General features: G+C 65.8%; 200 protein-coding genes, 1 tRNA gene and 1 pseudogene. 70 read left to right on the top strand and 132 right to left on the bottom strand.

All coding sequences use genetic code 11. The annotated features are described in order from the left end of the window. Positions 1-3: 3 nt before the first annotated feature. Positions 4-756, bottom strand: a complete 753-nt coding sequence (locus tag ACSQ25_RS07200) for a PEP-CTERM sorting domain-containing protein (RefSeq protein ID WP_436105027.1) — start codon at positions 754-756, stop codon at positions 4-6. Between the two features lie 235 nt (positions 757-991). Here ACSQ25_RS07200 and ACSQ25_RS07195 point away from each other — a divergent pair, with 235 nt between their 5' ends. Continuing rightward, positions 992-1579 carry a CHRD domain-containing protein gene (locus ACSQ25_RS07195; protein WP_436105026.1) on the top strand — a complete coding sequence of 196 codons (588 nt, stop codon included), beginning with the start codon at positions 992-994 and terminating at the stop codon, positions 1577-1579. On the opposite strand, the gene gluQRS is transcribed toward ACSQ25_RS07195, so the two are convergent. From gluQRS to ACSQ25_RS07155, 8 genes are all read right to left on the bottom strand, one after another. Continuing rightward, positions 1545-2480: a tRNA glutamyl-Q(34) synthetase GluQRS gene (gene gluQRS, locus ACSQ25_RS07190; protein WP_436105025.1), complete on the bottom strand. Its 936-nt coding sequence runs from the start codon at positions 2478-2480 to the stop codon at positions 1545-1547. The genes ACSQ25_RS07195 and gluQRS overlap by 35 nt on opposite strands. Positions 2481-2603: 123 nt before the next feature. After that, positions 2604-3080, bottom strand: a complete 477-nt coding sequence (locus ACSQ25_RS07185; RefSeq protein WP_436105024.1) for a nuclear transport factor 2 family protein — start codon at positions 3078-3080, stop codon at positions 2604-2606. A gap of 68 nt (positions 3081-3148) precedes the next feature. Next, on the bottom strand, positions 3149-3556 hold the full coding sequence (gene rnk, locus ACSQ25_RS07180) for a nucleoside diphosphate kinase regulator (protein WP_436105023.1): 408 nt from the start codon (positions 3554-3556) through the stop codon (positions 3149-3151). A 331-nt stretch (positions 3557-3887) separates the two neighbouring features. Next, a complete protein-coding gene (locus ACSQ25_RS07175; protein WP_436105022.1) occupies positions 3888-4832 on the bottom strand; it encodes a hypothetical protein in 945 nt (314 codons plus the stop codon). A 210-nt stretch (positions 4833-5042) separates the two neighbouring features. Further along, on the bottom strand, positions 5043-7301 hold the full coding sequence (paoC, locus tag ACSQ25_RS07170) for an aldehyde oxidoreductase molybdenum-binding subunit PaoC (protein ID WP_436105021.1): 2259 nt from the start codon (positions 7299-7301) through the stop codon (positions 5043-5045). 14 nt (positions 7302-7315) lie between these two features. Then, positions 7316-8266 carry an FAD binding domain-containing protein gene (locus ACSQ25_RS07165; protein ID WP_436105020.1) on the bottom strand — a complete coding sequence of 317 codons (951 nt, stop codon included), beginning with the start codon at positions 8264-8266 and terminating at the stop codon, positions 7316-7318. Then, the gene (paoA, locus tag ACSQ25_RS07160; protein ID WP_436105019.1) at positions 8263-8913 is read right to left on the bottom strand and encodes an aldehyde dehydrogenase iron-sulfur subunit PaoA; all 651 of its coding nucleotides are present in this window, start codon (positions 8911-8913) and stop codon (positions 8263-8265) included. The genes ACSQ25_RS07165 and paoA overlap by 4 nt, the downstream gene beginning before the upstream one ends. Before the next feature lie 231 nt (positions 8914-9144). Then, the gene (locus ACSQ25_RS07155) at positions 9145-9468 is read right to left on the bottom strand and encodes a TfoX/Sxy family protein (protein WP_436105018.1); all 324 of its coding nucleotides are present in this window, start codon (positions 9466-9468) and stop codon (positions 9145-9147) included. Positions 9469-9598: 130 nt separating this feature from the next. Between ACSQ25_RS07155 and ACSQ25_RS07150 the strand changes: the two genes are divergently transcribed. Further along, positions 9599-9997, top strand: a complete 399-nt coding sequence (locus tag ACSQ25_RS07150) for a hypothetical protein (protein ID WP_436105017.1) — start codon at positions 9599-9601, stop codon at positions 9995-9997. A 6-nt stretch (positions 9998-10003) separates the two neighbouring features. Here ACSQ25_RS07150 and ACSQ25_RS07145 read toward each other — a convergent pair whose 3' ends face one another. The 7 genes from ACSQ25_RS07145 to ACSQ25_RS07115 form a co-directional block, all read right to left on the bottom strand. Next, positions 10004-10354, bottom strand: coding sequence for a DUF3147 family protein (locus ACSQ25_RS07145; RefSeq protein ID WP_436105016.1), 351 nt, complete (start codon positions 10352-10354; stop codon positions 10004-10006). Between the two features lie 4 nt (positions 10355-10358). Then, complete coding sequence (locus ACSQ25_RS07140) at positions 10359-10733, bottom strand: hypothetical protein (RefSeq protein ID WP_436105015.1); 375 nt, start codon at positions 10731-10733, stop codon at positions 10359-10361. Between the two features lie 24 nt (positions 10734-10757). Then, complete coding sequence (locus ACSQ25_RS07135; RefSeq protein WP_436105014.1) at positions 10758-13856, bottom strand: efflux RND transporter permease subunit; 3099 nt, start codon at positions 13854-13856, stop codon at positions 10758-10760. A gap of 7 nt (positions 13857-13863) precedes the next feature. Continuing rightward, entirely contained in the window at positions 13864-14973 is a 1110-nt protein-coding gene (locus ACSQ25_RS07130; RefSeq protein WP_436105013.1) for an efflux RND transporter periplasmic adaptor subunit, read from the bottom strand. A gap of 2 nt (positions 14974-14975) precedes the next feature. After that, positions 14976-15524: a hypothetical protein gene (locus ACSQ25_RS07125; RefSeq protein ID WP_436105012.1), complete on the bottom strand. Its 549-nt coding sequence runs from the start codon at positions 15522-15524 to the stop codon at positions 14976-14978. After that, positions 15521-16729: a TolC family protein gene (locus ACSQ25_RS07120; RefSeq protein WP_436105011.1), complete on the bottom strand. Its 1209-nt coding sequence runs from the start codon at positions 16727-16729 to the stop codon at positions 15521-15523. Before ACSQ25_RS07120 ends, ACSQ25_RS07125 begins: the two co-directional genes overlap by 4 nt. An 85-nt stretch (positions 16730-16814) precedes the next feature. Next, a complete protein-coding gene (locus ACSQ25_RS07115; RefSeq protein WP_436105010.1) occupies positions 16815-17198 on the bottom strand; it encodes a hypothetical protein in 384 nt (127 codons plus the stop codon). Positions 17199-17295: 97 nt separating this feature from the next. Here ACSQ25_RS07115 and ACSQ25_RS07110 point away from each other — a divergent pair, with 97 nt between their 5' ends. Further along, a complete protein-coding gene (locus ACSQ25_RS07110) occupies positions 17296-18480 on the top strand; it encodes a chromate transporter (RefSeq protein ID WP_436105009.1) in 1185 nt (394 codons plus the stop codon). Here ACSQ25_RS07110 and ACSQ25_RS07105 read toward each other — a convergent pair. The 3 genes from ACSQ25_RS07105 to ACSQ25_RS07095 all read right to left on the bottom strand — a co-directional run bounded on the left by ACSQ25_RS07105 (position 18477) and on the right by ACSQ25_RS07095 (position 21875). Then, positions 18477-20450 carry a TonB-dependent receptor gene (locus tag ACSQ25_RS07105; RefSeq protein ID WP_436105008.1) on the bottom strand — a complete coding sequence of 658 codons (1974 nt, stop codon included), beginning with the start codon at positions 20448-20450 and terminating at the stop codon, positions 18477-18479. The two genes, ACSQ25_RS07110 and ACSQ25_RS07105, sit on opposite strands and share 4 nt — an antisense overlap. A gap of 81 nt (positions 20451-20531) precedes the next feature. Continuing rightward, complete coding sequence (locus ACSQ25_RS07100; RefSeq protein WP_436105007.1) at positions 20532-20840, bottom strand: hypothetical protein; 309 nt, start codon at positions 20838-20840, stop codon at positions 20532-20534. Between the two features lie 129 nt (positions 20841-20969). Next, positions 20970-21875, bottom strand: a complete 906-nt coding sequence (locus ACSQ25_RS07095) for a LysR family transcriptional regulator (RefSeq protein WP_436105006.1) — start codon at positions 21873-21875, stop codon at positions 20970-20972. A 100-nt stretch (positions 21876-21975) separates the two neighbouring features. On the opposite strand from ACSQ25_RS07095, the gene ACSQ25_RS07090 reads away from it, so the two are divergent. Continuing rightward, the gene (locus tag ACSQ25_RS07090) at positions 21976-23004 is read left to right on the top strand and encodes an alpha/beta hydrolase (RefSeq protein ID WP_436105005.1); all 1029 of its coding nucleotides are present in this window, start codon (positions 21976-21978) and stop codon (positions 23002-23004) included. Between the two features lie 28 nt (positions 23005-23032). Here ACSQ25_RS07090 and ACSQ25_RS07085 read toward each other — a convergent pair whose 3' ends face one another. The 9 genes from ACSQ25_RS07085 to ACSQ25_RS07045 all read right to left on the bottom strand — a co-directional run bounded on the left by ACSQ25_RS07085 (position 23033) and on the right by ACSQ25_RS07045 (position 31185). Continuing rightward, entirely contained in the window at positions 23033-23911 is an 879-nt protein-coding gene (locus ACSQ25_RS07085; protein ID WP_436105004.1) for a PhzF family phenazine biosynthesis protein, read from the bottom strand. A gap of 33 nt (positions 23912-23944) precedes the next feature. After that, complete coding sequence (locus ACSQ25_RS07080; protein WP_436105003.1) at positions 23945-24862, bottom strand: prolipoprotein diacylglyceryl transferase; 918 nt, start codon at positions 24860-24862, stop codon at positions 23945-23947. Positions 24863-24984: 122 nt separating this feature from the next. Continuing rightward, on the bottom strand, positions 24985-26286 hold the full coding sequence (gltA, locus tag ACSQ25_RS07075; protein WP_436105002.1) for a citrate synthase: 1302 nt from the start codon (positions 26284-26286) through the stop codon (positions 24985-24987). 55 nt (positions 26287-26341) lie between these two features. After that, positions 26342-26632, bottom strand: coding sequence for a succinate dehydrogenase assembly factor 2 (locus ACSQ25_RS07070; RefSeq protein ID WP_436105001.1), 291 nt, complete (start codon positions 26630-26632; stop codon positions 26342-26344). Positions 26633-26854: 222 nt separating this feature from the next. Continuing rightward, positions 26855-27565 carry a succinate dehydrogenase iron-sulfur subunit gene (locus tag ACSQ25_RS07065; protein WP_436105000.1) on the bottom strand — a complete coding sequence of 237 codons (711 nt, stop codon included), beginning with the start codon at positions 27563-27565 and terminating at the stop codon, positions 26855-26857. Positions 27566-27616: 51 nt separating this feature from the next. Then, positions 27617-29395, bottom strand: coding sequence for a succinate dehydrogenase flavoprotein subunit (gene sdhA / locus ACSQ25_RS07060; protein ID WP_436104999.1), 1779 nt, complete (start codon positions 29393-29395; stop codon positions 27617-27619). Positions 29396-29397: 2 nt separating this feature from the next. Further along, positions 29398-29766 carry a succinate dehydrogenase, hydrophobic membrane anchor protein gene (gene sdhD, locus ACSQ25_RS07055; protein WP_436104998.1) on the bottom strand — a complete coding sequence of 123 codons (369 nt, stop codon included), beginning with the start codon at positions 29764-29766 and terminating at the stop codon, positions 29398-29400. Positions 29767-29768: 2 nt separating this feature from the next. Further along, entirely contained in the window at positions 29769-30182 is a 414-nt protein-coding gene (gene sdhC, locus ACSQ25_RS07050) for a succinate dehydrogenase, cytochrome b556 subunit (RefSeq protein ID WP_436108034.1), read from the bottom strand. Between the two features lie 238 nt (positions 30183-30420). Next, complete coding sequence (locus ACSQ25_RS07045) at positions 30421-31185, bottom strand: GntR family transcriptional regulator (RefSeq protein WP_436104997.1); 765 nt, start codon at positions 31183-31185, stop codon at positions 30421-30423. Positions 31186-31442: 257 nt separating this feature from the next. Between ACSQ25_RS07045 and ACSQ25_RS07040 the strand changes: the two genes are divergently transcribed. The 4 genes from ACSQ25_RS07040 (at position 31443) to acnA (ending at position 36834) form a co-directional block, all read left to right on the top strand. Continuing rightward, positions 31443-32432 (top strand): malate dehydrogenase, encoded by a 990-nt coding sequence (locus ACSQ25_RS07040; protein WP_436104996.1) that lies wholly within the window; start codon positions 31443-31445, stop codon positions 32430-32432. 92 nt (positions 32433-32524) lie between these two features. Beyond that, entirely contained in the window at positions 32525-33517 is a 993-nt protein-coding gene (locus ACSQ25_RS07035; RefSeq protein ID WP_436104995.1) for an HpcH/HpaI aldolase/citrate lyase family protein, read from the top strand. Further along, entirely contained in the window at positions 33514-34056 is a 543-nt protein-coding gene (locus tag ACSQ25_RS07030) for a hypothetical protein (RefSeq protein WP_436104994.1), read from the top strand. Before ACSQ25_RS07035 ends, ACSQ25_RS07030 begins: the two co-directional genes overlap by 4 nt. 72 nt (positions 34057-34128) lie before the next feature. Further along, positions 34129-36834, top strand: a complete 2706-nt coding sequence (acnA, locus tag ACSQ25_RS07025) for an aconitate hydratase AcnA (RefSeq protein WP_436104993.1) — start codon at positions 34129-34131, stop codon at positions 36832-36834. Positions 36835-36919: 85 nt separating this feature from the next. Here the strand turns inward: acnA and ACSQ25_RS07020 are convergent, their stop codons facing one another. The 5 genes from ACSQ25_RS07020 to ACSQ25_RS07000 all read right to left on the bottom strand — a co-directional run bounded on the left by ACSQ25_RS07020 (position 36920) and on the right by ACSQ25_RS07000 (position 39417). Beyond that, positions 36920-37366, bottom strand: coding sequence for a hypothetical protein (locus ACSQ25_RS07020; protein WP_436104992.1), 447 nt, complete (start codon positions 37364-37366; stop codon positions 36920-36922). Positions 37367-37390: 24 nt separating this feature from the next. Beyond that, complete coding sequence (locus ACSQ25_RS07015) at positions 37391-38038, bottom strand: OmpA family protein (protein ID WP_436104991.1); 648 nt, start codon at positions 38036-38038, stop codon at positions 37391-37393. Positions 38039-38171: 133 nt separating this feature from the next. Next, positions 38172-38387 (bottom strand): hypothetical protein, encoded by a 216-nt coding sequence (locus tag ACSQ25_RS07010; protein WP_436104990.1) that lies wholly within the window; start codon positions 38385-38387, stop codon positions 38172-38174. A gap of 168 nt (positions 38388-38555) precedes the next feature. Next, positions 38556-38840, bottom strand: a complete 285-nt coding sequence (locus ACSQ25_RS07005; RefSeq protein ID WP_436108033.1) for a response regulator — start codon at positions 38838-38840, stop codon at positions 38556-38558. Between the two features lie 163 nt (positions 38841-39003). Continuing rightward, the gene (locus ACSQ25_RS07000; RefSeq protein ID WP_436104989.1) at positions 39004-39417 is read right to left on the bottom strand and encodes a hypothetical protein; all 414 of its coding nucleotides are present in this window, start codon (positions 39415-39417) and stop codon (positions 39004-39006) included. 257 nt (positions 39418-39674) lie between these two features. Between ACSQ25_RS07000 and ACSQ25_RS06995 the strand changes: the two genes are divergently transcribed. Further along, positions 39675-39821 carry a lmo0937 family membrane protein gene (locus ACSQ25_RS06995; protein ID WP_436104988.1) on the top strand — a complete coding sequence of 49 codons (147 nt, stop codon included), beginning with the start codon at positions 39675-39677 and terminating at the stop codon, positions 39819-39821. 48 nt (positions 39822-39869) lie between these two features. Here ACSQ25_RS06995 and ACSQ25_RS06990 read toward each other — a convergent pair whose 3' ends face one another. Both ACSQ25_RS06990 and ACSQ25_RS06985 read right to left on the bottom strand, forming a co-directional pair. Continuing rightward, a complete protein-coding gene (locus tag ACSQ25_RS06990; protein WP_436104987.1) occupies positions 39870-40553 on the bottom strand; it encodes a Fe2+-dependent dioxygenase in 684 nt (227 codons plus the stop codon). Positions 40554-40639: 86 nt separating this feature from the next. After that, complete coding sequence (locus ACSQ25_RS06985; protein WP_436104986.1) at positions 40640-42979, bottom strand: TonB-dependent receptor; 2340 nt, start codon at positions 42977-42979, stop codon at positions 40640-40642. 194 nt (positions 42980-43173) lie between these two features. Between ACSQ25_RS06985 and ACSQ25_RS06980 the strand changes: the two genes are divergently transcribed. Next, complete coding sequence (locus ACSQ25_RS06980; protein ID WP_436104985.1) at positions 43174-44427, top strand: DUF2863 family protein; 1254 nt, start codon at positions 43174-43176, stop codon at positions 44425-44427. Positions 44428-44482: 55 nt separating this feature from the next. Continuing rightward, positions 44483-45196, top strand: a complete 714-nt coding sequence (locus tag ACSQ25_RS06975) for a prolyl oligopeptidase family serine peptidase (protein WP_436104984.1) — start codon at positions 44483-44485, stop codon at positions 45194-45196. Between the two features lie 21 nt (positions 45197-45217). On the opposite strand, the gene ACSQ25_RS06970 is transcribed toward ACSQ25_RS06975, so the two are convergent. The 8 genes from ACSQ25_RS06970 to ACSQ25_RS06935 all read right to left on the bottom strand — a co-directional run bounded on the left by ACSQ25_RS06970 (position 45218) and on the right by ACSQ25_RS06935 (position 53957). After that, a complete protein-coding gene (locus ACSQ25_RS06970; RefSeq protein WP_436104983.1) occupies positions 45218-47473 on the bottom strand; it encodes a catecholate siderophore receptor Fiu in 2256 nt (751 codons plus the stop codon). A 218-nt stretch (positions 47474-47691) separates the two neighbouring features. Then, entirely contained in the window at positions 47692-48372 is a 681-nt protein-coding gene (locus tag ACSQ25_RS06965) for a response regulator (RefSeq protein ID WP_436104982.1), read from the bottom strand. After that, complete coding sequence (locus ACSQ25_RS06960; protein ID WP_436104981.1) at positions 48369-50042, bottom strand: histidine kinase; 1674 nt, start codon at positions 50040-50042, stop codon at positions 48369-48371. Before ACSQ25_RS06960 ends, ACSQ25_RS06965 begins: the two co-directional genes overlap by 4 nt. A gap of 259 nt (positions 50043-50301) precedes the next feature. Beyond that, entirely contained in the window at positions 50302-51447 is a 1146-nt protein-coding gene (locus ACSQ25_RS06955; protein ID WP_436104980.1) for a serine hydrolase domain-containing protein, read from the bottom strand. Further along, positions 51444-51917, bottom strand: a complete 474-nt coding sequence (locus tag ACSQ25_RS06950; protein WP_436104979.1) for a CYTH domain-containing protein — start codon at positions 51915-51917, stop codon at positions 51444-51446. Before ACSQ25_RS06950 ends, ACSQ25_RS06955 begins: the two co-directional genes overlap by 4 nt. A gap of 9 nt (positions 51918-51926) precedes the next feature. Further along, positions 51927-53048, bottom strand: a complete 1122-nt coding sequence (locus ACSQ25_RS06945) for a M14 family metallopeptidase (RefSeq protein ID WP_436104978.1) — start codon at positions 53046-53048, stop codon at positions 51927-51929. A 34-nt stretch (positions 53049-53082) separates the two neighbouring features. Further along, complete coding sequence (locus ACSQ25_RS06940; RefSeq protein WP_436104977.1) at positions 53083-53487, bottom strand: hypothetical protein; 405 nt, start codon at positions 53485-53487, stop codon at positions 53083-53085. Between the two features lie 161 nt (positions 53488-53648). Beyond that, on the bottom strand, positions 53649-53957 hold the full coding sequence (locus ACSQ25_RS06935) for a KGG domain-containing protein (protein WP_436104976.1): 309 nt from the start codon (positions 53955-53957) through the stop codon (positions 53649-53651). A 315-nt stretch (positions 53958-54272) separates the two neighbouring features. On the opposite strand from ACSQ25_RS06935, the gene ACSQ25_RS06930 reads away from it, so the two are divergent. The 9 genes from ACSQ25_RS06930 (at position 54273) to ACSQ25_RS06890 (ending at position 61434) form a co-directional block, all read left to right on the top strand. Beyond that, a complete protein-coding gene (locus tag ACSQ25_RS06930) occupies positions 54273-54947 on the top strand; it encodes a hypothetical protein (protein ID WP_436104975.1) in 675 nt (224 codons plus the stop codon). After that, positions 54944-55261 carry a hypothetical protein gene (locus tag ACSQ25_RS06925; RefSeq protein WP_436104974.1) on the top strand — a complete coding sequence of 106 codons (318 nt, stop codon included), beginning with the start codon at positions 54944-54946 and terminating at the stop codon, positions 55259-55261. The genes ACSQ25_RS06930 and ACSQ25_RS06925 overlap by 4 nt, the downstream gene beginning before the upstream one ends. A 176-nt stretch (positions 55262-55437) precedes the next feature. Further along, positions 55438-56439, top strand: a complete 1002-nt coding sequence (locus ACSQ25_RS06920; protein ID WP_436104973.1) for a glycosyltransferase family 2 protein — start codon at positions 55438-55440, stop codon at positions 56437-56439. A 7-nt stretch (positions 56440-56446) separates the two neighbouring features. After that, positions 56447-57418, top strand: coding sequence for a glycosyltransferase family 4 protein (locus ACSQ25_RS06915; protein ID WP_436104972.1), 972 nt, complete (start codon positions 56447-56449; stop codon positions 57416-57418). Next, a complete protein-coding gene (locus ACSQ25_RS06910) occupies positions 57415-58824 on the top strand; it encodes a glycosyltransferase (RefSeq protein WP_436104971.1) in 1410 nt (469 codons plus the stop codon). Before ACSQ25_RS06915 ends, ACSQ25_RS06910 begins: the two co-directional genes overlap by 4 nt. 7 nt (positions 58825-58831) lie before the next feature. Next, positions 58832-59578, top strand: coding sequence for an SDR family oxidoreductase (locus ACSQ25_RS06905; RefSeq protein ID WP_436104970.1), 747 nt, complete (start codon positions 58832-58834; stop codon positions 59576-59578). Continuing rightward, on the top strand, positions 59575-60138 hold the full coding sequence (locus ACSQ25_RS06900; protein WP_436104969.1) for a D-glycero-alpha-D-manno-heptose-1,7-bisphosphate 7-phosphatase: 564 nt from the start codon (positions 59575-59577) through the stop codon (positions 60136-60138). Before ACSQ25_RS06905 ends, ACSQ25_RS06900 begins: the two co-directional genes overlap by 4 nt. Next, positions 60135-61247 (top strand): glycosyltransferase family 9 protein, encoded by a 1113-nt coding sequence (locus tag ACSQ25_RS06895; RefSeq protein ID WP_436104968.1) that lies wholly within the window; start codon positions 60135-60137, stop codon positions 61245-61247. The genes ACSQ25_RS06900 and ACSQ25_RS06895 overlap by 4 nt, the downstream gene beginning before the upstream one ends. A gap of 110 nt (positions 61248-61357) precedes the next feature. Further along, positions 61358-61434: transfer RNA gene (locus ACSQ25_RS06890), tRNA-Pro, on the top strand. Between the two features lie 547 nt (positions 61435-61981). Here the strand turns inward: ACSQ25_RS06890 and ACSQ25_RS06885 are convergent. After that, positions 61982-63868 carry an MFS transporter gene (locus ACSQ25_RS06885; protein WP_436104967.1) on the bottom strand — a complete coding sequence of 629 codons (1887 nt, stop codon included), beginning with the start codon at positions 63866-63868 and terminating at the stop codon, positions 61982-61984. A gap of 263 nt (positions 63869-64131) precedes the next feature. Between ACSQ25_RS06885 and ACSQ25_RS06880 the strand changes: the two genes are divergently transcribed. After that, positions 64132-64314, top strand: coding sequence for a hypothetical protein (locus tag ACSQ25_RS06880; protein ID WP_436104966.1), 183 nt, complete (start codon positions 64132-64134; stop codon positions 64312-64314). Between the two features lie 84 nt (positions 64315-64398). On the opposite strand, the gene ACSQ25_RS06875 is transcribed toward ACSQ25_RS06880, so the two are convergent. Together ACSQ25_RS06875 and ACSQ25_RS06870 are read right to left on the bottom strand one after the other, a co-directional pair. Beyond that, on the bottom strand, positions 64399-65718 hold the full coding sequence (locus ACSQ25_RS06875) for a homoserine dehydrogenase (protein ID WP_436104965.1): 1320 nt from the start codon (positions 65716-65718) through the stop codon (positions 64399-64401). A 44-nt stretch (positions 65719-65762) separates the two neighbouring features. Then, entirely contained in the window at positions 65763-66989 is a 1227-nt protein-coding gene (locus ACSQ25_RS06870; protein WP_436104964.1) for a pyridoxal phosphate-dependent aminotransferase, read from the bottom strand. 130 nt (positions 66990-67119) lie between these two features. Here ACSQ25_RS06870 and ACSQ25_RS06865 point away from each other — a divergent pair, with 130 nt between their 5' ends. The 10 genes from ACSQ25_RS06865 to ACSQ25_RS06820 all read left to right on the top strand — a co-directional run bounded on the left by ACSQ25_RS06865 (position 67120) and on the right by ACSQ25_RS06820 (position 74669). Next, a complete protein-coding gene (locus ACSQ25_RS06865; RefSeq protein ID WP_436104963.1) occupies positions 67120-67506 on the top strand; it encodes an Mth938-like domain-containing protein in 387 nt (128 codons plus the stop codon). 88 nt (positions 67507-67594) lie between these two features. Continuing rightward, positions 67595-67969: an SMR family transporter gene (locus ACSQ25_RS06860; protein WP_436104962.1), complete on the top strand. Its 375-nt coding sequence runs from the start codon at positions 67595-67597 to the stop codon at positions 67967-67969. Between the two features lie 166 nt (positions 67970-68135). Then, positions 68136-68606, top strand: coding sequence for a peroxiredoxin (locus ACSQ25_RS06855; RefSeq protein WP_436104961.1), 471 nt, complete (start codon positions 68136-68138; stop codon positions 68604-68606). Positions 68607-68835: 229 nt separating this feature from the next. After that, positions 68836-70680: a PhoH family protein gene (locus ACSQ25_RS06850; RefSeq protein ID WP_436104960.1), complete on the top strand. Its 1845-nt coding sequence runs from the start codon at positions 68836-68838 to the stop codon at positions 70678-70680. 72 nt (positions 70681-70752) lie between these two features. Continuing rightward, positions 70753-71565 carry a hypothetical protein gene (locus ACSQ25_RS06845; RefSeq protein WP_436104959.1) on the top strand — a complete coding sequence of 271 codons (813 nt, stop codon included), beginning with the start codon at positions 70753-70755 and terminating at the stop codon, positions 71563-71565. Then, positions 71540-71896 carry a YciI family protein gene (locus ACSQ25_RS06840; RefSeq protein WP_436104958.1) on the top strand — a complete coding sequence of 119 codons (357 nt, stop codon included), beginning with the start codon at positions 71540-71542 and terminating at the stop codon, positions 71894-71896. Before ACSQ25_RS06845 ends, ACSQ25_RS06840 begins: the two co-directional genes overlap by 26 nt. A 216-nt stretch (positions 71897-72112) precedes the next feature. Then, positions 72113-72481, top strand: coding sequence for a YciI family protein (locus ACSQ25_RS06835; protein WP_436104957.1), 369 nt, complete (start codon positions 72113-72115; stop codon positions 72479-72481). 22 nt (positions 72482-72503) lie between these two features. After that, positions 72504-72935 (top strand): VOC family protein, encoded by a 432-nt coding sequence (locus tag ACSQ25_RS06830; protein ID WP_436104956.1) that lies wholly within the window; start codon positions 72504-72506, stop codon positions 72933-72935. A 19-nt stretch (positions 72936-72954) separates the two neighbouring features. Next, complete coding sequence (locus ACSQ25_RS06825) at positions 72955-73398, top strand: VOC family protein (RefSeq protein ID WP_436104955.1); 444 nt, start codon at positions 72955-72957, stop codon at positions 73396-73398. Continuing rightward, positions 73398-74669 carry an RNA polymerase sigma factor gene (locus ACSQ25_RS06820; RefSeq protein WP_436104954.1) on the top strand — a complete coding sequence of 424 codons (1272 nt, stop codon included), beginning with the start codon at positions 73398-73400 and terminating at the stop codon, positions 74667-74669. Before ACSQ25_RS06825 ends, ACSQ25_RS06820 begins: the two co-directional genes overlap by 1 nt. On the opposite strand, the gene ACSQ25_RS06815 is transcribed toward ACSQ25_RS06820, so the two are convergent. The 5 genes from ACSQ25_RS06815 to ACSQ25_RS06795 all read right to left on the bottom strand — a co-directional run bounded on the left by ACSQ25_RS06815 (position 74666) and on the right by ACSQ25_RS06795 (position 84739). Further along, a complete protein-coding gene (locus tag ACSQ25_RS06815; RefSeq protein WP_436104953.1) occupies positions 74666-75481 on the bottom strand; it encodes a FecR family protein in 816 nt (271 codons plus the stop codon). The genes ACSQ25_RS06820 and ACSQ25_RS06815 overlap by 4 nt on opposite strands. After that, positions 75447-79004 (bottom strand): two-partner secretion domain-containing protein, encoded by a 3558-nt coding sequence (locus tag ACSQ25_RS06810; RefSeq protein WP_436104952.1) that lies wholly within the window; start codon positions 79002-79004, stop codon positions 75447-75449. Before ACSQ25_RS06810 ends, ACSQ25_RS06815 begins: the two co-directional genes overlap by 35 nt. A 23-nt stretch (positions 79005-79027) precedes the next feature. Then, a complete protein-coding gene (locus ACSQ25_RS06805; RefSeq protein ID WP_436104951.1) occupies positions 79028-80653 on the bottom strand; it encodes a ShlB/FhaC/HecB family hemolysin secretion/activation protein in 1626 nt (541 codons plus the stop codon). Positions 80654-80841: 188 nt separating this feature from the next. Next, complete coding sequence (locus ACSQ25_RS06800) at positions 80842-83106, bottom strand: CHASE2 domain-containing protein (RefSeq protein WP_436104950.1); 2265 nt, start codon at positions 83104-83106, stop codon at positions 80842-80844. A 13-nt stretch (positions 83107-83119) separates the two neighbouring features. Continuing rightward, positions 83120-84739 carry a GAF and HD-GYP domain-containing protein gene (locus ACSQ25_RS06795; RefSeq protein WP_436104949.1) on the bottom strand — a complete coding sequence of 540 codons (1620 nt, stop codon included), beginning with the start codon at positions 84737-84739 and terminating at the stop codon, positions 83120-83122. Positions 84740-84947: 208 nt separating this feature from the next. Between ACSQ25_RS06795 and ACSQ25_RS06790 the strand changes: the two genes are divergently transcribed. The 4 genes from ACSQ25_RS06790 to ACSQ25_RS06775 all read left to right on the top strand — a co-directional run bounded on the left by ACSQ25_RS06790 (position 84948) and on the right by ACSQ25_RS06775 (position 88905). Next, complete coding sequence (locus tag ACSQ25_RS06790) at positions 84948-85844, top strand: MBL fold metallo-hydrolase (protein WP_436104948.1); 897 nt, start codon at positions 84948-84950, stop codon at positions 85842-85844. Next, positions 85844-88186: an ATPase, T2SS/T4P/T4SS family gene (locus tag ACSQ25_RS06785; RefSeq protein ID WP_436104947.1), complete on the top strand. Its 2343-nt coding sequence runs from the start codon at positions 85844-85846 to the stop codon at positions 88184-88186. Before ACSQ25_RS06790 ends, ACSQ25_RS06785 begins: the two co-directional genes overlap by 1 nt. Before the next feature lie 34 nt (positions 88187-88220). Then, positions 88221-88469 (top strand): hypothetical protein, encoded by a 249-nt coding sequence (locus ACSQ25_RS06780; RefSeq protein WP_436104946.1) that lies wholly within the window; start codon positions 88221-88223, stop codon positions 88467-88469. A 202-nt stretch (positions 88470-88671) separates the two neighbouring features. Then, positions 88672-88905 (top strand): hypothetical protein, encoded by a 234-nt coding sequence (locus ACSQ25_RS06775; RefSeq protein ID WP_436104945.1) that lies wholly within the window; start codon positions 88672-88674, stop codon positions 88903-88905. 25 nt (positions 88906-88930) lie between these two features. On the opposite strand, the gene pulA is transcribed toward ACSQ25_RS06775, so the two are convergent. The 9 genes from pulA to rpsF form a co-directional block, all read right to left on the bottom strand. Next, the gene (gene pulA / locus ACSQ25_RS06770; protein ID WP_436104944.1) at positions 88931-91990 is read right to left on the bottom strand and encodes a pullulanase-type alpha-1,6-glucosidase; all 3060 of its coding nucleotides are present in this window, start codon (positions 91988-91990) and stop codon (positions 88931-88933) included. 192 nt (positions 91991-92182) lie between these two features. After that, complete coding sequence (locus tag ACSQ25_RS06765; RefSeq protein WP_436104943.1) at positions 92183-94912, bottom strand: bifunctional diguanylate cyclase/phosphodiesterase; 2730 nt, start codon at positions 94910-94912, stop codon at positions 92183-92185. Between the two features lie 121 nt (positions 94913-95033). Continuing rightward, complete coding sequence (locus tag ACSQ25_RS06760) at positions 95034-96044, bottom strand: anion permease (protein ID WP_436104942.1); 1011 nt, start codon at positions 96042-96044, stop codon at positions 95034-95036. A 24-nt stretch (positions 96045-96068) separates the two neighbouring features. Further along, on the bottom strand, positions 96069-96695 hold the full coding sequence (locus ACSQ25_RS06755; protein WP_436104941.1) for a DUF47 domain-containing protein: 627 nt from the start codon (positions 96693-96695) through the stop codon (positions 96069-96071). An 85-nt stretch (positions 96696-96780) separates the two neighbouring features. Then, on the bottom strand, positions 96781-98166 hold the full coding sequence (locus ACSQ25_RS06750) for a replicative DNA helicase (RefSeq protein ID WP_436104940.1): 1386 nt from the start codon (positions 98164-98166) through the stop codon (positions 96781-96783). A 116-nt stretch (positions 98167-98282) separates the two neighbouring features. Further along, a complete protein-coding gene (rplI, locus tag ACSQ25_RS06745) occupies positions 98283-98735 on the bottom strand; it encodes a 50S ribosomal protein L9 (RefSeq protein WP_436104939.1) in 453 nt (150 codons plus the stop codon). A gap of 39 nt (positions 98736-98774) precedes the next feature. Next, entirely contained in the window at positions 98775-99065 is a 291-nt protein-coding gene (gene rpsR, locus ACSQ25_RS06740; RefSeq protein ID WP_056332995.1) for a 30S ribosomal protein S18, read from the bottom strand. Positions 99066-99101: 36 nt separating this feature from the next. After that, positions 99102-99392, bottom strand: coding sequence for a primosomal replication protein N (priB, locus tag ACSQ25_RS06735; protein WP_436104938.1), 291 nt, complete (start codon positions 99390-99392; stop codon positions 99102-99104). A 28-nt stretch (positions 99393-99420) separates the two neighbouring features. After that, entirely contained in the window at positions 99421-99813 is a 393-nt protein-coding gene (gene rpsF, locus ACSQ25_RS06730; protein ID WP_005666068.1) for a 30S ribosomal protein S6, read from the bottom strand. Positions 99814-100027: 214 nt separating this feature from the next. Between rpsF and lexA the strand changes: the two genes are divergently transcribed. Further along, on the top strand, positions 100028-100660 hold the full coding sequence (lexA, locus tag ACSQ25_RS06725; RefSeq protein WP_436104937.1) for a transcriptional repressor LexA: 633 nt from the start codon (positions 100028-100030) through the stop codon (positions 100658-100660). Between the two features lie 51 nt (positions 100661-100711). Here the strand turns inward: lexA and ACSQ25_RS06720 are convergent, their stop codons facing one another. The 20 genes from ACSQ25_RS06720 to ACSQ25_RS06625 all read right to left on the bottom strand — a co-directional run bounded on the left by ACSQ25_RS06720 (position 100712) and on the right by ACSQ25_RS06625 (position 123133). Continuing rightward, on the bottom strand, positions 100712-101446 hold the full coding sequence (locus ACSQ25_RS06720) for a tetratricopeptide repeat protein (RefSeq protein WP_436104936.1): 735 nt from the start codon (positions 101444-101446) through the stop codon (positions 100712-100714). A 99-nt stretch (positions 101447-101545) separates the two neighbouring features. Further along, positions 101546-102784 (bottom strand): cystathionine gamma-synthase family protein, encoded by a 1239-nt coding sequence (locus ACSQ25_RS06715; RefSeq protein ID WP_436104935.1) that lies wholly within the window; start codon positions 102782-102784, stop codon positions 101546-101548. Between the two features lie 8 nt (positions 102785-102792). Further along, entirely contained in the window at positions 102793-104316 is a 1524-nt protein-coding gene (gene purF, locus ACSQ25_RS06710) for an amidophosphoribosyltransferase (RefSeq protein WP_436104934.1), read from the bottom strand. 37 nt (positions 104317-104353) lie between these two features. Beyond that, complete coding sequence (locus tag ACSQ25_RS06705) at positions 104354-104842, bottom strand: CvpA family protein (protein ID WP_436104933.1); 489 nt, start codon at positions 104840-104842, stop codon at positions 104354-104356. Between the two features lie 16 nt (positions 104843-104858). Continuing rightward, positions 104859-105758 carry an SPOR domain-containing protein gene (locus ACSQ25_RS06700; RefSeq protein ID WP_436104932.1) on the bottom strand — a complete coding sequence of 300 codons (900 nt, stop codon included), beginning with the start codon at positions 105756-105758 and terminating at the stop codon, positions 104859-104861. Between the two features lie 12 nt (positions 105759-105770). Next, positions 105771-107069, bottom strand: a complete 1299-nt coding sequence (gene folC / locus ACSQ25_RS06695; protein ID WP_436104931.1) for a bifunctional tetrahydrofolate synthase/dihydrofolate synthase — start codon at positions 107067-107069, stop codon at positions 105771-105773. Positions 107070-107152: 83 nt separating this feature from the next. Then, entirely contained in the window at positions 107153-108025 is an 873-nt protein-coding gene (gene accD, locus ACSQ25_RS06690; protein ID WP_436104930.1) for an acetyl-CoA carboxylase, carboxyltransferase subunit beta, read from the bottom strand. A 181-nt stretch (positions 108026-108206) separates the two neighbouring features. Then, a complete protein-coding gene (locus tag ACSQ25_RS06685; protein WP_436104929.1) occupies positions 108207-108494 on the bottom strand; it encodes a hypothetical protein in 288 nt (95 codons plus the stop codon). Positions 108495-108605: 111 nt separating this feature from the next. Then, complete coding sequence (gene trpA / locus ACSQ25_RS06680) at positions 108606-109403, bottom strand: tryptophan synthase subunit alpha (RefSeq protein ID WP_436104928.1); 798 nt, start codon at positions 109401-109403, stop codon at positions 108606-108608. A 45-nt stretch (positions 109404-109448) separates the two neighbouring features. Beyond that, positions 109449-110690, bottom strand: coding sequence for a tryptophan synthase subunit beta (trpB, locus tag ACSQ25_RS06675; protein ID WP_436104927.1), 1242 nt, complete (start codon positions 110688-110690; stop codon positions 109449-109451). Next, positions 110674-111366, bottom strand: coding sequence for a phosphoribosylanthranilate isomerase (locus ACSQ25_RS06670; RefSeq protein ID WP_436104926.1), 693 nt, complete (start codon positions 111364-111366; stop codon positions 110674-110676). The genes trpB and ACSQ25_RS06670 overlap by 17 nt, the downstream gene beginning before the upstream one ends. Positions 111367-111374: 8 nt before the next feature. After that, positions 111375-112175 (bottom strand): tRNA pseudouridine(38-40) synthase TruA, encoded by an 801-nt coding sequence (gene truA, locus ACSQ25_RS06665; protein ID WP_436104925.1) that lies wholly within the window; start codon positions 112173-112175, stop codon positions 111375-111377. Then, entirely contained in the window at positions 112172-115237 is a 3066-nt protein-coding gene (locus ACSQ25_RS06660; protein WP_436104924.1) for a FimV/HubP family polar landmark protein, read from the bottom strand. The genes truA and ACSQ25_RS06660 overlap by 4 nt, the downstream gene beginning before the upstream one ends. Before the next feature lie 280 nt (positions 115238-115517). After that, a complete protein-coding gene (asd, locus tag ACSQ25_RS06655) occupies positions 115518-116645 on the bottom strand; it encodes an aspartate-semialdehyde dehydrogenase (RefSeq protein WP_436104923.1) in 1128 nt (375 codons plus the stop codon). 25 nt (positions 116646-116670) lie between these two features. Continuing rightward, a complete protein-coding gene (leuB, locus tag ACSQ25_RS06650; RefSeq protein WP_436104922.1) occupies positions 116671-117741 on the bottom strand; it encodes a 3-isopropylmalate dehydrogenase in 1071 nt (356 codons plus the stop codon). A 14-nt stretch (positions 117742-117755) separates the two neighbouring features. Further along, the gene (gene leuD / locus ACSQ25_RS06645; protein WP_436104921.1) at positions 117756-118403 is read right to left on the bottom strand and encodes a 3-isopropylmalate dehydratase small subunit; all 648 of its coding nucleotides are present in this window, start codon (positions 118401-118403) and stop codon (positions 117756-117758) included. Positions 118404-118431: 28 nt separating this feature from the next. Continuing rightward, a complete protein-coding gene (locus ACSQ25_RS06640; protein WP_436104920.1) occupies positions 118432-118554 on the bottom strand; it encodes a lipoprotein in 123 nt (40 codons plus the stop codon). Positions 118555-118594: 40 nt separating this feature from the next. Continuing rightward, positions 118595-119995: a 3-isopropylmalate dehydratase large subunit gene (leuC, locus tag ACSQ25_RS06635; protein WP_436104919.1), complete on the bottom strand. Its 1401-nt coding sequence runs from the start codon at positions 119993-119995 to the stop codon at positions 118595-118597. Positions 119996-120371: 376 nt separating this feature from the next. Beyond that, on the bottom strand, positions 120372-122270 hold the full coding sequence (locus ACSQ25_RS06630; protein WP_436104918.1) for a chemotaxis protein CheA: 1899 nt from the start codon (positions 122268-122270) through the stop codon (positions 120372-120374). Further along, the gene (locus ACSQ25_RS06625; RefSeq protein ID WP_436104917.1) at positions 122270-123133 is read right to left on the bottom strand and encodes a protein phosphatase CheZ; all 864 of its coding nucleotides are present in this window, start codon (positions 123131-123133) and stop codon (positions 122270-122272) included. The genes ACSQ25_RS06630 and ACSQ25_RS06625 overlap by 1 nt, the downstream gene beginning before the upstream one ends. Before the next feature lie 385 nt (positions 123134-123518). Here ACSQ25_RS06625 and ACSQ25_RS06620 point away from each other — a divergent pair, with 385 nt between their 5' ends. The 3 genes from ACSQ25_RS06620 (at position 123519) to ACSQ25_RS06610 (ending at position 125938) form a co-directional block, all read left to right on the top strand. Continuing rightward, on the top strand, positions 123519-123986 hold the full coding sequence (locus ACSQ25_RS06620) for a universal stress protein (RefSeq protein ID WP_436104916.1): 468 nt from the start codon (positions 123519-123521) through the stop codon (positions 123984-123986). Positions 123987-124083: 97 nt separating this feature from the next. Then, positions 124084-124728: a response regulator gene (locus ACSQ25_RS06615; RefSeq protein WP_436104915.1), complete on the top strand. Its 645-nt coding sequence runs from the start codon at positions 124084-124086 to the stop codon at positions 124726-124728. A 415-nt stretch (positions 124729-125143) separates the two neighbouring features. Then, on the top strand, positions 125144-125938 hold the full coding sequence (locus tag ACSQ25_RS06610) for a Crp/Fnr family transcriptional regulator (RefSeq protein ID WP_436108032.1): 795 nt from the start codon (positions 125144-125146) through the stop codon (positions 125936-125938). 60 nt (positions 125939-125998) lie between these two features. On the opposite strand, the gene ACSQ25_RS06605 is transcribed toward ACSQ25_RS06610, so the two are convergent. The 3 genes from ACSQ25_RS06605 to ACSQ25_RS06595 all read right to left on the bottom strand — a co-directional run bounded on the left by ACSQ25_RS06605 (position 125999) and on the right by ACSQ25_RS06595 (position 130285). Then, positions 125999-127087: a glycine zipper 2TM domain-containing protein gene (locus ACSQ25_RS06605; RefSeq protein ID WP_436104914.1), complete on the bottom strand. Its 1089-nt coding sequence runs from the start codon at positions 127085-127087 to the stop codon at positions 125999-126001. 85 nt (positions 127088-127172) lie between these two features. After that, positions 127173-127829: a ligase-associated DNA damage response endonuclease PdeM gene (pdeM, locus tag ACSQ25_RS06600; protein ID WP_436104913.1), complete on the bottom strand. Its 657-nt coding sequence runs from the start codon at positions 127827-127829 to the stop codon at positions 127173-127175. Then, a complete protein-coding gene (locus ACSQ25_RS06595; protein ID WP_436104912.1) occupies positions 127826-130285 on the bottom strand; it encodes a ligase-associated DNA damage response DEXH box helicase in 2460 nt (819 codons plus the stop codon). The genes pdeM and ACSQ25_RS06595 overlap by 4 nt, the downstream gene beginning before the upstream one ends. 263 nt (positions 130286-130548) lie before the next feature. Here ACSQ25_RS06595 and ACSQ25_RS06590 point away from each other — a divergent pair, with 263 nt between their 5' ends. Further along, complete coding sequence (locus tag ACSQ25_RS06590; protein ID WP_436104911.1) at positions 130549-130785, top strand: hypothetical protein; 237 nt, start codon at positions 130549-130551, stop codon at positions 130783-130785. Between the two features lie 468 nt (positions 130786-131253). Here ACSQ25_RS06590 and ACSQ25_RS06585 read toward each other — a convergent pair whose 3' ends face one another. The 5 genes from ACSQ25_RS06585 to ahpC form a co-directional block, all read right to left on the bottom strand. Next, positions 131254-132888: an ATP-dependent DNA ligase gene (locus ACSQ25_RS06585; RefSeq protein WP_436104910.1), complete on the bottom strand. Its 1635-nt coding sequence runs from the start codon at positions 132886-132888 to the stop codon at positions 131254-131256. Further along, a complete protein-coding gene (locus ACSQ25_RS06580) occupies positions 132881-133930 on the bottom strand; it encodes a ligase-associated DNA damage response exonuclease (protein WP_436104909.1) in 1050 nt (349 codons plus the stop codon). The genes ACSQ25_RS06585 and ACSQ25_RS06580 overlap by 8 nt, the downstream gene beginning before the upstream one ends. Positions 133931-133945: 15 nt before the next feature. Next, complete coding sequence (locus tag ACSQ25_RS06575; protein WP_436104908.1) at positions 133946-135655, bottom strand: RecQ family ATP-dependent DNA helicase; 1710 nt, start codon at positions 135653-135655, stop codon at positions 133946-133948. A gap of 451 nt (positions 135656-136106) precedes the next feature. Next, the gene (ahpF, locus tag ACSQ25_RS06570; RefSeq protein ID WP_436104907.1) at positions 136107-137681 is read right to left on the bottom strand and encodes an alkyl hydroperoxide reductase subunit F; all 1575 of its coding nucleotides are present in this window, start codon (positions 137679-137681) and stop codon (positions 136107-136109) included. Between the two features lie 119 nt (positions 137682-137800). Beyond that, positions 137801-138364, bottom strand: a complete 564-nt coding sequence (gene ahpC / locus ACSQ25_RS06565; protein ID WP_436104906.1) for an alkyl hydroperoxide reductase subunit C — start codon at positions 138362-138364, stop codon at positions 137801-137803. A 390-nt stretch (positions 138365-138754) separates the two neighbouring features. Between ahpC and ACSQ25_RS06560 the strand changes: the two genes are divergently transcribed. Then, positions 138755-139429, top strand: coding sequence for a PEP-CTERM sorting domain-containing protein (locus tag ACSQ25_RS06560; RefSeq protein WP_436104905.1), 675 nt, complete (start codon positions 138755-138757; stop codon positions 139427-139429). A 194-nt stretch (positions 139430-139623) separates the two neighbouring features. On the opposite strand, the gene ACSQ25_RS06555 is transcribed toward ACSQ25_RS06560, so the two are convergent. The 6 genes from ACSQ25_RS06555 to ACSQ25_RS06530 form a co-directional block, all read right to left on the bottom strand. Next, positions 139624-139866 (bottom strand): hypothetical protein, encoded by a 243-nt coding sequence (locus ACSQ25_RS06555; RefSeq protein ID WP_436104904.1) that lies wholly within the window; start codon positions 139864-139866, stop codon positions 139624-139626. A gap of 156 nt (positions 139867-140022) precedes the next feature. Beyond that, positions 140023-141237, bottom strand: a complete 1215-nt coding sequence (locus ACSQ25_RS06550; RefSeq protein WP_436104903.1) for a hybrid sensor histidine kinase/response regulator — start codon at positions 141235-141237, stop codon at positions 140023-140025. Beyond that, positions 141234-141851 carry a chemotaxis protein CheB gene (locus ACSQ25_RS06545; RefSeq protein ID WP_436104902.1) on the bottom strand — a complete coding sequence of 206 codons (618 nt, stop codon included), beginning with the start codon at positions 141849-141851 and terminating at the stop codon, positions 141234-141236. Before ACSQ25_RS06545 ends, ACSQ25_RS06550 begins: the two co-directional genes overlap by 4 nt. After that, on the bottom strand, positions 141848-142639 hold the full coding sequence (locus ACSQ25_RS06540; protein WP_436108031.1) for a CheR family methyltransferase: 792 nt from the start codon (positions 142637-142639) through the stop codon (positions 141848-141850). Before ACSQ25_RS06540 ends, ACSQ25_RS06545 begins: the two co-directional genes overlap by 4 nt. Positions 142640-142686: 47 nt before the next feature. Further along, positions 142687-146151, bottom strand: coding sequence for a response regulator (locus ACSQ25_RS06535; protein ID WP_436104901.1), 3465 nt, complete (start codon positions 146149-146151; stop codon positions 142687-142689). 123 nt (positions 146152-146274) lie between these two features. Next, positions 146275-147198, bottom strand: a complete 924-nt coding sequence (locus ACSQ25_RS06530) for a LysR substrate-binding domain-containing protein (protein WP_436104900.1) — start codon at positions 147196-147198, stop codon at positions 146275-146277. 106 nt (positions 147199-147304) lie between these two features. Here ACSQ25_RS06530 and ACSQ25_RS06525 point away from each other — a divergent pair, with 106 nt between their 5' ends. Next, the gene (locus tag ACSQ25_RS06525; protein WP_436104899.1) at positions 147305-147904 is read left to right on the top strand and encodes an NADPH-dependent F420 reductase; all 600 of its coding nucleotides are present in this window, start codon (positions 147305-147307) and stop codon (positions 147902-147904) included. On the opposite strand, the gene ACSQ25_RS06520 is transcribed toward ACSQ25_RS06525, so the two are convergent. The 8 genes from ACSQ25_RS06520 to ACSQ25_RS06485 all read right to left on the bottom strand — a co-directional run bounded on the left by ACSQ25_RS06520 (position 147901) and on the right by ACSQ25_RS06485 (position 157676). Continuing rightward, the gene (locus ACSQ25_RS06520; protein ID WP_436104898.1) at positions 147901-150453 is read right to left on the bottom strand and encodes an excinuclease ABC subunit A; all 2553 of its coding nucleotides are present in this window, start codon (positions 150451-150453) and stop codon (positions 147901-147903) included. The two genes, ACSQ25_RS06525 and ACSQ25_RS06520, sit on opposite strands and share 4 nt — an antisense overlap. Before the next feature lie 75 nt (positions 150454-150528). Beyond that, positions 150529-151776, bottom strand: a complete 1248-nt coding sequence (locus ACSQ25_RS06515; RefSeq protein WP_436104897.1) for a glycosyltransferase — start codon at positions 151774-151776, stop codon at positions 150529-150531. An 8-nt stretch (positions 151777-151784) separates the two neighbouring features. Beyond that, complete coding sequence (locus ACSQ25_RS06510; protein WP_436104896.1) at positions 151785-152321, bottom strand: pyridoxamine 5'-phosphate oxidase family protein; 537 nt, start codon at positions 152319-152321, stop codon at positions 151785-151787. Positions 152322-152427: 106 nt separating this feature from the next. Then, the gene (locus tag ACSQ25_RS06505) at positions 152428-152865 is read right to left on the bottom strand and encodes a MarR family winged helix-turn-helix transcriptional regulator (protein ID WP_436104895.1); all 438 of its coding nucleotides are present in this window, start codon (positions 152863-152865) and stop codon (positions 152428-152430) included. Further along, positions 152855-153730 carry an alpha/beta hydrolase family protein gene (locus tag ACSQ25_RS06500; RefSeq protein ID WP_436104894.1) on the bottom strand — a complete coding sequence of 292 codons (876 nt, stop codon included), beginning with the start codon at positions 153728-153730 and terminating at the stop codon, positions 152855-152857. The genes ACSQ25_RS06505 and ACSQ25_RS06500 overlap by 11 nt, the downstream gene beginning before the upstream one ends. A gap of 71 nt (positions 153731-153801) precedes the next feature. Further along, entirely contained in the window at positions 153802-154869 is a 1068-nt protein-coding gene (locus tag ACSQ25_RS06495; RefSeq protein ID WP_436104893.1) for an SDR family oxidoreductase, read from the bottom strand. A gap of 57 nt (positions 154870-154926) precedes the next feature. Continuing rightward, the gene (locus ACSQ25_RS06490) at positions 154927-155394 is read right to left on the bottom strand and encodes a DUF1854 domain-containing protein (RefSeq protein ID WP_436104892.1); all 468 of its coding nucleotides are present in this window, start codon (positions 155392-155394) and stop codon (positions 154927-154929) included. Continuing rightward, complete coding sequence (locus tag ACSQ25_RS06485; RefSeq protein WP_436104891.1) at positions 155394-157676, bottom strand: ABC transporter ATP-binding protein; 2283 nt, start codon at positions 157674-157676, stop codon at positions 155394-155396. The genes ACSQ25_RS06490 and ACSQ25_RS06485 overlap by 1 nt, the downstream gene beginning before the upstream one ends. 330 nt (positions 157677-158006) lie before the next feature. On the opposite strand from ACSQ25_RS06485, the gene ACSQ25_RS06480 reads away from it, so the two are divergent. Genes ACSQ25_RS06480 through ACSQ25_RS06470 form a run of 3 tightly spaced genes read left to right on the top strand, consistent with a single transcriptional unit; the run spans position 158007 to position 163651 of the window. After that, the gene (locus tag ACSQ25_RS06480) at positions 158007-160175 is read left to right on the top strand and encodes a cyanophycin synthetase (RefSeq protein WP_436104890.1); all 2169 of its coding nucleotides are present in this window, start codon (positions 158007-158009) and stop codon (positions 160173-160175) included. Positions 160176-160202: 27 nt separating this feature from the next. Then, positions 160203-162773: a cyanophycin synthetase gene (gene cphA / locus ACSQ25_RS06475; protein ID WP_436104889.1), complete on the top strand. Its 2571-nt coding sequence runs from the start codon at positions 160203-160205 to the stop codon at positions 162771-162773. Continuing rightward, positions 162773-163651, top strand: coding sequence for a MaoC/PaaZ C-terminal domain-containing protein (locus tag ACSQ25_RS06470; RefSeq protein WP_436104888.1), 879 nt, complete (start codon positions 162773-162775; stop codon positions 163649-163651). The genes cphA and ACSQ25_RS06470 overlap by 1 nt, the downstream gene beginning before the upstream one ends. A gap of 51 nt (positions 163652-163702) precedes the next feature. Here the strand turns inward: ACSQ25_RS06470 and ACSQ25_RS06465 are convergent, their stop codons facing one another. Together ACSQ25_RS06465 and ACSQ25_RS06460 are read right to left on the bottom strand one after the other, a co-directional pair. Continuing rightward, positions 163703-164368 (bottom strand): PEP-CTERM sorting domain-containing protein, encoded by a 666-nt coding sequence (locus ACSQ25_RS06465; protein WP_436104887.1) that lies wholly within the window; start codon positions 164366-164368, stop codon positions 163703-163705. A gap of 719 nt (positions 164369-165087) precedes the next feature. Further along, positions 165088-166350 carry a GNAT family N-acetyltransferase gene (locus ACSQ25_RS06460; RefSeq protein WP_436104886.1) on the bottom strand — a complete coding sequence of 421 codons (1263 nt, stop codon included), beginning with the start codon at positions 166348-166350 and terminating at the stop codon, positions 165088-165090. Between the two features lie 441 nt (positions 166351-166791). On the opposite strand from ACSQ25_RS06460, the pseudogene ACSQ25_RS06455 reads away from it, so the two are divergent. The 3 genes and pseudogenes from ACSQ25_RS06455 to ACSQ25_RS06445 all read left to right on the top strand — a co-directional run. Next, positions 166792-166935 (top strand): annotated as a pseudogene (locus ACSQ25_RS06455) (hypothetical protein); the annotation flags it as partial. An 876-nt stretch (positions 166936-167811) separates the two neighbouring features. Beyond that, positions 167812-170460 (top strand): DNA mismatch repair protein MutS, encoded by a 2649-nt coding sequence (gene mutS, locus ACSQ25_RS06450; protein ID WP_436104885.1) that lies wholly within the window; start codon positions 167812-167814, stop codon positions 170458-170460. Beyond that, on the top strand, positions 170460-171431 hold the full coding sequence (locus tag ACSQ25_RS06445) for a hypothetical protein (RefSeq protein ID WP_436104884.1): 972 nt from the start codon (positions 170460-170462) through the stop codon (positions 171429-171431). Before mutS ends, ACSQ25_RS06445 begins: the two co-directional genes overlap by 1 nt. Positions 171432-171543: 112 nt before the next feature. Here the strand turns inward: ACSQ25_RS06445 and ACSQ25_RS06440 are convergent, their stop codons facing one another. Continuing rightward, entirely contained in the window at positions 171544-172077 is a 534-nt protein-coding gene (locus tag ACSQ25_RS06440) for an FKBP-type peptidyl-prolyl cis-trans isomerase (protein ID WP_436104883.1), read from the bottom strand. A gap of 76 nt (positions 172078-172153) precedes the next feature. Here ACSQ25_RS06440 and ACSQ25_RS06435 point away from each other — a divergent pair, with 76 nt between their 5' ends. The 3 genes from ACSQ25_RS06435 (at position 172154) to ACSQ25_RS06425 (ending at position 174325) form a co-directional block, all read left to right on the top strand. Further along, complete coding sequence (locus ACSQ25_RS06435; protein ID WP_436104882.1) at positions 172154-173275, top strand: JmjC domain-containing protein; 1122 nt, start codon at positions 172154-172156, stop codon at positions 173273-173275. 24 nt (positions 173276-173299) lie between these two features. Further along, positions 173300-173767: a hypothetical protein gene (locus tag ACSQ25_RS06430; RefSeq protein WP_436104881.1), complete on the top strand. Its 468-nt coding sequence runs from the start codon at positions 173300-173302 to the stop codon at positions 173765-173767. A gap of 270 nt (positions 173768-174037) precedes the next feature. Next, positions 174038-174325 (top strand): hypothetical protein, encoded by a 288-nt coding sequence (locus ACSQ25_RS06425; RefSeq protein WP_436104880.1) that lies wholly within the window; start codon positions 174038-174040, stop codon positions 174323-174325. Positions 174326-174457: 132 nt separating this feature from the next. Here the strand turns inward: ACSQ25_RS06425 and bamC are convergent, their stop codons facing one another. The 11 genes from bamC to ACSQ25_RS06370 form a co-directional block, all read right to left on the bottom strand. Then, positions 174458-175606 (bottom strand): outer membrane protein assembly factor BamC, encoded by a 1149-nt coding sequence (gene bamC / locus ACSQ25_RS06420; protein ID WP_436104879.1) that lies wholly within the window; start codon positions 175604-175606, stop codon positions 174458-174460. Between the two features lie 41 nt (positions 175607-175647). Continuing rightward, complete coding sequence (gene dapA, locus ACSQ25_RS06415) at positions 175648-176529, bottom strand: 4-hydroxy-tetrahydrodipicolinate synthase (RefSeq protein ID WP_436104878.1); 882 nt, start codon at positions 176527-176529, stop codon at positions 175648-175650. Positions 176530-176586: 57 nt separating this feature from the next. Continuing rightward, entirely contained in the window at positions 176587-177153 is a 567-nt protein-coding gene (locus ACSQ25_RS06410) for a class I SAM-dependent methyltransferase (RefSeq protein WP_436108030.1), read from the bottom strand. An 18-nt stretch (positions 177154-177171) separates the two neighbouring features. Continuing rightward, the gene (locus ACSQ25_RS06405; protein ID WP_436104877.1) at positions 177172-177828 is read right to left on the bottom strand and encodes a site-2 protease family protein; all 657 of its coding nucleotides are present in this window, start codon (positions 177826-177828) and stop codon (positions 177172-177174) included. 158 nt (positions 177829-177986) lie between these two features. Next, positions 177987-178610 (bottom strand): L-threonylcarbamoyladenylate synthase, encoded by a 624-nt coding sequence (locus ACSQ25_RS06400; RefSeq protein ID WP_436108029.1) that lies wholly within the window; start codon positions 178608-178610, stop codon positions 177987-177989. 58 nt (positions 178611-178668) lie between these two features. Next, entirely contained in the window at positions 178669-179544 is an 876-nt protein-coding gene (gene htpX / locus ACSQ25_RS06395) for a protease HtpX (RefSeq protein ID WP_436104876.1), read from the bottom strand. A gap of 119 nt (positions 179545-179663) precedes the next feature. Beyond that, positions 179664-179873 (bottom strand): cold-shock protein, encoded by a 210-nt coding sequence (locus tag ACSQ25_RS06390; protein ID WP_436104875.1) that lies wholly within the window; start codon positions 179871-179873, stop codon positions 179664-179666. A gap of 335 nt (positions 179874-180208) precedes the next feature. Next, the gene (locus ACSQ25_RS06385; RefSeq protein WP_436104874.1) at positions 180209-181039 is read right to left on the bottom strand and encodes a 3',5'-nucleoside bisphosphate phosphatase; all 831 of its coding nucleotides are present in this window, start codon (positions 181037-181039) and stop codon (positions 180209-180211) included. Between the two features lie 75 nt (positions 181040-181114). After that, complete coding sequence (locus ACSQ25_RS06380) at positions 181115-181660, bottom strand: FlgO family outer membrane protein (RefSeq protein ID WP_436104873.1); 546 nt, start codon at positions 181658-181660, stop codon at positions 181115-181117. A gap of 7 nt (positions 181661-181667) precedes the next feature. Then, the gene (locus ACSQ25_RS06375) at positions 181668-182339 is read right to left on the bottom strand and encodes a hypothetical protein (protein WP_436104872.1); all 672 of its coding nucleotides are present in this window, start codon (positions 182337-182339) and stop codon (positions 181668-181670) included. Between the two features lie 227 nt (positions 182340-182566). Next, complete coding sequence (locus tag ACSQ25_RS06370) at positions 182567-183466, bottom strand: alpha/beta fold hydrolase (RefSeq protein ID WP_436104871.1); 900 nt, start codon at positions 183464-183466, stop codon at positions 182567-182569. Between the two features lie 166 nt (positions 183467-183632). Between ACSQ25_RS06370 and ACSQ25_RS06365 the strand changes: the two genes are divergently transcribed. From ACSQ25_RS06365 to ACSQ25_RS06355, 3 genes are all read left to right on the top strand, one after another. Continuing rightward, entirely contained in the window at positions 183633-184157 is a 525-nt protein-coding gene (locus tag ACSQ25_RS06365) for a gamma carbonic anhydrase family protein (protein ID WP_436104870.1), read from the top strand. A gap of 4 nt (positions 184158-184161) precedes the next feature. After that, positions 184162-185127, top strand: a complete 966-nt coding sequence (gene hslO, locus ACSQ25_RS06360) for an Hsp33 family molecular chaperone HslO (RefSeq protein ID WP_436104869.1) — start codon at positions 184162-184164, stop codon at positions 185125-185127. Positions 185128-185257: 130 nt separating this feature from the next. Next, positions 185258-185764 (top strand): Dps family protein, encoded by a 507-nt coding sequence (locus ACSQ25_RS06355; protein ID WP_436104868.1) that lies wholly within the window; start codon positions 185258-185260, stop codon positions 185762-185764. A 67-nt stretch (positions 185765-185831) separates the two neighbouring features. Here the strand turns inward: ACSQ25_RS06355 and ACSQ25_RS06350 are convergent, their stop codons facing one another. The 5 genes from ACSQ25_RS06350 to ACSQ25_RS06330 form a co-directional block, all read right to left on the bottom strand. Continuing rightward, on the bottom strand, positions 185832-186092 hold the full coding sequence (locus ACSQ25_RS06350; protein WP_436104867.1) for a hypothetical protein: 261 nt from the start codon (positions 186090-186092) through the stop codon (positions 185832-185834). Between the two features lie 15 nt (positions 186093-186107). Further along, positions 186108-186449 carry a cell division protein FtsB gene (ftsB, locus tag ACSQ25_RS06345; protein WP_436104866.1) on the bottom strand — a complete coding sequence of 114 codons (342 nt, stop codon included), beginning with the start codon at positions 186447-186449 and terminating at the stop codon, positions 186108-186110. A gap of 59 nt (positions 186450-186508) precedes the next feature. Then, positions 186509-187795, bottom strand: a complete 1287-nt coding sequence (gene eno / locus ACSQ25_RS06340) for a phosphopyruvate hydratase (RefSeq protein ID WP_436104865.1) — start codon at positions 187793-187795, stop codon at positions 186509-186511. Positions 187796-187880: 85 nt separating this feature from the next. Further along, positions 187881-188735, bottom strand: a complete 855-nt coding sequence (gene kdsA / locus ACSQ25_RS06335) for a 3-deoxy-8-phosphooctulonate synthase (RefSeq protein WP_436104864.1) — start codon at positions 188733-188735, stop codon at positions 187881-187883. After that, complete coding sequence (locus ACSQ25_RS06330; RefSeq protein ID WP_436104863.1) at positions 188732-190411, bottom strand: CTP synthase; 1680 nt, start codon at positions 190409-190411, stop codon at positions 188732-188734. Before ACSQ25_RS06330 ends, kdsA begins: the two co-directional genes overlap by 4 nt. 220 nt (positions 190412-190631) lie before the next feature. Here ACSQ25_RS06330 and ACSQ25_RS06325 point away from each other — a divergent pair, with 220 nt between their 5' ends. The 4 genes from ACSQ25_RS06325 to ACSQ25_RS06310 all read left to right on the top strand — a co-directional run bounded on the left by ACSQ25_RS06325 (position 190632) and on the right by ACSQ25_RS06310 (position 197086). After that, positions 190632-191780 carry a YjgN family protein gene (locus tag ACSQ25_RS06325; RefSeq protein WP_436104862.1) on the top strand — a complete coding sequence of 383 codons (1149 nt, stop codon included), beginning with the start codon at positions 190632-190634 and terminating at the stop codon, positions 191778-191780. Positions 191781-191795: 15 nt separating this feature from the next. Beyond that, positions 191796-192854, top strand: coding sequence for a M48 family metallopeptidase (locus tag ACSQ25_RS06320; protein WP_436104861.1), 1059 nt, complete (start codon positions 191796-191798; stop codon positions 192852-192854). A gap of 94 nt (positions 192855-192948) precedes the next feature. Continuing rightward, positions 192949-194634 carry a methyl-accepting chemotaxis protein gene (locus ACSQ25_RS06315; RefSeq protein ID WP_436108028.1) on the top strand — a complete coding sequence of 562 codons (1686 nt, stop codon included), beginning with the start codon at positions 192949-192951 and terminating at the stop codon, positions 194632-194634. A gap of 178 nt (positions 194635-194812) precedes the next feature. Next, on the top strand, positions 194813-197086 hold the full coding sequence (locus ACSQ25_RS06310) for a penicillin-binding protein 1A (protein WP_436104860.1): 2274 nt from the start codon (positions 194813-194815) through the stop codon (positions 197084-197086). 7 nt (positions 197087-197093) lie between these two features. Here ACSQ25_RS06310 and ACSQ25_RS06305 read toward each other — a convergent pair whose 3' ends face one another. From ACSQ25_RS06305 to ACSQ25_RS06295, 3 genes are all read right to left on the bottom strand, one after another. Then, positions 197094-197618 (bottom strand): cytochrome C, encoded by a 525-nt coding sequence (locus tag ACSQ25_RS06305; RefSeq protein WP_436104859.1) that lies wholly within the window; start codon positions 197616-197618, stop codon positions 197094-197096. 113 nt (positions 197619-197731) lie between these two features. Beyond that, complete coding sequence (locus tag ACSQ25_RS06300; protein ID WP_436104858.1) at positions 197732-199336, bottom strand: DUF4139 domain-containing protein; 1605 nt, start codon at positions 199334-199336, stop codon at positions 197732-197734. An 890-nt stretch (positions 199337-200226) separates the two neighbouring features. Beyond that, entirely contained in the window at positions 200227-203409 is a 3183-nt protein-coding gene (locus tag ACSQ25_RS06295) for an error-prone DNA polymerase (protein WP_436104857.1), read from the bottom strand. 99 nt (positions 203410-203508) lie between these two features. Here ACSQ25_RS06295 and ACSQ25_RS06290 point away from each other — a divergent pair, with 99 nt between their 5' ends. The 7 genes from ACSQ25_RS06290 to ACSQ25_RS06260 all read left to right on the top strand — a co-directional run bounded on the left by ACSQ25_RS06290 (position 203509) and on the right by ACSQ25_RS06260 (position 213699). Further along, positions 203509-204288: a PhzF family phenazine biosynthesis protein gene (locus tag ACSQ25_RS06290; protein ID WP_436104856.1), complete on the top strand. Its 780-nt coding sequence runs from the start codon at positions 203509-203511 to the stop codon at positions 204286-204288. A 93-nt stretch (positions 204289-204381) separates the two neighbouring features. Beyond that, entirely contained in the window at positions 204382-206220 is a 1839-nt protein-coding gene (locus tag ACSQ25_RS06285; protein WP_436104855.1) for a M61 family metallopeptidase, read from the top strand. A gap of 119 nt (positions 206221-206339) precedes the next feature. Then, positions 206340-207551: an acyltransferase family protein gene (locus ACSQ25_RS06280; RefSeq protein ID WP_436104854.1), complete on the top strand. Its 1212-nt coding sequence runs from the start codon at positions 206340-206342 to the stop codon at positions 207549-207551. A gap of 97 nt (positions 207552-207648) precedes the next feature. Further along, the gene (locus tag ACSQ25_RS06275; RefSeq protein WP_436104853.1) at positions 207649-210084 is read left to right on the top strand and encodes a TonB-dependent receptor plug domain-containing protein; all 2436 of its coding nucleotides are present in this window, start codon (positions 207649-207651) and stop codon (positions 210082-210084) included. Between the two features lie 152 nt (positions 210085-210236). Continuing rightward, entirely contained in the window at positions 210237-211727 is a 1491-nt protein-coding gene (locus tag ACSQ25_RS06270) for an ATPase domain-containing protein (RefSeq protein ID WP_436104852.1), read from the top strand. Further along, entirely contained in the window at positions 211714-213438 is a 1725-nt protein-coding gene (locus ACSQ25_RS06265; protein WP_436104851.1) for a response regulator, read from the top strand. The genes ACSQ25_RS06270 and ACSQ25_RS06265 overlap by 14 nt, the downstream gene beginning before the upstream one ends. A 72-nt stretch (positions 213439-213510) precedes the next feature. Continuing rightward, positions 213511-213699: a hypothetical protein gene (locus ACSQ25_RS06260; RefSeq protein ID WP_436104850.1), complete on the top strand. Its 189-nt coding sequence runs from the start codon at positions 213511-213513 to the stop codon at positions 213697-213699. A gap of 106 nt (positions 213700-213805) precedes the next feature. Here ACSQ25_RS06260 and ACSQ25_RS06255 read toward each other — a convergent pair whose 3' ends face one another. Then, positions 213806-214051, bottom strand: a complete 246-nt coding sequence (locus tag ACSQ25_RS06255; RefSeq protein ID WP_436104849.1) for an antitoxin Xre/MbcA/ParS toxin-binding domain-containing protein — start codon at positions 214049-214051, stop codon at positions 213806-213808. A gap of 12 nt (positions 214052-214063) precedes the next feature. Beyond that, positions 214064-215191: a branched-chain amino acid ABC transporter substrate-binding protein gene (locus ACSQ25_RS06250; protein WP_436104848.1), complete on the bottom strand. Its 1128-nt coding sequence runs from the start codon at positions 215189-215191 to the stop codon at positions 214064-214066. A 238-nt stretch (positions 215192-215429) separates the two neighbouring features. Here ACSQ25_RS06250 and ACSQ25_RS06245 point away from each other — a divergent pair, with 238 nt between their 5' ends. Continuing rightward, positions 215430-215714 carry a hypothetical protein gene (locus tag ACSQ25_RS06245; protein WP_436104847.1) on the top strand — a complete coding sequence of 95 codons (285 nt, stop codon included), beginning with the start codon at positions 215430-215432 and terminating at the stop codon, positions 215712-215714. Positions 215715-215720: 6 nt separating this feature from the next. Here ACSQ25_RS06245 and ACSQ25_RS06240 read toward each other — a convergent pair whose 3' ends face one another. Then, the gene (locus ACSQ25_RS06240) at positions 215721-217811 is read right to left on the bottom strand and encodes a TonB-dependent receptor plug domain-containing protein (RefSeq protein WP_436104846.1); all 2091 of its coding nucleotides are present in this window, start codon (positions 217809-217811) and stop codon (positions 215721-215723) included. Positions 217812-217956: 145 nt separating this feature from the next. On the opposite strand from ACSQ25_RS06240, the gene ACSQ25_RS06235 reads away from it, so the two are divergent. Further along, a complete protein-coding gene (locus ACSQ25_RS06235) occupies positions 217957-219042 on the top strand; it encodes a sensor histidine kinase (protein WP_436104845.1) in 1086 nt (361 codons plus the stop codon). Then, positions 219039-219806 (top strand): LytR/AlgR family response regulator transcription factor, encoded by a 768-nt coding sequence (locus ACSQ25_RS06230; RefSeq protein ID WP_436104844.1) that lies wholly within the window; start codon positions 219039-219041, stop codon positions 219804-219806. Before ACSQ25_RS06235 ends, ACSQ25_RS06230 begins: the two co-directional genes overlap by 4 nt. Here ACSQ25_RS06230 and ACSQ25_RS06225 read toward each other — a convergent pair whose 3' ends face one another. From ACSQ25_RS06225 to ACSQ25_RS06210, 4 genes are all read right to left on the bottom strand, one after another. Continuing rightward, positions 219807-221183, bottom strand: a complete 1377-nt coding sequence (locus tag ACSQ25_RS06225; protein WP_436104843.1) for an ATP-binding protein — start codon at positions 221181-221183, stop codon at positions 219807-219809. It lies immediately after the preceding gene. After that, positions 221180-221842, bottom strand: a complete 663-nt coding sequence (locus ACSQ25_RS06220) for a response regulator (RefSeq protein ID WP_436104842.1) — start codon at positions 221840-221842, stop codon at positions 221180-221182. The genes ACSQ25_RS06225 and ACSQ25_RS06220 overlap by 4 nt, the downstream gene beginning before the upstream one ends. A gap of 47 nt (positions 221843-221889) precedes the next feature. Next, complete coding sequence (locus ACSQ25_RS06215; RefSeq protein WP_436104841.1) at positions 221890-223422, bottom strand: Do family serine endopeptidase; 1533 nt, start codon at positions 223420-223422, stop codon at positions 221890-221892. Positions 223423-223601: 179 nt separating this feature from the next. Beyond that, positions 223602-224060: an Hsp20 family protein gene (locus ACSQ25_RS06210; protein WP_436104840.1), complete on the bottom strand. Its 459-nt coding sequence runs from the start codon at positions 224058-224060 to the stop codon at positions 223602-223604. Between the two features lie 194 nt (positions 224061-224254). Here ACSQ25_RS06210 and ACSQ25_RS06205 point away from each other — a divergent pair, with 194 nt between their 5' ends. After that, entirely contained in the window at positions 224255-225427 is a 1173-nt protein-coding gene (locus ACSQ25_RS06205) for a metallophosphoesterase (RefSeq protein ID WP_436104839.1), read from the top strand. A gap of 102 nt (positions 225428-225529) precedes the next feature. Further along, a complete protein-coding gene (locus tag ACSQ25_RS06200; protein WP_436104838.1) occupies positions 225530-226045 on the top strand; it encodes a GAF domain-containing protein in 516 nt (171 codons plus the stop codon). A gap of 1 nt (position 226046) precedes the next feature. Here the strand turns inward: ACSQ25_RS06200 and ACSQ25_RS06195 are convergent, their stop codons facing one another. Continuing rightward, positions 226047-228431: a sensor domain-containing protein gene (locus ACSQ25_RS06195; RefSeq protein WP_436104837.1), complete on the bottom strand. Its 2385-nt coding sequence runs from the start codon at positions 228429-228431 to the stop codon at positions 226047-226049. Between the last annotated feature and the right edge of the window lie 91 nt (positions 228432-228522).

Raw genomic sequence — 228522 nt, 5'->3', positions numbered from 1 at the left:
GCCTCATGCGGGCACCGCTCCGCGGCCTGGGCGTACCCGCGCGGCACGGGACAGGAACAGCAAGCCGCCGGCCATCATGATCCAGGTCGAGGGCTCCGGCACCGGGTTCACGGCGAACGCGATCCCGAAGAGGTTGGAGTAATAGTAGAACGTCGCTTCCTCGTCGAGGGGATTGAGTGCCGTGATGCTGAAGTAGCTCGATGCATCGGTTCCGCTCAGCATGAACCGTTCCCCAAAGCTACCTTCGGTGGCGGCAATGAGTCCACGTTCATAGCTGAAGTAATTCTTGTCCCACGCCGCAGTGGTGTCCACGTTGATCGAGGCCCCCATGGTCAGCATCGAACGTGCGGGCAAGGTGAAGACGGCATTGCTGCCGATGATAAAGTCACTCGTCGCCCATGAGGGCGCAGGGCCGGTATGGCCGACCAGTGCATGCAGGTCGCCGAAGATGTGGTCGATGGACGCCTCGGCATAGCCGGTCCGGTGCGTGACCGCCCCGCTCGCGAACCTATCGGTCGGAGGAGCCAGATTGACCTCCTCGTGGCCGAAGTCGCTGTACGAACGTACGATGAGATGCTGGCGCGTCGACGACACGTCGAGCGGAAGCACGCTACCGTCCAGCGATTGCAGGAGCACGAAGCTGTTACTGAGCGTGAACTCCGTGCGCGGATCAGGGGCGGGCGTTTCCTGAGACTGCGCGCCAGGAGCAGCGACAAGGGAAAACACCAGGCAAGACGCGGCAAGCAGTTTGTTCATATCAACTCCGGCAGACAGAGGCGCTCGCCAAATTGTGGAGCGAATACGGAACGAATGGCGCATCGGAATGCTGCTGAGTTGGTTCCCGACCACATGTGGCCACTGCTGCACCGCCCTCGATGCGCCATTTGCCGGCTCGTATGGTGTGGGCTGTGGGATTCAGCTGTGTTACTTTTTTCCAGCGCACCCGGGCGGGTGCGCTGCATTGGTTTCTTTCCTATCCAGGAGGTATGCCATGAAAAAAGTACTCTCGGCGCTCGCGCTCACCCTGTCCGCCATGACGGTGGCCCCGGCGAGCCTGGCGCAGGATCTCTACCGGGCCGTGGCCAGCGGGCCGGGCGAGGCGGCACCCAATCCTTCACCGGGCTACAGCATTTCCACGTTTGAAATCGACGGAACGATCCTGACCGCCAACATCCCGTTCAGCGACCTGACCACCCCCACGGTGAGCGCCCACCTCCACTGCTGCACCACCGACTCCCTCACCGGCACGGCGGGCGTCGCGATTCCCCTGTTCGGCTTCCCGCTCGGGACCACCTCGGGCAGCTACAGCCAGACCTTCGACCTGGCCGATCCCGCCATCTACGACGCCGCCTTCCTCACGGCCTTCGGCGGCACCGCGGCGAGCGCCAGCGCCGCCATGCTCGACGCCCTCGCCGACAACCAGGTCTATCTGAACATCCATACGGCGCAGTATCCAGGCGGCGAAATTCGCGGCTTCCTGGTCTCGGCCATCCCGGAACCGCAATCCTGGGCCATGCTCGGTGCGGGCCTCATCGGTGTCGGTGTCATGGCGCGCCGCCGCCGGACCCTGCCTGAGTAAGTTCCGCACCGCGCTGCGCCAGCAACTGGCGCCAGGCCGGTATCGCCGCCCGCCAGAAGGCGTCGAGCGATGCCGGCCGTTCCAGGCCCAGGCCGAGGAAGCGCGCCGACTGCAGCAGCGCATCCACCGCGGCCGCTTCGTCCCCCGGCGCCACCGCCAGCGCGCCGGTCTGTTTCGACAGCTTTTCGCCATGCTCGTTGCGCACCACCGGCACGTGCAGGTAGCGCGGCGTCGGCACGCCGAGCACGCGCTGCAGGAAGATCTGGCGCGGCGTGGAATCGAGCAGGTCGGCTCCGCGCACCACGTCGGTGACGCCTTGCTCGGCGTCGTCCACCACCACCGCCAGCTGGTAGGCCCAGAAGCCGTCGGCGCGCTTCAGGACGAAGTCGCCCGATTCAAGGCCAAGGCGCTGCGTGACTTCGCCGGCGAAGCGGTCGGTAAAACCGATGAGGTCGTAGCCCGGCTCCGGCACGCGCAGGCGCAGGCTGCGCATGCTGCGCCCCTCGCCCAGGCCGTAGCGGCAGGTGCCGGGATAGATCGCGGCGCCGTCGGGCGCGAAGCCGAGGCGCGAGTCGGCGATCTCGCGCCGGTTGCAGCCGCAGGGATAGGTGTGCAGCGCGATGCGCTCGGCGGCCGCCTGATAGAAATCCTTGCGCCGGCTCTGCCAGACGACTTCACCGTCGGGATGCATGCCGAGCGTGTCCAGCAGCGCCAGGATGCCCTCGGCGGCACCGGCCACGCTGCGGCCCTCGTCGATGTCTTCGATGCGTACCAGCCAGGTGCCGTCGTGGGCGCGGGCATCGAGGTAGCTGGCCAGGGCAGCAACCAGCGAGCCCGCATGCAGCGGGCCGGTCGGCGACGGCGCGAAGCGGCCGATGTAGGGAGTATTCAATTCCGTCATTGACGCATGATACCCGTAGGGTGGGCGGCTATGCCGCCCACGCGGTGATAGTTAGCGGCTCCGTTTTCGCGCCGAATGATCTTGCTGTCGTCTATCACCGCGTGGGCGGGAAACCCGCCCACCCTACTTCTGTCCGGCGATCAGCTTGGTTACCTGCCCCGCCACTTCGTTCGGCACCGCCATCGAGAGCTGGTAATGCACGATCTCGAAGCCCTTGGCGGTCTTGCGGATCACGCCGCTGGCCATGCAGGGTCCCATGTTCGGCGTGTCGAGCAGTTCGTCGAACCAGATCAGCGCGCCGTCGGGTGTGGAATACACGTTGCGGCGCGTGGCCTTGAAGCTCCAGGCCGACTTGCGCTCGAACGGCTTTTTCGCCCAGGCCTTGAACTCGTCGCGCTTCCACAGCTCGGTGCGGTCGGTGCCGATGTAGACGCCGTCCGCCGCGATCTTGTCGAAATAGGCCAGGCGCGCGTTGGCCGCGTCGTCGTGCCACTCGTCGACGAAGGCATTCACCTGCCTGGTCAGGACCGGGTCGGTGGCCGCGTGGGCGGCGCCCAGAAGACCCAGGGAAAGGAAAGCGGCGGCGAGGAAGCGTTTCATGGTCTCTTTCGGTGAAGTGGGCAAACGCGCTAACGATAATCCAAAGGTGCGCGTTTGCCAACGCCGCCCTAGCGGTGGTACTGGCCGTCGCGTTCCGGCTGGTACTCGATGCCGCGCACGCTGAGCTCGAACAGCGCGCCGTCCGGGCGCTCCCAGCTGATGCTGTCGCCGACCTTCAGGCCCAGCAAAGCGGTGCCGACCGGGGTCAGGATCGACAGCTGCTCGGGGTCGCCGTTCATGTCCTTCGGATAGGTCAGCGTCATCGTCACTTCCTGCTCCGCACCGTCGAAGCAGAAGCGCACGCGCGAATTCATGGTGACGACGTCGGGCGGCATCTCCCAGGGTTCGGCGAGGCCGGCGCGGCCCAGTTCATCGAGCAGCGCGTCGCGCGCATTGGCCTGGCCGGCCGGAAGCGAATCCAGCATGCGGTCGAGGCGGTCCATGTCCAGCCATGAGACGAGGATGGAAGGTTTCATTGTTGTTCACTCCTGATGGTGCCCGCAGCCTGCGGGCGGAATTCGAGACAGCCGCTGTTCAGGTTTGCAACAAACGGCCGGTGTTCGGGATCGGGGCGGCTCGGGAGGACGAATCGGGGCGTGCAGCGGTCCTCACCGAGCCTGGACGAGCCAGGCGAGGTTGCGGGACGACTGCTGCACCGCTCGCGATACGGCGGCGCAGTCACGCTCGACGGACGCGGCGAAGCCCCTGCCTTGCTGGCAGGCACTGGATCGCGGCGATGTGAAGCGTGGTGGGTTCATGGGCGTACGGGGAAAAGACCAGCCCAGTATAGCCCTTGTGGGAATTCCGTCAACGCCTGGTATCAGGACGCAGGCCGGCGCAGGCCGCAAACGGCAGCAGGAAGGGATACAGTCCCCATACGGCGCGCCCGTCGACGCGCACGCACAGCGCCGCATACAGCGGCGGCAGCGCCATCAGCACCAGCAGGCCGGCGAAGGGCCGCAGCGCGGCCGGCGCGGCACGCCAGCCCAGCAGTGCCAGCGGCGCCGCCAGGCATGCGCTGCCCAGGATCGTGGCCAACGAACGCCAGTCGCCCAGTGCGTGCACCAGCTGCGCCCAGGCCGGCGTCCAGGCGTAGGCCGGCAGGCCGCCGACCAGCCACCAGCGCACCGCCACGATCCACGCTCCGGCCGCCGCCAGCGCGGCGAGGCCGGGCACGAAGGCGATGCGGCGCATCGCGAGCAGCCACACCAGCAGCAGGATGTTCTCTTCGCGCACGGCGGTCCCGAGCAGGCCCGCGAGCGCGGCCAGCCAGGGCTGGCCGCACAGCACCGCCAGCACGAAGGCGGCGCGCGCGCAGACCGAGCCCGGATCGACCAGCAGGTAGGGCGCATACCAGAAGGTGGGCAGCGAGACGACCATCATCAGGCCGGCCGCGATGGCACGGTTGTGGCCGAGCCCGGCGCGCAGCACGGCGGCCGACATCAGGCATGCGCCGGCGGTGACCAGCGCCCAGTTGAGCATGGCGAAACCGTTGCGCAGGTCGCCGGGAATGGCGGCGGCCAGCGCCGGCACCAGCAGGCGGTAAGGGAAAGGGGCGACCAGGCTGCCGGCCGGCAGCTCGCCGCGCAGCCAGCGCGCCGTGTCGTAATAGGCCTGCGAGTCGGCGATCGTGCCGCCCCAGCGCCAGACCATCACCAGGAAGGACAGCAGCGTGAAGGCCGCGGCAAGCTGGAGCCAGTCGATGCGGCGTTCGGCGGCAAGGATGGGACTGAAGGGTGGTGCTGACAGCATCGGGACTGATATTCCGGTGAAACGCGTCGATGCGGCGCAGGATAGCAGACGCGCCAGCCAATAAATACACGCATTTTCACTTTGACGGAATTGGTGCCGTAGCGTGGGCGGGTCTCCCGCCCACGCGTTCAAACCACGTTTCCGGGCCTGCTCTGTGGTTTGTATCCGTGTGTTGACCGCGTGGGCGGCACAGCCGCCCACCCTACAAAATCACACCGACAGCGGCATCTTCGTGATCAGCTTGTCGAGCGTGATCGGATACTCGCGCACCCGCACGCCGGTCGCGTTGTACACGGCGTTGGCGATGGCCGCCGCCACCCCGCAGATGCCCAGTTCCGCGATGCCCTTGGCCTTCATGGGCGAGGACATCGGATCTACCTCGTCCAGGAAGATGACTTCCTGGTGAGGGATGTCGGCATGCACCGGCACCTCGTAGGTCGCGAGGTCGTGGTTGACGAAGTAGCCGAGCCGCTTGTCGACCGCCAGTTCCTCCATCAGGGCCGCGCCGGCGCCCATCGTCATCGCGCCGATCACCTGGCTGCGCGCCGTCTTCGGATTCAGGATGCGCCCGGCCGCGCACACCGCCAGCATGCGCCGGATGCGCACCTCGCAGGTCACCGCATCCACGCCCACTTCCACGAAGTGCGCGCCGAAGGTCGATTGCTGGAAGCGCTTGTTGATGTCGCCGTACTCGATCAGGTCCTCGCCGACCAGTTCACGCTCGCCGACCGCCTGCCCCAAGGGAAGGCTGCGTTCTCCGGCCCGGATCAGGCCATCGGCGAAGATGGCGCGTTCCGGCTCGAAGCCGGCCTGGCGCGCCACCGCCTCGCGCAGCTTCATGCAGGCGGCGTACACGCCCGCCGCCGAGTTGTTGCCGCCCCACTGGCCGCCCGAGCCACACGAGACCGGGAAGCTCGAATCGCCCAGCCGCACCCTCACCTTCTCGAGCGGCACGCCCATCATCTCGCTGGCCGTCTGGGCCAGGATGGTGTAGCTGCCGGTGCCGATGTCGGTCATGTCGGTTTCCACCGTCAGGATGCCGCGCCGGTCCAGGCGCACGCGCGCGGCCGACTTGGTGAGCAGGTTGTCGCGGAAAGCCGAAGCCATGCCCATGCCGACCAGCCAGCGGCCCTCGCGCACGGTGCCGGGTTTGGCCGGCCTGCGCTCCCAGCCGAAGCGCTGGGCCCCGGTCTGCAGGCACTGGACGAACTGGCGCTTGGAAAACGGCGGATGCGGATTATGCTTCTCTTTCTCCGGCTTCTTCGACTGCGGATCGGCCGAGTCGGGCTTTTCCGGATTGTCCGGCACCACCTGGGTGTCGTTCAGGATGCGGAACTGGACCGGGTCCATGCCGAGCTTTTCCGCCATCTCGTCCATCGCAATCTCGAGCGCCGCCATGCCCGGCGCCTCGCCCGGCGCGCGCATCGCATTCGCTTCCGGCAGGTCCATCTCGGCCACCCGGTTGGATGTCATGCGGTGCTCGCCGGCATACAGGGAGCGGGTCTGGGTGGCCGCGTTTTCCGGCGAGCCCTCCTTCAGGTTGCCGGACCAGCTTTCGTGGCCGATCGCCGTGATCTTGCCCTCGCGCGTCGCGCCGATGCGGATGCGCTGCATGGTGGCCGAGCGGTGCGTGGTGTTGTTCGGGATCAGCGCGCGCTGCAGCGGCACCCGCACCGGACGGCGTGCCGCCCGCGCGCCCAGCGCCGCCAGCACCACGTCGGCGCGCAGGAACAGCTTGGAGCCGAAGCCGCCGCCGATATAGGGCGACAGCACGCGCACCTTGTCCTTCGGGATGCCCAGGGTCTTGGCGAGGTCGCCCCTGGCCCAGGCGATCATCTGGTTCGAGGTCCAGACGGTGAGCCGGTCGCCGTCCCAGGCCGCGACGCTGGCATGCGGCTCCATCATCGAATGCGATTCGTGGGCGGTATGGTATTCGGCGTCGAGCTTGACGGGGCTCGAGGCGAAGGCGCCGGTGAAGTTGCCGACCTTGGTCTCGGCCGCTTCCTTCTTGGGCGCGACGGCCTTGTTCTTCATCGCGTGCAGATCGAAGCTGCCCTTCTCGCGCTCGTACTTGATGCGCACCAGCGAGGCGGCGTCGCGCGCCTGCTCGAAGGTCTCGGCCACCACCAGGGCCACGGCCTGGTGGTAGTGCTCGATGCGTGGCCCGGCCAGCAGCAGCGCGGTATTGAAATTGCCCTTGGCGAGCTTGCCGGCATTCTGGGCGGTGACGATGGCGATCACGCCCGGCGCGGCCTTGGCCGCCGCCAGGTCCATCGAGACGATGCGTCCGGTGGGAATCGCGGAACCGATGACGTAGCCGTGGGCCTGGTTGGGCACCACATCGTGGCGGTCCATCGCATAGGGCGCGGTGCCGGTGGTCTTGAGCGGGCCGTCGATGCGGTCGATCGGCTGGCCCACGACCTTGAGCTGGTCGATCGGGTTGGTGGTGGCTGGTTCGTTGAATTTCATGGCGAGCCCTTTGCTTAAGCTTTAGCGTCCGCGATGACCGCGGCCAGCGTGCGCTCGACGAGCGGCACCTTGAATGCATTGTCCTCGGTGGTGCGCGCTCCTTGCAGCAGGGCGCCGGCGAAGGCCTGGGCCCCGCGCGGGAACGCGGCTTCGGCCGCCTCGACGCGCCAGGGCTTGTGGGCGACACCGCCCAGGGCCACGCGGCCCGTGCCGTCGCGCTGCACGATGGCGGCCACCGACACGATCGCGAAGGCATAGGAAGCGCGGTCGCGCACCTTGCGGTAGCTCTGCACCCCGCCGATGGGCGGCGGCAGGGTCACCGCGGTGATCAGCTCACCGGGTTTCAGGGTGTGGTCGATGTGCGGGGTGTTGCCCGGCAGCCGGTGGAAATCGGCGATCGGGATCACGCGCGTGGCGCCGCCCGGGGCCACGGTCTCGACCTGGGCATCGAGCACGCGCATGGCCACCGCCATGTCGCTCGGGTGGGTCGCGATGCAGGCTTCGCTGTGGCCGACGATGGCGTGCAGGCGGGTGAAGCCGCCGATGGCGCTGCAGCCGCTGCCCGGCTTGCGCTTGTTGCAGGGCACGTTGGTGTCGTAGAAGTAGGGACAGCGGGTGCGCTGCAGCAGGTTGCCGGCGGTGGTGGCCTGGTTGCGCAGCTGGCCCGAGGCGCCGGCCACCAGGGCGCGCGTGAGCACGCCGTAGTCGCGCCGCACGCGCAGGTCGGCCGCCAGGTCGGCATTGCGCACCAGGGCGCCGATGCGCAGGCCGCCGTTGGGCGCCGGCTCGATGCGGTCGAGCGCGAGATCGTTGACGTCGATGAGGTGGGACGGGGTTTCGATCTGGAGCTTCATCAGGTCCAGCAGGTTGGTGCCGCCCGCGACGAAACGCGCGTTGGGGTGGCGCGCGGCGGCGTCCGCGGCTTCCTGCGGAGTCCTGGCCCGTTCGTAGGTGAAGGCTTTCATCGCTTCACCCCCGCGACCTCGGCAATCGCTTCCTGGATGTTCGAGTAGGCGCCGCAGCGGCACAGGTTGCCGCTCATGCGCTCGCGGAATTCCATCTCGCCGGCCTGCAGCGGCGCGTTCAGGTCGGCCGTCACGTGGCTCGGGGCGCCGGAACGGATCTCTTCCAGCATGCCCACGGCCGAACAGATCTGCCCCGGGGTACAGAAGCCGCACTGGTAGCCGTCGTGCTTGATGAAGGCGCGCTGCAGCGGGTGCAGGTTGGTCGGGGTGCCGAGGCCTTCGATGGTGGTGACCTCATGGCCTTCCTGCATCACGGCCAGGGTCAGGCAGGAGGTCACGCGGCGGCCGTCGACCAGCACCGTGCAGGCGCCGCACTGTCCCTGGTCGCAGCCCTTCTTGCTGCCGGTGAGGTGGAGGCGGTCGCGCAGCGCGTCCAGCAGCGTGGTGCGCGGGTCGACCATCAGCTGGTGTTCGATGCCGTTGACCTTGAGCCGGATGTTCATGGTGCTCGGTGTCGTGGAGGCGGCCGCCTGGGCGGCGGGAGCAGCTTCGGCGCTGGGCGCCATCTGGGAAGCCACGGCGACGCCGCCGACGGCGACGGTCGACGCCTTGAGCAGCTGGCGCCGGTGGGGATCGAAGTCGGGCATCGTTGTTCCTTTCTTGAACAATGGCAATATGTGACCGGTGGCGCAGGTATCCGGTCGGGACAGAAGCCAAGAACATAGCCCTTTTTACATTTTCAAGGCGTGCAGTTCGCCTGCGTGGCAAACCCAGGGATTGTAGGTGCGTGGAGGGGCCGCACTGCATGTGGAAAATGCAAGGGCTTATGAAGGGGAGTCATGAATCAGGGCAGCTGATTCATGGAAGGCTGGCGCTGGCTAGGGTTTCTTCTTGGGCTTGGGCAGGGGCATCAGGGCCGCGGTTTCCTCGATCAGGCGGCGCAGCGCCTCCGGATCGTCGAGCAGCTCGTCGGCGATCGGGTAATCCTTGGCCTCGGGGTAAGGCGGGCCTTTCGGCAGGTCCGGCGCAAGCGTCTCGACCGCCCGGGAGGGTTTGATGAACAGGCTGTTGTCGCAGGCGAAGGCGACCACCTTGCCGTCCAGGTACAGGGCGTATTCGCCGAACAGCTTCTTGTGCGTGAGCCGGCTGCCCAGCCCCGCCACCTCGGTCACGTAGTCCACGAAGCTTCGTTCGGTTGCCATGCGCTGTCCTTGTCGTTTATCCGGCTCACATAATAATGCAAGCCTTCATGCGGGCTTAAGCATTTGGCAAATGGTTCGGATACAGTCGGCTGCTCATCCACTCTTCCTCATGTCAATGAAAGCCAGGCTCTTGACGATCCTCGTTCCCTTGGCGGCCGGCCCGGCGCTGCTCGTCCACGCGGATGCCCCGCCCGCGCCGTTGGCCGCGCCCGCCGAACAGGCTGCGCCGCGCAGCTTCAGCGCGCGCCCGAGCGACGAGGCAATCAGGGCGGCAGTCCGCGCCACGCTGGACGAGATGCCGGCCGGTCCCCTTCCGGCCAGCGGCACCGCGCTCAGCGGCGGCCCCTACCGCGAGTTTGCGCGCAGTTTCTCGGAAGCGGCGAAACCGCATTGCATGGGGCCGAACGCGCTCAAGCACCAGCCGTCCGGCTTCAGTACCAAGAACTGGAACTTCGGCTTCGGCGGCCTGGCCGCACTGCCCTTCTGGGGCGCGGCCATCGCGCGCGGCAAGTGCAGCTGGAACCGCTGAGCTGCGTCAGAGCAGGTCGATCCCATAGCGTTTCACAAGCAGCGCGAACAGCCAGAAGCACAGCAGCGTGATCAGGGTGCAGGCGCCCAGGGTCCACCAGAAGCCGAGCCGCGGCAGCAGCCACGGGAAAGCCAGGAACATGGGCAGGGTCGGCAGCACGTACCAGAAGGTGTACCAGGCGTGGTTCGCGACCCGCGCCGCCGGCTGGTTCTCGATGTGCAGCCAGACCAGGGTCAGGATGGTGATCATTGGCAGGGCCGCGACGAAGCCGCCGAAACGGTCGCTGCGCTTGGCGGCCTCGGACACGAGGACCACCACGGCCGCCGTCAGCAGGTACTTGGTGATGATCCACTTCATCGGCTTACTTGACCGAGAAGCGTACGCTGACGGTCTTCTTGTCGGCGAAGGTGACGGCTGCCACGGCCTTGCTGCCCTTTTCCAGCTTGGCCTCACCCTTCACCACCAGGGTGTTGTCACCACCCGATGCGAGCGGCAGCTGGGTCTTCTGCGTGCCCTTCAGCACGGTCAGGGTACCGGCCGCGCCTGCGGTCGGCTTGTTCTTGCCATGGTCGTCGACGTAAATGGTGGCGCCGCCGTCCTTGGCCACCAGCTCGAAGGACAGGTCGCCCGCCGCCTGCACGATGCCGCCGTGCTTCGGCTTGGCGCCGTGTGCGAGGGCCTGGCCCGACAGGATGACGCCGGCCGCGAGTGCTGCTACTGCAAAGATCTTCTTCATGGTTCTACTCCTAGAAAACATCGGTTAATAAGTATCGCTGCTTTTTTCCGCCAGCAGCCGTTCCAGCGGCCCCCGCCCTACCTTCCAGAAGATGAGGGGCGTGAGCAGCGAATCGAGCAAGGTGGAACTGATCAGGCCACCGAAGATGACGACCGCCACCGGATGCAGGATCTCCTTGCCCGGCGCATCCGCCGCCAGCAGCAGCGGCGTGAGCGCGAAGGCCGCGACCAGTGCCGTCATCAGCACTGGCGTCAGGCGTTCGATCGAGCCGCGCACGATCATCGGCCAGCCGAAGCTTTCGCCCTCGAACTTGCAGAGGTTGATGTAGTGGCTGATCTTGAGGATACCGTTGCGGGTCGCGATGCCGGCCAGCGTGATGAAGCCGACCATCGAGGCCACCGACAGCGACACGCCCGCGATCCACATGGCGATGACGCTGCCGACCAGCGCGAACGGGATGTTCCCCATGATGACCAGCGCCAGGGTCGAGGACCGGTAGCGCGAATACAGCACCAGGAAGATCAGCAGCAGCGAGGCCAGCGACAGGCCGGCGATCAGCCGCTGCGACTGTTCCTGCGCCTGGAACTGGCCTTCGATGCTCACGAAGTAGCCGCCCGGGAGCTGGGTTGCCGCGACGGCCTTGCGTACGTCCGCGATGATGTCCGACATGTTGGAACCGTCGGTGTTCGCATACACGACGATGCGGCGGCGTCCGTTCTCGCGGCCGATCTGGTTCGGACCGTCGCCCTCTTCCACCGTGGCGACGCTCGAGAGCGGGATTTGCCCCGCCGGCGTGTTGAGCATCACGCGGCCCAGGTCCTGCGGCGAGCGGTCGGCATCCGACAGGCGCAGTACCAGGTCGAAGCGGCGCGCGCCGTCGATCACCTGGGTTACGCGGCTGCCTTCCGACAGCGCCTGCAAGGCCTGCAGTACGTCGCCCGCCGCCAGCCCGTGCTGGGCCGCCTTGCGGTAGTCGATGCGTACCTTGACCTGCGGGATCAGGACCTGGCGCTCGACCGAGAGGTCGACCAGGCCGTGCCCGCCCGCCAGACGCCCTTGCAGCCCGTCGGCCAGGCCGCGCAGGGTATCGAGATCGTCGCCATAGATCTTCACGGCGATCTGGGCGCGCACGCCTGACAGCAGGTGGTCGAGTCGGTGCGAGATCGGCTGGCCGATCGCCACCGATGCCGGGATGCTGGAGAGCTGGTTGCGGATGCTCGCCATGACTTCCTCGCGGCTGCGTTCGGACGGCTTCAGGTCGACGTCGATCTCGGACGAATGCACGCCCTCGGCATGTTCGTCCAGCTCGGCGCGGCCGGTGCGGCGCCCGACCTTGGTCACTTCCGGCACTTGCGCGATCAGGGTCTCGGCCAGCGCGCCCATGCGGTTGGCCTCCGCCAGCGAGGTGCCGGGCGTGAAGGTCATGCCCATCACCAGCGAACCCTCGTTGAAGGCCGGCAGGAAGGCACGCGGGAAGAAAGGCACCGAGGCCGCAGCAAGCAGCACCAGGATCAGTGCGCCGGCCAGCATCAGGCGAATGCGTGGCAGCGACCACGCCAGCGCGGCCGTGTCCCATTGCTTCAGGCGGCGCACGATCGGGCTGTCGCCGCTGTGCAGGCGCTTCATTTTCGGCAGGAGGTAGTAGGCCAGCACCGGGGTGACCGTCATCGACACCAGCATCGAGGCCAGGATCGAAGCGATGTAGGCGATGCCCAGCGGCGCGAACAGGCGACCCTCGATGCCCGGCAGCGCGAACAGCGGGATGAACACCAGCACCACGATCACGGTGGCGTAGACGATGCCCGAGCGCACCTCGACCGAGGCATGCCAGATCGTTTCCAGCACCGACCGGCCGCCTTCCGTCCGCTCCTTCAGCCGGCGCATGATGTTCTCGACGTCGACCACCGCATCGTCCACCAGCTCGCCGATGGCGATCGCCAGGCCGCCCAGGGTCATGACGTTGATCGACTGGCCCAGCAGGTGGAAGGCGAGCGCCGTCACCGCCAGCGACAGCGGAATCGCCACCAGCGAAATCAGGGTGGTGCGGGCGCTGAGCAGGAAGGCGAACAGCACGATCGCCACCAGGATGGCGCCGTCGCGCAGCGCCTCGACCACGTTGCCGATCGAGGCGTCGATGAAGTTCGCCTGGCGGAACAGCACCGTCGGCGCCGAGATCCCGGCCGGAAGGCCCTGCTTGAGCTCCGCCAGCGCGGTCTCGATGTCGTGCGTCAGGCGCACGGTGTCGCCGGCGGGCTGCTTCTGCACGCTGACGATCACCGCCGGCTTGCCGTTCATGCCGGCGTCGCCGCGCTTGAAGGCCGGGGCGTAGGCCACGCTCGCGACCTGCTCGAGCAGCACCGGCATGCCGTTGCGGTAGGACACCGCCAGGCCTTGCACGTCCTCGAGGCGGGTCGTGCGGCCCAGGTTGCGGATCAGGTATTCGCGGTTGTTCAGGTCGATGAAGCCGCCACTGGTATTGCCGGCGAAGCCGCGCAGCGCATTGGTGAGCTGTTCGAGCGAGACGCCGAACTGCGCCATGCGCGCCGTATCGGGCTGCACGCGCAGCTGGCGCACTTCGCCGCCGATCGGGATCACCTGCGACACGCCCGGGATCGACAGCAGGCGCGGACGCAGCACGAAGTCGGCGTACTCGCGCGCCTTCATGGGATCGGTCTTGGCGACGTCGATCGGCAAGGCGATCAGCATGATCTCGCCCATGATCGAGGACACCGGTCCCATCATCGGCGAGATATTCCCGGGCAGCTGCTCCTTGACCAGCGTGATCCGCTCGGACACGAGCTGGCGGTTGCGGTAGACGTCGGTGCCCCAGTCGAACTCCGCGTACACGATGGACAGGCCGACGCCCGACACCGAGCGCACCCGGGTCACGCCGGGCATGCCGTTGAGTGAGGTCTCGATCGGGAAGGACACCAGCTGCTCGACTTCCTCGGGCGCCATGCCGCCGGCCTCGGTGAGGACGGTGACGACCGGTTTGTTCAGGTCGGGGAAGACGTCAACCGGGGTACGGTAAGCGCTCAGGGCGCCGTAGACCATCAGCAGCAGCGCCGCCGCCAGGACGAACAGGCGGTTGCGCAGGCTGAATCGAACGATAGTATTGAACATGGGCGCCTTACCTGATCTGGTTGATCAGGGAGGTGCCGCTGACCACGACCCGGTTGTCGGCGCCGAGCCCGCGGGTGACGATCACGGTGCCCGCATCCAGCGCGGTCGCCTCCACCGGCAGCGCGATGAAGCGCTGGGCGCCGGACTTGATCCACACCACGGTTTCATTGGCCGGATTGCGCGCCAGTGCCGCCGCCGGCAGGGCAATGCCCTTCACCGTCGTGTTCAGCTTGGCCAGCACGGTCACCGGTTGTCCGACCGCCAGGTCGAGCTGCGCGCCGCGCGCACGGAAGTTCAGCGGCACGGCGCCTTCGCGCAGGCTGCGCCCGCCGCCGAGCAGGCTCAGTTCGACATTCGCGACCTCGGCCAGGCTCGCGCTGCTGATCTTGCGCGCGAGCGAAGCGTCGGTGGCCATGGCCTCGACCAGCATCTGCTTCGGATCGACGATCTCGAACAACACCTCGCGCGACTCCACCATCTGCCCGTTCAGCACCGACGCGCTGGCGATGACGCCACTGGCGGGAGCGACGATGTTTTCCACGCCGCCGATCGACTTCGCCACGGCGCGTTCCTGGCCGATGGTGGCAGCCAGTTCGGCCTGGGCCGCTTCGATTTCCTTGGCCGGGACTACGCCTTCCAGCGACTTCAGGCGCTGGACACGCTTTTCCAGCAAGCCGCGATTGGCACGCAGCTCGGCCAGCTGGGCCGCCTGGTTGCCGCGTTCGATGGCGTCGCCGATCGGGCGCAGGCGCGCCAGCACCTGTCCCTTGACGACGCGCTGGCCGGCTACCGGCAAGCCCTTCGGGCCGGGCGCGATCTGGCCCGCGAATGGCGCCTGCACCCTGCCCCCGGCGTTCGGGTCGATGGCGGCGCGGCCGTTGAGCAGCACCGTGCGCGCGAACTCGCCCTCTTTCACCATCAGCGTGCGCACGCCCATGCGGCGCTGCGCCAGCTTCGGCACGTTGACGCTGCCGTCCGGCAGGCGCGCCAGGCCGCTGCCGGTGCCCGCCGCTTTTTCATCCAGGTGCTCGCCGTTCGGGCCATGCGCGCCCGGGGAGGCCAACAAGGAAGTCGTGAAGAGGCCGGCAAGGAGGCCGGCAAAGATGCGTTGTTTCATGTTCAGGCTTCCTTGCGTCGACGGATGCGGAGCACGACGGCGAGCGCCGCGATCAGGACAAGTGCTGCAATGGCGGCGAACAGCCAGGGGCGCCATGCCGGGTGCGCGTGGCCATGGTCGTCGGCTGCGGCGCCGACCTGCAGCGTCCCTTCGAGCAGGTCGCTCTCTTCGCCCGCGACCAGGGTGAACAGCAGCGGATGGGCACCCGGCTTCGAAATAGCGGCCAGCAAAGCCGGATCGTCGACGGCGTAGTCGCCCATGTCGGCGTGGAATTTCGCGGTCGCTTTCAGGTTTTTGTACTGGACTTCCAGCGTGCCGTTCAGCACCGGTTCATTGGTCTCGTAGCGGTCGATCATGATCGACAGTTCGCCGCCGGAGAGCTGGCCCACCAGTTCGAAGGCTTCGGTGAAGGTTTCCAGGCGCGGAACGACGGCGCCTGCGGCCGCCGCCGGGGCGTCGAGGTGTTCGCCGTTCGGCCCGTGGGCGCCGGGGCCGGCGGATGCCGCCGACATGGCGAGCATGGCGGCAACGAAGAAGTTCAGGTATTTCATGGAAGGATTCCTAATGCTTGATTGAGTTGCGCATGGGCGTGCCCGATGGCGACTTTTTGCTGGGCCACGGCGACGTCGGCCTCATGGGTCAGCGCGCGCGAGCGCAGCAGGTCGGCCAGGCCGCGTTCGCCCTGGCGGAAGGCCTTCTCGAACAGCGCGGTGTGTTCGTGCAGGGCTTTGGCGCGGGCGATCGCGTCGTCCAGTGCGCCCCTGGCATTCGCCAGCCGTGCCCGTGCCACCTCGACCTCGGCGCCGCTGGTCGCCTGCGCCTCGGCCGCTTCGGCCGCCGCGGTCGCGATCACGGTCCGGGCCTGGGCTTCGACGCTGCGGTTGCGGGCGGCGCTGCCGAAGGGGATCTGCAGGGCGACGCCGACGCTGCGGACCGGCTCGCGGAAGGTTCGCTCTTCTTCGCGGCGCACCGACAGGGCGATGCTCGGCGGCGCCGTGCGGCTGGCTTCCGCCAGGCGCAGGGCGGCACGGGCGCGCTGTTCCGAGGCCTGCGCCGCGGCCAGGCGTGGATTGGCCGGCGCATCGCGCTCCTGCAGGGGCTCCGGTTCCAGCGCGGGCAGTTCCGGCAAGCCGGTCGCCACCTGGAAGCGGGCCAGGGCCTCGGTGGCGGCGGTACGCGCCTTGCCGACCTCGATGCGCGCGGCCAGCACTTCCTGCCCGGCCAGCAGCCCGTCGCTGCGGGCCAGGTCGCCCGCCTTGACGCGGCGCTGTACCTCGTCGGCCAGGCCTTCGAGGTGGTGCAGGTGATCCTGCTTCTCTTCCAGCATGACCTGGGCGGCGGCGGCTTCCCACATCCGGGTGCGGACCAGCCCGGCCACGGCCAGGCGGGTAGCGGCAAGGTGGGCGGTAGCCTCCATGCTGCTGCGTTCGGCGAGCGCTTCGCGGGCCGACTTCTGGCCCGGAAGCCAGAACGAGGACGAGACCGAGATCTCGGATTCGCGCCCTTCCCGTTCGGAACTGCCCTGGTCCCTGCGCTGGGACAGGCCGAGCGTGGGACTGGACGCGAGCCAGGAACCGGCACTGGCGCGGCCAGCAAGCGCTTCGTCCTGGCGCGCTTCGATCGTGCGTGCGGCAGGCGCGCGCTGCCAGGCGCTGTCGACGGCGTGTTTGAGTGTGACTGGCGGTACGGCCTGGGCCCAGCATGGCAGGGCGAAGGCGGCACCGGCAAGGTAAAAGGACAGGCGGCTGGTGCGCATGTTTTCTCCATCGGGTGATCATGAATCACCGGGAGAGGCGCACGCGCGCGACCATGTCGCGCATCAGCTATCGATCAGGCGTCGATCAGGCGTGCGGCATTCCCCCGGCAGCGTGGCCGAGGGCGAGGCGAGGCGGTTTTCGTGGTCCGTCGAGGAAGGGTTCGGGCGCCGCCTGGACGATGAAGGGCATCGGCTCGGGCACCTGCTGTTCCGGCGGGACCGTCAGCGAGGGGACGCTGCAACTGATGGGCTGCGCGCAGGAGTGCTCGTGGACGTGGGCGAAAGATTCATCGGATTCGTCGTAGTGGACCGAACCGTCTTCTTCGTGGTGATGGTGGTGGATGCCCTCTTCGTGCACGAGTTCATGCGCCAGCGATTCGCTGCCATACGCCTGCGGCAAGCCGCCCTGCATGGCAAAACCATACAGGGGCACACACAGCAGCAGGAGAATGTAGATGAAGCGGCGCACGAGAGCATCCCGAAGAAGCGCAAATTATAGCAGCGTGCCGGGTCGGGGATGCTATGTTAACGCTCGCTAATCCCTGCTGCAAATTCGGAGTCGATACGTGGATCTACCTGTGCAAGCCGGCGAGAAGCCGGCCTACAAGCTGTGGCAACTGGTGCTGTACATGCTCAAGCTGGGCGCGGTCGGCTTCGGCGGACCGGTGGCGCTGGTCGGCTACATGCAGCGCGACCTGGTCGAAGGCCGGCACTGGTTCACGGAGGCCGACTACAAGGAAGGACTGGCGCTGTCGCAGCTGGCGCCCGGTCCCCTCGCCGCCCAGCTCGCGATCTACCTCGGTTTCGTGCATTACCGCCTGCTCGGGGCCACCCTGGTGGGCCTCGCCTTCGTCCTGCCCTCCTTCCTGATCGTCGTGGCCCTGGGCTGGGCCTATGTGCGCTTCGGCGGACTGTCGTGGATGCAGGCGGTGTTCTACGGCGTCGGCGCGGCGGTGATCGGCATCATCGTCATGAGCGCGAAGAAGCTGACCGAGAAGAGCGTCGGCAAGGACAGGCTGCTGTGGGCGATCTACCTGCTGCTGGCCGCCGTGACGGTGGCGACCGAATCCGAGATCGCCTGGCTGTTCGTGGCCGCCGGCGTGCTGGTCTGGTTCTGGCGCGCGCCGCCGAAGTGGGCCTCGCGCGGCGGGGTGAACGGGGTGGCCGCGACCCAGTTGCCGCTGCTGGGCAGCCTGTTCGGCGCCGCCGATACGACGGTACTGGTGCAGATCGCCCTGTTCTTCGCGAAGGCGGGCGCCTTCGTGTTCGGCTCGGGCCTGGCGATCGTGCCCTTCCTGTATGGCGGCGTCGTGACGGAACACGGGTGGCTGACGGAGAAGCAGTTCGTCGACGCGGTGGCGGTGGCCATGATCACGCCTGGCCCGGTGGTGATCACGGTGGGCTTCATCGGCTACCTGGTCGCCGGCCTGCCCGGTGCGACGGTGGCCGCGGTGGCGACCTTCCTGCCCTGCTACCTGTTCACCGTGATCCCGGCGCCCTACTTCAAGAAATACGGAAAAGTCCCGGGCGTGGTCGCCTTCGTGGACGGCATCACGGCCGCCGCCATCGGCGCCATCGCAGGCTCGGTCATCGTGATTGCGAAGCGGACGGTGGTCGATATCCCCACCGCCCTCATCGCCATCGTGACGATTGCCCTGCTGTGGCGCTACAAGAAGCTGCAGGAGCCGGTCATCGTGCTGGCCGCCGCCGTCCTCGGGCTGCTCGTCTTTCCGCTGATGCGGGCTTCCTAGAACGCCGCGCGCACGCCGACCGTGAGGTTCCGTCCCGGCAGCGGCGCGATGTCCTTCAGGACCGAGGTCGAGATCCGGATGTCCTCGTCGAGCAGGTTCTTGCCGATGATGAACCAGGTCAGGTCCACGTTCTGGAAGCGCTGGGTGTACGACAGGTTGGCGTCGAGCTGGGTGTAGGCCGGGGTCGGCGTCGATTCGAAGGAGGCCAGGCGTTCCTGCTTCAGCGCGCGCAGCACCGAGACGCCGCCACGCAGCGGGCCCTGGCGGTAGTTCGCTTCCAGGCCGATCCGCTTGGCCGGCTGCAGCGGCAGGCTGCCCGCATCGTCCAGCGAGCCGCGCGACAGGTCACCGAAGGCGCGCAGCGCCAGGCCCTGGGTGTGCGGGTGCTGGTTGTAGCTGATCTCGGCCTCCATGCCGCGGATCGTCGCATTCGCCTGGCGGAAGATGCGCTCGCGCAGTTCGTCGCCCGGATTGCCTTCGTCGTCGAGCAGGGTGTCGTTGACCTCACCATAGATGAAGTCGCGCACGCGGTTCTGGAAGAAGTTGGCCTGCCAGCGCACCAGCCCCTCGACCTTGCGGAACGAGAGCTCGATGTTGCGCGAGGTCTCCTTCTTGAAGTTCGGATTGCCGATGTCGAAGGTCAGGGTCGATTCGTGCGGGCCGCCCGAGTACAGCTCGTCCGCGGCCGGCGCGCGCTGCGCCACCGAGGCGGTCAGGCCCACCGTGTAGTCCCTGGCCAGTGGCCAGACCGCACCGGCCGAGTAGGACAGCAGGTCGAAGCTGCGGCGGCGCGCGCCTTCCGGTTCGCGTTTCACCGATTCCACCCGCACGCCCGCGTTGACGCGCGTCTTGCCGAACTGGCGCTGCTCGACCAGGAAGGCGGCATGGGTGCTTGATACCGTCACCGGCACCGTTGCCGATTCGCCGCTGTCCGCGCTCAGGCCGGAAAAGCGGGTGTGCTCGGTCTGGACGCCGAAGCTGCCTTCCCAGCCTGCCAGCGGCTTGTGCGCCATCTCGAGGCGCGTTTCCGTCGAGCGGTTGGCGAACACGGTCTCCGGTCCGCCCTCGGCATTCAGTTCGACGTGGCCGTAGTCGGTATGGCCGGCCTTGAAGCGCAGCTTCTCGAAGCCCGGCAGCGGCGCATCGAGCTGGCCGTCGATGTCGTAGCGGGTCTGGTCGAGGTCGATCTTCGCGCCCTCGCCGCCCGGAATGCCATAGTGCTTCTTCAGCGAGCTGACCGAGGCGCCGAGGTGGCCGCGCGCGCCGATGTACGAGGCGCCCGCGCCCAGGGTGTGCTGGCGGAGCTCCGAGTTGGCGAGGGTGTCGCCATCGGGCGCGCCCGGGATGTGGTAAGCGCCGGCGTCGCGCCCGCTGCCGTCGACGTGCAGGGCGACCTTGCCGGCGGCGGCATCGCCCGAGAAGGAGACGGCGCGGCCGTGGTCGACGTTGCTGTAGCGGGTCTCGACCACGCCGGTGGGCTTGTCGTGCAGCTCGGTCGGGATGCGCTCGTTGACGACGTTGACCAGGCCGCCGATCGCGCCCGAGCCGTACAGCAGGGCCGCCGGGCCGCGCAGGATCTCGATCTGGCGCGCGGTGGCGGCTTCGCCGGTGACTGCGTGGTCGTTCGACAGGCCGGACAGGTCGGATACCGACATGCCGTTCTCCAGCACCTTGACGCGGTTGCCTTCCAGGCCGCGGATGATCGGGCGCGATGCGCCGGCGCCGAAGGCCGAGGCGGACACGCCGAGTTCATTCGACAGGGTGTCGCCCAGCGAGCTGCCGAGTTTCGTGCGCAGTTCGTCGCCGGCCAGCACCTTGGCCGGCGTGAGGATCTGGTCGCCTTCGGCGGCATTGAAGGGGGTAGCGGTCACGACGACGGTCGCGACGGGCTGGCTGGTGGTCTGGGCAAACGAGAACGGTGCGAGGGCGGCCAGGACCGCGCTCGCCAGGATAGTACGCTGGACGTGCATGATGAATTCCTTGAAACGAATACCGAAAGGACGCGCGTGCGCGGGCGATGCCGGCGCACAGCGGTCAGGAAAGTCAGGACATCAGGCGACGGGAGGAGCGCGGGAAGAGAAATACGGCGTGAACGGCGCATGCCAGGACTCGAATGCGGCCCACTGGGCCAGCACGCGGCCGGCCGGCAGGACCGCCGTGGTGCAGGCCGGGGTATGCAATGCCGGTGATACGGTGGCGGCGTCGTAGGCCAGGCAGGAGTGCGGCACGGCTTTCGTGTCGGTGGGCGACGAGGCGTGCTTGCCAGGGTCGCCCGCTACGGCCACGTGCTGCGATGCGTGCGCGATCCGGTGCGCCAGGCCCTGCCAATGCGCGCAGACCATCGCCAAGGTCAGCATCATGACGATGACCAAGCGGGCGGACCGGAGGCGTGGAAGGCTGGCGAACATCTGTATGGACGAGGTGCCGGAACGTGGGCTGGTGCAGAAGGCAAGCATTATAACGCTCTGACAAGCGAAATGGACAAGCGTCTAGTGCTGCGTGCCGGGGCGGTAGCGCAAGGCCTCGACTACCAGCGCGAAGGCCGGATCGGCAAGCCGGCGGCCGGGGTAATACAGGTGGTAGCCCGACAGTTTCGGCGTCCACCCTTCCAGTACGCTCAGCAGCCTGCCGGCGGCGATATGGCCCGCAACCTGATCCAGCGGCACGTAGGCCAGCCCGAATCCGGCCAGCGCGGCCTCGATGATCAGGTCGATCGTATTGAAGACCAGCGGGCCCTGGGTCCGCACCTTCAGCTCGCGCCCTTCCCTGCTGAACACCCACACATACAGCCCGCCCGAAGTCGGCAGGCGCAGGTTGATGCAGCGGTGCTCGACCAGCTCCTGCGGCGCCTGCGGCGGCTGCTGCTTCCCGAAATAGGCGGGCGCACCGACCACCGCCATCTGCATGTCCGGCGCGATCCGTACCGCGATCATGTCCTTGTCCACCTGCTCGCCCAGCCGCACGCCGGCGTCGTAGCGTTCGGCGACGATGTCGACCAGGCCGTAGTCGAGGATGATCTCGACCGAGATGTCGGGATAGTCCGGCAGGCATGCGCGCAGCGCCGGCCAGATCACCGTCTTCGCCGCATGCTCGACGGAGGAGATGCGGATCACGCCCGCGGGCTTGCCGCGCAGGTCGCCCAGCGCGGCGATGCTGGCGTCGATCTGTTCCAGCGCCGGGGCCAGGGTCTGCAGCAGGCGCTCGCCGGCGTCGGTCGGCGCCACGCTGCGCGTGGTGCGGGTGAGCAGGCGCAGGCCGAGGCTGCGCTCCAGGCGGTTCACGATCTGGCTCAGGGCCGACGGCGACATGCCGAGCCTGGCGGCGGCCCGGGTGAAGCTGCGCTCTTCGACCACCACGACGAAGGCGGTCAGGTCGGCCATTTGTTCACGCTGCATTATGAAGCTCCGCTACATAGTTCATGCAGATTTTACCGCCTAGTCACGGAATCGGCTGCGACTTAGCATGTCCTTGTGCTTCAACAACCAAGGAAACGAGATGAACAAACCCCACTCCCGCAAAGCTTCCCCGTCCGGCCGTCGCAGCGCCCTGCTCGGCGTCTCGGCCCTGGCCGCCGCCAGCCTGCTGCCGCTTCCGGCGCTCGCCGCCGAGGGTGGCGTCCAGCGCCAGGACGTCAGCTTCAAGAACCAGGCAATCGACATGGCGGGCAACATCTACCTGCCGCAAGGTTTCGACAAGGCGCGCAAGCACGCCGCCGTGGTCGTGGTGCACCCCGGCGGCGGCGTCAAGGAACAGGCCGCCGGGCTGTATGCGCAGAAGCTCGCCCAGCAGGGCTTCGTGGTGCTGGCCTTCGACGCCTCGCACCAGGGCGCGAGCGGCGGCCTGCCGCGCTTCCTCGAAGATCCGGCCAAGCGCGTGGAAGACGTGCGCAGCGCGGTCGACTACCTGACCACCCTCGCCTACGTGGATGCGAACCGCATCGGCGCGCTCGGCATCTGCGCGGGCGGCGGCTACGCCGTCAAGGCGGCGACGAGCGAGCGCCGCATCAAGGCCATCGCCACGGTCAGCATGGTCGACATCGGCGCCGCGACCCGCAAGGGTTGGTATGGCGACCAGCAGCCGGAGCAGCAGGCGGCACCCTTGGACGCGGTCGCCAGACAGCGCACGGCCGAGGCCAGCGGCGCCGCGCCGACCTACGTCCCCTATGTCCCGCCGGCGCCGGACGCCGCGACGCCGTCCGACCTGCGCGAGGCCGCGGAGTACTACCTGACGCCGCGCGGCCAGCATCCGAATGCGCCGAACAAGATGCTGTCCACGAGCCTCGACAAGGTACATGCGTTCAGTGCCTTCGACGGGGTCGCGTCCTTTCTGACGCAGCCGGCGCTGTTCATCGCGGGCAGCAAGGCCGGCTCGCAATGGCACAGCCAGGATGCCTACCGGCTGGCCAAGGGGGACAAGGACTTGTTCATCGTCGATGGTGCCACCCACATGACGCTGTATGACGGCAAGGAACACGTGGCCCAGGCGGTCGGCCGGATGGCGCCCTTCTTCAAGCGCGCGCTGTAAGCGCAGGGGGATCCCGGGCCGGGGTCCGCTACAAGGACAGGGTGCCGTCGATGCAGGTGACCGCATTGCCGCCGACCCGGATGACCTCATCCGAGATCGAGAGCCGCAGCACCCCGGCGCGGCCGACCATCTCGCCCTGCGTGGCCAGCAGCTCGCTTCCGAAAGTCCCGAGCTGCCGCGTATGGCGCAGGTAGGCCGCCACGGCGCCGGTGCCGCTGCCGCAGACCGGATCTTCGTTGACGCCATGGGCCGGCGCGAAGGCGCGCACTTCGATGCCAGCCGTACTACCCGGGTCGTGTTCACCGAAGATGACCACGCCCGTATGCCTGCCCTTGATGTCCTGCGCCTTCATGCGCTGCAGGTCCGGCTCGCAAGCCAGTACCGCCCGCGCGCTCGTCAACTGGGCGATCACCCAGCGTGCGCCGACGTCGACCAGGTAGGGAACGACATTCACTTCCAGGTCCGCGCCCAGGATCGATTCCAGTTGCGCGGCCTGGCCGGCGTCCAGCGCCGTCAGGGTCGGTGCGGGCAGTTCGAAGGAAATCCAGGGCGCCCCCTGCCCTTCCTGATCGACGCGCAACTTGACCAGTCCGGCAGCGCATTGCTGCACCAGAGCGCCCTCCTTCGCCGCCACGACGCCCGCTTCCAGCAAGGCATGCGCCGTGCCGATCGTCGGATGGCCGGCGAAGGGCAGCTCGGCGCCGGGCGTGAAGATGCGGACCTGATAGTCCGCGCTTTCGGCAGTCGGCGGCAGCACGAAGGTCGTTTCGGACAGATTGGTCCAGCTGGCGATCTGCTGCATCTGCCCCGCCGAGAGGCCGGCGGCGTCGAGCACGACGGCGACCGGATTGCCCTTGAACGGGACGGTGGTGAAGACGTCGACGGTCTTGAGTGGCAGGCGTGGCATGCTGGTCTCCGGTGAATGATGGTGGTTCAGACTTCAGGCATTCGATGCAGGCGCCGGCGCCGCCCCGGCACGGCCCAGCAGGATGACGCCTGCCAGTCCGGCGCAGATCAGCACGGCGGCGATCAGTTCGGCCTGGCTTGCCTTGAACAGGCCGAGATCGTAGGGCGGATTGACGCGAATCTGCTCGATCAGCAGCCGCTCGATGCCGCCGAGGACCAGATAGACCGAGAACAGCCAGCCGGTCTTGAACGGGTGCCTGCGCAGCTTCCACAACAGCCCGAAACAGGCGATGGCCATCAGCGATTCGTAGATCGGCGTGGGATAGACACCGGGCGCGGCGATGACTTCGCCATAAATATTGTTCTCGTAGGTCTGGGCCCAGAACCAGGTGGGCAGCCATCCGGGCTTGAGCGCCATGTCCGCCGCGATGCCCCAGTCGCCGTCGCCGGAGATCTGGCAGCCGATCCGGCCGATGGCATAGCCCAGCATCATGGCCGGCGCCACCGCGTCGAGCATCGGGCGCGCCGGCAGGTTCCAGCGGCGCACGTAGACGATGCCCGCGATCGTTCCCAGGATCAGGCCACCGAAGACACTCAACCCGGCACGGCTGAAGATCATCGACCAGGGCGAGGCCAGGAACTGGTCCATGTTCTCCAGGATGTGAAACAGGCGCGCGCCGACGATGCCCGCCACCATCACGACAGCCGTCAGGTTGGAAACGAGTTCGTGTGCAGGCCGGGTCTCCCACGTCGCCTTGCCATCCTTGCCCTTGACCAGGCGACGGCCTTGCAACAATCCATCGGTCCGTCCCATCCGGCGCAATTCGGCGCTCAGGCAGGCAGCCGCCGCGAGCATGGCGCATGCCACCAGCAGGCCGAAGGTGGCGAGCGGCAGCGGCAGATCGTAGCCGGTGAGTGCCTTGATCAGGTCGCTCAGGTAGGGATAAGACATTGTCGTGCCCGCCTCAATGATGTCGATCCAGCAATGATAGCAGCACGCTTCCCTAGTCGGATGCGCCGCACAAAAAACAAAAGCGGACCGAAGTCCGCTTTTTTGATGACGCAGCGTAGTGATTAACGCTTGTCGATCGCCGGCACGTCGCGCACCGGCGAGCCCACGAACAGCTGACGTGGACGGCCGATCTTCTGTTCCGGATCGGCGATCATTTCGTTCCACTGGGCGATCCAGCCGATGGTACGGGCCATCGCGAAGATACCGGTGAACAGCGAGACCGGGATGCCCAGGGCCGACTGCACGATGCCCGAGTAGAAGTCGACGTTCGGGTACAGCTTGCGCGAGACGAAGTATTCGTCGTTCAGCGCGATGCGTTCCAGTTCCATCGCCAGCTTGAACAGCGGGTCGTCCTGCAGGCCCAGTTCGTTCAGCACTTCGTGGCAGGTTTCGCGCATCAGCTTGGCGCGCGGGTCGAAGTTCTTGTACACGCGGTGACCGAAGCCCATCAGCTTCACGCCCGAGTTCTTGTCCTTGACCTTCTCGATGAAGGCCGGGATGTTCTCGACCGAGCCGATTTCCTTCAGCATGGTCAGTGCGGCTTCGTTGGCGCCGCCGTGTGCCGGGCCCCACAGGCAGGCAATACCGGCAGCGATACAGGCGAACGGGTTGGCGCCCGACGAACCTGCCAGGCGGACGGTCGAGGTCGATGCGTTCTGCTCGTGGTCGGCGTGCAGGATCAGGATGCGGTCCAGGGCGCGCACCAGCACGTCGTTGACCTTGTACTCTTCGCACGGGTTGGCGAACATCATGTGCATGAAGTTGGCGCTGTACGACAGGTCGTTGCGCGGGTACATGAACGGCTGGCCGATCGAGTACTTGTAGGCCATCGCGACCAGGGTCGGCAGCTTGGCGATCAGGCGGATCGCCGAGATTTCGCGCTGCTTGGCGTCGTTGATGTCGAGCGAGTCGTGGTAGAACGAAGCCAGGGCGCCGACGGTACCGACCAGCACCGACATCGGGTGCGCGTCACGACGGAAGCCACGGAAGAAGAACTGCATCTGCTCGTGGACCATGGTGTGCTTGGTCACGGTGTTGGTGAAGGTCGCCTTCTGCTCGGCGTTCGGCAGTTCGCCGTTCAGCAGCAGGTAGCAGGTTTCCAGGAAGTCGCAATTGACGGCCAGCTGCTCGATCGGGTAGCCGCGGTACAGCAGCTCGCCCTTGTCACCGTCGATGTAGGTGATGCTCGAGTTGCACGAGGCAGTCGACATGAAGCCGGGGTCGTAGGTGAACTTGCCGGTCTGGCCGTACAGCTTGCGGATGTCGATGACGTCCGGGCCGATGGTGCCCTTGTAGATCGGCATGTCGACCGACGGGCTGCCGTCGGAGAACGACAGGGTGGCTTTGGTATCAGAGATATTCATGGCACTTCCTTCTTGTGGGAGTGGATCTATAAACAAAAAACGAAACTTGGCTGTCTCACGCCTGTCGCAGGCGCGCCAGCAGGGCGCGCACGTGCGGCTGGTCGACCTCGCCTTCAGGCTCGGTCCGGCCCAGCAGCAGATCCATCAGCGGGTTGTCCGCCAGGTCGAGCAAGCGGGTCAGCGCATCGACTTCCTCGTCGCTCAATTCTTCTTCATGCGCATCCAGGAAGCGCGTGAGGATCAAATCGTTCTCGAGCAGACCGCGGCGGGCGCGCCAGCGCAGGCGGGCACGGTTGGCGGGGTCGGATTGATGCGTTTTCACTAGAGTCCGTTGTTGGGTCAACATCATACTCCGTAGGCCGGGAATAGGCAGTACGGTACTTTTACTGTATTTGCGGCATCTTTACCGTCGAATGTCGCATGTTGGCGTCGTGTTGCGCCGTGATGCAAACGTGATTTGAACGCGTGGGCGGGAGACCCGCCCACCCTACGAGAATCGTTATCCCGTAGGGTGGGCAAGTTCCTTGCCCACGCGTTCAACGCACGTGGGCAGGTCGAAACGCGGAGCTTAAATCGCGCGACGAACCAGCAGTTCCTTGATCTTGCCGATCGCCTTGTTCGGATTCAGGCCCTTCGGGCACACGTCCGTGCAATTCATGATCGAGTGGCAGCGGAACAGGCGGTACGGGTCTTCCAGGTTGTCCAGGCGCTCGTTGGTGGCTTCGTCGCGCGAGTCGGCGATGAAGCGGTAGGCCTGCAGCAGGCCGGCCGGGCCGACGAACTTGTCCGGGTTCCACCAGAACGACGGGCACGAGGTCGAGCAGCAGGCGCACAGGATGCACTCGTAGAGGCCGTCGAGCTCTTCGCGCTCTTCCGGCGACTGCAGGCGTTCCTTCTCCGGCTTGATCGAGTCGTTGATCAGGTAAGGCTTGATCGAGTGGTACTGCTTGAAGAAGTTGGTCATGTCCACGATCAGGTCGCGGACCACCGGCAGACCCGGCAGAGGACGCAGCACGATCGGCTGGGTCAGCTCATTCAGGTTGGTGGTGCAGGCCAGGCCGTTCTTGCCGTTGATGTTCATTGCGTCCGAACCGCACACGCCTTCACGGCAGGAGCGGCGCAGGGCCAGCGAATCATCGACGTCGGACTTGATGCGCTGCAGTGCGTCGAGCAGCATCTTGTCGGTGTCTTGCAGCTCGACGGTGACGTCTTGCATGTAAGGCTTCGCATCCTTGTCAGGATCGTAGCGGTAGATCTTCAGTTGGACGGTGCGTGCCATGTTTTTACCTGTTCTATACGGGCCGCGCTTCGTACGCGGCCCACAACATAATTAGAAAGTACGGGCCTTCGGCTTGAAGGTGTCGACGGTCAGCGGCTTGGTGACCACAGCCTTGTACTCGAGGCGGTTGCTGTCCGAGAACCACAGGGTGTGCTTCATCCAGTTCTCGTCGTCGCGGTTCGGGAAGTCGCTGTGGGCGTGGGCGCCGCGCGATTCCGGACGTGCGGCGGCCGACACGATGGTCGCTTTCGCGGTCTCGATCAGGTTGTCGAGTTCCAGCGCTTCCACGCGGGCGGTGTTGAACACCTTCGACTTGTCCTTGAACGAGACGTGCTTGCGGCGCTCGTCGAGCTTCATGATTTCCTTGACGCCGGTATCCAGCAGTTCCTGGGTACGGAACACGCCGCAGTACTTCTGCATCGTGGCGCGGATGTCGTTGGCGACGCCCTGCACCTTCTCGCCGCCGGTCGAGGTCTCGAGGCGGTTCAGGCGGTCCAGCGCGAAATCGGCGGCGTCCTTCGGCATCGGCTTGTTGACCTTCTGCTTCAGGTTCGATGCGACGACGTGGTTGCCGGCCGCGCGGCCGAACACCACCAGGTCGAGCAGCGAGTTGGTGCCGAGACGGTTGGCGCCGTGGACCGAGACGCAGGCGCATTCGCCGATTGCGTACAGGCCGTTGACGATCTTCTGGCCACCGGTGCCGTCAGGAGCCACCACTTGACCATGGATGTTGGTCGGGATGCCGCCCATCTGGTAGTGGATGGTCGGGACGACCGGGATCGGTTCCTTGGTCGCGTCGACGTTGGCGAACTTGTGGCCGATTTCCAGGATCGACGGCAGGCGCTTCTTGATGGTGTCGGCGCCGATGTGACGCAGGTCCAGCAGCACGTGGTCCTTGTTCGGACCGCAGCCGCGGCCTTCCTTGATTTCCTGGTCCATCGAACGCGAGACGAAATCGCGCGGCGCCAGATCCTTCAGGGTCGGCGCATAGCGCTCCATGAAGCGTTCGCCATTCGAGTTGATCAGGATACCGCCCTCGCCGCGCACACCCTCGGTGATGAGGACGCCCGCGCCGGACACGCCGGTCGGGTGGAACTGCCAGAACTCCATGTCCTGCAGCGGCAGGCCGGCGCGTGCCGCCATGCCCATGCCGTCACCGGTGTTGATGAAGGCGTTGGTCGATGCGGCGAAGATGCGGCCTGCGCCGCCGGTGGCGAAGATGGTGGTCTTCGCTTCCAGGATCATCACGTCGCCGGTTTCCATTTCGAGGGCCATCACGCCGACCACGTCGCCGTCGGCGTCGCGGATCAGGTCGAGGGCCATCCACTCGACGAAGAAGTGGGTGCGGGCACGGACATTACGCTGGTACAGGGTGTGCAGCAGCGCGTGGCCGGTACGGTCGGCCGCGGCGCAGGCGCGCTGGACCGGCTTTTCGCCGAAGTTCGCGGTGTGGCCGCCGAACGGGCGCTGGTAGATGGTGCCGTCCGGGTTACGGTCGAACGGCATGCCGAAGTGTTCCAGCTCGTACACGACCTTCGGTGCTTCGCGGCACATGAATTCGATCGCATCCTGGTCGCCCAGGTAATCGCCACCCTTGACGGTGTCGAACATGTGCCAGTACCAGTCGTCTTCGCTCATGTTGCCCAGCGAAGCACCGATGCCGCCCTGGGCAGCCACGGTGTGCGAACGGGTCGGGAACACTTTCGACAGCACCGCCACGTTCAGGCCGGCTTCAGCCAGCTGCAGCGATGCACGCATGCCGGAACCGCCGGCGCCAACGATGACCGCGTCAAAGCGGCGGGTAGGGATTGCAGTTTTGATAGCTGCCACGATTACACACTCCAGAGAATTTGCACGGTCCAGGCAGCGCAGGCGAGCAGCCAGAAGATCGTTGCCAGCATCAGGAACAGGCGCAGGCCTGCCGACTTCACATAGTCCATCCAGATGTCACGGATGCCGACCCAGGCGTGATAGAACAGGCCCAGGAAGGTCACCAGCGCGAACAGCTTGAACCACTGGCGCGAGAACAGCCCGGCCCAGCCTTCGTAGGTGAAATTCTGGCCGGTCAGGAAGGAGACCAGCAGCACGACGGTGAACACGGCCATGACGATGGCGGTGATGCGCTGCGCCAGCCAGTCCTTGACGCCGTAGTGGGCGCCGACGACGAGGCGGCGCGGTCCGATGTTATTCTTGTTTGCCATGATTAAAACACTCCGAACAGTTTCAGGCCGACCAGCGCGGTCAGCACCAGGCTGATGACCAGCACCCAGCGTGCGGTCTTCTGCGCAGCATCCTTGTCCAGGGCAAAGTGATTGTCCATGAACAGGTGGCGCACGCCGGCGACGAAGTGGTGCAGGTAAGCCCACGACAGACCCAGCAGGATGATCTTGGCAAACGGATTGCCAACGACACCGCGGAAATGCTCGAACGAGATCTCCGACAGCAGGCTTTCCTGCAGCAGGTAGAGCAGGAACGGCAGGAACAGGAACAGACCGGCGCCGCTCACGCGGTGCAGGATCGACACGATGGCCGATGGCGGCATGCGATATTTACCCGTAATATCACCAATGCCAACGTTGCGGAACTCCGGCCGCCCTTTTTTTGCAGCTTCTCTCACGGCTTCGGACATGAAACACCTCCCTCTATGACGACAGTTTTTTAATGAACCCTTCATTTTCGCCGATTTTGTGGCGGGGCACCAAGCATCTGCATGCAGATATCCGGGGCATCCCTGCGGCGAACCGGGCAGTGTTCGTCGCTTACGCAAAACCAACTTATTTTAATCGCTTCAAGCGATCCCTGCTGTAGGGCGGCCGGCGCCGCCGGCCATCCCACCTTGTTCGTTCAGGCACCCATTACGACAATTCATTCTGGTAATGGTGCCGCGCCGTCGAGTAGATCCCGCGGCGCAGCTCGACCGGCTTGTCCCCGTAACTGAAGGACACCCGGTCCGCGCACAGCAGCGGCGTGCCCTCCGCCACCTTCAGGTGCTCGGCAGCCACCGCATCGGCCGCCACCGCGCGAATCTTCTCGGTCGCCCGGATCATGCGGGTGCCGAATTCCGACTCGAACAGCCCGTACATCGGCCCCTTGTATTCCACCAGGCGCTCCGCCGTCAGGCCCTTGAACAGCTGCCCCGGCAGCCACAGCTCTTCCAGGATGGTCGGCACGCCGTCGAAAGACTGCACGCGCTTGATGTAGACCACGGCATCGCCCGACTTCAGCTCGAGCAGGCGCGCCACTTCCGAGGTGGCGCGGATGCGCAGCACGGCAATGAAACGGTTGTCCGGGTGGTGGGGAATGCCCTCGTCGGGCATCAATCGCAGGAAGCGGAAGTGGGCGCGCTCTTCGGCATGGGTGGCAACGAAGGTGCCCTTCCCTTGCCGGCGCACCACCAGGTGCTCGGCCGCCAGCTCGTCGATGGCCTTGCGCACCGTGCCCTGGCTGACCTTGAAACGTCCTGCCAGCTCGACTTCGCTTGGCATCAGCTCGCCCGGCTTCCACTCGCCCGACTGCAGGCTTTGCGTGATCAGGGCCTTGATCTGCTGGTACAGCGGACGGAACGACGGCGATGCGTCGCTGCCTGGTGCATCGCTGCTGGTGGGCGAAAGGGGGTTCATAGACCGCGATTTCACCACAAAACCCCTACCTAAGTCCAGTATATGACCGCCAAGACATGTGTCTTATATAAGACATATGATATGAATTGACAGATAGAACAGTCGAGGCATAAACTCGCGGTCGGCTTGGACCTCCGTGCCTATCTCTCATACGCGCGCGATATCCAATTGACACGTGCTGCTTTTGGTATCATTGCAGTTTTCCCCAATAAGCAGCTTCGGCTCGACAGTTTTTTTCCCCACTTTGGAGATTCATCATGGCTAAAACCCCAATGCGCGTCGCCGTCACCGGCGCGGCCGGCCAGATCGGCTATTCCCTGCTGTTCCGCATCGCCAACGGCGACATGCTGGGCAAGGACCAGCCGGTCATCCTGCAGCTGCTCGAGATCGACAACGAGAAGGCACAGAAAGCGCTCAAGGGCGTCATGATGGAAATCGACGACTGCGCATTCCCGTTGCTGGCCGGCATGACCGCCCACAGCGATCCGATGACCGCCTTCAAGGATGCCGACGTGGCCCTGCTGGTCGGCGCCCGTCCGCGCGGCCCGGGCATGGAGCGCAAGGACCTGCTGGAAGCCAACGCCCAGATCTTCACCGTGCAGGGCAAGGCGCTGGATGCCGTCGCTTCGCGTAACGTCAAGGTCCTGGTGGTCGGCAACCCGGCCAACACCAACGCCTACATCGCCATGAAGTCGGCCCCGAACCTGCCGGCCAAGAACTTCACCGCCATGCTGCGCCTGGACCACAACCGCGCCCTGTCGCAAGTCGCCGCCAAGCTGAACAAGCCGGTCGGTGCGATCGAGAAGATGGCCGTGTGGGGCAACCACTCGCCGACCATGTACGCCGACTACCGCTTCGCCACCATCGACGGCCAGTCGGTCAAGGACGCGATCAACGACGACGTCTGGAACCGCGACACCTTCCTGCCGACCGTCGGCAAGCGCGGCGCCGCCATCATCGAGGCACGCGGTGCCTCGTCGGCAGCGTCGGCCGCCAACGCAGCGATCGACCACGTGCGTGACTGGGTGCTGGGCACCAACGGCAAGTGGACCACCATGGGCATCCCGTCGGACGGTTCGTACGGCATCCCGGAAGGTACCATGTTCGGCTTCCCGGTGACCACCGAGAACGGCGAGTACACCATCGTCCAGGGCCTGGAAATCGACGAGTTCTCGCGCGAGCGCATCAACCTGACGCTGAAAGAGCTCGAAGAAGAGAAAGCCGGCGTCGCTCATCTGCTGGCCTAAGCTTCACACCCGGCGCGGTCCGCATTGGCGGCCGCGCTAACCGCGCCATGCCGTGTTTGTTGCGGCATGGCCGAATCGTTTCAAGACATACCATGCATCCTTCCGAGGTTTTATTCCAGGGCAAACGCCAGCCGCTCCTCCTCCCCGCCTGCGATCACTACGCCGGCTCGGAGAAGCTGATGCGCAAATCGATGGCCCTGCAACAAGAGCTTGGGCCCGTATTCGACATCACCTTCGACTGCGAGGACGGCGCCGTTGCAGGCGCTGAAGCCGCGCATGCCACCCTGGTGGCGAGCCTGGTCAACAGTGACGACAACCGCTTCAACCGCATCGGCGTGCGCGTGCACGACACCGGCAGCGAGTACTTCGCCAACGACGTCGCCACCATCGTCGGCAGCGCCGCCGAGCGCCTGGCCTATGTCGTGCTGCCGAAAGTCGAGAGCGCCGCTGAAACCATCCGCGCCATCGACCTGATCAACGAACACGCCGTCAGGGCCGGTCGTAACGATCTGCCGGTGCACGTGCTGATCGAGACCCACTGCGCCCTGCGCGAAGCCTACGACATCGCCGCCCTGCCCCAGGTCGAGTGCCTGTCCTTCGGCATCATGGACTTCGTCTCCGCCCACTACGGCGCGGTGCCGGCCAGCGCGATGCGCACCCCGGGCCAGTTCACGCACCCGCTGGTAGTGCGCGCCAAGCTCGAGATGGTCGCGGCCTGCCACGCACACGGCAAGGTGCCCTCGCACAACGTCACCACCGACATCAAGGACAGCGCCGTGGTGGCCAACGACGCCCAGCGCGCCGGCGGCGAATTCGGCTTCACCCGCATGTGGAGCATCCACCCGGACCAGATCAAGCCGATCCTGAAAGCCTTCACGCCGCGCCTGTCCGAAGTGAACGAAGCCACCAACATCCTGACCGAGGCCATGAACGCCGGCTGGGGACCGATCGCCCAACACGGCCGCTTGCACGACCGCGCAAGCTACCGATATTATTGGACCGTTCTGCAGCGCGCGAAGCTGGCCGGCCTTGCGCTGCCGGAAGCCGCTGCGGCGATCGTCAACCAAGCGGATTCCAACCCATGACCCTCCTCCCCCGATTCCTTACCGCCTGCGCCTTTGCGCTGGCGGCCGCCGGCATCTGCGCGCCGCTCCAGGCAGCACCCGAAAAACACCCGAAGGCCGAAGCAGTCCTGAAGGCCAAGGCCAAGCCGAAGGCGAAGTCGAAAAAGGCTGCAGCCGCCACTGCCACTGCCGCTGCCGCTGCCGCAGTCGCCGCTCCGGCCTACGGCGCCGATGTCGTCGATGAGCCGGATATCACCGACACGGTCGTCACCGAGTACGCTTGTGAACTTGGCAACAAGATCACGATCTACACGAACGAAAACGACGGCGCCCACATCGCCCTGCGCTGGAAGAAGCGCCTGCACCGCCTGAGCCGCGTGGGCACCACCACCGGCGCGTTGCGCTTCGAGAACCCGCACTGGGGGCTGATCTGGATCGGCATCCCGGCCAAGGGCATCCTGCTGGATTCGAAGCTGAACCGCCAGCTGGCCAATGAATGCAAGAACGCCCAGCAGGCGGCGCCGATCGTTGCGGCACTGCCCGAGGAAAAGAAAAGCTGATCCGCGGCACACGCCCTGGATCGGCTCATTGTTTTGGTATTGAAATAACAATATCCCACTGAAGGAGAGATAATGTCTCACAACACCCTGAACACTCTGAAGGAATTCCCTGTTGCCGGCGGCACTGGCCAGTACTACTCGCTGCCAGCCCTGGGTGAAGCCCTCGGTGTGAACCTGTCGCGCCTGCCGGTGTCGATCCGTATCGTCCTCGAGTCCGTCCTGCGCAACTGCGACGGCAAGAAGGTCACCGAAGAGCACATCAAGCAGCTCGCCAACTGGGGCGCCACCGCCGACCGCACCGACGAGATTCCGTTCGTCGTGGCCCGCGTCGTGCTGCAGGACTTCACCGGCGTGCCGCTGCTGGCCGACCTGGCCGCGATGCGCAACGTCGCCGCCAAGACCGGCGCCGATCCGAAGAAGATCGAGCCGCTGGTGCCGGTCGACCTGGTGGTCGACCACTCGGTCACCATCGACCACTTCCGCGAGCCGGGCGCGCTGGACCTGAACATGAAGCTGGAATTCCAGCGTAACAACGAGCGCTACCAGTTCATGAAGTGGGGCATGCAGGCCTTCGACACCTTCGGCGTCGTGCCGCCGGGCTTCGGCATCGTCCACCAGGTCAACCTGGAATACCTGGCGCGCGGCGTCATGAAGCAAGGTGACGTGTACTACCCGGACACCCTGGTGGGCACCGACTCGCACACCACCATGATCAACGGCGTCGGCGTGGTGGGCTGGGGCGTGGGCGGCATCGAGGCGGAAGCCGGCATGCTGGGCCAGCCGGTCTACTTCCTGACCCCGGACGTCATCGGCGTCAACCTGACCGGCAAGCTGCGCGAAGGCTGCACCGCGACCGACCTAGTGCTGACCATCACCGAAATGCTGCGCCGTGAAAAAGTCGTGGGCAAGTTCGTCGAGTTCTTCGGCGAAGGCACCCGCTCGCTGTCGACCACCGACCGCGCCACCATCGCCAACATGGCCCCGGAATACGGCGCGACCATGGGCTTCTTCCCGGTGGACGAAGCGACCGTCGACTACTTCCGCGGCACCGGCCGTACCGAAGAAGAACTGGCAGCCTTCGAGAACTACTACAAGGCCCAGGGCATGTTCGGCGTGCCGCAGGCCGGCGAGATCGACTACACCCGCGTGCTGCACCTCGACCTGTCGACCGTGACCCCGTCGCTGGCAGGCCCGAAGCGCCCGCAGGACCGTATCGAACTGGGCTCGGTGAAGAACACCTTCACCGACCTGTTCAGCAAGCCGACCACCCAGAACGGCTTCAACAAGTCGCCGGACGAACTGCACAAGGTCTACGAGACCACCAACGGCGTGCGCGTGAAGAACGGCGACGTCCTGATCGCCGCGATCACCTCGTGCACCAACACCTCGAACCCGAGCGTGCTGCTGGCCGCCGGCCTGCTGGCCAAGAAGGCGGTCGAGCGCGGCCTGACCGTCGCTCCGCACATCAAGTCCTCGCTGGCCCCTGGCTCGCGCGTGGTCACCGAATACCTGACCGCCGCCGGCCTGCTGCCTTACCTGGACAAGCTGGGCTTCGGCGTGACCGCCTACGGCTGCACCACCTGCATCGGCAACGCCGGCGACCTGACCCCGGAGCTGAACGCCGCGATCACCGAGAACGACATCGTCGCGTCGGCCGTCCTGTCGGGCAACCGTAACTTCGAAGCGCGTATCCACCCGAACATCCGTTCGAACTTCCTGGCATCGCCGCCGCTGGTCGTCGCCTATGCAATCGCCGGCAACATGACCAAGGACCTGATGAGCGAGCCGCTGGGCAAGGACCAGAACGGCGTCGACGTCTACCTGGGCGATGTCTGGCCGACTTCGCAGGAAGTGGGCGAACTGATGCGCTTCGCGATGAACTCGGAGGTCTTCCGCAAGAACTACGCCGACGTCAAGGGCAACCCGGGCGAACTGTGGGAGCGCGTGTCCTCGACCGAAGGTCAAGTGTACAACTGGCCTGAGTCGACCTACATCGCCGAGCCGCCGTTCTTCGCCGACTTCGAGATGACCCCGAAAGCCGCTGCAACCGGCATCCAGGGCGCGCGCGCACTGGGCGTGTTCGGCGATTCGATCACCACCGACCACATCTCGCCGGCGGGTTCGATCAAGGAAGACGGCCCGGCAGGCAAGTGGCTGAAGGACCATGGCGTCCTGAAGGCCGACTTCAACTCCTACGGCTCGCGCCGCGGCAACCACGAGATCATGATGCGCGGCACCTTCGCCAACGTGCGCATCAAGAACAAGATGATCCCGGCCAAGGCGGACGGTTCGGCAGTCGAAGGCGGCATCACCATCCACCAGCCGTCGGGCGAACAGCTGTCGATCTACGACGCGGCAATGAAGTACGTGGCGGAAGGCACCCCGACCATGATCTTCGGCGGTGAAGAGTACGGCACCGGCTCCTCGCGCGACTGGGCCGCCAAGGGCACCCAGCTGCTGGGCGTGAAGGCCGTGGTCGTGCGTTCGTACGAGCGTATCCACCGCTCGAACCTGGTGGGCATGGGCGTGCTGCCGCTGCAGTTCATCGGCAACGACAGCGTTGAAAGCCTGGGCATCACCGGCAAGGAAACCTTCGACCTGAAGGGCCTGGAAGGCGAGATCAAGCCGCAACAACTGGCTACCCTGGTGATCCACCGCGAAGGCGGCGAATCGCAGGAAGTCCAAGTGCTGCTGCGTATCGACACCCCGATCGAAGTCGACTACTACAAGCATGGCGGCATCCTGCCGTTCGTGCTGCGCCAGCTGCTGGCTGCGTAATCCAGACACCTCCTCGGCTCGCCCGAGGGGCAACAAAAAGGGCTGGAACCTGCAAGGGTTCCAGCCCTTTTTTCATCCTGACTACTCAGGCACCAGGCTTGTCGGCGCCGTAAGAGCGCACCCGCAGGCCACGCTCCCCTGCGGAGCCTGCCGCGGTTCCGGCCGACGGCGGGTTCCAGCCTTGTGACTTCCACTGGGAAGCGCGCTCGTCGACATCGATGCTGTTGAGGCTGACGTCTTCGAGTGCCCGGATCGCTTCGCCGGAATCGTCGCTATCGATATCGGCGGTGAGCAGGAAGCCGCCGCGACGCACGCCTTCTTCGTAGACATGGCGATCTTCATCGGGCAGGAAGGCGTTCTTGATCGACGCCCACATGCCGGGTTCCTCGCGCGACGAATAGCCGGTTTCGCCGATGGAGGACTTGTCGTGGATCTTGATGTTATCGGCATCGACATTGGCGTGAATCAGTCGCTGGCGGCCGGCCTCGGCGTCGGCACGCGTGTCGAACAATGCAGTAAGAGTACGTGACATGGGATTCCTTTTCAAAGAAGGCGACTAGCGCTGGAGGACGACCAGCTCGGCGCGACGGTTCTCGAACTGGCCGCTCGCGGTCGCATTGGTATCGACGGGGTCGGTCTCGCCGCCCGAAGCCGTTTCAAGACGCTCGGCGGCAATGCCTTGCGCCACGAGCGCCGCCTTCACGCTCTCGGCGCGGTCCTTGCCGAGCGTGGCGTTGGCAGGAGCGGTGCCACGCGCATCGGCATAACCGACGATGCGGATGCGCGAGTTCGGATACTGCTTCATGACGCCCGCCAGCGTGTTCAGCTCCTCACGATCCGCCGCACGGATCTCGCTCTTGGCAGTATCGAAATTCAGCTTTTCAAACACGAAGGTGCGGGGCAGTGCTTCGGTTCCGGCAAGATAGCCGCCCACAGACGACAATCCGGGCAGGACCGCGGCGGTCTCGGCGGCCGGCGCAGGGACCGGAGCCGGCACGACCGGTGCAGTGTCCGGTACCGGTGCAACTGGCGCGGTAGCCACTACCGGTATCTCGTCCCTGTCCCTGCAGCTCCTGAGCCCGAGCATGAGGGCGAGCAGCGCAAGCGCGAGGAGCAGCCAGGGCAGCCACTTTTTCTTCGAGGCTGGGCCGATGTGAACGTTCCTTGGTGGTGCGCCGTCGTTCTGATGGTCCGGATTTGCCATGAACATTCTCCTTTTTTTGATTGGAAGTTTCGAGGACCCTTTTTACCCCACATGTGAAAACGCCGCCGTTCCGTTCTAAATGGAAAGGCCGGAACCTGTGAGGGTTCCGGCCTTTTGTTTTACGGTGATCGCGCTAGCGTCCTATTCCGATACCAATACCGATGCCGGAGCCGCGCCCTCCACTGCCCCAGCCGCCGAAGATGGAGGTCGATACGCCGCTGCGGCCGTCCTTCGCGGCCGACTGGAGAACGCAGTCCCGCCAGGGATCCGAGTTCATCGCATAGCCCAGCTGGGAGCACGCCGGTCCGTACTCGGCCATCATGCGCTCCATCTCGGCTTGTTGTTTCATTGCCCGCTCCTGCGGGGTCGCACATCCCAGCAAGCAAAGAGCGCTTGCTGCCGTCAACATTAGTACGCGCATAGCTGTTCTCCTTAAGCAATAGATCGAATTAGCTGCCTATGGAGCGATCATACGCCTTCATGAGTACGCAATCTGACTTGGGCGAACGCCAAGCAGCTAACTGCGTAGCAACTCAAGAATCGTATCGATTCTGTACGGTTTGGTGGCGAATAAGTAAGGGGGTTCCTGAGCTGTAAGCAAGTCAGGTAACACGTACCCTGACATCAACACAATCTTAAGCGCTGGATACTTCTCTCGAATGCTGGATGCTAGTTGCAGTCCGCTCATGCCAGGCATCATGACGTCAGTCAACACAGCGTCGATTTCTTTGTCGTCCTGAAGAACTTGTAGCGCTTCAGTTGCGGAATGAACGACAAGGACCTGCAGGCCATGCGATCTCAACAGGGCAGCCGCGAAATCTGCTCCATCAACTTCATCGTCTACGAGAACAAGCTTCCGCACGGCGATGCCATCAGAGTCGGTTGAGCCAGTCTGCATGATGCGCCTCACGGTTATACGATCTGAACATGACGGATTTTCCAAAATCCAGGACGGCAGCTTGAAGCTAATCGACGGCTCTTCTACGCCTTTCCTCGACCGAACGCAGTGGCGGCGGCTGCAGCGCCGGAGGATCGAATCTACCCTCGACAATCGCTTCCACATCACTCGCCTTGAAAGGCCGGTACAGGATTGCACTGACACCGTCGAGATTGCCGTCGATAATTCCACTTTGGGGATCAGCCAGGAGGATGACTGCTGCGTCGGGCGAGCAGCGCGCCAGTTCGCCCGTCAGGGAACGCCTGTCACCGGGAATGCTGCTTGTCCAGGTGACGATCACGTCGAACTGGATCATATGCGCAGCGTGCAAGGCTTTCTTCGGACTGAATACAGGCGTGATGAGATAGCCTAACGATGCCAGGACGGTCGAAGTAGCGTTGCAGGTCTCCGAGCTACGTTCCAGAACCAATGCGTACTTCATGCCACTCTCCCAGGCACACCGTTTTTAGAAGATATCGATTACGCTACAGAATATGGAGCATATTAAATGCAATTTTTGAAATTTCCTAGACACTTGGAAGCTATTTCTGATTGACTATCAGTATACTGAAGAAATTATCAAGAAAACAAGCGCTCTGTACGGCCGCGCACCGAGCAAATGCGCGCCGAGGCGGATGATGGCTTATCGGGAAAGCAGACAGCAAGACGGGTCTGCCCCCTCATCCAGCGGAGGCCAACATGCTCTATACCATTGCAATCGTACTGCTCGTCCTGTGGCTGCTCGGCATGGTCACTTCGGTGGGCGGCGGACTGATCCACATTCTTCTCGTCATCGCCGCCGTCGTCATCCTGATTCGCCTGTTCACCGGCAGAAAAGTGCTCTGACAGAGCGCATCGTGAAAGACAAGCCGGATCCTTCGGGGTCCGGCTTTTTCACATCTCCGCCCACATCCGGAGCAGGTTGTGATAATGCCCCGTGATCCCCACGGTCGCCTCGCTCTCCCCGTGCGCCGCCCGGATCTTCTGGATATTCGTATCCAGCTCGAACAGCATGCTGCGCTTCCCGTCGTCGCGCACCATGCTCTGGGTCCACAGGAAGGACGCTACCCGCTCCCCGCGCGTCACCGGCAGCACCTGGTGCACGCTCCCGGACGGATACACGATCGCATCCCCTGCCGGCAGCTTCACCTCATGGGTGCCGTAGGCATCCACCACCACCAGCTCGCCGCCGTCGTAATCCTCCGGGTCGCTCAAGAAAACAGTGGTCGACACATCCGCCCGCACCGGCGGCAGCCCGCCGCGCTGGGCCCGCACCGCCCCGTCCACGTGCAGGCCATAGTGCTCTCCCCCGCCGTAGGCATTGAAGTAAGGCGCCAGGATGCGCAAGGGCAGTACGCTCGAGAAGAACAGCGGATTGTTCATCAGCGCCGCACTCACCACCTGCCCCAGCTCCACCGCCAAGGGCGAGCCTTCCTTGAGCTGGCGGTTGCGCTTGACCTGGGCGCCCTGCGAACCGACGCTCTCGCGTCCATCCACCCATTCCGGCGCAGCCTCCATGCGGGCGCGGATGGTGGCGACCTGCTCGCGCGTCAGCACGCCCGGGATGTGCAGCATCATGATGTCGATCCTCTTGAAAGAAAAAAGCCCTCCGGATCATATCAGGAGGGCGAATCCGGTCGCCCGGAGGGGGTGGTACGCGACGATCAGAACTTGAGGTTGGCAGTCAAGCTGGCCGAACGGCCTGCGCCCACGCCCGCATAGTGCGGCGACGAGACGCGGTCGAAGTACAGCTTGTCCGTCAGGTTCTGGATGTTCAGCTGGAAGGACACGCTCGGGTTCAGCGTGTAGCTCGCCATCGCGTCGAAGCGGGTGTACGAAGGCGAGTACTTGGTGTTGTTCACGTTGGCGAACTGGCGATCCACGAAGTTGGCGCCGCCGCCGATCGTGAAGGCCTTGTTGACGGCGTAGGTCGTCCACAGCGAGGCGCTGTGCTTCGGCGTGGTCGGGAAGGCATTGCCGTTGAACGGCGACGGGGTCCAGCGCGGCGCCGACGGGGTGCCGGTGTTCACGAAGCCGTTGTCGGCGATGACGCCATCCAGGTAGGTGTAGCCGCCGAACACGGTCCAGGCATTGGTGATGCGGCCGGACAGGCCCAGTTCGACGCCCTTCATTTCCTTGCGGCCGACGTTCTGGGTCGTGCCGTCCGGAGCGGTGACGCGGGCGTTGTCCATGTCGCTCTTGAAGACCGCGGCGCTGACCGACAGGCGGCCGCCCGGCAGCACTTCCCACTTGGTGCCCAGCTCGAGGCTGCGGCTGGTCTGCGGCTGCAGGTTCTGGACCGCCACGCTCAGCGCGTCCAGGCCGTCGCCGCCGTCGTTGCCCGGCGGGGTCGCCGAAGTCGCCCACGATACGTAGATGCTGCCGTTCGCCTTCGGCTTGTACACCAGGCCGGCCTGGTAGGTGTCGAAGTTCGATTCGACGCGGGCACGGACGGCCGCGGTGCTGCCGACCGCCGGGGTGAGCAGCGTGCTCGAGAAGTCGTCCCAGCGCGCGCCGATGTTCAGCAGCCACTGCGGGCTGAATTCGATGGTGTCGAAGCCGTACACGGCGCGGGTGCGGGTCTCGACCGTGGTCAGGGTCGGCGACTGGGCCCGGGTGTACACCCACGGATCGTAGGGGTTCGGGTTGACCAGGGTAGTGCAGTTGTACAGGGTGGCGGCGCCGGCGGTCGGGCAGGTAAAGGTACCGGTCAGCGGGTTGTTGGTGCCCGGGGTGAACACGAAGCTGCCGCGCTCGGTGTCCTCGCGCGAGAACTCGACGCCCACGTTGAAGCTGTGCTTGATGCCGGCGGTGCTCAGGCTGCCGGTCAGGCTGGTCGCATTGGCCAGGGTCCTGGTGTCGACCACGCGGGTATTGGCGCGGCGCCAGACGGTGCCGTAGCGGACGGTGTTGCCCTTCGAATCGTCCGGCTGGGTGTAGATGTAATCCTGGCCGGTCTTGCCCCAGCGGCTTACGTTGCGGATCGCCAGGTTCGCATTCAACTCATGGCGCAGGTCGACGGTGGCGACATCGGTCTGGGTGTCGCGGAAGTCGCGGTTCTTGAGGCCGTAGAAGGCTTCGCGGTCCACGGTGAACGGGGTGCCGCCGCCGTTCTTCGCCATGTCGGGGCCGCTGGTGATCGGGTTGTTGAAGGGGATGCCGGTATCCGGGATCTCGCTGCTCTCCAGGTGGTAGAAGCTCAGGGTCGCGCGGGTCGGGCCGTTCAGACCGAAGGTCACGGTCGGCGCGATGCCCCAGCGCTCGCCGCCCACCACGTCGCGGCCGGCGATGTCGTTGTTGTGGACCATCGCATTGAAACGGAAGGCGGTGTCGGCGCCGACGACGCGGTTGAGGTCGACGGTGCCGCGGGCATACTTGTCGGTACCCAGGCCGGCCGTGGCGTTGCTGAAGTTGCTGTCCCTGGCCGTCTTGGTGACGATGTTGATGCCGCCGCCGGCCGAGGAACGGCCGCCCAGCGCCGAATTCGGACCCTTGACCACTTCGACCTGCTCGATCGCGAAGATCTCGCGCGACTGCGAGCCGGAATCGCGCACGCCGTCGATGTAGGTGTCGGTCTGGGCGTTGTAGCCGCGGATGAACAGGTTGTCGCCCACCGGGTTGCCGCCTTCGGAAGCGCCGATGGTGATGCCCGGCACGGTGCGCAGCGCATCGGTCAGCGACACGGCGCCGGTCTGCGAGATGGTTTCCGAAGTCACGACGGTGACCGATTTCGGCGTGTCGAGCAGCGGCGCGGTGAACTTGTCGGAGCTTGCCTTCACCGGACCCTGCACGGCGCGGTCGGCGCCGCCGGTCACGAGCACCTTCGGCAGCGCGGCGCCTTCAGCCAGTTCCGGGGCGTCCAGGGCGCCGTTCGCATGGGCCAGCGGCATCGCGAGCGTGGCCAGCACGGCCAGGGCCGGGGCCGACAGGCTCGGTGCGGAAGGACGGGAGTGTTTCTTGCTCTTGATGAAGCTGCTGCCTGCTTGCGGGGTGATCGGGGTCATTTTCTTCTTAGGTGGGCGAGTCCGGCGGTGCGAAATCGTGAATTTTAATGAGAACGATTCGCATTATGGTTTCGATTGAGGTTTTTTGCAAGTCCAGCCCGTGTTCGTGGCATGTGGCCGAATCAACTACAATACCGAGGATATGGGTTTATCATGACCTTCACTATCATTTGCAAAGAGAGACCCCTAGCGCCATGCGTCGTCCTTCCAAAGATTCAACCCCTAAACTCTCCGCCGAAAGCCAGCGTCTCGTCAGCATCGCGCAAGCCATCATGCAGGCCGCCAGCCGCGTCGAGGAACGGACCTGGGAGCGCCAACTGGACACGCAACTGCAGAAGCTGCTCAAGACCAACCACCAGGACAGCATCGACGCCGCGCTGAACGCCCTTTTCAAGGACGACCTCGCCTCCTACGATGTGCTGATGGATGCGGTCGAAGCGGTGAGCGAATCGGCCACCATGGTCGAGCAGCAGGACGGCGCCGAGATCACCTGGCAGGCCTTGCTGGTGGCCGCGCCGGTGCTCGCCTGGACCCGCTTTAACATCGCTTCGGGCAATATCCCGGCCGAGATGCTGAGCACCTTGCAAGCGCACTTCTCGGCCCACCTGCTGGCCGAAGGCACGCGCATCGCGATGGCGCCGACCCTGTATTCGATCGACCAGCTGCCGCGCACCCATGCCGAAACCTATGCCCTGACCCACAAGCTGGCCGCCGCCGCGCACAAGGGCGGGACGGTCAAGCCGGCTGCGCGCGTGGAAGAAACCGCGCCCTTCCTGGCCGATACCCGCTACCTGCTGGTGGCGATCGTGGCGCCGCTGGGCGCGCCGATGTTCCGCTGGCAGGAGCCGCAGCACCACATCGGTTTCGCCGAGGAGCGCAACCGCGCGCTGGAGCAGTGGCGTGCCCAGGGCACGGCCAACATCGCGCGCCTGCTGCCGGGCTGCGGGGTCGAGCTGCTGCTGCCGGAAGCCTATTACGTGGCCTGCCGCGAAGCCGATAAACTGATCCGCCCGATCTCGATCCGCGCCGCCGTGCACTACCTGACCCACACCCTGGGCGTGGAGCCCACGGACCTGCGCGCCGTGATCGCCGGCTTCGGCGAAGAATCGGCCGACATCCAGATCGACGAATACCGGGTTTCGTTCACGATGCGCCAGGACAGCGACGTCATGTACGGCATCGTGTGGCCGCTGTACGGCCAGGAAGACGAGAACGGCACGCCGATGGAAGGTCCCTTCGCCGTCGGCCCTGCCCCGCTGACCCCGATCAACGAGATCGTCGCCCACCTGAACGAAGCCGGCGTCGCCCACATCAAGCGCATCAGCGAACGCTACGTCGCCGAATACTGCGACGACTGCGGCTCGCCGCTGTTCGCCGACCCGACGGGCGAACTGGTGCATGCCGAGATGCCGGAAGATACGCCGGCGGGCACCGAGCACTTCCACTGATCCCCGGGGTGGACGGCGTCGCCGTCCACCCTAGCCTTGCATGGAGAAGCCACCGATGCTCCGCCTCGCCGTCGCCACCCTCGCCCTCTTCACCGCCAGCCTCGCCCTCGCCGCACCGGCTCCCGCCAAATCACCGCAGCAGCCACGCAGCACCAGCATCAAAACCAGGATCAACTACCTGAGCTTCCTGCCGAAGTCGTACTCGGCCAAGGGCGACAAGGTTCCCCTGATCGTCTTCCTGCACGGCTCCGGCGAACGCGGCACCGACCTGAACAAGATCAAGGCCTGGGGCCCGCCGGCGATCGTCGAGAAAGACCCGGACTTTCCCTTCATGGTGGTCTCGCCCCAGATCCCGGACGGCCAGTGGTGGGATGCCTACCTGCTCAAGTCCATGCTCGACGACGTCCTCAAGCGCTACAACGTCGACCCCAAGCGGGTCTACCTGACCGGCATCAGCATGGGCGGCTACGGCGCCTGGGATCTCGCGTCGCGCTACCCGGACTACTTTGCCGCGGTCGCCCCGATCTGCGGCGGCGGCATCCCGCGCCTGGCCAGCCGCCTGAAGGACATCCCGGTCTGGGCCTTCCATGGCCTGAAGGACGACGCGGTGCCGGAACAGGAATCGGCACGCATGGTGGAAGCGCTCAAGGCGCAAGGCGGCAATGTGAAGTACACGGTGCTGCCGGAAGCCGGCCACGTCGAGGCATGGGTACATGCCTACGGCGAGGCCGGGCTGTTCGAGTGGTTCGCGCAGCAGCGCCGGCAATGATGCCGGCGCCTGCACTGGCGCTTAGAAGCGGAAGTTGGCGGTCAGGCTGGCCGAGCGCGGCGCGCCCGGCGTGTAGCGGTAGCCGCTCTTGTTGATGCTGGCGACGTAACGCTCGTCCGCGAGGTTGTACACGTTCAGGCGCAGGTCCAGGTTCGGACTGATGCGGTACGAGGCCATGGCGTCGAACACCCAGTAGGACTCGGTGTATTTCGGCGTGCCGATCGCACCGTCGGTACCGCGCTTGAGTTCGTCACTGAAGCGGGCGCCGCCGCCGATCTTGAAGTCCGGCGTCAGGTCGTACGAGGTCCACAGCGTGAACGAGGACTTCGGCGTGTAGGTCAGGCTGTTCTCGCCGTTTGCGGTGATCATCCGGCCGGCTTCGACGCTGGTGTCCATGTACAGGTAGCCCGCGCTCACCAGCCAGTTGCTGGCCAGCGCACCCGTGGCGCCCAGCTCGATGCCCTGCACCCGCTTGTGGCCGGTCTGGTACCACTGGAGATCGACCGGATCCTGCTCGACTTCGTTCTTCACGTCGGTGCGGAACAGGGCTGCCGACAGCGCCAGCTTCTGGCGCAACAGGTCCAGCTTGCCGCCCAGTTCATAGGTCCGCGTCGCTTGCGGATCGTAGATCGGGTTCTGGGCATTGTTCAGATTGCCCGATACGGTGAGGTTGGCGCCCGGCGGCTGCTTCGAACTGGCTACCATCGCGTACACGCTGCTGTTGGTGCTGGGCTTGTACAGGAGCGAAGCCTTGCCGTTGACCAGGGTACGGCCGACGCTGAAGCGGGTCGGCACCAGCACGTTGTTGGTCAGCGCGACCACGTTGTAGTCGCCGCGGAAGCGGTCCACGCGCACGCCGCCGTTGAAGATCCAGCGCTCGCCGAACTTGATGGTGTCGAAGGCGTACAGGCTTTGCGTATCGACGTCGCCTTCGTTGAAGGCGCCGGTGCGGGCCATGGTCATCCCGCTGACCGGATCGCGCGGGTTCGGACGGTACAGGTTGGCAGCCGGCAAGGTGCCCAGGCCGGTGCGGCCATAGGTCACCTGGGTCTCGTTCACGAATTCCAGGCCGGTGACCAGGGTGTGGCGCAGCGTGCCCGTGTCGAAGTCGGCGGTGAGCGTGGTCTGGTTGGTCAGGATCTTGTTTTCCTGGTCCTTGACGGTGCGGGTGCTGCGCGCGACGGTCCAGCTGGACGAGTCGGTGGCCACCGGGGTCTTCAGGTTGGCCGCGTTGGCCAGCCAGGAGCTCAACAGGTAATCCTGCTTGGTGCGGCCGTAGCGGCTGACGTTGGACAGGCGCAGCGTCGGTGCGAACTCGTGCTCGATGCGCACCGTGGCCATGTCGGCCTTGACCTTGTCGTAGTCGCTTTCCGAGCCATAGAAGTTTTTCGGATCGACCGGCGCCGCGCCACTGATGAAGGGACGGGTCGGGTCCGGGCTGGTATAGCCCGGCAGGCCGACGGTCGACACGCCGCCGTCCGGCACGTTGTCCTGGTCCACGTGCAGGTAATCCAGGTGCACCCGGGTCGGGCCGTTCAGGCCGAAGCCGAGGCTCGGGGCCACCGCCCAGCGCTTGTTGTTGACCACGTCGCGGGCAGGATTGCCGGAATCCTGCGCCATCACGTTCAGGCGCAGCGCGATGCCGCGCTCGGCGTTCAGGACCGTGTTCAGGTCGCCCGTGACGCGCTTCTGCGAGGCGCTGCCGCCCGTCAGCGAGGCCGAAGCCGCCTGCCCCATGTGCGCCTTCTTGCTGACCAGGTTGACCGAACCGGTCGGCGAGCCGCGGCCGGTATCGGTACCCGCCGGTCCCTTGAGGACATCGATCTGCTCGAGGTTGAAGACGTCACGCGACACCGAACCGATGTCGCGCACGCCATCGACGAAGATGCTGCCCGAGGTGTCGAAGCCGCGCATGAAGATCGCGTCGCCGGTATTCGTATTGCCGTTCTCGCCCAGGAAGAAGGCGCCCACGCCCGGCGTGTTGCGCAGCGCTTCGGTCAGGGTCAGCGCGCCCTGCTGTTCGAACAGTTCCTTCTTGATGACCTGGACCGTCTGTGCGGTGTCGATCAGCTTTTCGGTATATTTCGGCGACGAGGCGTGTTCGGCCTTGAATGCATTCTCGGCCTTGCCGACGACCTCGACTTTCGAGCGGGGGGCGATCTCCATTGCCGCATTGTTCGCCTCGTTCGCATGGGCGGCCATCGGCAGCAGGACGGCAGCCAGGGCAGTGCCCATCACGCGCGATTGAGGATGTTTGCGGCTTGTTATTGTTTTCATACGAAGCTTTCCTTGGCAGGTTATCAATGCAAAACATTGTAAAGATGACGCGCCTTAATGTAAACAAGAATCATTCCTATTCTCATTCAAAAATGTCGCGCTGAGTCGGACAGGCGCATCTGCGCCTGCCGGGCTGGCGACCGACAAGCTTGTTGGGAGTGGAATTGTTCCGAGGTGGGATCAGGCAGGGCTGCCTGCCCAGCCGTTTGCCGCCTGCTTCAGGCTGCGGGTGTTCCGAGCCCGTTCTTCACGGCATAGACGTACAGCTTGAGCCGGTTGTCGACCTCGACCTTATGGTAGATCGAGGAGAGATGGTTGCGCAGAGTGTGCTCGCTCATGAACAACAGCTGGGCCAGCTCCCGGTTGTTGAGTCCGGAGTGTTCGACCAGCTTGCGCACGATCTCGCCCTCCTTTGGCGTCAGCAAAGCCAGCGTGGTTTTCTGCACGGTCTGCCGCTGTTCGCGTTCCCGCTGACACTGGAATACACGCGCCGTGGTCAGGCGGTCGAGCCACAGCTCTCCACGATGCACGCTCTCGATGGCCTTGAGCACGAGCTCGGCTGACGCTTCCTTGCTGACGATGCCGCGCGCGCCGCACAGCACGGCCTGGTCGGTGCGCGCTTCGTCGCGCAGGCCGGTCAGAACCAGAATGTTGGCCTTGCAACAAGCCTGCAGTTGCGGGATGAGCTCCTCTCCGTCATGGTCACCCAGGTCCATGTCGAGCAGCACCACGTCAGGCTGCAGCAGGCAGGCCAGGCGCAGCGCTTCGTCGGCACGGCTGGCGACGCCGGCCACCGCCATGTCGGGATGGCGGCTCGCGACGAGTTGTTGCAAGCCCCACAGGATGGTCTGGTGATCGTCCACGAGGAACACCCGGATCGGGTCAGGCCTGGTCGTCATAGCGGGATACATACCTGGACGCTGGTGCCATCGGCGTCGTTGCGGACGTCGGCCGTGCCCCCGAGGGCGGCGGCGCGCGCCGAGATGGAGCGCGGCACGAAGCTTTTCGATGCCACCCCGTCTGCGGGCGAGGGATTGCTGATATCCAGGCAGAGAACGTGATGCTGGCGCGACAATCGGATCCGGCACTCGCCTGCATTCGTATGCTTGTTCACGTTGCTCAAGCCTTCATTAACGAGCTGAACAATTTCTGCCGCCAGCCGGTCGCTGAGCTGCAACTGCTCGGGGAGGTCCAGCTCGACGCGCAGGCCGATATCTTCGGCGTAGCGCCGGGCCCGCTCCCGCAGGCTGGCGAACAGCACGTTCGAGGGCGCCACATGGTGCTGCTCGAGGTCGCGCACATAGCTGCGCAGGTCGCCGATCACGGCGCCGGTCATCGCCACCAGCCGGTCGATGGCGCCGGCCAGGGGATTGTCCCTGTCCGCCTGGGCGCGCAGCGCTTCCAGGCCCATCCTGAGGCCGATGTAGGGCTGGATCGCGGTGTCATGCAGGTCGGTGACGATACGCTTGCGCTCGACGGCGGCCGCTGCCGATGCCATGTGATCGAGGACACGGAGATGCTCGATCAGCCGGAATGCCTGCTCGACCGCCTGCGCCAGGAAAATCACTTCGTCGTTACGAAAACGCCGTCGCTGGGAACACAGGAATAAGTGGCCCGAATCGCTTCCGGCTTGCAGAGGAATGCTGACGAATGCCTTCGTGTTCAAGACCTCCGCCACGGCTGCGCCGGCACTCTCCTGTGCTCTGCGCCAGCTTCCCTGCTCCACATCGTACACCCTGGTTTCATTGCGCCTGCCACCCAGGCGCCATTCGCCGGGACCAAAGCTGGCCGCCTGTTCACGGCCGAAAGGCTGGAGCAGGCGCGCCATCGAAGCCGGTATGGTCTGCAGCTCGGGGGGAACGCCACTGCGCGACGCTTCGCGCAGGACGTAGCGGTCGGGATCAGGTTCGTGCAGCAGCACCAGGCAGCTGTCGGCGTCGAAGAAGCTACGGAACTTCGTCAAGGTCGCGACCAGCGCCTGTTCCATTCCGAAACGAGGATTGGACAGCGCATTGATTTCCCGCAGCAGAGCCAGCCTGCGCTTGAGGGAACGTTCCTTGCCGCCCCAGGAAGAAATCATCAATCCGAGACTGGTCAGGAAGAAGCTGCGCAGGATCAAAGCGGCCCATTCCATGACGGGATACCAGAAGGACAGCATGGACACGATGCAGAGGTAAGCGCAGACGCTGCCCAGCGTGATCTCGATACCGGCGACGGTGCCATGCCTGAACGACGCAGACAGGATGGCGAACAGGAAAAACATGAAGATGCCGCTGGTGCCGGGGTCGGTCACGGCAGTCAGCAAGGCATACCAGCCCAGATCGACCCAGTGCTGGCGCGGGCGCCTGACCAGCCGGTCGAGCGCCTGCGGTACGAGGTACTGGACGACACTGAAGATGACGTACGCGGCAATGGCTGTGCGGGTGAGCTGAACCGAATAAACCTTCCCGGGCACGTCGATCAGGTAGGCAACGAGAACGATGCTGGCAAGGACCAGGCGCGCGGCCGCGACCAGCGAAGTACTGGTTTCGAGCGCTTGAGATGGCGCGAAGCGCGATGAAATTGTCATTTTTGGTATCCCATTGCCGGAATACCAATTTACCGAGAGCCCCTGTAAATATCAAGAAATTATTTTATTTATAACAAGGATGCCGCTAACCGGGCCAGTTCCGCGCATGGACCGGCCCAGGTGAGCTTGTTACAGGACCGGTCCGATTGGCAGGTCGGCGCTGATACCGCCGAAGGACGCAGTCAGTTTTTCTTCGGACCCACGCTGTGTGTTATGGCGCTTAAGAAATGACCCGTCGTCATCGACGGGTCGATACGGCTTACTTCCCGATGGAAGCGATGACCTTGGTGGCGAACTCGGCAGCGTTGCCGGCGTGCCAGCGCCAGACGATCACGAGATCGTGGTCGGGCGAAACGAGGATGGTGTTGCTGCCGGCGCCCAGCGCGGCGTAGGCGTTTGCGGGCAGGCCCGGCAGGTTCTTGCCCTTGGTGTTCAGCCACCAGAGGTAGCCGTAATCCGGACCGTGGGCGCTGGGCGTGAGCGCTTCCTTGACGTAGGACGGCGGCAGCACCGGCTTGCCCTTCCACGCCCCGCCGCGCAGCCACAGGTAGCCGAAGCGCGCCATGTCCCAGGAGTTGATCCACATGCCGCCGCCCCAGCGCGTCCCGCCGCTGACGGACGGCACTTGCTTGCCATTCAGTTCGACGTAGCTGTTATGGTAGGGAACCCACTTCCAGCTGTTCGAGCCGCCGATCGGGTCCATCACCTGCTGCTGGAACACCTCCGGCACGGCCTGGTCGAACACGCGCAGCAGCGACAGCGCGAAGCGGTTGATGCGGACGTCGTTGTACTCGTAGAAGCTGCCCGGCGCCTGCAGCGCACGCGGCTTGCGCTCGCCCGCGCCGAAGGCTTCCTTGCCGATGAAGTCGGCGTTCTTGCCCCACAGGCTGCCTTCCCACTCGGTTTCCTGCTGCAGGTGCTGCTTCCAGGTGACCTGGGCATTGCGCGGCGAGGCATAGCCGCCGTCGCTCACGCGCTTGCCGACCGCTTCGTCGACCGCGATGCGGCCGTCGCGCACCGCCACGCCCGCCACGGTAGCGAGCATGCTCTTGGCCACCGAATAGGTCGGATCGACGAATTGCGTGTCGCCGAATTCGGCCACCACATAGCCCTTGTAGATCACCAGCCCGTTGGTACGGGCGCGCGTGGTCGGCATCGAGCCCAGGCGGCTGCCGAAGGTCGTTTCCTGGTCCGAGAAATCGACCGCGCGCGTGGTCTCGCGCGACTGTGCGAACTGCACGGCGGCGGCCAGGGCTGCCGGGTTCATGCCCAGTTCGGCGGGCGACTTGCGGGCCCACTCGCCGGCGGGCGGGAAATACGGAGCAGGTGCGGCCGCGGCTGCGACGGCCGGCAGCAGCGCGGCCAGGCACAGTGCCAGGACGCTGCGACGTGAAACATGGTTCATTGATTGGTCCACTGGGAATACGGAAAACGGATCAGGCTGGAGTTGTAGTAGCGCTTGTCGCCGGTGACTTCCTGCCCGATCCAGTCGGGCTTGTCGAACACGGCGTCCTCAAGCGGCAGTTCGATCTCGGCCACCACCAGGCCGGCGTTCTCGCCCAGGAATTCATCGACTTCCCAGGTGAAGCCCGCATACGCGATACGGCGCCGGTATTTTTCGACGAGGGGACGCTCGCACAAGCGGTCGAGCATTTCCTGGGCTTCCTGCAGCGGAATCGGATACTCCCATTCGCCGCGGGTCGCACCGACGCTCTTGCTCTTGATGGTGAGGACGCCGGCCTCGCCCTCGATGCGCACGCGCACGGTGCGCACCGGGTCGGAACACAGATAGCCCTGGCGCAGCAGCACGGGCTCGCCGAGCGCGCGCCAGCCGTCGCCGGTGAGTAGGAACTTGCGCTCGATCTCGATGCCCATGGCTGGTGCTCAGTCGAGCGACTGGAGGATCGGCTGCAGGATCGCCGCGCCCAGCGCCGCGCTGCGCGCACCGTTCCAGCCGGTGTGCTGGTCAGGCAGGTTGGCGTTGTCCTTGAATGGCATCTCCAGGGTCAGCGACAGGCATTTGAAGGTATGGCCGATGTACTTCGAGGCCAGGGTCAGCAGTTCTTCGTTGTACTTGCTGGCCGCGTAGCCGTGCACGTTCTGGAAGTCCGGGCTGGCCGCCATGTACTGCTGGACGAAGGCGTTCTGGCGCGCCTGGCGCTCCGGCGTGAAGTCTTCCAGCATCTCGTTGCCCGCCACGAAGTTATACGGCAGCACTTCGTCGCCATGGATGTCGAAGAACATGTCGACTCCGGTCTCGTGGATCTTGTTCTTCACGCACAGCACTTCCGGGCTGCGCTCCAGCGAAGGCGTCATCCATTCACGGTTGAGGTTGGCGCCGGCCGCGTTGGTGCGCAGGTTGCCGCGCACCGAGCCGTCCGGGTTCATGTTCGGCACGATGTAGAACACCGCGCGCGACAGCAGCTTGCGCGCCACCGGATTGGCGCTGTCGAGCAGCGCATCCATCATGCCCTCGACGAACCACTCGGCCATGGTCTCGCCCGGATGCTGGCGTGCGATCACCCAGATCTTCTTTTCCGCCTGCGGGTTGCCGATTACCACCAGGTTCATGTCGCGGCCGTCGATCGTGGTGCCGATGTCGTGCACGCGCGCGATCGGGTTCTCGGCCACTTCGCCCAGCAGGCGCAGGTGGCGCTCCCAGGTGTAAGGCTCGAAATAGGCGTAGTAGATGCTGTCCAGTTCAGGCGTGTGGTTGACCGTCATCACCTGGCCGTCGAAGCTGGTCGGCACGCGGAACCAGTTCTCGGTGTCGTAGCTGGCTGCGACCTGGTAATCCTCGAAGCCTTTCGGGTAGGTGGCCTGGCCGGCGTTCAGGAAGCGGATCGTGCAGGCCTGGCCGCGCGCGCCCTGGAGGCGGAAGTGGAACCACTGGTGGATGTCGGCCTGCGAATCCTTGCGCAGGTTCAGGTCGATCGCCTTGGGGCCGTCGGCACGAACGACCTCGATGGCGCCGGAGTCGAAGGTCTGGCTGATTTTGATGGGCATGGCGGAATCCTTTTGAAATGCTCCGGAAACGCGCTTACTGCGCGTCGAGGTCGATCAGGTCCTTGGTGTACATCATCATGATCTGGCGCATCAGCTCGACGTTGCTGCGGTCCAGGACCACGGTCAGGTCTTCCTTGGCATTGGAGACGAAGTTCATGCGCAGCTGGCCGCGCAGTTCCTTGCATTGCACGTACTCGGCACGCGGGGTGTAGGGATTGTCCCAGTCCTGCTGGGTCACCGGCGAGCCAGGCGGAGGCGCCATGAGGTTCGGGTCCCGGTTGACCGGCAGGTGCTTGAGCAGCCAGAACACGATCGACGCCGGCACATAGATGCCCACGTCGCTTGCGCCCTTGCAGGCAAACTTGACCAGCAACAGGTTGCCGACGCGATCGCAGGACATGGCCATGCTCTTGACTTCACGAATAACCGCAGGTTTCACGACGATATTCCTAGGGAAAAGGTTGAAAAAGGCGCAGCGATTCTACCGCATCCCACCGCCGCGTTGTGTGGTATCCGACGACCAAAAACAAAACGGGGAGCTTGCGCTCCCCGTGCTTGTCTGCTGGCTGGTGCCTGATGGCAGGCACCGCCGCGACGTCCTTACTCCTTCGAGCCGCGGCCGCCCTGCGAATTGCGGCCGCCCTTGCTCGCTGCGGCACGCGACGGGCCACCCGAGCCGGCGCTGGCCGACTGGCGGTTACCGTGGCTCATGCTGCCGGCACGGCGGGCTTCTTCCGAGGTGAACTCGTGAGCCGTACCCTTTGCGTGGGCAGCCTTGCCGCCCTGGCTGGCGATTTCGCGCTGGCGGGCAGGATCCATCGAAGCGAAACCGCGGTTGCGGGTGCCGCTGCTCTGGCTGTTGCCGCCCTGATTGCTGCCCTGCTTGTTACCTTGATTACCTGAGGCCATGATGATCTTCTCCCTGTATGCATATAAACCGCCGCGTCCTGCGGCAGGCTGTTGCCGGTCAAATCGAAGCCCGATGAGTGACCGCCGAACCATCTTAGGTAGCACTGATGAATGCGGGTATAGGACGCTTTCAGATGACTTTGTAGGACTTCGCGCGACAGAAAATGCACCAACGAAAGTGTACTTCCAGTCGACAACAAACCCTTCAGTATCCGTCCTACACAGGACCCCTACGTCTTCCTATACTGTAATGAGGTGAGCGCGCGCATCATGGCAGATCAGCAGCACACCGCAGCGACAGCGAAAGGAGTCGATATGGACGCGAACCAACGTAGCGAGGTCAATAACCAGACCAATAACGGCGCGAACGAGAAATGGACACCGGGCGCCAAGGGCAATACCACCAGCGGCCCGATGGACCACACCTACCCGCAGGGACCGGGCGGGCAGCAGCCGATCCGCGGCGAGAACGAAATGCACGCCACCCAGGACCCGTCGCGCATGGGCCAGCAGGAAGTGGCGGCTGAAGACGGCGGCCGCGCCGATGCCGAAAGCACCCTGTCCCGCCCCGTCCCGGCCGACCTGCCGGGCGGCTCGCTGCAGAGCCAGCAGACCGGCGGCTCGGGCCCGCAGCAGGGCATCACCGACAGCCACCAGCGCCAGATGGAACAGCGCTCGGACGCCTGGGGCCTGCTGGAGCAGCCGGTCGGCCACCGCGACAAGCATTCCGGCACCGACGTGCGCATGCACCCGGCCAACCAGCAGGGCCACAGCCAGGCCGCACATGCGATGAATCCGCAGGATCCGGCGCAACCGGAACTGCAGGGCGGCTCGCTGGGCCGGCACCATGACGTGCCGCCGGGCAGCTACCAGTCCCAGGGTACGACTGCCGAGGTCGGTTACGGCAACCGCCAGAGCGCTGCCGGCACCGGCGAAGGCACCGGCATGGCGATCGGTCCGCACCGGAACCAGCAAGGGAGGAAGCCATGAACCAGCAACATGACCGCAACCGGCAGGACAGCACCGACCGCAACGGCTCGCAGACCGGCCCCGCCGGCAGCGAAGGCAAGGCGGAGCTGCACGAGTCGAACGACGCGACCGGCGGCCTGCCGCGCAGCCCCGGCAACAGCGGCCCGCGCAGCGACAACCCGGGCTGGCTGCCGGCCCAGAGCGTGGATGCGGAAAAAAACCCGGTCCACGAATCGAATGATCTCGGCGGCGGCCTGCCGAAGAGCCCGGCGGGTGCGAACCGCCTGGCGGGCGACCGCAAGATGGACGACGACACGGGCTTCTCGCGCAAGTAGCGCCGAGCGGATTCCCGTCTTCACGTGGGGGCCTGCGGCCCCCATTCGCATTGATCCACCTCCAAGCTGCCTCCGCCTGACGGAACCCATCCATTCCCGGGCGACTCCAACCGCACTCAACACCCCCGTCGTCCGCACGTCGCGGTGGCGGTGGACGTGTGCGCACGCGGAGACGAATGATGTCAGCAACGACGGATGACGCAAGGCTCGCGGTGTCGGTGGTGGTGCCCGCCTGTGGCCGCATGGACCTGCTCGACCGCTGCCTGGACGCACTGATGCGCCAGCGGTTCGACCCGCAACACTATGAAATCATCGTCGTCGACGATGAGCCCAACCACAACACCCTGCACCTGGTCGCGGGCTGGCGTACCCGCACGCTCGAGCGCGGGCCGCGCCTGTCCTACGTCGCCAATCCGGGCCCGGTCGGCCCGGCATCCAGCCGCAACCGCGGCTGGCGCGCGGCGCGCGGGCCCATCGTCGCCTTCACGACCGACGATGCCGTCCCCGAACCGGGCTGGCTGGCCGAAGGGCTCGCCGCCTTCGGCACCGAAGCCGAAGTGGTGTGCGGACGCATCCAGACCCCGGTGCCGGCCCGGCCCACCGAATACCAGCGCAGCGCCCATGGGCACGAAGCGGCCGGCTTCACCAGCGCCAGCTGCTTCTTCCGCAAGCCGGTACTCGAACGCCTCGACGGCTTCGACGAGCGCTTCAGCGTGCCGCGCGCGAGCGACGCCGACATGTACTTCCGGCTGCTGGAACACGGCGCCGTCATCGTGCGTGCGCCGCGCGCGCTGGTGGTACACCCGGTGCGGCCGGTGCCCTGGGGCGCCAGCCTGCTGCAGATCCGCCACGCGGTCTTCGACGCCCTGCTCTACAAGAAGCACCCGGCACTGTATCGCCAGAAAGTCGAGCCACGCCCGCGCTGGGACCACTATGCGATCGTCGGCGTGCTGCTGCTGGCGCTGGCGGGCCTGCTGGCCAGCCTGCCGGTGCTTGCTGGCCTGGGTTTCGCCGCCTGGCTGCTGCTCACCGGCCGCCTGTGCGCACACCGCCTGCGCGGTGCCGCGCACACGCCGGCGCACGTGGCCGAGATGGTCATCACGTCGGCGCTGCTGCCGCCGCTGGCCGTGTTCTGGCGCCTGGCCGGCGCGGTGCGCTACCGTGTCCGTTTCGCGTGAGGCCGCCATGCGCAGACTGAAAGTCCTCACCTGGCACACGCACGGCAGCTACCTGCACTACCTGTCGCACGCGCCCCACGATTTCTACGTGCTGTCCAAGCCCGGCCGCCCGCCCGGCTACGGCGGCCGCTGCGGCCACATGCCCTGGCGCGACAACGTCCACGACCTGCCGGTCGAACGCGCGCGCCGGCACGAGTTCGACTGCATCCTGTTCCAGGACGACCACCAGTGGGAGAAAGACCAGTACGAATTCCTGAGTCCGGCACAGCGGACGCTGCCGCGCATCTACCTCGAGCACGACCCGCCGCTGACGCATCCCGCCCACACCCGCCATCCGGTCGACGACCCCGGCGTGCTGCTGGTGCACGTCACCCCCTTCAACGCCCTGATGTGGGACAGCGGACGCACGCCGGTGCGCGTCATCGAGCACGGCGTCCCGGCCCCGGCCGGCCTGCAGTATGGCGGCGAGCTGGCGCGTGGCCTGGTGGTCACCAACCATCTCGCGCGCCGCGGCCGCCGCATGGGTCCCGACCTGTTCCTGCAGGCGCGCCAGACGCTGCCGCTCGACCTGGTCGGCATGGCCGCGCAGGAACTCGGCGGACTGGGCGAAATCGCGCATGACCGGCTGCCCGCCTTCATGGCGCGCTACCGCTTCCTGTTCAGCCCGATCCGCTATTCGAGCCTGGGGCTGGCCGTCATCGAGGCGATGATGGCCGGGCTGCCGGTGGTGGCCTTCGCCACCGCGGAAATGGCGACCGTCATCGAGAACGGCGTGTCCGGCTACACCGCGACCAGCCTGCAGCCGCTGCTGGTCCACATGCGCGCCCTGCTCGACGATCCGGGCCTGGCCCGCCAGCTCGGCGAAGGCGCCCGCCGCAGCGCATGCGAGCGTTTTTCGATCGGCCGCTTCAGCAGCGACTGGGATGCCGCGCTGCGCCAGGTCACCGGCCTCGGCACGGCCCGGCGGGAGATGGCATGACACGCAACGAATTCCAGGCCGCGGCCACCCTGGCAGCCAGGGCGGCAGTGCAGGCAGCGCCTCAGTTGCCCCATCCCCTGCCCCATCCGCTTCCCCATCCGCCGCCGGGCGGCGCAGGGCGCCGCGTCGCGCTCATCAGCGATCATGCCTCGCCGCTGGCGGCACCCGGCAGCATCGACTGCGGCGGGCAGAACGTCTACGTGGCCCAGCTCGCGCGCGAACTGGCGCGCGCCGGGCACCTGGTCGACGTGTTCACGCGCCGCGACGCGCCCGAGCAGCGCCCGGTGGTGCACTGGCTCGAGAACATCCGCGTCATCCACGTGCCGGCCGGGCCGCCGCGCTACGTCCCGAAAGAGCAGATGCTGCCGCACATGGATGCGTTTTCGCGCTGGGTCACCCGCTTCGCGCGGCGCCAGCCGGCCGCCTACGACATCGCGCACGCCAACTTCTTCATGTCCGGCATGGTCGCCCAGCACCTGAAGGCGGTCCTGGGCCTGCCTTTCGTGATCACCTTCCACGCGCTGGGCCGGGTGCGCCGGCTCGCACAGGGCACCGCCGACACCTTCCCGATCGCGCGCATGCGCATCGAAGCGGCCCTGATGCGCGCAGCCGACCGCATCATCGCCGAATGCCCGCAAGACCGCCACGACATGGAGCGGCTGTACGGCGCACCGCTCTCGCGCATCGCCATCACCCCATGCGGCTTCTCGCCCGACGAACTGTGGCCGGTGCCGATGTTGGATGCACGCGCGCGCCTCGGCCTCGATGCCAGCCGCTTCGTGGTGCTCCAGCTCGGACGGATGGTGCCGCGCAAGGGCGTCGATACGGTGATCCAGGGCGTGGCCATGCTGCGCCAGCGCCATGGCGTCGATGCCCAGTTGCTGGTGGTGGGCGGCGATGCCGGCGCCGGCCAGGCCAGCGGCGGCATCGTCCTCCCGGGCGACGGCCTCGAGCTGGCGCGCCTGCGCAGCCTCGCGGCCGACCTCGGCATCGGCGCGCACGTGCGCTTCACCGGCCAGCAGCCGCGCGCCGTGCTGCGCGACTACTATGGCGCCGCCAACGTGTTCGCCAGCACCCCCTGGTACGAACCCTTCGGCATCACGCCGGTCGAGGCGATGGCCTGCGCCCGCCCGGTGGTCGGCTCCGAGGTGGGCGGCATCAAGAGCACGGTCAACGACAGCGTGACCGGCTTCCTGGTCCCCTCGCGCGACCCCGCTGCCCTGGCCGACCGGCTGGCGCGCCTGCACCGCCATCCCGAGCTGGCGCGTGCGATGGGCGAAGCCGGGCGCCGCCGCGCCTGCGAACACTACACCTGGCGCCACGTCGCCACGCAGCTGTCCGCCATTTACGCCGACGTGCTGGGCGCCACCCGGCCCGCAGCGCAACCCATCGTCTTTCCTTCCTGAGGAGCCCATGAGCACCACGACGCAGCAGCATCCTTCCCTGCACGGCAAGGCCGTATTGGTCACCGGCGCGGCGAGCGGCCTGGGCGCCGCACTGGCACGGCGCCTGGGCGCTTCCGGCGCCAGCATCGTCGGAGTCGACCTGCAGGCCGCCCGCCTGGCCGACAGCATGGCGCAATTGCGCGAGCACGGCGTGCAGGCGCACGCGCTGGGCGCCGACATCGCCGAACCCGGCGCCGCTGCGCGCGTGGTCGGGCACGCCCTCGACCTGCTGGGCCGCCTCGACATCCTCGTCAACAACGCCGGCACCGACGTCACCCTGCCGATCGCCGAGCTGCCCGATGCCGACTGGCTACGCGTGGTCGGCACCAACCTGACCGCGCCCTTCCTGCTGTCGAAGTACGCAGCCGGCGCCATGCGCCGCCAGGGCGGCGGGCACATCGTGAACATTGCCTCGACCGCCGCCAAGCGCGCCTGGCCGAATGCCAGCGCCTACCACGCCAGCAAGTGGGGCCTGCTGGGCCTGTCGCATGCGCTGCATGCCGAACTGCGTCCCGAGAACATCCGCGTCACCGCCGTGATCGCCGGCGGCATGCGCACGCCCTTCCTGCTCGACCGCTTCCCCGAGCTCGACGCCGACAGCCTGCAGGATCCGGCCGACGTGGCCGAGGCCATTCACGCCGTGCTGGTGCTGCCGCCGACCACCGTGGTGGCCGAACTCACCGTCCTGCCGCTGCGCGAAACCTCGTGGCCATGAAGGCGATCTTCCTCGACAAGGACGGAACGCTGGTGGACGACCTGCCCTACAACGTGGAGCCGCGCCGCATCCGGCTGGTGAGCGGCGCCGGCGCCGCCCTGCGGCTGCTGGCACGGCTCGACTACCGCTTCTTCGTCGTGACCAACCAGTCCGGCATCGCGCACGGCTGCTTCGGCGAGGAAGCGATGGGACCGGTCGCCGACCGCCTGGCCGACCTGCTGTTCCGCGAAAACCTGGCGCTGGACGGCTTTTACTACTGCCCCCACCACCCGCTCGGCACGGTCGGGGACTACGCCATGGTCTGCGCCTGCCGCAAGCCCTCGCCCGGCATGCTGCTCAAGGCCGCCAACGAGCACGACATCAACTTGCGCGATTCCTGGATGATCGGCGACATCCTGCACGACGTCGAAGCCGGCAACCGCGCCGGCTGCCGCACCCTCCTGATCGACAACGGCAACGAAACCGAATGGCGGCTCGGCCCGCGCCGCGTCCCCACCCGCATGGCCCCCGACCTGTACGCGGCGGCCGTGCTCATCGCATCCCACGAGGAGGCCCGATGAGCGCCGCCTGGCAAGCCGCGCGGCGCATCCTGTGCATCCGGCTCGATTCGCTCGGCGACGTGCTGATGTGCACGCCGGCGTTCAGCGCCCTGCGTGCCAGCATTCCCGGCTGCCACCTGACCCTGCTCACCTCGCCTTCAGGCGCGGCCGTGGCTCCGTATATCCCCGAGCTCGACGCGGCGATCGGCTACCGCGCTCCCTGGATGAAGCATGGGGAAGCGGCCAGCACCGAAGCGCTGCACGAATGCGCGGCGCAACTGGCTGCCCAGCACTTCGACGCCGCCGTCATCTTCAGCTCGTATTCGCAAAGCCCGCTGCCAGCCGCGCTGCTGTGCCACCTGGCCGGCATCCCGCTGCGGCTGGCCTCCTGCCGCGAGAACCCCTACCAGCTGCTGAGCCACTGGGTTCCGGAGCGTGAACGCGAGCGCGCGACACGCCACGAAGTGCAGCGCCAGCTCGACCTGGTCGCCCACGTCGGCTGCGCGGCGTCCGACACGGCACTCTCCTTCGAGGTCCCGGCGGCGGCCGCGGCGCGCGTTGCAACGATATTGGAAGAAGCCGGCATCGACCCGGCTGCTCCCTACCTGGTGCTGCATGCAGGCGCCAGCGCCGCCTCGCGCCGCTACCCGATCCGGCACTGGCTGGTCCTGACCGGCATGCTGGGCACGCGGCTCGGCTACCCCATGATCCTCACCGGCGATCGCGGCGACCTAGAACTATTGCGCCCGCTATCCGAGACCTGGGTCGGGCCGGTACATTCGCTGATTGGCAAACTCGACCTGGGCGAACTCGGTGCGCTGATCCGCTCCGCCAGCCTGCTCATCACCGGCAATACCGGACCGGCGCACATCGCTGCCGCAGTGGGCACGCCCCTGGTCGACTTATATGCGCTGACGAATCCCCAGCACACCCCGTGGCGGGTCGCCCACCGTCTGCTGTTCCACGACGTCAGCTGCCGCAACTGCCTGCGCAGCAGCTGCCCGCAAAGCCACCACGATTGCCTCGATGCGCTCGCCCCGCGGACGGTACTCGAAGCCGCCGTCGAGCTGCTGGCAAGCGCGCCGTCCAGGCCGGCGCGAACGAACGACGTGGCACTCGCCTTCGGGTAGCCGAGGCGGTATTGACATTAAAGTGCATGCGAAAGCGCAAAAAACTGAGCGCAAGCCTATAACAAAAACTCAAGTATTCGGACGAGCTCTGATATAATTTCAGAGTTCGTCGGGGCGTAGCGCAGCCTGGTAGCGTACCTGCATGGGGTGCAGGGGGTCGGAGGTTCGAATCCTCTCGCCCCGACCAACACCAATGAATGAGGCCAACCATCGGTTGGCCTTTTTCGTTGTGGGCAGTGCCTACGAGCCGCCGCGCTTGTTGATCTCACGGTCAGGTCTGACAATCGGACATCGGACATAACTAGGGTCACATAACTAGGGTCAGGTCTGACAATCGGACACGCGCTCATCAATATGGATCTTCACTTGCATAACTAGGGTCAGGTCTGACAATCGGACACGCGCTCATCAATATGGATCTTCACTTAGAGCTGTAAGAACTCGCGCGCGCGGATGAGGCTGTGTCTAAATGTCAGACCTGACCCCACGGAACTGGGGTCAGGTCTGACAATCGGACACGCGCTCATCAATATGGATCTTCACTTAGAGCTGTAAGAACACTCGCGCGCGGATGAGGCTGTGTCTAAATGTCAGACCTGACCCATGTCAGACCTGACCCCATGTTGGACCCCATGTTGTGGTGGGCTGGGTTGCAGCCTGGGCCGGCACATGGAGAACACCCCACAGCAGGGCGACACGAAAGGCAATGCCGGTCTTCATGCTTGATGATCCGCTTACTTCCAATCCCCGCGCAGCGCCAGCACCTTCTCTTGCAGATATTCCGGCGACGCCACTTCCGGCGCCACTGGCTGCCCCACCGCCAGCGCCAGCTTCGACCTGATCCCGCGCGCGAACGAGCGCCCGAACACGTTCGACTTGTCGCGCGTGAACACGCTGCCCCACAGCCCGCGCAGCGCCATCGGGATCACCGGCACCTTGTTGCGCTCGACGATCTTGGCGATCCCGCTGCGGAACTCGTTGATCTCGCCGGTATGCGTCAGTTTGCCTTCCGGGAAAATGCAAACGAGTTCACCCTGGTGCAGCGCTTCCGCGATGTCGACGAAGGCGCGCTCCATCATGAAGGGATCTTCCTTGGCCGGCGCGATCGGGATCGCCTTGGCCGCACGGAAGATCCAGCGCAGGAAGGGCGTTTTGAAGATGCGGTGGTCCATCACGAAGCGGATCGGGCGCGGGCTGGCTGCGCCGATCACCAGCGCGTCGACATAGCTCACGTGGTTGCAGACCAGCACCGCCGCGCCCTGCTCCGGGATGCGGTGGGCGTCGATGGTGCGCACGCGGTAGCCGGTGTGGATCAGCATCCAGGCCAGGAAGCGCATCAGGAATTCCGGCACCAGCGAGAAGATGTACACGGCCACGCAGGCGTTCAGCAGCGCCGTCACCAGGAACATCTCGGGAATCGTGAAGCCCTGCCCCAGCAGCACGATCGCCAGGCCGGCCGCGGCCACCATGAACAGCGCGTTCAGGATGTTCATGCCGGCGATGGTGCGCGACACGTGCTTGGGGTCGCAGCGGGTCTGGATCAGGGCGAACAGCGGCACGATGAACAGACCGCCGAACACGCCGATCAGGACCAGGTCGAGCATGATGCGCCAGGCGCCCGGCAGCGCCAGCAAGGCGATCGCGTCCACGGTTGCCGTGTTGGCATAGGCCACGCTGGCAAAATACAGGTCGATGCCGAACACCGACAGGCCGATCGAACCGAAAGGCACCAGCCCGATCTCGACCTTGTGGCCCGACAGCTTTTCGCACAGCAGCGAACCAGCGCCGATGCCGAGCGAGAACACAGTCAGCAAGAGCATGATCACGCTGTGGTCGCCGTGCAGGTAATCCTTGGCATACAGCGGGAACTGCGACAGTACCAGCGCACCGTAGAACCAGAACCAGGAATTGCCCAGCATCGACAGGAACACGGTACGGTTCTGGCTCGAGAACTTCAGGTTGCGGATCGATTCCGCAAACGGGTTGCGGCTGATCTTGAGTTCCGGCGCCGGTGCCGGCGACGGCGGAATGCGCCAACTCGCGGCCAGCCCCAGCAGCGCGCACAGCAGCGTGCCGCCGGCGACCATTTCGATGCCCCAGGGTTTCACGCCGACCAGCAGCGTGCCCGCGACCTCGCCCAGCAGGATGCCGACGAAGGTGCCCATTTCGATCACGCCATTGCCGCCCACCAGCTCTTCAGATTTCAAATGCTGCGGCAGGTAGGCATATTTCACCGGCCCGAACAGGGTCGAGTGCAGGCCCATGCCGACCACGGCGGCCACCAGTACCCACAGCGTGTGGGTCAGCCAGCCGACGCAGGCCACCAGCATGATGGCGATTTCCAGCAGCTTGACGAACCTGGCCATGCGCGCCTTGTCGAACTTGTCGGCGACCTGGCCGGCGGTCGCCGAGAACAGCACGAAGGGCAGGATGAACAGGCCGGCGATCAGGTTGTTCAGCATGCCCGGGTCGGCGCTAGTCCAGTTCGCGGTGTCGAAGGTCAGCGCGACCAGCAGCGCAGTCTTGAACAGGTTGTCGTTGAAGGCGCCAAAGAACTGGGTCCAGAAGAAGGGGCCGAAGCGGCGCTGCGTCAGCAGGGAAAACTGGCTCGGTTGGCTCATGCGGTTTGGCTCGCGGTTAGCGTCATCGGGGATTCGTAATCTACAGCAGTGATTGGGGCACTTGCCCACTTACATCGTTGCGTCGCCGATACTAATACGTAAAGTGTCGGATGGCGATACCGGATGGGTAAAAAGCATAGACCGCCAAACGGTTCAAGCGGCGCGCCATGTCAACCGGCGGCATTGATAAACTTGATTGAAACGTCTCAAGCACTTGTACATACAGGCCTTCTTGTGCAGCGCAGCGCAGGTAGAATCCGCGGATGACTTCTTCCGACTTCCTCCTCCGCTACGCCAGCGTAACGACTGCGCTGTTCGACCACATCGAACACGACATGCTGGCCCTGTCCTCGGCCTTCATCGACGACGATGAGGCTCCGCCACAAAGCTGGCACGATGCCCCTCCCCACCATGCGCACCAGCCGCTCGATCTCCCGCTGAGTTGAGGCCCCAAAAAAAATGATTCGGATTCGCGGCAGACGCCGCGGAATCCGAATCATGTTGTGCGCCCGGCAGGGCCCTGGGCTTGCTCAGGCCAGCGTTTCGAGTCGAATGCGCGTAACCTTGCCGATCACCGCCGGCAGCGCCTCGATCTTCGCGATCGCCGCGTTGATGTTCTTCTCGCGGGTCTGGTGGGTCAGCATGATGATGTCGAGGTTGACCTGGTTGCCCGGCTCCTTCTGCAGCACCGCGTCGATCGAGATGCCGGCGTCGGCCAGGATACGGGTCAGGTCGGCCATCACGCCGAGCTGGTCCTTCACGTACACGCGCAGGTAGTAGCTGGTCGTGATCTCGTCCATCGGCATGATGGCGACGTCGCTCATCTCGTTCGGCTGGAAGGCCAGGTGCGGCACGCGGCAGTAAGGATCGACGGTGGCCAGGCGGGTCACGTCGACCAGGTCGGCGATCACGGCCGAAGCGGTCGGTTCCGAACCGGCGCCCCTGCCGTAGTAGAGCGAGGCGCCGACCGCGTCGGCCTGCACCAGCACGGCGTTCATCGCGCCTTCGACGTTGGCGATCAGGCGCGCCGCCGGGATCAGGGTCGGGTGCACGCGCAGCTCGATGCCTTCGCCAGATTCCGTTTGGGTGCGGCGCGTGATGCCCAGCAGCTTGATGCGGTAGCCGAGCTGCTCGGCGTAGCGGATGTCGGTTGCCTGCAGCTGGCTGATGCCCTCGATATAGGCCTTGTCGAACTGCACCGGGATGCCGAAGGCGATCGCCGACATGATGGTGAGCTTGTGCGCCGCGTCCACGCCCTCGATGTCGAAGGTCGGGTCGGCCTCGGCATAGCCCAGTTCCTGCGCCTGCTTCAGCACGGTGGCGAAGTCCAGGCCCTTCTCGCGCATTTCCGACAGGATGAAGTTGGTGGTGCCGTTGATGATGCCGGCCACCGATTCGATGCGGTTTGCGGTCAGGCCTTCGCGCAGCGCCTTGATGATCGGCACGCCGCCGGCGACGGCCGCCTCGAAGGCTACCATCACGCCCTTGCCCTGGGCTGCGGCGAAGATCTCGTTGCCGTGCAGTGCCAGCAGCGCCTTGTTGGCAGTCACCACGTGCTTGCCGTTGGCGATTGCCTTCAGCACCAGCTCGCGTGGCAGCTCGTAGCCGCCGATCAGTTCGACGACGATGTCGATATCCGGATGGTTCACCACCGCGAACGGATCGCCGACCACTTCCACGCCCGGGCCGACGACGGCGCGCGCCTTGTCCAGGTTACGCGCCGCCACCATCGTAATCTCGATACCGCGGCCGGCGCGGCGGCGGATATCCTCCTGGTTGCGTTGAAGAACGTTGAAGGTGCCGGCACCGACGGTGCCGATGCCCAGGAGGCCTACTTTGATGGGTTTCATGATCTCGTATCTCGTTGATTATCGACCTCGGCGACCTGCGCGGCTCAGCGCGCGTGGCGCCGGCGGTAGCCGTCCAGGAAACGCGCAATGCGTCCGCAGGCATCCGTCAGGTCGTCGGAATTAGGCAGGAACACCAGCCGGAAATGGTCCGGGGCGATCCAGTTGAAGCCGGTGCCTTGCACCAGCAGCACTTTTTCCTCGGAGAGCAGTTCGCAAATGAACTGCTGGTCGTCCGCGATCGGGTACATCTTCGGGTCGAGGCGTGGGAACATGTACAGCGCAGCTTTTGGCTTGACGCAGGACACGCCCGGAATTTCGGTGAGCAGCTTGTGCGCGAGGTCGCGCTGTTTCAGGAGGCGTCCGCCAGGGCCGACCAGGTCGGCAATGCTCTGGTAGCCGCCGAGCGCGGTCTGGATCGCGAACTGGCCCGGCGCGTTGGCGCACAGGCGCATCGAGGCGAGCATGTTCAGGCCTTCGATATAGCCCTTGGCGTGGCGCTTTTCGCCCGATACCACCATCCAGCCGGCGCGGTAGCCGCAGGAACGGTAGTTCTTCGACAAGCCGTTCAGGGTCAGGAACAGCACGTCGTCGGCCAGCGAGGCGATCGAGACGTGCTCTTCGCCGTCGTACAGGGTCTTGTCGTAGATCTCGTCGGCGTAGATGATCAGGCCGTGCTGGCGCGCCAGCTCGACGATCTCGAGCAGTACCTCGCGGTGGTACAGGGCGCCGGTCGGATTGTTCGGATTGATGACGACGATCGCGCGCGTGTTCGGCGTGATCTTCTTGCGCATGTCCTCGATGTCCGGGAGCCAGCCGCTCTGCTCGTCGCAGACGTAATGCACCGGATTGCCCCCCGCCAGGCTCACGGCCGCGGTCCAGAGCGGATAATCGGGCGCGGGCACCAGCACTTCGTCGCCGTTATTCAGCAGCCCCTGCATGGCCATGACGATCAGTTCCGACGCGCCATTGCCCAGGTAGATGTCATCGATGCCGACGCCCTCGATGTTCTTGCTCTGGGTGTAGTGCATCACCGCCTTGCGCGGTGCGAACATGCCCTTCGAGTCGGTATAGCCGGCCGCGCCGTGCATGTTGCGGATCATGTCGTGCACGATCTCGTCCGGCGGGTCGAAACCGAACACGGCCAGGTTGCCGATGTTCAGCTTGATGATTTTCTGGCCGTCGTCCTCCATCTGGCGGGCCTTTTCCAGGGCCGGGCCACGGATTTCGTAGCAAACGTCGTCCAGCTTGTTCGATTTCAGGATCGGTCGCAAAGTATCCCCTGTTCTGTGACGCTATGTTGCAGTGCGAAAAATACCATTCTGCCGAAAGCTCAGGATTTAAGCAACCTCGCCTCTCCCGGTTACAATGGCTTTTTTGCCGGCCTACTACTCCCGCGATACGATGAAGCTCCATTCCGACAACACCCAGCAATACCAGACCGTGACCGGCTACGACGCCAGTGGGGTCGAGATCAACGCCCAGCGTTTCAACTACAGCCTGACCGTCATGCCGGAAGTGCCGCCGCGTCCCTGGAACGTCGCGCGTTTCGAAGACCTGAGCGCCGCCCATTTCGAAGAAATCGCCAAGGATGCGCCCGATGTCGTGGTGCTCGGCACCGGCGAGCGCCAGCGCTTCGTCCACCCGAAGCTGGTGGCCAGCCTCTCCGGCATGCACGTCGGCGTGGACTGCATGGACAGCCAGGCCGCCTGCCGCACCTATAACGTGCTGATGGGCGAAGGCCGCAAGGTCACGCTGGCCCTGATCATCGACGCCGCTCCGGGCGCCTGATTTCCGGCAGCCGCCGCCCTTTCCGCGCTGCGGCGCGGTGGGCCCGGCTGCGTCCGGCATATCGCACAACAACGAGAACAAGCACGACATGAGTCCATCGGCCTTTGCCTTCATCATCACCGGCGTCATCCTGAACGCCGCCGCCCAGCTCCTGCTCAAGGCCGGCACCAATGCCCTCGGCGGCGCCATCCACCTGACCCGCGACAACTGGTTCCTGACCGGTCTCAAGGTCGCCACCCAGTGGCCGATCGTGGTCGGCATGCTGTGTTACGGCATCTCGCTGGTGGTCTGGATCCTCGGCCTGTCGCGCACCGACGTCACCGTTGCCTACCCGATGCTCTCGCTCGGCTACGTCATCGGCGCCATCGGTGCCTGGATGTTCCTGGGAGAAGTCGTCTCGCCGCAGCGCATGCTGGCATTGGCCGTCATCGTGGTGGGCGTGGTGCTCCTGGCACGCAGTTAAGCTGCCGCTAAGCACGGAAATATTTCCATTTGATATCTTGAATAAATGAAAACCCGCGCCATCTTGCGGGATGATACCCTGCGCATCCCGTACATACAGGACTAGCAAGGCAGGGCGCCGCCGATTATCATTCCGATATCCGCCGCCATGACACCAGGAGAGCCCCGTGGCCGAGAGCCCAACCGCCGCAACCGTCGACAATTTTTCCGCCCCCATGACCAGCGGCCAGACCTTCGAGCTGGCCGGCCGTCCGGCGAAGTACACCGTGCTGTACTTCTATCCCAAGGACAATACGCCGGGCTGCACCACCGAAAGCATCGCCTTCCGCGAAGCCTATCCTGACTTCCAGGCCGCGAATACCGAGATCTACGGCATCAGCCGCGACTCCCTGCGTTCGCACGAAGGCTTCAAGGGCAAGCTGGGCCTGCCCTTCGAACTGATCTCCGATCCGGAAGAAACGGTGTGCAATCAGTTCGGTGTCATGAAGATGAAAAACATGTATGGCAAACAAGTGCGCGGCGTTGAGCGCAGTACGTTTATCATTGACGCTCAAGGCCGATTGGTGAAAGAATGGCGTGGCGTGAAAGTCAACGACCACGTGGCCGAAGTGCTGGAATTTCTGAAGAGCCAGCCCTGAGTAACGGATGGCTCCAGCAACCCAGTTCATTAACTTTTGCTGGACATTGCCACCTATTTTGAGTCATCGCGTATCTCATCAGCACCACTCCTCCTGCTGCTGCCGGACCGGCATCCTCCGGCTGCAGCTCATACCTCAGCAAGACCCCCAAGTAGCATCGTTTCCGTGCAGCGGCGCGCCCCGTGCTGCGCCTGCACGTCCTTAAAGACCTTTTTACATCGAGAACCTGATGCCACTGCCAAAAATGCCAACCAAGCCAGCGACCATGCTGCTGGCAAAAGATTATCCCAAGGCCGAACCGGGCAAGTCGCCCGTCCGCCCGGCATCCGCCAAAGCCGATGCCGACCTCGAAGAACTGATCAGCGGCCAGGCCGTCGCAACGCCGAAGGCGAGCAAGGCACGCAAGGCCAAGACGAGCGCTTCCGCCGCTGCCAATGACGCCGTCGCCGCCGGTGTCACCGGCACCGCCCCGGTGAATGTTGCCGCCGCCCCGGCCGCTCCTGCGCCGACTGGTGAGGCTCCATTGGCCAAGGGCCCGTCGCGCAAGACCAAGGACGGCGCCGGCGCACGCCTGCGCGAAACGGATGCCGACCAGCCGCATCCGGTCAAGCACAAGCCGGTCGAGGTCACCGTCAAGTCTTCCACCAGCCGCAAGGCCGACAAGGCCGGCGCCGGCAAGGTCTTTGTGCTCGACACCAATGTCCTGATGCACGACCCGACCTCGCTGTTCCGCTTTGAGGAACACGACGTCTACCTGCCGATGATGACGCTCGAGGAACTCGACAACCACAAGAAGGGCATGTCGGAAGTCGCGCGCAATGCCCGCCAGGTAGCGCGCACCCTCGACGCCCTGATCGCCAACGTCGACGACGACGCGATCGAGGCCGGCATCCCGCTGGCCAAGCTCGGCAACAAGGATGCCCGCGGCCGCCTGTTCTTCCAGACCAAGCTGGATTCCGCCCCCTTGCCGGAAGGCCTGCCCTCGGGCAAGGCGGACAACCAGATCCTGGGCGTCGTGCGCGCACTCGAAGACGCGATGGACGGCCGCGCCATCGTGCTGGTGTCGAAAGACATCAACATGCGCATCAAGGCGCGTGCGCTGGGCCTGCCGGCCGAGGATTACTTCAACGACCACGTGCTGGAAGACACCGACCTGCTGTACTCGGGCATCGTCCAGCTGCCGGACGATTTCTGGAACAAGCACGGCAAGGACATGGAGTCCTGGCAGGAAAACAAGAACGGCAACTCGGCCACCTATTACCGCGTGACCGGTCCGGTGATTCCGACCCTGCTGGTGAACCAGTTCGTGTTCATCGAGCCCCAGAACGGCGAAGCGCCCTTCTATGGCCAGGTGAAGCAGATCAACGGCAAGACCGCCGTGTTCCAGACCCTGCGCGACTACAGCCACAACAAGAACAATGTGTGGGGCATCACCGCGCGCAACCGCGAGCAGAACTTCGCGCTCAACCTCCTGATGAATCCGGAGTGCGACTTCGTCACCCTGCTCGGCCAGGCCGGTACCGGTAAAACCCTGCTGGCCCTGGCAGCGGGCCTGGCCCAGGTGCTGGAGACCAAGCAGTACAACGAGATCATCGTCACCCGCGTCACGGTGCCGGTGGGCGAGGACATCGGCTTCCTGCCGGGCACCGAGGAAGAAAAGATGTCGCCGTGGATGGGCGCCTTCGACGACAACCTCGAAGTGCTGATGAAGTCCGACAGCGACGGCGGCGACTGGGGCCGCGCGGCCACCCAGGACCTGATCCGCTCGCGCATCAAGATCAAATCGCTCAACTTCATGCGCGGCCGCACCTTCGTGAACAAGTTCCTCATCATCGACGAAGCGCAGAACCTGACGCCGAAGCAGATGAAGACCCTGGTCACGCGCGCCGGCCCCGGCACCAAGATCCTTTGCCTCGGCAATATCGCCCAGATCGACACGCCTTATCTCACCGAAGGCTCGAGCGGCCTGACCTACGTGGTCGACCGCTTCAAGGGCTGGAGTCACAGCGGCCACGTCACCCTGGCGCGCGGCGAACGCTCGCGCCTGGCGGACCACGCCAGCGACGTGCTCTAAGCCGTCCTTGTCCTGACCGAACGCCCGCCTGCCAAGGCGGGCGTTTTTATTTCTGCTCCCTATTCGTGTCGCATGATCTTCTTCCTGAAACTCTTGCTGGTCCCTTCCCTCATCGCCCTCGTCACCCTGGCCGGCCGCCGCTGGGGGCCCCTGGTGGCCGGCTGGCTGTCGGCTTTTCCCATCGTGGCGGGACCGATCCTGCTGGTGATCGCGCTCGAGCAGGGCAGCGACTTCGCTGCCGCGGCCGCGTCCAATACCCTGCTGGCGGTGCTGGCCATCTTGGTCTTCAGCATCGCCTATGCGCGCTGCGCCCACCTCGGCATGCCGCGCGCGATGACCGCCGCCCTGCTCGCCTACGCGCTGGCCGTGCTGGTGCTGCAGGCCCTCACGCTGCCGCTGTGGGCGGGTTTCGCCGTCGTGGTGCTGGCGCTGCTGGCGGCGCCGCGCCTGTTCGGGCCGGCCCCTGCCCAGGCTTCCACCGGCAAGCCGGCCGGCGACCTTCCCTGGCGCATGCTGGCCGGCGCCGCGCTGGCGCTCGGCGTCACCTATGCCGCGGCCGGCCTCGGCCCGCGCTTGAGCGGCCTGTTCGCGATGTTCCCCGTGATGAGCACCGTGCTGGTCGGCTTCTCGCACCGCGCCAGCGGTCCCGGCTTCGCGGTGGCGCTGCTGCGCGGCATGGTCAACGGGTATTACGCCTTCGCGGTGTTCTGCCTGGTGCTGTCGCTGCTGCTGCGCGTGCAGCCGCCCGGCATGGCCTTCCTGCTCGCCACCGGCGCCGCGCTGGCCGTGCAGCTGGGCGTGCGCTGGCTGCCGCAGCGGCTTAGAATAGTCGCGTTCAACCCAACGAGGAGGTCTTCCGATGCCACACATGCTGTTGATCCATGAACCCGTCGGCCAGCGCGCCACCCGCAGCGAGCCCGAAGGCCGCGCCGTCTACGAGCGCATGCTGCGTTGGGGCGAAGACTTGCGCAGCCGCGGCCTGCTGCTGGGCGCGGAATCGCTGGCCTCGCAGGACAAGGCGGCGCGCGTGACGGTCCCGAATGGGAAGGCACGCATCGTCGACGGTCCGTTTGCCGAGGCGAAGGAGATGGTGGGCGGCTTCTTCCTGGTCGACGTCGACAGCCGCGAGGAGGCGATTGCGCTGGCGCAGCAGTGCCCGGCGGCCGAATGGGCGACGGTCGAGGTTCGGGGGCTGGCGCCCTGTTTCGACCGCTAACGGCCTGCAAGCAAACTTGGGTTCCGGCCTTCGCCGGAACGACGGTTCGTGAGCTAGTGGTAGAAGCCGAGCCGTCATCCCGGCGAAGGCCGGGATCCAAGTTCGTACCGCACCCACAAAAATAATTGTGGCCACGATGTCGAATCCCCGCACTCCCGTTCGTCGTAGCAGATGGAAGCCCACCCCACGCTTCCACCCCACGACAAGGAGACCACCATGCGTTTCATGATCATCGTCAAGGCGACGCCCGACACGGAGGCCGGCATCATGCCCGGCGAGCCGCTGTTCGCCGCCATGACGGAGTACCACCAGGAACTGGCCCGCGCCGGGGTCCTGCTCGACGCCAACGGCTTGCGCCCCAGCAGCGAGGGCTGGCGCATCCGCTACGACGAAGGCCGGCGCAGCAGTACCGACGGCCCCTTCGCCGAAACCAAGGAGCTGATCGCCGGCTATACCCTGATCCAGGTGCGGTCGCGCGAGGAAGCGATGGAGTGGTCGCGCCGCTTCCCCAACCCGCACGGCGAGCACGCCAGGGCCGAGATCGAAGTGCGCCGGCTCTACGAACCGGCCGACCTGCCGTTCTAAACTTCCACGAAAGAAGAAAACCATGAAACAGCAGATCGCCATCACCCTCCCGGTCAGGGATATCGAACGCAGCAAGGCATTCTTCGCCGGACTCGGTTTCGCTTTCGACGACCGTTTCAGCAGCCCGCAGGGCGCCGGCATGATCGTCTCGAAAGACATCACCGTGATGCTGGCTTCCGAAGCCATCGCCCGGACCTTGTGCGCCAAACCGCCGGCCGATCCGCGCACCAGCAGGATTGCGCTCCTGTGCCTGTTCTGCGACAGCCGGAATGAGGTCGATGCCATGGCAAGCAAGGCACTGGCCCTGGGCGCAAGCCTGCCCGAGCCGGTGGAGGACCACGGCTTCATGTACCAGCACGGCTTCGAAGACCTGGACGGGCACATGTGGGCACTGACCTACATCGAGAGCATGCCCCAGCAGCAGGCCGCGCCTGCCGAAGACGCCACCGTTTGACTAAGGAAAGGACAGCATCATGAACAAGCAGATCTACGTGAACCTCCCGGTCAAGGACCTCGAACGCAGCAAGGCCTTCTTCGGCGCGCTCGGCTTCGGCTTCAACCCGCAGTTCAGCGACCAGAACGCCGCCTGCATGATCGTCAGCGACGACATCTATGTGATGCTGCTGACCGAGCCCTTCTTCCAGGGCTTCACCAACAAGCCGATCTCGGATGCGAAGAAGAGCACCGAAGTGCTGCTCTGCCTGTCCTGCGACAGCCGCGCCGCGGTCGACGACATGGCCGCCAGGGCCAAGGCCGCCGGCGGCAGCTGGCCGAACCAGCCGAAGGACCACGGCTTCATGTACCAGCACGGCTTCGAAGACCTGGACGGCCACATGTGGGAGCTGGCCTATATGGAAGGCATGCCCGAGCAGGCGCCCGAAGACGCAGCCGCGGCAGACGCCGACGTCGCGATCTGATGGACGCGCAGGTCGAACGCAGCATCGCCGCCGTCTGGCGCATCGAGTCGGCCAAGATCGTGGCCAGCATCGCGCGCATCGTGCGCGATGTCGGCCTGGCCGAGGAGCTGGCCCAGGATGCGCTGGTGTCGGCCCTCGAGCACTGGCCGCGGCAAGGCATTCCCGACAATCCGGGCGCCTGGCTGATGACCACGGCCAAGCATGCCGCGCTCGACCGGCTGCGCCGCGACCGCCTGCTCCAGCAGAAGCTCGAGCAGATCGGCCTCGACCTCGAAGCACAGGAGGCGCTCATCGTGCCAGACTTCGTCGACAGCCTCGACGCCGCGCGCAACGACGTGATTGGCGACGACTTGCTGCGCCTGATGTTCAGCGCCTGCCATCCGGTACTGTCGCTGGACGCGCGCCTGGCGCTGACTCTGAAACTGCTGGGCGGCCTGTCCACCCAGGAGATCGCGCGCGCCTTCCTGGTGCCCGAAGCGACCATGGCCCAGCGCATCGTGCGCGCCAAGCGGACCCTGGGCGAGGCGCGTGTGCCCTTCGAACTGCCGCCGCCGAACGAGCTGGGCGAGCGCCTCGGCGCGGTGCTGGAAGCCGTCTACCTGATCTTCAACGAGGGCTATACCGCGACCGCCGGCGCGGACTGGATGCGCCCGGCCCTGGTCGAGGAAGCGCTGCGCCTGGGACGGATGCTGGCCGAGCTGGCGCCGGGCGAGCCGGAAGCCCACGGCCTGGTCGCGCTGATGGAACTGCAGGCGTCGCGCATGGCTGCGCGCCTCGATGCCGAAGGGCGTCCGGTGCTGCTGCTCGACCAGGACCGCTCACGCTGGGACGGCGTGCTGCTGCGGCGCGGACTGGCCGCGCTCGAGCGCGCTGCCCGCCTTGGTCTGCCGCGCAGCCCCTACCTGCTGCAGGCCGAGATCGCAGCCTGCCACGCCCGTGCCCACGTCGCCATGGACACCGACTGGCAGGCCATCGCGGCCTTGTACGGGGAACTGGCGCAGGTCCAGCCTTCGCCGGTGGTTGAACTGAACCGCGCGGTGGCGGTCGGCATGGCCGAGGGTCCTGCCGCCGGCCTGGTGCTGGCCGATGCCCTTGCGCTGGACGGCAAGCTGGATGGCTACCACTGGCTGCCGAGCGTGCGCGCCGACCTGCTCGCCAAGCTGGGACGGGTGGAGGAAGCGCGCCGCGAATTCGAGCGCGCCGCCGCCATGACCGCCAGCAGCCGCGAGCGCGACTTGCTGCTCGAACGCGCCCGCGCCCAGCGCTCTTAGCGAACGACGCAGTCGACCGCCGCGCTCTCCTGGCTGGTGCCGTTGCCGGCGCCCGGTCCACCCGAACTGGTGTTGAAGGCCGGCGGAGGCAGGAACTGGATGTTCGGATTGCCCGGCACGATCAACGGCGCCTGGTTCAGGTTCGGCACGTAGCCGAACTGGCCGGCCTGGAAGCCGAGCGAGCCGCCATTGTTGGTTACGATGATGGCGCCGTCGCTGACCGACAGGTGCAGGCCGGGCGGCAGCAGCTGCGCAGGCGCGGCGCCGGCCGGCAGCTTGCCCTGTGGCGCTACCGGCGACTTGCCCTGCGGTGCCGCGTCCGTCGACGACACATAGTGCACGATGAAGGTGGTGCCGCGGATGCCGATGGTGGCGTTCGGCGTCTTGAGCGAGAACTTCTCCTTGTTGCGCTTGCCCATCAGGCCGGTGATCGAGCGCAGGCCGCCCTTCACCAGGCTGTAGCTGGCGCTGTCGTTTTCCGGCTTGCCTTCGTCGAAGGCGAAGTTCTCGACCTTGAACGTGGTCCCCGGGCGCAGCGTGATCTCGCTGTTGTCGATGAACTTGATCTGGGCGTAGGTGTTCTTTTCCGAGACCAGGGTGTCGCCGCTCTCGATCTCGGACTTCAGACCCAGCACCTTGACGCTGCCGTCGGCCTTCTTCGCCATCAGCGGACCGCTCAGGCGCGCCACCACGCCGGCCACCTGCGCGGCCCAGGCCGCGTTGCCGGTCACGCATAGCGCCGCGAACAGCAGCGCGCCCAGCGCCCGCTGGTACAACTTAGTTGCAGTACATTTTTGCAGCTGGTTTTTCATTCTTGACTCCAGTGTTCGTGGCTGCCGCGGGGCCCGCCTGCTTCTCCGACTGCTCCGCCGGCGTGCCTTCGCCGCCATCCTGCATGCCGGCCGTGGCCGGTGCCGCTGCTGGTGCGGGCGGCAGTTTCTCCTGCGCCGGGGTGCGCGAATTGACCAGGGTGACGGTGGTCTGCTGGACCGCGGCCACCGGCTGCTTCGATTCGGCGCCGCCCTGGGCCGGGGCCGGGTTGAACACGACGCACTTCGGATCGGCCGGGTGCGTGCTGCAGTAGCCCGGCTGCGGCAGCACCGCTTCGCAACCGGCCTGGTTCGGGTTCGCCGCGCACTGCGCCAGCGTCGGCAGCAGCACCGCGCATCCCTGCAGCGTCGGGCTGACGATGCACTGTTGCAGGGTCGGCAGCACCGCATCGCAACCGGGCGTCGCCTTGTTCGCCACGCACTGCGACAGCGTCGGCAGCAGTACCGAGCATCCTTGCAGGCTCGGGCTGGCGATGCACTGCTGCAGGGTCGGCAGCACCACCTCGCAACCCGGCGTCGCCTTGTTCACGACGCATTGCGACAGCGTCGGCAGGATGCCGCTGCAGGACGGGTCGTTCTTGTTGATCAGGCAGGCGTCGAACGTGAGCTTGAGCACCTGCGCGCAGCCCTCGATGCCGGGGCTCGCCTTGCAGATCGCCAGGGCCGGGAGGCGTGCGGCGCAGCCGGTGGCGCTCGGGTTGGCCACGCAGGCCAGGAAGGCGGCGCGGTCCAGCACCGGGACGCAGCCGTACACGCCGGCATCGAGGCGGCAGGTTTCCAGCTGCGGCAGCAGTTCGCCGCATCCCGGCGCCGCCGGCGTGGCGATACAGGCGGTGATGGCCTGGCGTTCGGCGATCACCGGCGCGCAGCCATGGGCATTCGGGGTCTTCTCGCAGGTCGCGTAGACCGGCAGCACGCCGGCGCAGGATGGCGCCTTCGGGGTGGCCATGCACGCCGTGATGGCATTGTGCTCGGTGATCACGGGCGCGCAGCCATAGGTGCCCGGCGTTTTCTCGCAGGTTTCGTAGGGCGGCAGCACGCCGGTGCAGGACGGTGCCTTCGGCGTCGCGATGCACTCCCTGACCAGCACCACGCCGCAGCCCAGCCTGTCCGGATTCGTGCGGCAGCTCTGCGGCGGCGGCAACACCCGGCCGCATTGCTCGGCTTCCGGGTTGGCCATGCACGCGCGCGTTGCCTGCTCGATCACGTTGCCGCAGCCCTGGGCGTTCGGGTCGGCAAGGCAGATGTCCAGCGGCGGCGGCAGGCCGGGGTCCTGCGGCGCATTGGTCTTCGTGACCGACAGCTTGCCGGGGGCAACGTCGATGCCGTTCGCCGGGATGACCGTGTCGCCGGCGGTGATCTGGACGCTGCCGGATACCGACTTCACCTGGCCTCCGGCGCCAATCGTGAGCAGGCCCTTATTGTCAGCCAACAGGGTGACGTTGCCGCTGTCGGTGCTGACCGTGCCGTTGATGGTCAGCGGGCTGTGGGTGACCAGGCGGATGTCGCCGCTGCCGGTCCTGACGCCCTGTTGGCCGGTGCTGGTCGGGCCGACGGTCAGTCCGCCGGTGCTCTCGATCGAGATCGCGCCGCCGTTCGCGCTGCCTTCCTGGACCACGTTGCCAACCACGAGGGCGCGGTCGTTCACGATATTGATCGGTGCGCTGCCGGTCGCCGTGTTCGTCGCGTTCATGAGCACGTTGGTGCTGGTGCGCAGGGGACGGGTGGCTTCGCCGATGCCGCCGCGCGACTGCAGCGACAGGACGTTCGACCTGAGTGTGCCCTCGCCCCTGATCGATGCCACGTCCGCCAGGATGGCGACCGGGGCCTCGATCGACTGGTCGACCACCAGGCCGCCGCCGGTCAGCGTAAGATCGTTCTGCGAGGTCAGGCCGGCGCGTTCACCGACGCTGCCGATGCGCAGTTCGCCGGTCCAGCGGAGGCGGAAGCCGGCGCCGGCTGCGGTGCCGGTGGCGACACCGGCCAGGGTCCCGACTTCGTTATTGCCCATCATGGTCACGCTGTTCGCTTCGACCAGCAGTGCCGGGGTCTTGACGATCGCGCTTCCCTGGTGGATGTCGCCGCTGGTGCGCAGCGTGGCCCGGCTGCCGGCAGTCAGGTTCGCCGTGAGCGTGATGCCGCTGCTGCCGGCGCCGAGATCGATCTCGCCCGCGTTCAGGGCACCGTCGATGGCGATGCGGCCGCCGCCGTCGACGCCGATCCTGCGCGCGCCGCCGATCGACGCGCCGCTGCGGACCTGGAAATAGCCGCCCTTCCCATGCTGGGTGGCCAGGAACTGGCTGGTGGCGCCGGTCAGCAGTACCGGTGCGTTGATGTCGATGCTGCCGCCGGTATCGATGAGCAGGTTGCCGGCCAGGCTCAGATCCTTGTCGATCACCACGTGGCCGGTATGGCCGCTGTTGCCGATGTTGATCTCGTAGGCGCCGAAGGCGCCGAGGCGGGCCGGGTCCAGCGCCAGCGCGCCGTTGACCTGGCTGGCGTGCACGAAGATGTCGGTACCGTTGTTGAAGGTATTGAAGGACACGACCGGCTTGACGCCGCCGACGCCGTCGATCATGCCGGCCAGCGTCATGCGCTCGGCCTTCAGGTCGATGTAGTTGGCGCCGTACAGGGCGCTGCCTTCGTTCAGGCTCAGCTGGTTCCCTGCGCGCAGGTCGATGTCGCCGCCCGCCTTGGTGACGCTGCCCTGTTCGAGCACGATGTCGCGGCTGGCCTTCAGGACGATCTTGCCGTCCTGGCCGACCGTCGCGCTGTTGGCGTTGACCACGCCGCGCTGGTTCACCAGGGCGCCGTAGATGCCGACGCGGCCGCCGTTCGCGACCACCTGGCCCAGGTTGATGGCCTGGTCGCCTGGTGCCGACACCACGACGGTCAGGTCGGGATTGCCGGCATCCACCAGCTCGACCCTGCTCCCCGCCGCCAGCATCACCTCGCCGTTGGGCGCCGTGATGACGCCGGCGTTTTCGACGTTCGGCGCCACCAGGAAGACCTTGCCGCCACCTGGCGTCGTGATCGCGCCTTCGTTGCGCACGCTGCCTGCATTCGGACCGGCGGTGAAGGTCTGCTTCCCGGCCAAAAAGTCGGCATCGGTCATGTTCAGCGTCGAAGCCACCAGGCCGCCCACGTCCACGCGGGAGTCGCGGCCGAACAGCACGCCGTTCGGATTGATCAGGAAGACCTTGCCGTTCGACTGCAGCGCGCCGAGGATCTGGCTGGGGTCCTGGCCGACGATGCGGTTCAGCACCGCGCTGTCGCTGCTTTGCTGGATGAAGCGGGTGATCTCGCCCGCATTCACCGAGAAGCTCTGCCAGTTGATGATGGTCCCCGGCGTGTTCGTGATCGAGAACACGTTGCCTTCCTGGGAGAAGCTGGCCTGCCCCGCCACCACTTTCGGCAGCGTGGGCGCGGCCGCGGTGCTGGCAGCGCCGAAGCAGGCGGCGACGCACAGTGCCGCCCTGCTCAGTCGAATGAGTCCGTTCCTCATGAATCGCATTTCATCAACCCCTTCTAATAGGCCAGGCCGACGCGCACGTGCAGCCTGTCCTTGTCGGCGCCGCTGAGTGCGCCCTCTTTCACTACCCTGCCGTAATCGGCCTGCAGGCTGAGCGCGCTGCCCACCGAGAAGCGCAGGCCGAGGCCGGCACCGGCGATCGTAGTGCTGTGCAGTTCGCCCGGCAGCGCCTTGTTGCGCTTGCCGTAGGCGCTGTCGTAGAAGCCCAGCAGGCGGCATTGCCAGCCGCTGCGGCTGCACAGGTTCGGCGTATAGGCCTCGAGATTCAGGCCCAGGCCCGAGTCGAGCGCCAGAGCGCGCTCGTCGAAGCCGCGCACGCTGGTCGAGCCGCCGGCGCCGAACTGCTCGCCCGGCACCAGCGCGTCCGGCGAGTACTGGCCGTTGGCCAGCACGCGGGTCATCCAGCCCTCGCTGCCGAGCGCATGGCTCCATGCGCCGGCCAGGCGCAGCGCGCGGTAGCCGGCCTTGGCGCCGGCGCGCGCCACCGTGAAGTCTTCCTGCTTGCCGCGCGAGCCGCCCGGGATGTTGTGCAGCAGGGTCGCCGCGAAGTTGGCTTCGCCCTTGTCCAGCGCCACGCGGCCCTGGTAGCCGAAGCTGAGCGGACGCACCGTCACGTCATTGCCGAAATCCTGGCCGAAGAACACGACGCTGTTCTTGTAGGCCTTCACTTCCAGACCGAAGATGAAGCGGCCTTCGAGCTCGCGTCCCGAAAGAACGCGCTTGGCCGCGATCCTGGTATAGCGGGCGCCGTAGACCGCGCCGCGGCCGCTGACGGCCAGGTCGAACAGGCCGGCGCTCACCACGCCCGAGTCGACGTCCGAATAACTGGCGTACAGGTCGAGCGCGGCGCCTTCTGCGTAGAGCGGCACGTGGTAGCCCAGGCCCCAGACCGCGACCTGCGAGGGTTCCTCGACCGTGGTCGTGTACTGCAGGCTGGCGACATGGTCGCGGCCCCACAGGTTGGCATGCTGCAGCACCAGGCCGGCGTGGGTCTTGCCGGTCTCGCGGGTGCCGGTGTTATCGAAATTGGCCATGACGGTCCAGGGGCGCTCTTCGACGACGTCGATGCGCGCATTGATCGTCTCTTCCTGCGCCGTCTCGTCCACGTCGCCGCTGCCGAGGCTCAGCTTGAGCTTCCTGGCCGGGTTCTCGTTGGCCAGCTTGAGGTTGGCGGACACCTGGGCCAGGTTGGGCGTCTGGCCCTCGCGCAGCGCCGGCAGGCTGCGGCGGATGTTGGCCTCGCTGAAGCGGCGGTTGCCGTCGATAGTGACCTTGCCGATCCTGGTCTGCAGGACGTTCAGGCGCACCACGCCGCCGTTCAGCTCCTGCTCGGGCAGCTGCACCGTCACCACGTTATAGCCGCGTGCGTGGTACAGCCCTTCGAGCGCTTCCAGGGCACGCTGGACGTCGCCGAAGTCGCGTCCCTTGCCGGTGAAGGGCGCCACCGCACCCTCGATCTCGGCGGCGGACAGCAGCGTATTGCCGGCCACGTCGAAACGGCTGATCTCGAAGCGGACGATCTCGTCCGGGGCGCTGCCGGACGCAGTTTCCTGCGCCCATGCCGCGCTGACGGCCATGGCGAGCATCGAGCCTGCAAGCAGGCGCGCAAAGCGTTGTTTCATCGAATTTGCTAGGTTTGTGTGGTTTTTATCAATGTTTTTGATAGCGGAACAGCCGGAGCGCGGCCATGCTCGTGAAAGTGTAACGAGCTTTTTGTTGCAGTGGAGAAAAATTAAGATAGGAAAGGAAACTTCCCCCACGTAAAGGGGGAAACACCGGACACCGGCGTTGTGGGAATGTCACACCGAGCTTACTTGGTGTCGAAGCTGGTCAAACCATCCCAGTCCTGGCCCGGCGGATGGGCGCGGTAATGCCCGATGCGCTCCCGATAGAGGGCGTACAGGCCGCGCTCCGGGTGGGCGCTTGCCAAGGCGTCGATCGCTTCCCGGGCGGCATCCCAGTCCTGCCGGCGCAGCAGCGCCAGCGCGGCGTCCCACTGCGCCAGCTCGTCGAGGACGGCCGGCGCCAGCTCATGCGGCTTGCCGAGCGGTTCATACATCGCGACCGGTTCGTTCTTGCCCTTCACCCGCACCAGGTCGAGTTCGCGGTAGACGAATTCCGGTGCCGCCAGGCGGGTCGCGGCGCCGACCGCGATGCCGACGCCGTAGACCTTGGTAATGCCTTCCAGGCGCGAGCCGAGATTCACGGCGTCGCCCATCACGGTATAGGCGCGGCGGATCTTCGATCCCATGTCGCCGACGTGCATGGGGCCCGTGTTCAGGCCGATGCCGATCTTCAGTTCCGGCCAGCCGCGCGCCAGGAACTCGCGGTTCAGGCGCGCGGCGCTGGCCTGCATCAGCAGCGAGGTGGCCACCGCGCGGCTGGCGTGGTCGGGGAAGCTGACCGGCGCGCCCCAGAAGGCCATCACGGCGTCACCGATGTACTTGTCGAGCGTGCCCTGGTGGCTGGAGCGGATGTCCTCGGACATCGCGGTGAGGTAGAGGTTGATGTACTCGCGCAGCTCCTTCGGGCTCAGGCCTTCGGAGATGGTGGTGAAGCCGCGCACGTCGACGAACATGACGGTCAGCTCGCGGCTCTCGCCGTCCATGTTGTAGGCTTCCGGGTCCTCGGCCATCTGCGCCACCAGCTCCGGCGCCACGTATTCGCCGAAGCGGCTGACCAGCGCCCTGCCCTTGCGGAATTCGAAGAAGTAACCCCAGGCGAGGTTCAGTACGAACAGGGCGGCGATCAGGAGCAGGCAGATGAAGACGTTCAGGACCGCATCCAATTCGGCGTACATGTAATAGTTTGCCCCGGCCACGGCCACGAAAGCGGCAGCCGCCACCAGCACCGACCAGGCAGGCGACAGCACCGCCAGCGCGACGCTGAGCACCAGTCCGACCACCGCAACCATGACGCTCTCGAGCGCCTGCGCATACCAGGGACGCGTCTTGAAACGCCCGTCCAGCATCGACTTGATCAGGTTCGCATGGATCTCCACCCCGGGATACTGATTGTTCACCGGCGTTGCCCGCAAGTCCTGCAGGCCCGGCGTCGTCGTTCCGACAAGGACGATCGCCCCTTCAAGCACATCTTTCGACGCCTTTCCGCTCAATACGTCGGCCGCGGACACATACCGGAACGCACCGCCGTGCGGCCCGCCGGTGCCGCGGAACTGGACCGTCGCACTCAAGCCCTCGCCGACAGGAAAGCGCACGTTCCCGGCTTTGGAAAACAGCGCAACATGTTCCACGTCACTGGCGTCGCGCTCGTTCGCGGACAGCGTGTCCACGGTCCTGTCGTAGAGCGGCCTGATGGACGTCGCCTGCATGACCGCGGCGACGGTTGCCACCGATAGCGAGGAATAGTAGGCGTCGCCGATCTGGAACAGCAAGGGCGAGGACCGCACCAGCCCATCTGCATCGGGAATCGCGGTGAAGACGCCTGCCCCGGCAGCTGCCTGCTGCAGGCGCGCGATGTTTGCTTCGTAGCCTTTCGTGCCGCGCGCCAGCAATATGCGGCCGTTCAAGTCTTCTTCGGTGAACAAGGGCGGCGGCAACACCCCTTTTGCCTGGTTGTCCGCAAGATTAAAGCCGAGTACCACCGGCTGCCCTTGCAGGGCCTGTGCAAACAGGCCGTCGTAGTCGAGCGCAGGCTTGAGCTGGCCCAGTTGGTGCTGCAGGCCCGGCACGTCTTTCAGTTCGCGCCCGGCAAGGCGCTCCAGTACCTCGTAGCCCGAACTCGTATCCGGCTCGGGAAACGATACGTCGAAACCGACCGCGCCGACCTCGTAGTGGCCGGTCAGCTGATCGACGAGCCTGGCCATCACGTTGCGGCTCCAGGGAAAACGCCCGACCTCGTTCAGACTCTTGCTGTCGATGTCGACGATGACGATGCCTGGATCCGGCTCGAAGGGTTCGAGCCGCATGCGCATGTCGGCAATGATGGTGTCCTGGCGCTCGATCGTGTGGCTGCTCCAGAAGTCGAGCGTGTAGGCCACGGTGATGATGGTCAGCAGCAGCCCGAGCGCCCAGCGCGCACCGTACCGGGAGAATGCCTGGCGAATGCGTTTCATGCGCTGCTATAGCTTAGGGCCGGTAGCCCGGGATCGCCGACTCGTCCACCTCGTCGATCTGGTGCGCATCCATGTTCTTGTGCGCGAACTGCAGGTAGACGCGGTTGCGCACGAAAATGTCGAACAGGTCCGGGTCGATGTGGCCGTTCTGCGCGAACTTGCCGAGGATGTGCAGCGACTCGGACAGCTTCTTGCCCTTCTTGTAGGGGCGGTCGCAGGCGGTGAGCGCCTCGAAGATGTCGGCGATCGCCATGATGCGCGCCTGCACCGACATCTGGTCCTTCGTCAGGCCCTTGGGGTAGCCCTTGCCGTCCATGCGCTCGTGGTGGCCGCCTGCGTATTCCGGCACGTTCCTGAGGTGCTTCGGCCAGGGCAGCGACTCCAGCATGCGCACCGAGACGTCGATGTGGTTGTTGATGATCTTGCGCTCGTCGTCGGTCAGGGTGCCGAAGCGCACGGTCAGGTTGAGCAGCTCGTTCTCGCTGAGGAAGTCCTGCTCCTGGCCCTCGGGCCCGGTCCAGCGGTACTGGGCGATGCGGCGCACGCGCTCCTGGTCCTCGAGCGACATGCCCTCGCCGCCGACGTTGGCGCGGCGCAGGAAGTCGCGGTCGGCGCGCATGCGCGCCAGTTCCGACTGCAGGCGGTCCTCGATCGCCGCGCCGTTCGCGCCCGGCTCGAGTCTGGCGCGCAGCGCACGGATCTCGGCATCGCGCAGCAGCACCTCGAAGCGCGTGTCGACCAGGTGGATGCGGTCAAAAATCGTTTCCAGCTTGGTGGACTTGTCGACCACGTGCACCGGGGTGGTGATTTTGCCGCAGTCGTGCAGCAGGCCGGCCAGCCACAGCTCCTTGCGGTCGGCGTCGGTCATGCGGAAAGCGGCCAGCGGCCCTTCGTCGGTCGCGTGCACCGCCTCGGCCAGCATCATGGTCAGCTCGGGCACGAACTGGCAGTGGCGGCCGGTGTGGGGCGACTTCTCGTCGATGCCGATGTTGATCAGGTTGACCAGCGCTTCCAGCAGGTTTTCCAGCTGCTGGATCAGGAGCTGGTTGGTCAGCGCCACCGCCGCCTGCGCCGACAGCGCTTCGATGAAGCGCTGGTCGGTCTGCGTGAAGGCGCGGATGGTGCCGGTCTCGGGATCCTTGGCGTTGACCAGCTGGAGCACACCCACCAGCTCGCCCTCGTGGTCGGTCATCGGCACCGTCAGGAAGGACTTCGAGTGGTAGCCGAAGGCGGTGTCGAAGCTGCGCATGCCCGAGAAGTTGAACACGTCCGCTTTGTACACGTCCTCGATGTTCACCGACTGGTTGAAGTTGGCCGCATAGGCCGCCACCGAGGCCAGGTTCTTGTTGCCGTAGTTGTCGTAGAGCGGCACCGGGACGATGTCGATCGGCTTGCCGCTCACGCCGCCCTGGTAGATGCCGAGGCTGTCGTTGATCGAGATGTGGAAGCACAGGCTCTTGCGGTCCTCGCTCGGGCGGTACAGGGTGCCGCCGTCGGCGTCGGTCATGTGCTTGGCCACGCGCAGGATACGGTCGAGCAGCGCGCCGGTGTCGTGCGTGTCCCCGAGCGCCACGCTGACTTCGGTGAGCTGGTGCAGGCGTTGCGCGATCTGGGTGGGGTTCAACTCTTGCATGGTAAGTCGGCCGGACCGTATGCATGTGCACACAGCAACTCTTTTGCCAAATGGTAATTCCTTGAAAGTGTAGCTTTGTTACGAGCTCATGTATATGGGATGACACCTTCACTGTTGAAAAATTGCAGGTTTTGGTCTCTTTTGGAAACAAAGCCGTTATGATTCCGTATATTCCAACAACATAAGGCCAGTCCGGCCGGGGGTCCTGATGAAATTCCGCTTCTGGGGGGTGCGTGGTTCCATACCGTCCCCAGGTCCACGCACGGCGCGCTACGGCGGCAACACTACCTGCATCGAAGTGCGCAGCGATGACGGCACCCTGATCATCCTCGACGGCGGAACCGGCCTGTTCCCGCTGGCCCAGCATCTGCTGGCCCAGCCGGTTCATCCGCCGGTCCAGGCCAACATCTTCATCACCCACAGCCACTGGGACCACATCCACGGCCTGCCCTTCTTCACGCCGCTGTTCATCAAGGGCAGCCGCGTGCGCCTGCACGGCGCCCATGATCCGGTGACCGGCAATGGCATCGAACACGTGATGGCGGTGCAGCTCCAGAACAGCTATTTCCCGGTCAGCGAAACCCAGATGGGCGCCACCATCGAATACCGCACCCTGGATATCGGCAGGCCGATCGAGGTCGGCGACACGGTGGTGGACAACGTCCTGATGAACCATCCCGTCACCAACCTCGGCTACCGCATCACCTGCGGCAGCCGCTCGGTGTTCTTCACCGGCGACCACGAGCCCTGGCACAACCCCTACCCGCCGGGCGATTCCGCCTTCGACGCCTACGAAGCCCACCTGGAGGGGCGCCAGCGCGCGATCGACGCCGCCATGCAGGACGTGGACGCACTGATCGTGGACTGCTCGTACACCCGTGAGGAATACCCGTCCAGGGCCGGCTGGGGCCATGGCACCTTCGACGCCGCCATCGAGATGGCGCTGCGCGTCGGCGCGCGCGCCCTGTACTGCACCCACCACGAACCGACCCGCGGCGACGACGAGCTCGAGGCGGCGTTCGCCGCCGTGATGGCGCGCTACCGCGAGCGCCTGGGCAGCCTGGAAGTCCAGCTGGCCTTCGAAGGCCTGGAAGTGGTGCTGTGATGAATCGGCCCACTGTCGACCAGGATGACGCCGCCGGGCAGCTGGCCTTCTTCCAGAAGCTCCAGCGCATCACCAACCGGATCCACGCCACCGCCAGGGTCGAGGAGATCATGCTCGACCTCGGGCTGGATTTCTGTGAACTGCTGGACTGCGACCGCTTCACGCTGTACGCCGTCGCGCCGGACAAGGAGCACATCGTCTCCAAGGTCAAGACCGGCCTCACCACCTTCCGCGAGCTGCGCCTGTCGATCGGCCCTTCCTCGATCGCCGGCTTCGTGGCGGCTTCGCGCCAGCCGGTCCAGATCGCCGACGTCTACGACGAGGCCGAGCTGCGCCGCCTGTCGCCCGAGCTGCATTTCCAGCAGGGAGTCGACCAGCGCACCGGCTACCGCACCCGCGAGATGCTGGTCGCGCCCCTGCTCGACAAGGCCGGCGGGCTGCTCGGCGTGGTCCAGTTCATCAACCATCGCTCCGGCGGCCCATTCCCGCCGCGGGCCATGGAGGCGGTGCGCCAGTTGTGCGAGACCCTGTCGGTGGCGCTCGACCAGCGCCTCGGTTCCCAGCGCATGCGCGGCAAATACGACGCGCTGGTGCAAGAAGCGGTGCTCACCCAGGCCGAGCTGGAAGGGGCCGGCCGCCGCGCGCGCGAGCTGGACACCGACCTCGAAGAAGTGCTGGAAGGCGAGCTGCAGGTACGCCGCGCGGCCATCGGTGCGGCGCTGGCCAGCTTCTTCAAGGTCCCCTACGAGCCCTTCCGCCCCGAGCGCGTCAAGCCGGTGGACCTGCTGCGCAACCTGAAGGCGCAGTACGTCGAGGAAAACGGCTGGCTGCCGCTCGAGGACGGCACGGGCGGACTGGTGGTGATGGCGGTCGATCCCGAGCGCACCGCCGCCAGCCGCATCGTCAGCCAGCTGTTCCCGAAAGCGAAAGTGGCATGGCGCGTCACGACGCGCGCCGAATTCCGCCAGACCCTGGAAGCCTTCTTCGGCACCGGCGCGGCGGCCAGCGAGAGCGTGGGCGAACTGCTGTCGGGACTCGAGGATGACGAGGACTACGAGTCCTCGTCCGACATCTCGGAAGCGGTCGAGAACGAACTGGTGCGCCTGCTGAACAAGGTCATCGTCGACGCCCACCGCCAGGGCGTATCGGACATCCACATCGAACCGCAGCCAGGCAAGGGCAAGACCGGGATCCGCTTCCGCAAGGACGGCGTGCTGGTGCCCTACATCGAGATCCCGTCGAGCTACCGCAGCGCCCTGGTGGCGCGCATCAAGATCATGTGCGACCTCGACATCTCCGAGCGCCGCAAGCCGCAGGACGGCAAGATCCGCTTCCGCAAGTACGGCCCGCTCGACATCGAGCTGCGCGTGGCGACCATTCCATCAAGCGGCGGCGTCGAGGACGTGGTGATGCGCATCCTGCAGGCGGGCGAGCCGATCCCGCTGGCGAAGCTCGGCCTGAGCGACTACAACCTCGCGCGCCTGCTGCCGGCGATCGAAAAGCCCTACGGCCTGTTCTTCGTGTGCGGCCCCACCGGCTCGGGCAAGACCACCACTCTGCACTCGATCCTGCACCACCTGAACACGCCCGAGACCAAGATCTGGACCGCGGAAGACCCGGTCGAGATCACGCAGAAAGGCCTGCGCCAGGTGCAGGTCAACCGCAAGGCCGGCCTGGACTTCGCCAGCGTGATGCGGGCTTTCCTGCGCGCCGATCCGGACATCATCATGGTCGGCGAAATGCGCGACAAGGAAACCGTCAGCACCGGCATCGAAGCCTCGCTGACCGGCCACCTGGTGTTCGCCACGCTGCACACCAACAGCGCGCCCGAATCGATCGTGCGCCTGCTGGACATGGGCATGGATCCCTTCAACTTCGCCGACGCCCTGCTGGGCATCCTGGCGCAGCGCCTGGCGCGCCGCCTGTGCACCGGCTGCCGCCAGCCCTACCATCCGGACGATACCGAAGTCGAGTCGCTGCTGGCAGAATACTGCGAGGACCTGCGCGGCACCGCCACGTTCAAGACCGATCCGCACGCGGCGCGCGAGCGCATCCTGGGCGGATGGCGCGCACGCCACGCCGATGCCGAGGGCCGCTTCACCCTGTACCGCGCGGTCGGCTGTGACGACTGCAACAAGGGCTACCGCGGCCGCATCGGCCTGCACGAGCTGATGCTCGGCACCGACACGGCCAAGCGCCTGCTGGTCGAGCACAGCCGGGTTTCGGCACTGCTCGGCGCGGCCCTCGACGACGGCATGCTGACCCTGAAGATGGACGGGATCGAGAAAGCATTGGCCGGACACACCGATATCAAGATGGTCCGGGCGGTTTGCATCAGGTAGTACCCACAAATTTTCCATTCTTTAGGAGAAGTCGATGAAGTACCTGCCGCTTGTTACAGCCCTTGGCCTTGGTTTCGGTCTTGCCGGCTGCGCCACCGAAACCCCGACGACCGGCGAAAAGCTCGTCCGCGAGGAAGCCTACGCTCCGGTCGGCACCTTCATCCCACGCAAGAACGGCACCGGCCTGGGGGCTGCGCCGCTTACTGCCGTCGACAAGACCGAGGTCGAGAACGCGCGCGCCATGCAGTCCAACGGAGTCGCAGGGATGCCCTCGGCCCGCTGACCCTGTCGCTCCATCGATCGAGCAAACGCCAGGAAGCGCAGGCGCACCCGGCTTTTTGCGTCCGGCCTTCACCCACCGAGGGTAATCCTTGCCAGGGCATTGTCAGAACGGTTTTTTGGTTCGATGTGAATTTACAATGGTTTATGTCCAGCAAAACCGCCGTACAACGCAACAAGCACGAATCCCGAAGGAGTTTCACGAAATGAAGAAATATCTCATGGCGGCGATGGCGTCCACCCTGCTGGGCGGCTGCGCCTACTACTACCCTTCCGGCGGCGACAGCCTGGCCCAGGAAGGCCGCTATGTCCCGACCGGCAGCAACATCCCGCGCAAGAAGGGCGACGGCACGGCCGTGGTCAGTACCATGAGCGCGGTCGAACTCGAGAGCGCGCGCATGGATCCGGGCAAGGGACCCGAACTGCCACCAGGGCAGTAAGCACTGCCCTGGTCGTTTTCGCCGCTCAGTCCTCGTCGCCGCCCTCGCCCTGCTCGACGAATACCGCCGTGGTGCGGGCGGGGATCGTGAAGCTGCCGCCCGCCTCGCTGTAGCTGGACGTCTTCACCACCGGGTCATCCGACTTCCGCTGCAGCTTGTGCTGCTTCAGCTTCAGGCCCTTCAGCTCGGGAATGGCGATGCTCTTCGCCTCCTTGTCCACGTTGAACAGCACCACCACGCTGCGGTACTGCGCGTCCGGATAGCGGCGCGGCGACTCGCCGTCGATGCGCATCACCACCAGGCCCGGCAACTGGTCCGGACCGGTGTTGTGGAACTTCAGGCGATCGATCACGTCCTGGGCCGACCGCAGGCGGAACAGGCTGCTGTCATTGCGGATCGCCAGCAGCTCCTCGAACGCCGACCGGGCCGACAGGATCGCGCGGCTGTCGGGCTTGATCAGCGGATTTTCCAGCACCGGCGTCATCAGCCCCCAGTTGTCGCGGTTCTTGTCGCTTGATGGCAGGCCCACAGCGAAGTTGTTCGACGCGTAGCTGTAGTCCAGGCGGTTGAACCAGTCGCCCGCGTTATAGCTGTCGCGGTCGAGCGACTTGGAGCGCAGCAGCTCCTGTCCCGCATGGATGAAGGGGATGCCCTGCGACAGCAGCACGATGGCCGCGCCCAGGTTCTGCACCCGCACCCGGTCCGCCAGGCTGGTCGACTGCGGCAGGCGGAAGGCGTTGATGTCGAACAGGGTCTGGTTGTCGTGCTTCTCGACGTAATTGATGGTCTCCGTCGGGCTGGCGGTGTAGCCGGCGCGCTGGCCGAAGTAATCGATGTCCGCGTTGCTGCGCAGCGAACCGAAACGATCGGTAAAGCGGTAGTCGCGCAGGGTGCCGGACAGGCCCACGCGCACCAGGTCGGCCAGGCGCAGCGCATCGTCGCGCGACTGCTTCGCCAGGTGGTTCGGGTCGTACCACACGCCGTTGATGAATCCCTGCTGGCTCACCAGGTTCTCGCCGCCGTCGCAGCAGCCGCCGCCGCGCACGGTGTCGCGCAAGCGGTCGTTGAAGGAGCCGATGCCGGTGCCGAACAGGTTGGCCTGGCGCGCCGTCACGAAGCGCGCGTCGTTGCCGACCGCGCCGAAGTTCCAGCCTTCGCCGTACAGGTAGATCTCGCGGCCGGCGGCGCGGTTGACGCGGGCCTGCAGCTCCTTCATCACGCTGAGCGGCGCGAAGGACATGATGTCGAAGCGGAAGCTGTCGACCTTGTACTCGCTGGCCCACAGCGCCACCGAATCGGTCATCAGCTTGGCCATCATGGTGTGCTCGGCGGCGGTGTCGGCGCAGCAGCTGTCGTTCAGGTTGGCGCCCTTGTCGTTCAGGCGGTAGTAGTAGGTCGGCACGATCTTGTCGAGGGTCGACAGGGGTCCCTGCTGCGAGGCGCTGGTGTGGTTGTAGACCACGTCCATGGTCACCCGCAGGCCGGTTTCGTGCAGCGCCTGCACCATCGCGCGGAATTCGCGCACGCGCGCGGCGCCGTCGTTGGCGTTCGAGGCATAGCTGCCTTCCGGCGCATTGTAGTGGACCGGGTCATAGCCCCAGTTGAAGCAGTCGGCGTCGCGCACCGCATCGATCGCGGCCTGCTGTTCGCTCGACGCCGGTCCCGCATCCGGAATGACCGGGCTGACGCAGCCGGCTTCGTTGACGCTGGCGATGTCGAACACCGGCAGCAGGTGGACGTGGGTGAGGCCGGCCTTTTCCAGCGATTTCAGGTGGCGCATGCCGCGCGACTCGCCTTCGGTAAAGGCCATGTACTTGCCGCGGCGCGCCGCCGGCACCGAGTCGTCGCTCACGGAGAAATCGCGCACGTGCAGCTCGTACAGCGAGATGTCGGCCGGATGCGCGAGCTTCGGGATGCGGTGGCTGTCCCAGCCGCGCGGCTTGAGCTCGGAGCTGGCCAGGTCGGCGATGAAGCTGCGCGCGCTGTTGGCGTTCAGGCTCACCGAGTAGGGGTCGGTCACGGTGTTCGTCACCAGCGTGTTGTTCGCCCAGCGCGACAGCACCTTGACGGTGTAGGTGTAATAGGCGCGGTTGGTCCAGCCGGCGCTTGGCGCGGTGAGACTCCACACGCCGGTGGCGGGGTCGAAGCGCATCGGCAGCTGGGCATTCGCGGGCGCATTCGCATCCGGATAGATGTCGAGCGCCACCGATTTCGCGGTCGGGGCCCAGATCCGGAAGGTCGGCACCCCGGCGCTGTCGAACGTGACGCCCAGCCTGGCGTTGGCCGCACGTTCGCCGAAGACTTCGTCGAGCATGCCCGCGCTCTGCAGCGAAGTGACTTGCACCAGCTTGCCGGCGCCGTCGAACTGGGCGATGGCGAACTGCGCGCTGGCGAGCGCGGGCAGCCTGGCGGCATCCGCGGAGGACAAGGCCAGTCCGGTGGCCCCGGCCAGGTGCGGGAATTTCGCGCGCACGGCCTCCGGCAGCGGCGCCAGGCGCAGGTCCATGCTGCCGTCCGCTCCGGTCACGCCGGCCGCGCCCGAACCGAGCCCGCCGTTGGCTGCGTAGTACAGCTTGTAGCTGCCCGCCGCCGGCACGCCTGGCCAGGCCAGGGTTTGCGCTCCCAGCCAGTGGGCGCTGGCTTGCCCCAGGTTGCCGTAGCTGAGCGCTGGCGGCGCCGTGTAAATGCTGCAATCGCCCTCGAGCAGCCAGATCTCGTGGCCCTTGCTCGCCACGTCCGCGGGCAGCGGCGCGCCCTGGTCGGCGCCGCAATTCTTGGTGCCGGTGCCGTCAGTGACGAGGAACCACAGCGCGGTCTTGCCGGCGGCCAGCGGGATGTCGACATAGCCACCGAAGGCGTCAAGCCCGGTGAACATGAAGCGGTCGGTGATCCAGGCCGAGCTTGGATTGGCCGGGCCGTCCCAGGAATACACGCCCCACTGGGCGACGTCATTCTGGGTACGGCGGAAGTGGATGCGGATGCTGCCCGGCGCGACAGCCGCGGCGGCCGTGGCGCTCGGCTGCTGGGCGAAGGCAGTCGCCGCAGGCAGGCTGCCGCCGGCAAGCAGCGCCAGCAGGCCGCCCATACTCGCCAAGCACCGCAGCCGTGAAGTCAAACTACTTCTATTGCGCATGTTGTCCCCTTTGTCATTGTTTTTAAACGCCGATTACCCGGGCAGCGGAGCCGCAGGCTGCAGCAGTGGCGGGCGCCACTGTGTAATATTACTACCAGCGTTAGCAAAAATGTAAAGGAACAAGCACAAGTGTAGCGTCTGCGCTCAGGACGCCGGCCATGCCGCCCAGGCCTCGGCGGGCGCGCGGTACTTTTCCGCGGGCACCGGGCGCGAGAAGAAATAGCCCTGCCCTTCGTCGCAGCCAAGGGTCTGGAGCAACTGCATCTGCTGGCGGCTTTCGATGCCCTCGGCCACCACCCGCATGCCCAGTGCATGCGCCATCGCGATCATCGAGGCGATCAGGGTGTCGCCCTCCGGGTGTTCGATCCGCAGCACGAAGGCGCGGTCGATCTTGAGCACGTCGAAACGCATCCGCTGCAGCTGGGACAGCGAGGAATAGCCGGTGCCGAAGTCGTCGATGCACAGCTTGATGCCGAGCGCGCGCAGCTGGCTGAATACGGCGGACTCGCCGATCCCCTCCTGCATCATCGACGATTCGGTCACCTCGATTTCCAGCAGCGAGGGGGGGATGCCATGACGCGCGATCGCACTGCGGAACTGCATCATGACGTCGGACTGGCTGAACTGGCGCGGCGAGATGTTGACCGAGACCGGCACCAGGGGCGTGCCGTCGCGCGTCCAGCAGGCCAGCTGGCGGCAGACGCTGTCGATGACCTGCTCGCCGAGCCGGACGATCAGCCCGGTCTCTTCCAGCAGCGGGATGAAGCGGTCCGGCCCGGTCAATCCCTTGCCCGGGCGCTCCCAGCGCACCAGCGCTTCCATGCTCGAGGCGGTGCCGGTGACCAGGTCGACGCGCGGCTGGTAGTGCACCACGAACTGCTGCTCGTCGAGCGCCAGCCGCAATTCCACCTCGGTCTCGAGTCGGGTGCGGATGGCCTCGAAGAAGCGCGACTGGAAGAAGCAGAAGTTGCCCTTCCCTTCGGTCTTGACCGCGTACATGGCAATGTCGGCGTTCTTGAGCAGGGTCTGGGCATCTTCGCCATGCTCGGGAAACAGGCTGATGCCGATCGAGGCGCCGAGCACATGGGTGGCATGCTGCAGGTGGAAGCCGTCGCGGAAGGCCGCGAGCACGCGGTGGGCGACGTGTTCGACGTCCGCGAGGCCGCCGACCTGCTCCAGCACCACCACGAATTCGTCGCCGCCCAGCCGCACCACATGGTCGCGCGGCCGCATCGCGAGCTTCAGGCGCTTGGCGACGGTGCGCAGCAGCTCGTCGCCGGCCGCATGGCCGAGGGCGTCGTTGACGGTCTTGAAGCCGTCCAGGTCGATGAACAGCACCGCCAGTCCATGTCCTCCCGCGCGCGCCCGGGTGATCGCCTGCGGCAGGTAGCGCTGGATCCAGTAGCGGTTCGGCAGGCCGGTGAGCGCGTCCGAATTGCTCCTGCGCTCGAGCTCGGTCAGGTGCGCCTTCGACTCGCTGATGTCGCGGATCGTCACCGCCAGGTCGTTGCCGGCGCGCACCGCCTTGTAGCGGATCCAGCGTGCCTGCAGGGGCTGGTCGGGCGCCGCCGCCACCGGCAGCTCGCGGTCGTAGAGGCCGGTGTCGAGGGCCTGGCACAGCCGTTCGCAGGCCTTGCGGAACAGCTCGCCCTGGTAGAACTCGGACAGGCGGTGCCCGATCAGTTCCTCGGGACGCTTGCCGAACATGGCGGCCCCATGCTGGTTGCAGTCGACGATCGAGAAATCGCGCACCACGTCGTGCAGGTCGCGCAGGGGACGGTTGATGAAGAAACCCTCGCCCGCGTCCTCGGTTGCCAGGCGGTAGGTGGCGCGGATCGACTCGACCTGGAACTGGCGCCAGCGCAGGTGCACGTACAGCCCGGTCGCCGCCAGTGCGGCCAGCAGGAAGCCGGCGCTGTACAACCAGGCGCCGGTCAGCTGCGCTTCGCGGTGCACCCGGAAAGGCGCCATGGCCGTGAGCTCGTCGACCGCGACGATGCCGACCAGGTCCAAGTCGGGAAAGCGCCGCCAGGCGGCCACACGGGCGCGTCCATCGCCGAACCATTGCCTGCCGTCGAAGCGGGCTACGCCTTCCTCCCGCCCGGCGGGCATCGGCGCCAGCAGGAAAGGTGTCTTGTACGAATGGACGCTGGCGCCGTTGCGGCTGGCGAGGATGGCGCCATTGCCGCGCGTCACCGCCACGAAACCATGCTCGCGCAGGATGGGCTCGGCGTAGTGCTGGGTGAAAAAAGCCGGCAAGACGGTGATCAGGACGATGCCATCGAAGCCTCCTTCGGGCGACAGCAAGGGGCGCGAGAAGGCCACCACCTCGCGTCCGGTCAGCTGGCCGTCGAGCGGGCCGCTCAGGTAGAGCCGGTCGCCATCGGCACGCTGCTGCTCGAGGAAATACGGCTTGTCGCCGAAATACCTGCCGACCGCGGACGGATGCGTGCTGGTCGTCACGATCCCGTTGCGATCGATCAGGGCGACGGCAGACATGTACTGCTGGGAAAAAATTCCGGATTCCATGGTGCCGGCCAGGCTGCTGCGGTAGCCGGACGTGACCCAGTTGTGGCGCAGGAGCAGCAGCAGGCGGTCGGTCTCGGCGATCGAACGACGGGTGCGGATGACCAGGCTCTGCACATAGGCGTCGGCCTGCTGCTCGATCTCGGCCACGCGCTCACGCTGCTCATGCCCGATGTCGCGCAAGACGTAGCCCCACCACGCGGCCGCGGCGACCAGGGCGGCCACCGGCCAGACGAGCAGCATCGACACCCGCTGGCGCAGGAAGGCCAGGAAGGGACGCAGTGGGCCGATCGCCCCGAGAGCGTTCGAGGTTCTGGCCGGAATGGTCTCGTCGGTACGCGGATTCATTGGGCTCCGGCACGGCATGGACAGCGGCGGATTCAGTATAACCCGCGGAGACGGCGCGGCCGGTCCGCTACGGAGGCAAAAAAAAACCCGGCAATGCCGGGTTTCCAGAGAGCAGACGCTCTTACATGATGTGGGTGCCGATCCACCAGGCGATGGCGGCCATGAAGGCCGATGCCGGGATGGTAAAGATCCAGGCCCAGACGATGTTGCCGGCCACGCCCCAGCGCACCGCCGACATCTTCTGCGAGGCGCCCACGCCGACGATCGCGCCGGTGATGGTGTGGGTGGTCGAGACCGGGATGCCGAAGAAGCTGGCCATCAGCAGGGTCATGGCGCCGCCGGTCTCCGCGCAGAAGCCGCCCACGGGCTTGAGCTTGGTGATCTTCTGACCCATGGTCTTGACGATGCGCCAGCCGCCGAACAGGGTGCCGAAGGCGATCGCGGCGTAGCACGAGATGATGACCCAGGCCGGTGGCAGCGGATCGTTCGGGCTGGTGACGCCGGCGGCGATCAGCAGCATCCAGATGATGCCCATGGTCTTCTGGGCGTCGTTGCCGCCGTGGCCGAGCGAGTAGCCGGCCGCCGAGGCCAGCTGCAGGCGGCGGAACCAGACGTCCACCTTGCGCGGCGTCGACTTCACGAAGATCCACGAGACGATCAGCATGATGGTCGAGCCCAGGATGAAGCCCATCAGGGGAGCGACGACGATGAACACCACGGTCTTGATCAGGCCGGCGGAGATCAGCGCGCCGGTGCCCGACTTGGCCACCGCGGCGCCCACCAGGCCGCCGATCAGCGCGTGCGAGGACGAGGACGGGATGCCGTAGTACCAGGTGATGATGTTCCAGGTGATCGCCCCGACCAGCGCGCCGAAGATGACGTAATGGTCGACCACGTGCGGGTCGATGGTGCCCTTGCCGATGGTTTGCGCCACCTTCATGCTGACCACGAAGATCGCGATGAAGTTGAAGAAGGCCGCCATTGCCACCGCGTGGTGCGGCTTCAGCACGCCGGTCGATACCACGGTGGCGATCGAGTTCGCCGAATCGTGGAAGCCGTTCATGAAGTCGAACACCAGTGCCAGCAGCACCAGCATGCCCAGCACGTAAATGCTGATGTTAATAGTTTCCATGTTTATTCTTGTTGTGCGCGCTGATTACGCGTTCTCGACGATGATGCCTTCGACGATGTTCGCCACATCTTCGCAGCGGTCGGTGACGGTCTCGAGGATCTCGTAGATGGCCTTCATCTTGATCAGGTTGCGCACGTCCGGCTCGTCGCGGAACAGCTTGGACATGGCGGCGCGCATCACGTGGTCGGCGTCCGACTCGAAGCGGTCGATCTCTTCGCAGATGGCGACGATCTTCTGGGCGTTGCCCATGTCGTGCAGCAGGCCGACGGCTTCCTGGACCTTCTTGCAGGCCGACAGGCACAGCTCGGCCAGGCGCGCGGCTTCCGGGGTCACGGCGTGCAGGTCGTACAGCGAGACGGTCTGGGCCGCGTCTTCCATCATGTCGAGGATGTCGTCCATGCGGGTGATCAGCTTGTGGATGTCGTCACGGTCGAGCGGGGTGATGAAGGTCTTGTGCAGCAGATCGACGCATTCGTAGGTGATCTTGTCCGCCTGCTTCTCGATGCTCTCCACGGCGTGGGTGCGGTTTTCCAGGTCGTCGAAGTTGGTCATCAGGCCAACCATCTCCTGCGCGCCCTTCACGCACAGTGCGGCGTGCTGGTTGAACAGGTCAAAAAACTTGCCCTCCTGGGGCATCAGGCGTCCAAACATATTATTCTCCGTTGTGAATCTCTTGGGACTTCGAAACCGCTGCCACGGCTGGCAGCGGGGTGGTGAATCCGCGGCTTGCTGAAACTTAGTCGCCCTGGTAGACGCTCAGGTTGCCGCTGTAGTTACCGAACTTGGTATAGGAGCCGATCCAGGTAAGGCGAATCGCCCCGATCGGGCCGTTACGCTGCTTACCGATGATGATCTCGGCGGTTCCTTTATCGGGCGAGTCGGGATTGTAGACCTCGTCGCGATACAGGAAGATGATAACGTCCGCATCCTGTTCGATAGCGCCCGATTCGCGCAGGTCGGACATGACGGGACGTTTGTTGGGTCGCTGTTCCAGCGAGCGGTTCAGCTGGGACAGTGCGATGACGGGGCAATGCAGTTCCTTGGCCAGGCCCTTGAGCGAACGCGAGATCTCCGAGATCTCGGCCGCGCGGTTGTCGCCCGGCTGGCTGCCCTGCATCAGCTGCAGGTAGTCGACGATGATCAGGCCGAGCTTGCCGCACTGGCGCGCCAGGCGTCGTGCCCGCGCGCGCATCTCGATCGGGTTCAGCGCCGGGGTCTCGTCGATGTAGAGCTGGGCGTCATTCATTTTCTGAATGGCGTGCGTCAGGCGCGGCCAGTCTTCGTCGTTGAGGCGGCCGGTACGCAGGCGGTGCTGGTCGAGCTGGCCGACCGAGCCGAGCATACGCATGGCCAGCTGGGCGCCGCCCATCTCCATCGAGAACACGGCCACCGGCAGGCCGGCTTCGATCGCGACGTTCTCGCCGATGTTGACCGAGAACGCGGTCTTGCCCATCGACGGACGGCCGGCGACGATGACCAGGTCGCCCGGCTGCAGGCCCGAGGTCATGCGGTCGAGGTCGATGAAGCCGGTCGGCACGCCGGTGATCTCGCCCTGGTTTTCGCGCGAATACAGCTCGTCGATGCGCTCGACGACCTGGGTCAGCAGCGGCTGGATCGGGTTCCAGCCCTGCTGGCCGCGGGAACCGGTTTCGGCGATCGCAAAGATCTTCGACTCGGCCTCGTCCAGCATCTGCTTGACTTCCTTGCCCTGCGGGTTGAAGGCATTGCCCGAGATCTCGTCGGCCACGGTGATCAGCTTGCGCAGGATGCCGCGGTCGCGCACGATCTCGGCATAGCGGCGGATGTTGGCCGCCGACGGCGTGTTCTGCGCCATCGCGTTCAGGTACTGCAGGCCGCCCACTTCCTCGGCCTTGCCGAGGTTGTTGCAGGCCTCGTAGACCGTGATCACGTCGGCCGGCTTGCCGGCGTTGATCAGGCGGACCATCTGTTCGAAGATGATGCGGTGGTCGTAGCGGTAAAAATCGTCCGCGTTCATGAAGTCGGCAATGCGGTCCCACGCGGCATTGTCGCGCAGGAGACCGCCGATGACGGACTGCTCTGCTTCGATGGAATGCGGCGGGATGCGCAGGGAATCGACTTGCGGATCGGCTGGGGAATTCATGGCGGGCATTATACCTTTTCCGGTCACACGGCTGACATAATTGGCGAGAATTTCCGGCAATAAAAAAGCCGGGCGAACCCGGCTTTTTCATTTATACAACAAGTGCTTAGCTCAAATTAAGCAGCTTCGCCGACCACCGAGATGGTGATTTCGGAGACGACGTCGGTGTGCAGCGCGACGGCGACCGGGAATTCACCGGTGGTCTTCAGCGGGCCGGTCGGCAGGCGAACCTGCGACTTCTCGACCGGGAAGCCTTGCTTGCTCAGGGCTTCGGCGATGTCGAAGTTGGTGACCGAACCGAACAGACGGCCGTCCACGCCCGCCTTCTGGGCGATGGTGACGGTCATGCCGTTCAGCTTGTCGCCTTGTGCCTGGGCAGCGGCCAGCTTTTCGCCAGCTGCTTTTTCCAGTTCGGCGCGCTTGACTTCGAACTCGGCCACGGCGGCCTGGGTGGCGCGGCGTGCCATCTTTTGCGGGATCAGGAAGTTACGTGCGTAACCGTCCTTGACCTTGACGACGTCGCCCAGGTTGCCGACGTTAACAACTTTTTCCAAAAGGATAACTTGCATGTTCTTTTCTCCAGGATGTTCTGAACTGTACGACGCGAATTAGGCGTTGTGCAGGTCGGTGTACGGCAGCAGCGCGAGGTAACGTGCGCGCTTGATGGCGGTGTCGACCTGGCGCTGGTAGTGCGCCTTGGTGCCGGTCAGACGTGCCGGCATGATCTTGCCGTTTTCCTGGACGAAGTCCTTCAGGGTGTCGACGTCTTTGTAATCGACCTGTTCCACGTTTGCTGCGGTGAAGCGGCAGAACTTCTTGCGCTTGAACAGCGGGTTCTGCTGTTTGCGCTTGAGTTTTTCTTTAGCTTTGTTTTTGTCGAACTTTTTACCGAATGCCATTTCGAGGCTCCTGTATCTAATCTAAATTGCGCTGCGTTATGCAGCACTGAAATCAATGATGTGAAACACCAAGGCTTTGCTGTTGCGGTTTTTCCTGGCCAGGAATCCTTCGAAGCGGTAGGCGGCACCGAGTTCGGCGCTTTGCAGCCTGCCTGAAATCTCGCCCGCGCCGAGCGCAGGGATTTCAAACGCGACCTGCCTTGCCACTCCGGCCTCTACCTGTTGCGAATCGTGCATCAGGATCGCGCCCACGATAGGGACGCCGGCCGGGGTATAACGCAGTACGTCACGCTCCGCGATGGTCGCGATGAGCTGGAACTGGTTCACTGCGCTCTACGAATTCCCGAGAAAAAACTTAGGCAGCTGCGGCCGGGGCAGCGGCAGGAGCTGCTGCTTCTGCGCGGTGGCTCTTGGCTGCGTCTTCGCGCTGGACCGACTTCATCATCGGCGACGGTGCGGTTTCGGCCTTCTTCATCTTGACGGTCAGGTGACGCAGGACGGCATCGTTGAACTTGAATGCGGTTTCCAGCTCGACCAGGGTCTCGTTGTCGCACTCGATGTTCAGGCAGATGTAGTGGGCTTTCGGCAGCTTCTGGATCTGGTAAGCCATCTGGCGACGGCCCCAGTCTTCCACGCGATGGATGTTACCGCCGCGGCTGGTCACCGTGGTCTTGTAACGCTCGATCATCGCCGGGACTTGCTCGCTCTGGTCCGGGTGGACGATAAAAACGATTTCATAATGACGCATGCAACACTCCTTGAGGACGTTAAACAAATGCCCACCTCGGCGTCAAGACGAGTGTGGGAAGGGAAAGCCGGACATTATAGCCTGAAAAGTCGGCGGATGGGAACTGGACCGCATTGCACAATTTTTTTACACATTTCCCGTGTTTTCCCTTGCGCATCCGAGAATACTGTACAAAAATACAGTCTGCTCTTACAACCATTGCCGTAAAACACCCATGCTCAAGCTCACTGCAAGGCAAGAACAGATCCTGAACCTGATCAAGGAAGCGATCGAAAACACCGGCTTCCCGCCGACCCGCGCCGAAATCGCGGCCGAGCTGGGATTCAAGTCGGCCAATGCGGCCGAGGAACACCTGCAGGCGCTGGCGCGCAAGGGCGCGATCGAGATTTCGCCGGGCACCTCGCGCGGCATCCGCCTGATCGGCGCCTCGGTCGAGCAGGTGCCGATGGTCCCTGCGGCCCTGATGATGTCGCTGCCGCTGGTCGGCCGCGTGGCCGCCGGTTCGCCGATCCTGGCCCAGGAACACGTCGAAGCCACCTACTCCGTCGACGCCGCCATGTTCTCGGCGCGCCCCGACTTCCTGCTGAAGGTCAAAGGCTGGTCGATGCGCGACGCCGGCATCTGCGATGGCGACTTCCTGGCAGTCAAGAAGATCGACAGCGCCAAGAACGGCCAGATCGTCGTGGCCCGCCTGGGCGAGGAAGTGACCGTCAAGCGCTACCGCAAGACCGGCAACCTGGTCGAACTGCTGCCGGAAAACCCGGACTTCAAGGTCATCCAGGTAACTCCGGAAGACGAGTTCGCGCTGGAAGGCCTGGCCGTCGGCCTGATGCGCAGCTGGCACTGAGGCTTCCCATGAACGCTCTGGCGGCAAGCCGCCAAAGCGCTCAAGCGCGTCTTACTGGATCTTCTTGTCCGCCCAGTGCGAATCCTTCTTGGCGGACTTCACCATCTTGTTGTGCTCTTCCACATAGGCCTCGGTCGCCGAGCGCCATGCTGCAAAGTCCGCCAGCACCAGCTTCGAACTGACCTTCGCCTCCTCGCTCAGGTTTTCCTGCAGCTGCTTCAGGTAGGCCGTCGACTTCTCGGTCTCTTCCTTGTTCATCAGCTTGGCGATGTCCGCCGGAATGCGCTGGGTCAGCGGCATCGCGGCATTCAGCTTGGTGACGTACTTGTTGTAGCAATCCTGCCACGCCTGCACGGCCGCACCGATGCGGTCGATGTCCGCGTTGACCTTCGACATCGCCGGAATCCGCGGCGTCACGCAGCGGTATTCGCCCGACTTCAGGTCTTCGCCGTCATAGCCCTTGATCCAGTAGTCGATTTCCTTGCGGCGCTTGAGGCGCTGGTCCATCAGTTCCAGCGAGGCGATCGCGACCTTGTTGCCCTTGGCGGCGGCCTTCTTGAACAGCGCCTCGGCCTTCGGCTCGTCCACCTGCCCCGCTTCGCCGTACCAGTACATCTGGCCGAGCGCCTGCTGCGCCTCGGGATTGCCGGCATTCGCCAGCTTGGTATAGATCTTCAGCGCACCGGCGTAATCCTTCTTCGCGAACAGGGCATTGGCGTCTTCCAGCTCGCCGGCGAAGGCGGCGCCGCACAGCAGCAGGGATGCAAGGAACAGCTTGGTCTTCATGGGCAGATGTGGAATGAGGAAAGAAGCTTCATGATAGCGGCAACAGGCGGGCCTGCTCAACCGCTGAAACAAAACGGCAGCCTGTGGCTGCCGTTTTAATTATGCCTCGAGCGCCTGGCGGAAGTCCGCCAGCAGGTCGTCGGTGTCTTCGATGCCCACCGACACCCGGATCAGGGACTCGGCGATGCCCATGCTGGCGCGCCGCTCCGCTCCCATCTCGAAGAAGATCGTGTGCGCCACCGGAATCACCAGGGTGCGGGTGTCGCCCAGGTTGCTGGCCGGGATGCCGAGCTTGAGGCGGTTCAGGTAGTCGAAGCAGTCGATGTCCTCGCGCAGCTCGAAGCTCAACAGAGAACCACCCGCGCGGAACAGCTCTTTCGTGATGCCGTGCTGCGGGTGCGAGGCCAGGCCCGGATAATGGACTGCGGCTACACGCTCATCTGCTTCCAGCATCTGCGCCAGCGCCAGCGCGTTGGCGCTGGTGCGTTCCATGCGCAAGGCCAGCGTCTCGGCGCCGACCGCGATGTGGTGGGCCGCTTCCGGGCCGAGGGCCGCACCGAAGTCGCGCAGGGCCTTGGCGCGCAGCTGGGCCAGGCCCTGGTTGGCGGCCGGCTGCTTGCGGAAGTTCGCCGCGATATGCGGATAGGCGCTCCAGTCGAACAGGCCGGTATCGGTCAGGGCGCCGCCCAGCGCATTGCCGTGGCCGCCGATCGACTTGGTCAGCGAATTCACCACCAGGCCCGCGCCCACCGCCTTCGGGCGGAACAGGTAGGGCGTGGTCATGGTGTTGTCGACCACGTAGAGGATGCCGCGCTCACGGCACAGCTGGCCGATGCGCGCCAGGTCGGCGACCTGGGTGCGCGGATTGGCGATGGTCTCGACGAAGACCATGCGCGTGTCCGGCTTCAGAGCCGCTTCGACATTGGCGACATCGGTCGCGTCGACGAAATCGACGCCGACGCCCTGCCCCGCCACCGTCTGCCACAGGCTGTTGGTATTCCCAAACAGGAAGGAGGACGAGACGATGTGGTCGCCCGCGCGCAGCAAGGCCTGGAACAGCGCGCCGATGGCGCCCATGCCGGTGGCGAAGCACAGGGTGCCGACACCGTCTTCCATCTTGGTGATCTTGTCCTCGAGCGCGCTCACCGTCGGGTTGCCCTGGCGGCCGTAGCGGAATCCCGGCTCCTTGCCCTGGAAGACCGAGGCCAGCTGGCGCGCGTCGTTGTAGCCGAAGGCCACCGAGGTGTGCACCGGCTTGTGCAGCGAGCCCTGCTCGACCGTCTTGCGACGGTCGTTGTGCAGGATGGTGGTCGTGAAACCGTACTTCTGATCGCTCATTGCAGACCTTACTCCGCCGTCGCCGGGGTGTTGAGGTTCAGCTGGGTGCGCACCGGATCCTCGATCTGGTTCTGCTTCGGGTTATGGCGCGCCGTTTCCTGGCGGTCCAGGTATTCCGGGGTCACGTCGCCGGTGACGTACACGCCGTCGAAGCAGGAAGCCTCGAAGTTCTTCAGCGCCGGGTTGACGTCCGAAATGGCGCGCTTGAGCGCGTCCACGTCCTGGTAGACCAGGCGGTCGGCGGTGATCTCGGCGCAGACTTCCTCGACGGTGCGGCCGTGGGCGATCAGCTCGTCGCGGGTCGGCATGTCGATGCCGTACACGTTCGGGTACAGCACCGGCGGCGCGGCCGAGGCGAAGAACACCTTGCGGGCGCCGGCGTCACGCGCCATCTGCACGATCTCGCGGCTGGTGGTGCCGCGCACGATCGAGTCGTCGACCAGCAGCACGTTCTTGTCCTTGAACTCGGAGGCGATGGCGTTGAGCTTCTGGCGCACCGACTTCTTGCGCATGCCTTGCCCCGGCATGATGAAGGTGCGGCCAATGTAGCGGTTCTTGATGAAACCTTCGCGGTACTCGACGCCGAGTTTCAGGGCCAGCTGGATCGCGGCCGGGCGCGAGGAATCGGGGATCGGCATGACCACGTCGATCTCGCCTTCCGGGATCTCCTGGCGGATCTTGTCGGCCAGGTATTCGCCCATGCGCAGGCGGGTCGCGTACACCGAGGCGCCGTCGATCACCGAGTCCGGGCGCGCCAGGTAGACGAATTCGAAGGCGCATGGATTCAGCGACGGGTTCTCGGCGCACTGGCGCTCGTACAGCTTGCCGTCGTTGTCGATGAAGACCGCCTCGCCCGGCGCGATGTCGCGCACGAAGCGGAAGCCCAGGCCTTCCAGCGCCACCGATTCGCTCGCCACCAGGTATTCGGTGCCCTGCTCGGTTTCGTTGATGCCGAGGCACAGCGGACGGATGCCGAAGGGATCGCGGAAGGCCAGCATGCCGTGGCCGGCGATCTGGGACACCACCGCATAGGCGCCGCGCACGCGGCGATGCACGGCGGAAACCGCCTTGAAGACCGCGTCGGTGTCCAGCTTATAGCCGTCGGCCGCTTCCTGGATTTCGTGGGCCAGCACGTTCAGCAGCACTTCCGAATCGGAATCGGTGTTGATGTGGCGGCGGTCGTTGCGGAACAGCTCTTCCTTGAGCTCGGCCTGGTTGGTCAGGTTGCCGTTGTGGGCCAGGGTGATGCCGAAGGGGGCGTTGACGTAGAACGGTTGTGCCTCTTCCTCGCTCGACGAACCCGCGGTCGGGTAGCGGCAGTGGCCGATACCGGTGTTGCCCTGCAGCGAGCGCATGTTGCGCGTGCGGAACACGTCGCGTACCAGGCCGTTGGCCTTGTACATCGAGAACATGCTGCTGTGATTGGTTGCAATGCCCGCAGCATCCTGACCGCGATGCTGCAGCAGCAGCAAGGCATCATACAGAAGCTGGTTGACGGGATTGTTCGAGACGACGCCGACGATGCCACACATGGTGCGCTCCTAAAACTGGACTGCCTGATTACAAAAATTAAAACTTCACATGCTGCGCGAGCGCAGCGGGAAGAAACGGTTTCACGGTGCGCGCCCCGGTTTCCGCCATGGGCGAGAGCAGCGCGTTTCTCCAGAAATCCTGTTGCGGAATGGAAGTCATCCCACACAATATGACGGCGGCCAGCACGATTACAATGCCGCGCGCCAATCCAAACAATCCTCCCAGGCCGCGGTCCGCGAGGCTGAGGCCGGTGGCGGTGATCAGGGTGCCGATCGCCAGCGACAGCAAGCCCATCAGTATCCGCACGCCGAGGAACAGCACGATGAAGGCCAGGATGAGCCGCGCGCTCTCGCCCGGCAGCATATCCGGCAACATCGGCGCCAGCTGGGCGCCATAGGCATTCGCCACCACGAAGGCCACGACCCAGCCCAGCAGCGACAGGATCTCCTTCACCAGCCCGCGCAGGGTGGAAATGATGACCGACGATACCAGTACGAACAGGACCAGGTAATCGAAAATCGTCACGCCCGCGAGACCCTCATCACAGCGGCACCAGGCTGCCCGACAGGCCCATGGCGATCAGCTTCGAGCGGATCTTCTCGCCCTCTTCCTTGGTGTACGGCCCCACGCGCACGCGGATCAGCTCACCCGACTTCTCGGTGAACGAGGACACGCCGGCCGCGCGCAGGCGGCCCTGCAGTTCGTCGGCCTTCTGCTGGGTGGCCAGCGCCGCCACCTGCACCACGTATTTCTGCGACGGGCCGGCGGCCTGGACCACCGGCTTGCCCTGCAGGATGGCCAGGGCGCGCGCGGCCTCGTCCTGCGTCGGCTTGGCGGCCGGTTTTTCGATCTTCTTTACTTCGAGGTCGGCGACCTTCGGATGCGGCTCCGCTTCAGGCTTGCGCTTCGGTTCCGGCCTGAGCTCCACCTTGGGCTCCGGCTTGGGCTCGAGCTTCGGCTCGGCTTTCGGCACGGCCGGCTCGGTGCGCGCGGTGTCGAGCGTGCGCAGCGGCGGTGGATCGGCCGGCGGGGTCGCGACCATGGCCGGCTGCGCATCGGACGGCTCGACGATTTCCTCATCGCTGTCGACGGTGGCGGCGGCAGGCACCGGAAGCGCCGCGGCCTTGTCTTTCGACGGAATGTTGATGGCGATGTCGGCGCCGAGCGGCTTGGGCTCGGAGTCGAGCAGCATCGGCAGGCCGACCGCGGCCGCGAGGGCCAGCGCGATGGCGCCTACCAGGCGGCGGCGCGCGCGCTTCTTTTCGGGGAGGATCGGGTCGGCGCCGGCGCGGCCGCGCCCACGGCTTGCGCCCTCGCCGGCGTGGGAAGCGCGCTTGGTGCGGGCGCGCTCGCCATAGGCGGCATCGTCATCCTTGACGAAGTGGCCGCTGTCCCGGACAGTGTCTTGCTTGTTTTTGCTACCGAACGAGAACAAGCCCATGCGTTTCTAGAGTCAGTGAAGAGAGGATTTACGGGCCGCCATCACGCCGGCGACCGTGTAGAACGAGCCAAAGACCACAATTCTATCATTCTCCCCTGCCCGGCTCACGGCGTTTGCATAGGCCTCGGCCGGCGTGGCGAAAGCGGTGACCGAAAAATCGTCCGCTTTTGCACCCGCGGGCTGGAGCGCCGCCAGCTTTTCCGCGAGCTGTTCCGGCCGCGCGGAACGCGGCGACGGCAGCGCGGTGACGCACCAGTGATCGACAATGCCGCGCAGCGGGGCGATCACGGCCTCGATGTCCTTGTCTTCCATGATCCCGAATACCGCGTAGGTAAAGCGATGGAAGCCCATGTTGCCGAGGTTGTGCGCGAGGGCCGCGGCCGCATGCGGGTTGTGGGCCACGTCCAGCACCTGGGTCGGACGGCCCGGCAGCACCTGGAAGCGTCCCGGCAGCTCGACCATCGCCAGCCCCGCACGCACTTCCTGCGCGCCGCAGGGCAGCTGCATGCGCAGCACTTCGAGCGCGGCCAGCGCGGCCGAGGCATTCAGCAGCTGGTTGGCGCCGCGCAGCGCCGGGTAGGCGAGCGAGTTGCGGCGTTGCCCGCGTCCGCCATAGCTCCACTGCTGCTGGTCGCCCTGGTAGTTGAAGTCGCGGCCCAGCAGCCACAGGTCGGCGCCGATGGCTTCGGCGTGATCGATGAGCGATTGCGGCGGTACCGGGTCGCTGCAGATCGCAGGCTTCCCCGGGCGGAAGATGCCGGCTTTCTCGAAGCCGATCTTCTCGCGGGTGTCGCCCAGGTAATCGGTATGGTCGATGTCCACGCTGGTGACGATCGCCACGTCGGCATCGACCACGTTGACGGCATCCAGGCGCCCGCCCAGGCCGACCTCGAGGATCGCGACGTCGACGCCGGCCTGCGAGATCAGCTGCATGATCGCCAGCGTGGTGAACTCGAAGTAGGTCAGCGAGACCTCGCCGCGCACGCTTTCCACCGCATCGAATGCGGCGATGATCGCCTCATCGGAGGCCATCTCGCCGTTGATGCGGGCGCGCTCGTTGAAGTCGAGGAAGTGCGGCTTGATGTACAGGCCCACGCGGTAGCCGGACTGCAGCAGCATGGCTTCCAGCATCGCGCAGGTCGAGCCCTTGCCGTTGGTGCCGGCCACCATGATCACGGGGCAGCTGAAGGCGAGCCCCATGCGTTCCTTGACGGCGCGCACGCGGTCCAGGCCCATGTCGATGTGGGTTTCGGCATGGCGTGACTCGAGCAGCGCCAGCCAGTCGGGCAAGGTGGTCGGAAGAGTGGACATTGGAATGGACTTCGGTGAGAGCGCGCGGGGGCGCTGGTGCGGACGCCGGGGCATCCGCACCTTGGTCGAGGTTGAGCTGTGACTCAGGCCAGCGCGTCGGCGGCCTGGTTTTGCAGCAGCGCCAGCAGGCGGGCGATTTCTTCGCGCATCTTGCGACGGTCGACGATCATGTCGACAGCGCCCTTCTGCACCAGGAACTCGGCGCGCTGGAAGCCTTCCGGCAGCTTCTCGCGCACGGTGTTCTCGATCACGCGCGGACCGGCGAAGCCGATCAGGGCCTTCGGCTCGGCGATGACGACGTCGCCCATGAAGGCGAACGAAGCCGACACGCCGCCCATGGTCGGGTCGGTCAGCACGCTGATGAAGGGCAGCTTTTTCTCGGACAGCTTGGTCAGCATGGCGGTGGTCTTGGCCATCTGCATCAGCGACAGCAGGCCTTCCTGCATGCGGGCGCCGCCGGTGGCGGTGATGCAGATGAAGGGCACCTTCTGCTCCAGCGCCACCTGGGCGCCGCGGGCGAAGCGTTCGCCGACGACCGAGCCCATCGAGCCGCCCATGAATTCGAATTCGAAGCAGGCCACCACGACCGGCAGGCTCATGATCGAGCCGCCCTGCACGATGAGCGCATCGGTTTCGCCGGTGGCGTCCATGGCCTGCTTGAGGCGATCAGGGTACTTCTTGCTGTCCTTGAACTTCAGGGTATCGACCGGCAGGGCTTCCTGGCCGATCTCATAGCGGCCGCCCTCGTCGAGCAGCGCATCGAGGCGCTCGCGGGCGCGGATGCGCATGTGGTGATCGCACTTGGGGCACACGTGCAGATTCGATTCCAGGTCGGCACGGTACAGGACCGATTCGCACGACGGGCATTTGACCCACAGCCCTTCGGGCATGGTCTTGCGGTTGGCGGCATCGGAGCGCTGGATCCGTGGGGGCAGCAGTTTTTCTAGCCAACTCATCTTTTCTCCTTGCGGCAAGTCTTCGAAGTGGCGGTAGTGTAGCCGCAAGCGCCCCGCTTGTCGAATCGTGTCACCCTGCCAATTATCATTCCTTCAACTCCGCCCCATTAGAAAAAGGGACGCTCCGATGAGCGTCCCCGAGCTGACTGATCGGTGGCGGCAGACCCGCCACCAATGTGAATCAAGCCTTGGCACTGGTGCTGGACAATTCCTCGGTGCTGAATTCCAGGCCGCCAAGCCGCCGAGCTACCAGGTTATACAGCCAGGCCAGCAGGCCCGTGCAGAGGAAGGTGATCAGGCCGTAGATCAGCGGCGCAATCAGCAGCATCAGAATGGCCGAGCCAACGTTGCCGGCAAATACGCCGATCACCGCCATGACGGCGAGCACGGGCAGGGAAATCAGCATGTACAACACTGCCAGGACTTTGGCTGACTGGACTACGGATACATTCACGATCTGTTTTTTCATGGAGAGGTCCAAAAGATTGTTTATGGGAAACAACGAATCCAATGTACCGCCATGCCTGACAGGACAAGACGCGGCAGCACAAACCGCGTCTTGCGCGAAGGCAACCTTCGTTCAGGCGTCCAGGGCGCTGCGGATGCCCGCAGTGAAGGTCCGCACCGCTTCCACGGCCTGGTCCTTCGGCACGGACTCCAGCTCCTGGATGATGCGGCTGCCGATCACGACCGCGTCCGCCACTTCCGCCACTGCACGCGCCGTGGCGCCGTCGCGGATGCCGAAGCCGACGCCGATCGGCAGCTTGACGTGCTCACGGATCGCGGCCACGCGGCGCGCCACGTCAGCCGTGTCGATCGTGCCGGCGCCGGTGACGCCCTTCAGCGAGACGTAGTAGCTGAAGCCGCTGCCGTACTGCGCCACCTGCTGCACGCGCTTCGTGGTCGAAGTCGGGGCAAGCAGGAAAATCAGGTCGAGCTCGTTCGCGCGCATGGCTTCGGCGAAGGCCGCGCACTCCTCCGGCGGATAGTCGACCACGATCGCGCCGTCGGCACCGGCTTCGTTCGCGCAGCGGATGAAGTTGTCCGGGCCGATGCGCTCGATCGGGTTGGCGTAGCCCATCAGGACCACCGGCGTGCTGCTGTTCGTCTTGCGGAACTCGCGCACGAAATTGAAGACGTCCGGCAGGCCGATGTTGAACTTGAGTGCGCGCTCACAGGCGCGCTGGATCACCGGGCCTTCGGCCATCGGGTCGGAAAACGGGACGCCCAGTTCCAGGACGTCGGCGCCGCCCTCCACCAGGGCGTGCATGAGGGGCACGGTCAGTTCGGGGCCGGGGTCGCCGGCGGTGATGAAGGTGACGAGGCCGGTCTTGTTCTGCGCCTTGAGCGCGGCAAAGGTCGATGCGATACGGGACATGCTGTTCTTTCTAGTCGAGGTTCACGGAAGCTGCGAAAGGGATGGTCAGCTGAAATCCAGCCCCATCCTCTGCGCCACCGTGTGCATGTCCTTGTCGCCGCGGCCCGACAGGTTGACCAGGATGAGCTGATCCTTCGGCAGCGTGGCCGCCAGCTTCACCGCATAGGCGATCGCGTGCGAGGATTCCAGCGCCGGGATGATCCCCTCGATGCGGCAGCAGTCGTGGAAGGCCGCCAGCGCTTCCTCGTCCGTGATCGACACGTACTCGGCGCGCTTGATGTCCTTCAGCCAGGCGTGTTCCGGTCCCACGCCCGGATAATCCAGGCCGGCCGACACCGAATGCGTCTCGATGATCTGCCCGTTCTCATCCTGCAGCAGGTAGGTGCGGTTGCCGTGCAGGACACCCGGGATGCCGGCGCTCAGGGAGGCCGCATGCTTGCCCGTCTCGAGGCCCTCGCCCGCCGGCTCGACGCCGACCAGCTTGACGCCCGGCTCGTCGATGTAGGGGTAGAAGATGCCCATCGCATTCGAACCGCCGCCGACGCAGGCCAGCACGTAGTCCGGCTGGCGGCCGGTCATGGCCGGCATCTGCACGCGGCATTCCTCGCCGATCACCGACTGGAAGTCGCGCACCATCATCGGATAGGGGTGCGGACCGGCCACGGTGCCGATGATGTAGAAGGTGTTTTCGATGTTGGTGACCCAGTCGCGCATCGCTTCGTTGAGCGCGTCCTTCAGGGTCTTGGAGCCGGATTCCACCGGCACCACGGTCGCGCCCAGCAGTTTCATGCGGTAGACGTTCTGGGCCTGGCGCTTGACGTCTTCGCTGCCCATGTAGACCACGCACTCCATGCCGAAGCGCGCGCAGATGGTGGCCGTGGCCACGCCATGCTGGCCGGCGCCGGTTTCGGCGATGATGCGCTTCTTGCCCATGCGGCGCGCCAGCAGGGCCTGGCCGATCACGTTGTTGATCTTGTGCGCGCCGGTGTGGTTCAGGTCTTCGCGCTTGAAGAAGATCTGGGCGCCGCCGGTCTGCTCGGACCAGCGCTTCGCGTGGTACACCGGCGAGGGACGGCCAACGAAGTGGGCCAGCTCGTAGCGGAATTCCTCGAGGAATTCGGGGTCGTTCGCGTAGCGCGCGTAGGCTTCGTTCAGCTCGGCCAGGGCATGCGAGAGGGTCTCGGCGACGAAGCTGCCGCCGTAGGGGCCGAAGTGCCCGGTAGCGTCGGGCAGCTGGTAGTCAGGGGTCTGGAACAGCGGAGTGTTTCCGCTAGGACGATCTTTCATGATGGTTCTCACTCGATATGATGGCGTCGGCGGCCCGCACGGCGCCGACGAAGTCGGCAATCCTGCGGGCGTCCTTGATGCCCTTCTGCGCTTCGACGCCACTGCTGACGTCGACCGCGAACGGGCGAACACGTACGATCGCGTCAGTCGCGTTTTGTACGTTCAAGCCACCACTCAAAACGACCCGAGGCGCGAGCTCTTTTGGGACTAGAGACCAATCAAAAACCTTTCCTGCGCCGCCGTAGGCGTCCACCCAGGTGTCCAGCAGGAGGCCGGAGAACCAGGGACTGGCGGCGCGGTATGTGCGCTCATATTCTAGCAGTTCGTCCGGGCTCGTGTCCGGCCTGACGCGGAAGGCCCGCACGAAGGGACGCGATACCGCCGCGGCCAGCAGCGCGCATTCCTCGGCCGTTTCGTCGCCATGGAACTGGATCAGCGACAGCGGCGCGCCCTCGGCAACCGCCCTCAGCTCGTCCACCGTCGCGTTGACGAACAGCGCCACCGCGCTGACGTAGGGCGGCAGCGCCCTGCATAGCTCAGCGGCCTGGGCGGGCGTCACGTAGCGCGGGCTCTTCGGGTAGAACACGAAACCCAGGGCATCGGCGCCGGCAGTAACGGCCGCGCGCAGGTCTTCCTCGCGCGTGATGCCGCAAATCTTGATACGGGTGCGTTGCATGTCGATCCTTACAACCAGGGTAAAGGCGATGCCGGCTCTTGCGGCAATCCCCACTTGGGATCGTAATCGATTTTGGCCAGGTACAGGCCGTCCGGCATGAAGGTCGGCGCGGCGACGTCGCGCGAGCGGCTCTCCAGCACCTCTTTCATCCAGCCCGGTTCGTTGCGGCCGGTGCCCACGTAGATGAGCGAGCCGACGATGTTGCGCACCATGTGGTGGAGGAAGGCGCTGGCGCGCACCGTGAACACGATCACGTCGCCGTAGCGCCGGATGCTCACCTCGTGCATCTGCTTGACGGGAGAATTCGCCTGGCAGCCGGAGGCGCGGAAGGCCGAGAAATCGTGCTCGCCGATCAGGTGCTGTCCGGCTTCCACCATGCGCTCGACGTCGAGCGGGCGGAAGGTCCACCCTGCCCGCCCGGCCAGCAGCGCCGAGGGGTTCGGGTGGTTGTAGAGCACGTAGTGGTAGGTGCGCGAGCGCGCCGAGAAGCGCGCGTGGAACTCCAGGCCGTCGGCGTCGGGCTTGACCTCGTGCGCCCAACGCACCACGATCGACTCGGGCAGGAAGGCGTTCACGCCGCGCACCCAGCTCTGCATGGTGCGGTCGAGCTCCGTGTCGAAGTGGACTACCTGCTCGATGCCGTGCACGCCGGCGTCGGTGCGGCCGGCGCAGGTGGTTCCCAAGAACGTGCAGGCGAACTTCTCGAGGGCGATCTCGAGCCGGTCCTGGACCGTGTTGCGCGCCGGCTGCTTCTGGTAGCCGTTCCAGGCGGTGCCTACATACTGGACACCAAGTGCGATGCGCCTCACGCGAGCAGGGAGCGCATCGCGCTGGCCTTGCTCACCTGTTCGCTGCTGCCACCCTTGATGACTTCATCGAGCAACTCGCGCGCACCTTCCTTGTCGCCGATTTCCTGGTAGGCGATTGCGAGATCGAGCTTGGTTTCCATTTCCATGTGTTCGGGCGAGAGCGCGGCCGGCTCGAGCGCCTCGCCGGCTTCCGGCAGCGCCGCATCGGCAAGCGCAGGCTGTTCGAACGGGCTCAGGTCGAGGTCGATGTCGGCCAGGTCGAAGGACGGCTCGACCGGGGTCGGAGCGGCTTGTTCGGCCGGCGCGATCGCCGGGACTTCCGGCAGCGCGAACGGGTCGTCCTCGGTGGCCGGCGGCATGTCGAAGGCGAACGCTTCTTCCGCCGGTGCGGCCGCGGCGGCCGGCGGCGCGTCGAAATCGAAGGGCTCGACCGCCGGCTGGCCCAGGGTCGGCGCGGCGACCGGTTCGGCCGGGCTGCCGAAGTCCATGGTGTCGAGGTCGAACAGCGGGTCGTCCGCGCCGAGCGCCGGGTTTGACACCGGCGCGCCGAGGATCGCCGGCACCTCTTCGTGGAACGGGGTCGCCTCGGCCACGGCGGCCGGCTGCGCCGGGGTCGCCGGCAAGCCGAAGTCCATGGTGTCGAGGTCGAACAGCGGATCGTGTTCCGCAGCCGCAGCGGCAGGCGGCACGGCGTCTTCGTCCACCGCCGGCAGCGGCGGCAGGTCGAATTCCGCGGCCAGTCCGGCCATGTCGACCGGCGACATCGCCGGTACCGCATCACGGACCTCGGGCTGCGCGGCAGCTTCCGGTTCGCCGAAGTTCATGTCGAAGGCGAGATCGAAGGGTTCTTCCGAGGCCGGCGCCGGCGCGGCGGTGACGTCGGCCGGCGTGACCGGATCAAGCGCGAAGTCGAGCTCCGGAACGGCAGTCTCGTCCTGTGCGGCGTCCGGGCCCGTCATGGCGATCGGCTCGCCGCTGGCGACCGGCTCGAAGCTCAGGCCGCCGAGGTCGAAGTCGAGCGAGTTGTCATCGGTACGCTGCTCGGCCACGGCTTCGGCCACCGGCACGGCGGTCGCGTCCTGCTCGTCGTGGTCCAGCGCGGCATAGGCAGCGCCAGCCATGGCGCCTGCGCCGAGGGCTGCGGCCGGAGCGCCGGATGCGCCGCCCGAGCGGAAGGAAGCCTCCAGCTGCTGCGACAGCAGCGACTGCTGGTCGCGTTCCTGCGGGCTCGGGGCCGGTGCCACCGGCGCGGCGCTGGCCGCGCTCGCGTACAGCGGATTGCTCGGGTCGATGCTCAGGCCGAGCGCCGCGGCCTGGGTCCATTCGTCGCCATGGCCGCGCGTCAGGCCATACAGCTCGCCGGCCTGGGTTTCGAAGGCGCGCAGGTCCTTGCGCGCCGCGTAGATCTCGAGCAGCTTCAGGCGCACCGGATGGCGCTCGGGATGGGTACGCAGCGCTTCCTTCAGGATCTCTTCGGCCTGGGCGTCACGGCCGTAGGCGATGTAGACGTCGGCTTCCGCGACCGGATCGACTTCATTGGTGTCGAGCTGCGAGGCCGACGGCGCGAAGCTGGAATTGAACACGCTGTTGCTGGTATCGACGCTCTGGCCGCCCGCTTCCGCGAACAGCGAGTGCGCAGCCTTGGTCGGCACGCCCATCACCGAGGGCTCGACGATCACGGTCTTGGGATCTTCCTTCTTTTGCTTCTTGCGGCGCTGCGAGATGCCCAGCGCGGCCAGCAGCAGGATGAGGGCGCCGCCCGCGACGACGTTGATGTTGTCCATCAGCGTGTCGGCGAAGCCCTTCTCTTCCGGCTGGGCCGGCGCCGGGGTCTTCGGCTTGGGCTGCGCGGCCGGCTTGGCCGGCGGGACTGCCGCGGTACCGGCGGCAGCGCCGGCGGCGCCGGCGGCGGCCGTGTTCTGTACGTCGCTGCCGGAACGGCTCTTCACCGTCATCAGCTGTTCGAGCTCGTTGACGTTCTTTTCGAGTTCCTTGACGCGGGCCTGGGCCTGCTCCAGTTCGCGTTCGCGCGCGATGGCGTCTTCGGCGTTCGCGGTCGCGCCGCCCGCGCCGGCGGCGGCCTGGGTGGCTTTCGACAGGCGCAGCTGATCCTGCGATTCGTTGGCGGCGGTCGGGCGTTCCTCGACCTTGGCGGTGATCTTGCCGGCCGCGCTCTGGCCGGCCTGCGGCGTGCGCTGCGGGGCGGCGTTGGCCACCTGGCCCGCCAGCTTGTTGCGGTAGGCGTTGAAGTCGGCCGCATGCGCGACCACGACGCCGCGCGCCTCGGCGTCAGCGGTCCCGCGCAGGGCATCCGAGTCCGGCACCGACAGGATCTGGCCCGACTTCAGGCGGTTCATGTTGTTGCCGATAAAGGCGTCCGGATTGGCGCGGTACAGCGCCACCAGCATCATGTCGAGCGAGATGTCGGCCGGCTTGAGCTTGGCCGCGATCTTGCCCAGGGTGTCGCCCTGGCGCACGCGGTAGCTCGACGGGGTGTCGACGGCTGCCGCACGCGGCGCCGGCGCTTCACGGCGAGCCGGCTCGGCCTGCGGCTGCTGGGCAGCCGGCTGGACGGCGGCGGGCTGGGGCGCGGCCGCGCGCGGCTGGACCGCCGGCGTTGCCGGGCGGGTTTCCGCCGCCGCCTGGGCCGACTGGGTGCTGCGCAGTTCGGCCGGGTCGAGCAGGAAGGTGTACTCGCGCACCAGGCGGCCGTTGTTCCAGGACAGCTCGAGCAGCATGTCCACGAAAGGCTCGTTCAGCGGCTGGGTCGAGCTCACGCGGATGAACTGGCGGCCGGCGCGCTGCTCGACGTTGAAGCGCAGCGACAGCAGCGCCGGGTTGAATTCGATGTTCGCCGCGCGGAAAGCTTCCGTAGAGGCCAGTTTCACTGCCAGGCTGGAGGCATCTTCGCCGGCGGTCGTCGTCAGTTCGATCTCGGCGCGCAAGGGCTGGCCGAGTGCCGACAACACCGTCAGTTTCCCGAGGCCAGCAGCGTGAGCGGCGGACGACAGGAGCACGGCGCTGGCCACGGCCGCGGTGACTGATTTCAGCGCAAATGCCATGAGCGGAGGACGTTGAGGAAGATGCATAGTTCGCAGTGAAAGAAGTTGGCCAGGGGAAAGACAATTCCCGGGAGTCTCAACATATCATCATGCTCTGGAGCATGCAAGCTTCCGGCGCACACTGGGCGCGCAGTTGGAGAGGATGTGTGGCCAGAATGACCGATGCGGAGGGAATTTAATAGCGATTGGTCACAAGCGCTTAGCAATTTTGCAGGAGGTGTGGCAAGCCTGCCAACATGACCGAATACGGGGCCGGCTGCCAGGCCGGCCCCGACTATGCTTACTTGTCCAGCACGATGCGCAGCATGCGGCGCAGCGGCTCGGCGGCGCCCCACAGCAGTTGGTCGCCGACAGTGAAGGCCGACAGGTAATCGCCACCCATGGCCAGCTTGCGCAGGCGGCCGACCGGGATGCCCAGGCCGCCGGTGACGGCTGCCGGCGACAGGTCGCGCATCGAGGCTTCGCGGGTGTTCGGCACCACCTTCACCCACTGGTTGTGCGAGGCGATGATGTCGTTGATCTCATCCAGCGGCACGTCCTTGGTCAGCTTGATGGTCAGCGCCTGCGAATGGCAGCGCATCGCGCCGATGCGCACGCACAGGCCGTCCACCGGAATCGCCTTGGTATTGAAGCCTTCGCCGCGGCCGAGGATCTTGTTGGTCTCGGCGCCGGCCTTCCACTCTTCCTTCGACTGGCCGTTGCCCAGGTCCTTGTCGATCCAGGGGATCAGGTTGCCGGCCAGCGGCACGCCGAACTGCTTGGTCTCGTCCGCCGACAGGCCATGCTGGGTGGCCAGCACGGTGCGGTCGATCTCGAGGATGGCCGAGGCCGGGTCGTCCAGCAGCGGCTTGACGGCGCCGTTGATGGTGCCGAACTGGGTCAGCAGTTCGCGCATGTGCTGGGCGCCGCCACCCGATGCCGCCTGGTAGGTCATCGAGGTCATCCACTCGACCAGGCCCTGCTCGAACAGGCCGCCCAGGCCGATCAGCATGCAGGACACGGTGCAGTTACCGCCGATGAAGTTCTTCACGCCGCGCGACATGGCGTTCTTGATGACTTCCTTGTTGACCGGATCCAGCACGATGACGGCGTCGTCGTTCATGCGCAGGGTCGAGGCGGCGTCGATCCAGTAGCCGTTCCAGCCGCTGGCGCGCAGTTTCGGGAAGATCTCGGAGGTGTAGTCGCCGCCCTGGCAGGAGATGATGATCTCGCACTTCGACAGTTCGGCGATGTCGCTCGCGCTCTTCAGCGTGGTTTCGTTCTTCGCCATCTTCGGCGCGGCGCCGCCCGGGTTCGAGGTGGTGAAGAACACCGGCTCGATGTGGTCGAAATCGCCCTCTTCCTGCATGCGCTGCATCAGGACCGAGCCCACCATGCCGCGCCAACCTACCAGGCCTACGAGTTTCATGTTATTTCCCTTGGAATGTTCAAAATTATTGGAGGGCCGCAACTACGGCGTTGCCCATCTCTTCGGTACCGACCTTGCTGGTACCTGCCTCATAAATGTCGGGGGTGCGCAGGCCCTGGGCCAGCACGCGCTTGACCGCGTTCTCGATGCGGTCGGCCTGCTCGGTACGCCCAAACGTAAAGCGCAGCATCATCGCGGCGGACAGGATGGTCGCCAGCGGATTGGCCACGCCCTGGCCCGCGATGTCGGGCGCCGAACCATGCGAAGGCTCGTACAGGCCCTTGTTGTTCGCGTCGAGCGAAGCCGAGGGCAGCATGCCGATCGAACCGGTCAGCATGGCGGCGGCGTCCGACAGGATGTCGCCGAACATGTTGCCGGTGACGATGACGTCGAACTTCTTCGGCGCCCGCACCAGCTGCATGGCGGCGTTATCGACGTACATGTGCTCGAGCTCGACGTCCTGGTACTCCTTGTGCACCTCGGTGACGATGTCGCGCCAGAACTGGAAGGTTTCCAGCACATTGGCCTTGTCGACGCTGGTCACGCGGCGGTCGCGCTTGCGCGCGGCCTGGAAGGCCACGTGGGCGATGCGGCGGATCTCGCCTTCGGCATAGCGCATGGTGTCGAAACCTTCGCGCTGGCCCGCAAACGGCCCGTCCGGGCATTCACGCACGCCGCGCGGCTTGCCGAAATAGATGTCGCCGGTGAGCTCGCGGATGATCAGGATGTCCAGGCCGGACACGACTTCGGGTTTGAGCGTCGAGGCGCCGGCAAGTTCCGGATACAGGATGGCCGGACGCAGGTTGGCGAACAGGCCGAGCTCCTTGCGCAGGCCCAGGATGGCCTGCTCGGGACGCAGCGCGCGCTCGAGCGTGTCGTACTTGTAGTCGCCGACGGCGCCGAACAGCACCGCGTCGGCTTCCTTCGCCAGCTTCAGGGTGCCTTCCGGCAGCGGGTGCCCGTGGGCCGCGTAGCCGGCGCCGCCGACCTGTGCGGTTTCCATCTCGAAGGGTTCACCGAGGGCGTTCAGGACCTTGACCGCCTGGGCCATGATCTCCGGGCCGATGCCGTCACCCGGCAGGATTGCGATTTTCATGCGGTCTCTCTCGTTCAGATGGTATTCGCCAGCCAGGGCTGGGCAGCCAGGTGGCCTTGTTCGAAGGTGCGGATGTCCTCGGCGTGGCGCAGGGTCAGGCCGATGTCGTCCAGGCCGTTCAGCAGGCAGTACTTGCGGAAGTCGTCGATCGCGAAGCCGTAGGAGATGCTGCCGTCGGCGCTGCCGATACGCTGCTTTTCCAGATCGACCACCAGCTTGAAGCCGGGCGTGCTGTCCACCGCCTTGAACAGGCCGTCCACCTCTTCTTCGGACAAGACGATCGGCAGCAGGCCGCTCTTGTAGCAGTTGTTGAAGAAGATGTCGGCGAAGCTCGGCGCCACGATGGCGCGGAAGCCGAACTGCTGCAGGGCCCAGGGCGCGTGCTCGCGCGAAGAGCCGCAGCCGAAGTTCTTGCGGGCCAGCAGGATCGAGGCGCCCGCGTAGCGCGGCTGGTTCAGCACGAAGTCCGGGTTCACCGGGCGGCTGCTGCAATCCTGGCCCGGCTCGCCGTGGTCCAGGTAGCGCCACTCGTCGAACAGGTTCGGGCCGAAGCCGGTGCGGCGGATCGATTTCAGGAACTGCTTCGGAATGATGGCGTCGGTGTCGACGTTGGCGCGGTCGAGCGGCGCCACCAGTCCTTCGTGTACGGTGAATTTGTCCATGTCGCTCCGGCTCCTTATTATTGAATTGTTATTTGCCGCCGGCGCCGGTGACGACCTGGCCAACCTTCTGCACATCGCGGCCGATGCCGGAGATGGTGTTGCAGCCTGCCAGGGTGAGAGCGACGAGTGCGAGGGCGATGACTTTCTTCATGATGTTTCCTGTTGTTACGGGTTAAAGCGGTATTAACGCATCAGAGTGCGCGTACGTCGACAAAGTGGCCGGCGATTCCTGCCGCCGCCGCCATCGCGGGCGACACCAGGTGGGTGCGGCCGCCCTGCCCCTGGCGTCCCTCGAAGTTGCGGTTCGAGGTCGAGGCGCAGCGCTCGCCCGGTTCCAGGCGGTCGGCATTCATCGCCAGGCACATCGAGCAGCCCGGCTCGCGCCATTCGAAGCCGGCGTCGACGAAGATGCGGTCCAGTCCTTCGCGCTCGGCCTGTTCCTTGACCAGGCCCGAGCCCGGCACGACCATCGCCAGCTTGACGTTGGGCGCGCGCTGGCGGCCGCGCACGACCTCGGCGGCGGCGCGCAGGTCTTCGATGCGCGAATTGGTGCAGGAACCGATGAAGACCTTGTCGATTTTAATCTGGTCGATCGGGGTGTTCGGCGCCAGGTCCATGTAGGCCAGCGCCTTTTCGATGGCGCCGCGGCGCACCGCGTCGGCCTCGTCGCGCGGGTCCGGCACGCGGCCGTCGACCGAGGTCACCATCTCGGGCGAGGTGCCCCAGGTGACCTGCGGGCGAATGTCCGATGCATCGAGCGTGACGACGGTATCGAAGCTTGCGCCTTCGTCCGAATGCAGGCTGCGCCAATAGGCGACGGCCTGCTCCCACTGCTCGCCCTTGGGCGAGAACGGGCGGCCCTTCACGTAGTCGATGGTGGTGTCGTCCACCGCGACCATGCCGGCGCGTGCGCCCGCTTCGATCGCCATGTTACAGACCGTCATGCGGCCTTCCATCGACAGCGCGCGGATGGTCGAGCCGCCGAATTCGATGGCGTAGCCGGTGCCGCCGGCGGTGCCGATCTTGCCGATCACGGCCAGCACGATGTCCTTGGCGGTGACGCCCGGCGGCAGCTCGCCGTCGACCTGGACCAGCATCGACTTCGACTTCTTGGCCAGCAGGGTCTGGGTGGCCAGCACGTGCTCGACTTCCGAGGTGCCGATGCCGTGCGCCAGGCAGCCGAAGGCGCCGTGGGTCGAGGTGTGCGAGTCGCCGCAGACCACCGTCATGCCGGGCAGCGTGGCGCCCTGCTCCGGGCCGATCACGTGGACGATGCCCTGGCGCTTGTCGTTCATGTTGAAGTAGGTGAGGCCGAAGCTCTTCGCATTGGCGTCCAGGGTCTCGACCTGCAGGCGCGAGGTCGGGTCGGCGATGCCGTGGGCACGGTCGGTGGTCGGCACGTTGTGGTCTGCCACCGCCAGGTTGGCCGAGGTGCGCCATAGTCCGCGGCCGGCCTCGCGCAGACCCTCGAAGGCTTGCGGGCTGGTGACTTCGTGCACCAGGTGGCGGTCGATGTAGAGGACTGTGGTGCCATCAGCGTCGGCACGCACGACATGGGAATCCCAGAGTTTGTCGTAGAGCGTTTTTTGCATGGTCTATCCGGTGAGCGCGGTACCCCTTATGCGGGGACGGTTTTTGATTATGCCATAATTGTGCACTGCCGCACCAAGCCGGGGCAACGCATTTTTCTGCCAATAAACGAAATTTCCGGCAAATGTTATTTGCATAGACAAGTCAGTATGCAAATAAAAAAAGCCTGAGCGGGCTTGCTCAGGCTTTTGTATGCGCTTTTGCCACAGAGCGGAAACAATCGTTCGATTGCGCACTGCGGTAACTACTTACGTGACTGCAGTTGTAGGGTGGGCGGCTATGCCGCCCGCGCGTTCAATCACCGATGATCAGTGTCGCGGCTGACCAAAAGCTGGTTGAACGCGCGGGCGGGAGACCCGCCCACCCTACGAAAAATCGTTACGCGGCGAGGCGCACGTTGCTGCGGCAGCCATCCATCAGGAAGGACAGGCCGACCACCAGCACCAGTTCGCCCTCGGCCGAACGCGCGGTACCGGTGATGCCCTCGACCGACAGCGCGGTCATCGGCTTGATCACCAGGTCGGCCGTGCCGTCCACCGCTTCCACCGCCAGGATGTAGGGCTGCGGGGCGTTGATGACGATGCCGACGCGCTCGGAGCAGGCTTCGTAGCCCAGCGCCAGCGCCAGCGAACGCACCGGCAGCGGACGGCCCTGGTCCTTCAGCACCGGGGCGCCGCCCACGCACTGGAACTCTTCCGGCAGCTCGACCACGCGCTCGACGACGGCCATCGGCAGCGCCAGCGAGGCGCTCGAGGTCGACACCAGCATGGTCGGGACGATCGACAGTTCGATCGGCAGACGGATCGCGAAGCGCGTGCCCGCGCCCAGCTGCGACTCAATGCGGATCGCGCCGCGGTTCTTCTCGACCGCGGTCTTGACCACGTCCATGCCCACGCCGCGGCCCGAGACCGAGGAAGCCACTTCCTTGGTCGAGAAGCCCGGCAGGAACACCAGCTGGTAGGCGTCGTCGTCGTTCGGGGCGCCATTCTCGCCGATCAGGCCCTTGTCGATCGCCTTCTTGCGCAGCCTGACCGGATCCATGCCTTTGCCGTCGTCCTGCAGCACGATCATGACGCTGTTGGCTTCCTGCCAGGCTTTCAGCAGGATGAAGGCCTTGGCCGGCTTGCCGGCGGCGACGCGCTCTTCCGGCGACTCGACACCGTGGTCGAGCGCATTGCGCAGCATGTGCACCAGCGGGTCGTACAGGCTGTCCACCACGACGCGGTCGACTTCGGTCTCGGCGCCTTCGATGGTCAGCTCGACGTCCTTGCCGAGGTCCTTGGCCAGCTCGCGCACCAGGCGCGGGAATTTCTGGAACAGGCGGCCCACCGGCTGCATGCGGGTCGCCAGCGTGGCGCGCTGCAGTTCGGCCGAGTAGCGCGAGGCGCGTTCCAGGGTCTCGGTGAGCGTCGCCATCAGGGCGGCGGCCGGACCTTCGAACTTGAACTGCTGCAGGCGCTCGAGCAGCACGGCGGCCTGGTTGGCGGCCTGCACCGACTCGCCCGCCACTTCCAGCAGCGCGTCCAGCTTGACCGCATCGATACGGATGCTTTCGTCCTTGGCCGGCGCCGCGGCGGCGCGCGCATCGGCGACCTTGTCGTTCGAACGGCGGTCGACGCCGTCCCAGCCCGAGGCCCTGGCGGCGGGCGCGGCGTCGGCGGCGGCCGGGGCCACTGCGGCTGGCGCAGGGGCCGCTGCGGCGGAAGCCGCTCCTGCCGCGATCGCGGCGCTGGCCGGTACCACGGCGTTGTACATGGCGACCCAGTCGAGGCCATCATCGCTGGCGGCCGGGGCCGGAGCGGCGGCGACCGGCGCAGCGCTTGGCGCCGCTGCAGCGGCTGCAGGAGCAGCAGCAAGCGGAGCCGGTACGGCCGGTGCTGCGCTTGGCGTGCCCTTGCCTTCGATCGCATCCGTCAGGATGCGCTCGAGCGCTTCCGGCATCGACGCCAGGCCTTCCGGCGGCGTGCCGTTGTTCAGGTCATTCAGCTGGTCGGCCACGAAGCCCGAGGCCTCGAGCGCCGCTTCGATCGCGAGCGGGGTCACCGGCGCGGCGCCGGTGCGCAGTGCGTCGAACAGGTTTTCGGTCAGGTGGCAGGCCGCGACCAGCGCGGGCAGGCCCATGAAGCCGGCGCCGCCCTTGATCGTGTGGAAGGAGCGGAACACCGCATTCAGCGTTTCCTTGTTGTCCGGATCGCGTTCGAGGCGCAGCAAATGTTCTTCAACATTCACCGCAAGGTCCATCGCCTCGACGACGAAGTCCTTGAGCATATCGTCCATTAGAATCCCAGATCGGCCAGAAGATCGTCAACGTTGTCCTGGTTCAGCGCCGTATCCGGCACCGACGGGCCCTGCATCAGCGGCACTTCGACCGGCGGAGTTTCCTTCTTCGCCAGCTTTTCCTTCAGGTCGGCCGGCGCGTGGTCGCGCAGCAGCTGCGCCAGTTCCTGCTCGACGGTCTGGGTGATCTTCACCACTTTCTTGATCAGCTGGCCGGTGATGTCCTGGAAGTCCTGGGCCATCATGATCTCGAGCAGGCGCGCCTTCTCGGCTTCGGTCGCTTCGTTCACGCTGGCCGCGAACTGGCGCGAGTCGCCGGCCAGGGCCTTGAACTCGTCCAGGCTCAGCTTGCCCGAGAACAGGTCGCCCCAGCGGTTTTCCATGTCCTTGGCCTGCTTCGACAGCAGGTCCTGGGCCGGCATGCCGTCGTCCAGGGTGTTCAGCACCTTGTTGGCGGCCTGTTCGGTCAGGGTGGCGACGTATTCCAGACGGTCCTGGGCATCGACGATGGCCGACGAGGCCTCGGTCAGCGCCTTGTCGTAGCCGAGTTCGCGCAGCGAATCGTGCAGCAGGCGCACGATGCCGCCGAGGCGCTCGAACATGGCGTGCTCGCCGTCACCCGCCACGGCGCCCGCAGCCGGCACGGCGACAACCGCAGCCGCCGGTGCTGCCGCGGCGGCGATGGCCGGGGCGCTCGATGCGGCCACTTGGTCGAACAGGGACTCGAGGTCGTCTTCGTCGGCTGCGGCTGCGGCAGGCGCGGGCGCCGGCTCGGCCACCGGTGCCGGGGCAGCCGGAGCGCTGGCGCGCTGGGCCGCCACTTCCTCGAATAGTGCGTCGAAATCGTCAGCGGCGTCGGTCATAATCCCTGCTTCTCCATGGTGTCTTTAAGTGCGCAATGAGCGTTTCAATTCGGTGTTTACTGCATCCATCCGGGCGCGCACGGGCGCCATGCAGGATGGTTCAAGTCTGCATGGAAGTTTAGCAGCGTGGTTGCCGTAGGTAAATCTCGGAGAAGGAGTCGCAACAAAATGGACAGCGAAACTTAATTCCGCGACAATTAAATGCAGCGGTTCCTGAATATTTACACAAGGGAGGTGTTGTTTTTCGTAACGTGATGACCCCATCGGTGTACTGTTGCACTGAATTAAGGGTCTGAAGTTTGATCGAGCTCAACAGTTTGCGTTCTTGCAATCGCCGCCACGTCCCGGACGCCCCAGAATGGCGTGGCCATTGGAGGAGTCAACCATGTACCGCAAAATCCTGATCACCACCGACGGCTCGGCCGTGTCGCAGCATACGGCCTGCGCCGGCGTCAAATTCGCGCAACAGATGGGCGCCGAAGTGCTGGCCCTGTTCGTCGCTCCCGACTACCAGTATCCCGTGTACGTGGAAATCATTCCACCCTCCTACCCGAGCGAAGAGGAATACATCGCGCAGATGCGCCGCATGGGCGAGGAGTACATGGGCAAGATCATGCGTTCCTGCGCCGGCGCCGGCCTGAAGCATGCCTGCATGACCGCGTTTTCCGACGCCGCGGCCCTGAAGATCGTCGACGTCGCCGAGCAGGAAGGCTGCGACCTGATCTTCATGGGCTCGCATGGCCGCAGCGGCTGGGGCCAGTTGCTGCTGGGCAGCGTGACCAACAAGGTGCTGTCGCACACGACCAAGCCGGTCCTGGTGCACCGCCTGATCAGCGAGCCGGCGCCCGCGTGAAGCGCCGGACGGCTGGTGAGAAAGCACGACAAATGCCGTTGGCGTCCTGTGTTAGCCTGAATCGTTCATTGTCGCTTTCACCCCGAAGGATGGTTTTATGATTCGCATCGTAATTGCTGACGACCACACCATCATGCGCGAAGGACTCAAGCGCATCCTCGACGGTGCGTCGGATATCGAGATCGCCGGAGAAGCGACCAACGGCTTCGAAGTCCTGGCCCAGGTTCGCCAGGGCGGCTTCGACCTGCTGCTGCTCGACCTGTCGATGCCGGGCCGCAGCGGCGTCGACCTGATCCGCCAGGTCCGCAGCGAAGCGCCCAAGCTGGCGATCCTGATCCTGACCATGCACGAGGAAGAGCAGTATGCGGTGCGGGCCATCCGCGCCGGCGCCCAAGGCTATCTCACCAAGGAGAGCGCGGGCACCCAGCTGGTCGGCGCCATCCGCAAGGTGGCCTCGGGGCGCCCTTATATCAGTACCGAAGTCGCCGAACAGCTGGCCCTGAACATCATGGCGCCGAACGAACAGCTCCTGCACAAACAACTGTCGGACCGCGAATTCGAGGTGTTTTCGCTACTCGTCGGTGGGAAATCGATTACCGAGATCGCGAATAATCTGCATCTGTCGGTCAAGACGGTCAGCACCCACAAGACCCGCATCATGCAGAAGATGGGCATGTCCTCGCTGTCGGAAATGGTCCAGTACGCCGTTGCACATCGACTACTGTCCCCAATGAAAGCTTAAGACGATTTAGACACCCCACGGGCGATTTTGTGCCCGCCAGCGCCCTCCCCCAGGCGCTTTGCCTGCCTGGCATCATCCCTTTTCCTATAGCACCGGCCTGGCCCTTCCCTCTGTAGCAAACGCTGTGTGTCGGAGTATTCCTACAAGCCGACGATCTCTCCTACCTACATATTCAGCCATCGCTGATATCCGTGCCGGACTCGTGTTGGCATACTGAATTCAGCGTTTCGACTTGCTTGCGATCCAAGTCCCAGCGTGAGCCAGCCTGCAGCGGGGTCTTCCTCCACAGCGCCGGTTGCCTGCTCCGCCCTGTGGTCGCCGCCTGAAACCCTGAGTCTTTCACCTGGAGATGAGCATGCAGTCCCAGCCAACATCAGAACAACGCAATGTCACCCAGCCGACCCTGCACTCCCCCATGGAAGCCGGCCGCCAGCGCCAGGGACGCCTCTGGTCCAACCTCAAGGAAGTCTGCGACCTGCTGCGCATCCCGGCCAGCGTCTCCGTGACCTCCGAAGAGCTGCTGTTCCAGCATGTCCAGTTCAAGACCGGGCAGCGCGTCCACACCATCGGGCAGGCTTTCGACACCCTGTACATCGTCAACTCCGGTTTCCTGAAAACCGTGCTCATCGACGAATTCGGCAACGAGCAGGTACTGAGCTTCCCGATGAAGGGCGACATGCTGGGCGTGGACGGCATCCACACCCGCCACTACGCCTCCGAAGCCGTGGCCCTGTCCGACTGCGACCTGATCCTGCTGCCCTTCAAGAAACTGACCGCCCTCGGCCGCGTCCACGCCGAGCTCGAGAACATGATGTACGGCGTCATGAGCCGCGAACTGGTGCGCGAGCAGACCATGATCGGCATGCTCGGCGCCCTGTCGGCCGAGGCGCGCGTGGCCCGCTTCCTGGTCTCGCTGGCCGACCGCTTCGCCGCGATGGGCTACTCGAGCAAGCTGTTCAACCTGCGCATGACCCGCCACGAGATCGGCAGCTACCTCGGCCTGACCCTGGAAACCGTCAGCCGCACCCTGTCGGCCTTCAACGAGATCGGCCTGATCACCGTCGACCAGCGCACCATCGGCATCAAGGACGCCGAGGCGCTCAAGACCCTGCGCCGCCTGCCGCCCTCGCGCTCGCGCGCCAAGGCCGGCGCCAAGCAGAAGGCCGAGAGCGAACAGCCGGGCGACGACCAGGTACTGGCGACGGCCTGAACCGACCGATCAAGAACAAAGGCCGGCCCCTGCGAAGGAGCCGGCCTTTACTTTTGCAGATCACTCATCCCGCGACAGCACGCCCCTGTTCACCCGCACCCGGTCGCCCTGGCGGAAGCCCGGATCGTTGTCGAACTGCAGGGTCTGGGTCGAACCGCTGGTCGCGTAGCGCACCACCACCTCGTAACGCTGCTCCTTGTTCATATTGCGCTGGACCTGGCGGCCGGCCAGGCCGCCCGCCACCGCGCCGGCCACCGTGGCCGCGGTACGGCCGCTGCCGCTGCCGACCTGGCTGCCGAGCAGGCCACCCACCACGGCGCCGCCGGCCGTGCCCAGGTAATTACCATTGCCCGAGACTTCGATCACGTTGACCGCCTCGACCACAGCGCAATTGCTGCAATAGCGCGCCTGGCGTGGTTCGCTCACGCGGGCGCCCGCCAGCAGCGGACGGCCCAGCACGCTGCTCGCATAGCGGCCGTTGGCGCGGATGGTGGCGGTCACGCGGCTGTCCGGCGCGATCCGGTCGGCGGCGCGGATCGTGTACACCGCGTCGTATTCTCCCGGCCGCACTTCCGGCAGGAAGAACACGCCGCGGGCGCCGGCAACCGAGACCTCGACCCGGCCGCCCGGCGTGCCGAACACCGTGAAGCGCAGCTCGTTGCCCGGGCTCAGGTCGGGGCTGCCCTGCACGTCGAAACGCTCGATTGCCGGCGCGCCCGCCAGCTCGCCGCGGCGCTGGCCGCGCGGCGCATTCGGCTGCAGCAGCGATTCGCTCAGCAGGTTGGTGGCGACCTGGTTGCCCAGGCGCAGGTTGGCGGTGACGCCGCTTTCCGGGCGGATCCGGTCATGGGTGCCGATCGTGTAGGTGCCGGTGTACTGGCCCGGCTCGACTTCGGTCAGGTTCAGGTTGCGGGTGGCGCCGTCGATGCGCAGCGTCGCGGTGCCGCCCGGGCTGCCGTACAGGTCGAAATGCAGCTCCACGCCCGGCGTCAGGCGGCGCACCTCTTCCACGTTGAATCCGTTGATGACCGGCCCGTAGGCGCGGTTGTTCTGGTATTGCTGGGCCTGGACGGTGGCGCTACCCGTCAGGACCGGTCCGAGCGCAATCAGCGCGGTGAACGCGGCTTGCAGCAGCTTGCGGAAAACCATGGCTTCTCCTCCCTTGTCGATGGCTTACAGGGTCACCTCTGTGTCTGACAAGACAGTACGCTCGAGCACAGCAAGGGTCGGTACGCTATCGTACGCAGTGGACCGCCTCGCCCGAGCTGACGTAGATGCGGTCGCCCGGTTCCGGGCGGATCGCATGGCCGCCGGTGAAGGCGCCGAAGGATGGGAGGATCATGCGGTCCTGACCGACCACGAAGCACGGCAGGCGCAAGGCGTCGAAACGGGTCGCCAGCACATACACCGGATGGATGTGGCCGGCCAGCGCATAGCCCGGGGAATCGAGGTCGGGATGGTGGCAGAAGGCGAAGGGCCCCAGCACATGCGGCTCGTCGACGAGGGCGATGCCGAGCGCCGCGGCCGGGTCGCCCGCATGGCGGTCGTGGTTGCCGCGCACCAGGGTGAGTTGCAAATCGCGCCGCCGTTCGCGCCAGGCCAGCATGGCCGCCTGGGTGGCACTGGCATGGGCCGCGCGGGCATGCAGGAAGTCGCCCAGGAAGACCACGTGGCGCGCCCCGTGGGCATCGACCAGGGCATCGAGCCCGAGCAGGTTCTCGGTGGTGGTCCCGCGCGGCACCGGCACGCCCAGCGCGCGGAAGGCCGCGGCCTTGCCGAAGTGGATGTCGGCGATCACCAGCATCTTTTCGTGCGGCCAGTACAGCGCCTTTTCCGGCAGCAGCAGCACGGTTTCTCCGGCGACGCTGACGGCCACGCCGGCGCCGCTCATACGGCGGCCGCCTTTTCCAGTTCGCGCACCATGCGCGCGACGCGGTCGGACAGCTTCTCGGTGCTGACCTTCTCGCGGAAGCGTTCGACCATCAGGGCGAAGCCGAAGGGCGTGGCGCGCTTCACTTCGCGGAAGGCGACGCGGCGCCCGTGCAGCTCCTCGAGCGTCTCGCGCAGGCGGGTCAGTTCCAGCTCCTGCTCCAGCACTTCGCGCTGCGCCTGGGTCAGCAGCAGGTTGCCGGCGTCGTGCTTGCGGAAGACCTCGAAGAACAGGGACGAGGAGGCCTGCAGCTGGCGGTTCGATTTCGGCTGGCCCGGGTAGCCCTGGAATACCAGGCCGGCGATGCGCGCCACCTCGCGGAAGCGCTGCTGCGACAGCTGGGTCGCGTTCAGGCTGCCCAGCACGTCCTCGAGCAGACAGTCGGTGCTGAACAGGTCCACGTCCGCGCCCGTGGCGACCTCGAAAATGCGGGTCCAGTCGACCGCTTCAGGGCTCATCAACTCGAAGCCGTAATCGTTAATCGCGATCGAGAAGGTCGAGGGCTGCATGCGCCCGAGCCGAAAGGCGAACAGCGAGGCCAGTCCCATGTGCACCGAGCGCCCGGCAAAGGGATAGACGAACAGGTGCCAGCCTTCGCGGCTCTTCATGCTTTCGAGGACCAGGGTCTCGCTGGTCGGCAGCGCCGACCAGCGGCACTGGATCTCGATCAGCGGACGAATGGACTCCATCTCGGGGCTGTCGTAGATACCTTGCGAGGCCAGGCGCAGCTCTTCCAGCGCCGCATGCGCCAGCTCGGAAGACATCGGCATCTTGGCCCCGCCCCAGCGCGCGATCGCCCCGCGGTTGGTGGTGGCGCGCTTGACGAAGGCCGTCATTTCGTGGACCCGCACGAATTCGAGGATGCGCCCGCCAAACAGGAAGTGGTCGCCCGGCTTCATGCGCGAGATGAAGGATTCCTCGACGCTGCCGATGCGGCCCCCGCTCATGTACTTCACCGAGATGGTCGAGTCGGACACGATGGTGCCGATCCCCATCCGGTGACGCCGGCCGATGGCCGTGTCGGGCACGCGGTAGACGCCCTCCTCGTCCGGCAGCACGCGGCGGTACTCGGGATACACGGTCAGGCTCTGGCCGCCGCGCGCGACGAAGTCGAGCGCCCACTGCCATTCTTCCTCGTCCAGGTGGCGGTAGGACCAGGCGCGCTTCACTTCCTCGAACAGTTCGCCCGAGCGGAAGCCCCCGCCCAGCGCCACCGTGACCAGATGCTGTACCAGCACGTCGAAGGGTTTGTTGGGCACGTAACGGCCCTCGATGCGGCGCGCCGCCACCGCCTTCCTGGCGGCGGCCGCCTCCAGCAATTCCAGGCTGTTGGTCGGCACCAGGGTCACGCGCGACACCCGCCCCGGCGCATGGCCGCTGCGGCCGGCGCGCTGCAGCAGGCGCGCGATGCCCTTGGCGCTGCCGACCTGCAGCACGCGCTCGACCGGCAGGAAATCGACGCCGAGGTCCAGGCTGGCGGTGCAGATCACGGCTTTCAGCTCGCCCTTCTTGAGGCCCATCTCGACCCACTCGCGCACCTCGCGGTCGAGCGAACCATGGTGCAGCGCGATCACGCCGGCCCAGTCGGGCCTTTCATCGAGGATGTTCTGGTACCAGATCTCGGACTGCGCGCGGGTGTTGGTGAACACCAGCGTGGCCTCGTAGTGCTCGATCTCGCGGATCACGGGCCCGAGCATCTGCAGGCCCATGTGCCCGCCCCAGGGGAAGCGCGCGACGTTCTCCGGGATCAGGCAGTCGACCACGATCTGCTTGCGCAGGTCGCCCTCGACCAGCACGCCTTCGTCTCCGCCCAGCAGTACCTGGCGCGCGAGGTCGAGGTTGCCCATCGTGGCCGACACGCCCCAGATCACCAGCTCGGGGCGCCAATGGCGCAGGCGCGCCAGCGCCAGCTGCACCTGCACGCCGCGCTTGCTGCCCATCAGTTCGTGCCACTCGTCGATGACGATCATGTCGAGGTTCTTGAACTGCTCCTGCGCGGCCGCGTGGCTGAGCAGCAGCGACAGGCTTTCGGGGGTGGTGACGAGGGCGCTGGGCCAGCTGCGCGACTGGCGCGCGCGCTCGGCCGAACCGGTGTCGCCGGTGCGCGCGCCGATGGTCCAGTCGGGGGCCAGCTCCGCCGCCGACTGCTCCAGTGCGCGCAGGGTGTCGGCCGCCAGCGCGCGCATCGGGGTGATCCACAGGACCCGCAGGCCGGCGGGTTTGCGTCCCTTGACGAGCGAGCCGCGCTGCAGGGCCGCGAACCAGACCGCGAAGGTCTTGCCGGCGCCCGTGTTCGCATGCAGCAGGCCGGATTGCCCGGCCAGTGCCGCCTTCCAGACGCTGCGCTGGAAGGGAAAGGCGGTCCAGCCGCGCGCGGCGAACCAGGCCTTGACGGTGGCTGGCGTGGGCCCGCTCATGCAGGCGGCCGGACGCACATGCCGGCTGTTCGCTCGTGTTCGAATGTCGTGTCCATGCTTGCTGGCCGTTGAGTCTGGGCCGAGTCTAGCAGAGGCCTCTGCCGGACGGCGCAGGCCAAGGGCGCCTCGTGCCAGGGTCCGTATCCTGTAGAAATTGTCCTGAAGCAGGTGCGGAAAATTTTCGCCGGCGTCCCGCCGAATGGGTGTATGGTGGGCTTTTGAAAATGACGCCGGCCTGCGCAGCTCGGCCAGCGGATCGTGACATGAGTGAACGGCAGAGGCGCACAGACGTCGAAACGGCAAAAGTGGTAACGCGCGGGGTGAACATCCTGATGGTGCGCGACCAGAGGGTGGCGCGGCACTACATGGAATACATGCATGTCCCGCCGGAGGTCATCGCGCGCGTGCTCGACCAGCCCGGCTTGCGGCGTACGCCCAGCGCCGAACTGCAGATGTCGGAAGCGATCGTTCCCTTCCCGCGCCGGCCGATGGACGATTAGGCGACAGCAAGGGGTGCAGCGATGATGAGCAAGGATGGGGCGCAAGCCGGCCCACTGGACGCACCCCAGCTTCCATAGTTGGGGTCAGGTCTGACAATCAGACACGCGCTCATCAATATGGGATTTCACGTGCGCTGTAAGAATGTTCATCTGCGGATGAGTTTGTGTCTAAATGTCAGACCTGACCCCGCTTCTATCAGACACGCGCTCATCAATAGTGGGGGTCAGGTCTGACAATCAGACATGCGCTCATCAATATGGGGTTTCACGTGCGCTGTAAGAATGTTCATCTGCGGATGAGTTTGTGTCTAAATGTCAGACCTGACCCCGCTTTGCGCTTTTGTGCGCTGTAAGAATGTTCATCTGCGGATGAGTTTGTGTCTAAATGTCAGACCTGACCCCGCTTTTGTGTGTCTAAATGTCAGACCTGACCCCGCTTTTGGACCCCGCTTTTGGAAGTAATTCCGGTTAGGTACCGGCAGCCGCCAGTAGACCTTTCAGCGTGTCGAGGGTATCCGCCTCCTCCACCGGCTTGTCGGTACGGCGCCGCAGGATGCGCGGAAATCGCACCGCGATGCCGGCCTTGTGGCGGGTGGACAGGGCAATGCCCTCGAAGCCGATCTCGAACACCATGGTCGGCTTCACCGAACGCACCGGCCCGAACTTTTCGATGGTGGTCTTGCGCACCGCATTGTCCACCTGGGCGATCTCGGCGTCGGTCAGGCCCGAATAGGCTTTCGCGAAGGGTACCAGTTTGCGCTCCTCGCCCTCCCCGTCCCACACCGCGAAGGTATAGTCGGTATAGAGCGAGGCGCGCCTTCCGCTGCCGGCCTGGGCGTAGATCAGCACCGCATCGACCGTGTAGGGATCGATCTTCCACTTCCACCAGGTGCCGACGTCCTTGGTGCGGCCCACGCCGTATTGGGCGCTGCGCGCCTTGAGCATCATCCCCTCGACACCGCGCTCGCGCGACTCCGTCCGCAGCTTCGCCAGATCGTCCCAGTTGTCGGCCTTTACCAGCGGCGACAGGCGCAGCTGCGGCAGGTCGATCGCGGCCACCTCGGTTTCCATCAGCGCGCGCCGCTCGTGCTGGGGCAGCGCGCGCAGGTCGACGCCGCCGAACTCCAGCAGGTCGTAGCAGCACAGCACTGCAGGCAACTCGGCCAGCAGCTTGGCGCTCAGGGTCTTGCGGCCGATGCGCTTCTGCAGGTCGGCGAAGGGCGCGGGGGCGGCGCAGCCGGGCTGCCAGATCAGCACCTCGCCGTCCAGCACCGTGCCTTCCGGAATGTGCAAGTTGGCCAGCTCAGGAAAGCGTTCGGTGATCAGGTCCTCGCCGCGTGACCACAGGAAGCTCTGCCCGCCGCGCCGCACCAGCTGGGCGCGGATGCCGTCATACTTCCACTCGACCTGCCAGTCGTCCACTTCGCCTAGCGCCGCCGGGTCGCCCTGCAGCTGGTGGGCCAGGAAGAAGGGATAGGGCTGGCCGCCGCGCAGCGCATGTTCCTCGTCCGACTGCGCGGCGATCAGCTTCAGGAAGCTGGCGGCGGTGGGCCGCACCGAGTTGTCGGTCCAGCCCATCAGGCGCTGGGCGATCAGCTTGCTGTCCACGGCGGCGATCGCCGCCAGCGCGCGCGTCACCAGCAGGCGCGAGACGCCCACGCGGAAACCGCCGCCGATCAGCTTGACGAACAGGAAGCGCTCGCGCCAGTCGAGTTCATCCCAGGCCGCGAACAGGGCTGCGCGGATGGTGCCGGGATCGGCGCCGCGCAGGGGACCGATCCTCGTCTCCATCCATTCGGCCAGGCCGATCTCGCTGCGCCGGCTCGGGGGCGGCAGGATGTGGGCGATGGTCTCGGCCATGTCGCCGACCGCGTGGTAGGACTCGTCGAACAGCCAGTCGTCCAGGCCCGCATATTCGATGGCGTACTGGCGCAGCAGTTTGGTCGGCACGGCCTGCCGCGGCTTGCCGCCGGCCAGGAAGTACACGGCCCAGGCGGCGTTCTCGGGCGCGGCCTGCGAGAAGTAGGACTGCAGGGCGTCGAGCTTGCGGGTGGTGGACGTGGTTTCGTCGAGTTCGGCGTACAGGCGGGCGAATTCACGCATCGGGCTCTCCCGTGGGCGCCTCCGCGCGGGCTGGCTCGGCCGGCGGAATCGCCTCGTCTTCTTCCTCGTCGCCGTATTCGGTATCGAAGCCTTTCGCATCCAGCCCGTTCTGGCACAGCCAGCGCACCATGGTCGGAATCGAGCCATGGGTGACGATGACCTGCTGCGCCTCGGTGGCCTTGATGGCGCTCATCAGGCCGGGCCAGTCGGCATGGTCCGACAGCACGAAGCCACGATCGACGCCGCGCCGCCGGCGTGCGCCGCGCAGCAGCATCCAGCCGCTGGCGAAGGAATCGCTGTAGTCGCCGAAGCGCTTCATCCAGGGCGAGCCGCTGGCCGAGGGTGGCGCGATCACGATCGCCTGGCGCAAGGCCGCCTTCTCGATGTCGCTGACCATGACCGTCTCCGGCAATGCGACGCCGCCGGCGCGGTACACGCGGTTGAGCGGCTCCACCGCGCCATGGCAGACGATCGGGCCGATCGAAGCGTCCAGGCGCGACAGGATGCGCTGGGCCTTGCCGAAGGCGTAGGCGAAGACCACGCTGCAGCGCCCTTCCTCGGCATTGCGGCGCCACCAGGCGTTGATCTCGTCGATGGTCTGCTGCTCCGGGTCCCAGCGGTAGATCGGCAGCCCGAACGTCGATTCGGTGATGAAGGTGTCGCAGCGCACCGGCTCGAAGGGTGCGCAGGTCTTGTCGGGTTCCACCTTGTAGTCGCCCGAGGCCACCCAGACTTCGCCCCCGCACTCCATGCGGATCTGGGCGGAGCCGAGCACGTGGCCGGCCGGGTGCAGCGAGACGGTCACGCCCTTATGCGTGATGGTGTCGCCATACTCCAAGCCCTGCACATTGATGTCGCCGAGACGCGACTTGAGCACGTTGACGCCGGGGGCCGCCGACAGGTAGTGCCCGTGGCCGTAGCGCGCATGGTCGCCGTGGGCATGGGTGATCACCGCCCGGTCGACCGGGCGCCAGGGGTCGATGTAGAACCCACCGGGCACGCAATACAGTCCTTCCTTGCGGACGACGACCATGTCTCCCATGCGGCTCCTTTCGACTCAGGCCGGTTCGAGGAACTCGGCCAGGAAGGTACGCGGCTCTTCCTGGTCCGGAAACGCCAGTGTCACCTGCTCGCCGGCGACGGCAAGGATGCTGCCTTCGCCGTATTTCGGCGCCTTCGCGCGGCCGCCGACCTCGAACCGCGGACCGCTCGGTTCCGGCGCCGGTTCGTGGTCGAATTCGTCGTCGCGGATGGCGATGTCTTCCAGCAGCGCCGCCGGCGGATTCAGGCAGTTGTCGCACTTGCAGCACTTCTCGAAGCCCTCGACTGCATCGCCGAAATAGTCCAGCAGCAGCTTCCAGCGGCAAAAGCCGCTGACCGCATAGCCTACCATCTGGTCGAGCGCTTCGCGGTCGCGTTCGGCCTTCTGGACGTAGACCTCGGCCAGTTCCCCGAACACTTCCGGGTCAGGCTCCTTGTTGGTCGGCACATACTCGAGCTTGCGGTTCTGGCGCAGCAGCTTGCCATCCTTGAGCAGCTTGAGGCAGACCTTGAGCTTGGCTTCACCCGCCTCTTCCAGCGCCGTTTCCAGGCGCTCGCCCGTGACCGGCCCCTCCTCCGCCAGCTCGCGCACGACGGCGCAGACCGTCTGCAGCTCGGCCGCGCTCGGGTAGTGCTTGACCAGGAAGAACTGCTGGATGCGCTTGTCGTCCTGCAGGAAGAGCAGCGTGCAGTGCGCGTCCAGCCCGTCGCGGCCGGCGCGGCCCGACTCCTGGTAATAGGATTCGAGGTTGGCGGGAATCTGCAGGTGGATCACGAAGCGGGTGTCGCTCTTGTCGATGCCCATGCCGAAGGCATTGGTCGCCACCATGACGCGGCGCTCGCCGTTCATGAACATGTCCTGGTTCAGCTTGCGCTCGGCGCTGGGCAGCTTGCCGTGGTAAATCGTGACCGACTCGCCGGCCTCTTCCAGCACGGCAAGCATTTCCTCGGCCACCTTGACGGTCGCAGCGTAGACGATGCCGACGCCCGGCGTCTCCTGCACCAGCTTCAGGGCCTGGGCCAGCTTTTCCTGCGGATTGGTCGCCTGCAGCACGCGGTAATGCAGGTTCGGCCGGTAGATGCCCGTATTGATGACGTTCATCTTCGGGCGGTTGAGCTGCCGGCGGATGTCGGCGATCACGTCCTCGGTGGCGGTCGCGGTCAGGGCCAGCACCGGCGGCTTGCCGAGCGCGTCGATGGCGGAGGCGATGCCGATGTAGGCCGGGCGGAAGTCGTGCCCCCACTGCGAGATGCAATGGGCTTCGTCGATGACGACGATGTCGACGCTGACCTCCTTGAGCACGGCGATGAACTCGGGCGAGACCAGGCGTTCCGGGGTGCAGAACACGATTTCGCAAGCCTCGTTCGTGATCGCTTCCAGCGCCGCCGCTTCTTCCTCGGCGGACAGGCTGCTGTTGACCTGGACCGAGCGGATGCCCAGCTCTTCCAGTTTCTCGAGCTGGTCCTTCATCAGCGAGATCAGGGGCGAGACGACGATGGTGATCCCCTCGAGCATCTTGGCGGGGATCTGGTAACACAGCGACTTGCCGCCGCCGGTGGGCATGATCGCCAGGGTGTCCTTTCCGTCGAGGACGCTGTCGATCACGTGTTGCTGGCCTTCGCGCAGCTGCTCGATGCCGAAGACGGAGCGCAGCAGGCGACGGATGGTGTTGCGGCGCACGGCCACCAGGCCGCGGTGCAGGAGTTTGGGTTCGTGTCGGGTCATGATGGAGCTCACTCTATGCCCGCCGCATGCGCACACGTATAGGACTTAGCCTAGCTCCCCCGTAGGAACTCAACTTTTCGCGCGACCAAAAATCGTCGTGACAATGTCACAAGGTTTATTCCTACAAGCCCGCGGAGTTTTTGCCGATGGCAACGGATAGGGCAAATGCCTAAGATGGCTCCATCACCACTACGAATTCATCGATCAGGGAGTCTCATCATGGCACGCCATCATCCAATGACCTGGACCGCAGTCCACCTGGCTCTGGCCAGTGCGGCCACCTGGCTGCTGCTCGAGACCGAAGCGCTCACCGGGGCATTGCTGGTCGCCTTCCACTGATCGCACCGGCCTGCCGGCCGGTTACCGCTTACTGGAGCCGCGTCCTGTGCACCAGTAATAAAAACGCCACTTCCCTCACGGGAAATGGCGTTTTTTCTTGGCTTGCCTGCGCTTATGCGGCTTTTGCTTCTTCCTCTTCCACCGGCTGGCGCATCAGGTAATCGAAGGCTGCCAGCGAGGCCTTGGCGCCCTCGCCCACCGCGATCACGATCTGCTTGAACGGCACCGTGGTGACGTCACCCGCCGCGAACACGCCCGGGATCGAGGTCTGGCCCTTGGCGTCGACTTCGATTTCGCCGTGCGCCGACAGGTCCATCGTGCCCTTCAGCCATTCGGCGTTCGGCACCAGGCCGATCTGCACGAACACGCCTTCCAGCTCGACCTTCTTCACCTCGCCGCTATTGCGGTCCTTGTACGACAGGCCGTTGACGATCTTGCCGTCGCCATGGATCTCGGTGGTCTGCGCCGACTTGATCACGGTGACGTTCTTCAGCGAATAGAGCTTGCGCTGCAGGACCGCATCGGCACGCAGCTCGGCGCCGAACTCGATCAGGGTCACTTCCTTGACGATGCCAGCCAGGTCGATCGCCGCCTCGACGCCCGAATTGCCGCCGCCGATCACGGCCACGCGCTTGCCCTTGAACAGCGGGCCGTCGCAGTGCGGGCAGTAAGCCACGCCGTGGTTACGGTATTCGCGCTCGCCCGGCACGTTGATCTCGCGCCAGCGGGCGCCGGTGGCGATGATCACCGACTTGCTCTTCAATACAGCACCGGTCTCGGTGTGCACCTCGATCAGCTTGCCCCCGACCAGCTTGTTGGCGCGCTGGGTGTTCATGATGTCGACCTCGTAGTGCTTGACGTGCTCTTCGAGGGCGACGGCGAATTTCGGGCCGTCGGTTTCCTTCATCGAGACGAAGTTCTCGATGGCGAGCGTGTCCAGCACCTGGCCGCCGAAGCGGTCGGCCAGCACGCCGGTGCGGATGCCTTTGCGGGCGGCGTAGATCGCCGCGGCCGCGCCGGCAGGACCGCCGCCGACGATCAGCACGTCGAACGGGTCTTTCTTGTTCAGCTCAGCTGCCTTGCGGGCGCCGGCATTGGTATCGATCTTGGCCAGGATCTCTTCCACGCTGGTGCGGCCCTGGCCGAAGTGCTGGCCGTTCAGGAACATCATCGGTACCGCCATGATCTGGCGCGCTTCGACTTCTTCCTTGAACACGCCGCCGTCGATGGCGACCACCTTGATGCGCGGGTTAATCACCGACATCGCGTTGAGGGCCTGCACCACTTCCGGGCAGTTATGGCAGCTCAGCGAGATGAAGGTTTCGAAGACGTAGTCGCCTTCCAGGTTCTTGATCTGCTCGATGACGGCCTGGTCAAGCTTGATCGGGTGGCCGCCCACCTGCAGCAGTGCCAGCACCAGCGAGCTGAACTCGTGGCCGAGCGGCAGGCCGGCGAAACGCACGCCGATATCGGTGCCGACACGCTTGATGGCGAACGAGGGGGTGCGCTCCTTGGCGTCATCGGAGTGGCGCACGGTGATCTTGTCGCTCAACGCGGCGATTTCGCGGAGCAGTTCATCCATGTCGCGCGCCTTCGGCGAATCATCCAGCGATGCAACGAGCTCAATCGGCTGCACCACTTTTTCCAGATAGGCTTGCAACTGCTTCTTGAGGGTTGCGTCCAGCATGATGGTTTCCTTGACTATGACCTTGTTGTTCGGGGTATGGCGATGCCTGGGATCAAAATGGATCCCTGAAATGAACCGGGCCGCCAGGGCGGCCCGGGACAGTACTACTGAACTGCTATTTAGATCTTGCCGACCAGGTCCAGCGACGGGGTCAGGGTTTCAGCGCCTTCGGTCCACTTGGCCGGGCACACTTCGCCCGGGTGCGATGCGACGTACTGGGCAGCCTTGACCTTGCGCATCAGTTCCGATGCGTCGCGGCCGATGCCGTTGTCGTGCACTTCCATCAGCTTGATCTGGCCTTCCGGATTGATCACGAAGGTACCGCGCAGTGCCATGCCTTCTTCTTCGATCATGACTTCGAAGTTGCGCGACAGGGTGCCGGTCGGGTCGCCGATCAGCGGGTAGTTCACTTTCTTGATCGCGTCCGAGGTGTCGTGCCATGCCTTGTGGGCGAAGTGGCTGTCGGTCGACACGCCGTAGACGTTCACGCCCATCTTTTCGAATTCCGGCTGGAATGCAGCCAGGTCTTCCAGTTCGGTCGGGCAGACGAAGGTGAAGTCAGCCGGGTAGAACATCAGAACCGACCAGGTGCCCTTGAAGTTCTCTTCCGACAGATCGATGAACTTGCCGTTGTGGTAAGCGGTTGCCTTGAACGGCTTGATCTGGGTGTTGATGAGGGACATGTACTCTCCTGTTTTCGGGTGGTTGAAAGATTTGATAGACGCCAGTGTACCGACCTGGGCGTCTTTCGTGAAATTGATTGATGCGATACAGTCGATTGATTTTAACTATCGAGCAAGTATTGCTCTTCCCTCTTCCGAAGGGAAACCACGTCGGCGAAGCGGCGCGATCCGTGAAGTGTGGACGAAACGACAGCGTTGCGCAACCCATGTCCCAATCGTATGTGCGGTGGTCGCCACCACTATTGGCAGGATAAAAAGCAAGTGTCGGAATTTCTTACAGTTTTCTGGCGTATTAATTCTGCTTAACTTTAAGTGCTTGATTGAATTGGTTATTTCCTGTTGGCATGGATATTGCTACAGGAATTAGTACAACCAACACTCGAGGGATCCATGAAGCACATCATCACTACCTTCTTCGCAGCAGCAGCCTTCGCAGCAAGCAGTTTCGCATCGGCTGAAATCATCACGACTGACCCGGTGACCTATACTGCCGACAGCCTGGCCGCAGCGACGTTCAAGCTCGATCGCACGTACACCGAGAACGTTTTCGTCGACTTCAAGATCAGCTATGACGGCACCCTGATCGACAACTCATACGCGGGCCTGTACTTCGGCACCAAGCACACTGGCCCGAGCTTCGGCCTGAAAGCGAACTGCGGCAATGGTAAGTGCGCCAACGACGTCTACGGACGTACCCATGGCGAAGCCGGTGCCTTTGTCCCGAACAGCAATCTCGCCGAAGACACGGTCTACCACGTGATCGGCTACATGCAAAAGGTCGACAACAGCAAGTACTACAACCAGTTCGACCTGTGGTTGTTCAAGGATGTTCAGTCGTCGTTTGACCTGAGCAGTCTGGGCACCGCCCATGCTTCGTTCACGACGAAGGGCGCCAACAAGCTCGAGGACTTCAACGAGATCGGCCTGCGCACTTTCAAGATTGACGGCCGTAGCGTGACCCTTGACGATGTGCGCATCAACGCAGTGCCAGAACCAGGTTCGTTGGCACTGCTGGGCCTGGCCTTCGCCGGTCTGGCCACTGCCCGCCGCCGCAAGAAGTCTTGATAATGCGAGCCTGTGCCGGTAAAAGCACGGGCTTGAGGACGGAAGCTTCGATTAGACCTCCATATCCTGGAGGTCTTTTTTTGTCTGGGCAATTTGGGGGAAGGTCGACAACTGAATGTCAAGAGCCTGAATATTCCGAACATGGCAGCGTTTCGACGGCACTACGAAGGTCATTTGCCGAGGGAAGCTTGCCGTCATGGGACGCTCAAGTCCAAACTGAGCCTTGTGACGAGGAAGAAGGTGGCGAGCCCCAGGCCCAGGAGCGATAGCATGAAGACTGCCGCCACCTTGCCGGCCGCGCGCAGCACGGCGCGCTTCTCCTTCTCCTTGTCCTGCTCCTTCTTCCCTTGATCGTAATGCCACTTGATAGCGAAGAACATGCCCGTGCCTAGGGCGATAGCCTTGAACGTACCGGCGACGATAGGGAACCAATCCATGATGTTGAGTATTTCCAGGCTATTAATGAGAGAGGATAGAACGTCAGCGAAGCCATGCAAGGATGGTGGTGCTGCACGTTCTGATCCATTCTACTTAAAAGCACTATCCATACAGAGGGACAAAATGTCTCAGTTAAAATCCATACAAGATGAAGATCAGGCCGTCGTGACCGCCGGAACCGTCTGCTCGCAGGTCGGCAAAATCAGGGTAAAGGTCGAGCCCTCCCCCGGTTTGCTGGTCACGCGCAGCTCGCCGCCATGCGAGATCGCCAGCTGGCGCGAGATGTACAGCCCCAGGCCCAGCCCCTTCGGCTCGCCGTTGCGGGCGCCGCGCTCATAGGGTTCGAAGATGCGCTCCAGGTCGGCCGGGGCGATGCCCTTGCCTTCGTCGCGCACGTGGATGCTCACCGTGTCGTCCGCATACTGCACGCTCACCTCGACCGGCTGGCCGCCGCCATAGCGCAGCGCATTGGTCAGCAGGTTGACCACCACCTGCTCGACGCGGAACTCGTCCCAGCAGCCCTCCACCGGCGGATGCGGCTGCAGCGACAGCTTGCAACCGGTCGCGTTGGCCTGCAGCGACAGGTCGCTCACCACCCGCTCGAGCAGGTCCATCAGCTGCACCTGGCCCGGGCGGATCGACAGCTGGCCGCTGCGCATGCGCGAGACGTCGAGCATGTCGTCGATCAGGCGGATCATGGCCTTGATCTGGCGCTCGTCGCGCTTGATCATCTTGTCGAACTGGTCCGGATTGATCGTGGCCAGCGTGCCGCGCTTGAGCTGCAGGCTGCGCATCTGGGTTTCCAGGAACAGGGTGTTGAGCGGCGTGCGCAGCTCATGCGCGACCAGGGACATGAACTCGTCGCGCATGCGCAGCGAGCGCTGCAGCTCTTCCTGGGTCTGGTGCAGCTCGCGCAGCAGGGTTTCCTGCTCCTGGCGGCTGCGCTCGAGCGCGGCCATCTGGCGCTGCATCTCGCGGCGCTGCTGATCGAGGGTAACGAACACGTTGACCTTGCTGCGCACCGCATCCGAATCGAGCGGCTTGTAGAGGAAATCGACCGCGCCCGTCTCGTAGCCCTTGAAGGCGTAGTTCAGCTCACGCCCGGCGGCGGACACGAACACGATCGGGATATTGCGGGTACGTTCGGTGCCGCGCATCAGCTCGGCCAGTTCGAAGCCGTCCATGCCCGGCATTTGCACGTCGAGAATGGCGAGCGCGAAGTCGTGCTGGAGCATCAGCGACAGCGCTTCGTCGCCCGAGGATGCCTGGAACACCAGGCGGCCTTCGCCGCGGATCAGGGCGTCGAGGGCGCGCAGGTTTTCCGGCAGGTCGTCGACGATCAGGAGTTTGCTTGGGTCTTGGACGCTCATGGGTTCCTCAGCATGGGAAGCAGTGCGCGGATGCCGGACAGGGGCAGCACGAGATCGGGGGTGCAGCGCCGGATGGCTTCTTCCGGCATCGCGCTGGCCTGGGCCTCGATCGGATCCTGCACCACGGTCAGGCCGCCGCGTTCGCGAATGCGGCACATGCCCTCGGCGCCGTCGTGGTTGGCGCCGGTCAGCAGTATACCGGCGAGCAAGGGGCCGTAGGCATCGGCGGCCGATTCCATCAACACGTCGATGGCCGGACGGGCGAACTGTACCGGCGGCTCGCAGCTGAGCGAGAAGCAGCGGTCACGCTCCACCGACAGATGATAGCCCGAACCCGCGAAATAGATCACGCCGGGCTCGAGCGGTTCCTTGTCACGCGCCTCGCGCACCGGCAGCGCGGCGCGCAGTTCGAACAGCTCGGCCAGGCGGCTGTCGCGGTCGGCCGGCACGTGCAGGATGCAGACGACGCTGGAACGGTAGTCCGCCGGGATCGTCGGCAGCAGGCCGACCAGCGCATCGACGCCGCCGGCCGAACCGCCGATCACGACCAGCTCGGTGCGGCGGCCGCGCAGGGCCGCGCCGACTGCCTCAAGTTGGCTTGCAGGAATGCTCACGCGGCACCCTTGCGGTAGATGCGCTCGCGCCGCGCCAATACGTCGAAGCGCTCGGCATAGCTGGAGAAATCGATGCTCTCCTTGCTGCCCAGGCCGAGGAAGCCGCGGTAGCACAGCGATTCGTGGAACAGGCCCAGCACGCGGTCCTGCAGCTTGCGGTTAAAGTAGATCAGCACGTTGCGGCAGCTGACGAAGTGGGTTTCCGAGAACACGCTGTCGGTCGACAGGCTGTGGTCGGCGAAGCTCACGTTCTCGACCAGCACGCGGTCGAACAGCGCGCCGTTGTAGGCCGCCGTGTAATAGTCGGAGAAGGCGCGCTTGCCGCCCGCCTTCTGGTAGTTCTCGGTGTACAGGCGCATCCGTTCCAGGTTGAACACGCCGCGCCGCGCCGCTTCCAGCGATTCCGGATTGATGTCGGTGGCGTAGATGATGGTGCGATCCAGCAGCCCTTCTTCCTGCAGCAGAATCGCCAGCGAATACACCTCCTCGCCGGTGCTGCAGCCGGCCACCCAGACCTTCAGCGAGGGATAGGTCTTCAGGAAAGGCACGACGTGCTCGCGCAGCGCCAGCCAGTATTCCGGGTCGCGGAACATCTCGGTGACCGGGATGGTCAGGTACTGCAGCAGCTGGGCGAAGCCGTCCGGCTCGTGCATCAACTTGGCCTGCAGGGCGGACACGGTGTCGCACTCCATCTCGCGCATGGCCACCAGGATGCGGCGCTTCTGCGAGGCGCCCGTGTAGTCCCGGAAGTCGTAGTTGTACTTCAGGTAGACGGCTTCGACCAGCATCTTCAGCTCGATGTCGAAGTCGTCAGGCTGGTTCGGATTCACGGGGTTCAAATGCGCTCCAGTGCCGGCATCCACACGCGCAGCAGCGAATACAGCCGGCTCAGGTCGATCGGCTTGGCCAGGTAGTCGTTGGCGCCGGCCGCCAGGCACTGCTCCTGGTCGTCCTTCATGGCCTTGGCCGTGATCGCGATGATCGGCAGGCGCTCGAAGCGGCCATCCGCACGGATGCGGCGGGTCGCTTCCAGGCCGTCCATGCCCGGCATCATCACGTCCATCAGCACCAGGTCGATGGACGGCACTTCATCGAGCTTGGCGATCGCTTCGAAGCCGTTGCGGCCGACTTCCACCTTGGCGCCGCGCGACTCGAGCGCGCTGGTCAGTGCGAACACATTGCGCACGTCGTCGTCCACCAGCAGGATGGTACGCCCTTCGAACACGCGGTCGCGCCCGCGCACGGCCTTCAGCATGGTCTGGCGCTCGGACGAGAGCTCGCTTTCGACCTTGTGCAGGAACAGCGTGACTTCGTCCAGCAGGCGCTCGGGCGAGCGGGCGCCCTTGATGATGATCGAGCGCGAATACTTGAGCAGCTGGGCCTCTTCGTCGCGGGTCAGGTTGCGGCCGGTGTACACGATCACCGGCGGGAAGGAGCAGACTTCCTCGCTCGCCATGCGCTCCAGCAGTTCCCCGCCCTGCATGTCGGGCAGCTTGAGGTCGATGATCATGCAGTCGAAGATCTGCGCGTGCAGCAGGGCCAGGGCTTCGCCGCCGGTGCCGACCGCATTGATCTCGACGTCGGCGTCGGCGATCAGCTGTACCACGCTCTCGCGCTGGCGCTCGTCGTCCTCGACCAGCAGTACGCGCTTGATCTTCTGGCTCGATTTTTCCTGCAGCTTGCGGAACACTTCTTCCAGCTGCTCGCGGCTGGTCGGTTTCAGCGCATAGCCGATCGCGCCCAGGTGCAGGGCCTCGCCGCCGTTCTCCACGCTCGACACGATGTGCACGGGAATATGGCGGGTGGCCGGGTTGTCCTTCAGCTGCTGCAGCACCGACAGGCCGGAGCTGTCCGGCAGGCGGATGTCGAGCAGCACGGCGTCCGGTTTCTGGCTGGCGGCCAGCGCCAGACCCTCGCCGGCGCTGAGCGCCACCAGGCAGCGGTAGTCCAGTTCGTGCGCGAGGTCGAACAGGATGCGCGCGAACTCGGGCTCGTCCTCGATCACCAGCACGGTACGGGCGCCGGCGGCGGGCTGGTCGCGGTCGTCGGCGAAGCTGGCCACCGGCTCGCTGGGGGCCGGCGCCGGCGTCGGCGCGGGAGTCGTCACCGGGACCGCCTGCGCCTGCGCCAGGGTCGGGGTGGCCGGCGGGGTCGCCGCCACCGCGCCGCTGCGCGGCAGGCTCAGGGTGAACAGGCTGCCCTCACCCGGCGCGCTCGACACATTCAGGCTGCCGCCCAGCAGGTTGGTGAGGTCGCGCGAAATCGACAGGCCCAGGCCGGTGCCGCCGAAGCGGCGGCTGGTGGTGCCGTCGGCCTGGTGGAAGGCATCGAAGATCTTTTCCTGCTGTTCCGGGGCGATGCCGATGCCGGAATCGCGCACGCCGAACTGCACCCAGCCTTCCGGCGTGATGCCGACCGTCATGCGCACGGCGCCCTTGTCGGTGAATTTCACGGCGTTGGACAGCAGGTTCTTGAGGATCTGCTCCACGCGCTGGCGGTCGGTGGTGATCGCCGCCGGTACGTTCGGATCGATCGCCACGCTGAACTCGAGCGCCTTCTGGCGCGCCAGCGGCTCGAAGCTGCGCGCCAGGCCTTCGACCATGCGGCGCAGCGGCACTTCTTCCGGCACCAGTTCGAGCTTGCCCGCCTCGACCTTCGAGATGTCGAGGATGTCGTTGATCAGGTGCAGCAGGTCGTTGCCCGCCGAATAGATGGTCTGGGCGAAGCGCACCTGCTCCTCGTTCAGGTTGCCGGCCGCGTTATCGGCCAGCAGCTTGGCCAGGATCAGCGAGCTGTTGAGCGGCGTGCGCAGCTCGTGTGACATATTGGCCAGGAATTCGGACTTGTAGCGGCTGGCGCGCTCCAGATCCAGCGCGCGCTGGCGCAGCTGGTCCTGGGCGGCCGTCAGGGCCGCGTTCTTCATGTCGAGACTGAGCGCCTGCTCGGCCAGCTGGTCGTTGGTGGCGCGTAGTTCGGACTGCTGGTTTTCCAGCGCCGTTTGCGACTCTTCCAGCGCACGCGACTGCTCTTCCAGCTCTTCGTTGGCGGTGCGCAGTTCTTCCTGCTGCACCTGCAGTTCCTCGTTCAGGGTCTGGGTTTCTTCCAGCGCGTGCTGGAGGCGCTGGCGGTACAGCACCGCCGCCATCGAGGCGCCGACGGCCGGCGCGATCAGTTCCATGAACTCACGGTCGCGCGCCGTGATCGGGTGCAGGAAACCGATCTCGATCACGCCCTTGACCTTGCCGTAGTTATAGACCGGGGCGATCAACAGTTCGCGCGGCGACGCTTCGCCCAGGCCCGAACCGACCTTGATGTAGCCCTCCGGCAGCTCGCGCAGGTGCAGGAGACGGTTTTCGTTGGCGGCCTGGCTGGCCAGCGATTCGGTCGGCTGGATCAGTTGCGCATGCTCGGCGGTATCGTGGGCAAAGCCGTAGGCGCCGATGCGGCGCAGCACGCCCTCCTCGCTGCGCACATACATGGCGGATACCACACCGTCCACGTAGCGCGTCACCTGGGCCAGCACCGCCTCGGCCAGCGGCTCGAGCGTGTGGATGCCGGTACTGCGCGTGGCCAGTTCGGCCTGGCCGTCGCGCAGCCAGGCCTGGTGGCGCAACTGGGCGTTGTGCTCGGCTTCGTGCTCGATCGTCTCGTTATAGGCCGTCGACAGGCTGACCAACTGGCGGCGCCCGAACATGGCGAGGCCGGCGCCGATCGACATGCTGAGCAGCAGGAAGCAGGCGACCGACCAGGTGGTGACGCGGCGCGCTGAATCGTTGCGCTCCTGCAGCAGGCGGCGTTCGGCATCGAGGAAGAGCTCGAAATTGCGGCGGATCTCGTCGGTCAGGTTCTTGCCGCGGCCGGCACGTACAGGCTCGACCACGTCGAAGCCCCCACGGCGCAGTTCGACCATGTTGTCGGCAAACTGTTCCCACTGGGTTTGCGCAGCCTGGACGCGCCGGACGCGCTCGATCTGGACGGGATTGTCCCGGACCACCTCTTCGAGACTTTGCAGCCCGGTCTCCATACGCTGCTTGGCCGAGGTGTACGGCGCCAGGAAAGCCTCGTCGCCGGCGATCAGGTAGCCGCGCATGCCTGCTTCCATCTCGGCCGACAGCTTGCTGACCTCCTGGGCGTTGCCGATGACCCGCTCGGAATGCTCGACCAAGGTCAGCACATTGATCAGGTAGGCAATGATGGCCACGAAGACGATCGCCGTGACGACGCTCATTCCCAGCGGCAGGGCCACGTTGCGGGTCAGGATACGGCGGAATTGTTGGGTATCGATGCTTGGACCGGTCATGCTTGCCGAAAATGTTAGGAAAAAAATATCCTAAGTGTAACGCATGGCTTGATTTTTTCGCACACAATTGGATTGCTCTAGCAGCACGACAATTACTAGTTATGCAATAAACACGGCGGCGTTTCAGCCTGCACGGAAGCGCTCGGCCAGCCCTTGCTCCCGGAACTGTTCGGTGACATGGTCGACGAAGGCGCGAGTCTTGGCAGGCAACAGTTTTTGGCTGGTGAAATAGAGGGAAATCTGGCCTGCGTCCTGGTGCCAGTCCGGCAGCACCCGCACCAGCTCGCCGCGCTCGAGATGGCGCAAGACATTCGGCAGCGCCATCAGGCCGATCCCCATGTGCATCAGCACGCCCTGCACCAGCGCGTCCGGGTCGTTCACCGTCATGCGGGCACGCTGCTCGCATGGCTGCTCGATGCCGCTCCGGTTGCGCAGCACCCGCTGGCGCACGCGTCCGGTCACGACCGAGCGCATCACGACGCCGTCGATCTCCGCCAGATCGGCCGGGGTGGCCGGTAGCGCCACGCCGCGCAGGAACTGCGGCGTGGCGACCGCGACGATGTGGACACGCCCCAGTTCGCGCGCGACCACGCCCGGCGTCAGCTCGAAACCGCCGCCCACGGCGACATCGATGCCGTCGCGGATCAGGTCCACCTGGCGGTTGTCGAAGTGCCAGTCGGGCTGCACGGCCGGATAGCGCGCCAAAAAGGCCGGCATCAAGGGCAGCAGGTAGTCGCGCCCGAAGCCATGCCCGGCGCTGATCTTGAGCACACCGGCAGGCTGCCCGGCATTCGCCGTGACCTCGGCGATCGCCGTCTGGATGCTGTCGAGCCCGCTGGTGACCGCCTGCAGGAAGCGTTCGCCCCCTTCGGTCAGCGTGAGGCCGCGGGTGCTGCGCTGGAACAGGCGTACGCCCAGGTTGCGTTCCAGCTGGGCCACGTTGCGGCTGACGGCGGCCGGGGTCAGCCCCAGGCGCCGCGCGGCGGCCGAGAAACTGGTCGACTCGGCGCTGCGCACGAAGGATTCCAGGTTCGACAGGGTTTCCACGGCTCTGCTTTCAAGTATTCGTTGAAAGGGATTATAGACGACTGTGACTAGCTGTATAAGCCAGCACTCACCATACTGTATTCACCAACCAACGAAAGGAAACATCATGAACATCGGAATCATCGGCGCAGGCGCCATCGGTACTTCCATCGCCCGCGCCCTCGCCCGCGCAGGCATCGATGCGGTCATCGCCAACAGCCGGGGGCCGCAGTCGCTGGCCGCACTGGAACAGGAACTCGGCCCGCGCATCCGGGCGGTGACGGTCAAGGAAGCGGCGCAGGCGGACTTGGTCTTCCTGGCGGTGAACTGGTCGAAGCTGCCGGCAGCGCTCGACGGACTCGTCCCCTGGGACGGCCGCATCGTGGTCGACGCCAACAACCCGATCGAAGCGCCGGCCTTCCGTCCGATCGACCTGGGAGGACGCAGCTCGAGCGAAGTGGTGGCCGGCCTGGTGCCCGGCGCGCGCGTGGTGAAAGCCTTCAACCACCTGCTGGCGGCACTGCTGGCCGCCGATCCGCGCGCCGAGGGCGGACAGCGCCTGCTGTTCATCGCCGGCGACGACGCCCCGGCCAAGGCGCAGGTGGCCGGCCTGGCGGGACGACTGGGCTTTCTGCCCGTCGATCTCGGCGGACTGCGCGAGGGTGGCCGCCTGACCCAGTTCCCGGGCGGCGCACTGACTGCCATGAACCTGGTGAAGTTCGGCTAGGCCAAGTGGGCGCGCAGGTAGGGCGCGGTGCGGCTTTCCTTGCAGCGCGCCACTTCCTCGGGCGGTCCGGCACATATCACCCTGCCGCCCTCGTCGCCCGCGCCCGGACCGACGTCGATCACCCAGTCGCAGCCGGCCACGACGCGCATCGTGTGTTCGACCACGATCACCGTGTTGCCGGCATCGACCAGGCGGTTGAGCTGCAGCACCAGGCGGTCTGCATCGCGCGGATGCAGGCCGGTGGTCGGCTCGTCCAGCACATACAAGGTGTTGCCGCGGCCGGCGCGCTGCAGCTCGGCCGCCAGCTTGATGCGCTGCGCCTCGCCGCCCGACAGTTCCGTGGCCGGCTGGCCCAGGCGCAGGTAGTCCAGTCCCACTTCGCGCAGCACCTCCAGCGAGCGCTCGACCAGCGCCTCGCCTTCGAAGAAATCGATCGCCTCGCCCACCGTCATGCCCAGCACCTCGGCGATGTTCCTGCCGCGATAGCGGACCTCGAGGGTCTTGGCGTTGTAGCGCGCGCCCTCGCAGGTCGGGCAAGGCGCATACACGCTGGGCAGGAACAGCAATTCGACCATCACGAAGCCCTCGCCCGCGCAGTGCTCGCAGCGGCCTTTGGCCACATTGAAGGAAAAGCGGCCGGCGTCGAAGCGGCGCTTCTTCGCGTCCGGCGTGGCGGCGAACAGCTTGCGCACCTGGTCGAACAGGCCGGTGTAGGTCGCCAGGTTGGAACGCGGGGTGCGGCCGATCGGCTTCTGGTCGACCCGCACCATGCGCCTGACCCCTTCCATGCCCGCGACGATGCGGCCTTCGAGGGGCAGCGCCGCCTCCTGTTCCAGGCCCGGTTCATCGGCTTCCGGCGCTTCCGCTTCTGAAGCGCCCTGCCCGAGCGCGGCGCCGACCAGCTCCACCAGCACCTGGCTGACCAGGCTGGATTTGCCGGAACCGGAGACGCCGGTCACCGCGCTCAAGACGCCGAGCGGGAATTCCGCGTCGATGCCGTCCAGGTTATTGCGGCGCACGCCCTCCAGGCGCAGCCAGCCACTCGGCTGGCGCGGGGTACGGCGTTCGAGTGGCGCTTCATTGAACAGGTAGCGGCGCGTCTGCGATTCCTTCACCCGCTTCAGGCCATCGGGAACGCCGCTGTACAGCACCTGCCCGCCCTTCTCGCCCGCCGCCGGGCCGACGTCGACGATCCAGTCGGCGCGGCGGATCACGTCCAGCGCGTGCTCGACCACGAACAGCGAGTTGCCGGCCGCCTTCAGCTGGGCCAGGGCATCCAGCAGGGCTTCGGTGTCGGCCGGATGCAGGCCGGCCGAGGGTTCGTCCAGCACGTAGACTACGCCGAACAGGTTCGAACGCACCTGGGTCGCCAGGCGCAGGCGCTGCAGTTCGCCCGGCGACAGGGTCGGCGTGCTGCGCTCCAGCGCCAGGTAGCCCAGGCCCAGGTCGAGCAGCACGCGCAGGCGCGCGCACAGGTCCTGGGCGATGCGCTGGGTGACGATCATCTGCTCCGGGTGTTCCCTGGCGCGGGTCTTGTCCTTGGCCGCCTCGCCTGCCGCATAGGGCTTGAGCAGTTCGGCCAGGCGCGCCAGCGGCAGGCGCGACAAGTCCATGATGTCGATGCCGGCGAAGCTCACCGACAGCGCCTCCTGGCGCAGGCGCTTGCCGCGGCACAGCGGGCATTCGTTGCTCACCATGTAGCGCGCCACCCGCTTCTTCATCGAGGCGCTCTCGGTATTCGCAAAGGTCTGCAGCACGTAGCGGCGCGCGCCGGTGAAGGTGCCCTGGTAGCTCGGCGTCTCCTTGCGCCGCAGCGCCGCCCTGGTTTCCTTGGGCGTCAGGCCGGCATACACCGGCACGGTCGGGGTCTCGTCGGTGAACAGGATCCAGTCGCGGTCCTTCTTCGGCAGCTCGCGCCACGGGGTGTCGACGTCGTAGCCCATGGTGACCAGGATGTCGCGCAGGTTCTGGCCGTGCCAGGCCGGCGGCCAGGCCGCCACCGCGCGTTCGCGGATGGTGAGCGTGTCGTCCGGCACCAGCGACTGCTCGGTGACCTCGTAGACCCGTCCCAGGCCCGAGCATTGCGGGCAGGCGCCTTCCGGGGTGTTCGGCGAGAAGGATTCGGCGTACAGCAGCTCCTGGCCGGGCGGATAGTCGCCGGCGCGCGAATACAGCATGCGCAGGGAATTCGACAGCGTGCTGACGCTGCCGACCGAGGAGCGCGCCGTGGGCGAGCCGCGCTGCTGCTGCAGGGCCACCGCCGGCGGCAGGCCGTCGATCTCGTCGACCTCGGGCACCGGCATCTGGTGGAACAGGCGGCGCGCGTAGGGGGACACCGATTCCAGGTAGCGCCGCTGGGCTTCCGCGTACAGGGTGCCGAAGGCGAGCGAGGACTTGCCCGAGCCGGACACCCCGGTGAACACCACCAGCGCGCCGCGCGGGATGTCGACGTCGGCATTCTTGAGGTTGTGCTCGCGGGCGCCGCGCACCCGGACATAGCCTTCGCGGCTCTCGCCGGCGGCCGGCGGCTCGTTCTGCTTGTGTCGCATGGATTCCCCTGCATGCTGAGGTCGATACCGTATTTCATCCCAGTCGGAAGAAATCTACCGTGCGTTCCCCAACAGTTACAGGGCAAGCGCGGCCAGCCGTTCGCACAAGGGTCCCAGGTCGGCCGGGCCGGCCAAGGCAGCTGCCCTGCGGCAAGCTTCGCTCACACCCGGGTTGCCGACGATCTCACCCAGCCGCTTTTCCAGCCGTCCCGGGGTCAGGCGCGTGGCGTGCAGGCTGTTGCCCACGCCCAGGGCCCGCACCCGCGCCGCATTGTCGAACTGGTCGTGGGCCAGCGGCACCACCAGTTGTGGCGTGCCTGCACGCAAGGCTTCGGCAGTGGTACCGATGCCGCCGTGGTGCACCAGGGCGGCCACGTGCGGCAGCAGGACCCGCAGCGGCACGTAGTCCTGCCACAGCACCGGCGTCGGCAGATGCGCCGGCAACTGGGCCCGGTGCGGCGTCAGCAGGATCGCGCGCAGGCCGCGCCGTGCGCAGGCGTCGAGTGCGCAGCGGAAGTAATACGCCGCCTGGCGGTTGCCGGTGCCCGGCGTGAACACCACCGGTTTCGGCCCTTCTTCGAGGAAGCGCGCCACCGTTGGCGTCAGCTCGGCCTGGGGCGAGGGGTCGTACAGCGGAAAGCCGCAGCGCTCCAGGGGTTGCGGCCAGTCGGGCTGGGTCGGTGCGAACCATGCCGGGAACAGGGTCACCGACAGGTCCGGCACCTGCACGATGGTGTCGACCAGGTCGGCCACCGGCGCCAGCCCCTGCGCCGCGCGCGCCGCGTTTACGGCAGGTAGCGCCACCGGATTGATCAGGGCGTTAGCGAGCTTGCGCCACAGCCAGCGGCGCAGGCCCAGCGGCACCCAGCGCGGCACCGGCCAGGGCCCCAGCAGCAGCGGGTCGTGCACGGTCGGCAGGTTCGAGGGCGCCAGGTAGGCCGCCGCCACCTTCAGGCCGGGCCGGCGCGCACGGCACAGATCCGCTTCCGGCAAGGCCAGCGGATGCACCAGCAGCACGATGCGCTCGCCGGGCGGGAGCGCGGCGATGAAATCGGGCACCCGGGCCATCGCCGGACGGGTCGCGTTCCAGACCACGGCCAGGCCACGGGTCGGATGCCACAGGTCGGGATGGTCGAGCACCGCCTCGTCGGCAGGCAGGCCGTGGAAGGCGAGGCCGGTCGGCTCCACGAAAGGCGCGTGCTGCTGGGGACCGAGCATGCTGACCCGCTGCCCGCTTTCCTTCAGGGCCAGCGCCACGCGCATGAAGGGAAACAGGTCGCCGGCCGAGCCAATGGTGACGACGACGAAGTGCGGCTGAGCCATCGTGCGCGTCAGAAACTGAGCTTGCCTTCGATCGAATCGTCCAGGGTCTTGCCGAGCACCGCGCCGACCACGATCTTCGCCCCGGCCACGGCGTCGCCGTGCTTGTTGTCCCAGTAGTAGCCCTGGCGCGGAATGACCCGGATGGCGGTGATGCGCGGATCGTCCTCGCCTTCGGTGAACCAGGTCTTGAGCATGAAGTTCCACAGTTCCTTGATGCGCCGGCGGTCGGTGATCACCTCGGCATAGCCGTCGAGTTCGAGGAAGCCGGAATGCGCGCCCTGCTGGAAATACAGCTTCACGCTTGGGTGGGCCGCGATCTCGGCGTTCTTGTGGCTGTCGCTGGCGCTCAGGAACCAGAGCTGGCCGGCGTCGTCCACCTCGCGCACGCTCATCGGCCGCACGCCCCGGCTCGGGCCCATGCCGCCATGGCTGACGAAAAAGCAGCTGTCGGCATCCTTCGCCATGTCCTTGAGGCATTGCACGGCCTCCAGGCCGCCGAGGTCGAGCCGGTTCTGTTCGGGCTGATTGCGGTTGATCGAATCCATGGGGTCTCCCGGTCTGCTGTTTGCGGATGGGACGACTCTAGCTGCGATGGACCTGCGGGTATGTGGGCGCGCGTACACTGACGGTCAAAACGCGCCGGGACGCGGGTCATTCCCGCGGCGCGCCGGGCTCGAGCAGCGCTGCCTGCTTCAGCCAGCGTGCCACCACCTGCAGTTCCTCGTGCGTAAACCCGTCGGCCAGGCGCGCGTTGAGCTCGACCAGTACCTCGCCGGCCCGGGTACCCGCATCCGCGCCCTCCCCGGTCATGCGCAGGCGGGTCAGGCGCGCATCGCCGGCGTCGGCGACGCGCTCGACCAGCCCGGCCGCCTGCATGCGCTTGGACAGGTTGGTCACGGCAGCAGGGGCCACACCCAGCTCCCCGGCGATCTCGCCGATGGCCGCATCGCCCCTTGACTTCAGCACGAACAAGAGGCCGACCTGGGCCGCGCTGATGCCTTCCCAGGCTTCGGGACGGGTTTCGATCCAGCGCTGCAGCGCACGCTGGGCACGGTTGAGCAGTTGGACGAAGCGCGGCTTAGTTGACATGCTGCACTCGCTGCGCCTGGACCTGCAGCCAGTCCGCCACCTGCGGCCACAGCGCCGCCTCGCAGCGCCGGCGGAAGAATCCCATGTGGCCCACCGCCGGCAGGCCGGCCGCGCGCGGATTGATGTTGTGCCTTTCCATTGGCGCGTTCTGCAGGTGCGACACCAGCATGTCGACCGCCACCGGATTGGCCCAGGGGTCGTCGTCGAAGCCCAGCACCAGCAGCGGAATCTCGACCCGCGCCATGCGGCGCGCCGCGTCGACGGCCGGATCGTCGAAGAAGTAGCGCGGCAGCGCGGTCCAGCGGGCCCACTGCAGCATGACGCCGCGCGGCAGGTCTTCGCCCAGGCCGACGCGCCGGCCGGGCATGTAGCCGAACAGCCCGCACAGGAGCGGCGCCAGCACGCGCAGCACGACGCGCACCCGCAGGCGTTCGCCCAGGCCGCGCACGGTGTGGGTGGCGCCCGCATGCGAGGCAATCAGCACGGCCGCCTGCAGGCGCGCCGTCTCGGGCGACAGGCCGATCGCATGGCCGCCCACGCTATGCCCCACCGCCAGCAGCGGCAGGCCGGGAAAGCGCGCTTCGGCCCAGCGCGTGACGGCGGCGACGTCCTTGTCGATCCAGTCCGACATCGTCACTCTGAAGCCGCGCAGGCTGTGCGGCCGCGAGCGGCCGGTGCCGCGGTAATCGTAGGTGACGACGTTGAAGCCGCGCCCGGCCAGCCAGGCGGCAAAGGCCGCGTAATAGGCCTGGGTGACCGCCGTGGCCGGGTGCAGCAGGACGGTGGCGGTGGCGCCGGCCACCGACCAGCAGCTCGCTTCGATCGGCATCCGGCCGGCGGGAATGGAGAGATGTTCGGGGCTCATGGCGTCAATATCGTTAACGTGTTAACGACTTTAGCACCAGTATGCTCCCACTGCAAGCGGCCGGGTCAGCGTCAGGGAATCAGGCGTGCCGCGCGCAGCTGGGCGAACAGGTCGAAGAAGGACTCGTCGGTGGCCTGGTAAGCCGTGAAGCCGAGCTTGCGGCTGCGTGCCATGTCGGTCATCACTTCGATCGGGCGGCCGAGATCGAGGTCGGTGTGCCAGGGGGAGGCCAGGCGGTCGAGATCCGGTTCGGCCAGGCCGTGGCGTGCGGCAATGTCGCGCCACAGGGCGTGATTGTTCGCCATCGTCGTCTGCAATGGCTGAGTGCTGCCGTTGAAGCCCGCGGCTTGCACGCCAAACCAGTCGGCGATGCGGCCCCACAGCCAGCTCCAGCGGAACAAATCGCCGTTGACGATGTTAAAGGCTTCGTTGCGGGCCGCGTCGGTATTGGCCGCCCACACCAGCTGTCTGGCGAGCATGCGGGCGTCGGTGACGTCGGACAGGCCGTTCCACTGCGCGCCCGAGCCGGGGAACTGGAAGGGACGCCCGGTCTCCTTGCAGATGGTGGCGTACACCGCCAGGGTGGTGCCGAGGTTCATCGCATTGCCGACTGCCATGCCGACGATCGAATGCGGGCGGTGGATGGTCCAGGTAAAGCGGTCGCGCTCGGCCGCCGCGTAGACCTCGTCTTCCTGGGCGTAATAGAAATTCTCGACAGGCAGGCGCGGCTGGCTTTCGCGCAGCGGCGTGTCGGGCAGCGTGCCCGAGGCGGCATAGGCTTCGAAGGGGCCGAGGTAGTGCTTCAGGCCGGTGACCAGGGCGACGTGGCGCAGCGACTTCTTGCCCGACAGCGCGGACAAGAGGTTGCGCACCATGGCGGCATTGACGCGGATGTTCTCGGCCTCGGTGGCCTGGCGCATCCAGGTGGTGATGAAGACGTGGGTCGGCGACACATCGGCCAGCGCGGCGCAGAGGCCTGCGGGATCGAGCAGGTCGGCGGCCACCGGCAGCAGGCCGGGGATGTCATTGCCGGGCCGGCGCGCCAGCCCATGGACGGTCCAGCCGTCCGCCAGCAGCGCGCGCGCCGTATAGTTGCCTCCGATACCGCTGACGCCGACTACCAGTGCTGTCCTTGCCATTGCCGCCTCCCCTGTCCGATCGAGGGAAAACCTTAGCACGGCCAGCAAAACTGCGGTTTACAGGAAGCGGTCCAGGATCTTGCGGCTGTGCTTGTCGATGTGGAACATGTCACGCACCAGGAAGTTGATCCCGTGGTTGTCCGCGATCAGCAGCGAAGCCTCGCCGACCCGGCGGATGTCCTCATCGACCTTGAGCACGAACTCGGTATCGCCGCGGTCGGTTTTGACGTACCAGGTGCAGGGCGTGGCGAAGCTCGAGACGTCCTTGATGTGCAGGATCTCGGGGATGAACTCGCGGCCCTCGATCTCTTCCTGCACGAGGGTGCGGACTTGCTCCGGCACCTCGACCAGGTCGTCGATCCAGGCCACTTCCTTGCCGCCCTCGCGCACCATCGAAATGCCGCGCATCGGGGCCTGGATCGGGAAGGCGCGCACCGGGATGACGCCGACGTGCTCTTCGCCCTCGGGCGTGGTCAGGACCAATTTGCCGAAGCTGTCGCGGCGTAACTGGAAAGTGGTGCTCATCAGTCTTCCTTGTCGTCGTCGGGATCCTGGTCCACGTTGCGCGCCTGCGCTTCGTAGAGGCGGTGGTAGGCGCCTCCGCGCGCCATCAGCTCGTCGTGGTTACCCTCTTCCACCACCACTCCGCGGTCCAGCACCACCAGGCGGTCGGCCCGGTGCAGCGTGGACAGGCGGTGCGCAATGGCGATCGTGGTGCGGCCCTTCACGAGATTGTCGAGCGCCTTCTGGATTTCCTTCTCGGTTTCCGAGTCCACCGAGGACGTCGCTTCGTCCAGGATCAGGATCGGCGGATCGATCAGCAGTGCGCGCGCGATCGAGATGCGCTGGCGCTCGCCGCCCGACAGGCCTTGTCCGCGCTCGCCCACCATCGAATCGTAGCCCTGCGGCAGGCGCAGGATGAACTCGTGGGCGTGGGCCGCGCGTGCCGCCGCGATGATCTCTTCGCGGCTGGCGCCCGGCTTGCCGTAGGCGATGTTCTCGGCGATCGTGCCGAAGAACAGGAAGGGCTCCTGCAGCACCAGGCCGATGTGGCGGCGGTAATCCGCCACCGCAAACGAGCGGATGTCGGTGCCGTCCAGCAGGATGGCGCCTTCGGCCACGTCGTAGAAGCGGCAGATCAGGTTGACCAGGGTGCTCTTGCCCGAACCCGAGTGGCCGACCAGGCCGACCATCTCGCCGGCCTTGATCTTCAGCGAGATGCCGCGGTTGACCGCGCGGTTACCGTAACGGAAACCGACTTCGCGCAGCTCGATATTGCCCGCTACCTTCTCCACCTTCGCCGGGTTGACCGGGTCCGGCACGCTCGACACGTGGTCGAGGATGTCGAAGATGCGCTTGGCGGCCGACGCCGACTTTTGCGTCACCGAGACGATGCGGCTCATCGAGTCCAGCTTCACGTAGAAGCGGCCGCTGTAGGCGATGAAGGCGGTCAGGGTACCCACCGTGATGTCGCCCTGCGAGACCTGCCAGATGCCGAAGCACCAGATCACCAGCAGGCCCATTTCGGTCAGCAGCGAGACGGTCGGCGAGAACAGCGACCAGACCTTGTTCAGCTTGTCGTTGACGGCCAGGTTGTGCTTGTTCGCTTCGCGGAAGCGCGCCGCTTCGCGCTTTTCCTGGGCGAAGGCCTTCACCACGCGGATGCCGGGGATGGTATCGGCCAGCACGTTGGTGACCTCGCCCCAGACCCGGTCGATCTTCTCGAAGCCGGTACGCAGCCGGTCGCGCACCACGTGGATCATCCAGGCGATGAAGGGCAGCGGCACCAGCGTAACGAGGGCCAGCCAGGGATTCATGCTGAACAGGATCACGCCCGTCATGATGATCAGGAGGACGTCCGACAGGAAGTCGAGCAGGTGCAGCGACAGGAAGACACTGATCCGGTCGGAACCGCTGCCGATGCGCGACATCAGGTCGCCGGTGCGCTTGCCGCCGAAGTATTCCAGCGACAGGCGCAGCAGGTGTTCATAGGTGGTCGAGCGCAGGTCGGCGCTGATGCGCTCGGACGCCAGCGCCAGCACGTAGGTCTTGCCCCAGCCCAGTGCCCAGGCCAGCATCGCCGCCCCGAACAGGCCGCCCATATAGAGATAGACGAGCGAGGTGTCGATGGTCTGGCCGTTCTGGTACGGGATCAGTACGTTGTCCATCAGCGGCTTGGTCAGGTAGGGCGGGATCATGTGGGCGCCGGTCGAGCCGAGCATCAACAGGAAGCCCAGCAGCAGCTGGCCCTTGTAGGGCCGGGCGAAGCGCCACAGGCGGAACAGGGTCCAGGTGGACGGCGGCGTGTGCAGCACCTTGGCGCACACCGCGCATTCGGCATCGTCGGCCTCGAGCGGCGCCTTGCAGCTCGGGCACGTGTGCTGGTCCGGCAGCGTCACCGGCACCCCGCTCACCGCGCTCTTGAGCTGTTCGGCGAAATGGTCGACCACGCGGATCGCGTTCAGGTTCTGGCCCAGCGTGAAGCGCCAGGCGGCCAGCAAGCCCTCGGTATCGACCAGTTCCAGATGGCCGACGCCGGCGTGGTCGTGGTGGCGCAGCGCCAGTCCGGGGCGGTAGCTCCAGTCGTGCCAGACGTCCTCGCCCGGTGCCTTGGCCAGCAGGCCGCGGCCGGTGACCACCACCAGGCCCTTCTTGAAACGTAATTTCGCATCGAGGTCAACCTCGACGCTGGTCAAAACGTTTTCCCCTGGTGCAAGCTGTTTCGCAACGTCATTTTGCCAATGTTCAGGCAATACGCCGGCGGTCACCGCCAGGGACGACGGAATAGCAAGTTGTTGAGTTGTCATGTATTGCGCCCGAGATCAGGCTTTGGTTCTGGAGGGATGGCCAATTGGCGCTCGGCAGCGACGGGACTGCCGGATGCCCGTTTAGGTTATGCGCTACACAAACGCATCCCACAAACGGATATAACGTTGCTGTGTATCTTTTGGATGACAGGAATGAGCCGAACTGGCAGAAAACGTTGCGGCACGGTAAGCTTCGGGCCGGCAAGTATACATGATGTGCGCTGCGGAACACCGGCTTTCGGTACCGTGACGGCAAGCAGGTAATTGAAGGTAAACAAGGGTAAGACCGGCGGTGCGCAGGACGCCCGCGGCCGGCAAAGACATTTTTTCATGAACAAGAAGAACGACATCAAGTTCCTCCGCGTGAACCACCTGCGCGGCCCGAACATCTGGACCTACCGACCGGTGATCGAGGCCTGGCTCGACATCGGCGAACTCGAAGACTACCCCTCGAATACCCTGCCCGGCTTTACCGAGCGTTTGACCGCCTGGCTCCCGGGCCTGGTCGAACACCGTTGCGGCGTCGGCAACCGTGGCGGTTTCCTGGAACGCCTGCGCGACGGCACCTGGGCCGGCCACATCCTCGAGCACGTCGTGCTCGAGCTGCAGAACATGGCCGGCATGAAGACCGGTTTCGGCAAGACCCGCTCCACCAGCCAGCGCGGCGTATACAAGATGGCCTTCCGCACCCGCGACGACGTCGTCGGCCGCGCCGCCCTCGATGCAGGCCACCAGCTCATGATGGCCGCCATCAACGACACCCCCTTCGACATGGCCGCCACGGTGCAGCGCCTGACCGAGCTGGTGGACCGCTGGTGCCTGGGCCCGTCGACCGCGCACATCGTCGACGCCGCCACCGAGCGCCGCATCCCCTCGATCCGCCTCACCGACGGCAACCTGGTGCAGCTCGGCCACGGCGCCGCGCAGCGTCGCATCTGGACCGCCGAGACCGACCGCACCAGCGCGATCGGCGAAGGCATCGCCAGCGACAAGGACCTGACCAAGACCCTGCTCTCCTCCTGCGGCGTGCCGGTGCCGGAAGGCGCCCTGGTGCGCAGCGCCGAACAGGCCTGGGAAGAAGCCCAGGACATCGGCCTGCCGGTCGTGGTCAAGCCGGTCGACGGCAACCACGGGCGCGGCGTGACCCTGAACCTGATGACGCAGGCCGAAGTCAGCGCCGCCTATGCGATCGCCGCGGAAGCCGGCGACAGCAGCGCCGTGCTGGTCGAGCGCTTCATTCCCGGCAACGAGCACCGCCTGCTGGTGGTGGGCCGCCAGGTGGTGGCCGCCGCCAAGGGCGATTCGCTGTGGGTGACGGGCGACGGCAGTTCGAACGTCATCGCCCTGTGCGACAGCCAGATCAATACCGACCCGCGCCGCGGCGAGAGCGAAGAGCATCCGCTCGGCCGCGTCAACCCCTTCGACAGCGAGATCATGCTGGACCTGCAGCGCCAGGGCCTCACGCCCGAATCGGTGCCGCAGGCCGGCCAGAAGGTGCTGATCCAGGTGAACGGCAACGTCGCCGACGACGTCACCGACCAGGTCCATCCTTCCGTCGCCCACGTGGCGGCACTGGCCGCGCGCATCGTCGGCCTGGACATCGCCGGCATCGACCTGGTGTGCGAAGACATCTCCCGCCCGCTCGAGGAACAGCGCGGCGCGATCATCGAAGTCAATTCGAGCCCGGGCCTGCTGGCCCACATCAAGCCGGCCAGCGGCACCCCGCGCAATGTCGGCAAGGCGATCATCGACCACTTGTTCGAGCAGGGCGAGAGCGGCCGCATCCCCGTGGTCGGCGTCACCGGCACGCTCGGCACCAGCCTGATCGCCCGCCTGGTGGGCTGCCTGGTGCACATCACCGGCAAGCACGTCGGCGTCGCCAACGGCGAAGGCCTGTACCTCGACGCGCGCGAAGTGTCGAGCCGCGATTCGACCGGCTTCGAGGCCGGCCAGCGCCTGCTGATCAACCGCACCGTGCAGACCGCCGTGTTCGAATCGAACGCGCGCTCGATCCTGCGCGAAGGCCTGCCCTACGACCGCTGCACGGTCGGCATCGTCACCGACATGGAAGGCCTGGCCGACGTCGCCGAGTTCCACATCGAGGACCAGGACGGCATGCGCAACGTGATCCGCAGCCAGGTCGACGTGATCCTGCCGGAAGGCGCCGCAGTGCTGAACGCAGCCAATGAACAGGTGGCGGCGCTGGCCGAACTGTCGGACGGCCGCGTGATCTTCTATGCGCTCGACGAGAACAATTCAGTGCTGGCGAACCATCGCGCGCAGGGCGAACGCGCCGTGTTCGTGCGCGACAACCGCATCGTACTGGCCGACGGCTTCGACAATGAAGACGTGCTGCTCGACCTGGCGAAGATCCCGCCGGCGACGGTGAAGCATCCGGACAGCGTGCTGGCCGCGGTGGCGGCGGCATGGGCGCTGGGCGTGCCCTCGGACCTGATCTGCGGCGGCCTGCGCGCGTTCGACGCGAGCCCGAAAAAATAACGATTCACTAGATAAGACTGAAGGTTTATGGAAGTATCTCGCGTCAGGGCCCTGCGTGGCCCCAACCTCTGGAGCCACCACACCTCGGTGGAGGCGATCGTCGCCTGCACGGCGGAAGAAGAATCGATCGGCCTGCTCCCGGGTTTTGAAACGCGCCTGCGCGCGCGCTTCCCGCAAGTCGGCGAACTGCAGCCCTACGGCCATGACGACACCGTATCGCTGGCCCAGGTGCTCGAGCACGTGGCGCTCGCCCTGCAGGCCGAAGCCGGCTGCCCGGTGACCTTCAGCCGCACCACCGCCACCGTCGAACGCGGCATCTACCAGGTCGTGGTCGAGTACAGCGAAGAAGACGTCGGCCGCCTGGCGCTGGAACTGGCCCAGCAGCTGGTCGACGCCGCCCGTCACGACACCGCCTTCGACCTGGCCGGCGCCCTCGCGAAACTGCGCGAAGTCGACGAAGACGTGCGCCTCGGCCCGTCCACCGGCGCCATCGTGCAGGCCGCGGTCGCCCGCAACATCCCCTTCCGCCGCCTGACCGAGGGCAGCCTGGTGCAGTTCGGCTGGGGCAGCCGCCAGCGCCGCATCCAGGCCGCCGAGATCGACGCCACCGGCGCGATCGCCGAGACCATCGCCCAGGACAAGGAACTGACCAAGAAGCTGCTCGATGCCGCCGGCGTGCCGGTGCCGATGGGCCGCAGCGTGAGCGACCCGGAAGACGCCTGGGCCGCTGCCCAGGAGATCGGCCTGCCGGTCGTGATCAAGCCGAAGGACGGCAACCAGGGCAAGGGCGTGACCGTTAACGTCACCACCAGGGAACAGCTGACCGCCGGCTTCCACGCGGCATCCGAGTTCCGCGACGACATCCTGGTCGAGCGCTACCTGCCGGGCCACGACTTCCGCCTGCTCGTCATCGGCGACAAGCTGGTGGCGGCGGCGCGCCGCGATCCGCCGCAGGTGGTGGGCGACGGCGTGCACAGCGTGCGCGAACTGGTCGAGCAGGTCAACAAGGACCCGCGCCGCGGCGATGGTCATGCGACTTCGCTGACCAAGATCCGCTTCGACGACATCGCCCTGGCCACGCTGGCCAAGCACGGGATGAACGCCGACTCGGTTCCTGCCCAGGGCCAGCGCGTGGTGCTGCGCAATAACGCCAACCTGTCGACCGGCGGCAGCGCCACCGACGTGACCGACGACGTCCATCCGGAAGTCGCCGCGCGCTGCATCGCGGCCGCCCACATGGTCGGCCTGGACATCTGCGGCGTCGACCTGGTGTGCGACAGCGTGCTGAAACCCATCGAAGAACAGAACGGCGGCATCGTCGAAGTCAATGCCGCGCCGGGCCTGCGCATGCACCTGTCGCCTTCGTTCGGCAAGAGCCGCCCGATCGGCGAAGCCATCATGGACACCCTGTTCGCGGACGGCGACGACGGCCGCATTCCGGTGGTGGCCGTGACCGGCACCAACGGCAAGACCACCACCGTGCGCCTGATCGCCCACCTGCTGACCGCCTCGGGCCTGCGCACCGGCATGACCAATACCGACGGCGTCTACATCGAAGGCCGCCGCATCGACAGCGGCGACTGCTCGGGCCCGCGCAGCGCGCGCAACGTGCTGCTGCACCCGGACGTCGACGCCGCCGTGTTCGAGACCGCGCGCGGCGGCCTGCTGCGCGAAGGCCTGGCCTTCGACCGCTGCCAGGTGGCGGTGGTGACCAACATCGGCGCCGGCGACCACCTCGGCCTGAACTACATCACCACGCTGGAAGATCTCGCGGTGCTGAAACGCGTGATCGTCCAGAACGTGGCGGACGGCGGCATGGCCGTGCTGAACGCGGCCGACCCGGTGGTGGCCGCGATGGCCGAAACCACCCGCGGCGACGTGAGCTTCTTCGCGCTCGACGTCGGCCATCCGGTCATGGGCATGCACCGCGCCCAGGGCCGCCGCGTCGTCTTCGTCGAGGACGGCCACCTGGTGGCCGCCCAGGGCAAGCTCGAACACCGCGTGCCCCTCAGCGAGGTGCCGATCACCCGCAACGGCGCCGTCGGCTTCCAGGTCGAGAACGTAATGGCCTCGGTCGCTGCGGCCTGGGCCGTCGGCATCGACTGGGACAAGATCCGCCTCGGCCTGAAGACCTTCGTGGGCGAGAGCGACAATGCGCCGGGCCGCTTCAACGTGTTCGACTACCGCGGCGCCACCGTCATCGCCGACTACGGCCACAATCCGGATGCGATCGCCGCGCTGGTGAATGCCGTCGAAGGCATGCCCGGCAAGCGCCGCTCGGTGGTGATCAGCGGCGCCGGCGACCGCCGCGACCAGGACATCACCCAGCAGACCGAGATCCTCGGCCGGGCCTTCGACGACGTGCTGCTGTACCAGGACCAGTGCCAGCGCGGCCGCGCCGACGGCGAAGTGGTTGCGCTCTTGCGCCGCGGCCTGGACGGCGCCAGCCGCACCAGCCACGTCGAGGAAATCAACGGCGAATTCGTCGCGATCGACCGTGCCCTGTCGCGCCTCGACGCCGGCGACCTGTGCCTGATCCTGATCGACCAGGTGGACGAAGCGCTGGCCCACATCAAGCAGCGCGTCGCCGAGGGCTGATGCCTGCTTCTTCAATGTCCCATGTGCCGGCGCTGCCGGCCATGGGTGTTGTCACGCTGTTGCGGGCGCTGTTCAAGCGTCCGCGGCGTCCGCTCCCCTCCGCGCTGCCGGACATCGTCACCGAATACTGTCTCGAACGGCTTCCGCTGGACGAGATCGCGCGTTATCGCGCGGCCTTCGGGTTCTCGGGCGAGCGAGTTCCGCTGACCTGGTGGTATCTGCTTGCCCAGCGTGCGCACCTGGCGACGATGCTGCGCCCGGCCTTCCCGTTTCGAATCGTGGGACTCGTCCACATGGAGAATGTGCTGGAAGAGCACGGCCTTATCGCGTCGGACGAGCCGCTCGTGCTGCGGACCGTGCTGCGCCTGCTGCCACCCTCTTCCAGCGGCGCCCGGCGCTGCGTGCTCGAGACCACGGGCAGCGCGGATGGCGCGCCGGTGTTCAGCTGCACCAGCACTTACCTGATCCGGCGCGGCGAGCGTGGCGGCGCCAAGCAGCCCGAAGTCGTCGCTGACCTGCCCGGCGCACCGCTAGCGCAATGGACGCTTGACGCCACGGCAGGCCGTCGCTATGCGCGCCTGTCCGGCGATTGGAACCCGATTCACCTGTACCGCTGGAGTGCCCGCCTGATGGGGATGCGTGCCCCGATCATCCACGGTATGCACACGCTGGCTACAAGCTGCGCCGCCCTGGAAAGCCACGGTGGCCGGCACGCCACCCGTATCGACTGCCGCTTTCGCGCACCGATCGGCCTGGGCGCTACGGCGTCGCTGTCGGCCCATGCCGACACAGGGGACTTCGTAGTGAAAGCCGACGCCAGGCTAGCGGTGACGGGTAACTATCTATTCACCGGGACCGGCGCGACGCGGCTGCCGTGAAGCGGCCGCGAGCTCGCCGGAACGCAAGATCGCGATTGGCGGCAGATCGGATCAGCGCAATCCGAAACGGCGGCGTACGGCGCCGGCGCCGAACAGGCCCAATGCCATCAGTGCCAGGGTGCCCGGCTCCGGCACGTCCACGCCTGGAGTCGCAGCGCCGAAGGTGATGTCGTCGAACGCGATCGAGTTCTGGGCGCTGCCGAAGTCGATCGAATGGGCAACACCGTTGAAGTTCACGCCTGCTGCCGTGAAGTTGCAGTAAGTGCCACTCGGGTCGCCATTGCAGCCATTGCCGGCTTGGTTTGCCAGATTGATCGAGCCGAGCAGGTCGCCGGTCGCGTTCAGGCCTGAGTAAAGGCTGATGACCGCGTCGATGGACGAACTATAGTAGAACGAGAAGCCAGTGCTGAAACCTGCGGCGTAATTGAGAATCGGACTGCCACTGAGGAAGAACATTGCGGTATTGCCCGACGGCTCGTTGGCGATGTTGCCGCTCCCACCTACATCACTATCCACCAGGCCGAGTGCGTTCGCATTGAAGGCGATGCCATAGTTGGGACCACTATTCCCGCTGCTGTCGGTCCCGCCATTGTAGTAATTGTTGATCTGCGCCAGATCACCGACGCCTTCGAAATCAAGGACGATCGGAGCGGCAAAGACGCTGCCTGCGAAGGCGCTCGACAGAAGGGCGAAAACGATTTTCAGTTTGGACGGCATGCTTATCTCTCTTATGTATGTCAGTAGGTGAAGGCAGAAACATCTTCTATGAAGCAATAAACATGCCAATTGGAAAATGATTGTTACTGGAAACCTAAGTCCTTGTACGAACAGGTTTTTTTCTGGAACTCGCTGGCGAACGGTATTGACGATGTAAAATTTTCCGACACTGGAGGCATGTCTCCCTCCCTGTCCTGGCTTACCCTCCACATGACCGGGCAGCAGCATCTGCGAGCCAGGGTCCGAGCCAGGGTCACGAGCCAGGGTCAGGTCTGACATTGAGACTCGGCCTCAACCCTATGAGCGCGGCTCGCACCGGCTCGAAATCTCATGAAACTCATTCCTGGATAGCGTCCAGGTCTCCAGAAGCACGCAGGCAGCGGAGCCGCGCGTCCGAGCCGGGGTCAGGTCTGACTTTCAGACACGGTCTCAACCGAATTTCCAGGCAATGCGTTCTGATGCGGCTCGGCTCTGGTGGGTAAAACCTGAAGACCAACGTAGAGCTCGTGTATGAATGTCAGACCTGACCCCATAGATGTATGACCCCATAGATGTATGAATGTCAGACCTGACCCCATAGATGTAGATGTGCATAGATGTGAAATGCACAGTTCGCTATCGTCGTGGACAAGCAACTTGCCTTGACCGGGAATTGCCCACTGTCCTGACAAATCGTGGCAGCACAGGCGCTCAGCGGACGGGACAGCTGCCTCCACTATTCAAAGCCCACGCTTCAATTCTTCGGATTGTTGCCTGGAGCCGGCGCGCCTGCGCTGCTTGACATGACGCAGGCCTGCCTTGATCGACGTGATCAATAAGCCTGACGCTCTTTGATACCCGGCGTGCGTGGCAAGCAGACAGGCGGTTAAACTGCGCGACCGACACAGCAAAACCATAGCACGCGACTGCAGGACATGCGTGGCACGGAATTCATGGTTGGGCGTTCCATAGCCGAAGTCAGCTTGCTTGAACGAGAAGTGAGTAATGATATCTTCCAACGCCAGATGCACAGTGCTCGTTCCAGCCGACAGGCTCTGATACTTGGCTAAAGCTGCAATCTTGTGGACGTGCCAGACCTCATCCGAACGCAAGGCGAATATGAACGCAACGTTCTGGCTTCCGCAGCGCACGACATAGGAATGCAGGATCCCGTGCTGCGCCAATAGCTCGAGGCGCGTCTGGCGTACGAATTGTCCTGAATGATGCGGGGGCAATACCTCCTGCATTGCTTCGATCAGCATGGGTACCTGCGCAGGTGTTTCAATCCGACAGAGCTGGATTTTACCGGCCTGCTCGCCCAGAAGACGCACTTGGCGCGACAGGTTATAACGCTTCTTCGAACTGAATTTCTGCAGGTAGGTATTGAAGTCCTGCGGCAAAGGAAGCGTATGGCAGTCGCGCAATCCATTATGGACGAACGCGGACAACCGAGGGAGAGACTCGAGCGCCGGCACCTCTTCGGCCGGTACGGCTTGCATTGACAGTAGCTGGCAATCCGGATGGGAGTCCAGCAAGCTTTTGAATAGATCAGCCGCCAGGGCGGGCGCGCTCGGATCCAATAACGGAACGCTGCCCATGATTTGCAGCGCGCGCAGTTTCCGAGTGAAAAGCCGGACGGGACCGAGTGCGAATGTGATTTGCTGATCGGTCTTCCGGATCGGAATGATTCCGATACATGCATGATCCGATCTACGACGGATTACATACAGCGCCAGGGTGCTCGAACCTTCCTGTTCCTCGCTTAGGGCATAACGGAAGAACTGTGGTGACTGGTAAAGCTTTTCGGGACTGCTGCCCAGAGCCAGCAGTCCCGTCCACAGCGCGAGCAAGGGGTGATCATCACCCAAGTCATGGGCCTGGATAGCTTCGACAAAAAACGGATTTCTCGCCGCATCCAGTGTGGGCTTATTCTTACCTCCCAGATGATCGACGCCACGCAGAAATTCTTCGGCAACATCCAAACCCGGTGCAAGTTTTTCCATAGCGATTGATTTATATTTTATTAAATAGCAATTAATCGGTTGCGAAGTAATGTGGGGCCTGCGCCAGCGTGGCCATCGCTCAGTGATATTTGATCAAAAGTCCATGTTTACTGAAGAGTAAAAGCATGCTAGCTTGAAATTATTTTTTTAGCAAGACCTGTCTAATTTTTATAGCAATTCAAGTAGACACAGCCACATGTCGAGAAGCTTTCGACTGGGCGTGCTGACAAGAGGGAGCCGGTCGAGCCAGGGTCAGGTCTGACTTTTGGTCGAGCCGGTGAGCCGGGGTCAGGTGAGCCGGGGTGAGGTCTGACTTTCAGACACGGTCTCAACCGAATTTCCAGGCACTGCGTTCTGATGCGGCTCGGCGCTGGTGGGTAACGCCTGAAGACCAACGTAGAGCTCGTGTATGAATATCAGACCTGACCCCATAGATGGGAACCGGGCAGCATTGCCTTGCTGTCGATCGCACTTGCAGGTATCGGTTTCGTGCGCCGAATCGGTCCGAGCCGGGGTCAGGTCTGGTCCGAGCCGGAGTCCGAGCCGGAGTCAGGTCTGACTTTCATGAGCCGGGGTCAGGTCTGACTTTCAGACACGGTCTCAACCGAATTTCCAGGCACTGCGTTCTGATGCGGCTCGGCGCTGGTGTGGTCGAGCCGGGGTCAGGTCTGACTTTCAGACACGAGCCGGGGTCAGGTCCGAGCCGGGGTCAGGTCTGGTCCGAGCCGGGGTCAGGTCTGACTTTCAGACACGGTCTCAACCGAGCCGGGGTCAGGTCTGACTTTCAGACACGGTCTCAACCGAATTTCCAGGCAATGCGTTCTGATGCGGCTCGGCTCTGGTGGGTAAAACCTGAAGACCAACGTAGAGCTCGTGTATGAATGTCAGACCTGACCCCATAGATGTGGAATTTCCAGGCAATGCGTTCTGATGCGGCTCGGCTCTGGTGGGTAAAACCTGAAGACCAACGTAGAGCTCGTGTATGAATGTCAGACCTGACCCCATAGATGTTTATGAATGTCAGACCTGACCCCATAGATGTGACCCCATAGATGGTCTCAACCGAGCCGGGCTCAGGTCTGACTTTCAGACACGGTCTCAACCGAATTTCCAGGCAATGCGTTCTGATGCGGCTCGGCTCTGGTGGGTAAAACCTGAAGACCAACGTAGAGCTCGTGTATGAATGTCAGACCTGACCCCATAGATGTAGATGCATAGAAAACCTGAAGACCAACGTAGAGCTCGTGTCTCAATTTCAGACCTGACCCCATAGATGTAGAAAACCTGAAGACCAACGTAGAGCTCGTGTCTCAATTTCAGACCTGACCCCATAGACTGACTGTTTCGGCAGCAACGCAACGCAAGGTTTGTGGATTGTCCGTTTTACAGCGTCAGGCCATCTGAACGCGGTAAAATGGCAAGCCCTGGCTCAGCACCGCCTGCCGTACCGAAACACGAGAAATGAACGCTCCCAACGAAATCAACGCCGCCGCCCTCAAGAGCGGGCCGGCGGAAAAAGTCACTCCCATGATGCAGCAGTACCTGCGCATCAAAGCCGATTACCCCACCATGCTGGTCTTCTACCGCATGGGCGATTTCTACGAGCTGTTCCACGACGACGCCGAAAAGGCGGCGCGCATTCTCGGTATCACGCTGACCGCGCGCGGCAGCTCGAACGGCCAGCCGATCAAGATGTGCGGCGTGCCCTTCCACTCGCTGGATGGCTACCTGGCCAAGCTGGTCAAGATTGGCGAATCCTGCGCGATCTGCGAACAGATCGGCGACCCGGCCCTGTCCAAAGGCCCGGTCGAACGCAAGGTGGTGCGCGTGGTCACCCCGGGCACCCTGACCGACAGCGACCTGCTGCCGGAAAAAGCCGACCGCCCGCTGCTGGCCATGTGCATGCTCAGCCAGCGCAAGCAGGTCACCGTCGGCCTGGCCTGGCTGTCGCTCGCCGGCGGCGTGCTGCGCCTGATGGAATTCTCGGGCGAGGCGCGCGCGGTCGAACACCGCCTGGCGCATGAACTTGAACGCATCGCGCCGGCCGAGATCCTGCGCGCGGATTGCGCCGACCTGTTCGAATCCGAGCCGGTCGCGCACACCAACCGCGTGCCGGAGTGGCACTTCGATGTACTGAAAGGTCACCAGTCCCTGCTCGACCAGCTGGGCGTGGCCACCCTCACCGGCTTCGGCGCGGACGGCTTCGGCGCCGCCTTCGGTGCGGCCGGCGCGCTGCTGCGCTATGCGCAATCGACCCAGGGCCGCGGTCTGCAGCACGTGAAAAGCCTGGCCTGCGAAACCGAGAACGAATACATCGGCCTGGATGCGGCGACGCGCCGCAACCTGGAACTGACCGAGACCATCCGCGGCCAGGAAGCGCCGACCCTGTTCTCGCTGCTGGACGGCTGCCGCACCGCCATGGGTTCGCGCATGCTGCGCCACTGGCTGCACCATGCGCGCCGCAACCAGCGCGTGGCGCGCTCGCGCCATGAGGCGATCGCGGCGCTGGCGCAGGCCGACGCCATCCACGGCCTGTCGTCGACGCTGGCCAACGTGCCCGACATCGAACGCATCACCACCCGCATCGCCCTCCTGAGCGCGCGCCCGCGCGACCTGTCCTGCCTGCGCGACGGCCTCAAGGCCTTGCCGGTCCTGCGTGAAGGCGTGGCGCGTTGCTTCATCCCGGGCGACACCAGCCTGCTGCGCGAGATCCACGAGCTGCTGGCCCCGCCCGAGGCCTGCCTCGACCTGCTCACCCGCGCGATCGCCGAGGAGCCGAGCGTGATGGTGCGCGACGGCGGCGTGTTCGCACGCGGCTACGACGCCGAGCTGGACGAGCTGCGCGCCCTGTCCGAGAACGCCGGCCAGTTCCTGGTCGACCTGGAAACACGCGAGCGCGCCCGCACCGGCATCGCCAACCTGCGCGTCGAGTACAACCGCGTGCACGGCTTCTACATCGAAGTCACCAACGGCCAGGCCGACAAGGTGCCGGAAGACTACCGCCGCCGCCAGACCCTGAAGAACGCCGAGCGCTACATCACGCCGGAACTCAAGGCCTTCGAAGACAAGGCACTGTCGGCGCAAGACCGCGCGCTGGCGCGCGAGAAGATGCTGTACGACGTGCTGCTCGGCGAACTGGCGCCCTTCATCGGCACCCTGCAGTCGATCGCTATCGGCCTGGCGCAGCTGGACACGCTGGTGGCCCTCACCAGCCACGCGCTGCGCAACAACTGGTGCGCGCCGCAACTGGTCGACGAACCCTGCCTGACCATCGTCGAGGGCCGCCATCCGGTGGTGGAAAACCAGATCGAACGCTTCATCGCCAACGATTGCCGCCTGTCGGACGAGCGCCGCATGCTCCTGATCACCGGCCCGAACATGGGCGGTAAGTCGACCTTCATGCGCCAGGTGGCCTTGATCACCCTGCTGGCCTACGTCGGCAGCTACGTGCCGGCGACCCAGGCGACGATCGGTCCGATCGACCGCATCTTCACCCGCATCGGCGCCAGCGACGACCTGGCCAACGGCCGCTCGACCTTCATGGTCGAGATGACCGAGTCGGCGGCCATCCTCAACGGCGCCACCGAGCAATCGCTGGTGCTGATGGACGAAGTCGGCCGCGGCACCTCGACCTTCGACGGCCTGGCGCTGGCCTGGGCCATCGCGCGCCACCTGATCGAGACCAGCCGCAGCTTCACGCTGTTCGCGACCCACTACTTCGAACTGACCCAGCTGCCCGAGGCCCACCCGAGCGCGGTCAACGTGCACCTGTCGGCGGTCGAGCACAAGGACAGCATCGTGTTCCTGCACGCGGTGCAGGACGGCCCGGCCTCGCAGAGCTACGGCCTGCAGGTGGCGCAGCTGGCCGGCGTGCCCCCGGGCGTGATCCGCGCCGCGCGCAAGCACCTGGCGCGCCTCGAGTCGCAGGCCCTGGATACGACGCCGCAGCTCGACCTGTTCGCCGCCCCCTGCGAGGAAGCGGATTCCCCGGCACCGGTCGATGCCGCACCCGACGAGCTGCAGCAGGCGCTGGCGGCAATCGATCCTGATGCACTCACGCCGCGCGAAGCGCTCGAGCGGCTCTACGAGCTGAAGAGGCTCGCGGCCTGATGCCGGCGCGCCGTCCCTTCGTCCTCGCTGCCCTGCTCGCGGCTGCCGTGCTCACGGCGCCGGCCCTTGCGCGCGACAGGAAGAAGGCGGCGGACCTGCCGAAGGATCCGGATGCCCACATTTTCGCCGTCGTGGGGCACCGCGCGGCCGAGGACGGCGAGGATGCGCTGAAGGACCTGCTGCTGGAAGCGAAGGACGAGGAGCTCGCTTTCCTGGTCGTCACCGGCATCAAGGGCGCTGCCGAAGCCTGCGGCGACCGCGTCTACCAGAAGCGGCGCGCCCTGTTCGACAAGGCGAAGCGGCCCGTGATCCTGTCCTTGAGCGGGAACGACTGGACCGGCTGCCGCAACTCGGCGGGCCGCACCAGTGCCATCGAACGCCTGAACCGGCTGCGCGAGCTGTTCTACGGCGAGCCGGAATCGCTCGGCAAGGACAAGCTGCCCCTGACCCGCCTGTCGAGCAGCCCACGCTTCCGCAGCTATGCCGAGAACGCCCACTGGCAGGTCGGCAAGGTCCTGTACGCGACCATCAACCTGCCTGCCGCGAACAACCACTACCTGCCTGCGGCGGGACGCAACAGCGAGTACGAAGACCGGGCCGTGGCCAACCGCTTCTGGCTCAACCGCCTGTTCGCGATTGCCAAGCAGGACAAGGTCGATGCGGTGGTGCTGTTCGCGGAAGGGAATATGCAGCCGCTGCTGCAGCCGGCCAACGGCCTGCGCGCGCTGCTGCAGCGGGCGCCCGCAGGACATGACGGGTTCGCCGAGACGCGCCGCCAGGTGCAGCTGCGTGCGGGCACGTTCAAGGGGCGGGTACTGGTGATCGACAGCGCGGGGCTGCCGAAGGATGCGCGGCCGGCGATCGAATGGCGCGGCAACCTGGGGCACTTGTCCGTCGGGGCCCACGCGGTGGAGCTGCGGGTGGCGGCCAAGGGGGAGAATGTGTTCAGCCTTGGAGAGGCCTTACGCTAGCGGCTGCTCAAGCAAAATTGGGTCCCGGCCTGCGCCGGGACGACGGTCTTTAGGCCACAGGCTTTAGCACGTCGTTCCGGCGAAGGCCGGAACCCAAGTTCGCAAACCGCGATTACAGCGGCTTGCTGCGGAAGTGATCACCCTCTTCGCTGTCGTCCATCTCTTCATGATGGTGACCATGCGCGCCATGCACGTGGCCGTGGGCGATTTCTTCCGCGGTGGCTTCGCGCACGTCGATCACCGACAGGTCGAAACGCAGCGCCATGCCGGCCAGCGGGTGGTTGCCGTCCAGAACCACCTTGTCGTCCGCGATGTCGGTCACGGTGAAGATGGTCGGCTCGTCGTCGACGCCTTCGGCCACACCTTCGAACTGCATGCCGACTTCGAGCGGCTCCGGCAGGCGCTTGCGGTCTTCGACCTTGACCAGTTCAGGATCGTAATCGCCGAAAGCATCTTCCGGCTCGACCTGGATTGTCGAAGAATAGCCCGCTTCCTTGCCGTCGAGTTCTTCTTCGATCTTCGGCAGGGTGTTCTCGTAGCCGCCGTGGAGGTACACCATCGGCTGGGAGCCCTCCTCGATCAGGTTGTTCTGGGCGTCCGACAGCTTGTAGTTGACCGACACGACCGTATTCTTGGCAATCTTCATCGCAGATCCTTTCGTTGTAAGCCCCGGATTATACCCTCACGAGCCGTGGCACTTATTCCACTGGTTATAATGGCGCATGAAAAAATTACAGCTTCTTGGGAATATTACTCCCGCCCAGTTCCTGCGCGATTACTGGCATAAAAAACCGCTGCTGATCCGCCAGGCCATCCCGGGCTTCAAGCCCCTGCTCAAGTTCGAAAAGCTGGCCGAGCTGGCCCGCCAGAACCATGTCGAATCGCGCCTGGTGAGCCTGCGCGAGGGCCAGTGGGACATGCAGCATGGCCCGCTCGCCGAGCTGCCGGCCCGTACCGAACGCGAATGGACCATGCTGGTCCAGGGCGTCAACCTGGTCGACGAGCGCGCCGACGAGCTGCTGCGCCAGTTCCGCTTCGTGCCCGACGCCAGGCTCGACGACCTGATGGTGAGCTACGCCACCGACGGCGGCGGCGTCGGTCCGCACTTCGATTCCTACGACGTGTTCCTGCTGCAGGCGCAGGGCAAGCGCCGCTGGCGCATCAGCGCCCAGCAAGACCTCGACCTGGTCGAAGGCCTGCCGCTCAAGATCCTCGCCAACTTCGAGGCGGAAGAGGAATTCGTGCTGGAGCCGGGCGACATGCTCTACCTGCCGCCGCACTACGCCCACGACGGCGTGGCCGAAGGCGAATGCATGACCTACTCGATCGGCTTCCGCTCGCCGTCGTTCCAGGAACTGGGTGAAGCCTTCCTGCAGTTCATGGCCGATTCGATCGACCTGCCCGGCCGCTATGCCGACCCGGACCTGCAGGAGCCGAAGAACCCGGCCGAAATCCCGCGCGCGATGCTCTCCACCATCACCGAGGAACTCAACAAGGTGCGCTGGGACGAGGAAGACGTCACCATCTTCCTGGGCGAACACCTGTCCGAGCCGAAGCACAATGTGTTCTTCACCGGCCCGGCCAAGCCGCTCACCATGGGCCGCTTCATGGAAACCGCGGGCAAGAAAGGACTGAAGCTGTCGAGCAAGACCTTGATGCTCTACCGCGGCAAGAACGTCTTCATCAACGGCGAATCCTTCGCCGTCGGCCGTGCCGACAAGGCAGTGCTGGACGTGCTCGCCAACGAGCGCCGCATCGACGGTGGGCTGCTGTCCAGCGCCACCGACGACGTGCTCGAGGCGCTGTACACCTGGTACCAGGACGGCTGGGTGGAACTGGGCTGATCGGGAGGAGCCATGCAGGAGCCGATGAACACGCGTTTCGACACCCGCACCGAGTTCGAAGCGCAATTCCGCGCCTGCCTGGCCGCCGCCCGCACCCGCCTCGACCTGTTCGATCCGGACTTCGCCGTGTTCCCGCTGGGAACAAGCGACGTCGACGCGGCGCTGCGGGATTTTCTCAAGCGCGGGGGCGTGCTGCGCCTGGCGATGCATACGCCGGCCCATATCGAGCGCCACTACCCGCGCTTCCTGCGCCTGCTGCGCGACTACAGCCATGGCGCCGAATGCCGCGCCACGCCGAAGATCCTGCGCCAGCTCACGGATTCCTTCTGCATCGTGGACGACCTGCACGTCGTGCGGCGTTTTCACAGCGACCACTTGCGGGGAGAAGCGGCGTTTGCCTCGCCGGGCGCGGTCGACCTGCCGCGTCACCGCTTCGATGCGATCTGGGAAGAGTCAAAACCTGCATTACTGTCAACCATAAGCGGCTTATGAACGTTATAAGAGAAGCCGAATCTGGTGAGGTCCTTTACCGGTTGCAACTTGTAACAAACTAAACTTTGTTAAGTCGCAAAATACTTTCGCCAGAGCATGAGTTCGCTATTGCGATTCAGTAAATTTGGCTATAATATCAGGTCAGGAAGGTTCCGTTGCCTATCTGGCAGTATTGCTTTTGTTGAAAGCACGAGAATTCCTCTGAGCAATAATTACCGGTAATTATTATTCAAACAAGCAGTACTTACTTTTGAAATATTAAGGAAAATCATGAAAAAATCCCTGCTGATCGTTTCCCTGATGGCTGTTGCTCTGGCTGCTTGCAGCAAGAAAGAAGAAGCTGCTCCGGCCGCTCCGGCTGCTGTCGAAGCACCGGCTGCTACCACCACCGACGCAGCTGCTACCCCAGCCGCTACCGACGCAACCACCGCTGCTCCAGCTGCTGACGCTGCTGCTGCAACCGCTACCGACGCTGCTGCAACCGCTAACCAAGCTGCTGCAACCGCGACCGACGCTGCTGCAACCGCTACCCAAGCTGCTGACGCTGCCAAGAAGTAATCAGAGCAATCTGATGCAGAACCGGCCTGCGGGCCGGTTTTTTTTCGCCTGTACTGTTTGCACCGGCGATTGCAGCACATAAAAAAACCGGCCATCAAGGCCGGTTTCTCATCGGGCGCCGAAACGCCGGGTTTACTTCAGCTCATCCGTCAGCAGCTTCAGGATCTTCGCGCCGGTCTCGCCGGTTTCCGACTTGCCGTCATTGGTCTGCACGCTCACCTGGCTGGTCGCCGCGCCCTGCTCCGCCTTGACGATCACGCGGTAGCGCTGCGCTTCCTTGGCCTTCTCTTCGGCGCTGCCGAAGGTGAACAGCTTCTTGAAGAAGCCTTCCTTGCTGGCCGCATCCGGATCGACGTAGCGCACGAAGTACACGCCCTGCACGCGGTCGCGGTCTTCCACGGTGAAGCCGACGCGGTCCAGCGCCAGGCCGACACGGCGCCATGCGCGGTCGTAGCCTTCGTTCAGTTCCACCACGTTGCCGACCAGCTTGGCCTGCTGCGGTGCGACCGGTGCGTTGGCGACCATGGTCTCGGCCTGCTTGACTTCCTTGCTGCCGGTCAGCTGCGCCACCAGGCGGCCCAGGAACTGCGATTCCAGGCCCGGGTCGTTCGGACGCACGGTCCAGATCGTGGTTTCCTTCTGGGCACCCTGCAGCACCTCTTCGGCGCCGCGGTGGCTGATCCAGACCTCGGTCGAGCCGTCCGGCAGGCGCTCGAGGCGGGTGCGGAACTTGTCGCGCTCGCCGGTCGAGTAGGCGCTGTCGAACACCTTGCCGATCGAGCGGCGGATGAAGTCCTGCGGGATCTTCGAACGGTTCTCGACCCAGTTGGTCTCCATGGTGCCGGTCGTGGCCGACTCGGTCTCGATGGCGAAGCCCTGGTTTTCCCAGAACTGGCGCAGTTGCGGCCACAGTTGCTCCGGGGTCTGCTTGACCACCAGCCAGCGCTGGTCGCCGTTGCGCTGGACGCTCACTGCCTCGGTCGAGACCGGGCCGATCGCTTCCATCGAGCCGGCGACCGGGGCCAGGCCCGGCTGGCCGGCGCGCTGCTGCTGGAAGCCGGAGGCGGTGGCCACGCCCTTGCCGTCCGGGATGGCGTAGCGGTTGTCGCGCTGCAGCGCGGTCAGGTCAGGCGGGACCGCCAGGTCGGCGGCCTTCTTGGCGCCGCGGTAGTCGACCTTGTCCGATTCGAAGATGGTAGTGCAGGCCGAGACGCTCAGCGCGATCGCGGTAAGCGTCAGCACGCGCGCGGCGGCAGATGTCTTGTTGGTGCTGTTAGTCATGGCTTTCGATATCAGGTACTGGGAACCGGAACCTTGCGGGTTCAGGCAGAGAGAAGGCCCGCCTGGGCCAGTGCGCCACGGACGGTGTCGTGGAACGAGGAAGACAGCGGCGCCAGCGGCAGACGCAGGCCGGACGGGATCCTGCCCATCTCGGCCAGGGCCCACTTGACCGGCACCGGATTCGGCTCGACGAAGAGCTTGGCGTGCAGGTCGAGCACACGGTTGTTGATCTCGACCGCGCGCGCCACCTCGCCCGCCATCGCGGCAACGCACAGTTCGTGCATCGCGCGCGGGGCCACGTTGGCGGTCACCGAGATGTTGCCGGCGGCGCCGCAGAACATCAGGGCCATCGCGGTCGGGTCGTCGCCCGAGTACACGGCGAAGGATTTGTCGACCATGCGCAGCAGCTCGATGCCGCGGCCGATGTTGCCGGTGGCGTCCTTGATGCCGACGATGTTGTCGATCGGCGCCAGGCGCGCGACGGTCTCGTTGCTCATGTCGGCAACGGTACGGCCCGGGACGTTGTACAGGATCACCGGCAGGTCGACCGCTTCCGCGATGGCGCGGAAGTGGCGGTACATGCCTTCCTGGGTCGGACGGTTGTAGTAGGGGACGACTTGCAGCGTGGCGTCGGCGCCGACGTCCTTCGCGTGCCTGGTCAGTGCGATGGCTTCGACGGTGGAATTGCCGCCCGCGCCGGCGATGACCGGAATGCGGCCGCCGGCGTGTTCCACGGCGATCCTGATCAGTTCGGCGTGCTCCTCGGGGGAGACGGTGGCCGATTCGCCCGTGGTGCCGACGATGACGATGCCATCGGTGCCTTCCGCGATGTGCCAGTCGATCAGCTTGCGCAAGGAATCGCGGTCAAGACTGCCGTCCTCGAACATCGGGGTGACGATTGCTACGATGCTGCCCTTAATCATATGCGTTGACGGTGCCGGAAAGTAAATAAAAGTCTGATTGTAGCGGATCGCCCGCCTCTATGGTTCATTCGCGCTGACATTATGGTCGAGCTTCGCTTCGGTTTTGACGAAGGCCGGCCCGGCCGCGCACAGGCGCTGCACCTGGGCCGGATGGGGAGAATCGACGTGGCCGTCCTCGTAGGCCAGCACCTGCAGCCCGCCCTGGCGCGCCAGGCCCAGCAATTCCTCCGGGGCCAGCAGGAAATCCGGGTTCGACGGCTTGCCGTAGATCTGGTTTCCCTGCGCAAAGGTTTCGTAAATCAGGATGCCGTCCGGGCGCAGGCCGGCGGCCAGTTGCGCAAACAAGGGGCGGTGCAGGTAATTGGTGACCACGATCAGCGCGAAGCGTCCCGGCGCGAAGGGCCAGACGGCGTCGGTGGTCTCGAGGTCGTGCTGCAGCGTGGTGACCTGCGGACCGGCCAGCGGCGCCAGCAGCTCCGGATTGCGGTCCAGCGCGGTCACCTGCATGCCGCGCGCCGCCAGCAGGCGGGTATGACGGCCGCTGCCGCAAGCCAGGTCGAGCGCCTCGCCCGCTTTGGCCAGGGGCGCGAAGCGCGCGACCCAGGGCGAGACCGGCAGGTTCATCATGTTCATGTCGGCGGCTCAGGTCAGCAGGATCGTGAGCGGCGAGGCGATCAGCTGCAGCAGCACGCGGCCCAGCGTCATCACCGGCATCACCCAGAAGGCCAGCAGGTTGAAGAAGATCAGCGCCAGCACGATGAAGAAGCCATACGGCTCGATGCGCGCGAATTTATACGCCAGGGTGTTCGGCAGCATGCTGGTCAGCACGCGGCCGCCGTCCAGCGGCGGTATCGGCAGCAGGTTGAAGGCGAACATCAGGAGGTTCGCGAACAGGCCGGCCTGCGCCACCTTGTGCGGGAATTCCTCGTTCACGTTGAAGGCCACCAGCAGTACCGCCAGCACCAGCCACAGGAAGGCCATGATGAAGTTGGCGCCGGGGCCGGCCAGCGCCACCCAGGCCATGTCGCGCTTCGGGTTGCGCAGGCGGCCGAAATCGACCGGCACCGGCTTGGCATAGCCGAACACGAATCCGGTGGTCAGATACAGCGCGATGGGAATGACGATAGTGCCGAAGACGTCGATGTGCACCAGCGGGTTCAGGGTCATGCGCCCCGCGGCATAGGCGGTGTTGTCGCCGAAATAGCGGGCGACGTAGGCGTGGGCGGCTTCGTGCAGGGTAATCGCAAAAAGAACGGGGAGCGCGTAGACGGCAATGTTGCGTATCAGTTCAGGATCCATGTGCGCGATTCTAACAGAGGCGGCCGCCCCGGCAGTTAAGCCGGCCTGAAGACGTAGGGTGTACGGCTATGCCGTACGCGCGTTCAACCAGCCGATGAACAATCAGGACAGCTCCGTTCATCATTTAGTTGAACGCGCGGTCGGCGTAGCCGACCACCCTACAGTCCAAAGGCCGCCGGATCGCCCCTGCCCTCGCGCACCAGTTCCGGCGCCGGCCCGGTGAGATCGATCACCGTGCTCGGCTCAAGGGTGCCGGCGCCGCCGTCGATCACCAGCTCGATCTGCTTGCCGAGGCGCTCGAGCACCTCGTCCGGATCGGACAGCATATGGTCGTCGCCCGGCAGCTGCAGCGTGGTGCCGATCAGGGGTTCGCCCAGTTCCTCGATCAGCGCCAGCAGGATGTGGTTCTCCGGGACGCGCACGCCGATGGTCTTGCGCGAGGGGTGGGACAGGCGGCGCGGCACTTCGCGCGTCGCCTCCAGGATCACGGTGTAGGGCCCGGGGGTAGTGGCCTTGAGCAGCCGGTACTGCGTATTGTCGACGCGCGCGAAGTGGGCGATCGCGGACAGGTCGCGCACCAGCAGGGTCAGGTGGTGCTTGTCGTCGACCCCCCGGATGCGGCGCAGCTTCTCGACCGCGCCCTTGTCGTCGAGGCGGCACACCAGCGCATAGGCCGAGTCGGTCGGCGCCGCCACGATCCCTCCCGAGCTGATGATCTGGGCAGCCTGCTTGATCAGGCGCGGCTGCGGGTTGTCGGGGTGGATCTGGAAGTGCTGGGCCATCGGCGTGATCTCTATGTGTGAATGCATGGATTAACGAAGCGCCTGGAGCGCAGGACTTTTAACGCAGCGCCTGCAGCGCCGCGATGCGCTGCTCCATCGGCGGGTGGGTCGAGAACAGCGCGCCCCAGCCGCCGCCGCTGCCCGAGATGCCGGAAGCAGCCATCGACGAAGGCAGCGCGCCCGGCGCCAGGCCGCCGAGGCGGGCCAGCGCATGCTGCATCGGCACCGGGGTGCCCATCAGCTTCGCCGCCCCGGCGTCGGCGCGGAATTCGCGCTTGCGCGAGAACCAGGCCACGATGATCGAGGCCAGGATGCCGAACACGATCTCGCACACGAACACGGTGATCATATAGCCGATGCCGGGACCGCGGTCCTCGCTGCGGAACAGCAGCTTATCGACGAAGAAGCCGACCACCCGTGCCAGGAACACGACGAAGGTATTCACCACGCCCTGGATCAGGGTGAGCGTGACCATGTCGCCGTTGGCGATGTGGGCCACCTCGTGGCCGAGCACGGCCTCGACCTCGTCCTGGTCCATGTTGGCCAGCAGGCCGGTGGATACCGCCACCAGCGCGGAATTCTTGAAGGCGCCGGTCGCGAAGGCGTTCGGCTCGCCCTCGTAGACGGCGACTTCCGGCATGCCGACGCCGGCGCGCTCGGACAGCTTGCGCACGGTGTCGACCAGCCAGCGTTCGGTGCCGTTGCTCGGTGTTTCAATGACGCGCGCGCCGGTCGACCACTTGGCCATCGGCTTGCTCATCAGGAGCGAAATGAAGGAACCGGTGAAGCCGACCACCAGCGAGAAGACGGCCAGCGCGCCGATGTCGATGCCCTGCCCCGTGACGGCACGTCCCACCCCGAGCAGGTTCAGCACGAGCGACACCACCAGCACGACGGCCAGGTTGGTGGCAAGGAACAGGACGATACGCTTCATGAAGACGCCTCCGGGCAGCTTGATGATATCAGGCTGCCAAGGTTGGGCTGAAGAGCGGGAAATTCAAGGGACGAAAAAAAGCCCGCATCAGCGGGCTTCAGTGATCCGTACGGACGGAATCAGATGGCGCGGATCTCGCTTGCCTTGTCGCCCTTCGGGCTGCTGGCACGCTGGAAGGACACGCGCTGGTTCTCCTGCAGGCTCTTGAAGCCATCCGACTGGATGTCCTTGAAGTGCGCGAACAGGTCGCCGCCGCCTGCGTCAGGGGTGATGAAGCCGAAGCCCTTGGAATCGTTGAACCATTTGACGGTGCCGGTTTGAGTAGTCATGTTTAATACCTTGAGTGTGATGAGGGCAATGATGCCGAAACGCACAGGCAAGCAAGAAGGATGCGACTGTAGGGTATCAAACAGGAATGCCGGATGGCGAGACGGGAAAGAGACCAACGAGAACGACGACTTGATGTTGTGCCCGATTGAAGATACAGGACTTCGCGTACCTTACCTAATCATTTCGGATTTATTTTATGGCCGCGTGCAAGACTTGCCATGCGTACAGCCCAGAGCGTCTAACAAAACCACCAGGGCAAGGCGCATCGTCGAAGACAGTACGCCAGTACGGCGAGACGATGCAACGCCGCCCTGGGGGGAATTGTTAGGCGCTCTCAGACCCAGTCGTGCCAGACTGGTGTGAGCCCATTAGGGAGCGGCGGCAGTTCGGCAAACTCGACCCGCGCCTCGCCCGGCGCATGGAAATCGGTGCCGCGCGAGGCCAGGAAACCGTAGCGCCGCGCCAGCTCGGCATAGGTCTGGTACTGGTCCGGCGTGTGGCTGCCGGTCACCACTTCGATGGCTTTGCCGCCGAGCTGGCGGAACTCGTCGAACAGCGCGCCTTCCGCCGTGTCGCTGAAGGGATAGCGCCCCGGATGCGCGATCACGGGGATGCCGCCGGCCCCGCGGATCCAGCCGACCGCGTCGGCCAGCGTGGCCCAGCGGTGCGGTACATAGCCCGGCTTGCCTTCGGTGAGGTATTTGCGAAACACTTCCGAGGTCGAGCCGCAGGCGCCGATCTCGACCAGGTAGCGGGCGAAGTGGGTGCGCGAGATCAGGTCCGGGTTGCCGACGTAGCGCAGTGCGCCTTCGTAGGCGCCGGGGATGCCGGCGCTGGCCAGCTGGGCCCCGATTTCCATGGCCCGCGCCTGGCGGCCGTTGCGGGTGGCGGCCAGGCCGGCGACCAGGGCCGGGTTGTCCTCGTCGATCTGCAGGCCGACGATGTGCACGGTCTCGTTGGCCCAGGTGACCGAGATCTCGACACCGGCGACGAAGCGCATCCCGAGTTCGCCGGCCGCCTTGCGCGCGGCCTTGATTCCGCCGACCTCGTCATGGTCGGTCAGCGCCCAGAGGTCGACCCCGCCCTTGCGCGCATAGGCGGCGACGGCCGCGGGTGCGAGCACGCCGTCGGAGACGTTGGAATGGCTGTGGAGATCGGCTTTCATGGCACGGCGCTTCAATGGCAATCAAGCGGAACATTGTACGCGCCAATCGGCCCGCCGTGCGGCTGACAGGACAGCTTAGTTGGACTGCAGCATCGAACGTACCGTGCCCTCTTTCGCCAGCACGTAATCATGGCCGGCGAGCACCAGGTTGGTGGCCGGCTGGATCACCTTGACGTTGATGAAGACGGCCTCGCGGGTTTCGGCATACGAACCGACCACCACCGCCTGGGCGTTGTGGGTGCTGGCCACCTCGCCGATCTCGCGCGTGAGCATCAGCTCGCCCTGCCCGCGCTTGAGGTAGACGCTGTTACGCAGCTTCATTTCCAGCATCTTCATGCCGCCCTGGGCGAGGCGGGTCGACAGCTGTTCGGATACCAGGCGGCCCAGCATCGAGGTCTGTTCGAGCGCGTCGATGTTGACGATGGTGGCCATGATCAGGGGCTTCTCGTCGAGCAGCTTGCCGCGCAACTGCAAGGCCAGCGCGTCGGCGGCACGGTAGTTGGCGGCAACGAAGGCATTCGCCGAGACCGAGGTGTAGTTGGTGTCTTCCCTGGTCGTCGAGCAGGCGCCCAGCAGCAGGGACAGCGCGAGGACGGCGGCGCGAAGGGTCATGGGTCGCATGATGGCATCAATGGTTACGGACCGCGAAGGTCCTGGACGTCTGGGAGGCCGCATCGTAGAGGGCGCGGTCGCTGTCCGTCGTGTAGTACACCGAGGTGCTGCGCGCGTAATAGCGCGCATCGTCGGCCAGCGACAGGTTGACGATGATCTCGGTCTTCGGCGTGGCGCCGGGAGCGAACTGGGCGTGGAACCAGGCGTAGGCATCCTGTCCGGCGACGGCGGCCGATACCAGCCATTCGACGCTGTGGTCGATGCCGGTCAGTACCCAGGCGCTCGCCACCAGGGCCGTGCGCTCGCCGGCGAACCTGTATTGCGGGCGCTTGCCTGAAAAGGCGACCACCTGGGTGTCGAGTTCGATCCGCAGCGTGTTCGCATCCGGCACCTTGACCACGGCGTAGCCCTCGTTGACGAGGGCCGTGACCAGGTGGGCGCTGACGCCCTGGGCGAAGGCGCTCGACTGCTGGGAAGTGACGTAGAGCGGCCGCCTGGCGTTGACCTTGAGCGAAGGTGCGAGCTGGCCGGCCATGTGGCGCGCGATGACGCCCCAGTGCGCAGCCGCCTGCAGCTTGGCCTGCTGGGTGCTGGGGAAGTTGGTGGCCACCGGGGCCGGGCTGTAGGGAACGGCGCAGCCTGCCGTCAGGAGGGCGCCGCAGAGCGCGAGGCCGGCTCGGAAATGCATGTGGATCCTGTCAGTCTGATCGATGGCGCGGGGGCGCCGGGGTCGAGTGGGACTGTAGCACAGGCGTTTCTTTGCGGCAATTATTGGTATGCTGGTTGAGGGGTGCTTACAACGTTCGCGAAACGCGACGTACTTGGATCCCGGCCTTCGCCGGGATGACGGCTCTACCGTCAGTTGCTATCTCAAGCACGTCGTTCCGGCGAAGGCCGGAACCCAATTTCCCAAGCTCAGCCCGAAAGCGGCACTTCCGCCCCAGTCAAAAACGCCTCAACCATGGCAGCCAGCAGCTCCGGCTGATCATGATGCAGCATATGTCCCGCCTCCGGCATCATGCGCGCCGTCACGTCGGCCAGGTGCTCGCGCCGCCGGTCGATCTCGGCCCGCGCCTGCTCCTTCGGCCCCATCCAGCGCCACATCTCGGTCTCTTCCGCCTCGACCCACAGCACCGGCGCCGTGATCTGGGTCCAGCAGGCCAGCACCTCGTCGGCGTGGTACAGCAGCGGACCGGTCATCTTGTGCGCCGGGTCGCCGAGGATGCGCCACTGGCCATCGGCATACTGGGCCGCCCAGTGCCCGGCCAGGAAGGCCGCGCGCTCGCCCGGCAGGCGTGGATTGGTCTTCTGCAGCCGCGCGGCCACCTCTTCCAGGCTGGCGTAGCCGCGCATTTCCGGTTTTTCGCGCAGCTCGTCGAGCCACTTGGCGAAACGTCCCGGCGCCTGCGAGGGACGGGTCGCCGGCAGGCCGAAACCTTCCAGGTTGACGAGTTTCGCGATCCGCTGCGGCCGCACGCCCGCATACAGGCTGACGATGTTGCCGCCCATGCTGTGGCCGAGCAGGTTCACGGCTTCGCCCGGCGCGTAATGGTCGAGCACCGCTTCGAGGTCGGCCAGGTAGTCCGGGAACCAGTAGGTGTCCGAAGGTGATCGCTCACTCAGGCCGAAGCCGCGCCAGTCGAAAGCGATCACGTGCCAGTCGCCCTCCAGGGCGTCGACCACGAACTGGAACGAGGCGGCGACGTCCATCCAGCCGTGCTGCATGAAGATCTTCGGGGCGCCTTCGCGGCCCCAGTGGCGCACATGGGTGCGCAGGCCGCGCACGGTAAGGAATTCGGAACGGGACGGGGTCATGAATGTATGCGTGAAAGCGGCTAAAAAAGTACGGTCGTTCGCATTATAGCCCCGTCCCTACCGGCGTGCTTGATATTGTGCTGGCCAACCCCATCTTCCACCGGTCGGACGATGGCGGGCGCAGGGTTTACAATAGCGGCATCACAACCCTTCCCCGAGCACATCCATGGCGATTTACCAGCTGGGCGAGCATGCGCCCGAGATCGACGCGTCGGCCTTCGTGGCGGATTCGGCAACCCTGATCGGCAAGGTCACCCTCGAGGCCAACGCCTCGGTATGGTACGGCGCGACGCTGCGCGGCGACAACGAACGGATCACCATCGGCGAAAACAGCAATGTGCAGGAAGGCACGGTGATGCACACCGACATGGGCTATCCGCTCACGCTCGGCAAGAACGTGACGGTCGGCCACCAGGCCATGCTGCATGGCTGCACGGTCGGCGACGGCTCGCTGATCGGCATCCAGGCCGTGATCCTGAACGGCGCCCGGATCGGCAAGGCTTGCCTGGTGGGTGCCGGCGCGCTGGTCACCGAAGGCAAGGAATTCCCGGACGGTTCGCTGATCCTCGGTTCACCTGCCAAGGTGGTGCGCACCCTGACGGAAGAAGACCTGCTGCGCCTGCAGGCCAGCGCCGCGAGCTACGTGGCGCGCGGCCAGATGTTCAAGGCGCAGCTCAAGAAAATCGGATAAAAGAATGACTACGGACGTTATGACAGACTCGCGCGACACCCTGCAAAAATTCATCTTCGACAACGCTGCCGTGCGCGGTGAGCTGATCGAGATTTCCGATACCTGGCGCGAGATCCAGGCGCGCCATACCTACCCGAAGGCCGTGCGCTCCGCGCTGGGCGAGATGGTGGCGGCCAGCGCCCTGCTGTCGGCCAACCTGAAGTTCAACGGCGCCATCGTGATGCAGATCTTCGGCGACGGCCCGGTGCGCCTGCTGGTGGTCGAGTGCGACGCCCAGCTGCGCATCCGCGCCACCGCAAAACTGGCGCCGGACGCCGAACTGGCCGACGACGCCACCCTCACCCAGATGTTCAACGCCCACGGCAAGGGCCGCTTCGTGATCACCCTCGACCCGGTCGACAAGGTGCCGGGCCAGCAGCCCTACCAGGGCGTGGTACCGCTGATCGGCGACACCATGGCGACCGTCATCGAGAACTACATGCTGCGTTCCGAGCAGATGGACACGCGCCTGTGGCTGGCGGCCGACGATCAGGTCTCGCGCGGCCTGCTGCTACAGAAGCTGCCGCGCCACAGCGGCAAGGATGACCAGCAGAAGCAGGCCTCGGAAGCGGAAGACCTGGAAACCTGGAACCGCGCCGTCATGCTGGGCCAGACCCTGAAGCGCGAGGAACTGCTCACGACCGGCATCGAGACCCTGCTCAAGCGCCTGTTCTGGGAAGAGACGATCCGCGTGTTCGATCCGCAGCACCCGCAGTTCCACTGCAGCTGCACGCGCGAGAAGGTCGGCAACATGCTCAAGATGCTGGGCCAGCCGGAAGTCGAGTCGGCGCTGGCCGACCTGGGCGAACTGGGCATCAACTGCGATTTCTGCGGCAAGCACTACGCCTTCGACAAGGTCGATTGCGCCCAGCTGTTCGCGACCGATACCCCGGTAGAGACCATGATGCCGCCGAGCGGCAGCATCAATTAAGTAGCCGTCCCGGTGTTGAACCGGGACACTCAAAACGCGCATTTTCTCCAGCGATGCTAAGCTCATGCATCCTTGACAGTGTTGTCATTTCCCTACGAACACTGCCTTACTCACCCACTGGAGAATCGCAATGCACATGGATACCGGAATCGGCACGGACGACCGTGCCAAGATCGTCGAATCGCTGTCGACCGTACTGGGAGACGCCTTCATGCTCTACCTGAAGACCCACAACTTCCACTGGAACGTCACCGGCCCGATGTTCTCGACCCTGCACGTGATGTTCGAGGAGCAGTACACCGAACAGTGGAATGCACTGGACGAGATCGCCGAGCGCATCCGCGCCCTTGGCCACTTCGCGCCTGCCACTTCCAAGCGCTACGTCGAACTGTCGAGCATCAAGGAAGAGCCGGAAGTGCTGTCGTCCAAGGAAATGATCCGCCAGCTGGTCGACGGCAACGAGACCCTGATCCGCACCCTGCGCGCCGGCGTGAAGGTTGCCGACGAGCTGGACGACTATCCAACCGCCGACATGCTGACCACCCGCATGGAAGTGCATGAAAAAAACGCCTGGATGCTGCGCTCCTTCCTGGAGCAGGGCGCCGGCTCGATGCAGGGTGATGCCTCGTCGGACTGACAGATCGCACGATGAAACGAAAAACGCGCCGGAAGGCGCGTTTTTGCTTTGCGGGCGCGACGGGCCGTCAGCCCTTGCCCGACATGTGCAGGTCGACCACTTTCATGATCTCGAGCGTGAGATCGAGGTTGAATTCGTCCGCTACCAGGGCCGCCTGCAGCTCCTCGCGCGGCATGTTTACCGCGGCGGCCAGGGAACCCAGGCCGGGGGCCTGCGCCACGGCCTTCATGGCGGCCGCGATGGCGGCGCCGTCACCGTCTTCGAAGGCCTCGGCCAGGCAGTCGGCGATCGCGTCGAGCGAATCGAGTGGCTTGTTTGCTTGCGTCATGGGAGATGGTGAAGCTCAGCGCTTCGTTTTGTCCTTCGGCTGCGGCGGGGGCGGCGGCACGGTCATCGAGACCGCGGGCTGTTCGTCCTTGCGCAGCACCTGCACGAAGATTTCATTCTGCTTGATCATGCCCAGCTCGTAGCGGGCGCGCTCCTCGACCGCACCGGTGCCGTCGCGCAGGTCGCGCACTTCCGATTCGAGCTTGGCGTTGCGCGCCTCCAGCAGCTCGGTCTTGTGGCGGGTCTTGCCGACCTGGTCGCGCATGTCGGCGACGGCCAGCCAGCCGCCCTTCCCCAGCCATAGCGGGTACTGGATCAGCAGCAGCAGGGTGGCAAGGGCGATGGTGATGAGTCGCATGGACGCGCGGTGATCGAATGCGCGGCCGGACGCCCGCAAGGGCAATCCGGCCTGCGGGTTTACTTCAGGTTATAGAAGGCGTCGCGGCCCGGGTAGGTGGCGACGTCGCCCAGGTCTTCCTCGATGCGCAGCAGCTGGTTGTACTTGGCCATGCGGTCCGAGCGCGACATCGAGCCGGTCTTGATCTGCAGGGCGTTCAGGCCAACCGCGATGTCCGCGATGGTCGAGTCTTCGGTCTCGCCCGAACGGTGCGAGATCACGGCGGTGTAGCCGGCGCGCTTGGCCATCTCGATGGCGGCGAAGGTCTCGGTCAGGGTGCCGATCTGGTTGATCTTGATGAGGATCGAGTTGGCGATGCCCTTCTGGATGCCCTCTTTCAGGATCTTGGTGTTGGTGACGAACAGGTCGTCGCCCACCAGCTGGACCTTCTTGCCCAGGGCGGCGGTCAGCGTTGCCCAGCCTTCCCAGTCGCCTTCGGCCATCGCGTCCTCGATCGAGATGATCGGGTACTTGTCGCACCAGGTGGCCAGCATGTTGGTGAAGTCCTGGGCCGACAGCGACAGGCCGCCTTCGCCCGCCAAGACGTACTTGCCGTCCTTGTGGAACTCGCTGGCGGCGCAATCGAGGCCGAGCGCGATCTGGGTGCCGGCCACGTAGCCTGCCTGGTCGATCGCCTGCATGATCAGCTTGATCGCTTCTTCATGGTTGGCCACGGAAGGCGCGAAACCGCCTTCGTCGCCGACCGCGGTGTTCAGGCCCTTCGAGTGCAGGATCTTCTTGAGGGTGTGGAACACCTCGGCGCCCCAGCGGATCGCTTCCTTGAACGACGGTGCGCCGACCGGGATGATCATGAATTCCTGGATGTCCAGGTTGTTGTCCGCGTGTGCGCCGCCGTTGATGACGTTCATCATCGGGACCGGCAGCTGCATCGCGCCCGAACCGCCGAAGTAGCGGTACAGCGGCAGGCCGGCTTCTTCGGCGGCTGCCTTGGCGACGGCCATCGAGACGGCCAGCATCGCGTTGGCGCCCAGGCGGCTCTTGTTTTCGGTGCCGTCGAGATCGATCAGGGTGCGGTCCAGGAAGGCCTGTTCATTGGCGTCCAGGCCCATGATCGCTTCGGAGATCTCGGTGTTGATATTCTCGCAGGCCTGCAGCACGCCCTTGCCGAAGTAACGCTTCGGGTCGCCGTCGCGCAGCTCGATCGCTTCGCGCGAACCGGTCGAGGCGCCCGAGGGCACGGCGGCACGGCCCATCACGCCCGATTCCAGCAGGACGTCGCATTCCACGGTCGGATTGCCGCGCGAGTCAATGATTTCGCGGCCGATGATATCAACGATAGCACTCATGTTTTACAGTCTCCGGAAGAGTAAAGAATTCAGTGTGTTCGGTACGCGCGCGCGGCCAGCCGCAGGCCGCGCGCGTTGGATGCTTTTACTTGAAGCTTGCTTCGAGGAAGCCGGTCTTCTTGACGATGCGGTCGATCTCGACGAGCGTGGTCAGGAGTTCCTTCATGCGGCCGAGCGGCACCGCGTTCGGGCCGTCCGACAGGGCATTCGCCGGGTCCGGATGGGTCTCCATGAACAGGCCGGCGATGCCGGCCGCCACGGCTGCGCGCGACAGCACCGGCACGTGTTCGCGCTGGCCGCCGGACGAGGTGCCCTGGCCGCCCGGCAGCTGCACCGAGTGGGTCGCGTCGAACACCACCGGGCAGTTCGATTCGCGCATGATGGCCAGCGAACGCATGTCCGAGACCAGGTTGTTGTAGCCGAAGGAGGCGCCGCGCTCGCAGGCCATGAAGTTATCTTCCGGCAGGCCCGCTTCGCGCGCGGCGGCGCGTGCCTTGTCGATCACGTTCTTCATGTCGCCCGGGGCCAGGAACTGGCCCTTCTTGATGTTGACCGGCTTGCCCGAACGCGCGCAGGCGTTGATGAAGTCGGTCTGGCGGCACAGGAAGGCCGGGGTCTGCAGCACGTCGACCACGCTGGCCACTTGCGGGATCATCTCTTCGTCGTGCACGTCGGTGAGCACCGGCACGCCGATTTCCTTGCGCACGTCGGCCAGGATCTCCAGGCCCTTGTCGCGGCCCGGGCCGCGGAAGGATTTACCGGACGAGCGGTTGGCCTTGTCGAACGAGGACTTGTAGATGAAGGGAATGCCCAGCGCGCTGGTGATTTCCTTGAGCGTGCCCGCGGTGTCGAGCGCCATCTGGCGCGATTCGATCACGCAGGTACCGGCGATCAGGAAAATCGGGTGGTCGAGGCCGACGTCGAAACCGGCGAGTTTCATGCTGCATCTCCTTGCAGTGCCGACGAATTGTTCGCCGCCACATTGGTGTCGGCCGCCTGGTGCTTCAAGGCCGCCTGGATGAACGAGGTGAACAGGGGGTGGCCGTTACGCGGGGTCGATTTGAACTCCGGGTGGAACTGCACGCCGATGTAGAACGGGTGCACCTCACGCGGCAGTTCCATGATCTCCAGCAGGTCTTCGTTCGGGGTACGGGCCGACACGACCAGGCCGGCCGCTTCGATCTTCGGCAGGTAGTAGTTATTGCCTTCGTAACGGTGGCGGTGACGCTCGGTCACGACATTGCCGTAGATTTCGGCGGCCAGGGTGCCCGGATTCACGGCGCAGGTCTGGGCGCCCAGGCGCATGGTGCCGCCCAGGTCCGAGTTCAGGTCGCGCTTCTCGACCTTGCCGTCATGGTTCTGCCATTCGGTGATCAGGGCCACGACCGGCTGGTCGGTTTCCGGATCGAACTCGGTCGAGTTCGCGTTCGGCAGGCCGGCCACGTGGCGCGCGTATTCGATCAGCGCGACCTGCATGCCCAGGCAGATGCCGAGGTAAGGGATCTTGTTTTCACGGGCATAGCGGGCGGCTTGAATCTTGCCTTCCACGCCGCGCTTGCCGAAGCCGCCCGGCACCAGGATGGCGTCGTACTTGGCCAGGTGGTCGCAGCCCTTGCTTTCGATCTCTTCCGAGTCGAGGTATTCGATGTTGACGCGGCTCTCGGTATGGATGCCGGCGTGGCGCAGCGCTTCGGTGAGGGACTTGTACGATTCGATCAGGTCGACGTACTTGCCCACCATGCCGATGGTGATCTCGTGCTTCGGGTTTTCCAGGGTGTGGATCAGCTTGGTCCACATCGACAGGTCGGCCTTCGGCGCTTCCAGGCCCAGTGCCTCGAGGATGATGTCGTCCAGACCCTGGTCGCACAGTACTTGCGGCACCTTGTAGATGGTGTCCACGTCCCAGACCGAGATCACGGCCTGCTCTTCGACGTTGGCGAACAGCGAGATCTTGGCGCGTTCGTCGTCCGGGATGCGGCGGTCGGCGCGGCACAGCAGCGCGTTCGGCGAGATGCCGATCTCGCGCAGCTTCTGCACCGAGTGCTGGGTCGGCTTGGTCTTGAGCTCGCCGGCCGATGCGATATACGGCACCAGGGTCAGGTGGACGAAGGCGGCACCCTTGCGGCCCGAGCGCAGCGACAGCTGGCGCGCGGCTTCCAGGAAGGGCAGCGACTCGATGTCGCCGACGGTGCCGCCGATTTCCACCAGCGCCACGTCGACGCCTTCGGCGCCGCGGCGGATGTAGTCCTGGATCTCATTGGTGATGTGCGGGATCACCTGCACCGTCTTGCCGAGGTACTCGCCACGGCGTTCCTTGCGAATCACGGATTCGTAGATCTGGCCGGTGGTGAAGTTGTTCACCTTCTTCATGCGGGTGCTGATGAAGCGCTCGTAGTGGCCCAGGTCCAGGTCGGTCTCGGCGCCGTCGTCGGTGACGAACACTTCGCCGTGCTGGGTAGGACTCATGGTGCCCGGGTCCACGTTGATATACGGGTCGAGCTTGAGCATGGTGACTTTGAGACCGCGCGACTCGAGGATCGCGGCGAGGGAAGCGGCCGCGATCCCCTTGCCCAGGGAAGACACGACGCCGCCAGTGACGAATACGAATTTGGTCATTTGTACTGAAGGTGCCGAATGGCACGCGCGGGAAATAGAAATTATACCTTAAACCGTCAAAATACTTCTGGTTACCCTGCCAACTTCCTTTCAAAACCGTCGATCACCCCAGAAAAATACGACATCTGCATGACATGCCCGCGCCCTTCAAGTATATGCCCAATCAATTGACTGACCGGCAAGGCGCCGGGATACTGCATTTTTTGTCCGGGCTACCTATATGTACACCCTCGCCGACCCGCCCGCCATCGCACCCGCGCTTTCCGCCGATGTGCCCGCCGCCGCCCCTGCGCCGCGCACCCTGGCGCTGAGCTTCACGGGCGACGGCCGCGAATACTTCCGCATCTGGGTCGTCAACCTGCTCCTGAGCCTGGCCACGCTCGGGATCTACTCGGCCTGGGCCAAGGTGCGCCGGCTGCAGTACTTCGACCGCAACACGATGCTGGCCGGCGCCAGTTTCGATTTCCACGGCAACCCGCGCGCGGTGCTGGTCGGACGCCTGCTGTCGCTCGTGCTGCTGGTGGCCTATCACTACGCTTTCGGCTTCTCGACCACCTTCGGGCTGGTGGTGATCGCCGGCCTGCTGCTCGCCCTCCCCTGCCTGATGCGCGGCGCGCTGCGCTTCCGGCTCGGGAACACCAGCTACCGTGGCCTGCGGCTGGGCTTCGACGGGTCGCTCGGCCAGGCCTGCCTGGCCTGGCTGCCGCCCGCCTTCACCGTCCTGATGCCGGGCGCGCTGCTGGCGCTGTATCCGGAACAGCCGGCCCTGGCGGCGCTGCCGCTGCCGCTCTACCTGCTGTGGCCCTTGATGCACGCGCGCATCCGCCACTTCCAGCACGCCCACCTGCTGTTCGGCGACCAGCATGCGCACTACGAGGTCAGGGCAAGCCGTTTCTACCGTTTCTACCTGGTCTCCGGCGGCCTCGCGCTGCTTGCCATCCTCGCCATAGGGACCGTGGCCGGCCTCTCCAGCGTCATCGCAGGCAACCTGCGCGGCGCGGCCGTATTCGTCGCCCTGCTCAGCGTCCTCATCGTGCTCTACCTGACCTACCTGGTGATGGGACCCTACCTGGTGGTGCGGGTGTCGAACCTGGCCTGGTCGAACACCGCTTTCCCCGGCATCCGCTTCCGCTCGACGCTGCCGGCGCGCGCCTTCATGAAGCTGCAGACCAGGAACGTCCTGCTGACCCTCCTGAGCCTCGGCCTGTACCGCCCCTTCGCCGTGGTCAACGTGTACCGCTTCCGGCTGGCCCACCTGCACGTCGAGGTGGACGGCGACATCGAGGCCGCCTGCGCCCACGTGGCGACCCGCGGCGGCGCCGCCGGCGACAGCGTGGCCGACGGTTTCGGCATCGACCTCTCCTGGTAAGAAGGCAAGGACATCATGAGCGCAGCACACTACTTCGATGGCCGCAGCGCACGCCTGCACGTGGTCGAACTGGCGACCGGCGACGGCAGCATCCACTTGCGCGGCGACACCACGCGCAGCTATCCCGCGGCAAGCACCCGCCTGGCCGAACCTTTCCGGCACGCCCCGGCCGTGCTGTATTTCGAGGACGGCAGCCATGTCGAGGTGCAGGACGCGGCCATGCATCCCCTGCTCGCCGCGGCGCTCGACTACCGCAAGCCCTGGGTGGTGCGCTGGCAGGAGCATACCGCCGCCGCGCTCGCGGCCCTGGTGCTGCTGCTGCTCCTGATCGCCGCCACCTGGCACTGGGGCATTCCGGCCGCCGCCGAACGCCTGGCGGACGAGGTGCCGCCCTCGGCCGACCAGTCCCTCGGCCAGAACGCCCTTGCCCTGCTCCAGCGCCAGGGCGTGCTGCAGCCTTCGCGCCTGAGCGACGACCGCCTGGCCGCCTTGCAGGGCATCCTGCAGCGGGTGCAGCCTCCCGCGCCGCGCATTCCGCTGCGCCTGGTGGTGCAGGCCGCGCCCCGGCTGGGTCCGAATGCATTGGCCTTCCCCGACGGGACGGTCGTCATCACCGACGAGATGGTGCGCCTGGTGATGAACAAGAGCAACGACATCGACGCCCGTACCGCGGCGGCGCTGGCCGGCGTGCTGGCCCACGAAGTCGCCCACATCGAACAGCGTCACACCGTTCGCACGCTCACCCGCTCGTCCCTGACGGCGGCGCTGTCGGCCACGCTGTTCGGCGACTTCAGCGCAGTCGCGGCCGGCCTGCCGGCGCTGCTCGCCAACACCGAGTATTCGCGCGACATGGAACTGGCCGCCGACGACTACGCGGCCCAGCGCCTGCGCGCACACGGCATTCCCACCGGGCCGCTGGCCGACCTGTTCGACCACCTCGACGAGCAGGCCGACAAGATGCCGAAATTCTTCCGTCAGGCGATGTCCTATGCCGCCACCCACCCGAACGGCTACGCCCGCAGCCAGCGCCTGCGCGAAGCAGACGCCGAGGCAAAGGCGGACCAGGAAGACTAGCCGACCGTTGTAATCCGTCTATACAGTCACCGATAAAGCGTGCGTTAGAGTTTCGCATGGGCAATAATTCTTGCTTTCCAAGCCCATCGATCCCATGCGCACCTTCAACAATCTCGGCATCGGCGTACGCCTTGCCGCCGGCTTTACCCTCACCCTCCTGATGGCGGTCCTGATCGCCGGCATCGGCATGTGGCGCCTCCAGCAGGTCTCCACGGCCGCCCAGGCCACCTTGGCGGCACCGCTGGCCAAGGAACGCCTGATCGCCGAGTGGTACACCCAGATCTTCGGGGCCGTGCGCCGCACCGCCGCCATCGTCAAGAGCAGCGACCCGTCGCTGACCGCCTTTTTCAAGGAAGACGCCGCCATGACCGCCAAGGCGGCGGCCGATCTCGTCAAGCAGATCGAACCCCTGATCAGCGGCGACAAGGAAACCGCCCTGTTCCAGCGCATCGTGGAACAGCGCAAGCAGTACGGCGCCGCGCGCGACAACGCCGTCAAGGCCAAGTCCGAGGGCAACCAGGAGCTGGCGGACCAGATCCTCGACCAGTCCTTCACCCCGACGGCCAAGGCTTACCAGGAATCGATCAATGAACTGGTGGCGATGCAGCGCGCCAACATCGCCACCACCGCTGCCGACATCAAGTCCACCGCCTCCCGCAGCCAGTACGTGATCGCCGGCCTGACGGGCGTCGCCGTGCTGCTCGGTGCGCTGTTCTCGTGGATGCTCACGCGCGGCATCACCCGTCCCATCCGTGCTGCCGTGCAGGCCGCCGAAACCGTGGCCGCGGGCGACCTGACCCACCGCATCGAAGCCGGCACGAAAGACGAGACCGGCGCCCTGCTGCGCGCCCTGGGCCACATGAACGACAGCCTGGTGAAGATCGTCAGCGAAGTACGCAGCGGCACCGATACCATCGCCACCGGTTCCGGAGAAATCTCGGCCGGCAACTTCGACCTGTCCGCCCGCACCGAACAGCAGGCCAGCGCGCTGGAGGAAACCGCCGCGTCGATGGAAGAACTGACCACCACCGTGCGCCAGAACGCCGACAACGCGCGCCAGGCCAACCAGCTGGCGATCACCGCCTCGACCGTGGCCCGCGATGCCGGCAACTCGGTGGACAAGGTCATCTCGACCATGGGTTCGATCAACGAATCCTCGCGCAAGATCGTCGACATCATCGGCGTCATCGACGGCATCGCCTTCCAGACCAATATCCTGGCGCTGAACGCGGCGGTGGAAGCGGCACGTGCCGGCGAACAGGGGCGCGGTTTCGCGGTGGTCGCATCCGAAGTGCGCACCCTGGCCCAGCGCTCGGCGGCGGCGGCCAAGGAAATCAAGGGCCTGATCGGCGACTCGGTCGAGCAGGTCGAAGCCGGCACCAAGCTGGTGGACCAGACCGGCGAAACCATGGAGCAGGTGGTCAGCGCGATCCAGCGCGTGACCGACATCATGGCCGAGATCTCGTCGGCCAGCCAGGAGCAGACCGGCGGCATCGAGCAGGTCAACCAGGCCATCGGCCAGATGGACCAGGTGACCCAGCAGAACGCCGCCCTGGTCGAAGAGTCGGCCGCGGCAGCCGCGTCGATGCAGGAGCAGGCCGCCCGCCTGGCCGAGGTGGTCGGCGTGTTCAAGCTCGGCGCCCAGGCCCAGGCTCCGGCGGCGTCCCCGGCGCGTGCCCTGGCATTGAAGGCCAAGCCGCCCGTCCGGGTGGCGAAGCCGGCGTCGGCAAGCGCACGGCGCGCCGCGCGTGCCGATGCCGAGGAGTGGGAAAGCTTCTAAGTTTTTCCTGTAGAACTGACGACAACGCCCGGTGCTTGCACCGGGCGTTGTCGTTTGGCGGGTAGCGCCAGCCGAGCCCGCCCGAGGCAAGGGGCGCTACCTTGCCGCTTGCCGCTGCGCCGGACGCGCAATGGCGGTAAGATCGGCGCCGCATCCAACCCCGCTCACCGAGAATTCCATGTACCAGCCATTCCTGCCACGCCCGAACCTGCGCGCCCTGCTGCTTGCCGCCATGTTGTCCGCCGCATGCGCGCCTGCCGCCGCCGGTGTCCTGGACGAAGTCCCGCTGCCGGACATCAGCGCCGTCACCGACTACCGCCCCAAGATTCCCTTGCGCGTGTACTCGGCCGACAAGGTCCTGATCGGCGAATTCGGCGCCGAGCGCCGCGACTTCGTGCCGATCGCGAAAATCCCGCCGCTCATGAAGGCGGCCGTGCTGTCGATCGAGGACTCGCGCTTCTATGATCACGGCGGCATCGACTGGATCCGTGCGCTGGGCGCCGCCAAGGCCAACCTGGCCGCGCTGGGCGGCGGCTACCGCCAGGGCGGCTCCACCATCACCATGCAGGTGGCGCGCAACTTCTTCCTGTCGCGCGACAAGACCCTGCCGCGCAAGCTGACCGAGGTGGCGCTGGCCTACAAGATCGAGCAGGCCCTCTCCAAGGACCAGATCCTCGAGGTCTACATGAACCAGATCTACCTCGGGCAGCGCTCCTATGGCTTCGCCAGTGCGGCGCGCACCTATTTCGGCAAGCCGCTGGAGAGCCTGAGCCTGGCCGAGTACGCGATGCTGGCCGGCCTGCCGCAGAACCCCTCGCGCCACAACCCGGTCGCCAACCCGGAACGCGCGCAGGGCCGCCAGCGCGTGGTCTTGCGGCGCATGTTCGAGCTGGGCAAGATCAGCGAGGCCCAGTACCGGCGCGCGCTGGCCGAGCCGCTGCGCGTGCGCCGCGACGGCGGCGGCCCGGGCGCCGGCGCGGAATACGTCGCCGAGCTGGCGCGCCAGGCCGCCCATGCCCGCTTCGGCCAGGCTGCTTACGAACACGGCTACACCGTCAGCACCAGCATCCATGCCGCCGAACAGACCGCGGCCCACGAAGCGGTGCGCCGCAACGCCATCGCCTATGACCGCCGCCACGGCTACCGTGGGCCGGAAGCGCGCATCACGCTGCCCAAGCCGGCAGAAGAACGCGAGGAAGCGATCGCGGAAGCCTTGCAGAAGCATCCGGCGGTGGCCGGGTTCACGTCCGCCGTGGTGCTGTCGGCCTCGCCCAAGCGGGTGCGGGTCGCCACCCGCGATGACGACGAGATCGAGATCAAGGGCGCCGGACTCGCCTTCGCCGCCCCTGCCCTGTCGCCCGCGGCCAAGGGCGGCCTGCGGCTGGCGCCGGGCGCGGTGGTGCGCATCGTCCAATCCGGCAAGGACGGCTGGGCGATCACGCAGGTGCCGCAGGTGGCCTCGGCCTTCGTGGCGATCGACGCCCACACCGGCAGCGTGCGCGCACTGGTCGGCGGCTTCGACTACGGGCTGCAGAAGCTCAACCACGTGACCCAGGCCTGGCGCCAGCCGGGATCGAGCATCAAGCCCTTCGTGTATTCGGCGGCGCTGGAGCGCGGCTTCTTCCCGGGCACCACCATCCTCGACGAGCCGCTCGATTTCTCGGACGAGAAAGCCTATGCCAACTGGGCGCCGCGCAACGACGACGGCCTGTTCGAGGGCCCGGTGACGATCCGCCATGCGCTCACGCATTCGCGCAACGTGCCCACCGTGCGGATGCTGCGCGCGCTCGACGTCGACTACGCGCGCGAGCACCTGGGCCGCTTCGGCTTCGACATGGCGCGCCACCCCAGCAACCTGACCCTGGCCCTTGGCACCGGCGCGGTGACGCCGCTGCAGCTGGCCGGCGCCTACGCGGTGCTGGCGAACGGCGGCTACCGGGTCGAGCCGCTTCTTTCCATGACGATCCGCGACCGCGACGGCAAGCTGCTGTTCGAGAGCGGAAAACCGCGCCCGCTCCAGGAGAGAGCGCGGGTGCTCGATGCGCGCAACGCCTTCATTCTTGATTCCATGCTGCGCGACGTGGCGCGCGTCGGCACCGGGGCCCAGGCCTCGCGCCTGCTCAATCGCAGCGACCTGGCCGGCAAGACCGGCACCACCAGCAACGCCATCGACGGCTGGTTCGCCGGCTATGGCGGCAACGTGGTGGCCGTCTCGTGGATGGGCTATGACGAGCCGCGCTCGCTGGGCAGCCGCGAGTTCGGCTCCACGCTGGCGCTGCCGGTCTGGGTCGACTACATGCGGGTGGCGCTGGCCAGCACGCCGCAGCGCGAGCGCACGCCGCCCGCGGGCGTGGTGCAGGCGGGCGGCGACTGGGTGTATGCGGAGTTTGCGGAACCGGCACCCGCCGCGCCGGAAGCCGTGGAGGCACCCGTGGCGCAGCAGTTGCAGTGAAGGACGATTACTTCGGCGGCGCCGGGAACTGGACGAACGGACCCGCAGGCGTACGGTCCGGCGGCACCCAGGCCGGCGCCGGCTTGCCCGCCGGGCCGAGGTGGCGCACGAAGCGGTAGATCGCACGCAGGTCTTCCTTGTCCATCTGGTGCAGCACGAACCAGGGCATCGGCGGGCGCGCCTGCAGGGTCTGCGCCTTCTTGATCCAGTCGTTCTCGCTCATGGCGTTCAGCGACAGGCGCAGGTTGGTCGGGTAGGTCGTGCCCCAGGGGCCGCGCCAGCCCAGCTGGTCGCCCTGGAGCCAGTCCTTTTCGGGCACCTTGCCGGCGCTCATGCCGTAGCCGGCCGTGTGGCAGTCGTTGCAGCCGCCGATCTTGACCAGGTAGCGCCCGCGCTCGACGTGCTTGCCCTGGGCCGACATGTTCGCCGGCGGATGCGCGTCATTCTGGGCGGCGTGGGCCGGGATGCCGAAGGCCAGCAGCATTGCTGCCCGGGCGGCCGTACGCGAAGCCTTGTGGAGAGGGTTGATCATGGTGGTCTGCTCCTGGTGTTCTTGTCGATCCTTGACAAGATACGCCCCGCTACCAGCCTCTACCAGCCCCCTTCTGGGGGGGGATTGTGCATACACCCCCTCTCCGCATTTATCTACGGCAAGCCCTGCACCGTCCCCTCTTTCGGATAATCGATCACGTAGTCGACATGGAAGCGGGCGGTCTCGTTCGGCTTGAGCGTGCGTTCCCAGCCCACCAGGCCGCGCCGGCCCTGCCAGTCCTTGATCGTCGGCGCGGGGCTGTGCGCGAGCTTGACGCTGACTTTGTCGTTCTGGCTGACCGGGGTCGGTTCCAGCACCAGGATGTCGATCGGCTGGCGGTGCGCGCTCGTCACCACATAGGTGTCGGCGATGCGCTTCTGGTTCTCCTGCCTGAAGAAGCCCGCCTGTCCGGATTTCTCGTCACGCTGCTCGACGCTGACGCGCACCAGGGGATCGCGGCCGAAGGCCATCGTGAAGCGCTCGCTCGCACGGGGATCCCAGTACAGCACGCCGACGTAGGAACCGTCGCGGCGCAGCTGCACCTGGCCCGGCAGCCAGACGCCGTCCAGGCGCGCCGCCTCGGCGGTCAGCACCGCCGTGTCCTGGCTGGTGCGCGGGGAAATGCGCACCAGCTGCCTCACCGGCAGGTTCTGCCTGGCCAGGCCGACCGAGATTTCGCGGCCGTCCGATGCCAGGTCGACCCTGGCCGGCACCTCGTATTCGGTCATGAAGTTCCCCTGCGTTTCCACGATCGGCGCGATGTAGTCGTCGGCCGCCTGGTCGGAGCGGGCCCGCCGCATGCTGCTCACCATCGCAGGCGCAGGCGCAGGTGGGGGTGCGGGCGCGTAGCTGAACTGCATTTCCTGCAGTTGCTGCGGCGGCTGCCAGCTCAAGAGCCAGGGCGAAGGATCCGGCGCATTGACCGACAGGTTCGGCTGGCCGGTCGACAGCCGCAGCTTGACCCGGCTCCAGTCCTCGCCGGTCTTCTGCGAAATCGACGCCATCCGTTCCAGTTCGACGGTCGACGTGTTCGAATCCAGCGATGCGCGGTAGGTCGGTTTCCATCCGGCGCGGTTGACCTGATAGGTAAGCACCAGCCGGCCGGCCTGCTTCGCCGATACGGCCACCGTCATGCTGCGGCTTTCGCGCGTACTGGCCTGGGCCTTGGAGAGGTCGAGCTTGAGGGCCGCGATCTGCTTGCTCAATGCACGCTTCCTGACCTCGGCTTCGTGCATGCGCGCGAGGGCATCGCTGCCGCCCTTGCGGATGGCCTCGAGGGTGCCCAGCAGGGCCTTGGAATCGCCTGGACCCGCACGGCCGGCGGCATTCTCGCCGCCGCCCAGCCGCTCCAGGTAGCCCTGGACCAGTTGCGCCGCCTTGTAGTCCGCGTCGATCACGGTGAGCTGGTCCTGCAGCGCCTGGATCTTCGCTTCCAGCTCCGCCACGCGCGGGCTCGGGCTGTCGGCGCTTCCCTGGTCGCGCGTCAGGACCTGGCCGACCTGGATGCCGGGATCGGCCTGCAGGCGCAGCGTGTCGGTGCTGAAGTTGGCCAGCAGGCCGGTGATCTCGACCGAGGTCATGCCCGGCGTGACCTGCACCACGCGCTCGACCGTGGCACTGCCGGGATACAGGGTCACGCTCTGGATCGGCGCCTCGATGGCGGATGCGCCGGATGCGACGAGTGCCAGGAGGATGGTCCAGTGCTGCTTGCTTGCCATGGGATCCCTTTTTTGGAATGGATGATGTCGCGAGCGTAGCAGACGGCATGCCGCAAAATCCCACACAAAACCACGGCGTGGCCATGCATGTGTAAGCAGGTGTTTCAGGAGACCCTGATCCAGTCCAATGCCTGCTCCACCAGCCGTTCCGGCTGCAGGCAGGCTGGGGTCAGGTCTGACATTCGGACACGGCAGGCTCAGGCTGCAGGCTGGGGTCTGCAGGCTGGGGTCAGGTCTGACATTCGGACACGGCAGGCTCAGGCTGCAGGCTGGGGTCAGGTCGGCAGGCTGGGGTCAGACACAGGCTGGGGTCAGGTCTGACATTCGGACACAGGCTGGGGTCAGGTCTGACATTCGAACACAGGCTGGGGTCAGGTCTGACATTCGAACACAGGCTGGGGTCAGGTCTGACATTCGGACACAGGCTGGGGTCAGGTCCACAGGCTGGGGTCAGGTCTGACATTCGGACACGACCTTTTCCTTACTCGCATACCAAAGGAACAGGCCTGACATTTGCACCCGAGCTGAGTTTTCGCAGCTGTCTACGCTGGAGGCTTGGATGTATCGTTGAGTTTGTGTCTGAATGTCAGACCTGAACCCGTTCCTGCAGCTGTCTACGCTGGAGGCTTGGATGTATCGTTGAGTTTGTGTCTGAATGTCAGACCTGACCCCGTTCCAGCTGGAGGCTTGGATGTATCGTTGAGTTTGTGTCTGAATGTCAGACCTGACCCCGTTCCAGTTGACCCCGTTCCAGTTGAGTTTGTGTCTGAATGTCAGACCTGACCCCGTTCCGACCCCCTGAGCCTATGTCTGAATGTCAGACCTGACCCCGTTCCTCGATCGAAATTGGTGTGATCAATTAATGACGCTGAGCCTATGCAGCGACATTGTCAACAAAAATCCCGGCTCGGCGCCCGCAGCCTGCCCAGCAAGTGCGACATGTCCACCAGTCGCTTCGCCACCAGGTGGCGCACCTCCCCCTGCTTCTGCCAGATGCCGTACACCCCCAGCAGCGGCGCATTCAATACCTCCCTCCTCTGCTGTTCCACCAACGTCGGCCAGACGATCACGTTGATGTTCCCGGTCTCGTCCTCCAGCGTCATGAACAGCACGCCCTTGGCCGTGCCCGGACGCTGGCGCACCGTTACCAGGCCGCAGGCGCGCGCCAGCTGGCCGTCCGCATAGTCGTTCAGGGTGGACGCCGGCATGAAGCGCTTGGCCAGCAGCCCTTCGCGCAGCAGCGCCAGCGGATGGCGGCCCAGCGTGAGCCCTTGCGCGCGGTAGTCGCCCACGATCTCGTCGGCTTCGGACGGCGCTTCGAGCTGCGGCAGTTCCTCGCGCGGCGTGGTCGGGCGCAGCAGGTCGCGGTCCGGCACCGCACCTACCGCCTGCCACAGCGCCTCGCGCCGGTGCCCGGCCAGCGATTGCAGTGCATTGGCGCCGGCCAGCACCTGCAGGTCGCCGCGATCCAGCTGGGCACGGCGCGCGAGGTCGGCCACGCTCTCGAAGGGACGCACGGCGCGCGCCATCTCGATGCGCAGGGCCACTTCCTGCTTCAAGCCGCGCTGCAGCGAAAGGCCGAGCCGCACCGCCGGCTGGCGGCTGCGGTCGACCGGGTCGTATTCTTCCAGCGCCGAATCCCAGCCACTGATGGCGACGTCGCCAGGGCGCACCTCGATGCCGTGGCGGCGCGCGTCCTGCACCAGTTGCGAGGGACTGTAGAAACCCATCGGCTGGCTGTTGAGCAGCGCGCACAGGAAGGCCGCCGGTTCGTGGCACTTGAGCCAGGAGCTGGCGTAGGCCAGCAGCGCGAAGCTGGCTGCGTGCGATTCCGGAAAACCGTATTCGCCGAAACCCTGGATCTGGCTGAAGATCGCTTCCGCGAATTCCAGCGTGTAGCCGCGTTCCAGCATGCCGCGCACGATGCGGTCGTAGTATTTTTCGAGCCCGCCCTTGCGCTTCCAGGCCGCCATCGCGCGGCGCAGCTGGTCGGCCTCGCCCGGGGTGAAACCGGCGCCGAGGATCGCCACCTGCATCACCTGCTCCTGGAAGATCGGCACGCCCAGCGTACGCTCGAGCGCTACCTTCATTTCGGGACTCGGGTAGTGGATCGGTTCGAGTCCCTGCCGGCGCCGCAGGTACGGGTGCACCATGCCGCCCTGGATCGGGCCGGGGCGCACCACGGCCACCTCGATGACCAGGTCGTAGAAGCGGCGTGGGCGCATGCGCGGCAACATGCTCATCTGCGCGCGCGACTCGATCTGGAACACGCCCACGGTATCGGCCGCGCAGATCATGTCGTAGGTGGCCGTGTCGTCGGGCGGGATGTCCTGCATCTCGAACAGGTTGCCGTAGCGCTGGCCGACCAGTTCGAGGCCGCGCCGCATCATCGACAGCATGCCCAGCGCCAGCACGTCCACCTTCATGAGGCCGAGTTCTTCCAGGTCGTTCTTGTCCCACTGGATGACGCTGCGGTCCGCCATGGTCGCGTTCTCGATCGGCACCAGGCGCGACAGCTTGCCGCGCGCGATGACGAAGCCGCCCGGGTGCTGCGACAGGTGGCGCGGGAAGTTCAAGAGCTTGTCGGCCAGCGTGGCCCATTGCTGCGCCAGGCGCGATTCCGGATCCAGGCCCGCCTCCGCCAGGCGTCCCAGCAGGTCGGCGCGGCTGTCGAACCAGTGGTGGGTCTTGGCCACCTTCTCGACGATGGCCAGGTCGATGCCGAGCGCGCGCCCGCTGTCGCGCAGCGCGCTCTTGGGACGGTAGCTGATCACCACCGCCGCCAGCGCCGCCCGCTCGCGCCCGTATTTTTGATAGATGTACTGGATGACCTCTTCGCGGCGCTGGTGCTCGAAGTCGACGTCGATGTCGGGCGGCTCGTTGCGCTCCTTCGAGATGAAGCGTTCGAACAGCAGGCTGGCGCGGGCCGGATCGACCTCGGTGATGCCGAGGCAGTAGCACACCGCGGAGTTGGCGGCCGAGCCGCGGCCCTGGCACAGGATGTGCTGCGAGCGCGCGAAGCGCACGATGTCGTACACGGTCAGGAAGTAATGCTCGTACTTCATCTCGGCGATCAGCTGCAGCTCGTGCTCGACCTGGGCCTGCACCTTGGCCGGGATGCCGTCGCGGAAGCGCCGGTGTGCGCCGATATAGGTTTCCTGGCGCAGGAAGCTGCTGGCGTCGTGGCCGGGCGGGACCACTTCATCGGGATATTCGTAGCGCAGCTCGTCGAGCGAGAAAGTGCACAGGCGCGCGATGCGCACCGTCTCGTCGAGCGCCTCGCGCCCGTAGATGTTCCCCAGGCGCAGGCGCGAGCGCAGGTGCTGCTCGGCGTTCTGGGCCAGGCCGTAGCCGCATTCGGCCACCGGTTTCTTCAGGCGGGTGGCGGTGAGCGTGTCCTGCAGCGGCTTGCGCGAACGGACGTGCATCACCACGTGGCCGAGCGCCGTGATCGGCAGGCCATGCTGCCAGCCCACCTCTTCCACCGTCTCGCGGTGCGGCTCATCAAAAGCGCGGTGCAGCAGCACCAGGCCGAGCCAGCTGCGGCCCGGGAAGGTGGAAGCCATCCACGCGGCCTGGGCATGCAGGCGGTCGACATCGAGCGCTTCGTGCGAGGGATAGTGCGGCAGCAGGATCGCCAGGCAGTCGGGCATGTGGCGCAGATGCGCGTAGGCCGGCGCAGGCCGGGCCAGGTCGTCCGGGGTGAGGAAGTAAGTCCCCTTTTCGCTGCGCGTGCGGCCCAGGGTGATCAGTTCGGACAGGTTGCCGTAGCCGTTGCGGTTCTTGGCCAGCAGGATCAATGACAACGCCGGGCTGCCGTCCGCGTTCTTCAGGTGGAAATGGGCGCCGATTACCAGCGGCAGGCCGGCCTTCTTCGCCTCGGCATGGGCGCGCACCACGCCGGCCAATGAACATTCGTCGGTCAGCGCCAGCGCAAAATAATCCAGCTGCACCGCGCGCGCCACCAGTTCCTCCGCATGGGAGGCGCCTTCGAGAAAGGAGAAGTTCGACAGGCAGAACAGCTCCGCATACGGAGGCAAGATCTGAGGCGGCGGAGAAAGCGGATCTGTCATCGGCAAGTAGAAGGCGAACGGGCTACAATGCTAGTCAAACCAGCAATACTGTATAAAAACACAGTATAACCGAGACATCCCGCTCAGCAAGGAAAACGCATGCAGATCCGTGCACTAAGCTGTTTTGGCGCCACGCCCGGCACCGGTAACCCTGCCCTCGTCATCGAAGGCGGCCACGCCGGCGAGGAAGCGCGCGCTGCACTCGCCAAAGCGCGCAACACGACCTGCGTCTTCCTCGACGGTGGCGTCGTCGATTTCTACTATCCGCACATGCGCAGCCCCTTGTGCCTGCATGCGACGCTGGCCGTGGCCCATGTGCTGTTCGCGCGCCATCCGGATGCGGATGCACTTGCGGTGACGACGGCGATGCGCGGCCAGCGGCTGGAACTGAGGCGCGACGGCGATGCCTTCTTCGTGCGCCTGCAGGCACAGGAAGTCGCGCAGCCGGCGCTGGCTCCCGACCTGCCCGCGCGCCTGCTTGCCGTGCCCGGCTTCGAAGCGGCGTCGCCACCGCGCGTCGCCTCGGTCGGCAGCCCGAAGCTGCTGGTCGAAGTGGCGGACGCCGCCACGCTGCATGGCCTGCGCCCCGACCTGGCGGCGATCGTCGCCTGGGGCAAGGAGGCCGGAGTGAACGGCATCTACGCCTGGTGCCGGCTGCAGGACGGACGCTTTGAAGGCCGCAATTTCAACCACCTCGACCCGGCGCTGGAAGACAGCGCCACCGGCGTGGCGGCGGGCGCCCTCACGGCGCTGCTGGGACAGGGCATCACCCTGCTGCAGGGCCAGGCCTGCCTGATCCGGACCCGCACGGAAGACGGCGCGATCCTGGTCGGCGGCCGCGCGGAACCGGCGGCCGTCGTCGCTTCCACCGGCCTGTAAGTACAGCATCCGGCGCTGTTCGGCCCCGGCAAGCTGGTATACACTTTCGCGCACAATAAAGAGCCCATCCCGGGCTCGTACCAGACCGCGGACATGAAACCTAATTTCCTTGCCTACGCCCTCCCCGTGATCCTGCTCGGCGCCAGCGCTACCGCGCGCGCCGACGTGGATTACCAGCTGCGCATTACCGATGCGGCCCAGCACCTGGCCGAAGTACGCGCCACCTTCCCGGCCACCACCGGCAGCACGCTCGACGTGCAGATGCCGAACTGGCGCACTGGCCGCTACAACATGCTCAACCTGGCCAACGGCGTGCGCCTGTTCAAGGCCTTCAACGCCAAGGGCGAGCCGCTGGCCGTCGCCAAGACCGACAAGGGTACCTGGCAGGTCGCTACGCGCCCGGGTGACGCGGTCACCGTGCAGTACGAGCTGTACGCCAACATGCTGGGCGAGCGCACCCGCCACATCGACGACACCCACGCCTACCTCGACGCCAGCGGCGTGTTCGTCTACGCCGCCCCGTTCCGCAAGGAGCCGGTGAAGGTCAAGCTGGACGTGCCGCAGGGCTGGCAGTCGCGCTCGGGCATGGACGCGGGCGACTGCGGCCACTGCTTCGTCGCGCCGAACTACGACGTGCTGATCGACGCGCCGATCGAGACCGGCATCCACGAGTTCTACACCGACAAGGTGGACGGCCGCACGATCGAGCTGGCGCTCTGGGGCCGCGGCAACCACGACGGCAAGCAGATGATGACCGACCTGAAGAAGATCGTGGCCGAGACCGCGAAACTCTACGGGAACAAGTATCCCTTCCAGCGCTACCTGTTCATCGTCCACGCCACCGACGGCGCCGGCGGCGCCACCGAGCACGCCAACTCCACCGTGATCCAGAAACCGCGCTGGACCTTCGCGCCGCGCAAGCCCTACCTGGACTTCCTGCGCGTCGCCGCCCACGAGTTCTATCACACCTGGAACGTCAAGGCCTACCGTCCGAAAGAGATGGTGCCCTACGACTACCAGAACGAGAACTACAACCGCCTGCTGTGGATCGCCGAAGGCCACACCTCCTACTACGACGAGCTGATCGTGCTGCGCGCCGGCCTGCAGAAGCGCGAGGAATTCCTGGAAGGCTACGCCAAGCTGATCGACGACTACCTGCACCAGCCGGGCCGCTTCCAGCAGAGCGCGGCCGACGCCAGCTTCGACGAATGGATCGCCGGCGGCGGCGAGCGCGCCCGCAACGCCTCGGTGAACATCTATTCGAAGGGCCAGGTACTGGCGCTGATGATCGACATCGAGCTGCGCCGCCAGACCGGCGGCAGGAAGGGCCTCGAAGACATGCACCGCATCCTGTTCGAGAAGCACCCGACCACCCAGGGCGGCTACGACGTGGCGGCGGTCCAGGCCGCGCTGCGCAGCGTCAGCGGCCAGGACTGGAGCGGCTGGTGGAGCCGGTACGTCGACGGCACCGCCGAGATCCCCTTCGACACCCTGCTGGCCCAGGTCGGCCTGCGCAAGCTGGTCGACGTGCCGAAGGACCAGGAACAGAAGACCGAATGGTGGGCCGGCTGGACCCTGCGCGAAGGCAGCGATCCGGCCGTGGTCACCGTCGTCGAGCGCGACAGCCCGGCCTGGAAGGCGGGCGTGGTCTCGGGCGATACGCTGGTGGCGGTGAACGGCCTGCGCGTGTCAGCCAAGGACATCGGCGACAAGATGGCGCTCGCCAAGGCCGCTCCCTTTAAGCTCCACCTGTTCCGTCGCGACGAGCTGGTGGAAAAGCAGCTCGCACCAACGCAGCAGCCGAAGGGCAAGGCCAAGCTGCAGGCCGTGGAAAAGCTGAGCGACACGCAGAAGGCGCTGAATGCATCCTGGCTGGGCGTCGCCTGGCCGAAAGAGGATGGCGCGAAGGCGGAAGCGGCAAAGAAACCTTGACCCGTTCCTGAGCAGATCCTAACGCGGCGCCGGTGCATTACCGGCGCCGCGTTTTTTCTTGAAAGTATTGCAATACGTTCACATATAATGCGAGCGAACGTCAATACGAAAGACAGAACATGGATCAGACCAGCCGGCTCCACGCATTCGACAACCTTCGCGCCGTGATGATGTGGCTCGGCATCCTGCTGCATGTCGCCATCAACCACACGACCGGTCCTTCGCCACTGCCCTGGCGCGATGCCCAGACCTCGCCGCTCGCCGACCTGGTCCTCATTTTCATCCACGCTTTCCGGATGCCGGTGTTCTTCATCCTGGCCGGCTATTTCGTCGCCCTGCTGGTCGCGCGGCGCGGGCCCAAGGGCATGCTGGCGCACCGGATGCGCAGGCTGCTCCTGCCCTTCGTCATCTTCTGGCCGGTGCTGATCGTGTGCACGACGGTCCTGATGCTGGTCTACGTGCACCTGATGGCGCGCGGCACCGTGGGCATCGACATCGGACTGCTCGCGAAGAAAGGCGCCGTCGCATCGCCGTTCAACACGATGCACATGTGGTTCCTGTATTACCTGATCTGGTTCTGCGCCCTGACTGCCGCGCTGGCGCCGGCATGGAAGGCCCTGCCCGCGCGCATCCACAGCGGCGTCGACGCGGCATTCCATGCGCTCACCAGCCGTTGGTGGGGTCCGCTCGTGCTCACCATTCCGCTCGCGCTCATCGGCTCCTTCTATCGCGCCGGCGTGCTCGCCGTGAGCGGTTCCTTCATCCCCAACCTGCCCGAGCTGGTGCACAACGGCCTGTTCTTCGTCGTCGGCCTGCTGGCCTGGCGCCACCAGGACGCGCTGCTCCCGCAGCTGACCAGGACTGGCTGGCGCAACCTGGCCCTCGGGGCGCTGGCATTCGGCGTTGCGCTCGTGTTCTTCAAGTCCTTTACCAGCCATTCCGGTGCCGTGCCCCACGTGGAAGCGTGGATCGCCTTCTTCTACAACCTGAGCAGCTGGCTGTGGAGCTTCGCCCTCATCGGCCTGTTCCTGCGCTACCTGCCGGACCAGAACCGCGTCCTGCGCTACGTCTCCGAGAGTTCGTACTGGGTCTTCCTGGTGCACATGCTGGGGACGATCGGTTTCGGCGCCATGCTGTACACGCTGCCGGCGGGGGTGGGTACCAAGATGCTGCTGAATGTCGTGGCGACGACGCTGGCCTGCCTGCTCAGCTACCAGCTGCTGGTGCGCCATACTCCGATCGGCACGCTGCTCAACGGGAAGCGGCAGGCGAAGTCTGCGCAGCCCGTGGGCCTTGCGCCCCTGGCTGACGGCGTCACCACTCGTCGATAAATTAGAGTTATATGTCGACAACGTTGTGTTAATGCTACAGCGTCTTGGTGCTCTGCCACCGGATTGTTTAGTATTCACTTTTCCCCCGGAGAAACCAGTGCTCACACTCAAACGCATTCCCCAGTCGGTCCTGCTCGCCCTGTACGGCGGCGCCGCATTCGCATCCCTGATTCCCGCCGCCTTCGCCCAGAGCACTGCGCAAGCGCCGGCGACCACTCCGGTCGCCGCCGGCACGCCGGCCGCCGCCGCAGTCCAGGACAGCATCCAGAGCGTCAATGTAGTCGGCTCGCGCCGCGTCGGCAGCTCGTCCTCGACCGACACCCCGGTGCCGATCGATTTCATCCCGATGACCAAGGCCTCCGAACAGGGCGGCCAGTTCGACCTGGCCCAGGTGCTGAACAACGTGTCGCCCTCGTTCAACTCGACGCGCCAGACCGGCGCCGACGGCGCCGACCTGGTCGACTCCGCCGCCCTGCGCGGCCTGGGCTCGGACCAGACCCTGGTGCTGGTCAACGGCAAGCGCCGCCACACCACGGCCCTGGTGAACCTGTTCGGCGCGCGCAACCGCGGCAATACCGGCACCGACATGAATGCGATTCCCGTCATGGCCATCCGTAACGTACAGGTGCTGCGCGACGGCGCCGCCGCGCAGTACGGCTCGGACGCGATCGCCGGCGTGCTGAATATCGAACTGAAGAAGAACCTGGGCTGCGAGATGGCCCTGGGCTTCGGCCAGTACACCGAAGGCGACGGCGACAACTACCTGGCCTCGGCCTACTGCGGCGTGGCCGTGGGCGGCGGCGTGCTGGGCATCACCGGCGAATACTACGATCGCGGCCGCTCCAACCGCGCCGAAGAAGGCAACCCGCGCATCATCGGCGACACCAAGTCGCAGAACAGCACCGTTTACCTGAACGGCGAGTTCCCGACCGGACCGGGCAAGCTGTACGTCACCGCCGGCGCGCAGAACCGCGACGCCTCCTCGGCCGCCTGGGCGCGCGAAGGCGTCGGCTCCGAAGACATCCCGTCGCGCAACTCGGCCGCGATGTACCCGAACGGCTTCGTCCCCTTCATCAACGGCGACATCAACGACCACTACGGCACCCTCGGCTACCGCTTCCGCCTGGGCGAGTGGAACACCGACGTCTCGCAGACCTTCGGCCAGAACCGCATGCGCTACACGATCGCGAACACGCTCAATGCGTCGATCGCCAACCTCGACCGGCAGCGCGGCGGGCGCGGCGTCAGCGCCAGCATGTTCGGCGCCGGCGGCTTCTCGTTCCGCCAGGCGACCACCAACCTGGACTTCTCGCGCTTCTATGAGGGCATCGGCAACGGCATGAACGTGGCCTTCGGTTTCGAACACCGCCGCGAGAACTACCAGATCAATGCGGGCGAACCGGGCTCCTGGATCGACGCCGACGGCGTGGGCGTGGGCGGCAATGCCGGCAGCCAGGGCTTCCCGGGCTTCCAGCCTGGCGACGAAACCGACAGCGACCGCCATTCGAATGCGGCCTACCTCGACATCGAGACCGACCTCAGCGAACGCCTCAAGCTGCAGGCCGCGCTGCGCCATGAGCGCTATTCGGACTTCGGCGCCACCACCACCGGCAAACTGGCCGCCTCCTACCGGATCAACCCGGCAGTGCTGCTGCGCGGCTCGGCCAGCACCGGCTTCCGCGCCCCTTCGCTGCAGCAGGTCTACTTCTCGTCGACCTTCACCGACTTCGTCAGCGGCCAGCCGCTCGACGTGGTCCTGGCGCCGAACGGCGGCCGCGTGGCGAATGCCGCCGGCATCCCCCAGCTCAAGGAAGAGGAATCGAAAAGCTATACCCTCGGCCTGACCTGGTCGCCGGGCGCCGCCACCTCGCTGACGGCCGACCTGTACCGCATCAACATCGATGACCGCATCGTGCTGTCGGGCCGTTTCGACGCCGACAACTACCCTGCCCTGGGCGCCACCCTGCAGCAGCTGGGCGTGGGCCAGGCGCAGTTCTTCGTCAACTCGGTGGACACCAAGACCCAGGGCCTGGACGTGACGCTGTCGCACCGCATGGACCTGGGCGCCGGCAAGCTGAATGCCTTCCTGGCCCTGAACTTCAGCAAGACCGAAGTGACCGGCGTGCACGCGCCGAGCGCACTGGTGGGCTTCGAGGACGTGCTGCTGTCCGAGCGCGAGCGCCTGTTCATCGAGGAAGGCGCGCCGCGCCGCAAGGCCACCCTGGGCTTCGACCACACGGTGGGCAAGCTGGAAACCGCGCTGCGCATCGTGCACTTCGGCCCGCAGACCCTGGGCACCTTCTCGGGTCCGCCGGTGCCGAACCAGTACTACAAGCCGAAGACCTCGGCCGACCTGTCCTTCACCTGGGCCTTCACCGACAAGACCAAGTTCACCGTCGGCGGCACCAACATCTTCGACGTGAAGCCGAGCGAGCAGGATCCGAACGAGACCGACAACGGCTTCAAGTACGAGAGCGTGCAGTTCGGCCTGAACGGCGCGGCCTGGTTCGCGCGCCTGTCGCACAAGTTCTGACGGCGACGGTTTTGCCAGCAAAAAGGGTTCCTTCTAGGAACCCTTTTTGCATGGATGAGCAGCGTTCGCGAGCACACGGACATTGCCCGCCGACTGCGTATAATGCTTTCCATTATTCCAGCCCGCGCCGGCGCGGCACAGAAGGCCGTCCTATGAATACCGCTGTACAAAACCGCATTTCCACCGGCATCGCCGGCCTCGACGACATCCTCGGCGGCGGCCTCACGCCGCAGCGCGTCTACCTGGTAGAGGGATCGCCGGGCGCCGGCAAGACCACCCTCGGGCTCCAGTTCCTCCTCGACGGCGCGGCGAAGGGCGAAAATGGGCTGTATATCACCCTGTCCGAAACGACCGACGAGCTCAAGGCGGTGGCGCACAGCCATGGCTGGAACATCGACGCGCTGTCGATCTTCGAGCTGGCCGGCGACATCGAACTCGATCTCGATGCCCAGCAGTCGGTCTTCCACCCCTCCGAGGTCGAACTGGCCGAGACCACGCGCAATGTCATGACGCGGGTCGACGAGGTCAGGCCGGCGCGGGTGGTGTTCGACAGCCTGTCCGAAATGCGTCTGCTGGCGCAGAATCCGCTGCGCTACCGCCGCCAGATTCTCGCCCTGAAGCAGTTCTTCTCCGCCCGCGCCTGCACCGTGCTGCTGCTCGACGATAAGAGCAGCGCGTCCGACCAGCACCTGCACAGCATTGCGCATGGCGTCATCAGCCTCGAGCAGATCGCCAAGGATTTCGGTACCGAGCGGCGGCGCGTCAACATCATCAAGATGCGCGGCCTGCGCTTCCGCGGCGGCTTCCACGACTACACGCTCGACACGGGCGGCATCACCATGTACCCGCGCCTGGTCGCGGCCGAGCACAACCGCGAGTTCACGCCCCAGGTCAGTTCCACCGGGTCCGAGGGCATCGACATGCTGCTCGGCGGCGGCCTGGTGCGCGGCACCAATACCCTGGTGGTCGGCCCCTCCGGGATCGGCAAGACCACCCTGTCGACGCGCTGCCTGCTGTCGGCCCTGGAGCGCGGCGAGAAAGCCGCCCTGTACCTGTTCGACGAAGGACTCGCCACCTTCTTCGCGCGCAGCGCGGCGCTCGGCATGGAGCTGCGGCCCTACGCCGACAACGGCCGGCTGCACATCCACCATATCGATCCGGCCGAATTGTCGCCCGGCCAGTTCGCCCAGATGCTGCGCGACGCGGTCGAGCACGAGAGCGTGCGCTGCATCGTCATCGACAGCCTGAACGCCTACCTGCAGGCGATGCCGGGCGAGCAGTTCCTGATCCTGCAGATGCACGAACTGCTCTCCTACCTGAACCAGCAGGGCGTCACCACGGTGATGGTGCTGGGACAGCACGGCATGATCGGCGAAGTGCGCAGCGACGTCGACCTGAGCTACCTGAGCGACAGCACCATGCTGCTGCGCTTCTTCGAGTCGAATGGACGCCTGCGCCGCGCCATCACGGTGCTCAAGAGCCGCACCACCGAGCACGCGCAGACCATCCACGAACTGCAGCTGGGTCCCGACGGCATCCGCGTCGGCGCGCCGCTCGAAGGTTTCGAAGGCGTCCTCACCGGCCTGCCCAGCTACCGCGGCACGACGCCAATGATGCCCAACGTCCCGCATGCCGACAGCTAGCACGCTCGACGCACGCATCCTGATCTTCGCGCCGCGCGGGCGCGACGCCGAAGTCATGTGCTCCGTCCTGGCACGCGACAATGCTTCCTGCAGCGTCGTGCACGGCTTCGCCGACCTGACCGAAGGCATTTCCCAGGGCGCGGGGACGGCGATCATCGCCGAGGAGGCGCTGCACGGCGTCGACATGCGTCCCCTGCACGCCTGGCTGGCGCGCCAGGAACCCTGGTCGGACTTCCCGCTCGTGATCCTGCTGGCCAAGGTCATCGGCCCCCAGCCCGACGGCGCGCGGGCGCGGCTCGAAGAGCTGGGCAACATCATCCTGCTGGAACGGCCGCTGAATGCGCAGACGCTGCGCAGCGCCGCCAGCTCCGCGCTGCGCGCGCGCCGCCGCCAGTACCAGGCGCGCGACATCCTGGCCGACCGCGAACGCACGGCGGCGCGCCTGCAGCAGAGCCAGCAGGCCCTGCTCTCGCTCAACGAGACCCTCGAGTCGCGCATCGAAGAACGCACCCGCGCCCTGGCCCAGGCCAACGACCGCCTGATGAACGAGGTGATCGAGCGCGAACGGGTGCAGCAGGCGATGGTGCAGTTCCAGAAGATGGAAGCGGTGGGGCGCCTGACCGGCGGCATCGCCCACGACTTCAACAACCTGCTCAACGTGGTCCAGGGGAGCATGGACCTGATCCTGCTGCTGTCGAAGGACGAGGTGGCGAAGCAGCGCGCCGAGATCGCGCGCCGCGCCTGCCAGCGCGGCGGCAAGCTGACCAGCCAGCTGCTGGCCTTCGCCCGCAACCAGAACCTCGACTTGCGCCCGGCCGAGGTGGGCGCCCTGTTCGAGGGCGTGCGCGAACTGGTCGCGACCTCGGTCGGGTCGCGCATCGCCCTGCGCTTCGAGGTCGAGGACGGCTGCGCACGCGTGTTCGCGGATGCAAACCAGATGGAGATGGCGCTGCTGAACCTCGCCATCAATGCACGCGACGCCATGGACGGCGGCGGCGAGCTGGCCTTCCATGCCGGGAACGCGCAGCCGCCTGCGGGGCTGCTGCCGGCCGGCGACTACGTCCGCATCGCAGTCGCCGACAAGGGCCCGGGCATGGCGCCGGAACTGGTCGCCAAGGTGTTCGAACCCTTCTTCACCACCAAGGCCGTCGGCAAGGGCACCGGCCTGGGCCTGAGCCAGGTGTACGGCATGGCCCAGCAGTCGGGCGGCGCGGCGCGCATCCTGAGCCAGCCGGGCGCCGGCACCACGGTCGAGATCTGGCTGCGCGCCTGGGACGGCGGCGTCGCCGCCGAAGCCGCGCCCCTGCCGGCCGCGGTCCCGGACGCGCGGCCGGGCTCCCACATCCTGGTGGTCGAGGACGACAATTTCGTGCGCGAGTCGATGGTGCTCTCGCTCGAGGCCTTCGGACACGCGGTGACCCAGGCCGCCGATGGCGAAGCGGCCCTGCGCGAACTGCGGCGCCGGCGCCCGGACCTGATCATCACGGATTACCTGATGCCGGGGATCACCGGCGCCGAACTCATGCTGCGGGCACGCGAGGTATTCCCGGGAATACCGATGATCATCGCCACCGGCTATGCCGACATGCATGCGATCGACCAGGTGCTGGGCGACGACATCCTGCTGCGCAAGCCCTTCCAGCTGGCCGAACTGGCGCTCAGCGTCGAGCGCGCGCTCGGCCGCGGCGACGCGGTGCTGCCGCGGCAATGAGCTGGACGCCGCCGAAAACGACTCTGTGCCACACTTTGTTCATCACCTCTTGAACCATCCAGGGAGCACATCATGAACAACGAACAGAAGTCGCAGGAACAGGAGCAGGATCGGCAGCAGGCTGGCCAGGCGGCGCCGCAGAACCAGCAGCAGGCCGGACCCGAGGTGGACGGCCTCGCGGACAAGAAGCCGGAAGAACTCACGCCGGAAGAGCTCAGGTTGATGGCCGACACGATGCCGGGCGAAGGACCGGGCGACTGAGATGTTCCTGTTCTTCTCGAACAAACTCGGCTGCCTCGGATCGATCGCGGTCTCGATCGTGCTGACGCTGATCGTGCTGCTGCTCTTCGGCGTTTTCTAGGAAGGTCTACTTCTTCAGCGAGTGGACGTGGGCGAGGACCTCGTCTTCGCGTCCCTCGCCCACCGCTTCGGCTGCGCTCTTGCCGCCGAATGCCTGCTGCGCTTCGTTCATCCACGCGCTGGCCGCATCGTCGCTGCCCAGGATGGCACGCACCTCATGCATGACCGTGTAGTAGGCCTGCGCCTTGCGTGACTGCTGCTTGACGCGCGCCTGCAGCGCCGCAAAGGCGTCGGGATCGAGTTGGCCGGCCATGATGGACTCTCCTTACTTGGTGACGGTCAGCAGCGAACGCTTGCCGCCCTTGAACGAATACAGCGTGATGGTGCCGTCGCGGATGTCGCCGCGGGCGTCGAAGGCGATCGGACCGGTCACGCCCTTGTACTGGATCCTGGCCAGCACCGGCAGGTATGTTGCAGGCTGCGCGGAACCGGCCTTCACCATCGCCTCGGCCATGGTCATCACGGCGTCGTAGGCATAGGGCGCATTGATCTGGACGTCGATGCCGAAGCGCTTCCTGTAGTCGGCGCGGAACTTGTCCATCGCGGCCCTGGCTTCGCCCTGCACGCCGCCCGCTTCCGCGCACACCACCTGGCCGTCCGCCATGATGCCGCCCGAGAGCTTGTGGATCTCGTCCGAGCAGATGCCGTCGCCGCCCATCATGCGCACGTTCATGCCCAGCTGTTTCATCTGGCGCAGCATCGGGCCGGCGGTCGCGCTCATGCCGCCGAAGAAGACCAGATCGGGTTTGCTTGCGCGGATGCGCGTGATGATGGCGGAAAAATCGGTCGCCTTGTCGTTGGTGAATTCGCGCGCCACCACGCTGCCGCCCTGCTTCTGCAGGCTGCGCGAGAACTCGGTGACCAGGCCCTGGCCATAGGCGGTGCGGTCGTCGACCACGGCGACGCGCTTCGCGCCCATGCTCTTGACGGCGTAGCGGCCCAGCGCCTGGCCCAGCTGCACGTCGTTGGCGACCACGCGGAAGGCCGTGTTGAAGCCCTGCTGGGTGTACTTCGGCGAGGTGGACGAGGGCGAAATCTGCGGGATGCCGGCCGCATGATAGATCTTCGACGCCGGAATCGTGGTGCCCGAGGTCTCGTGGCCGACCATGCCGTGGATCTTCGCGTCCACCAGCTTCTGCGCCACGGCCGTGGCCTGTTTCGGGTCGCCGCCGTCGTCCTCGGCCGCCAGCGCGAAGCGGACCTTCTTGCCGCCGATGCTCACGCCCCTGGCGTTCAGCGCCTCGATCGCCATGCGCGCACCGTTCTCGGTATCCTTGCCGAAGTAGGCCACCGGGCCGGTTACGGCGGCCGCATGGCCGATCTTTACCACTTCCTGCGCCGACGCCATACCCGCCAGCGCCAGGCCAGCCAACAGGACTGCTTGCTTCTTCATCGATTCCTCTAGTATCCGGTCAAGGCTGACTCAGCCTCGTATTCAGCAAAACGGCCATTCTACCGCCGGTGCGCCGGGCCTGCCGGGCGCCAGGCGAAACGACTGTGACAATTGGGGAGAATTCGACGAGTCAAACGCATGTATCCTGCCCGCCTTGCATACCTTGCACAAGAAAGAGAGGAGCCGGCTGCGCCGAGCATTCCTCCATCTCACGGAGGCCACCATTCCTACCCTCGCCATGCGACCCGCTGCCCGCCTTGCGGCAGGCGTCCTCTTGTCCTGCATGCTGGCGCCCGCGCACGCCGGGCCGCCGCCATCTCCACGTCCTTCCGCCGACGCCGCCCGCGGCACTGCGCGCGCCAACAAGCTGCACGAATGTGGCCGCCTGCGCGCCGCCATCGTGGAAGCGGAACGTGCCGAACGCCGCCCACGGTCCGCGATGATGGAAGGCATCCAGCAGGATCTGTTCAGCCTGCGCCAGCGCTTCCGCAAGCTGGGCTGCCAGGTACCGGCACCCAAGTAGGCGCCGTCACAGGGATTGTTCCCACACCAGGCGCCAGGTCGGACGCATCCGGAACACGGTCGCGCGTCCGAGCCGGTTCGTCCCTTCGTAGAGCAGGCTTTCCCGGTAGTCCCCTTGCGCCAGGCCGGCGACGGACAGGCGCAGCCGCGCGCGGGCATCAATCTTCCATACCGCATACAGGTCGAGCTGGCGCCGGCTGCCGTCGTCGCTGAACATCACTGCGCTCACGCGCCTGGCCAGCGCGCCGCGGTGGCTGTAGCTGCCGCCCAGGTCGAGCCGGCCGGCCGCGGCATAGTCCAGTCCGAGATTGCCGCTGTAGGCCGGCTGTCCCTCGATGCGGTTGTCCGGGCCCGGCACGCTGTCGAGGCGCGACCAGTTGCGCGCCAGGTTGATCCGCGCCGCCAGCGGCCCGCGCGTGAGCTTTCCTTCGAATTCGATGCCGCGCACGGTCGCGCCGCCGCCATTCTCCGGCATCGCGGTCCACACGCCCCGGCTCTCGCTGAACCGCAGCAGGGTGATGTCGCGGATGCGCTTGTGGAAGACGCTGATGCCGAGCATGTCGCCCTTGCCCATGCTGCGTTCCCAGGCGAGGTCGATGCCGAGGGCGAGTTCGGGCCGCAGGGCGGGATTGCCCTGCTGGTCGGGGTTGGTGGCGCTGTTGTTGTTGTCGACCGTATAGCGGCGCGGCATGAGCTGGACGATGTTCGGCGCCTTGTAGCTGCGGCCGAGGGCAAAGCGGAAGCCGTCGCGCGGCCCCGTGTCGCCATCCTCCCGGCGCGGCTTGTAGAGCGCCTGGAATACCGGGCTCCAGGCGCCGGCGTCGACGTCGACCGCCGCGGCGGCGTTCCCTGCCCCGGTGGTGCGCAGGTCTTCGCGGCGCAGGCCGGCGTAGGCGGACCATGCCTCATCGATGTCCCATTCGTCCTGGATGAAGAAGGCGCTGCGTGCCACGGCGGCGCGGTAGTCCTCGTCGCTGGTGAACAGCAGGCTGCCGCCGGGGTCGGTATGCCGTTCGCGCCGGTACTCGCTGCGCCGCTTGCGCCCGACTTCCCAGCCGGCGGCCAGCGCGTGGCTGCCCCGCAGCGGGCGGCGCCAGCTGCCGTTGAAGGTCCACTCGCGCTCGACCGGGCCGGAATCGACGAAGTGCGATTCGAGCAGGCGGTCGCGCAGGTCCATGCCGTGGTAGCTGAAGTCGGCCTCGCGCCGCATGGAGAAGCCGGACAGCTTGGCGCTCAGGCGCGCCCCGGCCTCGAGCTTGCGGGTCCAGGACAGGTCGGCGTAGGCGTGCAGCGGGCGCGTCTCGAAGCGCTGCTGCGCGTGCGGGAATGCCGTCGGCCGGCCGAGCTCCGTGGTTTCGGTTTCGCGCTTGAGGTTGTCGATGTGGCGCCTGCGCACATAGCTTTGCGAGCTGAGGCTGTCGACGGCGGTCGGCTGCCACGACAGGCGCGGCGCCAGTTCCAGGACGTCCTCCACCTGGTGGTCGGTCCACAGCGTGCGGCGCAGGAGCCGGGGATCCGATCCCTGTTCGGTGGTAAGTGCCGCGATCGGATTCACGGTGCGCTTGAGCGTCGCCGCGAAGGTATAGGCAAGTGCCCCGCTACGGCCGCTGTGCTGGGCGAGCAGCTGCGGCGCCGCATGGCCGTGGGTCCAGGCGCTGCCCGCCTTGATCTCGTGCGCACCGCCGCCTTTCACGGGGCCGGCGCGCCGCATGATCACGTTGATCGTGCCGGCCATGGCCTGGCTGCTGGTCTCGGCGGTGGCGGCGCGCCGGATCTCGATGCGTTCGACCAGTTCTGGACTGAGCGATTCGAGCGAAAAACCGCCGGGCGCAGGCAGGCCGTCGAGCAGGATCGCCACATGGCCGCTGCCCATGCCGCGCATGCGGACCGCGGCTTCCTTGCCGGGGCCGGCATCCAGCGTGATGCCGGGCTGGCGCTTCAGCACCTCGATCAGGCTGGCGTCGCCCTGGCGCAGGAGCTCGTCGCGTCCGATGACGATGGCGGTGGTGGTCGACTGGGTGCGCGCATCCACGGCGGCGGCGCTGACGACGACCTGCTGGATGGCGGGTGGCGTGGTGGGGGGCAGGAAAATGGGCATGCTCGCTTTTCGGGATGGGCAAGGCGACCATCGTGCGCACCGTCCGGTCACCCGTCACGGACAATGTGACGAACAGCCGCTTCCATGTGATGAGGTCAGCCGCCGGGGTGCCGGCGGGCTGTTGCGCGCTGCTATACTTTTCCCGATGACTTCTCCCCTCTCCCGTATCCCGCCCTTCGCCAGGATCCTCGCCGTCACGCTGTGCCTGTGGACGGCCATCAGCGTGCTCGGGGCCTTGCAAACCTACAGCGACAACCTGCGCGCCGGGATCGACAGCCACTATCCGGCGCTGCTGGGGACCTGGTTCGTCGAGTATGCCCTGCCGCTGATCGTCCTGAGCTGGGGCTTGAGCATGGCGCTGGCGCGCTGGCCGGCGCTGATCGCGCGGCCGCGCAAGGTGCTGCTGCTGTTCGCCGGCCTGGTCCTGCTGTTCCAGCCCGCCCAGTGGACCTGGATGGCCTGGCAACGCGGCATGCTGGACATCGCCGGCATCGAGGACGCCCGGCAGCTGCTGCTGAAGATGCTGCTGGTCGGCTGGTTCTCGACCACCGGCACCTTCGCCGCCATCCTGGCCTTCTTCTATTCGCGCCAGGCCAGGGAGCGCGAGACCGACATGCTCAACCTGCGCCTGGCGCTCGAGGAACAGCGCATGCTGGCCCTGCGCGCCCAGCTCGAACCGCATTTCCTCTTCAATGCCCTGAACGCGATCAGCGCCCTGGTGCGCGGCGGCGACAAGCCGCTGGCCCTGCACGGCATCGGCCTGCTGAGCGAGTTGTTGCGCTATGTGCTGTCCGCCAGCGCCGGCAACACGACCACCGTCGCCGCCGAGCTGCGCTTCGTGCAGGACTACCTGGACCTGCAGCGCCTGCGCTACGGCGAGCGGCTGCAGATGCACGTCGACGGCGCCGGCGCGTTCCTGCACGAGGTGGAATGTACGCCGCTGCTGCTGCAGCCGCTGGTCGAGAACGCGCTGCGCCACCAGCTCGATTGCTGCGAAGGGCCGAGCGACATCCACCTGTCCTTCATCCGCGAGACCGACGCGCTGCTGGTGCGCGTCACCAACCCGGCCGGCGGTGGGACGCCGGCCAATCCGGGCGCCGGTCTCGGGCTGGCCAACACCCAGGACCGCCTGCGCGTGATGCAGCCCGAGGCATCGCTGCGCGCCGGACGGCAGGGAGAGCGCTTCGTGGCCGAAGTCCGCCTGCCGCTGGCGGGAGCGGATGGCGCATGACGATCCGCTACCTCATCGTCGACGACGAAATGCCGGGCCGGATGAACCTGCGCCTGGCCATGGCCGCCCATCCCGGGTGGGAGCTGCTGGCGGAGTGCGGCGGCGCGGCGGCGGCGCGCGAGGCGCTGGCGCAGCATGAGGTCGACCTGGTGTTCCTCGACATCCAGATGCCGGGGCAATCCGGACTGGCGCTGGCACGCGAGATCAGCCTCCTGCGCGAGCCGCCCCTGGTCGTCTTCGTGACCGCCTACAGCGAGCATGCGGTCGAGGCCTTCGACGTGCATGCCCTCGACTACCTCCTCAAGCCGCTCGACGATGCCCGGCTGGCCCAGGCCGTCGAGCGCGCCGAGGCGATGCTGGGCCGGCGCCAGCGCGAGGCCTACGGCGACGCCCTGCGCCGTTATGTGGACGAGGACCAGGCGCCCTACCCCGACACCATCAGCGTGCGTTCGGTCGGCCGCATCGAGCGGGTCAGCGTGGACGAGATCCTGCGAATCGAATCGGCGGGCAATTATGTCGAGCTGCACCTGGCCGGGCGCACCGTCCTGCACCGGATGACGCTGGGACGGCTCGAAGGCTTGCTGGCGCCGGAAGAATTCGTACGCGTCCACCGCGGCACGATCGTGCGGCGCAGGCAGATCGCCAGCCTGGAGACCCGCGGCGACGGCAGCTACTGGCTGAGCATGCGCAGCGGCGGGCAGGTGGCGGTCAGCGAGCGCTATGCGGCTGCGCTGAAAACCATCCTGCTCAACCGGGATACCTGATCAGGATTCCTGCAGCTTGAAGCTGACCGTGGCCGACAGGCCGCCCAGGCGCGCGGACTGGCCGAGGCTCAGCTGGGCGCCGTGGCGCTCCGCGATCGCCTTGATGATCGCCAGTCCCAGCCCGCTGCCGGCGGCCTCGCTGCCGGCGACGCGGTAGAAACGGTCGAACACGCGCTCGCGTTCTTCCGCCGGGATGCCCGGGCCGCTGTCCTCGACGGTCACAAGAGCGCGTCCGGCTTCGCTGCGCACCGAGATGTCGGCCGTGCCCCCTGGCGGGGTGTACTTGACGGCGTTGTCGACCAGGTTGCGCAGCAGGATGTGCAGCGCATCCGGCTGCCCTTCCACCACGGCCGGGTCGGCGTGCTGGATGCCGACGTCGACGCCCTTGGCCGCGGCCACGCCGGCCAGGTCGGCGACGGTGCGCCGCGCCAGCTCGGCCAGGTCGACCGGCCGCGCGGCGGCGCCGGTGGCGGCGGCTTCCTGGCGCGCCAGCACCAGCAGCTGCTCGACCAGGCGGGTGGCGCGGTCGATGCCGGCGGTCAGGCGCGACACGGCCAGCTTGCGCGCTTCCAGCGAATCGGCGCGGTCCAGGCTTTGCGCCTGCAGCCGCAGCGCCGCCAGCGGCGTACGCAGCTCGTGCGCGGCGTCGGCGACAAAGGTCTGCTGGGCCTCGAAGGCGGTCTTCACGCGCCCGAACAGCAGATTCAGTTCCTGCACCAGCGGGCGTACCTCGTCCGGCAGGCCGGCTTCCGACACCGGCGACAGGTCGTCGGCCTGGCGCGAGGCCACCTGCGAGCGCACCCGTGCGACCGGGTCGAGCGAGCCGCTCACCACCCACCACACGACCAGCATCAGGATCGGCATCATGACGGCAATCGGGCCGAGGGTGCGCAGCGCCAGGTTGCCGGCCATGTTGCGGCGCACGGCCAGGTCTTGCGCCACCTGCACGGTCTGGTTCTCGGACTGGATCGAGAACACGCGGTACACGGTGCCGTTGGCCTTCACGTTGGAGAAGCCCAGCACCGCGCGCTGCGGCAGCTTGGCGCGCGAGACGCTGTGGAAGACCTGCACGCCGTCGGGGGACCACATCTGCACCACCATGTCGTCGTTGCCGGCGCCGCTCTTGCCGACCCCGTCGTTCTGGGCCTCCAGGCGCTGCTGCGCCTGGCTGTTCGACAGCGGAGTGCTCGAGCGCAGCGACAGCGCCATCTGCTGCATGTGGTAGTCGAAGATCTGGTCGGCGTCGTGCAGCGAAGTACGGTAGGCGATCGAGGCTTGCGCCAGCGCGGCGATGGTGATCGCCGCCAGCAGGTACCACAGCAGGCGCCCACGCAGCGAGTGCGTGACTTTGGGCCTGAATTTGGACCGCAAACTCATGCCTTCGGTACCATGTAGCCGACGCCGCGCACGTTCTGGATCACGTCGGAGCCGAGCTTCTTGCGCAGGCCGTGGATGTAGACTTCGACCGCGTTGCTGGAAACTTCGTCACGCCAGCTGTACAGCTTTTCTTCGAGCTGGGCGCGCGACAGCACGGCGCCCGGCCGCGCCACCAGCGCTTCCAGTACGGCCCATTCGCGCGCCGACAGCGCGACCTGGGTGCCGTCGACCAGCACTTCGCGGGTGGCCGGGTTGACTGTGATGTTCTTGTACTCGAAGATCGGTTCGGCGCGACCGGCGGCGCGGCGCAGCAGCGCGCGGATGCGCGCCAGCAGTTCGTCGAGGTCGTAGGGCTTGAGGACGTAGTCGTCGGCGCCGGCGTCCAGCCCGGCGATGCGCTGGGCCACCGAGTCGCGCGCGGTAGCCACCAGCACCGGCGTGCGGTCCTTGCGCGTGCGCATCGAGCGCAGCACCTCGAGCCCGTCCTTGCGCGGCAGGCCAAGGTCGAGCAGGACCAGGTCATAGTTCTGGTTCTGCAGCAGGGCCGTGTCGGCCATCTCGCCGTCCTTGACCCAGTCGACGGCGTAGTGCTCGGCCCGTAACAGGTCGAGCACTACTTCGCCGATCATCGTATCGTCTTCCACCAGCAATAGCCGCATGAATTTTCCGTTCTTGAAACCGTGCGGGTCGAGGACGCTACGCCTCCTTAACCAATCCGCACGGGGATAAAGATTCTGTCATTCCCCCGCTGGATCAGCAAGGCCACCGACTTGTTGGCTTTCGCCACCAGGTTGCGGACCTGGTCGAGCGAGTTGACCGCCCGGCCGTTGACCGACACCAGCACATCGCCCGGTTCGACGCCGGCCATCGCGGCCGCGCCCTGCGCATCTTCGATGACCAGGCCCGATGCGATGCCGCTCTGGCGGCGCTCGATCGGCTCCAGCGGGCGCAGGACCAGGCCCAGCTTGGCGCTGTTTTCGCCGCCGCCAGTCGCCGCCAGTTCTTCCGCCACGCCGCGCTTGGCCTTCTCGCTGGCGTCGCCGAGGACGGCGTCGATGCGCACCAGCTTACCATCACGCCAGACGTCGAGCGCCACCCGCTCGCCCGGCTTGGACAGCGAGACGTTACTGGACAGGTCGCCCGGCGACACGATCGGCTGCCCGTTCAGGCGGCGGATGATGTCGCCCGAGCGCAGGCCGGCGCGCTCGGCCGGGCCGCCGCGCTCGACGTTTGCGATCAGGACGCCTTCCGGCGACTCGAGACCGAAGGAGTCGGCGAACACCTGGTCGATCGGCTGCACATTCACGCCCAGTTTGGCATGCTGCACCTTACCGGTGCTCATGATCTGGTCCTTGATCTTGACCGCGACGTCGATCGGGATCGAGAAGGCCAGGCCCTGGTAGCCGCCGGTCTGGCTGTAGATCTGCGAGTTGATGCCCACCACTTCGCCGCGGGTATTGAACAGCGGGCCGCCCGAGTTGCCGGGATTGATCGCGACGTCGGTCTGGATGAAGGGCACCTGGCCGTCCGGCAGGTTGCGGCCGGTGGCGCTGACCACGCCGGCGGTGACGGTGCTCTCGAGGCCATACGGCGAGCCGATGGCCAGCACCCACTCGCCCGGCGCCAGCAAACGCGATTTGCCGAGCGGCGCCACCGGCAGGTTCCTGGCGTCGATCTTCAGCACGGCCACGTCGGTGCGCGCGTCGGAGCCGACGACCTTGGCGCGGAATTCGCGGCGGTCCTGCAGCTTGACGGTGACTTCGTCGGCGCCTTGCACGACGTGGGCGTTGGTCAGGATGACGCCGTCCGGGCTTACGATGAAGCCCGATCCGGCGCCGAAAACGGGCGCTCCACGGCCGCCGTCGCCACCGTAGCGCGGGTCCTGGAACTGACGGAAGAATTCATAGAACGGGTGGCGCGGGTCGAGCTGCGGCACGTTGCCGCGGTTCGCGGTCTTGGTGCTGCCGACCACGCGGATGTTCACCACCGCCTTGCCGTTGGTGGCGGCGATGCGGGTGAAATCGGGAAGCGTGACGGTGGCCGCCGGAGCCGGGGCTGCGACGGCGGGAGCCGGCGCAGCGACAGGCGCCGGTGCCGGAACTGCAGCCGCGGTTTCGGCTGCGACGTTGTTATGGTTGACGGCAAGCGCACCGACCGCTCCGCCGATGACGCCCGCGGCACACAGGGCCAGCGTGAGGCGTTTGGCAGTGATGGCAGTGACGGCACCTTCGTTACGCATGTATGTGCTCCTGATGAAAATGGTTGACCGATGATGTTGTCTTATCGATGGGCATAGTTTCCCAAAGCTGGCTTAGACCATGCTTAAGCAGGCAACTTTCAGCGTCCCATCGTCAAAAAGGGCGCCCCGCGGGACGCCCTTCTTTCACACTACTACCTTGTACTCAGGCGTCCGGCACCTCAGGCGGCTTCGCGCTGTTCCAGCGCCTGCACGTTATGGGTGTTGCCGTTGCCGTCGCCGATCGCGATCTTGCGCGGCTTGAACGCTTCCGGCACTTCGCGCACCAGTTCGATGGTGAGCATGCCGTTGTCGAAGGAGGCCGCGGTGACCTTCACGTGGTTCGCCAGCTGGAAGCGCTGTTCGAAATCGCGGGCGGCGATGCCACGGTGCAGGAAGGTGCGCTGGGTCTCGTCCTTCTGCTTGCGGCCGGTGACGTGCAGGGTGTCACGCTCGGTCACGATTTCCACTTCGTCGCGGGTGAAGCCGGCCAGGGCCATCACGATGCGGTAATTGTCTTCGCTTACCAGTTCGATGTTGTACGGCGGGTAGCTCGGCTCGCCGCGCTGCTCGAGCAGGCTGGCCAGGCGATCGAAACCGATGGCGGAACGGTACAGGGGAGTCAGGTCGAAAGTACGCATGGTGTATATCCTTTTTAGGTTAAGCGATATGTTGCCGGACCTCATCGTGAGCATCCGGTGAGTCCAATCTAGTGCCATGCGAAGCGACTTTCAAGACATACGAAATATGGATTTTTATATCATTCTGCAAATTTTATTTGCATCAGCAATTTTGCGTTATGGTGAGGCCCCTCAGCCACCAGCCTCCTGCGTTCATGTTTTCGATCGTCCTGAATATCGTCGGTACCCTGTTCCACCTGTATGTCGCCGCACGCCTGTATTCGCTCGATGCGGTACGCAGCCGCATTCCGCGGCGCGTGTGGTGGGTCGGCGCCCTGCTCGTCTGGCTGGTCTATTTTGCCGGTGTGCGCATCGGAGACGAGGCCCTCGACTGGCGCTGGTGGCCGGGGCAGTTCGCGCTGACCTGGCTCGGCATCACGTTCGTGATGTCCCTGTGCCTGCTGGCGGCGGACCTGGCGAGCGGCTTCGGTTTCTGGTGGCGCGCGCATACGCAGAAGATCCGAGCGCTCGGTGCGGCCGCCGGCGTGCTGCTGGCCGCCTTCGCCCTGTTCCAGGGCATGCGCGCACCAGTCATCGTCGACCAGGAAGTCGTGATGCGGGACTTGCCGAAGGCGCTGGACGGCACCGTGATCGTGGCGGTGAGCGACATCCACCTCGGCGCCCAGCGCCGCTCCGAATGGCTGGCGGCGCGCGTGGCGCAGATCAACGCGCTGCAACCGGCGGCGGTGTTAATGCTGGGTGATCAGGTCGAGGACAATCCGGTTGGTCGGCCACTGCCGGGAGAGCCCCAGCTCGCCCCTACCCTGCGCGGCCTGCGTGCGCCGCTCGGCGTGTGGGCGGTGACGGGCAACCACGAGTTCTACGGCGACGCCGAGACCACCGTGCGCGAATTCGAGGAAGGCGGCGTGCGCTGGCTGCGCGACCGCCAGGTGGAACTGGCGCCGGGCCTGGTGCTGGCCGGGATCGAGGACATCGGCCGTCGCATGCGCAACGAAGCCGACTACACCAGCGGCCTGGCACGCACCATTCCGGCCCCGACGAATACCGCGACCATCCTGATGTCGCACATCCCGGCCGCGGCCATCATCGAGGAAGCCAGCGCGCGTGGCGTCGACCTGATGCTGTCCGGGCACACCCACGGCGGCCAGATCTGGCCCTTCAGCTATGCGGTGCAGAAGCGCTTCGCGAAGTTCGACGGCGCCTACGACGTGAGCGGCATGATGCTCTACGTGACGCGCGGCGCCGGCAGCTGGGGACCGCGCATGCGTCTCTGGAAGCCGGGCGAGATCATCCGGCTGACGCTGCGCGCGCCGAAAATTTCCTCCCAATCAGCCCTGCCAAACGGATCAGTCCCGCATGGCGGATGATGATATAGTCGGCGTCGCCCTGCCGCCGCTCATTTCGCCATCGCGGCAATCGACCCCATTTGTATAACAATGGACCTTTCCGCCGATCAGGCAGCCCCCGGCATGCCTCCCGCCCTGCGTTCCACCATCGACGAGGCCTGCACCCGGGCCCGTGCCATGGCGGCGCAAGCCATGCCCCTGCACCAGGCGCTGACCTGCCTGGTCGCCGCCGCCGAGGAGTTGTCCGGCGACACCGCCTCGATCCTGGTACTGGACCGGGACGGATTGCTGCGCAATGGCGCATCACCAAATTTGCCGCGCGACTACCTCGATGCGATCGACCGCCTCAAGCCGGCGCCGGATCTCGGCACCTGCGCCGCCGCCGCGGCCACCGGCCTGGTCGTGCTGACGCCCAGCTTCCTGGCCGACGACAAGTGGGCGGAGCTGCGCCACCTGCCCCTTTCGCTGGGCTTCGCCGGGGCCTGGAGCATGCCGATCAAGTCGGCGCGCGACGGCCGGGTGCTGGGCACTTTCGGTACCTATTTCCGCACGATCCGCACGCCGGAGCCGATCGAGGTGGCCGCCGTCGGCGCGCTGGCCGCCGCAGCCGCAGCCGTCCTGGAAAGCCACGATTACTGAATCAATCGGGCAGGCGTGCGTCGCTGGTAACCATCTGCTGCAGCGTTTCCTGCGACAGCGCCGGACTGAAGTAATAGCCCTGCATCTGGTCACAGTCGTGCTTGCGCAGGAAGGCGATCTGCTCGCGCGTCTCGACGCCCTCGGCAATCACCTTGAGCTTGAGGTTGTGGCCGAGCGCGATGATGGCGCGGGTGATGACGAGCTGGCCGTTCTGGCTGACGTCGCCCAGGAAGGAACGGTCGATCTTGATGTAGTCGACCGGGAATTTCTGCAGGTGGCTCAGGCTCGAATAGCCGGTGCCGAAGTCGTCGATCGACAGGCGCACCCCCAGCGCCTTGAGCTGGGTCAGCGCATCCAGGGCTTCTTCCGGGTGGTCCATCAGGTGGCTTTCGGTCACCTCGAGCTCGAGATTGCGCGGGTCGACCCCGTGGCGGCGCAGGGTCTCGCCGAGCCGGTCGGCAAACTGGCGCTGGCGCAACTGGCGCGCCGACAGGTTGACCGCGATGACGAAGTCCTTGATGCCCAGCGCCGCCATGGCCTTGAGTGCGCCGCAGGCCTCGTCGATGACCCACTCGCCCAGCGGCACGATGAGCCCGGTTTCTTCGGCGACCGGGATGAAACGGTCGGGCTGGATCAGGCCGTCCACCGGGTGGCGCCAGCGCACCAGGGCTTCGGCGCCCACCACCTTGCCGGTGCGCAGGTCGACCTTGGGCTGGTAGTCCAGCACCATCTCGTGTTCGCGGATCGCGCGGCTCAGGTTCGCCTCCAGCATCAGGTGCTGGTGCACGATCTGGTTCAGGTCGCTGGAATAGAACTGGAAATTGTTCTTGCCCAGGGTTTTCGCGTGGTACATGGCGGCGTCGGCGGCGCGCATGATCTTCTCGGGCGTGTCGCCGTCGTCGGGGAACATGCTGACGCCGATGCTGGTGCCGGGCAGGATGTCCTGTTCGCCCACCCGCACCGGCGCGGTGACGCTGCGGCGGATGCGTTCGACCAGCTCCGCGACCTGCTCGTGGCTGACCGGATCGCAGATGATGAGGACGAATTCGTCGCCGCCCATGCGGGCGATGGTGTCCTCGTCGCGCATGTTCTCGCGCAGGCGCTGGGCGACTTCGCGCAGCACCACGTCGCCTGCCTCGTGGCCGAAGTTGTCGTTGATGTGCTTGAAGTTGTCGAGGTCGAGGAAGGCCAGCGCCACCATGAAGCGGTCGCGCGTCGCGTGCTCGATGGCGTGGCGCAGGCGGTCCTGCAGCAGGGTGCGGTTGGCGAGGCCGGTGAGCGGGTCGTGGTGGGCCAGGTGGTGCAGCCGGCGCTCGTAGTGCCGGGCCTCGGTGATGTCGTTGATGATCCCGACGAAGTGCGTGATCTCGCCGTCGATATTCGACACCGGGTCGATGCGCAGGTCGTTCCAGAACATTTCGCCGTTCTTGCGCCTGTTGCGCAGCACCGCGCGCACGCTTTCCTTGCGCTTGAGCGCTTCGCGGACACGGCTGCGCTCGTCTTCGTCGCAGCCTTCGATGCGCATGAAACGCGGATCGCGGCCCTTGATTTCGGCCAGCGTGTAGCCGGTGATCCGCTCGAAGGCCGGGTTGACGTATTCGATCCGGTGTTCGTCCTCTTCGCAGCGGGTGATCACGATGGCGTTCAGGCTCGAGAACATGGCGCGTTCGCGCACCCGCAGGCCGAGCTCGGCCTGCTTGCGTTCCGTGATGTCGAGGCCGGTGCCGAACACGACCGGGACGTTGCCCAGCTTGGAGCGCGAGCAGGTGAACAGGAAGGAAGTACGCTTGCCCTGCTTGCCGATCAGTTCGGCCTCGTGGGTCGAGCTGCCCTCTTCAAAGGCGCTGAGGATCTTGTCGACGATCATGGGCCGGTCCTTTTCGTCGAAGAAGAACTTGACGTTGAAGGTAGGCAGTTCCTCGGCCTCCATCTCGAGCGCTTCTTCGAGCAGGCGGTTCCACAGCAGCAGGTGGCCGCTCTGGTCGACGACATAGAACACGCAGGGCAGCGCCTCGATGATGTCGGCCACCGGCAGGTCCTGGATCAGGGCATAGCGCGGCGGGAACTGGCCGGTGCGCGGGATCACGATGACGCTGAAGGTGCCCGGAAGCTCGGGGTCGAGGGTTTGCGGCGCGACCGTGACGCGCACCGGCAGGCGCCGGCCGTCGGCGGTTTTCAGCACGCCCTCGTTCTCGGCGTCGGCGCGCGCGGCGATGTGCAGCCTCTCGCCGGGCGCATCGTCGAATTCGATGATGCGGTCCAGCGTCATGCCCTGGATGTCGCCGGCGCCATAACCGGCCAGCTTTTCGCAAGCCTTGTTCCAGCTGGTGACGGTGCCTGCCGCATCGACGACGAACACGGCAAGTGGCAGGGGCGAGAGGTTCAAAGGTCCTCCTGGATGGCCGTGCACGTGGGCGCGGCGCGCGGTGAACTCGTAAAGACATCATAGCGCAGGGACCGGCCTTGGGCTATATGCA

The sequence above is a fragment of the Massilia sp. LjRoot122 genome (genome assembly GCF_964252725.1).
Lineage (GTDB): Bacteria > Pseudomonadota > Gammaproteobacteria > Burkholderiales > Burkholderiaceae_D > Telluria.
The sequence above is the reverse complement of the archived record's forward strand: the minus strand, read 5'-3'. Positions and strand labels throughout refer to the sequence as shown.

Coding starts and splice junctions, on each gene's coding strand:
- ACSQ25_RS07200 (WP_436105027.1), bottom strand. CDS start 756: ATGAACAAACTGCTTGCCGCGTCTTGCCTGGTGTTTTCCCTTGTCGCT.
- ACSQ25_RS07195 (WP_436105026.1), top strand. CDS start 992: ATGAAAAAAGTACTCTCGGCGCTCGCGCTCACCCTGTCCGCCATGACG.
- gluQRS (WP_436105025.1), bottom strand. CDS start 2,480: ATGACGGAATTGAATACTCCCTACATCGGCCGCTTCGCGCCGTCGCCG.
- ACSQ25_RS07185 (WP_436105024.1), bottom strand. CDS start 3,080: ATGAAACGCTTCCTCGCCGCCGCTTTCCTTTCCCTGGGTCTTCTGGGC.
- rnk (WP_436105023.1), bottom strand. CDS start 3,556: ATGAAACCTTCCATCCTCGTCTCATGGCTGGACATGGACCGCCTCGAC.
- ACSQ25_RS07175 (WP_436105022.1), bottom strand. CDS start 4,832: ATGCTGTCAGCACCACCCTTCAGTCCCATCCTTGCCGCCGAACGCCGC.
- paoC (WP_436105021.1), bottom strand. CDS start 7,301: ATGAAATTCAACGAACCAGCCACCACCAACCCGATCGACCAGCTCAAG.
- ACSQ25_RS07165 (WP_436105020.1), bottom strand. CDS start 8,266: ATGAAAGCCTTCACCTACGAACGGGCCAGGACTCCGCAGGAAGCCGCG.
- paoA (WP_436105019.1), bottom strand. CDS start 8,913: ATGCCCGACTTCGATCCCCACCGGCGCCAGCTGCTCAAGGCGTCGACC.
- ACSQ25_RS07155 (WP_436105018.1), bottom strand. CDS start 9,468: ATGGCAACCGAACGAAGCTTCGTGGACTACGTGACCGAGGTGGCGGGG.
- ACSQ25_RS07145 (WP_436105016.1), bottom strand. CDS start 10,354: ATGAAGTGGATCATCACCAAGTACCTGCTGACGGCGGCCGTGGTGGTC.
- ACSQ25_RS07140 (WP_436105015.1), bottom strand. CDS start 10,733: ATGAAGAAGATCTTTGCAGTAGCAGCACTCGCGGCCGGCGTCATCCTG.
- ACSQ25_RS07135 (WP_436105014.1), bottom strand. CDS start 13,856: ATGTTCAATACTATCGTTCGATTCAGCCTGCGCAACCGCCTGTTCGTC.
- ACSQ25_RS07130 (WP_436105013.1), bottom strand. CDS start 14,973: ATGAAACAACGCATCTTTGCCGGCCTCCTTGCCGGCCTCTTCACGACT.
- ACSQ25_RS07125 (WP_436105012.1), bottom strand. CDS start 15,524: ATGAAATACCTGAACTTCTTCGTTGCCGCCATGCTCGCCATGTCGGCG.
- ACSQ25_RS07120 (WP_436105011.1), bottom strand. CDS start 16,729: ATGCGCACCAGCCGCCTGTCCTTTTACCTTGCCGGTGCCGCCTTCGCC.
- ACSQ25_RS07105 (WP_436105008.1), bottom strand. CDS start 20,450: ATGCACGTCCAGCGTACTATCCTGGCGAGCGCGGTCCTGGCCGCCCTC.
- ACSQ25_RS07100 (WP_436105007.1), bottom strand. CDS start 20,840: ATGATGCTGACCTTGGCGATGGTCTGCGCGCATTGGCAGGGCCTGGCG.
- ACSQ25_RS07095 (WP_436105006.1), bottom strand. CDS start 21,875: ATGCAGCGTGAACAAATGGCCGACCTGACCGCCTTCGTCGTGGTGGTC.
- ACSQ25_RS07090 (WP_436105005.1), top strand. CDS start 21,976: ATGAACAAACCCCACTCCCGCAAAGCTTCCCCGTCCGGCCGTCGCAGC.
- ACSQ25_RS07085 (WP_436105004.1), bottom strand. CDS start 23,911: ATGCCACGCCTGCCACTCAAGACCGTCGACGTCTTCACCACCGTCCCG.
- ACSQ25_RS07080 (WP_436105003.1), bottom strand. CDS start 24,862: ATGTCTTATCCCTACCTGAGCGACCTGATCAAGGCACTCACCGGCTAC.
- gltA (WP_436105002.1), bottom strand. CDS start 26,286: ATGAATATCTCTGATACCAAAGCCACCCTGTCGTTCTCCGACGGCAGC.
- ACSQ25_RS07070 (WP_436105001.1), bottom strand. CDS start 26,632: ATGTTGACCCAACAACGGACTCTAGTGAAAACGCATCAATCCGACCCC.
- ACSQ25_RS07065 (WP_436105000.1), bottom strand. CDS start 27,565: ATGGCACGCACCGTCCAACTGAAGATCTACCGCTACGATCCTGACAAG.
- sdhD (WP_436104998.1), bottom strand. CDS start 29,766: ATGGCAAACAAGAATAACATCGGACCGCGCCGCCTCGTCGTCGGCGCC.
- ACSQ25_RS07045 (WP_436104997.1), bottom strand. CDS start 31,185: ATGAACCCCCTTTCGCCCACCAGCAGCGATGCACCAGGCAGCGACGCA.
- ACSQ25_RS07040 (WP_436104996.1), top strand. CDS start 31,443: ATGGCTAAAACCCCAATGCGCGTCGCCGTCACCGGCGCGGCCGGCCAG.
- ACSQ25_RS07035 (WP_436104995.1), top strand. CDS start 32,525: ATGCATCCTTCCGAGGTTTTATTCCAGGGCAAACGCCAGCCGCTCCTC.
- ACSQ25_RS07030 (WP_436104994.1), top strand. CDS start 33,514: ATGACCCTCCTCCCCCGATTCCTTACCGCCTGCGCCTTTGCGCTGGCG.
- acnA (WP_436104993.1), top strand. CDS start 34,129: ATGTCTCACAACACCCTGAACACTCTGAAGGAATTCCCTGTTGCCGGC.
- ACSQ25_RS07020 (WP_436104992.1), bottom strand. CDS start 37,366: ATGTCACGTACTCTTACTGCATTGTTCGACACGCGTGCCGACGCCGAG.
- ACSQ25_RS07015 (WP_436104991.1), bottom strand. CDS start 38,038: ATGGCAAATCCGGACCATCAGAACGACGGCGCACCACCAAGGAACGTT.
- ACSQ25_RS07010 (WP_436104990.1), bottom strand. CDS start 38,387: ATGAAACAACAAGCCGAGATGGAGCGCATGATGGCCGAGTACGGACCG.
- ACSQ25_RS07000 (WP_436104989.1), bottom strand. CDS start 39,417: ATGAAGTACGCATTGGTTCTGGAACGTAGCTCGGAGACCTGCAACGCT.
- ACSQ25_RS06995 (WP_436104988.1), top strand. CDS start 39,675: ATGCTCTATACCATTGCAATCGTACTGCTCGTCCTGTGGCTGCTCGGC.
- ACSQ25_RS06990 (WP_436104987.1), bottom strand. CDS start 40,553: ATGATGCTGCACATCCCGGGCGTGCTGACGCGCGAGCAGGTCGCCACC.
- ACSQ25_RS06985 (WP_436104986.1), bottom strand. CDS start 42,979: ATGACCCCGATCACCCCGCAAGCAGGCAGCAGCTTCATCAAGAGCAAG.
- ACSQ25_RS06980 (WP_436104985.1), top strand. CDS start 43,174: ATGCGTCGTCCTTCCAAAGATTCAACCCCTAAACTCTCCGCCGAAAGC.
- ACSQ25_RS06975 (WP_436104984.1), top strand. CDS start 44,483: ATGCTCCGCCTCGCCGTCGCCACCCTCGCCCTCTTCACCGCCAGCCTC.
- ACSQ25_RS06970 (WP_436104983.1), bottom strand. CDS start 47,473: ATGAAAACAATAACAAGCCGCAAACATCCTCAATCGCGCGTGATGGGC.
- ACSQ25_RS06965 (WP_436104982.1), bottom strand. CDS start 48,372: ATGACGACCAGGCCTGACCCGATCCGGGTGTTCCTCGTGGACGATCAC.
- ACSQ25_RS06960 (WP_436104981.1), bottom strand. CDS start 50,042: ATGACAATTTCATCGCGCTTCGCGCCATCTCAAGCGCTCGAAACCAGT.
- ACSQ25_RS06955 (WP_436104980.1), bottom strand. CDS start 51,447: ATGAACCATGTTTCACGTCGCAGCGTCCTGGCACTGTGCCTGGCCGCG.
- ACSQ25_RS06950 (WP_436104979.1), bottom strand. CDS start 51,917: ATGGGCATCGAGATCGAGCGCAAGTTCCTACTCACCGGCGACGGCTGG.
- ACSQ25_RS06945 (WP_436104978.1), bottom strand. CDS start 53,048: ATGCCCATCAAAATCAGCCAGACCTTCGACTCCGGCGCCATCGAGGTC.
- ACSQ25_RS06935 (WP_436104976.1), bottom strand. CDS start 53,957: ATGGCCTCAGGTAATCAAGGTAACAAGCAGGGCAGCAATCAGGGCGGC.
- ACSQ25_RS06930 (WP_436104975.1), top strand. CDS start 54,273: ATGGACGCGAACCAACGTAGCGAGGTCAATAACCAGACCAATAACGGC.
- ACSQ25_RS06925 (WP_436104974.1), top strand. CDS start 54,944: ATGAACCAGCAACATGACCGCAACCGGCAGGACAGCACCGACCGCAAC.
- ACSQ25_RS06920 (WP_436104973.1), top strand. CDS start 55,438: ATGATGTCAGCAACGACGGATGACGCAAGGCTCGCGGTGTCGGTGGTG.
- ACSQ25_RS06915 (WP_436104972.1), top strand. CDS start 56,447: ATGCGCAGACTGAAAGTCCTCACCTGGCACACGCACGGCAGCTACCTG.
- ACSQ25_RS06910 (WP_436104971.1), top strand. CDS start 57,415: ATGACACGCAACGAATTCCAGGCCGCGGCCACCCTGGCAGCCAGGGCG.
- ACSQ25_RS06905 (WP_436104970.1), top strand. CDS start 58,832: ATGAGCACCACGACGCAGCAGCATCCTTCCCTGCACGGCAAGGCCGTA.
- ACSQ25_RS06900 (WP_436104969.1), top strand. CDS start 59,575: ATGAAGGCGATCTTCCTCGACAAGGACGGAACGCTGGTGGACGACCTG.
- ACSQ25_RS06895 (WP_436104968.1), top strand. CDS start 60,135: ATGAGCGCCGCCTGGCAAGCCGCGCGGCGCATCCTGTGCATCCGGCTC.
- ACSQ25_RS06885 (WP_436104967.1), bottom strand. CDS start 63,868: ATGAGCCAACCGAGCCAGTTTTCCCTGCTGACGCAGCGCCGCTTCGGC.
- ACSQ25_RS06880 (WP_436104966.1), top strand. CDS start 64,132: ATGACTTCTTCCGACTTCCTCCTCCGCTACGCCAGCGTAACGACTGCG.
- ACSQ25_RS06875 (WP_436104965.1), bottom strand. CDS start 65,718: ATGAAACCCATCAAAGTAGGCCTCCTGGGCATCGGCACCGTCGGTGCC.
- ACSQ25_RS06865 (WP_436104963.1), top strand. CDS start 67,120: ATGAAGCTCCATTCCGACAACACCCAGCAATACCAGACCGTGACCGGC.
- ACSQ25_RS06860 (WP_436104962.1), top strand. CDS start 67,595: ATGAGTCCATCGGCCTTTGCCTTCATCATCACCGGCGTCATCCTGAAC.
- ACSQ25_RS06850 (WP_436104960.1), top strand. CDS start 68,836: ATGCCACTGCCAAAAATGCCAACCAAGCCAGCGACCATGCTGCTGGCA.
- ACSQ25_RS06845 (WP_436104959.1), top strand. CDS start 70,753: ATGATCTTCTTCCTGAAACTCTTGCTGGTCCCTTCCCTCATCGCCCTC.
- ACSQ25_RS06840 (WP_436104958.1), top strand. CDS start 71,540: ATGCCACACATGCTGTTGATCCATGAACCCGTCGGCCAGCGCGCCACC.
- ACSQ25_RS06835 (WP_436104957.1), top strand. CDS start 72,113: ATGCGTTTCATGATCATCGTCAAGGCGACGCCCGACACGGAGGCCGGC.
- ACSQ25_RS06830 (WP_436104956.1), top strand. CDS start 72,504: ATGAAACAGCAGATCGCCATCACCCTCCCGGTCAGGGATATCGAACGC.
- ACSQ25_RS06825 (WP_436104955.1), top strand. CDS start 72,955: ATGAACAAGCAGATCTACGTGAACCTCCCGGTCAAGGACCTCGAACGC.
- ACSQ25_RS06820 (WP_436104954.1), top strand. CDS start 73,398: ATGGACGCGCAGGTCGAACGCAGCATCGCCGCCGTCTGGCGCATCGAG.
- ACSQ25_RS06815 (WP_436104953.1), bottom strand. CDS start 75,481: ATGAAAAACCAGCTGCAAAAATGTACTGCAACTAAGTTGTACCAGCGG.
- ACSQ25_RS06810 (WP_436104952.1), bottom strand. CDS start 79,004: ATGAGGAACGGACTCATTCGACTGAGCAGGGCGGCACTGTGCGTCGCC.
- ACSQ25_RS06805 (WP_436104951.1), bottom strand. CDS start 80,653: ATGAAACAACGCTTTGCGCGCCTGCTTGCAGGCTCGATGCTCGCCATG.
- ACSQ25_RS06800 (WP_436104950.1), bottom strand. CDS start 83,106: ATGAAACGCATTCGCCAGGCATTCTCCCGGTACGGTGCGCGCTGGGCG.
- ACSQ25_RS06795 (WP_436104949.1), bottom strand. CDS start 84,739: ATGCAAGAGTTGAACCCCACCCAGATCGCGCAACGCCTGCACCAGCTC.
- ACSQ25_RS06790 (WP_436104948.1), top strand. CDS start 84,948: ATGAAATTCCGCTTCTGGGGGGTGCGTGGTTCCATACCGTCCCCAGGT.
- ACSQ25_RS06785 (WP_436104947.1), top strand. CDS start 85,844: ATGAATCGGCCCACTGTCGACCAGGATGACGCCGCCGGGCAGCTGGCC.
- ACSQ25_RS06780 (WP_436104946.1), top strand. CDS start 88,221: ATGAAGTACCTGCCGCTTGTTACAGCCCTTGGCCTTGGTTTCGGTCTT.
- ACSQ25_RS06775 (WP_436104945.1), top strand. CDS start 88,672: ATGAAGAAATATCTCATGGCGGCGATGGCGTCCACCCTGCTGGGCGGC.
- pulA (WP_436104944.1), bottom strand. CDS start 91,990: ATGGGCGGCCTGCTGGCGCTGCTTGCCGGCGGCAGCCTGCCTGCGGCG.
- ACSQ25_RS06765 (WP_436104943.1), bottom strand. CDS start 94,912: ATGAATCCGCGTACCGACGAGACCATTCCGGCCAGAACCTCGAACGCT.
- ACSQ25_RS06760 (WP_436104942.1), bottom strand. CDS start 96,044: ATGGAAACTATTAACATCAGCATTTACGTGCTGGGCATGCTGGTGCTG.
- ACSQ25_RS06755 (WP_436104941.1), bottom strand. CDS start 96,695: ATGTTTGGACGCCTGATGCCCCAGGAGGGCAAGTTTTTTGACCTGTTC.
- ACSQ25_RS06750 (WP_436104940.1), bottom strand. CDS start 98,166: ATGAATTCCCCAGCCGATCCGCAAGTCGATTCCCTGCGCATCCCGCCG.
- rplI (WP_436104939.1), bottom strand. CDS start 98,735: ATGCAAGTTATCCTTTTGGAAAAAGTTGTTAACGTCGGCAACCTGGGC.
- rpsR (WP_056332995.1), bottom strand. CDS start 99,065: ATGGCATTCGGTAAAAAGTTCGACAAAAACAAAGCTAAAGAAAAACTC.
- rpsF (WP_005666068.1), bottom strand. CDS start 99,813: ATGCGTCATTATGAAATCGTTTTTATCGTCCACCCGGACCAGAGCGAG.
- lexA (WP_436104937.1), top strand. CDS start 100,028: ATGCTCAAGCTCACTGCAAGGCAAGAACAGATCCTGAACCTGATCAAG.
- ACSQ25_RS06720 (WP_436104936.1), bottom strand. CDS start 101,446: ATGAAGACCAAGCTGTTCCTTGCATCCCTGCTGCTGTGCGGCGCCGCC.
- ACSQ25_RS06715 (WP_436104935.1), bottom strand. CDS start 102,784: ATGAGCGATCAGAAGTACGGTTTCACGACCACCATCCTGCACAACGAC.
- purF (WP_436104934.1), bottom strand. CDS start 104,316: ATGTGTGGCATCGTCGGCGTCGTCTCGAACAATCCCGTCAACCAGCTT.
- ACSQ25_RS06700 (WP_436104932.1), bottom strand. CDS start 105,758: ATGGGCTTGTTCTCGTTCGGTAGCAAAAACAAGCAAGACACTGTCCGG.
- folC (WP_436104931.1), bottom strand. CDS start 107,069: ATGTCCACTCTTCCGACCACCTTGCCCGACTGGCTGGCGCTGCTCGAG.
- accD (WP_436104930.1), bottom strand. CDS start 108,025: ATGAGTTGGCTAGAAAAACTGCTGCCCCCACGGATCCAGCGCTCCGAT.
- ACSQ25_RS06685 (WP_436104929.1), bottom strand. CDS start 108,494: ATGAAAAAACAGATCGTGAATGTATCCGTAGTCCAGTCAGCCAAAGTC.
- trpA (WP_436104928.1), bottom strand. CDS start 109,403: ATGTCCCGTATCGCATCGACCTTTGCCGCGCTCAAGGCGCAGAACAAG.
- trpB (WP_436104927.1), bottom strand. CDS start 110,690: ATGAAAGATCGTCCTAGCGGAAACACTCCGCTGTTCCAGACCCCTGAC.
- ACSQ25_RS06670 (WP_436104926.1), bottom strand. CDS start 111,366: ATGCAACGCACCCGTATCAAGATTTGCGGCATCACGCGCGAGGAAGAC.
- ACSQ25_RS06660 (WP_436104924.1), bottom strand. CDS start 115,237: ATGGCATTTGCGCTGAAATCAGTCACCGCGGCCGTGGCCAGCGCCGTG.
- asd (WP_436104923.1), bottom strand. CDS start 116,645: ATGAAACTCGTAGGCCTGGTAGGTTGGCGCGGCATGGTGGGCTCGGTC.
- leuB (WP_436104922.1), bottom strand. CDS start 117,741: ATGAAAATCGCAATCCTGCCGGGTGACGGCATCGGCCCGGAGATCATG.
- leuD (WP_436104921.1), bottom strand. CDS start 118,403: ATGGACAAATTCACCGTACACGAAGGACTGGTGGCGCCGCTCGACCGC.
- ACSQ25_RS06640 (WP_436104920.1), bottom strand. CDS start 118,554: ATGAAGAAAGTCATCGCCCTCGCACTCGTCGCTCTCACCCTGGCAGGC.
- leuC (WP_436104919.1), bottom strand. CDS start 119,995: ATGCAAAAAACGCTCTACGACAAACTCTGGGATTCCCATGTCGTGCGT.
- ACSQ25_RS06630 (WP_436104918.1), bottom strand. CDS start 122,270: ATGGACGATATGCTCAAGGACTTCGTCGTCGAGGCGATGGACCTTGCG.
- ACSQ25_RS06625 (WP_436104917.1), bottom strand. CDS start 123,133: ATGACCGACGCCGCTGACGATTTCGACGCACTATTCGAGGAAGTGGCG.
- ACSQ25_RS06620 (WP_436104916.1), top strand. CDS start 123,519: ATGTACCGCAAAATCCTGATCACCACCGACGGCTCGGCCGTGTCGCAG.
- ACSQ25_RS06615 (WP_436104915.1), top strand. CDS start 124,084: ATGATTCGCATCGTAATTGCTGACGACCACACCATCATGCGCGAAGGA.
- ACSQ25_RS06610 (WP_436108032.1), top strand. CDS start 125,144: ATGGAAGCCGGCCGCCAGCGCCAGGGACGCCTCTGGTCCAACCTCAAG.
- ACSQ25_RS06605 (WP_436104914.1), bottom strand. CDS start 127,087: ATGGTTTTCCGCAAGCTGCTGCAAGCCGCGTTCACCGCGCTGATTGCG.
- pdeM (WP_436104913.1), bottom strand. CDS start 127,829: ATGAGCGGCGCCGGCGTGGCCGTCAGCGTCGCCGGAGAAACCGTGCTG.
- ACSQ25_RS06595 (WP_436104912.1), bottom strand. CDS start 130,285: ATGAGCGGGCCCACGCCAGCCACCGTCAAGGCCTGGTTCGCCGCGCGC.
- ACSQ25_RS06590 (WP_436104911.1), top strand. CDS start 130,549: ATGAGTGAACGGCAGAGGCGCACAGACGTCGAAACGGCAAAAGTGGTA.
- ACSQ25_RS06585 (WP_436104910.1), bottom strand. CDS start 132,888: ATGCGTGAATTCGCCCGCCTGTACGCCGAACTCGACGAAACCACGTCC.
- ACSQ25_RS06580 (WP_436104909.1), bottom strand. CDS start 133,930: ATGGGAGACATGGTCGTCGTCCGCAAGGAAGGACTGTATTGCGTGCCC.
- ACSQ25_RS06575 (WP_436104908.1), bottom strand. CDS start 135,655: ATGACCCGACACGAACCCAAACTCCTGCACCGCGGCCTGGTGGCCGTG.
- ahpF (WP_436104907.1), bottom strand. CDS start 137,681: ATGCTGGACGCAACCCTCAAGAAGCAGTTGCAAGCCTATCTGGAAAAA.
- ahpC (WP_436104906.1), bottom strand. CDS start 138,364: ATGTCCCTCATCAACACCCAGATCAAGCCGTTCAAGGCAACCGCTTAC.
- ACSQ25_RS06560 (WP_436104905.1), top strand. CDS start 138,755: ATGAAGCACATCATCACTACCTTCTTCGCAGCAGCAGCCTTCGCAGCA.
- ACSQ25_RS06555 (WP_436104904.1), bottom strand. CDS start 139,866: ATGGATTGGTTCCCTATCGTCGCCGGTACGTTCAAGGCTATCGCCCTA.
- ACSQ25_RS06550 (WP_436104903.1), bottom strand. CDS start 141,237: ATGAGCGTCCAAGACCCAAGCAAACTCCTGATCGTCGACGACCTGCCG.
- ACSQ25_RS06540 (WP_436108031.1), bottom strand. CDS start 142,639: ATGCTGGTCGAAGCCGTCTACCTGAAGTACAACTACGACTTCCGGGAC.
- ACSQ25_RS06535 (WP_436104901.1), bottom strand. CDS start 146,151: ATGACCGGTCCAAGCATCGATACCCAACAATTCCGCCGTATCCTGACC.
- ACSQ25_RS06525 (WP_436104899.1), top strand. CDS start 147,305: ATGAACATCGGAATCATCGGCGCAGGCGCCATCGGTACTTCCATCGCC.
- ACSQ25_RS06520 (WP_436104898.1), bottom strand. CDS start 150,453: ATGCGACACAAGCAGAACGAGCCGCCGGCCGCCGGCGAGAGCCGCGAA.
- ACSQ25_RS06515 (WP_436104897.1), bottom strand. CDS start 151,776: ATGGCTCAGCCGCACTTCGTCGTCGTCACCATTGGCTCGGCCGGCGAC.
- ACSQ25_RS06510 (WP_436104896.1), bottom strand. CDS start 152,321: ATGGATTCGATCAACCGCAATCAGCCCGAACAGAACCGGCTCGACCTC.
- ACSQ25_RS06505 (WP_436104895.1), bottom strand. CDS start 152,865: ATGTCAACTAAGCCGCGCTTCGTCCAACTGCTCAACCGTGCCCAGCGT.
- ACSQ25_RS06500 (WP_436104894.1), bottom strand. CDS start 153,730: ATGAGCCCCGAACATCTCTCCATTCCCGCCGGCCGGATGCCGATCGAA.
- ACSQ25_RS06495 (WP_436104893.1), bottom strand. CDS start 154,869: ATGGCAAGGACAGCACTGGTAGTCGGCGTCAGCGGTATCGGAGGCAAC.
- ACSQ25_RS06490 (WP_436104892.1), bottom strand. CDS start 155,394: ATGAGCACCACTTTCCAGTTACGCCGCGACAGCTTCGGCAAATTGGTC.
- ACSQ25_RS06485 (WP_436104891.1), bottom strand. CDS start 157,676: ATGACAACTCAACAACTTGCTATTCCGTCGTCCCTGGCGGTGACCGCC.
- ACSQ25_RS06480 (WP_436104890.1), top strand. CDS start 158,007: ATGAACAAGAAGAACGACATCAAGTTCCTCCGCGTGAACCACCTGCGC.
- cphA (WP_436104889.1), top strand. CDS start 160,203: ATGGAAGTATCTCGCGTCAGGGCCCTGCGTGGCCCCAACCTCTGGAGC.
- ACSQ25_RS06470 (WP_436104888.1), top strand. CDS start 162,773: ATGCCTGCTTCTTCAATGTCCCATGTGCCGGCGCTGCCGGCCATGGGT.
- ACSQ25_RS06465 (WP_436104887.1), bottom strand. CDS start 164,368: ATGCCGTCCAAACTGAAAATCGTTTTCGCCCTTCTGTCGAGCGCCTTC.
- ACSQ25_RS06460 (WP_436104886.1), bottom strand. CDS start 166,350: ATGGAAAAACTTGCACCGGGTTTGGATGTTGCCGAAGAATTTCTGCGT.
- mutS (WP_436104885.1), top strand. CDS start 167,812: ATGAACGCTCCCAACGAAATCAACGCCGCCGCCCTCAAGAGCGGGCCG.
- ACSQ25_RS06445 (WP_436104884.1), top strand. CDS start 170,460: ATGCCGGCGCGCCGTCCCTTCGTCCTCGCTGCCCTGCTCGCGGCTGCC.
- ACSQ25_RS06440 (WP_436104883.1), bottom strand. CDS start 172,077: ATGAAGATTGCCAAGAATACGGTCGTGTCGGTCAACTACAAGCTGTCG.
- ACSQ25_RS06435 (WP_436104882.1), top strand. CDS start 172,154: ATGAAAAAATTACAGCTTCTTGGGAATATTACTCCCGCCCAGTTCCTG.
- ACSQ25_RS06430 (WP_436104881.1), top strand. CDS start 173,300: ATGAACACGCGTTTCGACACCCGCACCGAGTTCGAAGCGCAATTCCGC.
- ACSQ25_RS06425 (WP_436104880.1), top strand. CDS start 174,038: ATGAAAAAATCCCTGCTGATCGTTTCCCTGATGGCTGTTGCTCTGGCT.
- bamC (WP_436104879.1), bottom strand. CDS start 175,606: ATGACTAACAGCACCAACAAGACATCTGCCGCCGCGCGCGTGCTGACG.
- dapA (WP_436104878.1), bottom strand. CDS start 176,529: ATGATTAAGGGCAGCATCGTAGCAATCGTCACCCCGATGTTCGAGGAC.
- ACSQ25_RS06410 (WP_436108030.1), bottom strand. CDS start 177,153: ATGAACCTGCCGGTCTCGCCCTGGGTCGCGCGCTTCGCGCCCCTGGCC.
- ACSQ25_RS06405 (WP_436104877.1), bottom strand. CDS start 177,828: ATGGATCCTGAACTGATACGCAACATTGCCGTCTACGCGCTCCCCGTT.
- ACSQ25_RS06400 (WP_436108029.1), bottom strand. CDS start 178,610: ATGGCCCAGCACTTCCAGATCCACCCCGACAACCCGCAGCCGCGCCTG.
- htpX (WP_436104876.1), bottom strand. CDS start 179,544: ATGAAGCGTATCGTCCTGTTCCTTGCCACCAACCTGGCCGTCGTGCTG.
- ACSQ25_RS06390 (WP_436104875.1), bottom strand. CDS start 179,873: ATGACTACTCAAACCGGCACCGTCAAATGGTTCAACGATTCCAAGGGC.
- ACSQ25_RS06385 (WP_436104874.1), bottom strand. CDS start 181,039: ATGAAAGCCGATCTCCACAGCCATTCCAACGTCTCCGACGGCGTGCTC.
- ACSQ25_RS06380 (WP_436104873.1), bottom strand. CDS start 181,660: ATGCGACCCATGACCCTTCGCGCCGCCGTCCTCGCGCTGTCCCTGCTG.
- ACSQ25_RS06375 (WP_436104872.1), bottom strand. CDS start 182,339: ATGCATTTCCGAGCCGGCCTCGCGCTCTGCGGCGCCCTCCTGACGGCA.
- ACSQ25_RS06370 (WP_436104871.1), bottom strand. CDS start 183,466: ATGACCCCGTCCCGTTCCGAATTCCTTACCGTGCGCGGCCTGCGCACC.
- ACSQ25_RS06365 (WP_436104870.1), top strand. CDS start 183,633: ATGGCGATTTACCAGCTGGGCGAGCATGCGCCCGAGATCGACGCGTCG.
- hslO (WP_436104869.1), top strand. CDS start 184,162: ATGACTACGGACGTTATGACAGACTCGCGCGACACCCTGCAAAAATTC.
- ACSQ25_RS06355 (WP_436104868.1), top strand. CDS start 185,258: ATGCACATGGATACCGGAATCGGCACGGACGACCGTGCCAAGATCGTC.
- ACSQ25_RS06350 (WP_436104867.1), bottom strand. CDS start 186,092: ATGACGCAAGCAAACAAGCCACTCGATTCGCTCGACGCGATCGCCGAC.
- ftsB (WP_436104866.1), bottom strand. CDS start 186,449: ATGCGACTCATCACCATCGCCCTTGCCACCCTGCTGCTGCTGATCCAG.
- eno (WP_436104865.1), bottom strand. CDS start 187,795: ATGAGTGCTATCGTTGATATCATCGGCCGCGAAATCATTGACTCGCGC.
- kdsA (WP_436104864.1), bottom strand. CDS start 188,735: ATGAAACTCGCCGGTTTCGACGTCGGCCTCGACCACCCGATTTTCCTG.
- ACSQ25_RS06330 (WP_436104863.1), bottom strand. CDS start 190,411: ATGACCAAATTCGTATTCGTCACTGGCGGCGTCGTGTCTTCCCTGGGC.
- ACSQ25_RS06325 (WP_436104862.1), top strand. CDS start 190,632: ATGTACACCCTCGCCGACCCGCCCGCCATCGCACCCGCGCTTTCCGCC.
- ACSQ25_RS06320 (WP_436104861.1), top strand. CDS start 191,796: ATGAGCGCAGCACACTACTTCGATGGCCGCAGCGCACGCCTGCACGTG.
- ACSQ25_RS06315 (WP_436108028.1), top strand. CDS start 192,949: ATGCGCACCTTCAACAATCTCGGCATCGGCGTACGCCTTGCCGCCGGC.
- ACSQ25_RS06310 (WP_436104860.1), top strand. CDS start 194,813: ATGTACCAGCCATTCCTGCCACGCCCGAACCTGCGCGCCCTGCTGCTT.
- ACSQ25_RS06305 (WP_436104859.1), bottom strand. CDS start 197,618: ATGATCAACCCTCTCCACAAGGCTTCGCGTACGGCCGCCCGGGCAGCA.
- ACSQ25_RS06300 (WP_436104858.1), bottom strand. CDS start 199,336: ATGGCAAGCAAGCAGCACTGGACCATCCTCCTGGCACTCGTCGCATCC.
- ACSQ25_RS06295 (WP_436104857.1), bottom strand. CDS start 203,409: ATGACAGATCCGCTTTCTCCGCCGCCTCAGATCTTGCCTCCGTATGCG.
- ACSQ25_RS06290 (WP_436104856.1), top strand. CDS start 203,509: ATGCAGATCCGTGCACTAAGCTGTTTTGGCGCCACGCCCGGCACCGGT.
- ACSQ25_RS06285 (WP_436104855.1), top strand. CDS start 204,382: ATGAAACCTAATTTCCTTGCCTACGCCCTCCCCGTGATCCTGCTCGGC.
- ACSQ25_RS06280 (WP_436104854.1), top strand. CDS start 206,340: ATGGATCAGACCAGCCGGCTCCACGCATTCGACAACCTTCGCGCCGTG.
- ACSQ25_RS06270 (WP_436104852.1), top strand. CDS start 210,237: ATGAATACCGCTGTACAAAACCGCATTTCCACCGGCATCGCCGGCCTC.
- ACSQ25_RS06265 (WP_436104851.1), top strand. CDS start 211,714: ATGCCGACAGCTAGCACGCTCGACGCACGCATCCTGATCTTCGCGCCG.
- ACSQ25_RS06260 (WP_436104850.1), top strand. CDS start 213,511: ATGAACAACGAACAGAAGTCGCAGGAACAGGAGCAGGATCGGCAGCAG.
- ACSQ25_RS06255 (WP_436104849.1), bottom strand. CDS start 214,051: ATGGCCGGCCAACTCGATCCCGACGCCTTTGCGGCGCTGCAGGCGCGC.
- ACSQ25_RS06250 (WP_436104848.1), bottom strand. CDS start 215,191: ATGAAGAAGCAAGCAGTCCTGTTGGCTGGCCTGGCGCTGGCGGGTATG.
- ACSQ25_RS06245 (WP_436104847.1), top strand. CDS start 215,430: ATGCGACCCGCTGCCCGCCTTGCGGCAGGCGTCCTCTTGTCCTGCATG.
- ACSQ25_RS06240 (WP_436104846.1), bottom strand. CDS start 217,811: ATGCCCATTTTCCTGCCCCCCACCACGCCACCCGCCATCCAGCAGGTC.
- ACSQ25_RS06235 (WP_436104845.1), top strand. CDS start 217,957: ATGACTTCTCCCCTCTCCCGTATCCCGCCCTTCGCCAGGATCCTCGCC.
- ACSQ25_RS06230 (WP_436104844.1), top strand. CDS start 219,039: ATGACGATCCGCTACCTCATCGTCGACGACGAAATGCCGGGCCGGATG.
- ACSQ25_RS06225 (WP_436104843.1), bottom strand. CDS start 221,183: ATGAGTTTGCGGTCCAAATTCAGGCCCAAAGTCACGCACTCGCTGCGT.
- ACSQ25_RS06220 (WP_436104842.1), bottom strand. CDS start 221,842: ATGCGGCTATTGCTGGTGGAAGACGATACGATGATCGGCGAAGTAGTG.
- ACSQ25_RS06215 (WP_436104841.1), bottom strand. CDS start 223,422: ATGCGTAACGAAGGTGCCGTCACTGCCATCACTGCCAAACGCCTCACG.
- ACSQ25_RS06210 (WP_436104840.1), bottom strand. CDS start 224,060: ATGCGTACTTTCGACCTGACTCCCCTGTACCGTTCCGCCATCGGTTTC.
- ACSQ25_RS06205 (WP_436104839.1), top strand. CDS start 224,255: ATGTTTTCGATCGTCCTGAATATCGTCGGTACCCTGTTCCACCTGTAT.
- ACSQ25_RS06200 (WP_436104838.1), top strand. CDS start 225,530: ATGCCTCCCGCCCTGCGTTCCACCATCGACGAGGCCTGCACCCGGGCC.